The sequence below is a fragment of the Erwinia aeris genome (genome assembly GCF_041224955.1).
GTDB classification, from domain to species: Bacteria; Pseudomonadota; Gammaproteobacteria; order Enterobacterales; family Enterobacteriaceae; genus Erwinia; species Erwinia aeris.
This window is the reverse complement of record NZ_JBGFFX010000001.1, coordinates 453,246-683,183: the sequence shown is the minus strand read 5'-3', so window position 1 is coordinate 683,183 and position 229,938 is coordinate 453,246. Positions and strand designations below refer to the sequence as shown.

General features: G+C 55.4%; 204 protein-coding genes, 7 pseudogenes and 1 riboswitch (1 of these 212 cut by a window edge). Of the genes and pseudogenes, 98 read left to right on the top strand and 113 right to left on the bottom strand.

Annotated features, from left to right (window positions below):
- Positions 1–745: the 3' portion of a glycoside hydrolase family 10-like protein gene (locus AB6T85_RS03255; protein WP_369894788.1), read on the top strand. The gene continues 548 nt to the left of window position 1, outside the view; 745 of the gene's 1,293 nt are visible here — the last part of the coding sequence; its start codon lies off the left edge, out of view; its stop codon occupies positions 743–745.
- Positions 746–792: 47 nt separating this feature from the next.
- Here the strand turns inward: AB6T85_RS03255 and AB6T85_RS03250 are convergent, their stop codons facing one another.
- Positions 793–2,067, bottom strand: a complete 1,275-nt coding sequence (locus AB6T85_RS03250) for a Glu/Leu/Phe/Val family dehydrogenase (RefSeq protein WP_253454327.1) — start codon at positions 2,065–2,067, stop codon at positions 793–795.
- Between the two features lie 489 nt (positions 2,068–2,556).
- Between AB6T85_RS03250 and eptB the strand changes: the two genes are divergently transcribed.
- The gene (gene eptB / locus AB6T85_RS03245) at positions 2,557–4,212 is read left to right on the top strand and encodes a kdo(2)-lipid A phosphoethanolamine 7''-transferase (RefSeq protein WP_369894787.1); all 1,656 of its coding nucleotides are present in this window, start codon (positions 2,557–2,559) and stop codon (positions 4,210–4,212) included.
- A gap of 363 nt (positions 4,213–4,575) precedes the next feature.
- Positions 4,576–5,772, top strand: a complete 1,197-nt coding sequence (gene fabV, locus AB6T85_RS03240; RefSeq protein WP_253454325.1) for an enoyl-ACP reductase FabV — start codon at positions 4,576–4,578, stop codon at positions 5,770–5,772.
- Between the two features lie 48 nt (positions 5,773–5,820).
- On the opposite strand, the gene AB6T85_RS03235 is transcribed toward fabV, so the two are convergent.
- Both AB6T85_RS03235 and AB6T85_RS03230 read right to left on the bottom strand, forming a co-directional pair.
- Complete coding sequence (locus tag AB6T85_RS03235) at positions 5,821–6,477, bottom strand: helix-turn-helix transcriptional regulator (protein ID WP_369894786.1); 657 nt, start codon at positions 6,475–6,477, stop codon at positions 5,821–5,823.
- Positions 6,478–6,953: 476 nt separating this feature from the next.
- The gene (locus AB6T85_RS03230; RefSeq protein WP_369894785.1) at positions 6,954–7,166 is read right to left on the bottom strand and encodes a hypothetical protein; all 213 of its coding nucleotides are present in this window, start codon (positions 7,164–7,166) and stop codon (positions 6,954–6,956) included.
- A 229-nt stretch (positions 7,167–7,395) separates the two neighbouring features.
- Here AB6T85_RS03230 and AB6T85_RS03225 point away from each other — a divergent pair, with 229 nt between their 5' ends.
- Entirely contained in the window at positions 7,396–7,647 is a 252-nt protein-coding gene (locus AB6T85_RS03225) for a helix-turn-helix domain-containing protein (protein WP_301250934.1), read from the top strand.
- Positions 7,648–7,772: 125 nt separating this feature from the next.
- Here the strand turns inward: AB6T85_RS03225 and AB6T85_RS03220 are convergent, their stop codons facing one another.
- Complete coding sequence (locus AB6T85_RS03220; protein ID WP_253454321.1) at positions 7,773–9,230, bottom strand: pyridoxal phosphate-dependent decarboxylase family protein; 1,458 nt, start codon at positions 9,228–9,230, stop codon at positions 7,773–7,775.
- A 5-nt stretch (positions 9,231–9,235) separates the two neighbouring features.
- Complete coding sequence (locus AB6T85_RS03215) at positions 9,236–10,627, bottom strand: diaminobutyrate--2-oxoglutarate transaminase (RefSeq protein WP_253454320.1); 1,392 nt, start codon at positions 10,625–10,627, stop codon at positions 9,236–9,238.
- Between the two features lie 589 nt (positions 10,628–11,216).
- Between AB6T85_RS03215 and AB6T85_RS03210 the strand changes: the two genes are divergently transcribed.
- Positions 11,217–11,681, top strand: coding sequence for a VapA/VapB family virulence-associated protein (locus AB6T85_RS03210; RefSeq protein ID WP_253454319.1), 465 nt, complete (start codon positions 11,217–11,219; stop codon positions 11,679–11,681).
- Between the two features lie 147 nt (positions 11,682–11,828).
- On the top strand, positions 11,829–12,716 hold the full coding sequence (locus AB6T85_RS03205; RefSeq protein ID WP_253454318.1) for a glycosyltransferase family 17 protein: 888 nt from the start codon (positions 11,829–11,831) through the stop codon (positions 12,714–12,716).
- 27 nt (positions 12,717–12,743) lie between these two features.
- On the opposite strand, the gene AB6T85_RS03200 is transcribed toward AB6T85_RS03205, so the two are convergent.
- The 3 genes from AB6T85_RS03200 to AB6T85_RS03190 all read right to left on the bottom strand — a co-directional run bounded on the left by AB6T85_RS03200 (position 12,744) and on the right by AB6T85_RS03190 (position 15,074).
- Entirely contained in the window at positions 12,744–13,148 is a 405-nt protein-coding gene (locus tag AB6T85_RS03200; protein WP_253454317.1) for a (R)-mandelonitrile lyase, read from the bottom strand.
- Between the two features lie 630 nt (positions 13,149–13,778).
- Positions 13,779–14,186, bottom strand: a complete 408-nt coding sequence (locus AB6T85_RS03195) for a DUF2000 family protein (RefSeq protein ID WP_125290061.1) — start codon at positions 14,184–14,186, stop codon at positions 13,779–13,781.
- A 33-nt stretch (positions 14,187–14,219) separates the two neighbouring features.
- Positions 14,220–15,074 carry an AraC family transcriptional regulator gene (locus tag AB6T85_RS03190; RefSeq protein WP_369894784.1) on the bottom strand — a complete coding sequence of 285 codons (855 nt, stop codon included), beginning with the start codon at positions 15,072–15,074 and terminating at the stop codon, positions 14,220–14,222.
- A gap of 350 nt (positions 15,075–15,424) precedes the next feature.
- Here AB6T85_RS03190 and AB6T85_RS03185 point away from each other — a divergent pair, with 350 nt between their 5' ends.
- Complete coding sequence (locus AB6T85_RS03185; RefSeq protein ID WP_253454316.1) at positions 15,425–17,491, top strand: FUSC family protein; 2,067 nt, start codon at positions 15,425–15,427, stop codon at positions 17,489–17,491.
- On the opposite strand, the gene dsdA is transcribed toward AB6T85_RS03185, so the two are convergent.
- On the bottom strand, positions 17,478–18,800 hold the full coding sequence (gene dsdA, locus AB6T85_RS03180) for a D-serine ammonia-lyase (RefSeq protein ID WP_369894783.1): 1,323 nt from the start codon (positions 18,798–18,800) through the stop codon (positions 17,478–17,480). The two genes, AB6T85_RS03185 and dsdA, sit on opposite strands and share 14 nt — an antisense overlap.
- A gap of 109 nt (positions 18,801–18,909) precedes the next feature.
- The gene (locus AB6T85_RS03175) at positions 18,910–19,998 is read right to left on the bottom strand and encodes an oxidoreductase (protein WP_369894782.1); all 1,089 of its coding nucleotides are present in this window, start codon (positions 19,996–19,998) and stop codon (positions 18,910–18,912) included.
- 102 nt (positions 19,999–20,100) lie between these two features.
- Between AB6T85_RS03175 and AB6T85_RS03170 the strand changes: the two genes are divergently transcribed.
- The 3 genes from AB6T85_RS03170 (at position 20,101) to yajD (ending at position 22,113) form a co-directional block, all read left to right on the top strand.
- Complete coding sequence (locus tag AB6T85_RS03170; protein ID WP_369894781.1) at positions 20,101–20,973, top strand: LysR family transcriptional regulator; 873 nt, start codon at positions 20,101–20,103, stop codon at positions 20,971–20,973.
- Positions 20,974–21,069: 96 nt separating this feature from the next.
- The gene (locus AB6T85_RS03165) at positions 21,070–21,630 is read left to right on the top strand and encodes a YtfJ family protein (RefSeq protein WP_369894780.1); all 561 of its coding nucleotides are present in this window, start codon (positions 21,070–21,072) and stop codon (positions 21,628–21,630) included.
- Positions 21,631–21,765: 135 nt separating this feature from the next.
- Positions 21,766–22,113: an HNH nuclease YajD gene (gene yajD / locus AB6T85_RS03160; RefSeq protein WP_369894779.1), complete on the top strand. Its 348-nt coding sequence runs from the start codon at positions 21,766–21,768 to the stop codon at positions 22,111–22,113.
- Positions 22,114–22,304: 191 nt separating this feature from the next.
- Here the strand turns inward: yajD and AB6T85_RS03155 are convergent, their stop codons facing one another.
- The gene (locus AB6T85_RS03155) at positions 22,305–22,799 is read right to left on the bottom strand and encodes a GlcG/HbpS family heme-binding protein (protein WP_253454310.1); all 495 of its coding nucleotides are present in this window, start codon (positions 22,797–22,799) and stop codon (positions 22,305–22,307) included.
- A 453-nt stretch (positions 22,800–23,252) separates the two neighbouring features.
- On the opposite strand from AB6T85_RS03155, the gene AB6T85_RS03150 reads away from it, so the two are divergent.
- Positions 23,253–23,648, top strand: a complete 396-nt coding sequence (locus AB6T85_RS03150) for a YgiW/YdeI family stress tolerance OB fold protein (RefSeq protein WP_301250928.1) — start codon at positions 23,253–23,255, stop codon at positions 23,646–23,648.
- Between the two features lie 261 nt (positions 23,649–23,909).
- On the opposite strand, the gene AB6T85_RS03145 is transcribed toward AB6T85_RS03150, so the two are convergent.
- A complete protein-coding gene (locus AB6T85_RS03145) occupies positions 23,910–24,806 on the bottom strand; it encodes a polysaccharide lyase family 7 protein (RefSeq protein ID WP_253454308.1) in 897 nt (298 codons plus the stop codon).
- 324 nt (positions 24,807–25,130) lie between these two features.
- Here AB6T85_RS03145 and eco point away from each other — a divergent pair, with 324 nt between their 5' ends.
- Complete coding sequence (gene eco, locus AB6T85_RS03140; RefSeq protein WP_301250925.1) at positions 25,131–25,643, top strand: serine protease inhibitor ecotin; 513 nt, start codon at positions 25,131–25,133, stop codon at positions 25,641–25,643.
- A gap of 426 nt (positions 25,644–26,069) precedes the next feature.
- On the opposite strand, the gene AB6T85_RS03135 is transcribed toward eco, so the two are convergent.
- Positions 26,070–26,996: an MBL fold metallo-hydrolase gene (locus AB6T85_RS03135; RefSeq protein WP_301250923.1), complete on the bottom strand. Its 927-nt coding sequence runs from the start codon at positions 26,994–26,996 to the stop codon at positions 26,070–26,072.
- Positions 26,997–27,566: 570 nt separating this feature from the next.
- Entirely contained in the window at positions 27,567–28,544 is a 978-nt protein-coding gene (locus AB6T85_RS03130) for an LLM class oxidoreductase (protein ID WP_369894778.1), read from the bottom strand.
- A 326-nt stretch (positions 28,545–28,870) separates the two neighbouring features.
- Between AB6T85_RS03130 and AB6T85_RS03125 the strand changes: the two genes are divergently transcribed.
- The 3 genes from AB6T85_RS03125 (at position 28,871) to AB6T85_RS03115 (ending at position 31,459) form a co-directional block, all read left to right on the top strand.
- A complete protein-coding gene (locus tag AB6T85_RS03125) occupies positions 28,871–29,791 on the top strand; it encodes a LysR family transcriptional regulator (protein ID WP_369894830.1) in 921 nt (306 codons plus the stop codon).
- Between the two features lie 128 nt (positions 29,792–29,919).
- A complete protein-coding gene (locus AB6T85_RS03120; protein WP_301250919.1) occupies positions 29,920–30,912 on the top strand; it encodes a zinc-dependent alcohol dehydrogenase family protein in 993 nt (330 codons plus the stop codon).
- Between the two features lie 307 nt (positions 30,913–31,219).
- Positions 31,220–31,459 carry a YdgH/BhsA/McbA-like domain containing protein gene (locus AB6T85_RS03115; RefSeq protein WP_369894777.1) on the top strand — a complete coding sequence of 80 codons (240 nt, stop codon included), beginning with the start codon at positions 31,220–31,222 and terminating at the stop codon, positions 31,457–31,459.
- 396 nt (positions 31,460–31,855) lie between these two features.
- Here AB6T85_RS03115 and AB6T85_RS03110 read toward each other — a convergent pair whose 3' ends face one another.
- From AB6T85_RS03110 to AB6T85_RS03095, 4 genes are all read right to left on the bottom strand, one after another.
- Positions 31,856–32,392, bottom strand: a complete 537-nt coding sequence (locus tag AB6T85_RS03110; RefSeq protein ID WP_369894776.1) for a helix-turn-helix domain-containing protein — start codon at positions 32,390–32,392, stop codon at positions 31,856–31,858.
- A 194-nt stretch (positions 32,393–32,586) separates the two neighbouring features.
- Complete coding sequence (locus AB6T85_RS03105) at positions 32,587–33,519, bottom strand: nucleoside recognition domain-containing protein (RefSeq protein ID WP_301250914.1); 933 nt, start codon at positions 33,517–33,519, stop codon at positions 32,587–32,589.
- Between the two features lie 457 nt (positions 33,520–33,976).
- Positions 33,977–34,867 carry an oxidoreductase gene (locus AB6T85_RS03100; RefSeq protein ID WP_369894775.1) on the bottom strand — a complete coding sequence of 297 codons (891 nt, stop codon included), beginning with the start codon at positions 34,865–34,867 and terminating at the stop codon, positions 33,977–33,979.
- 358 nt (positions 34,868–35,225) lie between these two features.
- Positions 35,226–36,152 carry a LysR family transcriptional regulator gene (locus AB6T85_RS03095; protein ID WP_369894774.1) on the bottom strand — a complete coding sequence of 309 codons (927 nt, stop codon included), beginning with the start codon at positions 36,150–36,152 and terminating at the stop codon, positions 35,226–35,228.
- Positions 36,153–36,393: 241 nt separating this feature from the next.
- Between AB6T85_RS03095 and AB6T85_RS03090 the strand changes: the two genes are divergently transcribed.
- The 3 genes and pseudogenes from AB6T85_RS03090 to AB6T85_RS03080 all read left to right on the top strand — a co-directional run.
- Positions 36,394–36,933 (top strand): hypothetical protein, encoded by a 540-nt coding sequence (locus tag AB6T85_RS03090; RefSeq protein ID WP_369894773.1) that lies wholly within the window; start codon positions 36,394–36,396, stop codon positions 36,931–36,933.
- Positions 36,930–37,343, top strand: a complete 414-nt coding sequence (locus AB6T85_RS03085) for a carboxymuconolactone decarboxylase family protein (protein ID WP_253454298.1) — start codon at positions 36,930–36,932, stop codon at positions 37,341–37,343. Before AB6T85_RS03090 ends, AB6T85_RS03085 begins: the two co-directional genes overlap by 4 nt.
- Positions 37,340–37,597, top strand: a pseudogene (locus tag AB6T85_RS03080) (thiolase family protein); the annotation flags it as partial. The gene AB6T85_RS03085 and the pseudogene AB6T85_RS03080, both read left to right, overlap by 4 nt.
- A 209-nt stretch (positions 37,598–37,806) precedes the next feature.
- On the opposite strand, the gene AB6T85_RS03075 reads toward AB6T85_RS03080, so the two are convergent.
- The 3 genes from AB6T85_RS03075 to AB6T85_RS03065 form a co-directional block, all read right to left on the bottom strand.
- Positions 37,807–38,805, bottom strand: coding sequence for an aldo/keto reductase (locus AB6T85_RS03075; protein ID WP_369894829.1), 999 nt, complete (start codon positions 38,803–38,805; stop codon positions 37,807–37,809).
- A gap of 200 nt (positions 38,806–39,005) precedes the next feature.
- Entirely contained in the window at positions 39,006–40,271 is a 1,266-nt protein-coding gene (locus AB6T85_RS03070; RefSeq protein ID WP_253454295.1) for an MFS transporter, read from the bottom strand.
- A 54-nt stretch (positions 40,272–40,325) separates the two neighbouring features.
- Complete coding sequence (locus tag AB6T85_RS03065; protein WP_369894772.1) at positions 40,326–43,433, bottom strand: beta-galactosidase; 3,108 nt, start codon at positions 43,431–43,433, stop codon at positions 40,326–40,328.
- Between the two features lie 204 nt (positions 43,434–43,637).
- On the opposite strand from AB6T85_RS03065, the gene AB6T85_RS03060 reads away from it, so the two are divergent.
- Positions 43,638–44,708, top strand: a complete 1,071-nt coding sequence (locus tag AB6T85_RS03060) for a LacI family DNA-binding transcriptional regulator (RefSeq protein ID WP_253454293.1) — start codon at positions 43,638–43,640, stop codon at positions 44,706–44,708.
- An 11-nt stretch (positions 44,709–44,719) separates the two neighbouring features.
- Here AB6T85_RS03060 and AB6T85_RS03055 read toward each other — a convergent pair whose 3' ends face one another.
- Positions 44,720–44,911, bottom strand: coding sequence for an AzlC family ABC transporter permease (locus AB6T85_RS03055; RefSeq protein ID WP_369894828.1), 192 nt, complete (start codon positions 44,909–44,911; stop codon positions 44,720–44,722).
- 13 nt (positions 44,912–44,924) lie between these two features.
- Positions 44,925–45,793 (bottom strand): annotated as a pseudogene (locus AB6T85_RS03050) (DMT family transporter).
- A 123-nt stretch (positions 45,794–45,916) separates the two neighbouring features.
- On the opposite strand from AB6T85_RS03050, the gene AB6T85_RS03045 reads away from it, so the two are divergent.
- On the top strand, positions 45,917–46,804 hold the full coding sequence (locus tag AB6T85_RS03045) for a LysR family transcriptional regulator (protein WP_369894771.1): 888 nt from the start codon (positions 45,917–45,919) through the stop codon (positions 46,802–46,804).
- Positions 46,805–46,809: 5 nt separating this feature from the next.
- Here AB6T85_RS03045 and AB6T85_RS03040 read toward each other — a convergent pair whose 3' ends face one another.
- Entirely contained in the window at positions 46,810–47,013 is a 204-nt protein-coding gene (locus AB6T85_RS03040; RefSeq protein ID WP_369894770.1) for a hypothetical protein, read from the bottom strand.
- A 222-nt stretch (positions 47,014–47,235) separates the two neighbouring features.
- Between AB6T85_RS03040 and srlA the strand changes: the two genes are divergently transcribed.
- The 7 genes and pseudogenes from srlA (at position 47,236) to AB6T85_RS03005 (ending at position 51,876) form a co-directional block, all read left to right on the top strand.
- Positions 47,236–47,784 (top strand): PTS glucitol/sorbitol transporter subunit IIC, encoded by a 549-nt coding sequence (srlA, locus tag AB6T85_RS03035; protein ID WP_369894769.1) that lies wholly within the window; start codon positions 47,236–47,238, stop codon positions 47,782–47,784.
- Positions 47,785–47,798: 14 nt separating this feature from the next.
- Complete coding sequence (gene srlE / locus AB6T85_RS03030) at positions 47,799–48,788, top strand: PTS glucitol/sorbitol transporter subunit IIB (RefSeq protein WP_369894768.1); 990 nt, start codon at positions 47,799–47,801, stop codon at positions 48,786–48,788.
- A gap of 14 nt (positions 48,789–48,802) precedes the next feature.
- On the top strand, positions 48,803–49,171 hold the full coding sequence (locus tag AB6T85_RS03025) for a PTS glucitol/sorbitol transporter subunit IIA (protein ID WP_369894767.1): 369 nt from the start codon (positions 48,803–48,805) through the stop codon (positions 49,169–49,171).
- A gap of 13 nt (positions 49,172–49,184) precedes the next feature.
- A complete protein-coding gene (gene srlD, locus AB6T85_RS03020) occupies positions 49,185–49,964 on the top strand; it encodes a sorbitol-6-phosphate dehydrogenase (RefSeq protein ID WP_369894766.1) in 780 nt (259 codons plus the stop codon).
- Between the two features lie 46 nt (positions 49,965–50,010).
- Positions 50,011–50,373 (top strand): transcriptional regulator GutM, encoded by a 363-nt coding sequence (gene gutM, locus AB6T85_RS03015; protein ID WP_369894765.1) that lies wholly within the window; start codon positions 50,011–50,013, stop codon positions 50,371–50,373.
- Positions 50,374–50,462: 89 nt separating this feature from the next.
- Positions 50,463–51,230, top strand: a complete 768-nt coding sequence (gene srlR / locus AB6T85_RS03010; protein WP_369894764.1) for a glucitol operon DNA-binding transcriptional repressor SrlR — start codon at positions 50,463–50,465, stop codon at positions 51,228–51,230.
- A gap of 3 nt (positions 51,231–51,233) precedes the next feature.
- Positions 51,234–51,876 (top strand): annotated as a pseudogene (locus AB6T85_RS03005) (CBS domain-containing protein).
- A gap of 146 nt (positions 51,877–52,022) precedes the next feature.
- Here AB6T85_RS03005 and AB6T85_RS03000 read toward each other — a convergent pair.
- From AB6T85_RS03000 to AB6T85_RS02980, 5 genes are all read right to left on the bottom strand, one after another.
- Positions 52,023–52,502, bottom strand: coding sequence for a glutathione peroxidase (locus AB6T85_RS03000; RefSeq protein WP_369894763.1), 480 nt, complete (start codon positions 52,500–52,502; stop codon positions 52,023–52,025).
- A gap of 265 nt (positions 52,503–52,767) precedes the next feature.
- The gene (locus AB6T85_RS02995) at positions 52,768–53,511 is read right to left on the bottom strand and encodes an SDR family oxidoreductase (protein ID WP_369894762.1); all 744 of its coding nucleotides are present in this window, start codon (positions 53,509–53,511) and stop codon (positions 52,768–52,770) included.
- Between the two features lie 57 nt (positions 53,512–53,568).
- The gene (locus AB6T85_RS02990) at positions 53,569–54,672 is read right to left on the bottom strand and encodes an alkene reductase (protein WP_369894761.1); all 1,104 of its coding nucleotides are present in this window, start codon (positions 54,670–54,672) and stop codon (positions 53,569–53,571) included.
- A 55-nt stretch (positions 54,673–54,727) separates the two neighbouring features.
- A complete protein-coding gene (locus tag AB6T85_RS02985) occupies positions 54,728–55,309 on the bottom strand; it encodes a TetR/AcrR family transcriptional regulator (protein WP_369894760.1) in 582 nt (193 codons plus the stop codon).
- 67 nt (positions 55,310–55,376) lie between these two features.
- On the bottom strand, positions 55,377–56,015 hold the full coding sequence (locus tag AB6T85_RS02980) for a TetR/AcrR family transcriptional regulator (RefSeq protein WP_301250900.1): 639 nt from the start codon (positions 56,013–56,015) through the stop codon (positions 55,377–55,379).
- 295 nt (positions 56,016–56,310) lie between these two features.
- Here AB6T85_RS02980 and AB6T85_RS02975 point away from each other — a divergent pair, with 295 nt between their 5' ends.
- On the top strand, positions 56,311–56,694 hold the full coding sequence (locus AB6T85_RS02975; RefSeq protein WP_369894759.1) for a nuclear transport factor 2 family protein: 384 nt from the start codon (positions 56,311–56,313) through the stop codon (positions 56,692–56,694).
- A 470-nt stretch (positions 56,695–57,164) separates the two neighbouring features.
- Positions 57,165–58,424, top strand: a complete 1,260-nt coding sequence (locus AB6T85_RS02970) for a sensor domain-containing diguanylate cyclase (protein WP_253454290.1) — start codon at positions 57,165–57,167, stop codon at positions 58,422–58,424.
- A gap of 160 nt (positions 58,425–58,584) precedes the next feature.
- Here AB6T85_RS02970 and AB6T85_RS02965 read toward each other — a convergent pair whose 3' ends face one another.
- From AB6T85_RS02965 to AB6T85_RS02955, 3 genes are all read right to left on the bottom strand, one after another.
- The gene (locus tag AB6T85_RS02965) at positions 58,585–59,667 is read right to left on the bottom strand and encodes a mechanosensitive ion channel family protein (RefSeq protein WP_253454289.1); all 1,083 of its coding nucleotides are present in this window, start codon (positions 59,665–59,667) and stop codon (positions 58,585–58,587) included.
- A gap of 440 nt (positions 59,668–60,107) precedes the next feature.
- Positions 60,108–60,482: a helix-turn-helix domain-containing protein gene (locus AB6T85_RS02960; RefSeq protein WP_125290027.1), complete on the bottom strand. Its 375-nt coding sequence runs from the start codon at positions 60,480–60,482 to the stop codon at positions 60,108–60,110.
- Between the two features lie 105 nt (positions 60,483–60,587).
- Positions 60,588–61,370 carry a MipA/OmpV family protein gene (locus AB6T85_RS02955; protein WP_125290026.1) on the bottom strand — a complete coding sequence of 261 codons (783 nt, stop codon included), beginning with the start codon at positions 61,368–61,370 and terminating at the stop codon, positions 60,588–60,590.
- A 120-nt stretch (positions 61,371–61,490) separates the two neighbouring features.
- Here AB6T85_RS02955 and AB6T85_RS02950 point away from each other — a divergent pair, with 120 nt between their 5' ends.
- The 4 genes from AB6T85_RS02950 (at position 61,491) to AB6T85_RS02935 (ending at position 67,675) form a co-directional block, all read left to right on the top strand.
- A complete protein-coding gene (locus AB6T85_RS02950; RefSeq protein ID WP_125290025.1) occupies positions 61,491–62,186 on the top strand; it encodes a response regulator in 696 nt (231 codons plus the stop codon).
- Positions 62,183–63,355 carry a sensor histidine kinase gene (locus AB6T85_RS02945; RefSeq protein ID WP_253454287.1) on the top strand — a complete coding sequence of 391 codons (1,173 nt, stop codon included), beginning with the start codon at positions 62,183–62,185 and terminating at the stop codon, positions 63,353–63,355. Before AB6T85_RS02950 ends, AB6T85_RS02945 begins: the two co-directional genes overlap by 4 nt.
- Before the next feature lie 98 nt (positions 63,356–63,453).
- Positions 63,454–64,617 carry an efflux RND transporter periplasmic adaptor subunit gene (locus AB6T85_RS02940; protein WP_369894758.1) on the top strand — a complete coding sequence of 388 codons (1,164 nt, stop codon included), beginning with the start codon at positions 63,454–63,456 and terminating at the stop codon, positions 64,615–64,617.
- Positions 64,601–67,675, top strand: coding sequence for an efflux RND transporter permease subunit (locus AB6T85_RS02935; protein WP_369894757.1), 3,075 nt, complete (start codon positions 64,601–64,603; stop codon positions 67,673–67,675). Before AB6T85_RS02940 ends, AB6T85_RS02935 begins: the two co-directional genes overlap by 17 nt.
- Before the next feature lie 170 nt (positions 67,676–67,845).
- Here the strand turns inward: AB6T85_RS02935 and AB6T85_RS02930 are convergent, their stop codons facing one another.
- The 3 genes and pseudogenes from AB6T85_RS02930 to AB6T85_RS02920 form a co-directional block, all read right to left on the bottom strand.
- Positions 67,846–69,315 carry a heavy metal sensor histidine kinase gene (locus AB6T85_RS02930; protein ID WP_369894756.1) on the bottom strand — a complete coding sequence of 490 codons (1,470 nt, stop codon included), beginning with the start codon at positions 69,313–69,315 and terminating at the stop codon, positions 67,846–67,848.
- Positions 69,312–69,986, bottom strand: a pseudogene (locus tag AB6T85_RS02925) (heavy metal response regulator transcription factor). Before AB6T85_RS02925 ends, AB6T85_RS02930 begins: the two are co-directional and overlap by 4 nt.
- A gap of 22 nt (positions 69,987–70,008) precedes the next feature.
- Positions 70,009–70,758 carry an alpha/beta fold hydrolase gene (locus AB6T85_RS02920; RefSeq protein ID WP_369894755.1) on the bottom strand — a complete coding sequence of 250 codons (750 nt, stop codon included), beginning with the start codon at positions 70,756–70,758 and terminating at the stop codon, positions 70,009–70,011.
- A gap of 794 nt (positions 70,759–71,552) precedes the next feature.
- Here AB6T85_RS02920 and AB6T85_RS02915 point away from each other — a divergent pair.
- From AB6T85_RS02915 to crtB, 6 genes are read left to right on the top strand one after another with little or no spacing between them, the layout of a single operon-like run.
- On the top strand, positions 71,553–72,464 hold the full coding sequence (locus AB6T85_RS02915) for a polyprenyl synthetase family protein (RefSeq protein ID WP_253454280.1): 912 nt from the start codon (positions 71,553–71,555) through the stop codon (positions 72,462–72,464).
- Positions 72,465–72,485: 21 nt separating this feature from the next.
- Positions 72,486–73,529 carry a type 2 isopentenyl-diphosphate Delta-isomerase gene (gene fni, locus AB6T85_RS02910; RefSeq protein WP_301250884.1) on the top strand — a complete coding sequence of 348 codons (1,044 nt, stop codon included), beginning with the start codon at positions 72,486–72,488 and terminating at the stop codon, positions 73,527–73,529.
- Positions 73,526–74,797 carry a glycosyltransferase gene (locus AB6T85_RS02905; RefSeq protein WP_369894754.1) on the top strand — a complete coding sequence of 424 codons (1,272 nt, stop codon included), beginning with the start codon at positions 73,526–73,528 and terminating at the stop codon, positions 74,795–74,797. Before fni ends, AB6T85_RS02905 begins: the two co-directional genes overlap by 4 nt.
- The gene (gene crtY / locus AB6T85_RS02900; protein ID WP_369894753.1) at positions 74,794–75,954 is read left to right on the top strand and encodes a lycopene beta-cyclase CrtY; all 1,161 of its coding nucleotides are present in this window, start codon (positions 74,794–74,796) and stop codon (positions 75,952–75,954) included. Before AB6T85_RS02905 ends, crtY begins: the two co-directional genes overlap by 4 nt.
- Positions 75,954–77,435, top strand: a complete 1,482-nt coding sequence (locus AB6T85_RS02895) for a phytoene desaturase (protein ID WP_301250880.1) — start codon at positions 75,954–75,956, stop codon at positions 77,433–77,435. The genes crtY and AB6T85_RS02895 overlap by 1 nt, the downstream gene beginning before the upstream one ends.
- Positions 77,432–78,388 carry a 15-cis-phytoene synthase CrtB gene (crtB, locus tag AB6T85_RS02890; protein WP_369894752.1) on the top strand — a complete coding sequence of 319 codons (957 nt, stop codon included), beginning with the start codon at positions 77,432–77,434 and terminating at the stop codon, positions 78,386–78,388. Before AB6T85_RS02895 ends, crtB begins: the two co-directional genes overlap by 4 nt.
- Here the strand turns inward: crtB and AB6T85_RS02885 are convergent.
- Together AB6T85_RS02885 and ptrR are read right to left on the bottom strand one after the other, a co-directional pair.
- Positions 78,285–78,830: a sterol desaturase family protein gene (locus AB6T85_RS02885; RefSeq protein ID WP_369894751.1), complete on the bottom strand. Its 546-nt coding sequence runs from the start codon at positions 78,828–78,830 to the stop codon at positions 78,285–78,287. The genes crtB and AB6T85_RS02885 overlap by 104 nt on opposite strands.
- Positions 78,831–78,877: 47 nt before the next feature.
- Complete coding sequence (gene ptrR / locus AB6T85_RS02880) at positions 78,878–79,741, bottom strand: putrescine utilization regulator PtrR (protein WP_253454273.1); 864 nt, start codon at positions 79,739–79,741, stop codon at positions 78,878–78,880.
- A gap of 116 nt (positions 79,742–79,857) precedes the next feature.
- On the opposite strand from ptrR, the gene AB6T85_RS02875 reads away from it, so the two are divergent.
- Entirely contained in the window at positions 79,858–81,249 is a 1,392-nt protein-coding gene (locus AB6T85_RS02875) for an NAD-dependent succinate-semialdehyde dehydrogenase (RefSeq protein ID WP_301729576.1), read from the top strand.
- A 101-nt stretch (positions 81,250–81,350) separates the two neighbouring features.
- Here AB6T85_RS02875 and AB6T85_RS02870 read toward each other — a convergent pair whose 3' ends face one another.
- Positions 81,351–83,120 (bottom strand): sensor domain-containing diguanylate cyclase, encoded by a 1,770-nt coding sequence (locus AB6T85_RS02870; RefSeq protein WP_253454271.1) that lies wholly within the window; start codon positions 83,118–83,120, stop codon positions 81,351–81,353.
- Between the two features lie 110 nt (positions 83,121–83,230).
- Between AB6T85_RS02870 and AB6T85_RS02865 the strand changes: the two genes are divergently transcribed.
- The 7 genes from AB6T85_RS02865 (at position 83,231) to AB6T85_RS02835 (ending at position 89,701) form a co-directional block, all read left to right on the top strand.
- On the top strand, positions 83,231–83,659 hold the full coding sequence (locus AB6T85_RS02865; protein ID WP_253454270.1) for a thiol-disulfide oxidoreductase DCC family protein: 429 nt from the start codon (positions 83,231–83,233) through the stop codon (positions 83,657–83,659).
- Between the two features lie 72 nt (positions 83,660–83,731).
- The gene (locus AB6T85_RS02860) at positions 83,732–84,442 is read left to right on the top strand and encodes a GNAT family N-acetyltransferase (protein WP_369894750.1); all 711 of its coding nucleotides are present in this window, start codon (positions 83,732–83,734) and stop codon (positions 84,440–84,442) included.
- 117 nt (positions 84,443–84,559) lie between these two features.
- Positions 84,560–84,985, top strand: a complete 426-nt coding sequence (locus tag AB6T85_RS02855; protein WP_369894749.1) for a DUF2231 domain-containing protein — start codon at positions 84,560–84,562, stop codon at positions 84,983–84,985.
- Positions 84,986–84,994: 9 nt separating this feature from the next.
- Positions 84,995–86,311, top strand: coding sequence for a PQQ-dependent sugar dehydrogenase (locus AB6T85_RS02850; protein ID WP_369894748.1), 1,317 nt, complete (start codon positions 84,995–84,997; stop codon positions 86,309–86,311).
- A 257-nt stretch (positions 86,312–86,568) separates the two neighbouring features.
- A complete protein-coding gene (locus AB6T85_RS02845; RefSeq protein WP_253460984.1) occupies positions 86,569–87,351 on the top strand; it encodes a siderophore-interacting protein in 783 nt (260 codons plus the stop codon).
- A gap of 64 nt (positions 87,352–87,415) precedes the next feature.
- On the top strand, positions 87,416–87,946 hold the full coding sequence (locus AB6T85_RS02840) for a PadR family transcriptional regulator (protein ID WP_369894747.1): 531 nt from the start codon (positions 87,416–87,418) through the stop codon (positions 87,944–87,946).
- A gap of 105 nt (positions 87,947–88,051) precedes the next feature.
- The gene (locus AB6T85_RS02835) at positions 88,052–89,701 is read left to right on the top strand and encodes a methyl-accepting chemotaxis protein (RefSeq protein ID WP_253454265.1); all 1,650 of its coding nucleotides are present in this window, start codon (positions 88,052–88,054) and stop codon (positions 89,699–89,701) included.
- Positions 89,702–89,761: 60 nt separating this feature from the next.
- On the opposite strand, the gene AB6T85_RS02830 is transcribed toward AB6T85_RS02835, so the two are convergent.
- Positions 89,762–90,658 carry a LysR family transcriptional regulator gene (locus AB6T85_RS02830; protein WP_253454264.1) on the bottom strand — a complete coding sequence of 299 codons (897 nt, stop codon included), beginning with the start codon at positions 90,656–90,658 and terminating at the stop codon, positions 89,762–89,764.
- 999 nt (positions 90,659–91,657) lie between these two features.
- Here AB6T85_RS02830 and AB6T85_RS02825 point away from each other — a divergent pair.
- Together AB6T85_RS02825 and AB6T85_RS02820 are read left to right on the top strand one after the other, a co-directional pair.
- Positions 91,658–92,809: a glycosyltransferase family 4 protein gene (locus AB6T85_RS02825; protein WP_369894746.1), complete on the top strand. Its 1,152-nt coding sequence runs from the start codon at positions 91,658–91,660 to the stop codon at positions 92,807–92,809.
- Positions 92,810–93,243: 434 nt separating this feature from the next.
- Positions 93,244–95,616 (top strand): membrane-bound PQQ-dependent dehydrogenase, glucose/quinate/shikimate family, encoded by a 2,373-nt coding sequence (locus AB6T85_RS02820; protein ID WP_301250871.1) that lies wholly within the window; start codon positions 93,244–93,246, stop codon positions 95,614–95,616.
- 143 nt (positions 95,617–95,759) lie between these two features.
- Here AB6T85_RS02820 and AB6T85_RS02815 read toward each other — a convergent pair whose 3' ends face one another.
- The 8 genes from AB6T85_RS02815 to AB6T85_RS02780 form a co-directional block, all read right to left on the bottom strand.
- Positions 95,760–96,470, bottom strand: a complete 711-nt coding sequence (locus AB6T85_RS02815; RefSeq protein WP_369894745.1) for a hypothetical protein — start codon at positions 96,468–96,470, stop codon at positions 95,760–95,762.
- A gap of 403 nt (positions 96,471–96,873) precedes the next feature.
- Positions 96,874–98,508, bottom strand: coding sequence for a GMC family oxidoreductase (locus AB6T85_RS02810; protein WP_369894744.1), 1,635 nt, complete (start codon positions 98,506–98,508; stop codon positions 96,874–96,876).
- On the bottom strand, positions 98,505–99,014 hold the full coding sequence (locus AB6T85_RS02805; protein ID WP_253454258.1) for a sugar dehydrogenase complex small subunit: 510 nt from the start codon (positions 99,012–99,014) through the stop codon (positions 98,505–98,507). The genes AB6T85_RS02810 and AB6T85_RS02805 overlap by 4 nt, the downstream gene beginning before the upstream one ends.
- Positions 99,001–100,359: a c-type cytochrome gene (locus AB6T85_RS02800; protein ID WP_369894827.1), complete on the bottom strand. Its 1,359-nt coding sequence runs from the start codon at positions 100,357–100,359 to the stop codon at positions 99,001–99,003. The genes AB6T85_RS02805 and AB6T85_RS02800 overlap by 14 nt, the downstream gene beginning before the upstream one ends.
- Before the next feature lie 128 nt (positions 100,360–100,487).
- Positions 100,488–101,195: a hypothetical protein gene (locus AB6T85_RS02795; RefSeq protein ID WP_253454255.1), complete on the bottom strand. Its 708-nt coding sequence runs from the start codon at positions 101,193–101,195 to the stop codon at positions 100,488–100,490.
- 49 nt (positions 101,196–101,244) lie between these two features.
- Entirely contained in the window at positions 101,245–102,390 is a 1,146-nt protein-coding gene (locus AB6T85_RS02790) for a lactonase family protein (protein ID WP_253454253.1), read from the bottom strand.
- Positions 102,391–102,417: 27 nt separating this feature from the next.
- The gene (gene otnC / locus AB6T85_RS02785) at positions 102,418–103,056 is read right to left on the bottom strand and encodes a 3-oxo-tetronate 4-phosphate decarboxylase (RefSeq protein ID WP_369894743.1); all 639 of its coding nucleotides are present in this window, start codon (positions 103,054–103,056) and stop codon (positions 102,418–102,420) included.
- Positions 103,057–103,076: 20 nt separating this feature from the next.
- Entirely contained in the window at positions 103,077–104,390 is a 1,314-nt protein-coding gene (locus tag AB6T85_RS02780; protein ID WP_369894742.1) for an MFS transporter, read from the bottom strand.
- A gap of 214 nt (positions 104,391–104,604) precedes the next feature.
- Between AB6T85_RS02780 and AB6T85_RS02775 the strand changes: the two genes are divergently transcribed.
- Positions 104,605–105,642 (top strand): LacI family DNA-binding transcriptional regulator, encoded by a 1,038-nt coding sequence (locus AB6T85_RS02775; RefSeq protein WP_301250864.1) that lies wholly within the window; start codon positions 104,605–104,607, stop codon positions 105,640–105,642.
- Between the two features lie 112 nt (positions 105,643–105,754).
- On the opposite strand, the gene AB6T85_RS02770 is transcribed toward AB6T85_RS02775, so the two are convergent.
- Positions 105,755–106,450, bottom strand: a complete 696-nt coding sequence (locus AB6T85_RS02770) for a molybdate ABC transporter substrate-binding protein (protein WP_369894741.1) — start codon at positions 106,448–106,450, stop codon at positions 105,755–105,757.
- 10 nt (positions 106,451–106,460) lie between these two features.
- Positions 106,461–107,699: an alpha-hydroxy acid oxidase gene (locus tag AB6T85_RS02765; RefSeq protein ID WP_253454243.1), complete on the bottom strand. Its 1,239-nt coding sequence runs from the start codon at positions 107,697–107,699 to the stop codon at positions 106,461–106,463.
- 224 nt (positions 107,700–107,923) lie between these two features.
- Between AB6T85_RS02765 and AB6T85_RS02760 the strand changes: the two genes are divergently transcribed.
- Together AB6T85_RS02760 and otnK (AB6T85_RS02755) are read left to right on the top strand one after the other, a co-directional pair.
- Positions 107,924–108,589, top strand: a complete 666-nt coding sequence (locus tag AB6T85_RS02760; RefSeq protein ID WP_369894740.1) for an aspartate/glutamate racemase family protein — start codon at positions 107,924–107,926, stop codon at positions 108,587–108,589.
- A gap of 3 nt (positions 108,590–108,592) precedes the next feature.
- A complete protein-coding gene (otnK, locus tag AB6T85_RS02755; RefSeq protein ID WP_369894739.1) occupies positions 108,593–109,861 on the top strand; it encodes a 3-oxo-tetronate kinase in 1,269 nt (422 codons plus the stop codon).
- Between the two features lie 152 nt (positions 109,862–110,013).
- On the opposite strand, the gene AB6T85_RS02750 is transcribed toward otnK (AB6T85_RS02755), so the two are convergent.
- The 11 genes from AB6T85_RS02750 to AB6T85_RS02700 all read right to left on the bottom strand — a co-directional run bounded on the left by AB6T85_RS02750 (position 110,014) and on the right by AB6T85_RS02700 (position 124,527).
- Complete coding sequence (locus AB6T85_RS02750) at positions 110,014–110,907, bottom strand: SDR family oxidoreductase (RefSeq protein WP_253454237.1); 894 nt, start codon at positions 110,905–110,907, stop codon at positions 110,014–110,016.
- Positions 110,908–112,000: 1,093 nt separating this feature from the next.
- Positions 112,001–112,234, bottom strand: coding sequence for a hypothetical protein (locus tag AB6T85_RS02745; RefSeq protein ID WP_253454235.1), 234 nt, complete (start codon positions 112,232–112,234; stop codon positions 112,001–112,003).
- A 20-nt stretch (positions 112,235–112,254) separates the two neighbouring features.
- Positions 112,255–112,938: an ATP-dependent Clp protease proteolytic subunit gene (locus AB6T85_RS02740; protein ID WP_369894738.1), complete on the bottom strand. Its 684-nt coding sequence runs from the start codon at positions 112,936–112,938 to the stop codon at positions 112,255–112,257.
- 131 nt (positions 112,939–113,069) lie between these two features.
- A complete protein-coding gene (gene kdpE / locus AB6T85_RS02735; protein WP_253454232.1) occupies positions 113,070–113,747 on the bottom strand; it encodes a two-component system response regulator KdpE in 678 nt (225 codons plus the stop codon).
- Positions 113,744–116,407, bottom strand: coding sequence for a two-component system sensor histidine kinase KdpD (kdpD, locus tag AB6T85_RS02730; RefSeq protein ID WP_369894737.1), 2,664 nt, complete (start codon positions 116,405–116,407; stop codon positions 113,744–113,746). The genes kdpE and kdpD overlap by 4 nt, the downstream gene beginning before the upstream one ends.
- Positions 116,408–116,416: 9 nt before the next feature.
- A complete protein-coding gene (gene kdpC / locus AB6T85_RS02725) occupies positions 116,417–116,992 on the bottom strand; it encodes a potassium-transporting ATPase subunit KdpC (protein WP_301250849.1) in 576 nt (191 codons plus the stop codon).
- A gap of 10 nt (positions 116,993–117,002) precedes the next feature.
- Positions 117,003–119,036: a potassium-transporting ATPase subunit KdpB gene (kdpB, locus tag AB6T85_RS02720; RefSeq protein ID WP_253454226.1), complete on the bottom strand. Its 2,034-nt coding sequence runs from the start codon at positions 119,034–119,036 to the stop codon at positions 117,003–117,005.
- Entirely contained in the window at positions 119,033–120,715 is a 1,683-nt protein-coding gene (kdpA, locus tag AB6T85_RS02715; RefSeq protein WP_369894736.1) for a potassium-transporting ATPase subunit KdpA, read from the bottom strand. Before kdpA ends, kdpB begins: the two co-directional genes overlap by 4 nt.
- On the bottom strand, positions 120,715–120,804 hold the full coding sequence (kdpF, locus tag AB6T85_RS02710) for a K(+)-transporting ATPase subunit F (RefSeq protein WP_125287524.1): 90 nt from the start codon (positions 120,802–120,804) through the stop codon (positions 120,715–120,717). Before kdpF ends, kdpA begins: the two co-directional genes overlap by 1 nt.
- 133 nt (positions 120,805–120,937) lie before the next feature.
- Positions 120,938–122,899, bottom strand: a complete 1,962-nt coding sequence (locus AB6T85_RS02705; RefSeq protein ID WP_369894735.1) for a methyl-accepting chemotaxis protein — start codon at positions 122,897–122,899, stop codon at positions 120,938–120,940.
- Between the two features lie 89 nt (positions 122,900–122,988).
- On the bottom strand, positions 122,989–124,527 hold the full coding sequence (locus tag AB6T85_RS02700; protein WP_369894734.1) for a methyl-accepting chemotaxis protein: 1,539 nt from the start codon (positions 124,525–124,527) through the stop codon (positions 122,989–122,991).
- A 632-nt stretch (positions 124,528–125,159) separates the two neighbouring features.
- Here AB6T85_RS02700 and AB6T85_RS02695 point away from each other — a divergent pair.
- From AB6T85_RS02695 to AB6T85_RS02685, 3 genes are all read left to right on the top strand, one after another.
- Positions 125,160–126,473: a CitMHS family transporter gene (locus AB6T85_RS02695; RefSeq protein ID WP_253454220.1), complete on the top strand. Its 1,314-nt coding sequence runs from the start codon at positions 125,160–125,162 to the stop codon at positions 126,471–126,473.
- 141 nt (positions 126,474–126,614) lie between these two features.
- Positions 126,615–126,824 carry a DUF2767 family protein gene (locus AB6T85_RS02690; protein ID WP_125287527.1) on the top strand — a complete coding sequence of 70 codons (210 nt, stop codon included), beginning with the start codon at positions 126,615–126,617 and terminating at the stop codon, positions 126,822–126,824.
- Between the two features lie 100 nt (positions 126,825–126,924).
- Positions 126,925–127,320: a YgiW/YdeI family stress tolerance OB fold protein gene (locus AB6T85_RS02685; protein ID WP_369894733.1), complete on the top strand. Its 396-nt coding sequence runs from the start codon at positions 126,925–126,927 to the stop codon at positions 127,318–127,320.
- A 39-nt stretch (positions 127,321–127,359) separates the two neighbouring features.
- On the opposite strand, the gene AB6T85_RS02680 is transcribed toward AB6T85_RS02685, so the two are convergent.
- From AB6T85_RS02680 to AB6T85_RS02670, 3 genes are all read right to left on the bottom strand, one after another.
- Positions 127,360–127,854, bottom strand: coding sequence for a CinA family protein (locus AB6T85_RS02680; protein ID WP_253454217.1), 495 nt, complete (start codon positions 127,852–127,854; stop codon positions 127,360–127,362).
- 50 nt (positions 127,855–127,904) lie between these two features.
- Positions 127,905–129,119 (bottom strand): zinc-dependent alcohol dehydrogenase, encoded by a 1,215-nt coding sequence (locus tag AB6T85_RS02675; protein WP_369894732.1) that lies wholly within the window; start codon positions 129,117–129,119, stop codon positions 127,905–127,907.
- Between the two features lie 93 nt (positions 129,120–129,212).
- On the bottom strand, positions 129,213–129,557 hold the full coding sequence (locus AB6T85_RS02670; RefSeq protein WP_253454213.1) for a hypothetical protein: 345 nt from the start codon (positions 129,555–129,557) through the stop codon (positions 129,213–129,215).
- Between the two features lie 618 nt (positions 129,558–130,175).
- Here AB6T85_RS02670 and AB6T85_RS02665 point away from each other — a divergent pair.
- Positions 130,176–130,352: a con-10 family general stress protein gene (locus AB6T85_RS02665; RefSeq protein ID WP_125287532.1), complete on the top strand. Its 177-nt coding sequence runs from the start codon at positions 130,176–130,178 to the stop codon at positions 130,350–130,352.
- Positions 130,353–130,571: 219 nt separating this feature from the next.
- Positions 130,572–130,760: pseudogene (locus AB6T85_RS02660) on the top strand (hypothetical protein); the annotation flags it as partial.
- A gap of 148 nt (positions 130,761–130,908) precedes the next feature.
- Here AB6T85_RS02660 and AB6T85_RS02655 read toward each other — a convergent pair.
- A complete protein-coding gene (locus AB6T85_RS02655; RefSeq protein WP_369894731.1) occupies positions 130,909–133,305 on the bottom strand; it encodes a membrane-bound PQQ-dependent dehydrogenase, glucose/quinate/shikimate family in 2,397 nt (798 codons plus the stop codon).
- A 550-nt stretch (positions 133,306–133,855) separates the two neighbouring features.
- On the opposite strand from AB6T85_RS02655, the gene AB6T85_RS02650 reads away from it, so the two are divergent.
- From AB6T85_RS02650 to AB6T85_RS02640, 3 genes are read left to right on the top strand one after another with little or no spacing between them, the layout of a single operon-like run.
- The gene (locus tag AB6T85_RS02650) at positions 133,856–134,878 is read left to right on the top strand and encodes a methionine ABC transporter ATP-binding protein (RefSeq protein WP_253454209.1); all 1,023 of its coding nucleotides are present in this window, start codon (positions 133,856–133,858) and stop codon (positions 134,876–134,878) included.
- Positions 134,871–135,539 carry a methionine ABC transporter permease gene (locus AB6T85_RS02645; protein ID WP_253454207.1) on the top strand — a complete coding sequence of 223 codons (669 nt, stop codon included), beginning with the start codon at positions 134,871–134,873 and terminating at the stop codon, positions 135,537–135,539. Before AB6T85_RS02650 ends, AB6T85_RS02645 begins: the two co-directional genes overlap by 8 nt.
- Positions 135,540–135,557: 18 nt before the next feature.
- Positions 135,558–136,370, top strand: coding sequence for a MetQ/NlpA family ABC transporter substrate-binding protein (locus tag AB6T85_RS02640; RefSeq protein WP_253454205.1), 813 nt, complete (start codon positions 135,558–135,560; stop codon positions 136,368–136,370).
- A 127-nt stretch (positions 136,371–136,497) separates the two neighbouring features.
- Here the strand turns inward: AB6T85_RS02640 and AB6T85_RS02635 are convergent, their stop codons facing one another.
- From AB6T85_RS02635 to AB6T85_RS02620, 4 genes are all read right to left on the bottom strand, one after another.
- A complete protein-coding gene (locus tag AB6T85_RS02635) occupies positions 136,498–136,914 on the bottom strand; it encodes a putative T6SS immunity periplasmic lipoprotein (RefSeq protein WP_369894730.1) in 417 nt (138 codons plus the stop codon).
- Entirely contained in the window at positions 136,911–137,138 is a 228-nt protein-coding gene (locus AB6T85_RS02630; protein ID WP_369894729.1) for a hypothetical protein, read from the bottom strand. Before AB6T85_RS02630 ends, AB6T85_RS02635 begins: the two co-directional genes overlap by 4 nt.
- Before the next feature lie 349 nt (positions 137,139–137,487).
- The gene (locus AB6T85_RS02625) at positions 137,488–138,255 is read right to left on the bottom strand and encodes a hypothetical protein (protein WP_369894728.1); all 768 of its coding nucleotides are present in this window, start codon (positions 138,253–138,255) and stop codon (positions 137,488–137,490) included.
- A gap of 463 nt (positions 138,256–138,718) precedes the next feature.
- Positions 138,719–139,426 carry a B3/B4 domain-containing protein gene (locus AB6T85_RS02620; protein ID WP_369894727.1) on the bottom strand — a complete coding sequence of 236 codons (708 nt, stop codon included), beginning with the start codon at positions 139,424–139,426 and terminating at the stop codon, positions 138,719–138,721.
- Positions 139,427–139,469: 43 nt separating this feature from the next.
- Between AB6T85_RS02620 and AB6T85_RS02615 the strand changes: the two genes are divergently transcribed.
- Positions 139,470–140,075, top strand: a complete 606-nt coding sequence (locus AB6T85_RS02615; protein ID WP_369894726.1) for a helix-turn-helix domain-containing protein — start codon at positions 139,470–139,472, stop codon at positions 140,073–140,075.
- Between the two features lie 25 nt (positions 140,076–140,100).
- Here AB6T85_RS02615 and AB6T85_RS02610 read toward each other — a convergent pair whose 3' ends face one another.
- From AB6T85_RS02610 to AB6T85_RS02595, 4 genes are read right to left on the bottom strand one after another with little or no spacing between them, the layout of a single operon-like run.
- Positions 140,101–140,928, bottom strand: coding sequence for an amino acid ABC transporter ATP-binding protein (locus AB6T85_RS02610; RefSeq protein WP_253454190.1), 828 nt, complete (start codon positions 140,926–140,928; stop codon positions 140,101–140,103).
- Positions 140,912–141,865 (bottom strand): amino acid ABC transporter permease, encoded by a 954-nt coding sequence (locus AB6T85_RS02605; RefSeq protein ID WP_253454189.1) that lies wholly within the window; start codon positions 141,863–141,865, stop codon positions 140,912–140,914. The genes AB6T85_RS02610 and AB6T85_RS02605 overlap by 17 nt, the downstream gene beginning before the upstream one ends.
- Positions 141,866–141,874: 9 nt before the next feature.
- A complete protein-coding gene (locus AB6T85_RS02600) occupies positions 141,875–142,384 on the bottom strand; it encodes a GNAT family N-acetyltransferase (protein WP_301250834.1) in 510 nt (169 codons plus the stop codon).
- Positions 142,385–142,399: 15 nt separating this feature from the next.
- Positions 142,400–143,323 (bottom strand): ABC transporter substrate-binding protein, encoded by a 924-nt coding sequence (locus AB6T85_RS02595; RefSeq protein WP_301250832.1) that lies wholly within the window; start codon positions 143,321–143,323, stop codon positions 142,400–142,402.
- Positions 143,324–143,528: 205 nt separating this feature from the next.
- On the opposite strand from AB6T85_RS02595, the gene AB6T85_RS02590 reads away from it, so the two are divergent.
- Positions 143,529–144,506, top strand: coding sequence for an MsnO8 family LLM class oxidoreductase (locus AB6T85_RS02590; protein WP_369894725.1), 978 nt, complete (start codon positions 143,529–143,531; stop codon positions 144,504–144,506).
- A 9-nt stretch (positions 144,507–144,515) separates the two neighbouring features.
- Positions 144,516–145,841, top strand: a complete 1,326-nt coding sequence (locus tag AB6T85_RS02585; protein ID WP_369894724.1) for an LLM class flavin-dependent oxidoreductase — start codon at positions 144,516–144,518, stop codon at positions 145,839–145,841.
- Between the two features lie 39 nt (positions 145,842–145,880).
- Here the strand turns inward: AB6T85_RS02585 and AB6T85_RS02580 are convergent, their stop codons facing one another.
- Positions 145,881–146,834 (bottom strand): aliphatic sulfonate ABC transporter substrate-binding protein, encoded by a 954-nt coding sequence (locus AB6T85_RS02580; RefSeq protein ID WP_253454179.1) that lies wholly within the window; start codon positions 146,832–146,834, stop codon positions 145,881–145,883.
- 237 nt (positions 146,835–147,071) lie between these two features.
- On the opposite strand from AB6T85_RS02580, the gene AB6T85_RS02575 reads away from it, so the two are divergent.
- On the top strand, positions 147,072–147,467 hold the full coding sequence (locus AB6T85_RS02575; RefSeq protein WP_301250826.1) for an Exc2 family lipoprotein: 396 nt from the start codon (positions 147,072–147,074) through the stop codon (positions 147,465–147,467).
- A 76-nt stretch (positions 147,468–147,543) separates the two neighbouring features.
- On the opposite strand, the gene AB6T85_RS02570 is transcribed toward AB6T85_RS02575, so the two are convergent.
- Together AB6T85_RS02570 and AB6T85_RS02565 are read right to left on the bottom strand one after the other, a co-directional pair.
- Positions 147,544–149,364 carry a glycoside hydrolase family 15 protein gene (locus tag AB6T85_RS02570; RefSeq protein WP_369894723.1) on the bottom strand — a complete coding sequence of 607 codons (1,821 nt, stop codon included), beginning with the start codon at positions 149,362–149,364 and terminating at the stop codon, positions 147,544–147,546.
- Between the two features lie 210 nt (positions 149,365–149,574).
- A complete protein-coding gene (locus tag AB6T85_RS02565) occupies positions 149,575–149,802 on the bottom strand; it encodes a helix-turn-helix domain-containing protein (protein WP_253454173.1) in 228 nt (75 codons plus the stop codon).
- Positions 149,803–150,181: 379 nt separating this feature from the next.
- Here AB6T85_RS02565 and AB6T85_RS02560 point away from each other — a divergent pair, with 379 nt between their 5' ends.
- Positions 150,182–151,150, top strand: a complete 969-nt coding sequence (locus AB6T85_RS02560; RefSeq protein ID WP_253454171.1) for an apurinic/apyrimidinic endonuclease family protein — start codon at positions 150,182–150,184, stop codon at positions 151,148–151,150.
- Positions 151,151–151,199: 49 nt separating this feature from the next.
- On the opposite strand, the gene AB6T85_RS02555 is transcribed toward AB6T85_RS02560, so the two are convergent.
- A complete protein-coding gene (locus AB6T85_RS02555) occupies positions 151,200–151,985 on the bottom strand; it encodes an OBAP family protein (protein ID WP_301250824.1) in 786 nt (261 codons plus the stop codon).
- Between the two features lie 249 nt (positions 151,986–152,234).
- Here AB6T85_RS02555 and AB6T85_RS02550 point away from each other — a divergent pair, with 249 nt between their 5' ends.
- Positions 152,235–152,627, top strand: a complete 393-nt coding sequence (locus tag AB6T85_RS02550; protein ID WP_369894722.1) for a cupin domain-containing protein — start codon at positions 152,235–152,237, stop codon at positions 152,625–152,627.
- 86 nt (positions 152,628–152,713) lie between these two features.
- Positions 152,714–153,736, top strand: coding sequence for an LLM class flavin-dependent oxidoreductase (locus AB6T85_RS02545; protein WP_301250823.1), 1,023 nt, complete (start codon positions 152,714–152,716; stop codon positions 153,734–153,736).
- Between the two features lie 1,272 nt (positions 153,737–155,008).
- Here the strand turns inward: AB6T85_RS02545 and AB6T85_RS02540 are convergent.
- Positions 155,009–155,143, bottom strand: a complete 135-nt coding sequence (locus AB6T85_RS02540) for a hypothetical protein (protein WP_301289474.1) — start codon at positions 155,141–155,143, stop codon at positions 155,009–155,011.
- Positions 155,144–155,709: 566 nt separating this feature from the next.
- Between AB6T85_RS02540 and AB6T85_RS02535 the strand changes: the two genes are divergently transcribed.
- Together AB6T85_RS02535 and AB6T85_RS02530 are read left to right on the top strand one after the other, a co-directional pair.
- The gene (locus AB6T85_RS02535) at positions 155,710–156,648 is read left to right on the top strand and encodes an ABC transporter substrate-binding protein (protein WP_369894721.1); all 939 of its coding nucleotides are present in this window, start codon (positions 155,710–155,712) and stop codon (positions 156,646–156,648) included.
- A gap of 318 nt (positions 156,649–156,966) precedes the next feature.
- Positions 156,967–157,326 carry a DUF6404 family protein gene (locus tag AB6T85_RS02530; protein ID WP_301250821.1) on the top strand — a complete coding sequence of 120 codons (360 nt, stop codon included), beginning with the start codon at positions 156,967–156,969 and terminating at the stop codon, positions 157,324–157,326.
- A 677-nt stretch (positions 157,327–158,003) separates the two neighbouring features.
- Here AB6T85_RS02530 and AB6T85_RS02525 read toward each other — a convergent pair.
- The 7 genes from AB6T85_RS02525 to AB6T85_RS02495 all read right to left on the bottom strand — a co-directional run bounded on the left by AB6T85_RS02525 (position 158,004) and on the right by AB6T85_RS02495 (position 167,394).
- The gene (locus AB6T85_RS02525) at positions 158,004–159,236 is read right to left on the bottom strand and encodes an MFS transporter (RefSeq protein ID WP_369894720.1); all 1,233 of its coding nucleotides are present in this window, start codon (positions 159,234–159,236) and stop codon (positions 158,004–158,006) included.
- Positions 159,237–159,326: 90 nt separating this feature from the next.
- A complete protein-coding gene (locus AB6T85_RS02520) occupies positions 159,327–161,684 on the bottom strand; it encodes a GNAT family N-acetyltransferase (protein WP_301729551.1) in 2,358 nt (785 codons plus the stop codon).
- Position 161,685: 1 nt separating this feature from the next.
- A complete protein-coding gene (locus AB6T85_RS02515) occupies positions 161,686–162,978 on the bottom strand; it encodes a lysine N(6)-hydroxylase/L-ornithine N(5)-oxygenase family protein (protein WP_369894719.1) in 1,293 nt (430 codons plus the stop codon).
- A gap of 10 nt (positions 162,979–162,988) precedes the next feature.
- Positions 162,989–164,539: a pyridoxal phosphate-dependent decarboxylase family protein gene (locus AB6T85_RS02510; protein ID WP_301250819.1), complete on the bottom strand. Its 1,551-nt coding sequence runs from the start codon at positions 164,537–164,539 to the stop codon at positions 162,989–162,991.
- Between the two features lie 538 nt (positions 164,540–165,077).
- A complete protein-coding gene (locus AB6T85_RS02505) occupies positions 165,078–165,254 on the bottom strand; it encodes a DUF2256 domain-containing protein (protein WP_253454153.1) in 177 nt (58 codons plus the stop codon).
- A 21-nt stretch (positions 165,255–165,275) separates the two neighbouring features.
- Positions 165,276–167,057 (bottom strand): EAL domain-containing protein, encoded by a 1,782-nt coding sequence (locus AB6T85_RS02500; RefSeq protein WP_369894718.1) that lies wholly within the window; start codon positions 167,055–167,057, stop codon positions 165,276–165,278.
- 169 nt (positions 167,058–167,226) lie between these two features.
- Positions 167,227–167,394, bottom strand: a complete 168-nt coding sequence (locus AB6T85_RS02495) for a hypothetical protein (RefSeq protein ID WP_301250817.1) — start codon at positions 167,392–167,394, stop codon at positions 167,227–167,229.
- 334 nt (positions 167,395–167,728) lie between these two features.
- On the opposite strand from AB6T85_RS02495, the gene AB6T85_RS02490 reads away from it, so the two are divergent.
- Complete coding sequence (locus AB6T85_RS02490) at positions 167,729–168,469, top strand: HPP family protein (RefSeq protein WP_253454148.1); 741 nt, start codon at positions 167,729–167,731, stop codon at positions 168,467–168,469.
- 41 nt (positions 168,470–168,510) lie between these two features.
- Here the strand turns inward: AB6T85_RS02490 and AB6T85_RS02485 are convergent.
- The 3 genes and pseudogenes from AB6T85_RS02485 to AB6T85_RS02475 form a co-directional block, all read right to left on the bottom strand.
- Positions 168,511–169,457: pseudogene (locus AB6T85_RS02485) on the bottom strand (amidohydrolase).
- Between the two features lie 238 nt (positions 169,458–169,695).
- Positions 169,696–170,013, bottom strand: coding sequence for a YdgH/BhsA/McbA family protein (locus tag AB6T85_RS02480; RefSeq protein WP_253454144.1), 318 nt, complete (start codon positions 170,011–170,013; stop codon positions 169,696–169,698).
- 229 nt (positions 170,014–170,242) lie between these two features.
- On the bottom strand, positions 170,243–171,166 hold the full coding sequence (locus AB6T85_RS02475; RefSeq protein ID WP_253454142.1) for a LysR family transcriptional regulator: 924 nt from the start codon (positions 171,164–171,166) through the stop codon (positions 170,243–170,245).
- 299 nt (positions 171,167–171,465) lie between these two features.
- On the opposite strand from AB6T85_RS02475, the gene AB6T85_RS02470 reads away from it, so the two are divergent.
- Together AB6T85_RS02470 and AB6T85_RS02465 are read left to right on the top strand one after the other, a co-directional pair.
- Complete coding sequence (locus tag AB6T85_RS02470) at positions 171,466–172,431, top strand: alpha/beta hydrolase (protein WP_369894717.1); 966 nt, start codon at positions 171,466–171,468, stop codon at positions 172,429–172,431.
- 186 nt (positions 172,432–172,617) lie between these two features.
- Entirely contained in the window at positions 172,618–173,553 is a 936-nt protein-coding gene (locus tag AB6T85_RS02465; protein WP_369894716.1) for an Rpn family recombination-promoting nuclease/putative transposase, read from the top strand.
- Positions 173,554–173,605: 52 nt separating this feature from the next.
- On the opposite strand, the gene AB6T85_RS02460 is transcribed toward AB6T85_RS02465, so the two are convergent.
- Together AB6T85_RS02460 and AB6T85_RS02455 are read right to left on the bottom strand one after the other, a co-directional pair.
- On the bottom strand, positions 173,606–174,244 hold the full coding sequence (locus AB6T85_RS02460; protein WP_253454136.1) for a LysE family transporter: 639 nt from the start codon (positions 174,242–174,244) through the stop codon (positions 173,606–173,608).
- A 128-nt stretch (positions 174,245–174,372) separates the two neighbouring features.
- Positions 174,373–175,758, bottom strand: coding sequence for an aminotransferase-like domain-containing protein (locus AB6T85_RS02455; protein WP_253454134.1), 1,386 nt, complete (start codon positions 175,756–175,758; stop codon positions 174,373–174,375).
- A 121-nt stretch (positions 175,759–175,879) separates the two neighbouring features.
- Here AB6T85_RS02455 and AB6T85_RS02450 point away from each other — a divergent pair, with 121 nt between their 5' ends.
- Entirely contained in the window at positions 175,880–176,740 is an 861-nt protein-coding gene (locus tag AB6T85_RS02450) for a DMT family transporter (RefSeq protein ID WP_369894715.1), read from the top strand.
- 46 nt (positions 176,741–176,786) lie between these two features.
- Here the strand turns inward: AB6T85_RS02450 and AB6T85_RS02445 are convergent, their stop codons facing one another.
- The 5 genes from AB6T85_RS02445 to AB6T85_RS02425 all read right to left on the bottom strand — a co-directional run bounded on the left by AB6T85_RS02445 (position 176,787) and on the right by AB6T85_RS02425 (position 181,219).
- Positions 176,787–178,007, bottom strand: a complete 1,221-nt coding sequence (locus tag AB6T85_RS02445; RefSeq protein ID WP_253454130.1) for a diguanylate phosphodiesterase — start codon at positions 178,005–178,007, stop codon at positions 176,787–176,789.
- Positions 178,008–178,121: 114 nt separating this feature from the next.
- Positions 178,122–179,054: an ABC transporter substrate-binding protein gene (locus AB6T85_RS02440; protein ID WP_253454128.1), complete on the bottom strand. Its 933-nt coding sequence runs from the start codon at positions 179,052–179,054 to the stop codon at positions 178,122–178,124.
- A gap of 19 nt (positions 179,055–179,073) precedes the next feature.
- Positions 179,074–179,820 (bottom strand): ABC transporter permease, encoded by a 747-nt coding sequence (locus AB6T85_RS02435; protein WP_369894714.1) that lies wholly within the window; start codon positions 179,818–179,820, stop codon positions 179,074–179,076.
- Complete coding sequence (locus tag AB6T85_RS02430; RefSeq protein ID WP_301250808.1) at positions 179,817–180,536, bottom strand: ABC transporter ATP-binding protein; 720 nt, start codon at positions 180,534–180,536, stop codon at positions 179,817–179,819. Before AB6T85_RS02430 ends, AB6T85_RS02435 begins: the two co-directional genes overlap by 4 nt.
- A complete protein-coding gene (locus tag AB6T85_RS02425) occupies positions 180,533–181,219 on the bottom strand; it encodes a TenA family protein (RefSeq protein WP_253454123.1) in 687 nt (228 codons plus the stop codon). Before AB6T85_RS02425 ends, AB6T85_RS02430 begins: the two co-directional genes overlap by 4 nt.
- 45 nt (positions 181,220–181,264) lie before the next feature.
- Positions 181,265–181,367, bottom strand: a riboswitch (TPP riboswitch).
- A gap of 181 nt (positions 181,368–181,548) precedes the next feature.
- Between AB6T85_RS02425 and AB6T85_RS02420 the strand changes: the two genes are divergently transcribed.
- The 3 genes from AB6T85_RS02420 (at position 181,549) to AB6T85_RS02410 (ending at position 185,087) form a co-directional block, all read left to right on the top strand.
- The gene (locus AB6T85_RS02420; RefSeq protein ID WP_253454121.1) at positions 181,549–183,870 is read left to right on the top strand and encodes an FdhF/YdeP family oxidoreductase; all 2,322 of its coding nucleotides are present in this window, start codon (positions 181,549–181,551) and stop codon (positions 183,868–183,870) included.
- A gap of 321 nt (positions 183,871–184,191) precedes the next feature.
- Positions 184,192–184,617 (top strand): nucleoside triphosphatase NudI, encoded by a 426-nt coding sequence (gene nudI / locus AB6T85_RS02415; protein ID WP_253454119.1) that lies wholly within the window; start codon positions 184,192–184,194, stop codon positions 184,615–184,617.
- A 269-nt stretch (positions 184,618–184,886) separates the two neighbouring features.
- The gene (locus AB6T85_RS02410) at positions 184,887–185,087 is read left to right on the top strand and encodes a hypothetical protein (protein WP_253454117.1); all 201 of its coding nucleotides are present in this window, start codon (positions 184,887–184,889) and stop codon (positions 185,085–185,087) included.
- Positions 185,088–185,243: 156 nt separating this feature from the next.
- Here the strand turns inward: AB6T85_RS02410 and mqo are convergent, their stop codons facing one another.
- From mqo to ygbI, 5 genes are all read right to left on the bottom strand, one after another.
- The gene (gene mqo / locus AB6T85_RS02405; protein WP_253454115.1) at positions 185,244–186,896 is read right to left on the bottom strand and encodes a malate dehydrogenase (quinone); all 1,653 of its coding nucleotides are present in this window, start codon (positions 186,894–186,896) and stop codon (positions 185,244–185,246) included.
- A gap of 285 nt (positions 186,897–187,181) precedes the next feature.
- The gene (treY, locus tag AB6T85_RS02400; RefSeq protein WP_369894713.1) at positions 187,182–189,695 is read right to left on the bottom strand and encodes a malto-oligosyltrehalose synthase; all 2,514 of its coding nucleotides are present in this window, start codon (positions 189,693–189,695) and stop codon (positions 187,182–187,184) included.
- Positions 189,692–191,476, bottom strand: a complete 1,785-nt coding sequence (gene treZ, locus AB6T85_RS02395; protein ID WP_369894712.1) for a malto-oligosyltrehalose trehalohydrolase — start codon at positions 191,474–191,476, stop codon at positions 189,692–189,694. Before treZ ends, treY begins: the two co-directional genes overlap by 4 nt.
- 193 nt (positions 191,477–191,669) lie before the next feature.
- Complete coding sequence (locus AB6T85_RS02390) at positions 191,670–192,047, bottom strand: Rpn family recombination-promoting nuclease/putative transposase (protein ID WP_253454109.1); 378 nt, start codon at positions 192,045–192,047, stop codon at positions 191,670–191,672.
- A 10-nt stretch (positions 192,048–192,057) separates the two neighbouring features.
- Positions 192,058–192,819 carry a DNA-binding transcriptional repressor YgbI gene (ygbI, locus tag AB6T85_RS02385; RefSeq protein ID WP_301250800.1) on the bottom strand — a complete coding sequence of 254 codons (762 nt, stop codon included), beginning with the start codon at positions 192,817–192,819 and terminating at the stop codon, positions 192,058–192,060.
- A gap of 255 nt (positions 192,820–193,074) precedes the next feature.
- Here ygbI and ltnD point away from each other — a divergent pair, with 255 nt between their 5' ends.
- From ltnD to AB6T85_RS02360, 5 genes are all read left to right on the top strand, one after another.
- Positions 193,075–193,980 (top strand): L-threonate dehydrogenase, encoded by a 906-nt coding sequence (gene ltnD / locus AB6T85_RS02380; RefSeq protein WP_301250798.1) that lies wholly within the window; start codon positions 193,075–193,077, stop codon positions 193,978–193,980.
- Positions 193,977–195,242, top strand: coding sequence for a 3-oxo-tetronate kinase (gene otnK, locus AB6T85_RS02375; protein ID WP_253454103.1), 1,266 nt, complete (start codon positions 193,977–193,979; stop codon positions 195,240–195,242). The genes ltnD and otnK (AB6T85_RS02375) overlap by 4 nt, the downstream gene beginning before the upstream one ends.
- Positions 195,239–195,865, top strand: a complete 627-nt coding sequence (otnC, locus tag AB6T85_RS02370) for a 3-oxo-tetronate 4-phosphate decarboxylase (protein ID WP_253454101.1) — start codon at positions 195,239–195,241, stop codon at positions 195,863–195,865. The genes otnK (AB6T85_RS02375) and otnC (AB6T85_RS02370) overlap by 4 nt, the downstream gene beginning before the upstream one ends.
- A complete protein-coding gene (locus AB6T85_RS02365; protein WP_369894711.1) occupies positions 195,865–196,650 on the top strand; it encodes an HPr family phosphocarrier protein in 786 nt (261 codons plus the stop codon). Before otnC (AB6T85_RS02370) ends, AB6T85_RS02365 begins: the two co-directional genes overlap by 1 nt.
- 88 nt (positions 196,651–196,738) lie before the next feature.
- Entirely contained in the window at positions 196,739–198,088 is a 1,350-nt protein-coding gene (locus tag AB6T85_RS02360; protein ID WP_253454097.1) for a GntP family transporter, read from the top strand.
- Between the two features lie 47 nt (positions 198,089–198,135).
- Here AB6T85_RS02360 and AB6T85_RS02355 read toward each other — a convergent pair whose 3' ends face one another.
- On the bottom strand, positions 198,136–200,670 hold the full coding sequence (locus AB6T85_RS02355; RefSeq protein WP_369894710.1) for an excinuclease ABC subunit UvrA: 2,535 nt from the start codon (positions 200,668–200,670) through the stop codon (positions 198,136–198,138).
- Positions 200,671–200,895: 225 nt separating this feature from the next.
- On the opposite strand from AB6T85_RS02355, the gene AB6T85_RS02350 reads away from it, so the two are divergent.
- From AB6T85_RS02350 to AB6T85_RS02330, 5 genes are all read left to right on the top strand, one after another.
- Positions 200,896–201,459 (top strand): peroxiredoxin, encoded by a 564-nt coding sequence (locus AB6T85_RS02350; RefSeq protein WP_253460979.1) that lies wholly within the window; start codon positions 200,896–200,898, stop codon positions 201,457–201,459.
- A 15-nt stretch (positions 201,460–201,474) separates the two neighbouring features.
- Positions 201,475–202,713 carry a protein-disulfide reductase DsbD family protein gene (locus AB6T85_RS02345; RefSeq protein ID WP_253454093.1) on the top strand — a complete coding sequence of 413 codons (1,239 nt, stop codon included), beginning with the start codon at positions 201,475–201,477 and terminating at the stop codon, positions 202,711–202,713.
- Between the two features lie 49 nt (positions 202,714–202,762).
- The gene (locus AB6T85_RS02340) at positions 202,763–203,311 is read left to right on the top strand and encodes a sigma-70 family RNA polymerase sigma factor (RefSeq protein WP_369894709.1); all 549 of its coding nucleotides are present in this window, start codon (positions 202,763–202,765) and stop codon (positions 203,309–203,311) included.
- On the top strand, positions 203,298–203,933 hold the full coding sequence (locus tag AB6T85_RS02335) for a DUF1109 domain-containing protein (protein WP_369894708.1): 636 nt from the start codon (positions 203,298–203,300) through the stop codon (positions 203,931–203,933). The genes AB6T85_RS02340 and AB6T85_RS02335 overlap by 14 nt, the downstream gene beginning before the upstream one ends.
- A 447-nt stretch (positions 203,934–204,380) precedes the next feature.
- Entirely contained in the window at positions 204,381–205,463 is a 1,083-nt protein-coding gene (locus AB6T85_RS02330) for a type I restriction endonuclease (RefSeq protein WP_125287582.1), read from the top strand.
- Between the two features lie 50 nt (positions 205,464–205,513).
- Here AB6T85_RS02330 and AB6T85_RS02325 read toward each other — a convergent pair whose 3' ends face one another.
- Entirely contained in the window at positions 205,514–206,701 is a 1,188-nt protein-coding gene (locus AB6T85_RS02325) for a pyridoxal phosphate-dependent aminotransferase (RefSeq protein ID WP_369894707.1), read from the bottom strand.
- A gap of 292 nt (positions 206,702–206,993) precedes the next feature.
- Positions 206,994–208,280, bottom strand: coding sequence for a methyl-accepting chemotaxis protein (locus AB6T85_RS02320; RefSeq protein ID WP_301250786.1), 1,287 nt, complete (start codon positions 208,278–208,280; stop codon positions 206,994–206,996).
- 403 nt (positions 208,281–208,683) lie between these two features.
- Here AB6T85_RS02320 and AB6T85_RS02315 point away from each other — a divergent pair, with 403 nt between their 5' ends.
- The 5 genes and pseudogenes from AB6T85_RS02315 (at position 208,684) to AB6T85_RS02295 (ending at position 212,443) form a co-directional block, all read left to right on the top strand.
- Complete coding sequence (locus tag AB6T85_RS02315; protein ID WP_369894706.1) at positions 208,684–208,968, top strand: VF530 family protein; 285 nt, start codon at positions 208,684–208,686, stop codon at positions 208,966–208,968.
- A 142-nt stretch (positions 208,969–209,110) separates the two neighbouring features.
- A pseudogene (locus AB6T85_RS02310) lies at positions 209,111–210,477 on the top strand (sugar porter family MFS transporter).
- Positions 210,478–210,586: 109 nt separating this feature from the next.
- Positions 210,587–211,147: a hypothetical protein gene (locus AB6T85_RS02305; RefSeq protein WP_369894705.1), complete on the top strand. Its 561-nt coding sequence runs from the start codon at positions 210,587–210,589 to the stop codon at positions 211,145–211,147.
- Between the two features lie 16 nt (positions 211,148–211,163).
- Positions 211,164–211,646 (top strand): hypothetical protein, encoded by a 483-nt coding sequence (locus AB6T85_RS02300; RefSeq protein ID WP_369894704.1) that lies wholly within the window; start codon positions 211,164–211,166, stop codon positions 211,644–211,646.
- 443 nt (positions 211,647–212,089) lie between these two features.
- Positions 212,090–212,443: a hypothetical protein gene (locus tag AB6T85_RS02295; protein ID WP_369894703.1), complete on the top strand. Its 354-nt coding sequence runs from the start codon at positions 212,090–212,092 to the stop codon at positions 212,441–212,443.
- Positions 212,444–212,555: 112 nt separating this feature from the next.
- Here AB6T85_RS02295 and AB6T85_RS02290 read toward each other — a convergent pair whose 3' ends face one another.
- From AB6T85_RS02290 to AB6T85_RS02265, 6 genes are all read right to left on the bottom strand, one after another.
- On the bottom strand, positions 212,556–213,722 hold the full coding sequence (locus tag AB6T85_RS02290; RefSeq protein ID WP_253454077.1) for a zinc-dependent alcohol dehydrogenase: 1,167 nt from the start codon (positions 213,720–213,722) through the stop codon (positions 212,556–212,558).
- Positions 213,723–214,253 carry an SRPBCC family protein gene (locus AB6T85_RS02285; protein WP_369894702.1) on the bottom strand — a complete coding sequence of 177 codons (531 nt, stop codon included), beginning with the start codon at positions 214,251–214,253 and terminating at the stop codon, positions 213,723–213,725.
- 125 nt (positions 214,254–214,378) lie between these two features.
- Positions 214,379–214,675: a hypothetical protein gene (locus tag AB6T85_RS02280; protein WP_369894701.1), complete on the bottom strand. Its 297-nt coding sequence runs from the start codon at positions 214,673–214,675 to the stop codon at positions 214,379–214,381.
- Positions 214,676–214,729: 54 nt separating this feature from the next.
- A complete protein-coding gene (locus AB6T85_RS02275) occupies positions 214,730–215,176 on the bottom strand; it encodes an NUDIX hydrolase (protein ID WP_369894700.1) in 447 nt (148 codons plus the stop codon).
- Positions 215,177–215,193: 17 nt separating this feature from the next.
- Positions 215,194–215,547: an MmcQ/YjbR family DNA-binding protein gene (locus AB6T85_RS02270; RefSeq protein ID WP_369894699.1), complete on the bottom strand. Its 354-nt coding sequence runs from the start codon at positions 215,545–215,547 to the stop codon at positions 215,194–215,196.
- A gap of 109 nt (positions 215,548–215,656) precedes the next feature.
- Complete coding sequence (locus AB6T85_RS02265) at positions 215,657–216,814, bottom strand: YbfB/YjiJ family MFS transporter (protein WP_369894698.1); 1,158 nt, start codon at positions 216,812–216,814, stop codon at positions 215,657–215,659.
- An 87-nt stretch (positions 216,815–216,901) separates the two neighbouring features.
- Here AB6T85_RS02265 and AB6T85_RS02260 point away from each other — a divergent pair, with 87 nt between their 5' ends.
- The 3 genes from AB6T85_RS02260 (at position 216,902) to zinT (ending at position 218,822) form a co-directional block, all read left to right on the top strand.
- Complete coding sequence (locus AB6T85_RS02260; protein WP_301729528.1) at positions 216,902–217,699, top strand: helix-turn-helix transcriptional regulator; 798 nt, start codon at positions 216,902–216,904, stop codon at positions 217,697–217,699.
- A gap of 156 nt (positions 217,700–217,855) precedes the next feature.
- Positions 217,856–218,071, top strand: a complete 216-nt coding sequence (locus AB6T85_RS02255) for a YdgH/BhsA/McbA family protein (protein ID WP_253454060.1) — start codon at positions 217,856–217,858, stop codon at positions 218,069–218,071.
- Positions 218,072–218,168: 97 nt separating this feature from the next.
- Positions 218,169–218,822: a metal-binding protein ZinT gene (zinT, locus tag AB6T85_RS02250; protein ID WP_369894697.1), complete on the top strand. Its 654-nt coding sequence runs from the start codon at positions 218,169–218,171 to the stop codon at positions 218,820–218,822.
- A gap of 36 nt (positions 218,823–218,858) precedes the next feature.
- On the opposite strand, the gene AB6T85_RS02245 is transcribed toward zinT, so the two are convergent.
- Positions 218,859–220,106 (bottom strand): aromatic amino acid transporter, encoded by a 1,248-nt coding sequence (locus AB6T85_RS02245; protein WP_253454058.1) that lies wholly within the window; start codon positions 220,104–220,106, stop codon positions 218,859–218,861.
- A 194-nt stretch (positions 220,107–220,300) separates the two neighbouring features.
- On the opposite strand from AB6T85_RS02245, the gene AB6T85_RS02240 reads away from it, so the two are divergent.
- On the top strand, positions 220,301–220,555 hold the full coding sequence (locus AB6T85_RS02240; RefSeq protein ID WP_369894696.1) for a DUF2534 family protein: 255 nt from the start codon (positions 220,301–220,303) through the stop codon (positions 220,553–220,555).
- 155 nt (positions 220,556–220,710) lie between these two features.
- Complete coding sequence (locus tag AB6T85_RS02235) at positions 220,711–221,502, top strand: SDR family NAD(P)-dependent oxidoreductase (protein WP_369894695.1); 792 nt, start codon at positions 220,711–220,713, stop codon at positions 221,500–221,502.
- A 152-nt stretch (positions 221,503–221,654) separates the two neighbouring features.
- Here AB6T85_RS02235 and AB6T85_RS02230 read toward each other — a convergent pair whose 3' ends face one another.
- Complete coding sequence (locus AB6T85_RS02230; RefSeq protein ID WP_301250768.1) at positions 221,655–222,569, bottom strand: LysR family transcriptional regulator; 915 nt, start codon at positions 222,567–222,569, stop codon at positions 221,655–221,657.
- Between the two features lie 134 nt (positions 222,570–222,703).
- Here AB6T85_RS02230 and AB6T85_RS02225 point away from each other — a divergent pair, with 134 nt between their 5' ends.
- A complete protein-coding gene (locus tag AB6T85_RS02225; RefSeq protein ID WP_301250767.1) occupies positions 222,704–223,450 on the top strand; it encodes an SDR family oxidoreductase in 747 nt (248 codons plus the stop codon).
- A 30-nt stretch (positions 223,451–223,480) separates the two neighbouring features.
- On the opposite strand, the gene AB6T85_RS02220 is transcribed toward AB6T85_RS02225, so the two are convergent.
- On the bottom strand, positions 223,481–224,557 hold the full coding sequence (locus AB6T85_RS02220; RefSeq protein ID WP_253454048.1) for a YncE family protein: 1,077 nt from the start codon (positions 224,555–224,557) through the stop codon (positions 223,481–223,483).
- A gap of 306 nt (positions 224,558–224,863) precedes the next feature.
- On the opposite strand from AB6T85_RS02220, the gene fhuE (AB6T85_RS02215) reads away from it, so the two are divergent.
- Positions 224,864–227,005, top strand: coding sequence for a ferric-rhodotorulic acid/ferric-coprogen receptor FhuE (gene fhuE / locus AB6T85_RS02215; protein ID WP_253454046.1), 2,142 nt, complete (start codon positions 224,864–224,866; stop codon positions 227,003–227,005).
- A gap of 72 nt (positions 227,006–227,077) precedes the next feature.
- On the opposite strand, the gene AB6T85_RS02210 is transcribed toward fhuE (AB6T85_RS02215), so the two are convergent.
- Together AB6T85_RS02210 and fhuE (AB6T85_RS02205) are read right to left on the bottom strand one after the other, a co-directional pair.
- Positions 227,078–227,434, bottom strand: coding sequence for a cyclophilin-like fold protein (locus AB6T85_RS02210; protein WP_301250765.1), 357 nt, complete (start codon positions 227,432–227,434; stop codon positions 227,078–227,080).
- A 244-nt stretch (positions 227,435–227,678) separates the two neighbouring features.
- Positions 227,679–229,871 (bottom strand): ferric-rhodotorulic acid/ferric-coprogen receptor FhuE, encoded by a 2,193-nt coding sequence (gene fhuE, locus AB6T85_RS02205; protein ID WP_301250966.1) that lies wholly within the window; start codon positions 229,869–229,871, stop codon positions 227,679–227,681.
- Positions 229,872–229,938: the final 67 nt, after the last annotated feature.

Below are 229,938 nucleotides of genomic sequence, written 5' to 3'. Positions count from 1 at the left end.
CGACTGGGTGCGCGTCGCCAGCGATCGCTACGTGCTGGATCCGGGACTGCCGCAGGTTCGCCAGTGGATCAACAGCGTGGTCGCCGAGCTGGTAAAAAACTATGCGATCGATGGCGTGCAGTTCGATGACTATTTCTATTATGAAACGCCCTCGTCGCCGCTGGATGACAGCCGCAGCTGGCAGCAATACGGCGCAGGCTTTGCTGATAAGGCCAGCTGGCGGCGCAACAATACGCTGCTGCTGGTTAAAGAGGTGGCGGCGACGATCAAGTCCCTGAAGCCGGAGGTGGCGTTCGGCATCAGTCCGGCAGGCGTCTGGCGCAATGCGGACAAAGACGAGCGCGGTTCCGATACGCGCGGCGGCGAGGCTTACGATCAGGCCTTTGCCGATACCCGACTGTGGGTTAAAGAAGGGCTGCTGGATTATATTGCGCCCCAGCTTTACTGGCCGTTCGAGCGGAAAATCGTGCGTTATCCCACGCTGGCGAAATGGTGGGCTGACGTGGTCGGCAGCGGCCCCGTCAAACTCTATATCGGCGTGGCGCTGTATAAAGTGGGCAAGCCTACGGCTACCGAGCCGCAGTGGGGCGAAGAGCAGGGCGTGGCCGAGCTGAAAAGGCAGATTGAGCTCAACGAGACGCAGCCCGGCGTGGCCGGAACCATTCTGTTTCGCGACGCTTTTCTTGACGAGCCGCAAACGCAGCAGGCGGTGAACTACCTGCGCAGCCGCTGGGGTAAGCAGTAAAAAGAAACGCCGCCCATAAGAGGCGGCGTTCTGTTTTTGCAGGCTGCCTAGCCCGGATAAATGCCGCGATCTTTCCTTGCCATCAAAATACGCTCACAGGCAACGATATAGGCAGCGGTACGCAGGCTGCACTCTTTTTCCCGCGCTTTGTCCCAGATATGGATCATCGCTTCGGACATAATTTTGTCCATTCGCTCATTGATCTCGCTCTCGCTCCAGAAGAAGCTGGCCATATCCTGCACCCACTCGAAGTAGCTGACCGTTACGCCGCCCGCGTTACAGATAACGTCCGGCACTACGGTAATGCCGCGCGACGCCAGCATATCGTCTGCGTCCGGGTAGGTTGGGCCGTTAGCGCCTTCCAGGATCAGCTTGCAGCTCAGTTTTTCCGCGCGCTCACGGGTGATTTGTCCTTCCAGCGCCGCCGGGATCAGAATATCCATCGGCAGCTGCCAGAACGCTTCCGCGTCAATCGTCTGCGCGCCGCTGAACCCGGCGATATTTTTATGCGTCGCCTGCCAGTCGGTCAGCGCGGTCAGATCGATGCCTTCGGCATTGTAAAGCGTGGCGGAGTGATCCTGAACGGCCACCACCCGCGCGCCAGCGGCGACAAACAGTCGAGCCGCTTCGCTGCCGACGTTGCCGAAGCCCTGAACGGCAAGGCGCGCGCCGTCCGTTTCGATATTCAGGCGACGGGCGACTTCACGACCGGTAACAAATACGCCCCGACCGGTGGCTTTTTCACGGCCCAGCGATCCGCCGAGATGCACCGGCTTGCCGGTCACCACGCCGGTAATGGTGGTGCCCTGATTCATGGAATAGGTATCCATCATCCAGGCCATCACTTTGGCATTGGTGCCCACGTCCGGCGCCGGAATATCCTTTTGCGGGCCGATCACCAGGCCGATTTCGCTGGTGTAGCGACGGGTCAGTCGCTCCAGTTCGCCTTCGGAAAGCTTAAAGGGATCGACGCGGATGCCGCCTTTGGCACCGCCGTAAGGCAGGTTCACCGCGGCGCACTTGATGGTCATCCAGGCGGAAAGCGCCATGACCTCATTTAAGTCGACGTTGGGATGATAGCGAACGCCGCCCTTGCCCGGCCCGCGCGACAGATTGTGCTGCACGCGAAAGCCTTCAAAGTGACGAATGGAGCCATCGTCCATCTGAAGAGGAATATCCACGATCAGCGCGCGTTTAGGATGGCGTAGCGTATCGACCCAGCGACTCAGCTCGCCCAGGTAGGGCGCGACGCGATCGATCTGCTGCAGGTAGGTGGACCAGGCGGTGTTGGGGCTTTCTGACGCGTAAGATAGCTTATCCATAACAATGCTTTCCTGACAGTTATAAATGCTACGAAATGATGAGGGAGCCAGTGCTTCTGACCTGAACGCGGCATAATCTAACATTAATGAGTTGTTTTTAATTCATTAAATTAATGTTAATAAGAGCACGGAAAGGTGGATCGGCTGAGGGCAGGCGAATAATTAATTACCGCATTGACCCGTAGCCAGCCTTTGTATCAGGCTTTGGGAATAATTATGCATATCCACTGCATGTAGTCCGGTACGCCTTTATTTATCAGAACTTTGAGCCGGTTCAAACTTTGCCGAAAGCCTGCCAGGCGCGCGCGCTGCACGAAAAGGTTAACGTCTGCCACATCTTTTGTTACATTATAACACTCACTTTTTCAGTACCAACGGTAAACTCACCTGCGTTTACCTTGTCTTACGCCGTATCGTTAGAATAATAACGTTTTCAATACCAAAGCCGCTTTGGTCATGCCATTCACTGCCATAACAATGACGGGACAGATGAAAAGATTGCTTTTTTTGACGCAGTATCGGGTCTGCTGCTTTATCGCCTTTTACACGGGCATTTTATTAAACCTGCCGATTTTTCTCCGCCGCTTTCATCAGCTTCACTACGACGCCCTGCTGTCGATCGCCATTGAGGTGGTCGCGGCTTTTGCGCTGGTGCTGTTTACCACGCTGCTGGCCTCGCTGGCCGGCCGGCTGCTGTTCCGTGTTCTGACTTCGCTGCTGGTGGTGTTTTCCGTGGCCGCCAGCTATTACATGATCTTTTTCAACGTCGATATCGGCTACGGCATTATCGCGGCGGTGATGACCACCGACAGTTTCGATCTGTCCAGGGAGTCGGTCGGCTGGGATTTTGGCGTCTGGCTGGGCCTGGTGAGCCTGCTGCCGCTGCTGATCCTGTGGCTCGCGCCGCTGCCGGAAGCGGCCCTGCGGCGGCGTAACGGTGGCGCTATCGCCCGGCGCATCGGCGTCATGCTGGCCGCAGGCCTCTGCTGCTGGCTGCCGCTGAAGGTGATGGGCGAGCACCAGGATAATCTGGATCGCCAGCATAACCGCATGATGGCCAGCTACGGCGGCGTGGTCGCCGGCACCTATTCGCCATCAAACTGGCTGTCGGGCATGGGGCTGCTGGCCTACAGCAGCTGGAGCCAGGCAGAAGACAGTCGTAAACTGTTCGATCCCGCCGCGCACTTTACCTATAAGCCGCCAAAAGATGCGGACAGCCTCTATATCGTGTTTGTGATTGGCGAAAGCGCGCGGCGCGATCATATGGGGGTTTACGGTTACCAGCGCGACAATACGCCTTACCTGGATAAAGAGCCTAATCTGGCTGCGCTCCAGGGTTACTCCTGCGACACCTCAACCAAACTCTCGCTGCGCTGCATGTTTGTGCGCGAGGGCGGCGCGTCGGAAGCGCCAGAGCGCACGCTGAAAGAGATGAACGTGTTTTCCGTGCTGAAAAAGCAGGGCTTCTCCTCCGAGCTGTTTGCCATGCAGAGCGAGGCCTGGTTCTATAACAAAGCGCTGGCGGACGACTATGCGCTGCGGGAAGCCATTCAGTCCGAAAAGCGCAACGTCGGCAAGCCTATCGACGATATGGCGCTGGTCAGCGAGCTGAAGGATTCTGTCGAGCGTCATCCGCAGGGCAAACACCTGGTTATTCTGCATACCAAAGGGTCGCACTATCTTTATACCGAGCGTTATCCGCGTAGCTTTGCGCGCTATCAGCCGGAATGCCTGGGCATTGACGACGACTGCACCACGCAGCAGATGGTTAACTCTTACGATAACAGCCTGCTTTATACCGATTACGTGCTGGAGCAGGTCTTTAACCAACTGCGCGATCGTAACGCTATTGTGTTTTATGCTTCCGATCACGGCGAGTCGATTTCGCAAAATATGCATTTCCACGGCACGCCGCGCAATCAGGCACCGATGGCGCAGCGCAGCGTGCCGATCATGGTCTGGGCATCCGACAAATTTTTACAGCACCCCGATCATGCGGCGGCCTTTAATCAGCTGAAAAAAATGGCGCAGGATAAAACGCCGGTATTCCACGAAAAGCTGTACGACAGCCTGTTAGGCTGCGCGGGCTTTACCTCACCGGACGGCGGTATTAATCAGTTGCGTAACTGGTGTCACGTGCCCTGAGTCAGACTGTTAACAGGCAGACTCAGGACTGCCGTAAGATTGATGACAAACGCAATGGCCTGGCGGTGCGCTGCCGTTTTTGGCAGCAATACCACCGCTTCATTACGGCAAAGGCTGAGCGGAAAGCAAACGCGCATGGACGCGCGCAACGAGCCGCCACGGATGGGTTCACGGCGTTTTCGGATTCCGCTGCCGCTTTTCACACGCTCAGGCGCGAGCGGTTGTATAAAGACTGAATAAATAATATGCAAAGCGCTCGTGTTAAAAGCGTCTGTAGACGATAAGCTACTGTCAACTTTGCCTGAAACGCCACAAGCAGGTATTCTACGGGCCATATTTACTGAGACGGTTATTGAGGTCGACATGATTATTAAACCACGCATTCGTGGCTTCATCTGTGTTACCGCCCATCCGGCGGGTTGCAAAGCTAACGTTGAAAAACAAATTGATTACGTGACCCGCCAGGGCAAAATTGCCAACGGCCCTAAAAAGGTGCTGGTGATTGGCGCTTCTACGGGTTACGGCCTTGCTGCCCGCATCTCTGCCGCCTTTGGCTGCGAAGCCGATACGCTGGGCGTGTTCTTCGAGCGTCCGGGCGAAGAAAACAAACCGGCTACCGCTGGCTGGTATAACTCTGCGGCTTTTGAAGAGCTGGCGGAAGCGAAGGGCCTGTATGCAAAAAGCATCAACGGCGACGCTTACTCAGACGAAGTAAAGCAAAAGACCATTGAGCTGATTAAACAGGATCTGGGTCAGGTCGATCTGGTGGTATACAGCCTGGCTGCGCCGCGTCGTACCCATCCAAAAACCGGCGAAGTCTTTAACTCTACGCTGAAACCGGTTGGCAAAACGCTGCACACGCGCGGCTTGAACACCGATAAAGAAACCATTACCGATATCACGCTGGAACCCGCTTCTCAGGAAGAGATCGACGGCACCGTAGCGGTGATGGGCGGCGAAGACTGGCAGATGTGGATTGACGATCTGAACGCGGCCGGCGTGCTGGCTGAAGGCGCGAAAACCACCGCCTTTACCTATCTTGGCGAGCAGATCACCCACGATATCTACTGGAACGGTTCTATCGGCGAAGCCAAGAAAGACCTGGACAAGCGCGTCCTGACTATTCGCGACACGCTGGCGGAAAAGGGCGGCGACGCGCGTGTTTCCGTACTGAAAGCCGTGGTTACCCAGGCCAGCTCTGCTATTCCGGTGATGCCGCTTTACCTGTCGCTGCTGTTTAAAGTGATGAAGGAAAAGGGCACTCACGAAGGCTGCATCGAGCAGGTTTACGGCCTGTTCAAAGACAGCCTGTACAACGCCTCACCAATTCTTGACGATGTTGGCCGCCTGCGTGCCGACTACAAAGAGCTGCAGCCAGAAGTGCAGGATGAAGTGGTGAAGCTGTGGCCGACCGTCACTAACGAAAACCTGAACGAGCTGACCGACTTCGTTGGCTACAAAACAGAGTTTATGCACCTGTTCGGCTTTGGCCTGGACGGCGTGGATTACGACGCCGACGTCAACCCGGATGTGAAAATCAAAAATCTGGTGCAGATGTAAGCGTAGAGGCGTCCTGCGGGACGCCTTTCTTTCACGCCTGCTAAATTTTTAGCCGAATTTGCCAGAAAAAGTGATATAGCCTTTTTTAAGAAAAAACGGCGGAATATAATTATCCCATCCTTTACGCTGGCAATATTGAATAAGCGCGACTCCGTGCATTACGTTAGCTTTTTCACAGCAGCGGGCTATTCTGTTTCTTAACGTAAGTTTGCTAACGTTGAGCATAGCTGACATGCGATCTCTTTTCATCCCACATAAAAGCAGCAGGATAACTTCCCACTCCCGATTGGTAAAAAGCGGGGAAGGTGCCGTAAAAGTAAGAGGTTTACGAGAGTGCTGACACAGAAATGTTGAAAAGTAGACGTTTGTGATTTCAATATAATTACAAATTATGCCAGGTGATCCGTCAGGCAATCGCCAGAGCCGCTTTTCAACCAAATAAGCCTGTTTTCTGTTATTTCCTTCTTGATTAAATATCCTTAAAACTATGCTCATAGCGCCTGTGGCTATAATTTTTTTGTCATCCTTTGTGATTCTGTCGTGAAAATCACAGAGGTCGGGGAACAGGTCTTTATCCGTACAGCCTTTTATTTTTTCGAAAGGCTGGCTGAAATAACGGCAGGCTTTCTGATTGGCATATACGTAACGAGAAGAGGCGTCTTTTATCACCCACCCGAACAGGGAGTAGCTAAAGTAATAGTCCATTTTTATTATCCAGAAATAATAATGTGTCCTTTTTTCAAAAAGAAGGCAGGAACGTAGTTATCTATATTTTTCTCCCTACAAAATTCAATTAGCATGGAGGATGAGCTCACTTCCGCTTTGCGATAGCAGCTTCTCAGGCGTCCACTGACGGCATGGATAGAAATTCCCAGCACATGCGCTACTTCTTTCAGGCTTAAGTTACACTGTAACAGATAAACCACTTCCCACTCTTTTTCCGTAAAGACAGCCGAAGGCGGCTGAAGAGTGACATGCTGACAGAGTTTGCCGTTAAGCAGCGATCCCGGCGTGATAATATTGACATGCCTGACGCTTATCACCGTGCCGACGCACTGGCGCTGTTCGTTAAATAACGGCTCCTGGATATTATAAGCGGGCTGTAAAATTTTCTCTTTGCCCTGAATATGCGTGGTAATAGCACGTACCGCTTTGCCGGTTTGCTCAATCTCTCTTTCCTGCTATGCAAATATATCAGCAAACTCGGCTACGGGAACAGGGACATCACGTATATTTAACCCTTCATAATCGAAGCGGGTTGAAATAGTTTGCCATATCTTAAAGGCATTGTTTACGTAAACAAAGTTGGAATTAATGTCTTTGACGGCCCATCCAGTAATCGGATCGTTTTCAAACATATTAATAAGATTTTTCGGAAGCGACTGAATTTTCATAGCGGTAACCCTACATAAAAAGAACCCTACATGAGATAAACCTTACATCAAACAGACCTTTTTTCACCTGCTATAAATAACGTAAAACAGGCTGGGGTGCCAATACCAGAGACACGATTAACAATATCAATTGATAAAAATTAAAAGCCTGAGCCGTATATCATCCGGATTATGCTATCCACTTAGCTCTACGGAAAGTAATGCGGCCTGCCCATTATAAGGGGATCCGATGAACAAAAATGATATCCACCCGGCAGATATTATTGCCTTATTGAAAAAGAAGGGCACAAACCTATCCGCTGTATCACGAGAAGCGGGGCTGGCCGCCTCTACTTTGGCTAATGCCTTACGAAGACCCTGGCCCAAAGGAGAGCGCCTGATAGCAAAGGCTCTGGAAATGCCGCCGGAAGACATATGGCCCTCAAGATATAAAAGCAGAAACGGGTGCGACCAGCGGCAACAGCTAACCAGGAAACGCTGACAGCCTGAAAAGAGCCGATGGCGCGAAGCGCATTGTCCTGTTGTTGAAAACAGTCTGATGGGATGAATAAAGGCTAATAAAAAAGCCGGTAACGGGCGTTACCGGCTTTGATCCGTACAGGATAACTATGCGAGAGAAGCCGCCGTGCGCTCTACCAGCGCCAGCAGAAGCTTGATGTCTTCCAGCGTCACGGTTGGGTTCAGCAGCGTCATCTTCAGGCAGGTTACGCCGTTGTGTTCGGTCACGCCTACGTTGGCGCGCCCGGAATCCAGCAGCGCATCGCCGATCTTCTGGTTAAGCAGGGCGATTGCCGCATCGTCGCCCTGTTGCGGACGGAAGCGGAACAGCACGCTTGCCAGCTGTGGCTCCATCACCAGCTCCAGCGCAGGCTGTTCGGCAACCCAGGCCGCAACCTGCTGCGCCAGCGTTACACCGTGATCGATGATTTCGGCATACTGCTTCTGGCCCAGCGCTTCCAGACCCATCCACATTTTCAGCGCGTCGAAACGGCGCGTGGTTTGCAGGGATTTGGAAACCAGGTTCGGCACGCCCTGAGCTTCATCGAACTCAGAGTTCAGGTAGGCCGCCTGGTAACGCATCAGCTCGTAGTGACGCGCTTCTTTCAGCAGAAACGCGCCGCAGCTGATGGTCTGGAAGAACTGCTTGTGGAAGTCCAGGGTGATGGAATCCACCAGCTCAATGCCGTCCAGATAATGACGATACTTATCAGAAAGCAGCAGCGCGCCGCCCCATGCCGCATCAACGTGCAGCCAGGTCTCGTTTTCTGCTGCGATCTGCGCGATTTCACGCAAAGGATCGATAGCGCCCGCGTCGGTAGTGCCCGCCGTTGCGACGATAGCCAGCACCTTTTCGCCGTTGGCTTTTGCCAGCGCCAGTTTGTCAGCCAAATCCGCCGTATCCATACGCGCAAAGCGATCGGTTTTCACCAGCGTCACGGAGCGGTAGCCCAGACCCATCAGCGCCATATTCTTCTGCACGGAGAAGTGGGCGTTTTCAGAGCAGAACACTTTGATCTTGCTGAGATCGCCCGGCAGACCATCCTGCTGGACAGAGTGGCCCTGACGCGCAAAGAACGCATCGCGCGCCAGCATCAGCCCCATCAGATTGCTCTGGGTGCCGCCGCTGGTAAAGACGCCCGCGTCGCCGGCCTGATAGCCGACCTGAGCGCGCAGCCATTCAATCAGCTTCATCTCAATGATGGTGGCTGAAGGGCTTTGATCCCAGGAGTCCATGCTCTGGTTGGTGGCGTTGATCAGCACTTCCGCCGCCTGGCTAATTACCAGGCTAGGGCAGTGCAGGTGCGCCACGCACTGCGGATGATGCACAGACAGACTGTCTTTCAGGAAGTACTCGATCGCACGCTCAATGGCGGCCTGGTTGCCCAGGCCCTCCGTGGTGAAATCCAGCGCGATACGCTCACGCAGCTCGGCTACGCTTTTGCCCTGATACATCTCAGGCTGTTGCAGCCACTGCACGACGGCCTGGCTGGTCTGGGCAATAGCCTGCTGGTAGGCTTCGGTGCTCTGCGCCGAAGCTGCCAGAATAGGGTTGGACCGGGACATCAACTTCACTCCGCAGAAACAGGTTTAACGCCGGCAGCAACCAGGGCGACTTCAAATTTATCCAGGAAAATACCCAGCTCTTCATTGCTGATCAGCAGCGAAGGCAGCAGGCGCAGCACGCAGCCGTGACGGCCGCCGCGCTCCAGGATCAGGCCAGCTTCAAAGCATTTCTTCTGCAACAGCGCGGAAAGCTCACCATCGGCTGGGTAGCAACCCATATGATCCTGCGGCTCGTTCGGCTTGACGATCTCAATGCCCAGCATCAGGCCCAGGCCGCGCACGTGGCCGATGACCGGATAGCGCTTCTGCATCTCTGCCAGTTTCGCTTTCAGCCATTCGCCCTGTTCGGCAACTTTATCGGCGATATTGTTGTCTTTCAGGTGACGCAGGGTGGTCAGGCCGGTTGCCATCGCCAGCTGGTTGCCGCGGAAGGTGCCGGTGTGGTGGCCAGGTGCCCAGGCGTCGAACTGCTTTTTGATGCCCAGCACGGCCAGCGGCAGACCGCCGCCAACGGCTTTGGACATGACAATGATGTCCGGCTCGATGCCCGCGTGCTCGAAGGCGAAGAACTTACCGGTACGCGCGAAGCCAGCCTGCACTTCGTCCAGGATCAGCAGAATGCCGTGTTCCTGAGTCACTTTACGGATGCGCTGCAGCCACTCGACCGGAGCCGGGTTCACGCCGCCTTCGCCCTGAACCGCTTCCAGGATCACCGCCGCAGGTTTGCGCACGCCGCTTTCCACGTCGTTGATCAGGTTTTCAAAGTAGTAAGCCAGCGCCTGCTCGCCCGCCTTGCCGCCGATACCCAGCGGGCAGCGGTACAGATGCGGATAAGGCATAAACTGCACTTCCGGCATCATGCCGTTAACGGCTTCTTTCGGCGACAGGTTGCCCGTTACCGCCAGCGCGCCGTGGGTCATGCCGTGGTAGCCGCCGGAGAAGCTGATCACGCCGGTACGGCCGGTGTATTTTTTCGCCAGCTTCAGCGCGGCTTCAACGGCGTCAGCGCCGGAAGGGCCGGTAAACTGCAGGCAGTATTCTTTGCCCTGGCCCGGCAGTAAAGAGAGCAGGTAGGCAGAAAATTCATCTTTCAACGGCGTCGTCAAATCGAGCGTATGTAACGGCAAGCCACTGGTAATGACATTTTGGATGCTCTGCAGCATATCAGGATGGTTGTGGCCAAGCGCCAGCGTACCTGCACCGGCAAGACAATCAAGATATTGATTATTCTCAACATCTGTAATCCAGACTCCCTGTGCTTTAGCAATGGCGAACGGCAGCTTGCGCGGATAGCTCCGCACGTTCGATTCATATTCAGCCTGACGGGCTAAAAACGCTTCATTGTTTCCTGATGAATTCGCACCAAAATTATCAATACGGACTTTATCCGTCATCATATCTCTCCTACAACCAGGGTTATAAATAACGCCGTAGTTGAAAAATAAATTAAAAGTGTGAGCGCTGTAAAAAAGCGCGGCCAATATAGGACTTTTCAGCCCCCGACTCAATCATTAATTTTGTTAAGATTACTTTAAGTTTTTCCTATAGTAATCAATATGTTGTTGGTTTTCTGACCCATTATCAGCCCGATGCTTTATTAACATCTCTACAACAAAGCACAAAAAAGGCCTTTTTGAACGCTTTGTGGCGTGCAAAAGGCGAGCAAGGCGTTGCTCTACCGGGGCAAAAACCGCTTTAACGGCCAACGAGCTGACATTTACCCGCGTGCTTAATAAGCGCAGCGGCAATAAAACCCGCTTACCCCTGGGCTTATTAAGCGCAGCGGCCGTAACGCGCCGCTTCGTTTATAAATGCCCTGAGGAAAGTCTTAAACAAAATAGAAGCAGACGACTTAACCTGCTGTTTTTAATTATAGAGCAAGCAAAGCCTGCGCGATAATGAAACAATTTTCTCGCTCTGAGCTAAATCATAGGCTGTACTCAAATTAAATAACGCGGGCTTACAATTTGAAACGGGAGTGCGGAAATGAGCAATCTGTTAAATATCAACGCTGAGGAGATCCTTACCCTTTTCCGCAAACATTTTCCGCATCTGCCGGAGGATATGGAGAGCAGCGTTAACGCAATTTTAGTTACCGAGCCGCCTCAGGAGGTCAATGCCGAAGTCACGCTTTCAGGGCAGGGTGAAGAGCATCTTATTCACTGTCAGATTATTGAAGGCTATAGCAACACCTGCACCGGCAAGGCCGCTCCGGCTATTTTCCCCTTGCAGCTTGCCAGCACCGGCACGCTCAGCAGCGCGGACTATGCCTTGCTGTTCCGGGATACGGCCCATTTTTACCTGGCCGCCAGCCTGGCGCTGACCGGAATTTTGTTTTATGACGCCGAAAAACAGCAGTTGCTGGGACTTTATACGGGATCGGCCATCGCTTCTGACGACAGCGTATCGTTTCTGCTGGCAGGCGGCTGGCACTCGAAAACGATGGACTGACGAACGGGGCCGTGACGGCCGGATTGTGGAAGGAGACTGTCGTACATCTGCTTACAGGTAATTACGCAAATCTGACAAAATGCTGTAGCGCCGTGTCAATTTCTGTTAATTTGTGGCACTGCTTTTTACGATACAGGCATTATTACCGTGATTTACGACTGCTTTTTATACTATGACGAAGATATGCTGCTGGAAATCCGGCTTAATACGCTCCATAAACACGTAGATAAGTTTGTCGTCGTTGAGTCGCTTTATACGTTTACGGGCAAGAAACGTGAACGTCTGCATTTTGATATCGAAAAATTTGCGGCCTTCAGGGATCAAATTATTTATGTTGTTAACGATCGCGTGCCGGTTATTTATCAGCAGGCTTTTTATTCCAACAGTTCTCTGGTCAACGCAGGGGAGACCGATCCCTGGCAAAACGAAAGCCATGCGCGTAACGCAATTATGCAAGGCCTGACGGACGCGCGGGATGACGATATCATTATCATATCCGATGTGGATGAGATTCCCCATCCTCAGGCGCTGGCGCAGTTCAGCCACAGGCACCTTTGCACCACGCTCTATCAGCATTTCTATAATTTTAAATTTAATTTGCAGGTCATGAACGAAGACGGGACGCCGCGCCTGTGCAAGCTGCCTAAAATGGTGACCTATAAAAACCTGAAAGGCTTTTTTCACGGCCAGCCCGAGCTGCTGCGCAACGTGAAGCGTAAAGGTACGCCGATTAGGGACAGCTGGCTACGCTGGAACCTGCTGAAATTTCGCACCAAAATCGTTCAGCGGGGTGGCTGGCATTTCTCCTGGGTGATGACGGATGAACGCATCAGCGAAAAGATGTCGACTATTTCTCATATTGAGCACGATCGGCCGGAATTTAATAATCCCGACCATATTCGCCGCTGCGTCGAGAACAATATCGACATCTGGAACCGCCCGCGCAAAATGAAGATAGTGCCGGTCGATAACGAGCATTTGCCGGGCTGGCTGGTGGCTAACAAAGCGCGCTTTCAGGCGTTTTTGAAAGAGTAGCGCGCTCCGTGACCACCGGCGCTCTGCCTATGCTTCGCCGCCATATTGCTCATCGGTGACTTTTTCGAGCCACTCCACAACTTTGCCATCCTGCGCTTCCTGGATCGCGATATGGGTCAGCGCGGTTTTGGCGCTGGCGCCATGCCAGTGCTTCTCAAACGGTGGGATCCATACCACGTCGCCGGGACGGATTTCACGCGCCGGTTCGCCCCAGGTCTGCACATAGCCAAAGCCTGCGGTTACGATCAGCGTCTGGCCCAGCGGGTGCGTATGCCAGGCGGTACGGGCGCCTGGTTCAAAGGTGACGCTGCCGCCGCTGGCGCGTGCGGGTTCGTTGGCAGGAAAAAGCGGATCGACGCGCACGGTGCCGGTAAACCAATCTTCAGGGCCTGCATAAGAAGCCTGAGAACCGCATTGATAGATATCAGTCATTATTTTTTCCTTGCAGATGAAAGGCCGACTGCGCCGCAGAACAAGCGAAGAGGGCGGACGAAATGAGATTAACGATAAGCGTAGCGCAAAACGAAGGCGAGAATAAGCTGACTGAACCGAATAAGCTAATGAGTGGCGCTCATGAATAGAAGTAATTAATTAATTATTAAGACTTTATTTTTGTCCTGATCTTTATCGTAAAACCAGATGCCGATCTTTGCATTTATTTGCCACGAGAAGTTAAAGGTAACTATGGTTTCCAACCTGAATATTATTTTTTAAAAACGCTGACGGGTGGGATAAATAAATGCTCTGAATAATCAAAATCGGTGGGTAAAGTGTTCAGCGCTACGCAGCAAATAACCTGCTACAGCGCAAGAAATGTTCCATCAGCTGAACCATTAAGAGGCTTTTTTAGTACGTTACAGCGATCTGGCCTATAGCGTTTTGTCATTACTATAGTCTGTAGGGTAAAGCGTAAATTGAGATGCCGTATAATGCTTTATTATGAGAGGCTTATAAGGTAACAATACCTCGCTTAAAATAAGCCAAAGCAGAAAGGCTCTTCTTAAAACAGGGCAGCATCAAGGGCGGAACAGCCTGCCCGTGCCGCCCAACAAGAAACGCCGTTTAGCTATGCATCGCAAGGCCTTTAATCGCTTTATCGACCGCTTTCTTAGGGCCGCGGATTGCCAGCCCCACTAAATTAAGATTGTCCGGGTCTTCTGCCTGAAAAGCCTGTCGGTTGGCCTCGTCGTGACCGGTCGAAAACATCGCCTGAACATAAGGGATCAGCGTCAGCTCGCGCGCCAGTCCTTTGCAATGCGCAGCCTGTAAACCGGCGAGATCGGCGGCAAACACCAGCATCGGCTGCCCGGCCATACAACCGTAGCGCTGGCCTTTGGCGTCTATATAAGGTTCGCCCCTAATTTCCGGCGCGGCGTAAGCGATACCGCTGGCTAAAAAGGCCGTTACGTTCAGTCGCTGCCAGATGGCAAGATCCTCGCGCACAATCAGTGCGATTTTACTGTCAAACATGCTGCTCTCCGCTGAGTAAGTCAGCTTTTATCTTCAGCGGAGAGAGGACTGGCGGTATAGAACATTTGTGCACTGCTGCTGGTAAGCCGCAGGCGTAATGCGGTAAGCGCGACGGAACCAGCGGCCAAGATGACTTTGATCGGCGAAGCCCACCTGCGCGGCCGCCTGCGCCGGGTGGCATCCCTGCGCCAGCAGCGCGCGTGCGGTTTTCAGCCGTAGCCTGACCAGATAAGCGTGCGGCGACTGGCCGAACGCCTGCTTAAACTGGCGCGTCAGGCGAAAACGATCCAGGCCAACGGCAAGCGCTACATCGTCCAGTCCAATATCGCTGGTCATTGACTCATGCAGAAAATCCCTGACGCGCAGCATGCCGCACAGATCCTGCGCCGCAGAAGGGCGGCCGTGCAGATGACGCGACAGAAGATCCACCAGCCGATCGAGATTTTGATCGCGGGCGAGCCTGCCTTCGGCGCCACGAATAGTGCTGAAAGCCTGCTGGATCGTCAGGTTGAGCCGATCGTCCTGCATCAGGGTTGAGCGAAAAGCCGCTTCCAGCGCGGAAATCTCGCCCAGGCCGCGCCGCTGGAGCTGAGTATTCAGCCAGCTTTGCGGCAGATAAAGCATGCTGTAGGTAAAGCCTTCCGGATTTGGGGCGTGGCCGTCATGTACCGCGCCCGGCTCAATCAGCATAATCTGTCCCGGCGTGCTGGTATGCAGCCTGCGGTGACAGTTAAAACGCTGTACGCCCATATGCGTTACGCCGACCAGCATCTCGTCATGATCGTGCGGATCGTAGGCGTGCCCGCAAAAATGGGCGTGAACGCTTTCGATGCCGGTTTCATTATCCCGGCGCAAAGTCAGCCAGTCGCCGGTAAGAGAGTTTGACATGGATGCTTTTTCGCCTGTACACCGCTCAGCGGCTAAATAATTCAGGCGAGTAAACTAGCATCCACGCCAGCCGCGGCGCAAGGTGGCCTCAATAAGACGCAATCCTTATCGAAGCCGTTGCCGGGTGGCCGCAGAAAAAGTAAAACCGCACAAAAGGCGATAATTGATCTGGCGTAAATTTCGCCATTTTCCCGTTTTTTTCAGGTAATTTAAGCCGTTTTTGAACAGGTTTACCTGCTAAATCATTTAGTTAAGTCATTAATAATTTGTAGTACTAATTGACGGGCAGCGGCATCCGCCTTCTGGCAGGATACGCATCCACGCAATGTGCATCCGGTTCAATAATTTCCATGAAGTGGTTTACCCAAAACGCGGTACTCTTCTCCGCTAAAACCTGTCTGGCCGCCTTTCTGGCACTTTATATTTCGCTTGAACTTAATTTTGAAAAACCAGCCTGGTCGTTAACGACGGTCTTTGTGGCTTCACAGCTCTATTCCGCTGCCACCATCTCCAAGTCGATCTTTCGCCTGTTGGGCACGCTGCTGGGCGGGCTGTTTATTTTCCTGATATACCCGGAAACCGTGCAGTATCCGCTGCTGTTCAGCCTGTGCGTCTCGCTGTGGGTCGCCGTCTGCCTCTATCTCTCGCTGCACGACCGCACGCCAAAAAGCTATATCTTTATGCTGGCAGGCTACAGCGCCGCCATTATGGGATTTCCCGGCGTGGTGTCGCCGCTCTCCATCAGCGATATCGTTATTTCGCGCATTGAGGAGATCACGCTGGCGATTATCTGTAGCAGCCTGGTGCACCAGCTGATCCTTCCGGTTTCCATGCGCAGCCTGCTGGAGCAGAGCGTCAGCGTCTGGTATCTGAACGCGCAGAAGCTGTGCCACGAGCTGATTACGGTCAGGCCAAAAGATAAGTCGCTGGAGCGGGAGGATATTCTGATCCAGATGGCAAACTATCCGACCAATGTGGAAACGCTGATTGTACATTGCGTCTATGAAGGCGATGCGGCGCGCAAGCTGATCCGGCTAGTCAGCGTGCAGTACCAGCACCTGTCGTACCTGATCCCTACGCTGACCGCTATCGAAGCGCGGCTGAGCATTCTGGCCGAACAGCAAATCCGCTTTCCGCAGGAGGTCACGGACGTCTTTGCCGATTTTGTCGGCTGGCTTAATCGTGGCGAGATTGCAGAGACGGCGCAAATGCAGCAGCAGCTTGCCGCGACCCAGACGGCGCTGAAACAGCAGTGGCGGAGCGGGGCGCTCGCCACGGAGGAGAGCATTTTGCTGATGGGCCTGCTGGAACGGCTGGCGGATTTTGTACGCATCGCAGGCGCCTATCAGAGCGTCAGCGTGCTGGTCAGCGATCTCTCCGGCGACACCAGCCTGGCGAAGGAGACGCGAGCGGAGCGCCATATTGATAACGGCCTGCTGCTGCTTTCGGCCGCCACGGCTTTTCTGGCGACCTTTATTTCCAGCCTGTTCTGGATCGGCAGCGGCTGGGCCGACGGCGCGACGGCACCGATGATGGCGGCGATTGTGGCGTCGTTCTTCGCCAGCATGGATACGCCGCTGGTGCCGATGAAAAGGTTTATCAAAGGCGTGTTTATCGCGCTGGCGATCAGCCTGTTCTACGTGGCCTTTTTGATCCCGCAGGCAACCACCTTCGAGGCGCTGCTGCTGATCCTGACGCCAGGGCTGCTGCTGCTGGGGCTGGTTATTGCCCGTCCCTCGACCAATCTGATCGGCATCAGCGTGGCGACGCAGATCCCGGCGTTTTTGGGCATGACTCACCACTTCACGCCAAATCTCACCGGCCTGATCAATACGGCCATCTCATCGATGGTCGGCATTATCGTGGCGGTGACCATTACGGCGCTGATCCGCAACAAGCGCCCTTCATGGACCGCCAAACGCACGCTGCGCAAAGGGCTGAGCGATTTGCTGCGGCTGGTGAAAGAGATTGAGCGCAACGGATCTTCGCTGCTGGCGCGGCAGCACTTTGTGGTGCGGATGCTGGATCGGGTCAATATTATCCTGCCGCGTATGCGTCTGGATCCGCATCCCGATCTGGTTTCTGGCGGCAATCTGCTGACGGAAGCCTGGCTGGGCGCTAACTGCTATGACTACTATGCCCGCCATCGCGAGCTGCTGGAAAGCTATCGCATTGACAGCGGCCAGATGTTTCACGAGCTGGCGCTGTTTTTAAAGCGGCGCATGAAATCGTTACAGACGCAGCCGCATCAGCATTTGCTGGAGGAGCTGGATCTGCTGTTGCTGAAGCTGGAAGCGTTGGCGGGCAAAGACGAGGCCGTGTTTGCGCCGCTGTTTTATCTGTTTAACGTTCGCCTGTCGCTTTTTCCGGGTCAGCGCTGGCCCGATATCGCCTTATTGAAAACTATCCGGCGCTGAGCGCGCGCTGGCCCGCCGCCAGATAAGCCTGCATCTCTTCTTCCGGCACCATGCCGCCGCCCGTGGCCCAGACCAGATGCGTGGCGCGAGCCATCGTCTCTGCATTAAGGCGATGCTGTGCCAGATAGTGGGCGCTCAGGCGTTGCGGCCCGGCCATTCCGGCCAGCGCGGAAGGTTCAAGGCGAAGATTTTCCGTGGCGGCCAGCGCGGCCAGCAGCTGGTACATCCTCTTATCGCTGAGCGTATAGCAGCCGTCGATCAGCTGCGCCATCGCCCGGCCGACAAAACCAGAAGGACGGCCGACCGCCAGGCCATCCGCCGCCGTTTTATTATCAAGCCCGATATCCGCGACGGCGACGGCCTCGTGCAGCCCGGTGCTCATCCCCAGCAGCATGCAGGGCGAATGCGTCGGTTCGGCAAAGAAGCAGTGCACGTCATCGCCAAAAGCAAGCTTCAGGCCAAAGGCCACGCCGCCCGGCCCGCCGCCCACGCCGCAGGGCAGATAAACAAACAGCGGGTGCGCGGCATCCACCGTTCTGCCTGCCGCCTCAAGCTGCGCGCGCAGGCGCAACCCCGCCACGGCGTAGCCCAGAAACAGCGTGCGGGAATTTTCATCATCGATAAAAAAACAGTGCGGATCCTGTTCCGCCTCGCGACGTCCCTGCGCCACGGCCACGCCGTAGTCTTCCGCGTATTCCACCACTTTTACGCCGTGCGAGCGCAACTTCTCTTTTTTCCACGCGCGGGCGTCGGCAGACATATGCACCGTGACGTCAAAACCCAGCGCGGCGCTGATAATGCCGATAGAAAGGCCGAGGTTGCCGGTTGAGCCTACGGCAATACGCTGCTGGCTGAAGAATGCCCGCAGGCGCGGCGACAGCAGGATGCGGTAATCCGCCTCGGTCGTCAGCAGGCCTGCGGTTATCGCCAGCCGTTCCGCGTGGGCAAGCACTTCATAAATACCGCCGCGCGCCTTAATAGAGCCGGAAACGGGCAGGTGGCTGTCTTTTTTCAGCCACAGTGCGCCAGGGATAGCGCCGTTTTCGGCCGCCAGCCATTGCTGCATGGCGGGGATAGCGATGACCGGCGATTCGATAATGCCGCCCGCCGTAGCGGTTTCCGGAAAGGCCTGCGCTAAAAGCGGCGCAAAGCGCTGGAGCCTGGCTTCGGCCTCTTGCGCATCCTGCCTGCTCAGGCCGACCTGCTTCAGGCCTTCTTCCACGCGGGCAAGATGGGGATTAAACCAGGTGGTGGCTTCCAGCGTCTGCAGCTGGCGGACAACGGGGTGTTGCAGAAGGCTATCTGACATGGCGGCTTGTCGCTCGGCAAAAAAAGAGGGCGCGCGACAGGCCGGACTCACCGACGCGCAGGGTGTCGGTGAGTGTAGCTTTCTCTTTCCTGATGGGAAAGGGCGGCCGTTAGTATTCGTCTTCCTTGATATTGGCGACGGGCGCCAGAACCGTTTCCGCCAGCGGGCGCAGCGCCTGGCCCTGCTGAACGCGCTGCGGCCAGTCGTGGTTAGCCAGCGCGGCCTTGCCAATGGCGACAAAATCCGCATTAGCGAGCAGCTGCTCTTCAGCCCGTTCGCCGTCGTCCAGCCCGCCGTTGGCGATAATGACCGTATCCGGTGCGCCGACGCGTGCCAGTTCAACCAGCGAGCGATCGTTATTTTCAAATGCCGGCAGCCAGGCTTTGTATTCGGTGATATGGATATAATCGACGCCCGCTTCCTGCAACAGGGCAAATACTTTTAGCGCGCCCGCTTCGCCTTCCTGCCATTTGTGCTGGAAGTCGTTGACCTTACCCTGAGAAATACGCACGCCCAGCATCGCCTCGCGGCCAATTTTGTTGCGTACCGCGCGGATAACTTCCAGCGTCAGGCGCAGGCGATTTTCGATCGAACCGCCCCAGGCATCTTCACGCTGATTCTGATAGTCGGTAAAAAACTGATCGAGCAGGTAGCCGTTAGCGGCATGAATTTCCACGCCGTCGAAGCCGGCCCGCGTGATGGCACGTTCCGCGCTGTTGGCAAAGCTGGCGATGACCTCCTCAATTTGCTGGGCGGTCATCGCTTCCGGTACGGCGTAATCGCCTTTGCCGTGATAAAAAGCCAGCTGCTGGCCGCGCGGTTTGATAGCGGACGGGCCGATGGTGGTGGTGCGGTGAATATTCGCCTGGGAAAGCGCACCGCCGTGGATCAGCTGAGCGATAACCACCGAACCCGCTGCTTTTACCGCATCCGTAACCTTGCGCCATCCGGCTACCTGCTCGTCGCTGACGATGCCGGGCTGGTAAGCGTAGGTCTGCGACCAGGCGCTATCGATATAGAGGCCTTCGGTGATGACGCCGCCGAAGCCGCCCTGCGCGAAGCTGGCGTAGTAGCGCTGTACAATCTCGCCGGGCACGCCCGTTTCAGAAGCGGAGATACGCGTCATCGGCGCGACGAGCGCCCGGTTTTTAAAAGCGATGCGGCCGATCTGACCCGCTTTAAACAGTAAAGGATGCATAATAGTTCCTGAAGATAAATGAATACAGGATCCAGTATAATGAACGCGATGCAACGGCAGAACCGCCGCAAACTGACTAGATGAATAACGGAAACCGTTATAATGAACCTGAAAGACGTTGAGGTTTTCTGCGCGATCGTAGCCGTGGGCAACCTGACCAGGGCCGCCCGAACGCTGGGATCGACCGCCATGACCGTTTCCCGCCGTCTGGCGCTGCTGGAAAGCGAGCTGGGCGTAAGGCTGCTGCAACGCACCACGCGCGCCGTCTCGTTGACCAGCGAGGGTGAAGAGTTTTTGCCCTATGCGCGGGCAATGGTTGAAGCAGAGCAGACGGCTAAAAATATGTTCAGCGCCGGGGCGACGGGCGCCTTCGGGCTGCTGCGCGTGACCGCGCCGTCCGGCTTTGGCAGGCGCAACGTTTTGCCACTGCTGCCTGAACTGATGGCCGCTAATCCGCAAATGAAGGTCGAGCTGAATTTAAGCGAAGATGCCGTCGATATCGTGGCGCAGGGCTATGACATCGCCATCCGCATCGCGCCGCTGCGGGATTCCCGGCTGGTGGCGCACAGGCTGGCGGATAACCCCAGAGTCCTTTGCGCCTCTCCGGCCTATTTGCAGCGTAACGGTGCACCAAAGCTGCTGGCGGATCTGAAAAACCACGCCTGCCTGCGGCTGTCCGCGCTGCCGTGGTGGCTGTTTGAAAATCAGGGCGGCGCGGTCAGCTACACGCCGGATGCCCGTTTCAGCTGTAGCAGCGTGGAAGGCGTGAGGGAAATGTGCGTGGCCGGGGCGGGCATTGCGCAGCTGACCGCGCTGGACATCCGGGAAGAAGCGGCGCGAGGCGAGCTGGTGCCGCTGATGCTTGAGGATATGGCGATGCCCGCGCTGGCCGTCTGGGCGCTGCTGCCGACGCGGCGCTATACGCCGCGCAGAGTGACCGCCTTTCTGGCGGTGTTAAAACAATCGCTTGGCTGAGAACGGACTATGGTTAAGGTTCCGGATCGCAGGTCACAGAACGCAGATGCAGGCCGTGCCGATCTGTCCCTTTATACGCTTTTTTGCGGAGAAAAAATGAAGCCAGTTCTGTTTGCTCTTTTGACGATCGTCTCCGCCAGCGCATCGGCCAGCAACATAGTGATCAATCAGCGCGTTCCCGCTGCCGGCGTGGCCGTACAGGGTGAGCTAATCTGGCAGCAGCAGCAAATTTCTGCACGGCCCTGGAACAGCGCCCAGCTTGGTGGCAAAGTACGGGTGCTGCTGCATATGGCCGGAAGAATTTCGGCTAAAGATCAGAACGCCGCATTGATTGACGCGTTGAGCAAGGCGAACCTGCCGCACGATCGCTACCAGACCACCACCATTGTTAACACCGACGACGCCATTCCGGGCAGCGCGGTATTTGTCCGTGCCAGCCTGAAATCCGCAAAGGAGGCGTCGCCCTGGTCGCAGTTTATTATTGATGCTAACGGCGCGGTCAGGCGAGCCTGGCAGCTAAAAGCGGGCGGCTCGGCAGTCATGGTGCTGGACAGCGAAGGGCGGGTGCGTTTTGCCCGCGAGGGCGCACTGACGCCCGCCGAAAATCAGCAGGTGTTAGCGCTGCTGAAAAGTTTGCTGGAGCCGCAGACTTCCTGAGCCTTCTTGCCCGCTTTTGAGAGCGTTCGCGCAGAGTGAAAAACGGTCGCAACAGACAGCTTGAAGTAGCCTGTTAAGCGCGGTAGCCTGCCTGCATCGAATATAAATCTCTTTTTATGACAGGTAACATCGGCAATGGCTTTGATCCCCAAAAACTACGCGCGGCTGGAAAGCGGCTACCGCGAGAAAGCATTAAAAATCTACCCGTGGGTATGTGGACGCTGCTCGCGAGAGTTTGTTTACTCAAACCTGCGTGAACTCACCGTCCATCATATCGATCATGACCATACCAATAATCCGGCAAACGGCAGCAACTGGGAATTATTGTGCCTGTATTGTCACGATCACGAACACTCAAAATACACTGAGGCTGACCAGTACGGTACCAGCGTTGTGGCGGGGGAAGATGCGCAAGACGATGTGGGCGCCGCCACCTATAGCCCTTTCGCCGATTTAAAATCGCTGCTTAACAAGAAGAAATAGCGCCAGAAATGTCCGCTTCCTGCTCAGGGCAGCCGCTATGCGAGACGCCGGTCTGCTTTGCGCAATAAACGGATGTTGCAGTGCAGTTAAGCAGGGCAGGCCCGGCGCGCGGCCACCCGCAAGTCATCATAGCCAGCAACCACGGAAGACAGCACTTTTCCCCCGCCGTTGCTGGCTGCTCGCGCTTTACTTTATTTTTGCTGTTCGCTTTCGCCAATGACTTTGTTAATGGCTTCGGTTCCACACCGATCGTCGGACTCGGCGCCGCCGGTTCCCGCCATGCCGATAGCGCCAATCCACTGACCGCGATATTTAATCGGTACGCCGCCGCCCAGCAGCAATAGCTCGTTAACAGTATTCAGGTTAACGGTATCCGGCGAGGATTGAGCTTTACGGGTAAACTCTTTCGTTGGCGTTTTGGTAGACAGCGCCGTGAAGGCTTTGCGCCAGGCGGCCTGCGTATTATGCGGCCCCACGTTATCATCTCTCATCAGCGAAACCAGGTTTCCGCCACGATCCACGACGGCCACCACGCCCTGGCGATTCATACCGTGACATACGGACAGCGCTTCCGTGGCCAGCTTACTGCTGAGTTCCTGCGTCATGTCATAGACGGCTGCTGGCCCGGTAGCCAGAGCCATGCCTGGCGTCGTAGCGAGCGCAAGGGCAATCATAAAATGTTTCATTTGTGCTCAGCTCCCCCGATACCGCTTAACGGTTTTTTACTGGCAGCGAGAGGCAGGGCAGTGACAAACCTTTTCATGTTAATTCTCCTGTATTAATCACCCTGCTGTTATACCCGCGTGGCTGTCGTCATTACCTGTCAGAAAGATGACCATATTGTCATCTGGCGCGCCGCGGCCGCCTGGTGCTGGTGCTGGCGTAAGCCCCGGCAGAAGAGAGCGCAGGGTACGCGGACACCGGCAACGCCCGCAGTTTGCCGTTAACAGAAGACGCCGTTTTAACCATTAAAAATGGGTTTGCGCATAATGCGTATATAAGTCAATCAGTTGCAGAATAAAATATCCGCGCTACAGTTGATCTTTCCCGGTTTTGCCCTTATCGCACGCTGAGCGGTGCTGATAAGCCAGATGAACTCACGTTTAAGATGAAACCATCCACCTGAATGGAGAGAACAGATGAAGAAAAAATTGATGCTCACGGCTTTGCTTGCCGCACTAAGCAGCGGCGTCGCGGCCGCTGAAGGCGGATTTAAGGCGGGAGAAAAGGCTCCGCCGCCTGAAAAGGAAGATGCGGCACAGAAAGGCACAGAGGACACGCGCGCCACAAAAGCAAACCTGATCCGTGATTTCAGACAGGGCGGCTATACAACGCTTGAGGGATATATTGTCAAGGAGCAAAGACCGGGCAGCTATCTTTTTCGTGATGCCAGCGACGAGGTTCGGCTACAGGCTTCTGCCGATGCTTTTCTCGGCAAAACCTATCAGGCTGATGACAAGGTTCGCGTCAGCGGTCGCGTTTATGGCAGAGCGGATAACGCCTTTATGAAAGTGACCCGGATCGAAAAACCCTGAACGGCGCAACAGAGCCGGCGACCCTGTTTCTTTATAGCCTCGGCATCATTTTCCTTTATAAAAGCGGGAATGTATCAAGCCAGTTATGACGCCTGCTTTTTGAGCAGGGCGCAGTCATAACGTACGAGGAGCTGCATAACCGGCAGGCACAGGGCATAACGCGCTTTTTCAGGGCTGATCGCCACGCAAGCCTGCTACGCCCTGACGCGGGCGTCTGCTTCTGGCGCAAAACAGAAGCAGCGCGCGGCCGCAGGCGGCTTTCTACTTAAGTTGGGCTTTAACGGCGGCCGTCTTGACGTTTAAGGCATAGCGGGCGTCGGCGTCTTCTACCGCTTTGATGCGGGTAGAGATATCGTTCAGCACGATCCTGGCAGCACTCAGAGCGATCGCGCCGCTCCGGTAGTCCTGCAACAGCTTGTCCAGCTCGACGTCAAGCTGTTGAGCCAGGTCAGGCTGCGCCGCATCAGGCGCTTCGCCTACATAGAACTCATAGATGCGCAGTGCGGAGCGGTCGCCGGCAGGTTCTGTGTCAGCGCCCTGGTCGATCTGATTGTACACGCCAACATGCGGAACGTGCGGGCGAGCTAATCGTCCGGCAGTGAGCGTAAACTCTTTACGGCTGGCAGATTCGCCATGTCCACAAACCACGGTGAGCTTGTTCCCTCTGATGCGGTATTCCAGCTCCAGAAGCGCCGGGGTTGCGCCGACGTTGACGAGTTTGACTTTGTCGGGGTCTTTGGTTTCGTCATAGTCCCGCACGCCTACCTTGATCTCGCCATTGTCGTAGAAGCCCTTGATGGTAGGGTCATTGCCGTCGTCACAGTGTAGTTGCAGCACTACTACGTCACCGTCGTAGTTTACGGCCAGCAGCTCGCCCTTCAGGCGGATGAGCAGTTCGGTGTAGTCCTTCAGGAAGATCGGCGCCGGGAACTTGAACTCGGTGCGAGTGCGCTTCACGGAGCCGGTAGTGGCGCCAGTTGTAGGTGCGATCACGTCGAAGTAATCCGCACCGCGTCGGATCAGACCTTTGGCTTCCAGATCGGCCAGCACCGATTCGACAAGCTCAGCGGACTTGAAAGTCCGGGCGGTACTGGCGCCGGGCTTTTTCAAAGGGGTAGTCAGATCCAGTTTGAGCAGGGTATCCAGTGGTTCAGTCATGCTTACTCCGTGTTAACAAAATGCGTGAGGGATAAAAACGCTGTTTCTTATTTGGATAAATGAAATAGGTTAATTAAGCGCTTATCGGAATATAGCACCCTTTCTTCTTTTGCTCTGAGGGCAGGGATGTTTTGAGCGCAATCACCCATCGCTCGCGCCTGGGATTACGCCGTGTAAATTATTTTTTACGGGGGTTAAGCGTCTATCATTCGTCAGGAGGTGACAGTAAAGACTGGTCTTTAATAGAATGGCAGTAGTTAATGCTATTAAATTAATTTATGGTAATGAATTAATCTGGATTAAATACTACTAAGGACTTATAGAATGATCAGAACCCCTACGCTGGCTGTATGTTTGCTGATAACCGCCGGTTGCCTTTCAGCCAGCACTTTTGCTCAGCAACAGTCTTCAGATAATCTTGCCCCTTATCCCAAACCGGAAAAAGGCATAAGCCGACAAATAATACAGCTGCCAGAACGTAAACATGAAGAGTTATATAAAGTGGAACTGATGATTGGTCAGACACTGGAAGTTGACTGTAACCAGCATCTTCTCCTCGGCCAGCTGCACAGCAAGACAGTTGATGGTTGGGGCTATGATTATTATGTCTATGAGGCAGCGAAATCGCCAGACTCCGGCGCAATGCACATCTCGACCAGAATGGCCTGCCCGGCAGGTAAAAAGGAAAAGAAATTTGTGCCCGCCAACCTCGGGGCGGATGGCATGTTGAGGTATAACAGTAAACTTCCCGTCGTGGTTTATACGCCAGAGAATATTGAGGTTAAATATCGTATCTGGAAAGCCGATGATAAAATCAACGCTGCCGAAGTGAGATAATTAACTTACGGGTAAACTCTCTTGCTTGTATCTGACATTATGTGGTGATTAGCTACCACCACCGAAGCAGAGTGAGCCCGTCCTCGTCCTTCAGTTCATTACAACACTGAACCTTGATTTGCAGCACATGACCCTCCGCTTTACCTTCCACGCCAGCACATCAGGTGAGGGCTGGCAACCCGGCCGCGCAAGGGAACCGGAGGGCGCCTTGAGGATGTTGGCGTCTTTGATCTTCAGGAAGAGTAAAACAGTGTTGCACCAGCCGGATAGCTGAAGGAAACAGAGAGGATGTAAATCGCCATTTACAGCAGGAATTTTACTGCTGCTTACGACTGTATTAACAATGAAAATTACCCTATGCAAAAAAGGGCCTCATCTCCACACAGACGGGCCCTTTGCTTAATCATCATTGGGGCTGATAATTACTTAGCCGCGTGCGGTCAGCCAGGCATATTCACTGCCAATCCAGGTGTAACCCTCTGCGTCCTGGCGCAGACGACCGATTCCCGGAAATGCCTGGTGCGCCGCGCCGATCCAGATACCCGTTGACGACGTTTCTTTCAGAGCCCACTCTCGTGAACTCACTGCTTTTTCCGGAATAATGTCCAGATTAATAGTCGCTTCAGCATGAGACAACTGCACTGCTGGTAAGTGAGTGATGTCACCCCAGAACAAAATAGTTTCACCAGCAGATTCAATACGGAAGCCGGAATGCCCTGGCGTGTGACCCGGCAGGCCAATCACTTTCACCAGACCATTTAGCAGGTCGTCCCCATTTTCAAAAGTCTGGAAACGGCCAGCTTTGATATAGGGCGCGGTAGCGTTTTGTGCAACATCGATGAACCAGTGCTGCATTTCCGGAATTTTTGCAGTTGTTGCTGAATCCAGCCAAAATTCAGCATCAGCTTCAGGCACCCAGACAGTTGCGTTTGGATAGGTTGCATTACCATTATCATCAGAAATGCCGCCAACGTGATCCGGATGCAGATGGGTAATCAGAACCGCATCAATGTCTTCAGGAGAATAACCAGAGGCTCTGATGCTACTTTCAAGACGGCCCATGGTCGGCCCGAATTTATTACCTGAGCCCGCGTCAATCAGAACGATTTTTGAACCGGTATCAACGATAAATGCATTAACCGAAGTATCAATTTCACCGGTTACAGGGTGCAACTGACGCTGCAGGGCGGCCTGGCGTTTATCATCAGTAACGCCTGCGAATGCTTCAGGATTAATTGCTACAATGCCGTCATAAACTGCGGTAATAGTGTAATCACCCAGAATACGACGCTGAAATCCAGCCGACTGCTCAAGGGAAGAAAAATCACGCGCAGGTTTTTTAATGATACTCATAATGTCTCTCTTATTTAGGGTCGGAATGATTTCCGTGCTGAGAAATATATCCGCTTGTCCTGAATGTCAGAAGACAGGATTTTGATTATACTAAGTTATTAAATTTAATACCAATCAACCTCTGAATGGGGTTGTGCATATCTTTTGATTTAATTGGTTTTTTTCAGGAGAGGTTGGTTGGTTCCTGCCTGAGGTAAAGCTTAAAAAGCATTAGTGCTCTACGAATATTTGTCAAATAAAGGGAAGGGTCGATAAATAATAATGTTTAAGTGGTGATATTACTTTCATATCCCTTACCACATGTCATGTCGTTTATTAACTGGCGTGAATTTTTCATTTTCCTCTTGTATGATTTTTGAAACGATTTTTCCCACAAGTGCTGAAAGAAGTTAAAAACCTGTAGAATCGTTATGTTTTCATACTCTGAGGTTCCCTGTTAAATAATGGCTTTTCAAGCGTTGCTTTGGGGCTGCAATCAGTCATAATTTTACAGTCAGGAATTTGCAGGATCTCTGTCATCTGAGAGTATGCGGCGTCAGCCCGAAAAGAGAGTTAATCAGCATGCTGTTATTAGTCATTTTTAAAGTGAGGCAGCACATATTCAGCCAGTTCCTGAAGCACTTCTTCTGTTGGCCGCTGTAATGTTTTTAGGTTAAGTGCAACGTGGTTAACACCCGCTGACTCATGCTTTTTCCACATGGCAATTAACGCATTTCTGCCCGCACGGATCCCACCCCAGTTCTGGCGAACCGGCTCATTTGCATCTTCGGACAGATCAAAAAAAGTACCATATCCATAGGGCCGGAAATATTCATCCGGACGGTTCTGATGCCATGTATTTACGATTTCAGGTAACTGGTTAAAGCTTCCGCGATGCCTTATCCATCCATCGCTATTCGCCGCCAGCCAGTCTATATCCTGCTGTGCACGACCAACAATCAGTGTAGGAATTCTTCCTGCCCGTGGGGAGGGAACAAGATTAAGCATGCCCTTTAATTTGCCGTAATGCTTCGTATCGATATGAGGGAAGCTTTCAGTCGTGACCCGATGTATGAGATTAACAGCCTCTCTGAACCTTTCAGCTCTGTTGTCAAAATCAGCGCCGAACGCCGGATATTCAGCGGGACGATCGCCGCTGGATAGCCCCAGGATTAGCCTGCCATGGCTCAATTGGTCTAATGACACTGCCTGCTTCGCTACAATCAGAGGCTCGCGCAACGGAAGGACTATGCCAGCAGTTCCTAACGCAATATTACGTGTGACAGCGGCAAGAAATCCAAGGTATACCATTGGGTCAAAAACCTGCCCGGTATCGCCGAAAGACGGATCATAGAAAGGAATATCTCGCATCCATAGCGCTGAAAATCCCAGTTTATCTGCCAGTTGAGCCATTTTCTGATGATCTTCCAGCAGCGGAAAGGGTGAGTCAGGATATCCCACAAGAGGCATGATAAAACCAAACGTGAGCTTGTCTGGCTGAAAGACCCGGCTAAACCCGGGATGTGTCTGGAGCTCAGGTTTCAATTTAAGACCGGAGACGTAATGCATTTTCATTTCCTTATCTGACAGGCTTTAAACGGAAGGTTTCCGGAGGCCAGCACCTGTTTCAGGTTTTTGAGTACCGCAGCATGGCGGCAGGAATGGCATTTTAATTCAGCAAATGAAGAGGAAAAATTACTCAAAGAGTACTTCACTTTTTCCTTAAAAATAACAATGCTGACTATGTTAAGGCCTGACAGCTTGTCGTATTAAAGCACAGGAGATCATGCCGTCTCTGACGCATGCCTTACACTACGCTCATGGAATAATCAGGTTTAAAATTCCGTGGATCAGTGAATATGACTGACGCAAGAACAACAATTTCAGGCGGTAATATGCGTTCAAAGATGATTGAATATATTAATATTTTTATGCAAGTCGTTGAGCAAGGGAGCTTCACCAAAGCGGCTGAATTTCTACAATTACATCGCCCTGCGGTGAGCAAAGCCATTCAACATCTTGAAGACGATCTTGGTGTTAAGTTAATCCACCGCACCACTCGAAAACTCAGCGTTACCGCAGAAGGCGAAGAATTCTACCATCGTTCAAAAACTATCCTTTCTGAAGTGAATGACATGATGGCCAGTTTTTCAACGACACTGCCTCCTCGTGGGCGTCTGAGGCTGGACGTGCCACTTTCATTAGCGCATGCCATCCTGATTCCGCATCTGATAAAGTTCAAAGAAAAATACCCGGATATTGAAGTCGTTTTGCTTTCCTCCGACAAGAAAACGGACCTCATTACCGAAGGGGTGGATTGTGTGGTACGGCTGGGCGAGTTACAGGATTCGAGCTTTATCTCGAAACGACTCGGAGAGATCCGCATGGTGACCTGTGCTTCTCCGGCTTACCTTGAGGCCCATGGCAACCCTGAGTCATTAGACGATCTGCAAAACCATAAGGCAGTAAATTTCTTCAGTGACCATAGCCGTGAGGTTATGGAGTGGAAATTCATCGATAAAAATACCGTCGTTTCGCAACGTTCTGCCAGCAGTATGCTTGTAGACAACTCAGACATATTACTGAGCTGTGGCCTGTCCGGCCTGGGTATCATTCAGGCGACTTATCCTGCGCTTAAACCTCATATCGATGCGGGTGAGTTGGTCGAAATACTGACTCAGTATCCACCCGTCTCCAAGCCTGTCTCAGTCATGTATCCGGACAGGGAATATCTCTCTCCGAAGGTCAGGGTCTTCATCGATTGGTTCAGCGAACTGTTTTCTCAACAGGCCAGGTCAATGGTTGATTGTTACTGATTGGATAATACTGAAGTTCCTGAATACCTATTTTTATACGTTTTATAAGCGCGTAAATTATCGGCAGATGAAACGGGCGTGCTTTACCACACATTCCTGAAGCCGCCCCCCACTCACGAGGCCTGATTATGTCAAAAGTAGTAACGTTTAACCGTACAGGTGGACCGGAAGTTCTGGAAGTTGTCGATGTTCAGGTTCCGGCTCCGTCAGCCAATGAAGTCCAGATCCGCGTTAAGGCTATTGGCCTGAACCGGGCTGAGATCATGTATCGCAATGGTCAGTATGTTATCGAACCCGTGTTTCCAGCACGACTCGGTTATGAAGCAGCTGGTACCGTTGAGGCCGTAGGTGAAAATGTGAAAGACTTTGCCAAAGGCGATCCTGTCAGCGTGATCCCATCCTTTATGTTTAACGAATACGGTATGTATGGCGAGATCGTGAATGCGCCTGTTCATGCGGTTGTTAAGCACCCAGAAAATTTGTCATTTGAACAAGCCGCTGCAAGCTGGATGATGTATGTCACAGCGTTTGGCGCGCTGGTAGAATATGGCAACCTTCAGGCTGGTCAAAACGTGATCATTCGTGCTGCTTCCAGCAGCGTTGGCCTTGCAGCCATTCAGATTGCCAATATGTTGGGCGCTAAACCCATTGCACTGACCCGCACCAGCGAAAAACGCGATCTGCTTCTTAAGGCGGGCGCTGCAGCCGTCATTGCGACGGCTGAACAGGATATGGTCGCTGAGATTAATCGTGAGACAAATAACGTTGGTGCTCACATCGTCTTCGACCCCGTTGGTGGCCCGGACGTCGCTAAGCTGACCCAGGTGATGGCACCATTGGGGATGTTCTTCCAGTATGGCGCACTTGATAGCCGTGACATGCTTGTACCTGTTTTCGATATTCTGGGCAAACATCTCACCCTCCGTGGTTACGAACTTTTTGAGATCACCACAAACCCTGAAAAAATGGCTCGTGCTAAAGCATTTGTCACTGAAGGTTTGCGCTCAGGCAAACTTAAACCTGTCATCGATAAAACTTTTACTCTTGAAGATATTGCCGATGCACAGCGTTATATGGAAGCAAATGGTCAGGTAGGCAAAATTGTAGTAACTGTTAATTAATTTCCTCAACCCTGCATAAAAAAGAAGCGTAATATAACAAGCAAAGCAAGCGATAAATTGCCCGGAGACAGAAGGTCTTACGGGCTTTTTTATAAATATTAAAATCGATCAAAATTCGCGCCCGAAATCATTCAAATCAACACCAGGTTATAACTAACACAATCCGTAAGAATTTTAAAATCCTATAAATGCCGTTATCCTCATTCATTGTTTCTGAAACCCATAACTATGAATTTCTTTTTTGCTTGTTTATCTCATATGCATTACCTCATAAAATTATAACAACAAAAATGATTGAGGTAATACCATGAAACTCCGTAATTCAGTACTTGTATCACTGCTGGTCTCATCTGCATTTGCTACTGCTAATGCAGCAGAAAATATTAAAACTTCACCTGCTGGTCATGTATCTGCGTGGGGTACCACCCTTGATGAAATGACTGGCGCCCTTGAAACGGCAGCGAAGAAAGCAGGCGCTAAGGATCTTAAAGTCACTTCTGCATACGGCGGAAATCGTTATTATGGAACGGCGATAATTTACAAATAGCATCTCCGGCCCGGCACAACTGCCGGGCTTTTTAATAATGTAAGCGCTTTACATAATTCCGCTATATTTAGCTGGGAGAAAGTTAATGCTCCTTAACCTGCTCTTAGCAGAGTACGGGTATTTTATTAAAGTTTTATTTTATTAATCCCTCAGTAAACCACCGCAATGACTTTTTGGCAGGGCTGGTTTCCCCTGGCACGGACTTTCTGAATATCTGATGATTTATCCGCAGGATAAAAGGCTGGTAAGGGAATACCCTCAGTTGTCAATCAAAAGCAACTGACATTGCCAGGTAAAAATTAACAGGCAAAGGGACGAGTAATGGATATAAAGTCGCGCGCAGAGGGATCAGGACTGAGTAGTACAGAGGGAGTCTTTGCGACTCCCTGTTAAAATTTATTGTAAGCCCCGGAGCTTCAGTGCATCCAGGTCGCTTTTGATTTCTTCAGTACAGTGATGTGCATTAGCGCGGTTCCTCAGCTCTGTTGGCGTCATACCAAATGCCGAACGTATAACACGAGACATAGCCTGCTGACTGGTATATCCATAGTCACAGGCAATATCCATTAAGCGCCCAGCGGTATACATAATAGCCTCAGCGGCCCGGACCAAACGACGGATCCTGACATGCTCTGATATAGAGCGTCCTGTTATCTCTTTAAACTGACGCTGAAAATGCCAGCGGGTGTAGCCCGAGCGATCGGCCAGCTGAACTATATGAAGGTCATTATCAAGATTGGCTTCAATCCAGTTCAGCGTATCGCAGACAACACCGCGCATTATGGCAGAGGAACGAAGGGAGTGAGAATTGGCGGTGGGCTTTAAGCCCTCTCTACCACCCGTGGTACAAAATGCGTCAGGGTCACAATACAGAAGGTCAGAACCTATGCAGGATGAGTAGTTAACAGAATGAGCTGCAGTATGTAAGGACATTTAATCACCGTCTGAAATTAGCAGTAAATCAGGTTTACCTGCCACTGTGCCTTTCTGAGCAACGGGCAGTTTGATTTTTATTCTATTGATTCAGGCGGGACAGAAATATGCCTTTAAAGGAACCACTTTATTATCATTCTGGTACCAATAAACGCCAGGGCAGGCGTACAGGTTTTCCGCCCCGGCAACAGACTTTAACTGATGCTTACATGGATCACACCACGGATCATGATGCCAATCAGTGCGCCTGGCAAGGCGTAGCGGAATAACCGCACAAACCGGCTGGCAATCCCCAGGAAAATACCGATACCCGGTAAATCAAATGTCTGGATAAGAAATCCGGCAGAAGCATTAATTTGCTGTGTGGTCATCAGCCCCTTATGGATAATGTCAGTCATTACACCGTAATACGCCGTTCCGCCAGCAAGGAATTTCGTTAGCACAGGCATAACATAAATGTCAGATATGTTGAAAAGTGCCAGTACCGGCGCTACCAGCGTAGTTAACCCTTCAATAGCACCACTTGCTTTCAGTATGCCGACGACAGTCAAAGACAGAATAAGCATAGGTACAGAGCCCAGTGCCAATCTGATAGCATCTGATCCTGCGCTGTTAATCACGCCAATCAAACCCTGAGATGATTTTCTATGCTGAGTTTCAGCATCTTCACGTTTCACCTCCTTATCTGATAGCCTGCGGGCAGTCAGATGCCAGGTAAAGGCAGCAGCAGCAAGGCCCCCGACTACCGAAATAATCAGTGCTTGACCCCAGTGTAATCCTGCCGGGATAAGAGGATAAAATACGTTGCCCTGTCCCATAGCAAAAAGCATAGCCAGCGTGGCAGCAAGATGCCTGTCGGAAGTACCGCGTTTTTCCATGATAGCCAGGGCGGCCAGAGGGGCAGCGAAACTCACAAAGTTAAGCTGAATAAGCGCAAAGATTGCCAGCCCTGTTACACCAAATGGCTTAAGTATGGGAGTCATCAGGCGAACAATTGCGTCCAGTACTCCCTTCTGCTCCAGATACTTCATGATGATAAGCATCACCACCATGACAGGTATTAACGTATATAAAGCGACGTCAACGGAAGTTCTTCCCGCTGACATGATGATTCCGATGATGTCCATAACTGGCTCCGATAAAATAATAAAGGAACCTTACCTCAACTTACAGTGATGCATATTTCATAGTGTGCTGCGCTTTTAAAAACACCTCGATATTTTTACGTAAAATAATTATCCGGTGATTTTTATTATTAAAGGCAGGGGACTTGTCTTTTATTCATTTGTTAATAATCCCCTGAACCGATCAATGAGTAAAGAGATGAGCATTCAGAGCCTTTATCCGGCTAATAACTCTGTTAAACGCGGATGGTTCAAAAGGAGGTTGTTCTGCGTGAAGTGAATGCCCTCAGGCATGCTCCAGGCCTCCCCGTATGGAAACCAACGATAGCCTGCTTTTCGAAAGCATAATTTCAGCTTGTCATAATACTGGTTCCGGGCTCCACCTCGTGCAGGAAGCACTTTAGCTCACGTCAAAGACTACCTGATATCAACAGGCGTGAAACTTGCGCTTGTTCCTGAATCAACCCGGCCCCTCACTTCCCGCTGCCAATAGCGGCACCAGCACGTCGCTGATGGGCGTAGGAATACCATGGGTGCGGCCATAGCGCATTATCACGCCGTTGCGGATTTCCCATTCCAGCGGGCGGTTAGCCTGTCGGTCCGCAAGGATTGAGGTGCCTAAATCTGCAGGAGCATGATGAAAACCGTCCACAATTTCCTGGGGAACGCTGTCGTTCAGAATAGCTCCTTCCGCGCGAGCTACCTTCAGACATTCACGCAGATAAGCCAGCGCCAGTTCGGTGATATCTTTGCGCGAGAACATCCCGGCACGACGATTAGCAAGCACCATCAGACCGGCTACCGCGTTCTGTAGCAGCTTACGCCAGGCGATGGAAATAAAATCGCTCGACAGATCAACGACGCAGCGGGTTGCGCTCAGGCTGGCCGCTACTTTTTTTGCCTGCGGGCTATCCGGCAGCGTCAGGCGCGGTTTGGCTCGCAGCCAGACGGAGAAATCCGGCTCTCGCTGGGCCGGGAACCATACTACCGCAGGCACTACGGTGGCACCGTTGACCCAGGGCTCCAGAAGGGTTTTCTGTTCCACGCCGTTTTGCAATGCGCACACCACCGTGTTTTCATCACAGAGTGCGGCCAGCCAGTCCGCACAGTCGGCTACCTGGGTAGTTTTTACCGCCACGAACACCAAATCGAACGGCTGATGGACGGAGGCGCTATCAGTTAATACCGGCCCCGGTACGACAGTTTCTCTTTCATCATCACGAAGAATTAATTGCGCATGCGCGCTGCGCCCGCAAAGTACTGGCGTGCGGTTTGCCTCATGTAGTACCGCTGCGAGGGTCGTACCGATAGCGCCAGGGCCAAGCAGGGCAATGCCAGGACGGTCAGCCATTTTATCTTCTCCCTTGTTCGTCAACGATCGGCGCGCCGATTACCATCGCTACGCACGCCAGGGTTTTCTCAGCATACGCGCTTTGTCGGAAAATGGATCGCCCGAGCCAGCGCCAAATCAATAAAAGCCCGTTAAACAACACGGGCATTTATTATCAGGCGGCGCTGTTATAGCTGGTGGAGGGGAGCAGGGTTTTACTTCCTTTCAGCGTAAACAGGGAAAGGACGGTAAAGCTTAAGGTGATTAACCCATGACTTAACCGTTATTTTTGAGTACGCAATACGAGCAGTCGCGATAAACTAAGCTTTATTTGAAATAACTTACCTGTAACTTCAATTCGGGGTGGCTGAATATTATTTCAGTCGGCAAGATTATTATCACATAGTATATCCTGGGCATTTAGTACGGTCTCCCGCTTATCGTTTAGCCGGGTTGCAGCATAAATATCGATGTTCAATTTCTGCGATTCATAGTCTGTTAGCGCGCGGTAGCAAAGCCCTTCCTGATTAAAGGTGCATTTGGACTGCGGCATCAGAGCAAACCCTTTTCCTCTTGCGATGTGAGTGAGCATAACGAGTGAATCGTCCGGCTCTTTCACTCTTTTTAATGGAGTTTTCAGTAGATCAAAATAACTTTCACATTTGTCGTAAAATGATGGGTTCGCGCTTCTTGCAAACCAGAAGAGCGGTAAATCACTGACGTCTTCGAGTGATACTTTTTGTTTCATACTGGCTGGGTGCATGGCTGGCATAGCTATCAGCAGGGGTTCACGGCAAACCCAGAGATACTGGACGGTATCTTCATGACCGATACCTTTTTCGCCCGTAAGCACGAGGTCAAGCGTATTTTTCGACAGGCACTGAAGCAGCTGCGCAGATGTCAGATTAGGCGTTTCAACGTCGTCTTTAGCATGCAGTTTAATAAGCTGCTTGCTGACGGGATCAATTAATTCAAAATTGAGCGTTCGGGTAAGGCCAATGCGCAGGCTTTCCTTCGAAGAAGGGGAATGTGTTTTCAGTTCATTAAGTTCCTGAAGGATCCTTTCTGCTTTTATTACCAATGCACGGCCAGCTTCCGTCAGGCTGACATCATGTGTACTGCGGCTGAATAGCTGCCTGTCCAGTACGGCTTCAAGGCGCTTGATCTGTCGGGTTAACGGCGGCTGGGTCATTCTGAGCCGTTCGGCAGCCCTGCGAAAGTTCAGCTCATGAGCGACAGCAAGAAAGCACTGGAGCTGTTTAACGCTGGGGAGGTTGTTGTTGATTAGGTGTCCTGCAGTGGCCATAGATTCCATCCTGTCAGTCAAAAAATCATTCTACACCCTTTTGATACAGCCAGATATAAAACGAAATTCATATCACAAAAACGCGCCTTACAGCAATACAAAAACTATATTACACATTTAACAATTCCATTTGTGTCAAAGGCTGTTAGATTCCTCTCTAAATTAATCAAAATCATCAGGGAGATAAGAATGTCATCTAACTATGTGCTGGTGTCGCGCTTCCCGTTAAAAAATAATATTTATGCTGATTTTTTTCTCATCATTAAAAAGCACTAAAAGTACGCGCTATTTTCTTTGTGAAGAGCAGGGTGTGAATGAACTATTGGAACTCCGTTCGTTTAACGATATTAAAGAAATCTCATGGACAGAAGAAGAAATGGAGTCAATGTTTTATCGCTTTGCTGACGTTCTTTCTGCAGATATTCGTAGGGAGCTTCTCAAGTTTGTTGAATCTCCTTTCGATAATAAAAAAGACCTCCCCGAAACAAAATATATTCAGCTGCGCCATGTTGAAGTTCCTGCGCATAATTATCAAAAATATCGGCAGTGGCGTGATGAAACCATTTTTAATGTCGTAAGGGATAATAAAGATAATTTACGTATCATTTTTCAATATCGCCATTGGTGTCGGAGCGTCTGCCAGTGCCTGGATGGTATCCGCTTTTTCAATCCAGCTACTTTGTATCGTAGCAGGTGCAGCTATCGGGCTTTCTGTTTTGCTCGTAGCCGCAATCCCAACGCGCGCTACGTCAGCACTAACCATCATGGAGAAACCTTATGAGTCAAATAAGTAATCTGACACATTATGGCAGAGATATTATGAACCGCCTTGAGCCCGGTCTTGCCGATAAAGTCACCGGACGACTGAATGAACTTGACGCCACCTTACCGGCTTTGATCACCGATTACGCTTTTGGCGCTGTGGTTGGCCGCCCCGGTCTGGAACTTAGAACAAGGGAAATGCTGACCGTTGCATCGCTTGTGACGCTGGGTAACGCTATGCCGCAGCTTGAGTTACACATGAGAGCCGCGCTTAACACTGGCGTCAGCCCTGAAGAGCTACTTGAAATTGTGATACAGATGGCCGTCTATGCCGGCGTACCGGCCTGTATGAACGGTTTGACGGCCTACCGCGCTGCTATGGCGGCGACAGGCCATACTTTGCCCGGCCTGAAAGAGGAAAACTCATAAGCGAAGTAGTCATTGTTTCTGCAAAACGCACGGCAACGGGCACGTTCCTGGGCTCCCTGTCGGATCATTCCGCCGCCGAGCCTGGAAGCCGCATCATTCGTGCGCTTCTTGAAGACCTGGACGTGAAAATTGGTGAAATTTCTCAGGTCATTATGGGGCAGGCCCTGACGGCTGGCTGCGGCCAGAATCCAGCACGTCAGGCCGCACTGAATGCCGGACTGCCTGTTACAACGCAATGCCTGACCATTAACAAAGAAGGTCTGTGGATCTACTGCTACGGCAAGAGGACTGCCGGTTCTGGCCTCACAGGGCGTGTTTACTAACTCAGAAATTAAAACGGCATTTATGGTGGTGAAGGCATAGCGCTGAGCGTTTATCGCTAAAAATATCAGCTCTACAGCAGCTGCGCTGGTTAAGAACAAAAAACCGGGATGATCCGGTTTTTTGATTATAAGGGCTGATTTCAGGCGTTAACGCCTTTCATGCCTTCCTCTGAATACCGTTCGCCTTTGATCTCAATACGCTGGTGAATATTGTTCAGCAAGGCAATATCTGAGTTGTCCAGAACGATGTCGGCCGCGAGCGCATTTTCGGTCAGATAATTGATGTGCCTGGTGCCGGGAATCGGTACCAGCTTATCGTACTGCGCGAGCAGCCAGGCTAGCGCAATCTGACCTGTGGTGCAGCTGTATTTTTCAGCAAGCGGCTGCATAACGTCAAGAAGCTGGGCGTTATGATCGAGGCTGGACTGAATAAATCGCGCATTATTTTTACGGAAATCACCTTCCGCAAAATCGCTGTTTTTACGGTATTTCCCGGTCAGAAAGCCTCTGCCCAGCGGAGAATAAGGAACCAGACCAATACCCAGCTCTTTCACTGCCGGGAGAATTTCATCTTCAATATCGCGTGTCCACAATGAATATTCCGTCTGCAGGGCTGTGAGAGGATGTACAGCATGGGCGCGGCGCAGGGTTAAAGCGGAAACCTCGCAGAGTCCAATATGGTTGATCTTACCTTCTTTGACGAGACGGCTCAGGCATTCCATGCTCTCTTCAACAGGTGTAGCCTGACTGACCCTGTGAAGATAAAACAGATCGATCCGCTCAATGCCAAGCCTTTTAAGGGATTCATTACAGCAGCGGGTAATATAATTGGGTTGATTGTTAATGGTGCGGGCATAAGATTCGTCAGGGGAGCGATCGATCCCGCACTTTGTGGCAATTTTAAACTGCTGGCGTGTGGCCTTATCGAGCCCGGCAAGAAAGTGACCAATAAGTCGTTCATTGTGGCCTCGCCCGTACAGGTTAGCGGTATCAATTAACGTAATATTCAGGTCAATAAGGTTATAGAGCAGCTGTAGAGAAGCCTTGTCATCTGTCTGACCATAAAATTCGCTCAGGCCCATGGCCCCATAGCCGACAGCGCTGACTGTAAAATTCTGGGATAAATTTCGGGTATACATAATCTCTCCTTTTTCTGAATTTTTTAATTGTTCCACCTTGATTGCGGTTAATGAATTGTTATTTTGGTTATACAAAAAAAGTATCAGGTCAGAAGAACCACATGGCGGGTTAGCCACTGCAGTTAAATTCTCATAATCTGATTCTGTCTTTATTCGGATCGACAAGTTAAAAGCCCGTTAAACAACACGGGCGCTTATTATCAGGCGGCGCTGTTATAGCTGGTGGAGGGGAGCAGGGTTTTACTTCCTTTCAGCGTAAACAGGGAAAGGACGGTAAAGCTTAAGGTGAGACAGCCCAGCACAAGGTAAGCCTGATGGAAACCAACGGTGTCATACATCCGGCCTACCCATGCCGACAGCACCACGCCCGAGAGCTGTTTCGATAAATTAAAGCCTATCAGGAACAACGTTGCCGAAAGCTTTGGGTTAAATGCGGAGGAAATATATTTAAAAGTGCCCACCAGCAGGAACGGCAGTTCAAACATATGCAGCATTTTTAAGATAACAACTTCCACGGCCGATGAAGCAAAAGACGACCCCAGAATACGTGCCGACATAATAACGCCTGCGATCAGCAGGGCATTCTTCGCGCCAATGCGGTTCACAATGGCGGGGGCGAAGAACATAATCAAGGCGTTGAGCAATTCTCCACCGGTAGTCACGAAGCCAAACACTTCGGTGCCGCGTTGTGGGCTGGAGAAAAAGCCTTTGAAAAAATTGGCGAACTGCTGGTCGAAAACGTCATAGACGCTGGCGACGCCAACCACGTAAACAATAAAACCCCAGAAGCGCGGCATCCGCAGCAGCTCGGCGGCGGTGCGCAGCGAGAAGGCCTGGCGGTTGGCGCCCAGTGCCTCGATAACCCGCTCGCTGTTACTGCCTTCCGGGCGTGACACCCAGAGCAGTACGCCAAGCACCAGGGCAAAACCGGAGGCGATCCAGAAAGTAATATTAGGATCTATGCCAAAAAGAATGCCGGTGATAGAGGCACACAGCGCCCAGCCGATACAGCCGGAAACGCGAACTTTGCCGTACTCGAAACGGTTAGCGCGGCTGACGCGTTCAATATAGGCTTCTACCGCCCCGGAGCCACTGGAGAAAACGGCCCCCAAATAGATACCGCCAGCCAGCGCGCCGACGAAAATATTCATTTGCAGCAGAGGCGACAAAACAAAAATAAAGAAGGGCGCGAACAACACCAGTAAGACCGTGATTGTCCACAACAGGTGTTTACGTAATCCCAGCTTATCGGAAATCAGCCCAAATACCGGTTGGAAGACAATCGAAAACAGTGAAATAGAGGAAAAAACAATCCCCGTTTCTGTTTTGGTCAGATGGTTAACTTCCGCCAGCCAGACCGGAAAAAACGGGAAATACGCGGACATAATGAAATAGTAAAAGAAAAAGAACAGCATAAAGTAAATAAAATTATGGCGTTCTCTTGGGGCGAGTGCAGAGAGTTTCATGGCGACTTTTCCATCTGGTTATGCCGATAAGCCGGGGGCCTGCGCCCCCGATTATTATTGGAAATGCATCGTTAACTGGTAGTGCCATTTCGTTTCAAGCAACAGCCACTGCTGCAATACGCTGGGCGTCCAGGAGTCATCGCCGCCAACGCCCATATGCTGGCCGTCAAGGGTTATCCAGACGCCGTTTTCCGGCTGCATCCGGTGCCAGTGATCGGTCTTCATTAATTGCGCGGTGCTGTAGGGCTGTACGGAGAAGTGAAAATCGCCCGCCACATGCCAGCGCCCCCAGTCCAGGGCTTGGGTGTCGCAGCGCAGTCCGTTTTCGGTCGGGAAAATGTACGGCGTGCTCATCTCCTCCAGCGGCAGTTCCCAGCGAGAGAAGCAGGCGCTGGTACGCCGATCCGGGTAGTTCTCATGCGGGCCGAATCCCAGCCATGAAACCGGTTTATTCTGATCCGGCACCTGAAAAGTCAGCCCGACGCGCGGCAGCGGCGGCAGGGTGGCGGCGCGCTCGCCGTCAATAGCCAGATGCAGCTTGCCCTGCGCATCAAAGGTCATCCGCCAGTGGCTGATAATCACCACCTCGTCCCCGCTCAGGTAGTGCCAGCAGCTGTCGATCACCACCTCATGGGCCAGACGCTGTGCGTCACACTGTACGCAGCGAGCGGTGAGGTCGTACAGGCCCGCGCTTTTCCAGCGTTCAACCCAGGCGTTGGGATCGATACGCTCCACTTCGCTTACGCCAATATCGTTATCCAACGGCGCGCGCACGAACTGGTCGCGCAGCGGAGTCAGCAGCTGCTCCACGCCGTTCACTTCCCAGTGCGTCAATAGCCCGCTTTGACGGTCAATCACCCACTGCTGTAAGCCGCTGCGCACCGTCCAGGCGCTGTCGCTGCGCTCAAGCTCAGGCGCATCGCCTGCTGGCTGAGGCGCATGCAACACCAATGGGGCGGCGAGCGCAAACTGCTGCCAGGCAACGCGATGCCCGGCAGCGGACCAGGCGGTGGCCTGCGGCTGGATAACCTCCAGCGTCAGCCAGACCTCTTCGGCCCCGGCGGGCAACGTCAGTTCCTCCAGCAGCGTCAGCTCGCTCTGGCCTTCAGGCCGCAGCGCAAGCATTGTGCTGCCTTTGCTAATGGTTTCACCGGCTGCCTGAACCTGCCAGTGCAGCTCCTCGTTATCCGTCGGACGGAACAGATACTCGCTGACAATGCTGATGCGCAGCGGATGTTGCGACAGCAGGGCAAACTGGAAGTATTGCTGCGCGTGTTTGGCCTCAATTAATGACGGGTGAGGGCGGCGGTCAGGGAACACCAGCCCGTTCATGCAGAACTGGCGATCGTTGGGCTTATCGCCAAAATCACCGCCGTAGGCCCAGCCGATGCTGCCGTCGTCAAAGGTTTTGCTAATCGCCTGATCGGCCCAGTCCCAGACAAAGCCGCCCTGCAGGCGTGGGTAATCACGAAACGCCTGCCAGTAGTCGGCATAGTTGCCCAGGCTGTTGCCCATGGCATGAGCGTATTCACAAAGGATTAGCGGGCGCTGCTCGCCGGGCAGACCGATCCACTTTTTAATGCCCCATTTCGGCACGGCCGGAATGAGCTGATCGTTTTCCACGCGGGCGTACATCGGGCAGATAATATCGGTGGTCGTGCTGTCCGCGCCGCCGCCTTCATACTGCACCGGGCGTGACGGATCGTTACGCTTGAGCCAGTGATACATGGCTTCGTGATTGCCGCCGCCGCCGGATTCGTTGCCCAGTGACCAGATAACGATCGACGGGTGGTGGCGATTGCTTTGCACCATCCGCGTGACGCGGGCGCTCCAGGCCGGCAGCCAGGCCGGATCGTCGGAAAGACGATTCATCGGCACCATGCCGTGGGTTTCGATATTGGCCTCGTCGACCACATACAGGCCATAGCGATTACAGAGTTCATACCAGTGCGGCGCGTTGGGATAGTGCGAGCAGCGAACGGCGTTAAAATTGTTCTGCTTCATCAGCAGAATGTCCTGCACCATATCCTCTTCTGTAACGACCTGGCCGCGCTGAGGGTGATGCTCGTGACGGTTAACGCCACGGATCAACAGCGGTTTACCGTTCAGCTTCAGCAGGCCATTGTCGATTTCAACCCGGCGAAAACCAATATCCCAGGCCTCGGCCTCGATCAGCTTATCGCCGTGCCACAGCGAGACGACGGCCCGATAGCAGTTCGGCGTTTCCGCGCTCCACAGGGCCGGACGCTCCACGGGAACGCGCATCATGGCGCGTTCCGCATAGTTGCCTCGCTCGTCAATGGCTGGCGAGCCGGGCTGCTGCTGGTGGCTGGCGACCCGCTGCGCGTCATGCCACAGCTCCACGTTGACCGTCAGTTTTTCAAGCAGCCGTTCCGGAGCAGCAACGGTGACATTCACCTCCAGCTCAGCGTCGCGATAAAGCGCATCAAGCTGCGGCGTAAGCTGAACATCGCTCAGGTGCAGCGACGGCTTATTCAGCAACCATACTGAACGGAAGATGCCGCTCATCCGCCACATATCCTGATCTTCAAGCCAGGTGCCCGCGCTCCAGCGCATCACCATAACGCAAAGGCGGTTCTCGCCCGGCTGAAGCGCGGCGCTGAGATCGAAGGCCGCAGGCAGGCGACTGTCCTGCGAGTAACCGATCCATTTGCCATTGCACCAAAGATGGAAGGCAGAATTTACACCGTCGAAGATAATCTGCGTTTCACCTTCGTCCCGCCAGCTCTCCTCCACGTTAAACGTCAGCGAGTAGCAGCCGGTCGGGTTCTCTTCCGGCACGCGCGGCGGCGTGGTGTCGATGGGATAGCGCACGTTGGTATAGATTGGCGCGTCGTAACCCTCCATTTGCCAGTTCGAAGGCACGGGCGTAGGACGGCTCTCCGCCAGATCGCTTTCCAGCCAGCTGGCGTCCACCTCAAACGGGCTGCGCGCATAAGTGAATTGCCACTGGCCATCCAGCTGACGGCGGTGTGATGAGGTCTGATTTTCCCTTGCCGCGCGAAGATCGCGCCAGCTGGAGAAAGGCGCATGGGCCGGTAAACGGTTCAGGTGCGTAATGGTCTGGTTTTGCCAGTCTTCACGTGCAAGCACGTCATGAAACGAAACGCTGTGGGGGGCATGGCCGTCGTGATTGCGCATAGGTCTACCTGATAGCTAAAAGTAAATGTCATTCGCCAGACAAGATGGAGTGTGTTATCAGATATTTTGTTAGTAGCCGCAATATTACTGAGATTGAAACTCATTGGCGATCACGAAACAGAACAGAAACAGCCATTTTTTGTCGTATTTTAGACAATAAATGTTAGCGTAAGACATTGGCGAGAGAGACCAAAGGAGAAGAAGATGCAGCGGCGTATGGCAACTCTGGAAGATGTGGCTCGTGAGGCCGGTGTATCACAACAGACGGTTTCGCGCGTGCTGAACAGGCCTGATGTGGTTTCTGAACGAACCCGTGACAAAGTCATCCACGCCATGCAGGCGTTGCACTATGTGCCTAACCGTTCGGCACAGTTGCTGGCGGGGAAATCGGCGCCGTCGATTGGGTTGATTACCGCGTCGTTAACGCTGCATGCTCCTTCGCAAATCGCCGCCGCGATAAAGAGTCACGCGGGCGCGCATCAGCTGGAGGTTGCTATCGCGATGCCGGTAACGGCCGATTACGCTTCTCTTCAGGCACGTTTGCATGAGTTTCGCGCGCAGAATATCCGTGGCGCCATCATCAATCTTCCCCTGGAAAGCAGCCTGGCGGAAAAGTTGGTCAGTGAGAACCCGGATATTAGCTGTCTGTTTTTAGATATTTCGCCGGAAACCGATGTCTGCTCGGTGCGGTTTAATCATCTGGACGGCTGCGGCGCCTGCGTCAACCATCTCTGGACGCTGGGGCATCGGGAGTTCGGTCTGCTTGCCGGGCCAGAGAGTTCCGTCTCGGCGCGAATGCGGTTGAGCAGCTGGCGCGAAGCCTTGCACCGGCTTGGGGTGAGCAACGCGGTAACGGTTTTTGGCGACTGGAGTGCGGCCAGCGGCTGGCACAAAGCCTTTGAGCTGTTGCATCAGCAGCCGCGCATTAGCGCGATCGTTGTCGCGAACGATCAAATGGCGCTCGGGGTGCTGAGCGCGCTGGCACAGCTTAATCGCACCGGCAGCCGGGCGGTTTCCGTTACCGGCTATGACGATACGGCGGACAGCCTCTATTTCCAGCCGCCGTTAACAACCGTTGCGCAGGATTTCGATAAGTTAGGGAAAAAAGCCGTTGAGCTGTTAGTTCAGAAGATGGCCGCACCGCAGATGCGCATTCGGGAGCTGCTGCCGACGCGTTTGATTGTCCGGCAGTCAACCTGGCCTTGCGGCGGAGAAAACGAGGATGAGAAGGGGGCAGTGATTGCCCAATTAAAAACGCTGGTGGAAAGGTTGTGAATTTTCCGCGTCTATTTAGCCTTGCAGCAGAAAGGCGTATTGGCCGGTTGCGGCAGCAAATTGTGCAAGAGCTGTATGGCGGCAAACTCCGAGCCGCCTGCAAAGTTCAGCCCCGTCATCAGCCCTGACTCAGGAGTGCTTAGCCCCTTTCGCGAGGCTTGAGCGCCCGGTATGACGGCATAAGGGGCGATAGCGAGTAGCAGAGGAATAAGAACGTTATGCCATCTGCGGGCGGGGTGTCCGAAATACCATCATGACACCAAGCAGAATAGCTCCCATGCCCACTACGGCAGACCACGGCAGAGTATTGCCCAGCAGCAGGTAATCCAGCACGGCCGTAATGACAGGTACCAGATAAAACAGGCTGGTGACGTTAACAATGCTCCCGGCGCTGAGCAGGCGGTAAAGCAGCAGCTGCGCAACCACGGAAATCAATACGCCCAAAAACAGCACTGAGGTGAAAAAGGCTGGCGTGAAGCTGACGTGAAAAACATCTGTGGGCAGCAGGCACACGCACAACACCAGGCTTATTCCATACTGCAGGGGAAGCACGTCGGCCGGAGACTGGCGGATTTTTTTCTGCATGATGGCACCAAACGTTATGAACAGCAGTGCAGCCAGGGCAAAGACAACGCCGGATACGGGCAGGTGTGACGCAGACAGGCTTCGCCAGACCAGCAGGATAAGCCCTGAAAGCGCCAGCATCAGTCCGGCCAGGCGGAGTCCCTGCATCCTGCGCTCAACGACGCAAAGCGTAAGGATAGGCTGAATACCCATAATGGTCGCAATCAGCCCGGGCGTGACGCCGTGCGCCATGGCCTGGAAGTAACACACCGAATAGCCGCCAATGAGCATCAGGCCGGTCAGAACAACCTGCCGACGGGATCCTTTTCCGGCAACCACCGGCGGCGAAAAATGCCGATTATCAACAACGCGCCCAGTGCAATGGCAAAACGGAAAATAAGCAGTGCCAAGGGCGAGGCGTTATCCAGCCCCAGTCGGGTAAATATTGCGGCACAGCCCCAGAGCAGGACAAAGCCCGATGTTGCACCTTGTGAGGCGAAAGATGATTTACTCAGTTGCATTAACTTGTGTGTCCTTTATCAACCCCGGGCAGCGCCGGTTATGGCATTCACTTGCCGAAAAGTTATCACCTTAGTTGTTATTACAAAAACGAATGTTTAGCATGCAAAGCATGATGAATCCGGATGATGAAAACCGCTATGGATATAAATATTCAAAAGTACAAAGCCTTCCTGAAAGTAGTGGAGCTGGAGAGCTTTACCAGAGCGGCAGAAAAGCTTTTCTATTCACAGTCCGGTATCAGTCGGATGATTAGCGAGCTTGAAAAAGAGTGGGGCGTCACGCTGTTTGAACGCAGCCGGACGGGTGTGCGGCTGACTTCGGATGGCATCAAACTTCTGCCGTTTGCAAAAAAGGTCTGTGAGGCGTACCAGAAGCTCCAGGGTGAGGTCGATGCACTCAACGGGCTTCAGTCTGGGATTATTCGTATCGGTACTTTTTCCAGCGTGGCTACTCACTGGCTGCCTGGCATCTTAAAGGCCTTTCAGAAAGATTATCCCAACATCGATTTTGAGCTGCTGCTCGGGGACTATACAGAAATAGAAAGTTGGATAGCTGAAGGCCGGGTTGACTGCGGTTTCACCCGTTTACCTGCTTCGTCCGCATTAGAAACCCTTTTTCTGGAAAACGATGAGTATCTGGTTGTTCTCCCTGAAGGACATGCCTTATCAGAACATGATGTAATCCCACTTGCCTCATTATGTCAGGAGCCGTTCATACTGCTTGAAAAAGGGAAAAATAATGAAATATCGGAGGTATTCAGAGTGGCCGGTCTCATACCGCGCGTAAAATTTACCCTGTGGGATGACTACGCCGTTATGACCATGGTGGAGAAAAACCTTGGCGTTGGTATTCTGCCTTCACTTATTCTCAGAAAGATCCCCTACAGTATCATCACCAGAAAAATTGACGTATCGCCCTGTCGTGAGATTGGCCTCGCTTTCCGGAACAGAAAAAGCGCTTCACGGGCCGTGCAGCAATTCATTGAATATCTTGATTACAGACAGGAATAGTTTGTTCACGATGTCATTTTAAAAACAGCCTTATGGGCTAACGATTCTGGCGATTTGCTGACTGAAATTTTCCTGATTTTGCTGAAAAACAACGCAAGCTCACAGGCAAATCCGCAGTAAAGGCAATGATCTGTGGCTGCTCTGACACTGCGCCCAGTCAGCATACCCGCCATGATTTTCATCTGTTCCCGAGCTGAATTGTAATCCATTTCTAACCCCTTCTTTCTGCCGCTTTTCCATCTCTGTAAACAACACATTTCCCGCCCTCGCAGCAGCAAATGAAAGATTTTACCTTTCATTTTATCTTTTATTTTGAAAGATTTTATATTCACTTTGTGATGCGATCGTCTTTTATTGCTTCGTTTTCGATCTACCTTGTTGTCGCAGTGAATAAGAAAGTGAATCTGTTCTCTACACGAAGGGGTTTCTAAATGGTTGAAAGCATCACGCACGGAGCCGAATGGTTTATCGGGCTCTTTCAGAAAGGGGGGGAGGTCTTTACCGGCATGGTAACCGGTATTCTTCCACTACTTATTAGCCTGCTGGTCGTCATGAATGCGCTGATTGTGTTCGTAGGGCAGCGACGTATTGAATCACTGGCGCAGCGCTGTGCCGGTAATCCGGTCTCACGCTATCTGTTACTTCCCGTTATCGGCACCTTTGTTTTCTGCAATCCCATGACGCATAGCCTGGGCAGGTTTATGCCGGAAAAATACAAGCCGAGCTATTACGCCGCCGCGTCCTACAGCTGTCACTCCATGAACGGGCTTTTTCCGCACATCAACCCGGGTGAACTCTTTGTCTATCTGGGCATAGCCAACGGCCTGACCACGCTTGGCCTGCCGCTGGGGCCGCTGGCTGTCAGTTATTTGCTGGTCGGCATGGTCACGAATTTCTTCAGGGGCTGGGTCACCGACCTCACCACGACCATCTTTGAAAAAAAGATGGGCGTGCAACTCGAACGTCAGGTTCGTTTATAAGAGCGGAGTAAAAGATGACTGACACCATTACCGTTAAAAAAGGCGAAAGTGGCTGGGGTGGCCCGCTCACCATCACCGTTACGCCCGGAAAAAAAATTGTTTACGTTACGGCTGGCACCCGGCCGGCGATTGTTGACCGTCTGAGAGAAGTCACCGGCTGGGAAGCCGTTGACGGCTTTAAAGAAGGCGAGCCACCGGCAGAAGAAATCGGCGTGGCGGTCATCGACTGCGGCGGTACGCTGCGCTGCGGCCTTTATCCCAAGCGACGTATACCCACCATCAACATTCATGCCACCGGAAAATCCGGCCCGCTGGCGCAGTACATCACGGAAGATATTTATGTATCCGGGGTACGCCCGCAGGACATTCAGGCCGGTAACGGTGCGTCTTCATCAGTGGTTGAACAGCAGCCTGATCCTGCATCCGCTGGCAAAGGCCGCGACTATGACACCAGTAAAAAAATCACCGAGCAGAGCGACGGACTGCTGGCGAAAGTCGGCATGGGGATGGGATCGGTCGTTGCAGTTTTCTTTCAGGCCGGTCGCGAAACCATTGACACAGTACTGAAAACCATTCTGCCCTTTATGGCATTTGTTTCAGCTCTCATCGGGATCATCATGGCCTCCGGGCTGGGCGATTTTATCGCGCACGGCCTGACGCCGCTGGCCAATAGCCCGATCGGACTGGTCACGCTGGCGCTTATCTGCTCTTTTCCGCTGCTTTCGCCGTTCCTCGGCCCCGGTGCCGTGATTGCGCAGGTTATTGGCGTGCTGGTAGGCGTACAGATTGGGCAGGGTACTATCCCACCGCATCTGGCTTTGCCGGCACTGTTCGCCATTAACTCACAGGCCGCCTGTGACTTTATTCCCGTCGGACTGTCGATTGCGGAAGCCCGTCAGGAGACCGTTCGCGTAGGCGTGCCATCAGTGTTGGTTGGTCGCTTTCTTACCGGTGCGCCATCGGTTCTTCTTGCCTGGGCGGTGTCCGGGTTTATCTATCAGTAAAGGGTGGAGCAATTATGAAAACCGTTTATGAATCCACGTTTATTTCGGTCGGATCCAGTGCGAACGAATCCCTTGATGACAACTTCATCATCACCTTCGGAGAAGGGGCACCCCAGGACGTGGCGGAATACTGCTTTATTCACCGAACGGACGTGAACGACGGTGGGGCATTTGATACCGGCTCCGTGCTGGCTATCGGAGAGCAGGAATACCCGGTAACGGCCGTTGGCAGCGTGGCTCGTGAAAATTTGCGCGATCTCGGTCATATCACCGTGCGGTTTGACGGCGCCGGACAGGCTGAGTTTCCCGGCACGGTTCATGTTGCAGGCAGCGCGCCGGCCTCAATTGAACCGGGCCAGAAGTTTCGTATGTTGAGTGAATAATCAGGAGATAAAAATGGATCAGGTTGCTGTAGTCATCGGTGGTGGCCAGACGCTGGGTGCTTACCTGTGCGAAGGGCTGGCTGAAGCCGGCTATAAGGTGGCGGTTGCCGACCTCAATGAAGACAATGCGAAGAAGGTTGCGGACACAATCAATGAGCGTTATGGCGCTGGCTGTGCGATGCCCTTTCGTGTGGATGCTACAAACGAAGAGAGCGTCATCGCGTTGGCCCGTCAGGTTGATGCAGGTTTTGGCCGGGCTGATCTGCTGCTTTACAGCGCGGGCATTGCCAAAGCCGCACCGATTACGGAATTCGGGCTGAGTGATTTTGACTTGTCACTGCAGGTGAATCTGGTGGGATATTTCCTCTGCGCCCGCGAGTTTTCAAAGCTGATGATCAGGGAAGGGATCAAAGGCCGCATTATCCAGATCAACTCAAAGTCCGGCAAAGTGGGCAGTAAACACAATTCCGGTTACAGCGCGGCCAAGTTTGGCGGCGTAGGGCTAACGCAGTCACTGGCGCTGGATCTGGCCGAATACGGCATCACCGTTCATTCGCTGATGCTGGGTAATTTGCTGAAGTCCCCAATGTTTCAGTCGCTGCTGCCGCAGTATGCAGAAAAGCTGGGTATCCGTCCTGACGAAGTTGAACAGCATTATATCGACAAGGTGCCGCTGAAGCGGGGTTGTGACTATGAAGACGTGCTCAACGTAATGCTGTTCTATGCAAGCGATAAGGCAGCCTACTGCACCGGACAGTCCATCAACGTTACCGGCGGACAGGTAATGTTCTGACAGAAAAAGCCGGTGGCGCAGGCTGCCGGCTTCATGAGGAGAAAGTATGGATCCTGTAAATTCCCTGATATGTGTGGCCGCGCTGGCGTGGACGACACAAATAGTATTGGGCTGGCTGCAGATAAATCGGTTCAACCGGGCCCTGGCGTTGCTTTCCGAATGCGGCCGCGTTCGAATTGGCCGCTCGGCGGGGCGCTTTAAACCCCGGGTTGTTCTGGCACTGGCCATCGGTGATGAAGGCAGGATAACCGGTAATTTCGTTATAAAGGGATTGACCGTTTTTGCAAATCCTTATTCCGAGGAGCGACTGACCGGCGCTATGCTGGACGATATACGTCCTGAAGTCATATTTCCTGCAAATAAATCACTGCAGGAAGCCCTGGCATTAGCCATTTCAAATAAAAGATGATAGCTTTCATTCTGAAAGTTTATTCCTTTGCATCGCGAGTTAAGACGTCCGGGATGATGGGGAAGTTCAGAAACTGAAAGGATCTCTTTATGAAACCGATACAGCGTCAGGCACAAATCCTTGAATATCTGCAGCAAAACGGCCGTACCACTGTAGATGCGCTTATTGCCCACTTCAATACGACCGGGACCACTATTCGAAAGGATCTCACGCGGCTCCAGCAGGAAGGGGCAGTAATCCGGACTTACGGCGGCGTGATGCTAAACCGCGATGAAGGAGATCAGCCTATTGACAGAAAAACGCTCATCAACACGCAAAAGAAAAAGCGGATCGCCGCGTGCGCAGCGTCACTTATCAGCGAAGGTGACTCGCTTATCTTTGATGCCGGCAGTACGGTACTGCAGATGGTGCCGTATCTTACGCGCTTCAACAATATCACCGTGATGACAAACAGCCTGAGCATCGTGAATGAGCTGGTTGAGCTGGATAACGATCAGGTCATTCTTATGCCCGGTGGCACCTATCGCGGCACGTCAGCGTCATTCCATGGCAGCCTGGCAGAATCTGCCTTCAGTCACTTCAGTTTCGACACACTATTTATAGGCGCTGACGGCGTGGATATGACTGCTGGCGTGACGACGTTTAATGAGGTGTTTGCCGTCAGCCAGGCCATGTGCCGGGCCGCCAAGAAAATCGTATTGCTGGTGGATTCGTCCAAATTTGGCCGCCGCAGCCCGAACGTGGTGTGCAGCCTTGACGCTGTCGACGTGCTAATCACCGACAGCGATATTACTGATGACACCGTTGCGCAGCTTCAGGAAAAAGGCATCGAAGTTATCATCGCCGGAGAAGAGTAGTTCATGAATAACATAATACTGGATACTGCCCGCGAGACGATTGAAACGGAACTGCATGAAGCGTCCCGCCTGACAGAGCGACTGAATGATGACTTTTTGCAGGCCTGTGAGCGTATCCATGCCTGCAGCGGGAAAGTTATCGTCAGCGGGATGGGGAAGTCAGGGCATATCGGCCGTAAAATTGCGGCTACGCTGGCCAGCACGGGCACGCCGGCCTTTTATGTTCATCCCGCCGAGGCACTCTGCAGGCAGTCTTGGTACGCGGCTGCTGTGCCGGGTCGGCGATATTATGCGTACGGAGGCGAAGATCCCCCTGGTAAGTAAGTCTGCGACCGTTCATGACGCTCTGTTTGAGCTGACGCGTACCGGGCTGGGCCTTGTCGCTATAATAAACGAAGACCGCAGGCTGTCGGGAATATTTACTGACGGTGATTTGCGTCGATGGCTGCTGAAAGGCGGAACGCTCAGTGCGGCGGTTCAGGATGCAATGACCTCGCCCGGCTTTACATTATCGGCCGGTCAGTATGCGGCTGAAGCGCTGGCTTTATTTCAGGAACGTAAAATATCCGCTGCTCCTGTAATTTCTGCGACCGGCGAGGTTAATGGTGCAATCAACGCCCACGATATCAGGGATGCGGGCATCTGATTAAAAACAAAGCAAGTTGGCACCTGCCCAAACCTTCCCATCAAGCGCAGCACACAAGTCAATAACGCAGTGCTCTCATCATTTCTATTATCGCTACGCTACCTTATAAAGGCTGCCGCACAGCCTTTATAATTTAACTGAAGCGCTTATTCCAGTGCAGCAAGGATCGCGGCTTCCATTTTCTCTGGGGTAGAGATCGGTGCAAAACGCTTAAGTGGTTTGCCGTCGCGTCCGATCAGGAACTTAGTAAAGTTCCATTTGATCCGCCCGCCCATCACGCCGGGCAATTCGGCTTTCAGGTAACGAAACACCGGGTGCGCCAGGGCGCCGTTGACCGCCACTTTCTCAAACATCGGAAAGCTCACGCCATAGTTGATGTGGCAGGTCTGCGCGATGTCGTCAGCACTGCCGGGTTCCTGCTTACCAAACTGATTGCAGGGAAAACCCAGCACCACCAGCCCTTGGGCGGCGTACCGCTTATAGAGCGATTCAAGGCCCGCGTACTGTGGCGTAAAGCCACAATGGCTGGCGGTATTGACCACGAGCACCAGCTTGCCAGCGTAGTCGGCCATAGGGATCGGCTGGCCACTCAGGCTGGTGGCGGTAAGTTGGTAAAACATGGTCATATCGACATCCTCAGAATACTCATATTGCAGATGGCTTGTGTAAGACAGGATAGTTGCCCGTCGAGCAGAATGGCATATTTTTCACGTCTGTTTCCGCCACGCAGGGGACGCAAGGCCCGCATCTGATATGCATATAGTGAACGCTGGGCGACACTATCCGCATTGATATCATGCTGCCCGCTGAACCGTCAGCCAGAGCCTGTCGGCAATATAAGCCCGGTTACGACAGAGCAGAAGTGGCAGCCAGCAGGCTGCCAGTATTGATTTACCAGTTCTGCTTCGTAGGGGAGACAATAAGATCGTTGACCGTGACATTCTCAGGCTGGTTAAGGGCGTAGACAACCGCATTTGCTACATCCTGCGGGCTGATAGCAATTTTGGTCAGTTCCTGTGCCGCCTTACGCCCCTGCGGATCGCTCACCTTGTCAGCCCATCCCGTGTTAATAACGCCCGGGCTGATGGTATTTACCCTGATGCCCTTATTCACGCCCAGATCCTTACGCATAGATTCCGTCATGGCGTGGACAAAGAATTTGGTCGAACTGTACACGCCCGCGCCGGCGTCAACCTGGTGGCCCGCGACAGAAGCCATGTTCAGGATCTGTCCGGCACTTTTGTCGAGCATAACCGGGAGGACGGACGCAATCGCGTTCAGATACCCTTTGATGTTTACGTCGACCATCTTGTTCCAGTCGTCCCACGCGATGTCGCTCCAGGCTGAAAACAGCATCAGTCCGGCGTTGTTAATCAGGATATCAACAGTACCGAAGGTTTCAGTAGCATGCTTGACCAGCGCCTTTGTATCTTCCAGACGTGTCACATCCGTCACCAGACCGGAAGCATGGCCGCCAGCGGACTCAATATCCTTTACCAGCTTATCAAGGCCGCTTTGATCCAGCGCGGCCGCAACAATATTCACGCCATGACGCGCAAGTTCCATCGCGGTTGCGGCGCCAATGCCCGATGACGCGCCAGTAATAACAGCCGTTTTGTTCTGCAAATAATTCATTTTCTTATCCTTCCCTGTCAGGAACAGGCAGCGGGAAGATCCCGCCGCTTTTATTGATCAGTAATTTCCTTGCGGCCAGTCGGTGTAACCTTTCGCGCCGCCGCCGTAATAGGCTTCTTTTGGCGCGATGGTCAGCCCGGCGCCATAACGCAGTCGCTTAACCAGGTCCGGGTTAGAAATGAACAGGCGACCGAAAGCGACGGCATCGATAAGCCCGGCATTGCGGCGGCTGATGGCCATCTCCAGGTCATAGTTATTGTTTCCGATAAACAGACCGTCGAACTGCGCGCTCAGTGCATCCATATCCACGTCAGAAGGCACCTCGCGGGAGGTTGCCGTTGCACCTTCAACAAAGTGCAGATAGGCCAGCTTAAAGCGGTTCAGCTGCTGGATCAGATAGCCATACATTGCCATTACGTTACTGTCCGGCGGCGTGTTGCCTGCGTCAGGGGTAACCGGTGACAGGCGAATGCCCACGCGATCGTTGCCCCAGATATTAACAATCGCTTCAGTGACTTCCAGCGTCAGGCGCGCGCGGTTTTCAATCGAGCCGCCCCAGGCGTCGGTGCGATGATTAGTTGAATCACGCAGGAACTGATCGAGCAGGTAGCTGTTTGCAGAATGCACTTCCACGCCGTCAAACCCTGCGCGAAGGGCGTTTTTTGCGGCGTGTTTGTATTGCTCAATAATGCCCGGAATTTCGCTGGTTTCGAGCGCGCGCGGCGTCGAAACCGGCACGAAGCCATTGACGGTATACGTCTGGCCTTCAGCCTTGATAGCAGAAGGCGCAACCGGACGCTCGCCGTTGGGTTGCAGCTCAACGCTGGAAAAGCGGCCTACGTGCCAGAGCTGGCAGACAATTTTTCCACCTTCTGCATGAACGGCGTCAGTGACTTTTTTCCAGCCAGCCACCTGTTCTTCGCTCCAGATCCCTGGCGTTGCTGCATAGCCGCGGCCCTGAGCTGAGATGTTTGTGGCTTCTGAAATAATCAGTCCGGCACTGGCGCGCTGGGCGTAGTAGGTTGCATGTAACTCATTCGGTACGCCATCTTCACCGTAGCGGCTGCGGGTTACCGGCGCCATAATAATACGGTTAGCCAGCTGAAGTTTCCCCATAGTCACGGGAGAGAAAAGATCGGTTCGGGTACTGTTGTCAGTCATGGTTACTCCTGAATAATTGACCGGTCGTCTAGTAAATTGGCAGAAAAAAAGGCGGCTACGCGAGCAGCCGCTTTGTCGCACTCATTGCTTTGTCGAACGCCTGTTCGGGCTCGTGAATTTTTGCCATCAGCGAAGCGCCCAGCCAGAGCTGGTAAAGCTCTTCAGCAAGGGCCTCTGCATCCCTGTTGGCTGAGAGGGAGCCATCGTTTTGCCCCTGTTGTATGCACGCCGTAATCCTGCCGATAATTTCAAGGGTTCCTTTTGCCAGAACGCTTCGCATGCTGTCGTATTGATCGCAGACTTCTGCTCCAAGCTTGACGACAAGACATTTGCTTTCCGGCAGGTCAGCCCCCTGGGTCGCCTTCCAGAACGCAAAGTAGCGCAGCAGCCGCTCTCTGGCGGGTTCGCTGCCGCGTAGCTGCTCTTCAACCTGAACGAGATAATGGGTGAAGTAATGTTCCAGCAGGGCTTCAGCAAACTCTTCCTTGGACCGGAAGTAGTAATAGAACGAGCCTTTAGGAATGCCGGCGGCTTTGACGATCTCAGCCAGGCCGACGGCGCTGTAGCCTTTATGTGTGATAAGCGTCCGGGCAACATCAATGATGTGCTGACGCACGTTTGTCGCTTGTTTTTTCATAGTCCGATCAGCATAACGTTAAAATTGACCGGTCGTCTAGTGCGGCAAGGTACATTTTGTGCGATCGCTATTTTTGGCATGGCAACAAACGCGACGCATATTGCCCGGTCGCCCTGAGGCTTGCTGGTGTGGCACCGTCTTTCGCCTCGATCGACATGCCTTCCAGGAGCGTATTCAGGACGGTAGCCAGTGCAGCGGTGGCGGTATCGGTCGGCAGCTGTTGCTCACGTACGGCTCGGCGCAGTCGCTTTTCAAACAGGTCTTTCCCTTCCTGCCTGAGCACGCTCACGGCCTCTACAACGTCAGAGGATTCCTGAGAGACGTTGATGGCCGCAAGAACGACCATGCAGCCGCAGGGAGCGGAAGGCGAAAGCAGAATGTCAGCCGCTTCGCTGAAGAATTTATCAATTGCCTGCGTGATATCCGGCTCCTCTTCAAGCCGCTCCCAGGTTGCCTTCCAGTAAACCTTTTCATAATAGCTTACGGCCTCCAGAAAAAGTTTCGCCTTGTTACCAAAGGCGGAGTAAAGGCTGGGCGGATTGATTTCCATGGCAGCGCAGAGTTCGGCAACCGAGGCCGGCTCAAACCCTTTACGCCAGAAGATGTCCAGCGCCCTGAGCAGGGCCCTGTCACGATCGAAGCTGCGCGGGCGGCCTTTGGGCTTTTCACCACTGACACCTGCGTTTTTCGTTTTCACGTCGGGCATATAATCATTCTCTTGACATATTACATAGCGGTCACTATACAATAGGAATATTATATAGTGCTCACTACATAATTGTGTGGGGCCCATGTCAGAACTCGCTTTTGCAGCGACGCTGATTTTTTCCCGGCTTCCCGGGTGACGGGCAGGGCAGCTTCAGCGCCGAAGACTTTTTACAGCACGGCGATGTGCTGACTGGCATGGCTATCATTGCTGCTGTTCGTCATAAAAAAGCGATTGAACCGAATCACGGGCATCCGTACGGATGACCGACACAACACTACCGGAGACAGATGCTATGACCGACGCAACCTACGTGCAGGAATATAACGCCATTGTGGACGTACTCAGCCAGTACAACGAAGGCGGAAAGCAGGCAAAAAGTGAGATCATGAAGCCCGCCTTCAGCGAACGGGCCACGATTTTTGGCGTTGACGGCGATGCAAATCTTACAGGCGGGCCGATTCAGGGCCTTTTCGACACTATCGATAGCGCGTTCCGCCCTTCACCGGAGGCGAAGGCCGCCATCGTACGCGTTGACATCGTGGGCACGGCGGCAAGCGCGCGTATCGATACCGACGATATTTCAGGCTTTCGCTTCACGGACTTTTTCAACCTGCTGAAGGTCAACGGACGCTGGACGGTGGTGAGCAAAATTTACCATACCCACGCCGCTTCCTGATCTCAGCCAATCTTCCACATTCGTCGTGTCTGTCCGCCAGGCGCGGCGAAACCCATAAGGAAAAACATGAGCCAGGATCTGTCGACAACCTCTGTAAATTCGTGCGTGAAAACGGCAGTGCGCCAGAGACAGAAACGCATCTGAATGTGCTGGCCATTCCCCCAACAGCTAATGCACTGCCGCATTAGTTTTCGCAGGTGACGCAGAACCTCAGGCTGCCTTACATAACGTAACGATGTCGGGAAAAGTCGAAAATCCCTACGCATTGTATAATTCAGGCATAACGCGACAGTTGCAGGCTGTACAGCCGTTTAATCAAGCAATATTCATTAAAGGTTATGGGCGAATTGGCCGATAAACGCAGTCTACTGCTTCTGACCCTTGAGTTTTGCCATAGATAATTTCCCGCTCCGGCAGGTGAAATGGCACCGTAGAAACTGCGGCATCAGCCAACAACGGACCCGACCACCATGAACACTGTGATCAAACCTACTCTTTCCGCCGTTTGGTCCACAGACGCCCAGGGCATTTGCATCACCAGTCAGGAAAGCCCTGCTGGCCTTATACCCACACTGGAAGGCGTAACGCTAAGTGCATGGCTGAGGCTCGCACAGGCTGATGATGATGCGCAGATCGCGCTGCAACTGACTGCGGCGTTGGAATGCGTCACGCCTTTTCATATCGAAGTGCCAATCCGTTGTCTGGATGGCACGACACGCTGTGTGATTGTTTCAGGCCTGCCTGACTGTCCACCCAATGTTCCTTGCCTGCAATATAGCGGCTTCATTTTTGATATAACCGGGCAGCGCAAAGCCCTGGAGGAAGCGCTGCGCACGGCGGCGGAATACCGTCTGTTAATTGAAAACAGCACTGACCTGATCGCCCATTGCGACGCAGACGGCAGGTACGTTTCAATCTCGCCTTCTTACAGCAAAATGATCGGTTGGTCAGCCGATGAGATGAAAGGTCAACCGGTGGTGGATTTCCTGCACCCCGATGACCGGGCATCCGCTACGGATGCACTGGTATTCCTTTTCAACGGTGGCGTGCGGTCGGATGTGGTCGAGGTGCGTAAGCGGCATCGCGACGGTCACTACATTACGCTTGGCACCAAGGCCTGCGGCGTCAGCGACCCTTCCACCGGCAAGAACATCGGTGCCGTGCTGGTTTCGCGGGATATTACTCATGATAAAGAGCGGATCCGCAAGCTCGAAAAACTGGCCACCCGCGACACGTTAACTGGGTTGCCTAATCGGGCCTGGATCAACGACCGGGTGAGCCACATGCTTGCGCAGGGAAAAGATCTGGCCTATACCACCGTCCTGTTTATCGATTTGAACGGGTTCAAGGCGGTCAATGATTCGATGGGGCATGCAGTAGGGGATGTTTTGCTACAGCTGGTAAGCGAGCGGCTACGACGCTGTATGCGCCCTGGCGATGCGGTGGCGCGTCTGGGCGGGGATGAGTTTGTGGTAGCCGCGAAGTGTACCAACCGCAAGGCGGCATCTGCCATCGCCCGGCGCATTATTAACAGCCTGAAAGAGCCATTTGCTATCAATAGCACAGAAGTACGCATTGGGGCGTCTGTTGGCATTAGCCTCGCACGGTTCGGGGCGGCATCGGCCAACATGCTGTTTGAAAATGCCGATAAAGCGATGTACCAGGCGAAAGCACGACAGGATGGGTCATATCAGTTTTTCGAGCCTGCGGCGCAGCCGTTACGTCATTAGCATAGCGTTGGCTCTGTTCTGCGATCTCTTGTGGTGTCTGCCTGGCATAAAGCCGCCGCCTGAAAGCGAGAAGCGGAAGCACAGCTGCCCGAATGCTTGTGCCGCGCCCTGACGGGCACTGTACGTCCCACTCTCTGTTTTCAGAAAAAAACGCGATTAGTTATCGACTTCCCGGGCCGTCAAGCAGCGGATCGGCCAGTGTTGCCCTGGTTTTAGGCAGGCACTGCGGATAGTTTTGCTGAATAAACTCAATCATCTTTTCCCGCACGTGGCAGCGTAAATCAAAGGCCATGGGGGAGTTTTGTGCCGTCATCAATAATCTGATGGTCATGGTTCTGTCATCAGTATCCGTTACCTGCAGCACCTGAGTTTCCTGATCCCAGAGCTTTGTTTCACTGAGGATTTTTTCGAAATGCTGACGCAGAGGTTCTAACGGCATGGAGTAGTCAAGGTAAAGGAAAACGGTGCCTAATATTTGGGCGTTATTACGCGTCCAGTTCTGGAAGGCGTTTTCTGTAAAGTAGGTGATGGGCAGAACCAGCCGGCGCAGATCCCAGATACGCACCACCACATACGTCAGGTTTATCTCCTCAATCCAGCCCCATTCTTTTTCAACCACTACAGCATCATCAATTTTAATCGGTTGGGTGAAGGCTATCTGAATACCGGCAAACAGGTTAACGAGCGACTTTTGCAGGGCAAAGCCAATTATTATTCCGGCCACCCCGGCACCGGCCAGAATTGTGGTGCCGAATTTTCGCACGCCGGGGAAGCTGAGCAGGATCAGTGAAACACACAGCGTCACGAGCAGGACGATAGCGACCTTTTTTACATATATTATCTGCGTACGGATTTTACGGGCACGAAGATTATTAGAAAGATTAATGTCATAGCGGATAAAAAGCATATCCTGCACGACATTAGTCAAACGAATCAGGATAGAACAAAGCGAAAGTATAATGAAGGTATTAATAATCGTTGTAATAAGATCAAGATAGTGCGGGTGAATATTAATATAATTAAGCCCGACGTTGATTAACATCAGCGGGATGAAAAGAAAAATTGATCCGCGAAGATGCTTTTCAAGGGATTTAAATAATTTCCTGTCACGATTCTGCCAGTAGCGGATGAACCTGAGAATGATAAATCGCGCAACGGCCCCCGCAGCGAAAGAGAGCGTGACGAGCAATAAAGCAGGCACCCACGATGGCGCGCCAGATAACTCATCGAATAGTAATGGCATTCTTTTCCCTTATATCCAGCAACAACCACAGGCTGTCAGCGAAGTCATAAACATCCAGTAACCGCTGTCTTCACGGTTATCTGCAGCGTAAATGGTTTACGCAGATGAGTTTATGAAAAATTCTGTTAACTGACGCAGTAAACGTAAAAAAATCGGACAAAACCGATAATTCAGATGAGTTTTTTATTTAATTAATTGAAATTTATAATAATTTTTATTTATCAGCCAGTAAGCCGGGCGACCATGCCTGTATCGTATAGATCTTGAGCGGTGGCCTGACGGAAGGAGGCTCACCAGAAGCATAGCGTCAGATCGCCGCCGGATTCGATAAGCAAAACCAGCCTTCGCGATAATTCAGACGAGCGTGGCAGCCGTAGAGAAGGAAGAGCAGGCATGTCAGGGCAATACTGAAAGCGATGAAAGGGAATGATAATCAGCCGCTAGCATGTTCGGGCGTGAGCGTTCTCTGAATGTTCAGGCTTCGCTTTGCGCATAACCTGCCTGAACGCGCCGGGCGGCATACCGTACTGTCGGCTGAATGCCCGCGTAAACGTCTGCTGCGACTCAAAATCATAGCGCAGGGCGATAGTTATAATTCGCTGGTCGCCGCTGATAAGCTCATCAGCGGCGGCCTTCATCCTTTCCAGACGAATAAAAGCACCCAGGCTGATACCGGCGTAGCGCACAAAGCACCGGTTCAGATACCACTTTGAATAACCGTAGCGGGCCGCCACCTCCTGAACGGTGACTTTTCTGGTTAAGTTTTCTCTTATCCAACATACCAGCCCCGTAAAAAATACGTCGTCCGACAGCATATTGTTATTCCCGCTGGCTGCCCAGGTTTGATAAATATCGATACGAGCCTGCACGGGCAGGTACGCAATGAGGCACGGCCTGGAAACGCTTATGCGCAGAAAGCATCAGAATGTATAGGTAAAGCCGACCGTGCCCGTTGCTTCATTGCGCCGGGAAACAACAGGGCTGTCGGCTACGCGATCGCCAAGCCAGGTATAGCCCGCGCTGATAAGCGTTCCCCAGTGAGGATCAAACTGGTGGCTCCAGATCAGAGAGGTTGCAATACCGTAAAAACCGCCCGGCGCGCGGTAGCGCGTAAACCTGCTGCGCTGGCTCTGCGCCTGACTGACGCCGTACCAGGTATTCATATAGCGGGCATCGCCAAATAATGCCGCGGTTTGCAGCGCGACGGTATCGCTTTCACTCTGCACCGGCAGAAGGGTCAGGGATGCCTGATAATTGACGCCCTGATCGTCACTGAACGGCAGAACCGCTTTGCCCTCGGCGCTGAGCCATGGCGTGACCTGCCAGCCGATGGCCAGCGCTGTATTGACCGTGGGATCGATTTTGCCCATGCCCTTCAGCCTCTTACCGCCGTCACGCCAGTCTGAATTTTTGTCATCTCGTCCGAGGTTGTAGCCCAGCGTATGTTCCAGGTAGAGTCCACTGTTGCTTTGTAAATCGTAGCCAATGCCTTTTTGAGCATCCGCAAAGAAGGCACCGTGTCGGGCCTGGAAAACCGGAACCGGCTGAAGGCGGGTTTGATCCGAGCCGCTGTAGCGGGGCGCAGACTGTGCGCCGACGCCGACGGTCACGCTATTTTGGGCATCACCGCTGTCCGCGCGGGCCGTCGCTGAAGTTGTCAGGGCCAGACCGGCCATATACAGCAGTGCTTTTCTGGTTATCATCACCTTACCTCTTATGGGTTCGTTCCACTTTGCCGATACACCCGTATCGACAACCCGGAGTATCCTGTGGGTGTGTCAATAAACGGCCAGGGAATTGTGAAGAAAGTGTCAAGGTGAACCATGCAAAACAAAAAAATTCTTATTATTGAGGACGACGCAGATGCGGTTGAGGTGCTTGAAGCCTATTTACGCCGCGAAAACTACGAAGTTCGCGCGGCCGGGGACGGGGTGTCGGGCCTGGAAATAGCCGGGCGCTGGCACCCTGATCTGATCCTGCTGGACGTGATGCTGCCGGGTCTTAACGGTACTGAGGTATTGGCAAAAATCAGGCGCAGCAGTGACGTTCCTGTGATTATGGTAACGGCCATCGGCGACATGCCCGATCGCATCGGCGCGCTGCGCTACGGTGCCGACGACTACGTGGTCAAGCCCTACCATCCCGGAGAGGTTGTGGCGCGCGTGCAGGCCGTGCTGCGGCGAAGTCAGCCAGCCGTTCAGCAAGAGGAGGTGCTGCGCTGGCAGGCGCTGGAGGTTCATACTTCGGCCATGACCGTAACCGTTACGCGCGGTATTGATGATCTAATCAACGTGGACGTGACCCCAACCGAGTTTTTATTACTGGTGACGATGATGCGCGCGCCGGTTCGTGCGCTCAGCCGTCAGTTTTTACTGGAGCGGTGCCTGCCTGAAAGCGACGCGCTTGAACGCGTGGTCGATACACATATCTACAACTTGCGCAAAAAACTTGAGGCGGCCGGCATGAAAGAGGTTCTTCTTAACGTACGCGGCGTCGGCTACAGGTTCCGGCAGCCATGAAAAATCCACAGCTGCAAACCCTGTGGCGTTGGATCTGCGTTCGCATTCTGACGCTTGCCATCGGTACCGTTGTCCTGATAGCGCTGTGCATGTGGCTGCGCTTTACGCTTCAGTATCTCTGGATCACCTGGCATATGCCCCACGCGATACTGCAGGAATTCCTGGTTCTGCGTGAAAACCCTAATCTTAATCCGGCGCGTTTTCATCAGATCATTGATAGCTGGTGGGGTATCGGCTATTCCGATCCCTCCATCGCCTCTTCGGACTGGATCACCGTCGGCGTCCTGGTGCTGGTGACGATTCCATTCATTGCCTGGTTCGGGCTGCGCCATGCCCGCCCGTTGTCGGCTCAGTTCAGCCAGCTCAGAGGCGCAGCTGAACAGGTAACGGAAGGTGACTTCGGTGCGCAGGCTGCGCTGACGCCGTCGGCACCAGCAGAACTGGTGCAGTTCGCACAAAACTTCAACGCCATGACGCGCCAGCTTGCGCGTTATGAAAAAGAGCTTCGCGCCTCACATGTCGCTATGGCGCATGAGCTGCGCTCCCCGCTGACCGCAGCCATGGTTCGGCTACAGGCGCTGCTTGACGGCGTGTTCAGCGCGGATGGGCGACAGCTTGCCATGATCATGGGCCAGCTGAACTGCCTGCGTAGGCTGATTGATGAACTGCAGCTGCTTTCACTGGCGGACGCCGGGCAGCTTAGCCTGGAAAGGGTTCGCTGCTGTCCGTCCGAGATCCTGCGCTATCGCCTGCAGTGGATAAAATCCCAGCTTGATGAAGCAGGCATTTATCCGGTTGCCGAACTGGCTGAAAAAACGCTGCTTAACGTCGATCCGTTTCGTCTGGGGCAGGTTTTTACCGTCCTGCTGGAAAATGCGCTGCGCTATGCGGGTTCCGGCACCAGCCTGTATCTGAGCAGCCGCAGCACAGACGGGCATTATGAGATTATTTTTCAGGACAAAGGGCCCGGCGTGCCGCCGGCGTTTCTTGAAGTCATGTTTGAGCGCTTTACGCGCGGAGAGGCCTCACGGGCACGGCATTCTGGCGGGAGCGGGCTGGGCCTTTCAATTGCACGCGCTATCTGTCAGGCGCACGGCGGAACGCTGGACGCCACGCTGCCGCCTGAGGGCGGATTAAGAATGCGGATCGTGCTGCCTCACGATGCATAACGGTTGCTGAGGGTCTTGACACTCCCTTGATGGAATGTGGCCGGGTTCTTGATAATGGCGAGGTTTAATGGCGCAAAACTCAATTGAGGAACTGCGCCATGTCAGACAACCTTCCAGGCCTGATAAAACAGGGGGCCTGGCAACTGCTGGATCTGCGACATCATAGTGTCTTACTGCTGCTCGGCCTTGTGCTGATGGCTGTTATGCTGACCGGCTGCGATCGGCAAAAACAACAAAATCCACCCGCACCGCGTCCGGTTGAATGGATGACGATCGGCCCGCGCACGGCTCCTGCTCAGCAGACGCTGACCGGTGAAGTCCGCGCGCATGATGAAACCTCCCTGAGTTTCAGGCTGGAGGGCCGCATACTGACGCGCAGTGCCGACGTCGGGAGCCGGTTCAGCCAGGGCGACACGCTGGCCGTGCTGGACAGTCCGGCGGCGCTGAACCAGGTTATCAGCGCGCAGGCTGATGTCAGCAGCAGCCGGGCCGCAGAAAAAGTGGCGCTGCTTAATCTGCATCGAATGCGTCTTCTGATGCCGTCCGGTGCTATCGCTCGTGCTCAGCTGGATACGGCCACGGCTGACTGGCAGGCGGCGCTTTCGCGCACGCAGAGCAGCGAGGCGGCGCTGAAAAATGCGAAGGAAAACCTGCGCTGGACGGCCCTTACCGCGCCTGCCAGCGGCGTGGTAACGGGCGTCAGCGCGTCAGCAGGGCAGGTTGTCAGCGCCGGAGAGACAGTATTTACCGTTGCCGCTGGCAATGGCCGCGACGTCGTGTTTGACGTTGCCAGTCCCGCAATGGTATCACGCCAGCCCGGTGCCGTTTTTCACCTTGCGCTGCTGCGGGATCCGACCGTAAGCGCGCTGGGGCATCTGCGCGATATCAGTCCGCAGGCCGATCCGCAAACGCGAAGCTGGCGAGTGCGGGTCACGCTGGATAATCCACCGCCCGATATGGCGATGGGCGCCAGCATCACGGTCACGCTGCCGGCCGCAGAAACGGCAGCTGAGGCGGTTATGGTGCTTCCGGCGTCGGCCCTGACGCGCCAGGCAGGCGATCCCGCCGTATTTGTGCTGGATGCGGTTAACAACCGGGTCCGTCGGAGAGCCGTGCATATCGCAGGCTATTCGGCAGATTCCGTATTTATACGCGCCGGGATCGCGCCCGGGGAGCGGGTCGTTACAGCGGGCGTCAGAAGCCTGCGTGACGGCGAGCGCGTGGCCTGGAGCAAGGAGGATCAGGATGAAGCAGAGCTTTAACCTTTCTGCCTGGGCGCTGAAGCAGCAGCAGTTAATTGCCTTCCTGATGCTGCTCATTATGGCTGCGGGCATCATAAGCTATGAGCAGCTTTCACGGACTGAAGATCCCGCATTTACCATCAAAACAGCGGTGGTTTCTGCCCAATGGCCGGGCGCGAACCTCAGCGATACGGTCAGGCTGGTGACCGACACGCTGGAGAAAAAACTGCAGGAGATCCCCCGGCTTGACTACGTCCAGAGCGAGACGCACGCCGGGCGCAGCGTTATCTTTATAAACCTTCGCGATGATACGCCCCCTGCGCAGGTTGCCGACATCTGGTATCAGGTACGTAAAAAAATGCAGGATGCCGCCCCTTCTTTACCGCAGGGCGTGCAGGGGCCTGCCGTCAACGATGATTTTGAAGACACCTTCGGCACTATTTACGGGTTTACCGCAGAGGGTTTTTCCATGCGGGAATTAAGAGATCGGGTGGACAACATTCGCCGGGATCTGATGAGCCTGCCGGATGTAGGTAAAATTCAGCTGCTGGGCGAGCAGGAAGAGCAGCTGGTGGTGGCCTTTTCACCGCGTAAGCTTTCATCGATGGGGCTGGATTTACAGCAGGTCGCTGAGGCGCTTCGCGCGCAGAACGTGGTAGAGCCAGCGGGTACCGTGCGTACGGCCGATGACACTATAGCGCTGCGAGTCAGCGGGGCTTTCAAAAACGAAGAGAGCCTGCGCACGGTGACGCTGCGGGTAAACGGACGCTATATCCCTCTTACAGCGATTGCCGCCGTCGTGCGCAGACCTACAGAGCCGCCTGCGCCGCTTTATCGCGTCAACGGACAGCCTGCGATCGGGCTCGCCGTCTCGATGGCGCAGACCGGGAATATGCTTGCTTTCGGCCAGGCGCTGCGCGCGCGCATGGCAGGCGAGGCCGAACGGCTGCCGCACGGTATTGAGATGACGCGTATTGCCGATCAGTCCGCCGTGGTGGATGAGGCCGTCAGCGGATTTATGCACGTGCTCGTAGAGGCAGTGATCATCGTGCTGGCCGTGTCTTTTGTTTCACTGGGCCTGCGTGCCGGCCTGGTGGTGGCGGCAGCAATCCCGCTGGTGCTGGCTATGACATTTATCTGTATGCACCTTGCCGGTATTGGGCTACAGCGGATCTCGCTCGGCGCGCTGATTATCGCCCTGGGGCTGCTGGTTGACGATGCAATGATAACGGTGGAAACCATGGTGGCCAGGCTTGAAGCCGGCGATTCACGCGCCAGCGCGGCAACCTATGCGTTCACCTCTACGGCGTTTCCGATGCTGACCGGTACGCTGGTCATGATTGCCGGTTTTATTCCGGTCGGCTTTGCCGCCTCAAGCGCGGGAGAATACTGCTATACCCTGTTTGCCGTGGTGCTGATTGCGCTTATCAGCTCATGGATAGTGGCCGTGCTGTTTTCACCGTTGACCGGCAGCTGGCTGCTGCCGGGCACCCTGCAGAAACACGCCGCCGGTCCTGGTCGCCTCGGCGGGCTTTATCGCCGCCTGCTCGCCCGCGTTCTGCGACACCGGCTTCTGACGCTTGGCCTCGCGCTACTGGCGCTGCTGCTGGCAGGTGCGGGTATGACCCGGATGCAGGGCGAGTTTTTCCCGGCCTCGGATCGGCCCGAGCTTCTGGTCAGCCTGTCTTTGCCAGCGAATGCCTCTCAGGAGGCGACCCTACGTCAGACAGAGCGGCTGGAACAAGCCGTATCAGCCAGCCGCGACGTTGACCACTACTCGTCTTACGTCGGCACCGGAGCAGTGCGCTTTTATCTGCCGATGGACGTTTTACTTGATGATGAAAATACCGCTCAGCTGGTGGTGGTGGCCAAAAGCCTGGCGGCCAGAGAAAGACTGCGGCGCTATCTTGATGGCGTGCTTGCGCGGGATTTTAGCGACATCACCACGCGGGTTGCTCCTCTTGAGCTGGGGCCGCCCGTAGGCTGGCCCGTTCGCTACCGCGTCAGCGGGCCTGACTACCAGCAGGTCAGGGCGCAGGCAGAGCGACTGGCAGCAACGCTTGGCGCCTCTCCGCTGACGCGTGAGGTCAACCAGACGGCGGGCGAGCCTGAACGGGTTGTCACGCTGAAGGTGGATCAGTCGGCCGCGCGGGCAGCGGGCCTCTCTTCCGAGCTGATTGCCCGTTATCTGAACACGCTGTGGTCGGGAATGCTGATTACCACCGTGCGTGACGGGAACAGGCTGGTTGATGTCGTTCTCAAGGGCAACGATGAAGGGCGCCGTCTTGACAGCCTGTCCGGGCTGCTTCTGACAGCGCAAACGGGCGCGAAAATCCCGCTGGCGCAGGTGGCCACGCCGCAGTGGGGGCTTGAGGATCCCGTAATCTGGCGGCGTCAGCGCCTGCCGTTTATCACCGTGCAGACGGATCTTGCACCTGGCCTGCGCGCCGAAAGGGTATCGGCCGGGCTGAAGCCGGTTATTGACCGCTTCAGGGCCGGACTGCCGCTGGGTTACAGCCTCAGCGAGGACGGAGCCGTAGCCGAGTCCGACAAGGGCAACAGCTCTGTATTTGCTATTCTGCCGGTCACGCTGCTCTGTATGCTGGTGCTGCTGATGGTTCAGCTACAGCGCGTTTCCCGTATGCTTCTGGCGCTGCTGATGGCACCTTTTGGCCTGCCCGGAATCGTGCTGGCTATGCTGCCGACAGGCACGCCGATGGGCTTTGTGGCGCTGCTGGGCATCATTGCGCTTGCGGGCATGATTATCCGCAATGCGGTCATACTCATCACTGAGGCGGACAATAACCGACGCTCAGGTATGCACTATAACGCCGCCATTCAGGCCGCTGCCTCTCACCGCGCCCGCCCAATCCTTCTGACGGCCAGCGCAGCCATCCTGGGCATGATCCCCATTTCCCGTCAGATTTTTTGGGGGCCAATGGCGCTGGCGATTATCGGCGGGCTGATCGTGGCGACGCTGGTGACGCTCACCGTTTTGCCGGCGGCCCTGAGTCTGGTGATGCAGACGGAAGCGCGCCGGGCCAGCCGGAAAAAATCTTCTGGCGCTGAAGCAGGATAGATAAAAGCTGGCCCTGTCCGGGCTTCTCTTTACGGACGGAGGCCAGCTTTCAGAACGGCGCTTTCCGGGAAACAGCGCTCTTCAGGGTCTGCAACTGACATCGGGTAATGCCCGAAACCCGATGGCGAATTTGGCTTATCGCAGCCTGTGCATGACGTACGCGCCACCGTTCAGGATCCTGATGCAGCTGAAGCCGGGCTTTTTGCCCGTTCGCTGTTCTTACCACTATGGCCGGGAGAAACGTCGACGACGGCATTCGCAGCGTTAGCGGGAAAGCGCAGCGTAAACCGATTGACGCCGTGCTCGCTGTTTACCTCACAGCTTCCCTGATGTAATCGCATAATGCTGCGCACGATAGACAATCCCAGCCCGCTGCTGCCCTGATGACGTGAGGTGTCAGCGCGCCAGAAACGGTCAAAAATGCGCGACTGGTACTCGGCGCTCAGCACCGGGCCATTGTTTTCCACTACCAGTTCGATGGCGTGCGGCTGCGCCTTGCTATAGACGTGGATTGTGGTGTTACGCTCGCCATAGCTCAGCGCATTCGCTATCAGATTCGCCAGCGCGCGTTGCACCAGCAGCGGGTCGGCAGACAGTTCGCCATCCAGCCTTATCTCAAGCCGCATCGCCTTTTCTTCCGCCATATTGTCAAAATAGCTCTGCAATTTCTCACCAGGCTGCGCCAGATCGATGCGCTGAATAGCTATCGACTGGCTGGCGTCTTCCGCCCTGGCAAGAAACAGCATGTTGTCGATCATCCTGGCGAGACGCTCCAGCTCTTCATAATTGGAGCCTAATAACGCCTGATAATCGCTGAGGCTGCGCGTCTGGCTCAGCGCCACTTCGGTCTGGCCGATCAGCGTACCGATCGGCGTGCGCAGCTCGTGCGCCATATCCGCAGCAACCTGGCTCAGCTGTTGGTAGCCGCCTTCAAGGCGACCGAGCATTTGGTTAAAAGCAGCGATAAGCGGCTGCAGTTCAGCCTGAGCCTGATCGGGCATGCGGCGTGATAAATGACGCACATCGATCGCGTTCGCCTCGGTTGTCAGGCGGCGGAGTGGGGATAAACCGCGCCGCACCAGCCAGACGCTTATGGCTGCCACCAGTAAGGCAGCCAGGGAAGTCGCCAGGATAATTTGATTACGGTAGCCGTGCAGCGTTTGCGTGCGATTGCTCATCAGGCGACCGGTGACGATCTCAATCTGTCCGCTGCCGTCGCGCGTGGGCGTGAGTGCCGACGCCGCGATAAAAGGCGTGCCGTCGTCGCTGGCAAAGTGATGAACGGACGACAGCGTCAGCGGCTGGTCAGCGGCGACAGGCGTAATAACGGGAAGAGGGCGCCGGCCGGGATTGACCGCAATCAGCGGTGGCTGGCCGGGAAAACGCAGCACCAGTAAAGACTCGGTGTTACCCAGCATATTGGCAAACAAACGCGGTTTCTGCTGGATAAGCGTAATGGCATCTTCATCGCGTAACAGCGTGCGGATCTGATCGATACGCGTCAGCAATGCGCCATCGTCGCGTAGCCCAAGTTGTATGGCCAGCGAGTGATAAAGCGCAAGGCCAATGAGTGCAAAAATCGCCATCACCGTGGCGCTTAACATAAGCGACAGACGCGCCGCGAGAGAGTATTTTTTCACGGTTCTGCTTCGCAGCGATAGCCCACGCCGTGCACGGTATGGATCAACGGTTGGGCAAAGGGGCCATCAATTTTCTGCCGGAGGCGTTTTACCGCCACATCCACCACGTTGGTGTCGCTGTCAAAATTCATATCCCACACGCGGGAAGCAATCAGGGTGCGGGTCAGCACTTCGCCAGGATGCAGCAGAAACAGATGCAGCAGGTTGAACTCTTTGTTGGTCAGGTCGATTCGCTGACCGTCGCGCTCGACGCGGCGTTTAACAATATCGAGCTGCAAATCGGCCAGCGTCAGCACATCCGGCAGCTTTTGCAGGCTGCCGCGTCGCAGCTGCGTGCGGACGCGCGCCAGCAGCTCGGCGAACGAAAAGGGCTTGACCAGATAATCATCCGCGCCCAGCTCCAGTCCTTTAATACGGTCTTCCAGCGTGCCTTTGGCCGTCAGGAAGATCACCGGCGTGTGGATCTGTTTATCGAGCGCCGTCATCACCTGCTAGCCATCCATACAGGGCATCATTACGTCGAGTAAAATCAAATCGTAATGATGCTCCTGCGCGTAAAACAGGCCGTCCTGGCCGTTTTCCGCCACGTCGACGATAAACCCCGCTTCCGTCAATCCTTTGCGCATGTATTCGCGTGCCTTGACTTCATCTTCAATCACTAAAATTTTCATGCGCTTCTCCCTGTGAACCCTGTTAAGGCAGTGCGTGCTGCGCGGCTTGCTCGATCAACCGCGCAACCTCATCAGGATGCGACTGATACACCGAGTGGCTGGCACCGGCAATTTCCACCGTATGGCTGTGCGCGCGTTTGGCGTACAGACGTTCCAGATCGGGGCTGATAATTTTGTCAGCTTTCGCCACCATGTACCAGCTGGGTCGCGTTTTCCATGCCGGATGGGGAATGTTGGCGGTGAACACTGCTGCGTTGGTCGGCATCTGCGCATGGGCTTCGAAATCGGCCTGGGCGGCAGGCAGGTCGGCAGCGAAATCGCCATGATAATATTCCGGGGCAATAGAGAGATAGCCATCGCTCGATTTTACAAACGGATGCGCGCTATTGGGGATTTTTTTGCCGTTATCGGCTTCGGTTTCGCCATTTTCCGGCACGTGCGCGGCAATATACACAAGACCAGCCACTTTATTGTCGTTGCCCACTTCACTGATAATCGCGCCGCCGTAGCTGTGGCCCACTAAAATCACCGGGCCGTTTTGTCGATCGAGAACGCGACGCGTCGCGGCCACGTCTTGCGCAAAGCTGGTCAGCGGTTCCTGCACCAGCGTCACGTTATAACCATCATGCGTCAGCCGATCGTACACCGCGCGCCAGCCCGCGCCGCCGACGAAAGCGCCGTGAACCAGCACAATATTCTTGACCGGCTGCGCCGTGCCGCCTGCGATTGCCACCAGCATACTCACTGCAAGAACAACTTTTTTCAGTTTCATGATCGTGCTCCTGATTAGGAAAGTTCGTCTACAGGATAGGAAACCGGCGCTGACATCAGGGTGAGGGAGTGATGACAAAAAAATGACGCCGGAGGGAATGGGATGTGGGTGATCTGGTACTGATTAACGGCGGAGGCAGATTCGCGCAAGGCTGAAATAGCGGTGACTTTAAAAAATGCTAAGTATTGCTAAGCGCCTCGCTCTGCACAGCCATCCTTGCAAACGCACTTATCTTTTCCATTCTCTTTATCAATCTCTTTCAGCCGCTCCTGCAGCGTATCAGCACGTCGCTTTCCTGTTTTCATCCCATTTATAGCCCGCAGGTTCAAGCCCACGATCCATACCGCTATGCACTTAACAGCACTTTACGGCTCGGCCGCCGCTAAACCTGTACGTACAGCACATATAACAAGCTCCGTGCCGATGGATTTTCCGCCAGCCCTGAGCACGGGGTTCCAATTTTTACCCATAAAGAACAATAGCCTTCGCTATCTTGTTAATTGAACTACACTAAAAAAGCCCGCCAGGCGGGTTTTTTTATGTCAACAGGCAGTAAAGAAGCTGTCTGTTTAGCTATTTTGTAGACATAAAAGCCAAAAACAGCGGGCCTTGCTGATTAATTACTTGTTTTTATAAGTATTAATGCAATGTTTTTGTTTTTTCGCTAAGCATCATCCAGGCTTAACGGAAATAGCGTTAGCTCTTATGAGCATGACCGTCGTCGCCCCGACGACGAAAAAAGGGCGAGCGGGCCACGACGGTCTCTTAATTCACTCGTTATGACGGGAAAACCAGTGACGGCAACTATAACCAACGCGAAAGAATCACTGAGTCAGGAAAGCGAGCTGCGGGCGCTGCGCGACGCGCTGCATCAGCGTCTTGACCAGCTCCTGCCCGCGGGTGGCGAACGCGACCGGGTTGGCGCGGCGATGCGTGAAGGCGCACTGGCGCCAGGCAAACGTATTCGTCCTTTGCTGCTGCTGTTGGCGGCATACGACCTGGGCTGCGACAAAAATCATCCGGGACTGCTCGATCTCGCCTGCGCGGTGGAGATGGTTCATGCCGCTTCGCTGATGCTGGACGATATTCCCTGTATGGATAACGCGGCGCTGCGGCGCGGACGGCCCACTATCCATCGTCAGTTCGGCCAGGACGTGGCGATCCTCGCGGCGGTTGCGCTGCTCAGCAACGCTTTTGGCGTGGTGGCTGGCGCCGAAGGGCTGTCGGATGCCTGTCGTGCCCAGGCCGTGGCGGAGCTTTCCGCCGCTGTGGGCCTGCAAGGGCTGGTGCAGGGACAGTTCCGCGATCTTAACGAAGGCGCGACGGCGCGCAGCGAAGAAGCGATAGCCGATACCAACGACCTGAAAACCAGCATGCTATTTAGCGCCACGCTGCAAATAGCGGCGCTGGCGGCGGATGCAACGCCAGCCGTGCGCCAGAAGCTGGGCTGTTTCGCACGCGATCTGGGCCAGGCTTTTCAGCTGCTCGACGATCTGGCGGACGGCTGTAGCGGCACGGGAAAAGATATTAACAAGGACGCCGGAAAATCGACGCTGGTGGCGCTGCTGGGCGCCGAGGCGGTGCGCTCACGCCTGCACGAGCATCTGCACAGCGCCGATCAGCATCTCTCCGTCTGCCAGCACGGCCTGGCGACGCGGCGTTTTATGCATAGCTGGTTCAGCCAGCAGCTGGCGACCTTTAGCTAAGTATTCACAAACGGAGCGTGAATGAAGGACGCGAACCTTATACAGCGTAAGAACGATCATCTTGATATCGTACTCAACCCGGCTGCCGACGCCCGTAAAAGCCGCACCGGATTTGAACACTGGCACTTTGAGCACTGCGCGCTGCCCGAGCTGGATCTGGACAACATCGATCTCAGCACTACGCTGTTTGGCCGTCAGCTACGCGCGCCGCTGCTGATCAGCTCGATGACCGGCGGCGCGGCCCGCGCCCGCGACATCAATCTTAATCTGGCTCGTACCGCGCAGACGCTGGGCCTGGCGATGGGCGTCGGCTCGCAGCGCGTGGCGCTGGAAAGCGACGTCAGCTTTGGCCTGACCAGCGAGCTGCGTGCGATAGCGCCGGATGTGCCGCTGTTGGCTAATCTTGGCGCGGCGCAGATCCACGGCCAGCGCGGGCTGGACTATGCCCGTCGCGCGGTGGATATGATCCAGGCGGATGCGCTGATCGTGCATCTTAACCCCTTGCAGGAAGCCCTACAGGAAGGCGGCGACCGCGACTGGCGCGGCGTGCTGGACGCCATCGCGCTGCTGGTGAAGCAGCTTGAGGTGCCGGTCGTGGTGAAAGAGGTCGGTGCAGGTATTTCACCCGCGGTGGCGCGCCGTCTGAGCGAGGCGGGCGTCGCGATGATTGACGTCGCGGGCGCTGGCGGCACCAGCTGGGCAGCGGTAGAGGCGGAAAGAGCGTCGCGCCCTGAAATGCGCGCCATGGCGATGGCGTTTGCCGACTGGGGCATTCCAACGGCCGACGCGCTGTGCAGCGTTCACGCCGCGCTGCCGACCCTGCCGCTGATCGCCTCCGGCGGTATCGCCAACGGTATCGACGTCGCAAAAGCGCTGGCGCTGGGCGCCGATCTGGTGGGGCAGGCGGCGGCGGTGCTCGCCAGCGCCAATGCCTCTTATGAGGCGACCGTTACGCACTTCCAGACCGTTATCGCCCAGCTCAGGATCGCCTGCTTCTGTACCGGCAGCGCCAGCCTGAGCGAACTGCGGCAGGCAAAGCTTTCCCGCAACAGGAGCGAAGCATGAGTCATTACGCCGTGGTTGCGCCGCCGCTGTACAGCCACTGGCAGGCTTTACAGGCGCTGGCGCAGGCGCTGATTGACCGGGGTCATCAGGTTACGTTTATTCATCAGGCGGAGGCGGGCGCGCTGCTCAACGATCCGCGCATCGCTTTTCAGCCCGTCGGTGAGGATTCCCATCCGCCCGGCAGCCTGGCCCGCACGCTCAGGCTGGCCGCTTCGCCTGCCGGCATGTCGCTGTTCGCGTTGATTAAAGATATGTCCCGCGCCACGGATATGCTGTGCCGCGAGCTGCCGCGCGTGTTAAAGCAGCTGCGGGTCGACGGGCTGATCGTCGATCAGATGGAGGCGGCTGGCGGACTGGTAGCGGAAGGCATGGCGCTGCCTTTTGTTTCCGTCGCCTGCGCGCTGCCGGTCAACCGCGAGCCGGGCATTCCGCTGCCGGTAATGTCGTTTGGCTACGGCACCGACCAGCGGGCGCAAAAGCTGTTTCGCACCAGCCAACGCATCTATGACTGGATGATGCGCAGCCACGGCCGCGTGATTGCGCGCCACGCCGAGCGCTTTGGCCTGGCGCCGCGCACGGGGCTGCATGAATGTCTGTCGCCGCTGGCGCAAATCAGCCAGACCGTGCCCGCGCTGGATTTTCCGCGCCACGCGCTGCCGGCGCATTTTTACCAGGTCGGGCCGCTGCGTCCGACCACCACGGAACGGCGCTTCTGGCCGTTGCTCTCTTCGCGCCCCTTTGTTTTCGCCTCGCTGGGCACGTTACAGGGGCACCGCTTCCGCCTGTTCAAGACCATCGCTCGCGCCTGCCGTCGTCTGCATGTCCAGCTGCTGATCGCCCACTGCGGCGGCCTGACGCCCGGCCAGGAGGCGGAGCTGGAAGCCTGCGGCGCCTACTGGGTAACGGATTTTGCCGATCAGCTGAGCGTGTTGCAGCAGGCGCAGGCGGTGATCACTCACGGCGGCCTGAATACCGTGGCGGACGCCGTCAGCAGCTCGACGCCGATCCTGGCGGTGCCTGTCGCTTTCGATCAGCCCGGCGTCGCCTCGCGCGTTGTCTGGAATGGCCTGGGCCGTCGCGTTTCCCGTTTCGCCAGCAGCAAAACGATGGCGAAACAGCTGGCCGCGCTGCTTCAGGACAAAGGCTGTCACAGCAGGATGAAAGAGGCGCAGCGCCAGCTAAGTCAGGCAGGCGGCGCGCAAAGGGCGGCGGATATCGTAGAACAGGCGCTGGGTTCGCGTTCGGAAAGGATTAAGGCGACAGGATGACGAAATGGGATGTAATTCTGGTGGGCGGCGGGCTGGCCAACGGGCTGATAGCCTTGCGGCTGCGCCAGCGGCAGCCAGGGCTGAAGGTGCTGATGCTGGAGGCGGACGAGCGCGCGGGCGGCAATCACACCTGGTCTTTTCATGAAGATGACTTAACGCCCGCGCAGCATGAATGGCTGCGTCCGCTGGTGGCGCACCGCTGGCAGGGCTACGAGGTGCGTTTTCCTCGCTACACGCGCACGCTGCCGGGCGACTACCTTAGCGTGACGGCGGAAAGCTTTGCGCAGGCGCTGGAAACGGCGCTGGGCGAAAATCTCTTAACGTTGTGCGAGGTAAGCGACATCACGCCACACGGCGTCACGCTGGCGGACGGCAGCACGCTGCACGCCGCTGCGGTGATTGACGGGCGCGGCTATCAGCCCAGCCCCTGGCTGACGGTAGGGCTACAGGCCTTTCTGGGACAGGAATGGCGGCTGGCGGCGCCGCACGGACTGACGCGGCCTGTGCTGATGGATGCCACCGTGGATCAGCAGCAGAGCTACCGTTTCGTCTATACGCTGCCGCTGTCGGCAGACACGCTGCTGATCGAGGACACACACTATCAGGACAGTACGGCGCTGGACGCCAACGAGGCGCGGCAGCGGATCGCCGACTATGCGCAGGATCAGGGCTGGACGCTGCAACATCTCCAGCGCGAAGAGCAGGGCGTTCTGCCGATCACGCTCCAGGGGCAGCCACGGGCTTTCCGTCAGGAACGGGAACAGCTTTGCAGCGGTCTGCGCGCGGGCCTCTTTCATGCTACTACCGGCTACTCGCTGCCGCTGGCGGCGACGCTGGCCGACCTGATTGCCGACAACGGCAGGCCGACGCACGAGCGGCTGCATCCGCTAATCGGGCAGTTTATGGCCCGGCAGTGGCGGCGTCAGCGCTTTTTTCGCATCCTCAACCGGATGCTGTTTCTGGCCGGACGGCCGGAGCGGCGTTGGCAGGTTATGCAGCGCTTCTATCAGTTAGACGATGGGCTGATCGCCAGATTTTACGCCGGTCGTCTCAAACCTTTAGATATGGCACGGATCCTTACAGGCAAGCCCCCGGTACCGGTCGGCGAGGCGTTGCTGGCCGTGTTAAAAAAATCTCCCCGGCTGCGAGCTTTCTGATGAAAAAAACACTTGTAATTGGCGCCGGTATTGGCGGCCTGGCTTTGGCTATCCGTTTACAGGCGGCGGGCGTGCCCGTGCTGCTGCTGGAAGCGCGTGATAAGCCCGGCGGCCGCGCTTATGTTTACGAAGATCAAGGATTTACTTTTGACGCCGGGCCAACGGTGATCACCGATCCTTCGGCGATTGAAGAGCTGTTTACGCTGGCCGGACGGCGCACCGCAGACTTTATCGATATGCTGCCGGTCAAGCCTTTTTACCGCCTCTGCTGGGAGTCGGGCGAGGTGATGGATTACGACAACGATCAGCAGCAGCTGGAAGAGGCGATCGCACGGTTCAATCCGGATGACGTAGAAGGCTATCGCCGCTTTCATGCCTACTCGCGCGAGGTCTTCAAAGAAGGCTACCTTAAGCTCGGCAGCGTGCCTTTTCTCTCGGTCGGCGACATGGTTAAAGTCTCGCCGCAGCTAATCCGCTTACAGGCGTGGCGCAGCGTTTACAGCATGGTGTCGAAGTTTATTAAAAACGAACATCTGCGCCAGGCGTTCTCTTTTCACTCGCTGCTGGTGGGCGGCAATCCTTTTGCGGCCTCGTCCATTTATACGCTGATCCACGCGCTGGAGCGCGAATGGGGCGTCTGGTTTGCGCGCGGCGGCACCGGCGCGATGATCCAGGGCCTGACCCGACTTTTTTGCGAGCTGGGCGGTCAACTTGAACTGAACACGCCGGTTAAAAAGCTGGAAACGGAAGGCGACCATATTACGGCGGCGATCACCGCCGACGGTCGACGGATTGAAGTCGCGGCCGTCGCTTCCAATGCCGATGTGGTGCAAACCTACGCCAAACTGCTTGGTCATCATCCTCACGGCGCTGCGCAGGCCGCCGCGCTGAAGAAAAAAAGTATGAGCAACTCGCTGTTTGTGATCTATTTTGGCCTGAACAATCCGCACAGCCAGCTGGCGCACCATACGGTCTGCTTCGGGCCGCGCTACAAAGAGCTGATTGAGGAGATTTTCCATCATGACAAGCTGGCGGATGACTTCTCTCTTTACCTGCACTCGCCGTGCGTAACCGATCCCTCGCTGGCGCCGCCGGGCTGCGGCAGCTTCTATGTGCTGGCGCCGGTGCCTAACTTAGGAACGGCGAACCTGGACTGGGACGTGGAGGGGCCGCGCCTGCGCGATCGCATCTTCGCCTATCTGGAGGAGCACTACATGCCAGGCCTGCGCGAGCAGCTGGTGACGCAGCGCATCTTTACGCCGTTTGATTTCCGCGACCAGCTGGACGCGCATCTGGGCTCCGCCTTCTCCGTAGAGCCGCTGCTGACGCAGAGCGCCTGGTTCCGGCCGCACAATCGCGACAGCAAAATCGATAACCTCTATGTGGTCGGCGCGGGCACCCATCCCGGCGCGGGCATTCCCGGCGTGATCGCTTCTGCGAAAGTGACCGCCAGCCTGATGCTGGAGGACAGGGCACGATGAATGAGGCGCTGCTCAGCCATGCCACGGAAACCATGGCGGCGGGATCGAAAAGCTTCGACACCGCCGCCAAACTGTTCGATCCGGCCACCCGGCGCAGCGCGCTGATGCTTTACGCGTGGTGCCGCCACTGCGACGACGTGATCGACGATCAGCAGCTGGGCTTTCAGGCCGCCGCCGCGCAAAGCACGCCGCTGCAAAGGCTGGAAACGCTGAAGGCGTTAACGCTGCGCGCCTGCGCGGGCGAGCCGATGAGCGATCCCGCTTTCGCCGCGTTTCAGGAGGTGGCGCTGGCCCATGCCATTCCGCAGCAGCAGGCGTTCGATCATCTGGAAGGCTACGCTATGGACGTGCGTGGCGATCTTTACCCCACGCTGGACGATACGCTGCGCTACTGCTATCACGTAGCGGGCGTGGTTGGCCTGATGATGGCGCGAGTGATGGGCGTGCGTGATGAAGCGGTGCTGGATCGGGCCTGCGATCTGGGGCTGGCTTTTCAGCTGACCAATATCGCCCGCGATATCGTTGAGGACGCCGGAAACGGCCGCTGCTATCTGCCAATTAACTGGCTGGCTGAAGAAGGACTGACGCTGGAAAACTATGCGCAACCGACCAGTCGCGACCGGCTGGCGAAAGTGGCGCAGCGGCTGGTGGCGGCGGCTGAACCTTACTATGCGTCGGCCGAGGCGGGCCTGGCCGGTTTGCCGCTGCGCTCCGCCTGGGCTATTGCCACCGCGCGCGGCGTCTATCGGGAAATCGGCGTGAAGGTCGATCGCGCCGGCAGCAAAGCCTGGGATCGCCGCCAGGGCACCAGCAAGGCGGAAAAGCTGGGCCTGCTGGCGGGCGGGGCGGTCAGCGCGCTGGCTTCTCGCGGGAAGCAGGCTGCGCCGCCTCGTTCTGCGGCCCTGTGGCAGCGTCCCGGCGGCGGCGGCGACCGTGCCGCTGGCGCAGCGTAGCCTGAAGTTTATCTACCGGCGGCGCATAGAGAAAACCGAAAGAGACGCAGCCTTCCCGGCCGCGCACCGCGTGATGCAGACGATGCGCCATATACAGGCGTTTCAGATAGCCACGGCGGGGCACGTAGCGGAAAGGCCAGCGCTGGTGCACCAGACCGTCGTGCACCATAAAATAGAGCAGGCCATAGGCGGTCATGCCTGCGCCGATCCATTGCAGCGGCCAGTAGCCGATGCTGCCCAGATAGATCAGCACGATAGAGAGCACGGCGAACACCACGGCGTACAGATCGTTTACTTCAAACCAGCCCTTGCGCGGCTCGTGGTGGGAAAGGTGCCAGCCCCAGCCCCAGCCGTGCATAATATATTTGTGCGCCAGCGCCGCGATAATCTCCATCGCGGCGATAGTCGCCAGCACAATCAATGTGTTGTACAGCCACAACATAGTTTTTTCCATCCGGTATCAGGTGGGTTAAGCGTAGTTCAGCGCTATTACTCCTGCACGGCTTCTAACATCTTCACCATCGCCCGCAGATTGGCGGAGCCGCTGCCTTTGCGCCATACCAGCCAGATCGCCAGCTCGCCCATGCTGTCGCTCAGCGGCCAGGCGCTGACGCTGTCTCTGCCGGGCATACTCTCCAGCATACTTTTCGGGATCAGCGCCAGCCCGGCGCCCGCGCTGACGCAGGCCAGAATGCCGTGATAGGACTCCATCTCGAAAATCTTGCCGGGCGACGCGTTTTCACGGGCGAACCAGTTCTCGAACAGACGGCGATAGGAGCAGTTGGCGCGGAAAGCGTAAATAGTGGCGCCTGAAATTTCCCTGGCGCAGGTGACCGGCGGATGGTTCAGCGAAGAGATCAGCACCATCTCCTCGTTAAAAACCGGGATGCCTTCCAGCTGCGGATGCTTCGGCGGCCCGTCGATAAACACCGCGCTGAACTCGCCCGCCAGCAGCCCGTCGGTCATCGCGCCGGACGGCCCGGTAGAGAGATCCAGCTCTACCTCCGGCCAGGCCTGATGATAGCGGGCAATCAGCGGCGGCAGCCGCACCGCGGCGGTGCTCTCAATCGCGCCAAGGGTAAAGACGCCGGCAGGATGCTGGCTGGAAACCTGAAGGCGCGCCTCCTCAGTCAGTGCCAGGATGCGGTTGGCGTAATCCAGCAGCGTGCGGCCCGCGTCGGTAATATGCAGGCGCAGTTTTTCGCGGCTGAACAGCGCCGTGCCCAGCTCGTCCTCCAGCTGGCGCAGGCGGGTAGAAATATTAGAAGGAACGCGGTGCAGTTTACCCGCTGCCGCCGTCACGCTGCCTTCTTCCGCGATGGCGCGGAACACTTCCAGCTGAGTCAGATCCATAAACATTCTCATTTTGAGCAGGATATTTTCATTATTATTCATTTTTCAGGAAGGATGCGCAAGGCTAAGATAGCGTCACTATCACCAACCGGCCTGAGAGGCCGACGGAGGATCTTATGACGACTTCATCAGCAGTTCAGGCGGGCGCCGTATCCCGTAACCCTTTTACCGGCGACATCATTCGCCAGACGCCTTTCGCTACCGCCGCCGAGGTGGAAACCGCGCTGGCGCAGGCCCACGGCGCGTTTCAGCACTGGCGTCACAGCGAGGTGGCGGAACGCAGCCAGCTGTTGCTGAACATGGCGGCCAGCCTGCGTAAACATGCTCGCGCGCTGGCGGAAATGATGACCGACGAAATGGGCAAGCCGATTACCCAGAGCCTGGCCGAAGTGGAAAAATGCGCGCGCCTGTGTGAATGGTATGCGGAACAGGGGCCAACAATCCTGGCGCCGGAAGCCACGCTGGTTGAAAACGAAAAAGCGCACGTCAACTATCTGCCGATTGGCCCGATCCTGGCCGTGATGCCGTGGAACTTCCCGGTATGGCAGGTGCTGCGCGGCGCGGTGCCGATTATTATGGCGGGCAACAGCTATCTGCTGAAACCGGCCCCAAGCATTATGGGCAGCGCGCTGCTGCTGCAATCCGTGCTGGCGGAAGCGGGCGTGCAGCAGGGACTGTTTAGCGTCCTGAATGCCGATAACGACGCCGTCGCTACTATTATCAAAGACTCACGCATCGCGGCCGTGACCCTGACCGGCAGCGTGCGCGCAGGCGCGGCTATTGCGGCGCTGGCGGGCGCGGCGGTGAAGAAAAGCGTGCTGGAGCTGGGCGGTTCCGATGCCTTTATCGTGCTGGCCGACGCCGATATCGATGCGGCGGTGAAAGGCGCGGTGGCGGGTCGCTTTATGAACGGCGGCCAGGTCTGTATGGCTGCTAAGCGGATTATCGTGGAGGAGGCCGTTTTTGCCGAGTTCCGCGACAAATTCGTGGCGGCGGTAAAAGAGCTGGTGGTGGGCGATCCGCGTGACGAGGCGACCTATATCGGCCCGATGGCCCGTTTCGATCTGCGCGACGAGCTGGATTCTCAGGTTCAGGCTACCATCGCCGAAGGCGCGGAGTGCCTGCTGGGTGGCCACGTGATGCAGGGCAAGGCGAACTTCTATGCGCCTACCGTACTGAGCAACGTCAAACCCGGCATGACCAGCTTTAAGCAGGAGCTGTTTGGCCCGGTTGCTTCGCTGATTGTGGCGAAGGACGCGGACGACGCGATTGCGCTGGCTAACGACTCCGAGTTCGGCCTGGGCGGCAGCCTGTGGAGCCGCGACGTCGCAAAAGCCCGCAAGCTTGCCGCGAAGGTGGAAACCGGCGGCATGTTTATCAATACGCCGAGCTTCTCCGACCCGCGCGTGCCGATTGGCGGCGTTAAGCACAGCGGCTACGGTCGCGAGCTGTCCCACTTTGGTATTCGGGAATTTACCAACGCGCAGACCGTCTGGGCAGAATCCTGATTGGATCCTTTGAGCAGGATGCTGAGCTGACCGTCTGCGCAGGCTCCTGATTTGACCCTTTGGGCTGCATCCTGAGCCGATCGTCTGCGCAGGCGCCTGATCTAAGGCGTTTTCCCGCTCTTAAGCCATTGCTCAACCCCTTCCGCCGGAAGGGGTTTACTGCAAAAGTAGCCCTGAATTTCATCACAGCCGAATCCGCGCAGCATCAGCAGCGTTTCCTCATCCTCCACGCCCTCCGCCAGCACAATATAGTTCAGCTCCTTAAGCATGGTTATCACGTGGCGCGCCACGATCTGGCTGCCGCCGTCGGCAGCAAGCGGCGCGATCAGCGAGCGATCCAGCTTGATGACGTCCATTGGAATGCGCTTCAGATAGTTAATATTGCTGTAGCCGCTGCCGAAATCGTCCAGTGCCAGCGTGAAGCCGCGCAGCTTGAGCTGATTCAGGCCGCGCATCGCATCCGGGCTTTCCAGCAGCTTTTCCGTTTCCAGGCACTCGATACTCAGCAAATCGCTGGAGAGGCCCGCCCGCAGCAGCATCCTTTCCAGCCAGTCGGCAAAGCCTTCACGGGCCAGATCGCTGACGCTGACGTTGACCGACACGGGCAGGTTAATGCCTTTTGCCCGCCAGAGCTTAAGCTGCGCCAGCACGCTGACGATCACCCAGTCGGTGACGCCAGCCATCAGGTTGGTTTGCTCCGCCAGCGGCAGAAACTGTAACGGCGGCAGGTTGCCGAGGCGGGGATGCTGCCAGCGCAGCAGCGCCTCCATGCCTACCGGCAGGCCGCTGTGCAACGAGATCTGCGGCTGATAAACCAGATAAAGCCCGCCTTCGCTGCGCAGCGCTTCCGCCAGATCGTGCAGCAGCAGAAAATCCAGCTTGCGGCGGTTATCGCTCTCCAGATCGAAAGCGGCGTAGGGCAGGCCCTGGCCGATAGCCTCATGCAGCGCGCTGACGCCGCGCCGCAGCGCTTCAACCGGCGGGCAGAGCGCAGGCGCAAAAGAGACTTCGCCCAGGTGAAGAGTCAGATCGATAGCAATCTCTTCGCCTATACGCGCGCGTACCTGACCCAGCTTTTCGCTCAGCTGTTTTGGCCAGCCGGACGTTTTACCGGCGGAAAGCAGCGCAAACCGGCCTTTCGACACGGTATAAAGCCGGTCATCGTCTCTGAGCTGCAGGCGCGTACGCAGCAGGGCGGCGATGTTTTGCAGCAGAGCTTCCAGCGCATACATCCCCAGCGCGCGGGCGATGTCGTAGGCGCGTGCCATATCAATGCAGTCAATCAGTACCAGGCTGTAGGGCTGAATAATGCCGCCATCCTCCAGCTGCTCCAAATCACGCAGCAGGCTCTGACGATTGGGCAAAAGAGTGACAACGTCACGCAGGCTGGTGTGATACCAGGCGTCCAGCCAGGCGGTCATGATCTCCGCCAGCAGCTCCAGCAGCTTCACCTGTTCCTCAGTGAAAATATGCGGCAGCACGTCCGTAACACACAGGGTGCCGACAATGGCGCCGTCGCGCATTTTCAGCGGCGCGCCCGCGTAAAAACGGATATAGGGCGAGTCCTTGATCAGCGGGTGCGCCTTAAACCGTTCGTCCAGATGGGTGTCGGGACAGACCATGACCTCGCCGCTGGCGAGCGTGTGCCGACAGAGCGCGTCTTCAAGCGAGCTTTGCTGTAGCGAGAAATTCCGCGCCGCCTTAATGTATTGCTGGTGCTCGTTCATAATCGACACGAAGCTACCGGGAATATTCAGCAGCTCGCTGGTGAGCCGGGTGAACTTGCTGAGAATTTCATCCCGTCCCGCGTCGTCTGCTGTCAGCATCTCTAACGCCAGCTGGTAGCGGGTTTCGCCTTGAGGAGTCGGCATTCTGGTGTTCCTGAAACGATTCAAAATGGATGTATGCCGCTTTTCAGGCCAGGCTTAAGGTCTGGTCGCATACAAGCGGCTTTTTATTTTTATCTGACTTTGGTGATGCTATGTCCGATACTGCTGAAACTCTGCCGTCGCAGGAGCGCATTGTGCTCTATGACGGCGTGTGCAAACTCTGTAACGGCTGGGTCAATTTTCTGCTGCGCTATGACAGGCGCCGCACCGTACGCCTGGCCGCGGTTCAGACTGAAAAAGGCAAATCCCTGCTGAAAGCCGCCGGTATGTCGCCTGACGAAATCAATACCATTGTGCTGCTTGAACGGGGGCAGGTTTATCTGCGCGCCGACGCTATTTTCCGCGTTATGCTTGGGCTGCCGTGGCCGTGGCGAGCGCTTTCGGTACTGCGCTTCTGTCCAAAGTTCATCAGCGACCGCTGCTACAATCTGATCGCACAAAACCGTTATCGGCTGTTTGGCCGATTTAATGAGCGACAAAAACCGCCGGCGGACTATCCGGGCCGGTTTATCGACAGGTAACAAACACTACTGGCTTTCGTTGTGCGGCAGGTTATGCTGGAAAATCAACGTAGTTATTGCCTGAGGTGAAAATTGTCCGTGCGATTAAATGAATTTCAACAGCCGGTTGGTGAACCGCTTCCCGAATGGACGCCGCGCCCTTTGCCTGAACGCATGGCGCTGGCGGGGCGCTTCTGCGTGCTGGAGCCGCTGGAAAGCGTTCGTCACTATGAGGATCTGCTGGCCGCGTGGCGCGGCGCCGAAGACGATCGGGACTGGACTTATTTGCCTGCCGGCCCTTTTAACGCGGAAGAGTTTCGCGACTATCTTGCCCGGGCCGAAGCCAGCCGCGATCCGCTGCATTTCGCCGTGATCGATCGACAAAGCGGTCGCGCAGTCGGCACGCTGGCGCTGATGAGAATTGAGCCAGCGCACGGCGTGATGGAGGTGGGGTATGTGACCTTTTCGCCCGCGCTGAAGCGCACGCCGCTCTCTACCGAAAGCCATTTTCTGCTGATGCGTTACGCCTTCGATCGGCTGGGCTATCGTCGATACGAATGGAAGTGCGACAGCCTCAACGCGCCTTCGCGGCGGGCAGCGGAGCGCCTCGGCTTTCGCTATGAAGGGCTGTTCCGTCAGGCCATCGTCTATAAGGGTCGCAGCCGCGATACCGCCTGGTTTTCCATTATTGATAAAGAATGGCCCGCGCTGCGCGAAGCCTTTGAGCGTTGGCTGGACGTCAGCAATTTTGACGCGGCAGGCGTGCAGCGGCATTCGCTGGCCGATTTACGCCAGCGGGCATAATCCTAATTTTCTTCATATTATTAAACAAGAAGTCATTAACTTTACTAACCTTTTACAGTCTGCGCTGCCGCATTGCTTTCGGGCCGCGCGCATTTTCCCTGTTTAAGGAGCCGGTTAATGACTTCCCAGGTAACATCCCGCCATTCGACTTTTGCGGTGGCCGTCTATGCGCTGTTTCATCCTGTCCCGCTCGGCTTTTTTGTGGCGGGCTGGATCTTCGACATTATTTATCTCTACAGTACCGAAATCTTCTGGACGCAGGCGGCGAGCTGGCTGATCGCTATCGGGTTGATAATCGCGATTATTCCTCGCCTGATTAACCTTGTGCAGGTTTGGGTGGGCGTCTCTTATCCGCAGGGATCGGCGATAAAAGTGCATTTTTGGGCTTATCTGCTGGCTATTATCCTGGAAATCTTTAACGCCTTTATTCACAGCCGCGACGCGTGGGCCGTGGTGCCTGCCGGCGTTATTCTCTCCACCCTGGCGGTGGTTCTGATGTTGTTCGCCAACGTGCAGCTCGCCGTGCGCGATCGCACCGCTTAAGGAGGAGTTATGAAAACGTCAACCACACTCTCATTGCTGGCCGTATCGGTTTCGCTGCTGCTCGCCGGCTGTGACGACGGCGCTAAAATCGATCCTGCAAAGCAAACCGGTGCAAATCCGGAGCTGCCGACGGCAAAAAACTTCCTTGTTCCACCCATGAAGGTCCCGAACGGTACGCCATGGAAGGAGGGGGAAAAGCCCAAAGTCGCGGATGGCCTGAAGATAGAGAAAGTCGCGGACGGTTTTCAGCATCCGCGCCAGCTCTACACGTTGCCGAACGGCGATATCCTGGTGGTGGAAGGCAGCGGCCCGAAAAAGCCGACCAGCCAGCCAAAGCAGCTGGTGACCGGTCTGGTTCAAAAGGCCTCCGGCAAGGGCGGCGCCGGCGGCAATCGCATAACGCTGCTGCGCAGCAGCGACGGCAAAAGCTGGCAAAAATATCCTTTCCTGGAAAACCTGCGTTCGCCGTTTGGCGTGCAGCTGATCGGCGACACGCTGTATGTGGCGAATGCCGACTCGCTGATGAAATATCGGTATGAGAGCGGCGCGACGAAGATTACCGATCCCGGCACCGAGCTGACCGAGCTGCCGGGCGGGCCTATTAACCATCACTGGACCAAGTCGCTGCTGGCCAGCCCGGACGGCAGCAAACTCTATGTTGGCGTCGGCTCCAACAGTAATATCACTGAAAACGGCATCGGCGCGGAGTATCGTCGGGCCGACATCCTGGAAGTCGATGCGGCTAGCGGCGCCAGCCGGATCTACGCCAGCGGGCTGCGCAACCCCACCGGGATGCAGTGGGAGCCGCAAACCGGCAAGCTGTGGGCCATCGTTAACGAGCGCGATGAAATCGGTGCCGATCTGGTGCCGGACTACCTGACTTCGGTACAGGAAGGTGGCTTTTACGGCTGGCCTTACAGCTATTTCGGCCAGCACGTGGACGAACGCGTGCAGCCGCCGCGCCCGGATCTGGTGAAAAAAGCGATTAAGCCTGACTATGCGCTCAGCTCGCACGTGGCGCCGCTGGGACTGTGGTTCTATACCGGCACCAACCTGCCGGAGAAATACCGTGGCGGCGCTTTTGTCAGCGAGCACGGCAGCTGGAACCGCAAGCCGCTGAACGGCTATCAGGTGGTGTGGGTCGCCTTCCGCAACGGTATGCCGCAGGGTCAGCCAGAGCCGGTGGTCACCGGCTTCCTCACTGACGATCAAAAATCGGTTCGCGGCCTGCCGGTAGGCCTGACCATGGATAAACAGGGCGGCCTGATGATTGCCGACGATGCCGGAAACGTGGTCTGGCGCGTCACCGGCGCGACTGCGCCTTAACTTTATTATCAACCTCTGCCGCCGTGGTGGCGCTGTAAAAACGGCGGCGCGTCCTTTTAAATTTGTCATCACTATCAAGCCGCCCGGCATTCTGCCCGGCGGCTTTTTTTGCGCGGTTTTCCAGGGACTATTTGTGCGGGTGGTCAGACGCTGAGCAAATCTCTGCTTGCGGTTAAGATATATCATAGATATATTTTCCTCCGCTATTGAGAATAATTACGGTTTACTATTACGGGCCAGCCCCCGTCAGGAGAATTATTTTGACCGAAAAAACAGGTCGCGCTCCCCGTCGCGTAAGAAATGAACTGCGTTTTCGTCCGGTAGAAGTGATTGCGAAAACTTTCGTCGCCAACAGCTTTTACCGCATTGAGTTCGGCGGCGAAGCGCTGGCCGGTTTTAATTCGGCGGGCTTCGACGATCACGTTAAGGTCTTTTTCCCGGATCCCGCCACCGGCGAGCTTTATCTGCCCCAGGTCACGGAAGAGGGCATCGTCTGGAAAGACGGCATTCGTCCGCTGGCGCGCGACTACACGCCGCTGTACTTTAACGCGCAGAAAAACAGGCTGACGCTGGATTTTTATCTGCACGAGTCGGGCGTAGCCAGCGACTGGGCCGTTACGGCGCACCCTGGCGACAGGCTGGCCATCGGCGGCCCGCGCGGCTCGCTGATCGTGCCGGAGGATTACGCTTTCCAGCTTTACGTCTGCGATGAAACGGGGCTGCCCGCGTTCAAACGACGGCTGACCTCGCTTGGCGACAGGCCGGTAAGGCTTTATGCCTTTGTCGACGCAGCGCAGGGCAAAGCCTATCTCGGCGATCCGCCAAACGTGGAAATCGTCTGGCTGGGCAGCGGCAAAATGCAGGCTGGCGTCGGATCGCTTATCGCCGACCTGGATAAGGTTGCCTTACCGACGGACGACTACTTTATCTGGCTGACGGGCGAAGGCGCGGCGGTGAAGCAGCTCAGCGACTACTTTATCGGCAAGCGCGAGCGCGACGCCGATTTCGTCCGTGCGGTGGCTTACTGGCACGATAAGTAGGGTTGTTGTATTTTTCAGGGGGCTAACTTACTATCAATCCCCTTCAAACAGGCTCGGGCAGGCGATGAAATCACAGCGCAGTTCTCAATATGACTTATCCGGCGGCCCGGCCAGCGCCGCGCGGAGAAAACGGCGCGAAAAGATGCTGGACGCCAGCGACGTTCGCCTGCTGCTTCTGCACTTTATCGCACAGGGCGCCGCACACGGCTACGAGCTAATCAAGACGATTGAAGAGCTATCCAAAGGCGAATACAGCCCCAGCCCCGGCATTATTTATCCCAACCTGACGCTGCTGGAGGAAATGGAATGCATCGAATCCCGCGATCCGCAGGCGGCGCGCAAGGCCTATAGCCTGACCCGGGAAGGAGAGCGCCAGCTGGCAGAAGGGCAGGAAACGCTGCATGACATCATTAACCGACTCAGCTCGATGGCGATCCTCGTCAATAACCGCAGCATTCCGGAAGTGGAGCGGGCCATCAACAATATGCGTATGGCGCTGAATATGCGCCTTTCCCAGTCGGCGCTGCCGCAGCAGACGCTGTACGACATCATCGATGCGCTGGATGAAGCCGCGCGTAAAATCGAGCGCAGCTGATGCAGGGCCATTTGCCTATCAACATAAATAATCACGTTTTTTTTCTAATGTTACCGGTAACTTTGCCGATATAAGTCGCTTCTGAAACAATAATCAGGTGTGGCTATGTCCGTTTTTTCCCGAATCAAAACCTCCTCGTTCTTGCTCAGCACGATCATTGCCTTCGGCACCCTACAGCTTGTCGCTGGCATCCTCTTCCTCAGCGCGCTGGATCACAATAAAGAGAGCTTCGAAACCGCCTCGACGGCCAGCGATCAGGTGACCGCGCTGACCAATGCCTGGTATGAACTTAACGCGGCGCGTGCGGACGTTAACCGCGTGGTGATCTGGCTGCAAAAAGAGGGGCCGACCAGCAGCGTAGTGGGCGGTATGGTCGCGCACGGCAAAGCGCAGCTGGCGCTAGCCGATCGCGATTTTAAAAACTACCAGAACGGGCCGGTTATTCCCGGACTCGATGCCACGCTTAACAGCAGGCTGGCGCAAAGCTACCAGGCGTACGCCGGACAGCTTAATCAGCTGATGGAAATCGCTTCACGCCGCGATTTAACCGGCCTGTTCAGCATTAACGTTGCGGGCAACCAGAAGATTATGCAGGGCGATTACGATCGCTGGCGCGCCGCCGTTGGCCAGCTGTCAAAGACCACCTCCGCTGAAAGCAAGCAGGTATTCACGCAGATGCTGTGGCTGATGGGCGCTATTTTGCTGGTGGTGCTGAGCGCTGTGATCGTGAGCTGGTCGGTGATCAAACGCGTGCTGATCCAGCCGCTGGCGCGCGCGCTGGGGCATATCAACGCTATTGAACAGGGCGATCTGACGGAGCAGATAGCGGTCGATCCGCGCGCCCGTAACGAGATGGGCCATCTGCTTTCCGGCCTGGCGGTAATGCAACAGTCGCTGGTGAAAACCGTGGGTAACGTGCGCAACGGCGCGGATACGATTTTAACCGGCGTCAGCGAAATTGCGGCGGGCAACAACGATCTCTCATCCCGTACGGAAGAGCAGGCAGCCTCGCTGGAGCAAACCGCCGCCAGCATGGAACAGATCACCGCCACGGTGAAGCAGAACGCAGACAATTCGCATCAGGCGGCGAAGCTGGCGCTTTCTGCCGCGCAAACGGCGGAGAAGGGCGGCGCTATCGTGGACGGTGTGATAAAAAGCATCTTTGGGCTACAGGAAAGCTCTAAAAAAATCGCGGAAATCACCGGCGTAATTGAAAGCATCGCTTTCCAGACCAATATTCTGGCGCTGAACGCGGCGGTAGAAGCCGCCCGCGCTGGCGAAAACGGCCGTGGCTTTGCGGTGGTGGCGGGAGAAGTGCGCAACCTGGCGCAGCGCAGCGCCGTAGCGGCGAAAGATATCAACGCGCTGATCGCTGAATCCTCGGCCCGCGTTGACAACGGTTCCCGGCTGGCCGGACAGGCGGAAGAGTCAATGAGCGGTATCCTTAGCTCGGTACAGCAGGTACGCGATATCATGGATGAGATCTCCTCTGCCTCTGAGGAGCAGAGCCGCGGCATCAGTCAGGTCGGCATCGCGGTGTCGGAACTCGATCAGGTGACGCAGCAGAACGCCGCGCTGGTAGAGCAATCTTCTTCAGCCGCCGCCTCGCTGGAAGAGCAGGCCGCTCGCCTGAACGAAGCGGTAGCCGTGTTTCGCCTGGCCGGCAGGAAAGAGGTAGCCCGTCGTTCTGGCGTGACAGCGCTGAAATCGCCGGTGCTGGCGACCGCCTCAACGGATAACTGGGAAGCCTTCTGACCGGTGTTTAAACGTTATTAATCAAAGGCCCGATCTGTCTTCGGGCCTTTGCGTTTGCCGTCAGATCTCGCTGTAGCGAACCGCCTCAACAAACTTCGCAAAGGCGGAGGTATGCTGGCGGCGGCTGGGGTAGTACAGGTAATAGCCCGGAAAAGGCGCGCACCACTCTTCCAGCACCTTTTCCAGCTGGCCTGCCTTAACCGCTTCCTCAACGGTATCCTCAGGCACCATTGCCAGGCCAATCCCTGCCACGGCAGCTTTAATTCGGGTTTGCAGATTATTCAGCGTCAGCTGGCCGTCCACCTTCACGCGGATTTCGCGCTGCGCTTTGGCAAACTCCCAGGCATAGATGCTGCCCATGGTCGGCAGGCGCATATTGATGCAGTTGTGCTGCTGCAGATCCTGTGGCGTAGCGGGCCTGCCGTAGCGAGCGAAATAAGCGGGCGAGCCCACTACAACCATCCGCCAGTCCGGCCCGATCCTGACGGCAATCATATCCTTTGCAACCTGTTCGCCCAGCCGTACGCCCGCGTCAAAACGGCCGCTGACGATATCCGTCAGGGAATTATCGGACATAATTTCGATATTCACTTCCGGCCACGCCTGTAAAAACTGTTCTACTGCGGGCCACAGGGCGAAGGTAAGGGCGTGCTCGCCCACGTTAAGGCGAATATTGCCTGACGGCCTGTCGCGCAGTTCATGCAGGGCAGCCAGCTCGTTTTCAATCTCTTCAAGGTGCGGGCCAATGGTTTTTATCAGGCGTTCGCCCGCTTCGGTAGGGGCGACGCTGCGCGTGGTACGGGTTAACAGACGCAGCTGCAGCCGCTCCTCCAGCCCGCGTATGGCATGGCTTAAAGCGGACTGGGAAACGCCCAGCCTGGCCGCCGCGCGGGTAAAGCTTCTCTCGCGAGCGATCACCATCAGCGAGATAAGGTCGTTAAAATTTTCTTTCAGCATGGCTATCTCAGAGGTGAACAAGGCAGGGAACCAAGTGTAACCTGGCTGGGGCCGGGGTGCGACGGCTTCCTGCCATTCACCTGAGTAATTCTAAATTAAATCAAAGCACTGCAAAAAAGGCAGGCTTATCTTTACGGCAAAAGCGGGCCAGGTTTTTGAATCCGTCGCGCGTGCGGCATTTTCGCTTTATTCTGGTCATTATTGGTACTTTTTAAGCGCTTTTTTCCGCTAATCTGAATGTTGCCCCGGCGTTTTTTTAATCAGAAATTTCTTATTCAGTTACCTTGTTTTTTACCTCTCTTTTTGCCCGGCAAATTCGGCGCAATCCAGAAAGTGCTCTCGATGAAAACAGAACTATCTTAATTACAAAATCGCTACAAGCTATCTCAGGTGAGCAAATAAAAGCGGCAGTGGCGCAGATATTAACCGGACATCAATTTTACAAATACTAATACTTTAAATGTAGGGCAGAAGAAAAGTCCTGGTCCGGTTCGGGTCGACCAAATCTTATATAAGCGGCTGTTATATTTTTATTGATCTCACTCAATTTTGTTAACCTTTTGTTTACTTTTTTCTGATTAAGGCTGGCCTCTATTTTACGTGTCGGATAGAGTTGTTGTGTCAGAGAAGGAGGCCGCAATGCGCCAACAGGCCCGGGATGCCTGGCTTCTTACTTTTCAGAAAAAAATATGAGACGGTAAATGTAATATTTTATTTCATCTGGTGTCTTTCTGTGTATATTGTTGCAGCCAGTATTAACCGGGGTGCTTTGCCAGATTGACGACAAATTTTAACTAAATATTAACTATTGCCTGCGTAAGCATCACCGCTTTTAGCAGCAACTATTTTGCCAGTTTTGATATTAAGAATATGCCTGTATTTACTTGCGACGGCCGATGTGATGGAGTACCGGGGCGTCATGGAATGAATACCAGGGCAAATTTGAATTCTAATAACATTACTCAGTGCGGTTAGCATTATTTTCTATGAGGTGGCGGTATGAGAGTCGGCGTATCTAACGATAACTACCCGGAGAAACGGACGATAATTGTTGATGCTGACGTGGAATATGTGAACTTCAAAAACAAGAATATTTATTCTTATATAAATCTTCTGAACATGAAGTTTCTTAAAAAAGACAAAATTTTCCTGTTTCGGCCGCTGGTCGGTTCGCAGAAAAAAAACATTGATGTCTTTCACGTTTTCAACGAGATAGCAATAACCGACCGTAAATGGGTGGCGACGTTTGAAACCGAGCTGCCACGCATCCTGCCGCCTAAAAACGGCAGCAAAGAGGACAATCGCGCAAAGCTGCAACGGCTCTCTTCAGCGCTGACAGCCAATAATTGTTTAGCGCTGATCGCGCTTTCCGGCGCGGCCTATAAGATGGAAATGAAGCTGTTCAACGACAGCCCGGAGCTGTCGCGCGTGCTGCGCGACAAGATGGTGGTTATGCATCCGCCGCAAAAGCTCTATATGACCGAGCGACCGGCGCGTAATGCCGCCGACCCGGTTCATTTTGTTTTTATTGGCAAAGACTTTTATCGCAAAGGCGGCGGCGAAATCGTGCAGGCCTTCGGCGAACTGCTGGCCGCCAACGCTATCCAGCCGGAACAAATCAAAGTTACGCTGATAGGCGATCTTGAGAAAACGAACAACTACGCGTTCGGCCCTTATCAGGACGATCCGGCGTTTGCCCGTGAGACGGAAGCGACCATTGCCCGCTACGATCTTTTCGAGCATCACAGCGCCATGCCGAATGATAAAGTGATGCAGCTGCTGCAAAAAGCGGATGTCGGCCTGCTGCCAACCTGGGCTGAAACCTATGGGTTTTCCGTGCTGGAGATGCAGTCCTGCGGCTGTCCGGTGATCACCACTAACGTGCGTGCGCTGCCGGAAATCAATCCGCAAGAGGCGGGCTGGTTGATTAGCCATCCGCTGAACGACGATTGCGACTATGCCATTACTTCTCTGCAAGAGCGCGATGCTCTGCGTCGTAAAACGGTCGACCGCATGAAAAACATTATTGAGGATATTGTTCGCCATCCTGAACAGATCCACGATAAAGCCAATGCGGCTATCGCCAGGATCCAGTCTGAGCATAACGTAGAAGCGTATCAGGCCAGGCTGAAGAAGCTTTACAGCAAATAACCTCACCACGCTTAAACAACGCCGGGAGCATGCTCAGTCTCCCGGTCTGTACAACGCCGCCTTATCCCTTTTCAGCATGCGCAATAAACAAACGCTGACGATTTCCGCGCTTTAAATGCCTGCTTTATGCACTCAGCAACGCATACCTGAATTGCCTGCTTTATGCACTCAATGATGCGTATCTGAAATGCCTGCTTTATGCACTGAGTAATGCGTACCCGTTATGCCCGCTTTATGCACTCAACAACGCATAACTGAACTACCCGCTTTATGCAGACAGCAATGCGTACGCGACATAATCCTTCCGCTCCTGAATTATCACCTAAAATACATTAATTAAATGGTATTTTCTTTTTGACTGAATTTGGTTAATTTTACGTTGCGTAATTGTAATTTGAAATCAACTATCCCTGTGGTTAATTCGAGAGACGAAAATGATAAAGCTAACGAGTATTGTTATAGCAATCGTCGGTATTGCTATGCTTTACATGGGTGGGAAATTGCTGCTGTTGGGCGGGTCGCCATTCTATGTGGTGATAGCGATTGGCCTGTTGCTGACGGCTATTGCGCTGTTCAAAAATAAAAAAATTGCGCTGTCGATTTATGCAATTTTAATGTGGCTGGTGGTCGCCTGGACCATTTATGAGGTTGGTTTTGATAAGTGGCAGTGGATCCCGCGCGGCGACATTATTGGCCTGCTCGGCGTCTGGCTGGCTTTACCCTGGATTGTACGCCCGTTGTCAAAAGCGCAGGGCGCAGCTAAACCTGCCGGCTTCCATCCTTTTCTCGGCACGACAGTTATCGTTATTATCGCTCTCGTTATCGGTCTGGCTTTCTATGACCCTTATCCGCAGGCAGGCAAGCTGACCAACAAACGCACCCCGGTTGATACCGCCGTGGCGAGCAATGACTGGACGGCCTACGGCGGCACCAGCAACGGCCTGCGCTTCTCCGATCTGAAGCAGATCACTAAGGATAACGTCAGTAATCTGGAAGTGGCCTGGACCTATCACACCGGCGATCTGCGCACCGAAAAGGATGCGACGGAGTACACTTTTGAAGCCACGCCGCTGAAGGTGAACAACACCGTTTATTTCTGTACGCCGCATAATGAAGTTCACGCGCTGAATCCGGAAACCGGCGAGCTGAAGTGGAAATATCAGCCTGCGAAAGATCGTTCTTATCTGCAGCAGCACCAGACCTGTCGCGGCGTCAGCTATTATGCGCCAGAAGCGCAGCCAGCGTCAGCAGCAGAAGCGCCGGCCATGTGCCGCAAGCGCATTTTTAACGCGACGACCGACGCTAAGCTGATCGCGCTGGATGCGGACAGCGGCAAGCCATGCGCTGACTTTGGCGAAAACGGCATCGTTGATTTGCGTGCGAATATGGGCAACATTCGTCCACACGCGCTGATGCAGACCGCTGCACCGCTGGTTGCAGGTAACCTGGTGATCGTTGGCGGCTCGGTGATGGATAACGGCTTTAACAGCGGTAACCCATCCGGCGTTATTCGGGCTTATGACGTCACCAGTGGTCGCCTGGTCTGGAACTTCGATCCGGCTAATCCGCAGCAGACGCAGCCGCTGCCGGCAGGCCAGACCTATCCTCAGGACACGCCGGTTGCGTGGGCTACGCTGAGCGCCGATTTGAAAAATGGCCTGGTGTACGTGCCGTTCGGCAACGCATCGCCAGACGAGCTGGGCAATCGCCGCGACGCTAACAGCAATACAGAGAAGTTCCGCGATACCCTGGTAGCGCTGGATTTAAAAACCGGTGCCTTTAAATGGCGCTTCCAGTCATCCAAAAACGACCTGTGGGATCGTGATAATCCTTCCCAGCCTTCGCTGCTGGATATCGACTATCAGGGCAGCCGTCAGCCAGTGGTGATCCTGCCAACCAAAACCGGCAACCTGTTTGTACTGAACCGGTTGACCGGTCAGGCCGTCTATCCTGTTAATCAGGTAGATGTTTCTACTACAGGCGGCGTGCAGGGCGAGAAGTTTTCGCCGACTCAGCCCGTTTCGGCGCTGAACTTTATCCCGGATCCGCTGAAAGAGAAGTCGATGTGGGGGCTGACGCCGTTCGATCAGATGGCCTGCCGCATCGAATTTAAATCTATGCGCTATGACGGCAACCCGTGGACGCCTTCTACCGAAGCGGGCACCATTGTCTTCCCCGGAAATATCGGCGTATTTAACTGGGGCTCGGTGGCCATCGATCCGGAACGTCAAATTCTGATCGCTTCGCCGGTACGTCTGGCTTACAAGTACAACCTGATCAAGCGTACCCCGGAAACGGAAAACAAACGTCTGTTTACTAAAGACGGCACGCCATACTGGAACGAGAACTTTGAAGGGGATTACGCGATCCATATTCAGCAGTTCGCCTCCAGCCTGGGGATCCCGTGCATTGCTCCGCCTTGGGGCCGTATGGTCGGTGTCGATCTGACTACCGGTAAAACCGAATGGCTGCGCCGCGTGGGCACTACCAAAAACCTGAAAACCACCTTCCTGCCGGGCCGCTTCCCGATTGGCTTCCCTATGGGCATGGTGGCGCACGGCGGGCCGCTGACTACGGCGGGCGATCTGGTGTTCCATGGCGCAACGGCGGATAACTTCTTCCGCGCTTACGACATCAATACGGGCGAGCTGCTGTGGCAAACCGAGCTGCCGGCAGGTGGTCAGGCGACGCCAGCCACCTATATGGGCGCGGATAACAAGCAGTATGTGATTATCGCCGCAGGCGGTCACGGTTCGCTGGGCACCAAAGCAGGGGACAGCGTTGTCGCCTGGCGCCTGAAGCAATAGTGGCGTAATAAAAACACGGACGGCAGGATGCCGTCCGTTATTCATTTGTTCATAACGATGTCGACATCACCGTCACACCAGCAAAAAACCGCAGCTTTACGTCCGCTATGCCAGCAAAAAACCGCAGCTTTACGTCCGCTCCGTCAGACAAAAATCAGCTTTGCAGCAGTCAGGCTAAGGATCGCTACCGTAAACATGCAGGCCGTCAGCCACTTAGTCTGTCCGGTTAGCGCTTTATACATCTCGACCCGCAACAGGTTCAGATCATTCCTGACCTCAGCCAGCTCTTCACGCGTAGCCAGTCCGAGGATATCGCTTTTGGTGGCAAAGGTCTCCATACGTTCAGCCATCACCTGCAGAGCGCTTTTGGTGGCGAAGGTGTCGGCGCGTTCAGCCAGCATCTGCAGATCGCTTTTAGTGGCGAAGGTGTCGGCGCGTTCAGCCAGCACCTGCAGATCGCTTTTAGTGGCAAAGGTGTCGGCGCGTTCAGTCAGCACCTGCAGATCGCTCTTGGTAGCAAAGGTGTCGGCGCGTTTAGCCAGTACCTGCAGATCGCTTTTGACAGCGTGCATTTCGGCTCGCGTAGCCAGCTCGCGAATATCGCTTTTAGTCGCAAAGGTGTCGGCACGCGCAATCAGCGTCTGTAGGTCGCTTTTAATCGTATTCGTTTCGGCTTGCGAAGCCAGCTCGTGAATATCGCTTTTAGTGGCGAAGTTATCGGCACGCGAGGCCAGCGCGTTAAAATCGTTTTTAGTAACGAAAGTTTCGGCCCGCTCGGTTAATATCGCTAAATTGAGCTTTATCTGATGCGTATCCTGTTCCAGCCGGTCAAAACGGTTAACCTGCCTGCTCATCGGCTCTCCTCCCTGTGGTTTAGCCCTTGCGCGCGCTCGTTTTTCCTTCCCGGACACGAGCGGCGATTTCCTTAACGCAACGCGATCGTAAAACATAGCAGAACTCCTTTTTCTGTCCTGCCGCTATATTATTGCGGCGAGAGAAGAATGAAAAAGGAATTTACTGCTGCCAGGGAGTTTAACACTGGATATTCGAGATGGCTTCAGCTTTTTGCAACACTGCCATGAGATTTACATTTTTTTCTGAAGCAGATTCATATTAATGCCCAAATGCCCAAATGCCCAAATGCCCAAATGCCCAAATGCCCAAATGCCCAAACGCCCAAATGCTCAAATGGGCCGCACAGGAAATAACGGGCAGTCGGTATTAATGCTGCCCGTATAATAACGCTAACCCGTTAATTTAAACCTTAACGGTATTCAGCATATAGTCGGCCAGGCGCAGACTCAGGGCGGCGCCGGTCAGCGTCGGGTTCATGCAGGAGGCAGAAGGCATCACGCTGGTGCCGGCGATAAACAGGTTAGGGTGGTCGTGGCTCTGGCACTGTCTGTTAACCACGGAATCAGCCGGATTATCGCCCATAATTGTGGTGCCCATAATATGCTGGCGATCCTGATAACCCGTATCAATTTTTGATATATGCGCATTTAGTAGCTGAGCAAATTTATCAAAATCCTTCAGGCCCTGTTCTTTTCCTGCGTGCCAGTAGTCGGTGACGCTGTAATATATTTCTGGTACAGGTATCCCTATTGCGTCCTTTTTGGTTTTGCTGGGGACGATACGATTTTCCGCGAGCGGCAGCGTCTCAAAGTCGATAGCGAAATTAAGCGAACGCGCCGACATCCTTTTTAATTCCTCATCCAGCTTTGAGCCGAGCACGCCTTTCTTAATCAGCGAGGCCGCATAGTCCGCCGTTGGCACCGTATTACGCACTTTTATTTTATAGCTGGGGAAATCCTTGCGAAAATCACCGTCGCGATTGTTGAGGTAAACCAGCAGTTCCGTTGGCCCCTGGCCTGGCCAGACATCCTCATTCATCATTACGTTCATGCTGATGCCGGTATGGCCCATCAGATTGCGACCCACCTGGTCGGAGCTGTTGGCAATGCCGTGCGGATAGCGTTCGGAAGCGGACATCAGCAGCAGCTTGGGCGACTCAATCCCGTAGGCGGCCAGCACAAAGTAGTTAGCGGTCAGGTGATGGTTGCTGCCATCGGGACGGCGATACCAGATGCCGCTGATGTTACCTTGCTCATCGGCTTCTATTTTATAAACCACCGAGTTATCCAGCAGCTTCGCGCCGTGACGCTCCGCCTCATCAATATGCATTGAGCCGTCATATTTTGCCGCGATTGGGCAAACCGGATTGCAGTTATTGTTGCCCGCGCAGGCCGGGCGCTGACCATAAGGCCGCGTGGCGCGACCGTTCGGCTCCATCACCGGATGATAGCCGCCTTTGCCCAGCAGGACGGAAAGCCGTTTAAAAAGATAGCTGGGCTCCAGCCCCTTCATCGGAAAAGGCGTGGAGCGCGGCGGCCAGGCTTCGCCGCCGTGTCCGCTCTCATCCTGGCCGTCCATGCCGGACACGCCCAGCTCTCGTTCGGCCTCGCCGTACCAGGGCTCCAGATCCTGATAGGCGATGGGCCAGTCGCGACCGCGGCCATACAGGCTTTGCAGTTTGAAATCGTTCGGGATCATGCGCCACAGCGCGGAGCCAAAATGCCAGGTGGTGCCGCCAACCACGCGCAAGTATTTGGTCGGGTATTTTACCGGGCCGGCCTGCTGTAAGTAGTCGCCATAGGTTGAAGGGACGTGGGGCAAATCGGGATAGGGTGAGCCTACGCCCTGGAGTTTCATATTGGTGAGGGACATCTTAAAAGGCGAATTGCGAAAGCGCTCGACGATTTCCTGACGCTTAACGCGCGGGCCGGCTTCGACAATAATCACCGATTTTCCCGCCTTTGCCAGTTGGGTCGCGACCAGACCGCCCATGACGCCGGAGCCAATGACGATCACATCGGCATCGATATTTTTCATTGCTGACCTTCCATTTTAACCGTTTCGGGATTGCTGCCCCAGGAATCCGGGCCGCTGCCATAGGTCGGCACCACCAGAATGCCCTGCGTTGGCTGATACATCATGGCGTCGGCGTAGGCGATAAGTTCGCTTTTCGCACCTTCGCCGACCACGCCGGTGTACCAGCTGCCAATAATCAGCGAGGCGGTGCGGAAAAGCGGCGTATCGCTGGCCGTGGCCTGCAAAAAGTCATCAACGTGGGCAAAGCGCCGTTCGGCGAGATAATCCGCCAGCGCGGCGAAGCGGGACGGGAAGTCCGCATAGTGACGCTCCAACGCGGCATAATAACGCTGGCTGAGAATGGCGCTGACCGGGCGGCTGACCAGAAAAGCGGACAGCGCGTTAAAATCGGCGGCAGCGGGCTGTGCGGCAAGCTGACGCGGAAAAAGAGTGGCGCAGCAGGCGCTGAGGGAGAGCGCGGCCATGCCTTTCAGCAGCCGGCGGCGGCCGGGATTAGTGGGCTGCATGTTGCCTCCTGTTTCGACGACGTAATACAAGGCCCGCGACGATAAGTACCACCACAAGCAGTAACCCCAGTAACGCGGCGGGACGGGTTAATTTGACCAGTAAAGGCGTATCGCCGCCTTCACGCAGCTGCTTCACCCGTTCAGGCGTAACGACTACCGCCGGATTGCCGAAGTTTTTCAGTACGTAGTTGCTGACGTCAGCAATCTGCCGATCGCTGAGGCGATTGGTAAATTCGGCATCAGGGCCGAAAGCGGGCATAGCGATATCATCCCGCCGAACGCCAAACAGGATGGCGGAAACCAGATTATCGGGCTGAGGCGCGCCGGTGGCCGTGTTGTGAAACAGGGAAGGGTAGCGATCGTTACCCTGACCCTGGGCCTGATGACAGTTGGCACAGCTGCCGCTGAAAACCTGCCAGCCGGCATCACTTTGCCCGCTCTGGCCGCGCAGCCGCTGTTCGGCATCCGAAGCCTGACCATAGCTGTCGCGCGCGCGGCCGGTGCCGCTGTTGACCGCCGGAACCTGGCGCAACCAGGCGGTAATCGCCTGGATGTCCCCATCGCTAAGATGCGCCAGACCGTGCTCAACCGCTTCCGCCATTGGCCCGGCGGCCTGGGCTTTGGCGATATGGCCGGTTTTCAGGTAGCGCGCCAGCTCGTCGTGGCTCCAGCTGCCGATGCCGGACTGCGCATCAGGCGTGATATTGGGCGCATACCAGCTACCCAGGCTGCTGCCGGAAAAGGCGCGATCGTTGTCCTGCGCCAGCAAAAAATTACGCGGCGTATGGCAGGTATCGCAGTGGGCCAGCGCGTTGACCAGATAGTCGCCGCGATTGATCTCCGGCGACTTATCCGGCTGCGGCACAAAGCGTTGGTTCTCCGCAAACAGCCAGTTCCAGACCAGCATTGACGCGCGGATGCTGAAGGGAAAAGGCAGGTGCGTCTGCGGCGCGGCGCGATCTACCGGCGCAACGCCGTGCATAAAATAGTGATACAGCGCGTGGATATCCTCGTCGCTGATTTTGTTGTAGGCGGTATAAGGCATAGCGGGATAGAGATGGCGCCCCTGTTTATCGATGCCTTCACGCACTGCCCGCGCAAACTCCACCTCGCTGTATTCGCCGATGCCGTAACGGGTTGAAGGCGTAATATTACTGGCATAGATATCACCCAGCGGTGAGTGGATCGCATAGCCGCCCGCCATCGGCGCGCCCTGCTGTGGCGACGTGTGGCAGGCGCCGCAGTCGGCGGCCAGCGCAAGATATTTTCCCTTAGCGATAAGATCTTGATCACCCGAAGGCTGCACGGCGGCAGACGTTATCCCGGTGAAAAGGATCAGGCTCATCGCCAAAGGCAGACTTAATCGTCTCACCTGACATGCTCCTGTAAAAAGAAAAATGCTGCCGCCCTGTAGCCGGGCGGTTCGTCATCATGGACAGGGGCAAACGGCCGTGCCGCATGCCCTCAATCGGGTTAAAGCAGCTCGTAATCGTTAAAGATCAGCGGCGTTTCTCCGCCGTTGATCAGTTCTACCTGGCCTGGCTGGGTCAGGATGGCGTCGCCGCGATGCAGCCAGACTTCTTTATTGTGGTTAGGCTGACCGGGCACCGACTCCAGCAGGCGGCCTTCGGTAAAAAAGACGCGGACGCCCGGCCCGTGTTGGCTATAGAGCGTGGTGCTTTCGCCCGGTTGCAGAGTGACTTTCCAGCCCTTGACCGTTTTTTTATCCAGCACCTGCTGGAATTCGGGCAGCTCAGGCCGGGTCGCGCCGCCAAAGTTTTGCGGGCCGTTCTGTTTAATCTCAAAAGCCACCTGATGGTTCAGCGTGGTGCCGGTGTTGGTGACCTTATCGGTATCGGATTTGCCCTGATGCGCGCCGAACTTCACATTGCCGGTTTTCATCTCGGTATCTTTAGCCGGCTCGTTGGGATAGGAAATATGCACCAGGCTGCCGTTGATATGGGTGTTCACATAATCCAGGTGCTGTTCATGAAACAGCGTGGACTGGCCGGGGCGGATCATGACGCGCATCACGGTGACGTACTGATTTTCCAGGATCACGTGATGCAGCGGCTCCAGATCGGTGGCGACCACTTTTTCCGCGGCGTGTCCGGCTGGTACCGTCAGGGCGAACAGGCCCGTAGCGCACAGGGCGGAAAGGAAGGGATGTCTGCGTTTCATACTCTCTCCTGTTATGACTGCCATTCAGGCCCGTCCGGGCCCGTAGTAATTACTCTTCGACCAGCGATACCCAGTTGGCGCCTTTGCCCGTGGCATAACGGCCATTCAGTGTCAGCGCGCCGGAGGTCGGATCGATAGAGTAGAGCGAAAGCTGGGTCGATTTTTGTCCGGACTCGATCAGAAAGCGCCCGCTGCTGTCGATAGCGAAGCCGCGCGGCTGCTGCTCGGTTTTAATGCTGGTGAGGTAAGTCAGATGCCCGTCATGGGGATCGACGGAAAAAGAGGACAGGGTGCTGCTGGTGCGCTCGGTGGAATAAAGAAAGCGACCGTCCGGCGTGATATGGATATCCGCCTGCCAGATGCGTGGCTTATGCGAAGGCGGCAGATCGTCGTCACCCGTTAGCGGTCGCGCTTCACCGCGCTGCATATCTTCTTTGGGCGAGACGGAATTTACCGTTGCAACCGGCGTCGTGGTGCCGTCGGCGTTCAGCGTCAGCTGGCTGATATTGCCCGCCATTTCGGTCAGCACGTAGAGGCTGCGCTTGCCCTGTTTGTCCACGTTGGGCGCAATAACAAAATGCCTTGGGCCGGTTGCCGCCTCGCTCTGAATATTGACGAAGGGCGGATCGTTGGGCGTTACCTTGCCGCTGGCGGCGTCAAAGCGGTATTGCAACAGCTGATCGGCACCCAGCAGCGTGACGAACAGGAAATGGTTGCCGGGATCGACCTGAATAGCGTGCGCGCGCTTGCCGGTGTGCACGACCTGTACCGGCTGCGCCTGCACCTGACCGTTGCTGTCGATGCGATTAATGCTGAACAAGTCGCCGCCGTAAGAGGCGCTCAGCAAAAAGCGCCCCTGCTTATCCAGCGAGATATAGGCCATGCTCTCCGGCAGCGGCGACTGGCTGGCCTTAACCAGCTGGCCATCGGGCTGGATATGATAAGCCACCACGCTGTAAGGCTTGCTGCGTACCGAGACATAAAGCATTTTCTTATCGGGTGAGACAACGGAAGACATCGCCTTTGCGCCCGCCGGGAAACTGCCGATCGGTACCAGCGCTTTTTTCGCTTTATCCAGCTGGTAGCCGGTAACGGTGCCGCTTTCGGCATTGGAAACATACACCAGGCTTTGCGCCTGAGCCGCGCCCGTCAGGGCTGCCAGAGAAAGCAGCACGCCTGCGTAAATTTTTTTCATTATTATTTCCTTGTAGGGTAAAAAGCCTTACCAGCGCGCGGCGAAAACTTCGCACAGTTCCGCGACGTCGCTGTCGCCGAGCGGCTGGGGTTTCACCGCTGCCTGCCGCCACAGGCGGGCGGTTTCTTCCAGCTCTTCCAGCGCGAAACAGGCGGAGAGCACCGAACGGCCCCAGACGACCGGGCCAAGCCGTTCCAGCATCACGCCGCGCACTTCGCAGGCGAGTTGAGCCACCTGTTCCGCCACCTGCGGCGCGCCGGGACGGCAGTAGCGGATCAGCGGAATGCGGCCGACCTTCAGCACCTGGTAAGGCGTGATCGGCGGCAGAATGCATTCCGGCTGCCAGACCCCTTCCAGCGTCAGCCCGACCAGGTTAGTGGAATGCGTATGCACCACGCCCTGAACCTCCGGGTTACGGTCGTAAACCTGACGGTGCAGCAGCAGCGTTTTCGAAGGCTTATCGCCCGACAGCCATTCGCCTTCACGACTGACCTTAGCGATCTGCTGCGGCACCAGGCGACCCAGGCAGGCATCGGTAGGGGTGATCAGCCAGCCATCTTCCAGACGAGCGCTGATATTTCCTGCGGTGCCGACGGTATAGCCGCGCTCGTAAAGGCTTCTGCCTGCCTGGCAGATCTCTTCGCGCAGCTGCTGTTCAGTAGTCATTGCTTCTCTCCGCATCCGGGTTAAATTTTGTGATCGGCCGTCATTACCTTACCGGCCGTTTCGTCTTTTTTTATCGCCAGCGGCTCCACTTTGCCCATGATGAACATAAAGTTAAGCGCGCCGAACAGGCAGATACCGCCCGCCACCAGCAGCGGCACCACGAAAGAGCCGTGGCTGAGGGTCAGCATCAGTCCGGTAAAGGAGGCGGTGACGATCCCGGCCAGATTGCCGGCAAAGTTTTGAATGCCGCCCAGGGTGCCGACATAGCCCGCGCTGGGCGCGACGTCGGCGGGCAGGGTCCAGATATTGGCGGCGGTAAAGGCCAGGCCTGCGTAGGTCAGTGAGAACAGCGTCAGGATCACCGGGATACTGTTGGTGAAAGCGGCGAAGGCGATCACCGAAGAAAGCAGCATGCCGCCAATCAGGCAGGATTTACGGGCGGTGGTCAGCGAAAAGCCCCGGCGATAGAGCCAGTCAGAGGTCAGGCCGCCCAGCAGGCTGCCGGGGATGCCCATCAGCGCCGGGATCGCGCCCAGCGTGCCCAGCTCCTTCAGCGAAAAGCCATGCGCCATGGTCAGGTAGGTCGGAAACCAGGTGACGAAGAAGTAGGTAGCAAAGTTCATGCAGAAGAAACCGATCATCATTCCCCAGACGGTGCGGTAGCGGAACAGACCGGCGATATGCACTTTTTCGTTTTTCCCCAGCGTCTGTACGCTGCGGTCGGCCAGCAGATTCTGGCGCTCCTGCTCCTTCAGGCCTTTCATCTCCTCCGGTTCACGGTAGAAAACCAGCCAGATAGCTACCCAGATCAGCCCCAGCGCGCCGGTGGCGATAAACGAGGTTTCCCAGTCCCAGGTGCTGATCAGCCAGGCGACCAGCGGCAGGGCGATGGCGCTGCCCGCGCGCGGGCCAGCATCGAAGATACCGCTGGCGGTGGCGCGCTCCTTTTTGGCGAACCAGGAGTAAACCACCTTGGCGCAGCCCGGATAGCCGCCCGATTCGCCCAGGCCCAGCATCAGACGCGAGGCGAAAATGGAGGTAAAGCCGCGGCCAAAAGCGGTAAACACGGTAAACAGCGACCACCAGCCTACGGCGATAGCCAGGCCGGTGCGCGCGCCCAGGCGGTCAATCAGTCGACCAGCCGGGATCTGCATCAGCGCATAGGTCCAGAAAAAAGCGCCAAGGATCAGCCCCATGCTGGTGTCGTCCAGCCCGAGATCTTTTTTGATATGTGGGGCGGCGATGGCTAAATTAATGCGATCTATGTAGTTGATGGCGATGGCGAAAAAGCAGAACGCGATCATCAGCCAGCGGATCCGCGGGTATCTACGCATGGTGAATTCCTTTATGATTTCGGGGCCGTAATGAACGAGCGCGCCCGCCTGAATGTTATGGTTAAGTAAAGTTCTTTCAGTATTTGATAATATGATGTTAAAAGTAAGCGATTACAAAATTCAGTCAAGCAAAAAGTAAGCGCTTTCAAATAGAGGTATTGGTTGTCTGTAAATTTTGTGGGCAACGTCACTAATTTCGCTCTGGAGTCTGAAGATGTCCGATAAGCCATCGCCATCCGCCCGCGTTTCGCTGGACGATGTCGCCCTGCGTGCGGGGGTATCCACCGCTACCGTTTCACGAGTGCTGAACGGCAGCGCCTCCGTCCGTCCGTCGCGCCGGGAGGCGGTTGAGCGCGCCTGCGAAGAGCTGGGCTATGTCATTAACCGCGCCGCCCGCACGCTGGCTTCTCGCCGCAGCATGACCATTGGTGCGGTAGTGCCGACGCTGGCGACGGAAACCTTTTCCCGGCCGCTGGCGGCTTTCCAGCAGCAGATCCACCAGTCCGGCTATACCATGTTGCTGGCCAGCTCCGATTTCGATCCCGATACCGAGCTGAAAGAGGTCAACAAGCTGGTGGAATACGGCATCGACGCGCTGATGCTGGTGGGCAACAGCCACCACCCGCGCCTGTGGGAGCGCATCGCTCAACAGAATATTCCCTGTATCCAGACCTTTTCCGTGGACGCGCGCTATCCCAGCGTGGGCTACGACAACGAGCTGGCGGCAGGCGAGCTGACCGCGCACCTGCTGGCGCTGGGGCATAAAGTCTTTGCCGTGATCGTCGGGACGCCGCCGTCCAACGATCGCGTTTCCGATCGTATTACCGGCACGCGGCAGGCGCTGGCAGCGGCGGGGCTGACGCTGGACGAGGCCAATCTGATCAACAGCGCCTTTACCATGAACGAAGCGCGCGAGGCGATGTTCCGCCTGCTGGACGGGCCAAATCCGCCGACGGCGGTGATCTGCGGTAACGATCTGCTGGCCTTTGGCGCGATGCGGGCGGCCAGCGAGCGCTATCTGCGCATCCCGAACGATATTTCGATTACCGGCTTCAATGACTATGAATATGCCGAGCATCTGGAGCATCCGCTGACCACCATGCGCGTGGAGCTGGATCGCATCGGTGAGGTCGCGGCAGACTATCTGCTCGCCACGCTGAATGGCGAAACCGCGCCCGTGCAGACTCTGCTTAAACCCGAGCTGATCGTGCGCGGCAGCACCGGCTCCGCACCGCGCGCCGCCAAAGGCTAAACCGTGCGCCGCTTAGTTCCGCGCCGTCGGTGCGCAGGCCGAAAAAGTCTGCCAGGCGCCGCTCAGCCTCGTGCCGTTAGTGCGTAGACCGCTAAAGACTGCCAGGTGCCGCTTAGTTCCGCGCCGTCAGCCCATAGTCCGCAAAGGCCTGCATTGCCTCTTTTTCTCGTAAAAAATTGAGCAGGGCGGCGGCGGCCTCTGGCCTGGCCGCCCGGTTAAAAACGCCGCCGGAAAAGGAGAGCACCTTCTGCGCACCCGGCGGCAGCGGGCCAATGACCTTGATCCCTTTCACCATCAGCAGCTCGCTGATTTGCTGAACGGCGATATCCGCCGTGCCCTCCAGCAGCTGCGCGGCGGTAAAACCTTCTGCGATAGTGGTGGCGCGCGCGTTGATCGCCTCTTCAATCCTTAATTGTTTTAACAGCGCCTGAAAATAGATGCCGCTTGCGCCGCCCAGCGAATAAGCCACCGATTTCGCCGCCAGCAGCGCCCGGGTAAACGACGCCACGCTGCTGATATCGGGCGCAACGGCATCGGGCAGCATCGCCAGGCCAAGCGGCGAATCCACCAGCTCCACCCGGCTGTCGGCCGCCACCACGCCCTGGTCGATAAGCCTGTCCATCGCCTCTTTGGTCACGATGACCGCGTCCGCCGTTGCGCCGTCGGCAATATTTTTTTCAATAACCGAGGTTGGCTTCCAGTCAATAGTCAGCGGGTCGCCGTGGCTACGCAGCCAGGCCTGTTCCACGGCGGCGAAGGGCGCGCGAATAGCCAGCACGCTGAAAAGACGAAGTGTTCCGTTGCTCATAACCTGTTCCTTAGCCTGTTTTACGCAGATAGCTGCTGTCCAGCTCGCCGGGCGTGCGAACGCCGATCAGCGCCAGATCGCGATCAATTTCATCACGCAGAATATGCATGGCGTGCTCCACGCCCGCCTGGCCGCCGATGACGGCGCCGTAAAGGAACGGTCTGCCCAGGAAGACAAAATCCGCGCCCAGCGCCATCGCTTTCATTACGTCGGTGCCGCGCCGGATCCCGCTGTCGATAATGACCTTCATCGCGCCTTTTTTCGCCGCAATCTCCGGCAGAGTCAGCAGCGGCGGCACGGTATGATCCAGCTGGCGACCGCCGTGATTGGACAGGATCACCGCATCCGCGCCCAGATCGCGGGCGATAAAGGCGTCTTCCGGCGACATCAGGCCTTTGATTACCAGGTTGCCGCGCCATTTTTTGCGTATTGCCTCGACGTTTTTCCAGTTGAGTTTGTCGCGGGCGTGTGTATTGCGTACCTTGCTGGACATCATCGGCGGCCCGCGCTCGGCATCGGTATTTTCAAAATGCGGCGCGCCGTGGCGCAGAAAGGTTTGCGCAACCGTGCCCAGCAGCCAGCGTGGGTTCATGGCGCTTTGCAGCGCGACCTTCGGCGTAATTTTAATCGGCATACTAAAGCCGCTGCGCGTGTTGTGCTCGCGATTGCCCAGCATCGGCGTATCGCCGGTGACCACCAGTGTCTGGTAGCCCGCCGCGGCCACGCGATCCAGCAGCCTGTCGATACGCGGCTGATCGCCCGCCAGATAGGCCTGAAACCAGGCGTCCGGATTGGCGGCGTGGACATCCTCCAGTTTGATTAGCGACGAGGCGCTAAGGATCATCGGCACGTTCATTGCCCTGGCCGCTTTCGCCAGCGCAATATCCGCCTGGTAAGCGACAAAAGAGGCGCCGCCAAGGGGCGCAACGCCGAAAGGATGGTGGTAGGTGTGGCCAAACAGGGTGGTGCGCTGATCGCGGCCGGAGACATCACGGAACATGCGCGGCACAAAAGTGTATTGACGGTAGGCCTCGAAATTACCGGCAATTCCACGGCCCGTTTCGACACCGCCCGCCACGTATTGATAAATCATATCCGGCAGGCGGCGCCGGGCGTGTCGTTCAAAATCATCCAGCGCCAGCAAATCGCGAAAATGACGGGGCACCTTCTTCAGCGCCGGATTGCCGACGGTAGGCGCCGCACCTGGCGGGACGATGGCGGCAGAAGGAGTATTAGCAGATGAAGTCATAAGCGTTCTCGGATCCAGGGGTTAGACGCACAGCGTCATAAACGGATAAAGACAATTTATTTTGTAAGCGCTTTCAATTCTGGCTAATCATCTCTAACATTTCAATAACAGTCTGGCTGCATCATCGCCGATTTATGTGACGGAGTTCACTTTACAGCGACATTTGTAAGCCCTTACATTAGGTCATCGCCGTGCGCTCGGCCGACGCCTTCCAGGAGAAGCTCATGAACAGAATTGTTTTACTGCACGCCACACCGGTAGCGATGGCGCCTATTCATACCGCATTCAGCGAGGTCTGGCCGGAGGCGGAAACGGTCAACCTGCTTGATGACGGGCTTTCTCTCGATCGCGCCAGAGAAAGCGAGCTTTCCGCCGGGATGATCGACCGCTTTGTGCAGCTGGGAAAATATGGCTTTGCCCAGCAGGCGCAGGGCATTTTAATTACCTGTTCCGCGTTTGGCCCGGCCATCGACCGTTTAAGCGAAGAACTGCCGGTGCCGGTGCATAAACCGAATGAAGCAATGTTTATGGAGGCGGTGGCGCAGGGTAACCATATCGGCATGCTGGCGACTTTTGGCCCGGCGGTGAAAACCATGACTGAGGAATTCGATGACTACGTGGCGCAGCAGGGCTCGAAAGCGAAGCTGACCACGGTGCTGGTGGAGGACGCCATCGATCTGCTGAAAAGAGGCGATGCGGAGAGTCATAACCGCCTGGTGGCGGCGCGGGCGAAAGAGCTGGCGCACTGCGACGTGATTATACTGGCGCATTTTTCCACTTCCCGCGCGGCCGAGAGCGTGCGTCAGCAGGTCACGATCCCGGTGCTGACCGCACCGCACGCCGCCGTTAAACGCATGAAGGCCAGCGTACTTGCTGCGGCTAAGGGGTAAAGGATGCTAATCGGCGTAATTGCAGATGATTTTACCGGCGCCAGCGATATCGCGGTAACGCTGGCGAAAGGGCTGGTCGGCGAGGGCGGACTTAACACCACGCAGTATTCCGGCGTACCGACGATGCCCGCCGACGCGGATGTAGAAGCGGGCGTGGTGGCGTTAAAAAGCCGCTCCGTTGCCGCCAACGAGGCCGTGGAGCAGTCGCTGGCGGCCTGTCGCTGGCTGCTGGATCAGGGTTGCGAACAGATCGTTTTCAAATATTGCTCTACTTTCGATTCTACGGATAGCGGCAACATCGGGCCGGTAACGGACGCGCTGGCGGCGCTGCTGGAAGTCCGCAGCGTGGTAATGTGCCCGGCTTTCCCGGCGCTGGGACGTACGGTTTATCAGGGGCATCTTTTTGTACAGGATAAGCTGCTGAACGAGTCCGGCATGGAGCATCATCCGCTGACGCCGATGACGGATGCGGATCTGCGGCGCGTGCTGCGGCGGCAAAGCGTCAACCCGGTTGCACATATTGCGTGGCAGACCGTAGTGCAGGGCAGCCAGGTTTTACAGCAGGCTATCAACGAGCCGCAGACGCGCACCCTACTGATTGTGGACGCGATTAGCGAGCACGATCTGACTACCCTCGGCCGCGCCTGCCAGGGCGCGAAACTCGTTACGGGCGGATCGGGGATTGCGCTGGCCTTGCCGCATAATTTCATCGCTCAGGGGCGGGCAAAAGGGAAACAGGCGCAGGCTCCCCTTATCGACGGGCCGGAAGCTATCCTGGTCGGCAGCTGTTCCGGCGCGACGCGTTTACAGATAGCCGAACATCAGAAAAACCATCCTGTAATGATGATTGAGGTCAAAGACGTGCTGAGCGGCGAAACGGGACCGGCGCAGCTGGTGGCCTTTATCACCGAGCATCAGGGCCGCGCGCCGTTGGTCTATTCCTCCGGCGATCCCGAGGCCGTAAAACGCGTGCAGGAGCAGTATGGTCGCGAGCGGGTAGCGGCCGCGCTGGACAGCCTGTTCGGCGTAACCGCGCAGCAGCTGGTGGCGGCCGGCACGCGACGGATTGTGGCCGGCGGCGGCGAGACGTCCGGGGCGGTGGTCAGTGCATTAGGGCTGGGCGCGCTGACTATCGGCGCAGAAATAGATACCGGCGTTCCGTCGATGGTGTCGCGCGGCAGGCAGCCTGTAGCGCTGGCGCTGAAGTCGGGTAATTTTGGCGGCAGAGACTTCTTTGCCCGAGCCGTCGATGCGCTGCGGGGCGATGATTAGAGACAGATTTGCTATGTAAATATTGGCGGATGATTCTGGCGCTGGCGAAGAGGCCGATGGCGATATCTGTACGGGGGCCGTAGCTGGCCTAATCAGCGGTCGCCACGCACAAAAAAGCCGCCCGCAGGCGGCCATTATATCAGCTGTGACTATTACAGCGTGCCGGTACCGCCGTCGGAGCACCAGACCTGGCCGGACGTGTAGCTGGTTTCCGTTGAGGCCAGCGTCACGTAAAGCGGGGCGATCTCCGCAGGCTGTCCCGGACGGCCCAGCGGCGCGCTGCCGCCAAACTGCTTCACTTTTTCCTGCGGCTGACCGCCGCTGGACTGCAACGGCGTCCAGTATGGACCAGGCGCAACCGCATTAACGCGGATGCCTTCTTCGCCCAGCTGCTGCGCCAGCGCTTTGGTAAAGGCGGCGATAGAAGCTTTGGTCTGCGCATAGTCCAGCAGGATAGCGCTTGGGCTATAGGCCTGCACGGAAGAGGTGTTAATGATGGCGCCACCGCGTGGAATATGATCCACCGCCGCTTTGGTGATCCAGAACATGGCGTAGACGTTGGTTTTGAACGTCGCATCAAAATCTTCGGTGCTCAGCGTGCGGATAGACTCGTTATACTGCTGGCGTCCGGCATTGTTCACCAGAATATCCAGGCCGCCCAGCTGGCTTACCGCGTCGCTGACCAGCTTTTTACAAAACTCTTCGGAACGAATATCGCCCGGCAGTGCAACCGCTTTACGGCCTTCCGCCTCGATAAGCTTAATTACTTCCGCCGCGTCGGATTCTTCTTCTGGCAGGTAACCGATGGCCACGTCTGCGCCTTCACGGGCATAGGCAATAGCAACGGCGCGACCGATACCGGAATCACCGCCGGTAATAAGCGCTTTACGTCCCTGCAAACGGCCAGAGCCGCGATAGGTTTTTTCACCGTGATCGGGTTGTGGGATCATTTTGCTGGCAAGGCCTGGCGCCTGCTGAGGCTGTTCCGGGAATGGCGGGGTCGGATAGTCAACGGTCAGCAAGGACTTTTTAGTTTGTTCGCTCATGATGTACTCCTTCATCGGTGTTGATTCGAAAACATAAGCCTGGCACAAACGTGATGGTTGTCACGTTCAGCTGTAAAAATAATGGTAGAGGCGTGCGATTTTCGGGTTTGATTAAGAGGGGTTACGACAGTAAGTCATCTTTTTTGGTAAGGCATGATGTTGTATGAATTAAAAACAAAATTTTATTTTTAATTGCATTGAAATCTGCGGGGATGGGTTGTCAGGCCCGTTGTCAGAAGTACGCCTGCTGTCAAATGAGAGAATTATCCTTTAATAAAATTTATCATTGTATGTTTAATTTTACTTCATCTCCTCAGCTGAATATTGGAGTAAAGTAGGTGAATTCAGGTGCGTTTATTTTTCCTTTGATTTTTACAAATATCGCAGGGAAACCGAATGCTTTATCCTGCCATTTGCCATCATTAAGATTACGGTCGCTGTTGCGCTAATGCGGCTGGTATTTTTTCTGACCAATCTACAGCGGCCGGTAAAGCTACGGAGGATTATCCTTGCAGCTACGCCTTCCGTGCTGGTGGTTACTATTTTTATTTTATTACACGCCAGGGGTCAATCTAATATTATATTTTACTGAACAATGTTAGCTGTGGCGGGTGAGTTTTTTTGTAGGATGGTAATTTTTTAATTTGATGTGCATATATATTATTTCATCGTGCTGAATATAAAATTACCGATAGCGTCGCTGGATATTCGGAATCATTGGCTATAGTTGCGCTGAGTTTTCAAAATTAAAGTATTTACATGCAGGCAAGAGCAGGGTGCAATATGTAACGCCAACGGTGAATGGCCCATCCAACGCCAGCCATCGGGCCAGCGTCAATAACCCGTGCAACGAAAACGAATAAGCCACTGGCAGCAGTCTGGCCAATAAAAACGCACAGGCCAATGAAAATACTCCGCTCAGCGTCAGCCTGTTCAATGGTAACAGGCAAGCCAGCGACGCTGCGGCCAGTGTCCCTGAAATGCTCTGACGACCTGTGGCGCAGCGTAAGCTGATGACCTGCCCAAAAATGAAATTGCCGATATAAGCGTCAAAAAGCGAGCAAAACCAGCACGACCTGTGCTTCTTTTGCTGCTAAAAACCATGCCTGTTTTTTTGACTACGGGGTACAACCGGGCCGGGTGCTTCACGCCAGTCCGGGTTTTCACCCGACATAATCGCGCCACGCTGTTGTTTAGTCGGTTTCGCCAGTGGTGAAGGCATAGTCGGTGCAGACGAGGGGTTTACCCCGTCAGGATTTAAGTTTTCGATGGCGCAGCCAGAAATAAAAAGAGTAACCAGTGTCAACGATATTAATAGCTTTCTCATTTACCATTCCCTGTTTAATTTTACGCTTTGTCATCAGTGACGATTACAGAAATATCGGCCTGAGCCAGTCCTTCGCTTATGCCTTCCGCCATTTTGCGCTCGATCGCCTGGCCGGCATTCAGTAGCAGCCTTGTAGATTCACTGGCCAGCAAAGAAGCGATTTCATCGTCGTTTAAATTGGTACATTGACGATAAATTTGCTCAAAAATAACATTGCCCTTGTTGCTTAACTGTTTTAACGATGCCAGCTCGTCAGGCTTGATATACTGGCGATTCAGGTTTTCTACCGCAGCCGGATGTAACAGGAAAGTCGCTAAAGGCATAGTCAGCCTTTTTTTTGCTGCGCAATACATCATCGTAGCCGAAGAAGCGGTCATCGAAATATTAACGGCCGTAATGGGAATGGCCGCATTTTTTATCGCCTGATAAAGCAGGTAGCCGCTGTCCATATCACCGCCATAGCTGTTGATATATAGTGTAATCTCTTTCAGCCCTGGCGAGGCGTAATGCAGCTTGTCCAGCGCGTCGATAAACTCCAGCGATTTCTTTGCCGTAATATCGCCGTTAAAAATAATGCGGGCGGATTTAAATTTTGCGGGCCTGATATCGGTGCGCTGGGTCACAGAAAGTGCCGCGTCGGCCGGAAGCATAAAAGCAGCCAGCCATCCGGCGAGGGTAACCGCCGTAGTAAATATCTTTTTCATCATTATCCTTAACAATGCATAACATCATTTAAGCGAATTGCTTTTGCAGGCTAACCTTCCTACGGATAATAAACTGTGAGGCAGGGCGGATATTAATTTTCCGCCGCATAAAGGAATGTAACAAATTATGCTCAGAGCATAAATCGGTAGCCGACGCCGGTTTCCGTGCGCAGATGGCGAGGCCGGGCCGGATCTTCTTCCAGCTTCTGCCGAAGGTGGCCCATATAGATGCGCAGATAGTGACTGTGCTCCGAGGCGTTAGGCCCCCAAACCTGTACCAGCAGCTGCCGCTGCGTCATCACCTTGCCGTGATTGTTAAGCAGTACGGCAAGTAGCCTGAATTCGGTTGGCGTCAGATGGAGTTCCTCGCCCGCGCGCGTAATGCGCCTTGCTGCCAGGTCGACCTGCACATCGGAAAAGGCGAAAACCGGATCGCTTTGCGTATCGTGCGTCGTACGGCGCAGCGCTACCCGCAGGCGCGCCTCCAGCTCGCCGATGCCGAAAGGCTTGGTAAGATAGTCATCGGCTCCCGCATCCAGCGCGGCAATTTTATCTTCCTCTTCGCTGCGGGCGGACAGCACAATTACCGGCTTCTGACTCCACTGGCGGAACTCTTTAAGAAAGGTCAGGCCGTCGCCGTCCGGCAGCCCTAAATCCAGGATCACCAGATCCGGTTTGCGGGTAGCGGCCTCCAGCAGGCCGCGCTGTAGCGTGCCGGCATCGAAGACGCGCAGGGCGCTGCCTTCCAGCGCGATGCGCAGAAAGCGGCTTATCTCTTTTTCATCTTCAATAATCAGTACGGTTGTCACAGCGCTTCACCTGTTTCTGCTATGTCCGGCAGCGGCGCCTGCGGCAGGCTAATTCTGAAGCTCGCGCCGCCCTGCGGACGTTGATGGGCGGTAATCACGCCGTTATGCACCTCGACGATCGCCTGACAGATTGCCAGACCCAGCCCCACGCCGGGAATGGCCGATTCCCGATCGCCACGAGTGAATTTAGCAAAAAGCGCCTGCTCCTGACCAGCGGGCAAGCCGGGGCCGCTGTCCCAGACTTCGATCGTCAGCTCGCCCGGACGCGTCTGCGCCCTGATGCCGATTTGCGCCGCTGCGCCTGCATATTTCATGGCGTTTTCCAGCAGGTTGATCAGCACCCGTTCAAACAGCGGGCCGTCAACGTGAACCAGTGCCAGCGGATCGGCCATCTCCAGCGTAACGGGCTGCCTGCCGCCCGGATCCAGCGTCGCCAGCGCGCTGCCGATTACCTCTTCCAGCGTCAGCCATTCACGCTTCAGATGAAAGCCGCCGGTCTGTAGACGGGCCATATCCAGCAGATTATTCACCAGCCGCGTCAGCCGCAGCACATGCTGGCGGATTTCGCTTGCCTGGCGAGCCTGAGGCAGCCTGGCCGAGGCCAGATCCAGCGTCAGGATCTCCACCTGGCCGAAAAGCACGGTAAGCGGCGTGCGCAGATCGTGAGAAAGGGCGGCCAGCAGCGAATGGCGCAGCTGCTCACGCTCGCCGATTACGCGCGCCTGCTCTTCGCTGGCCGTCAGCTGTAAACGCTCCAGCGCGCTGGCGGTCAGTAGCAGCACCGTTTCCAGCAGCTGCTGCTGTTCAGGCAGCGCGGGCGGCGTTTGCTGCGCGATTACCATCACGCCAAGACTTTTCTCTGCGGCGCGCAGCGGCAGGATCTGATAAGGCACGCCGGGCAGCGTATCGGTTCCGGCGCCCGCCGGTTCACCCTGCACGAAACTCCAGCGGGCAATGCCTTCGTCCCAGCTCATTACGTTTGGTGCGGGCAGCTGCCGCACCAGCCTGTCGTTTTCGTCAGGCAGCAGCAGCGCGCTGTCGGCATGAAAAATAGTATAAACGGCGTGCTGGCTTGCCGCCGCTACTTCCTGCGCGCTGCGGGCCTTCGCCAGCGTGCTGGAAAGGGCGTAAAGCTGGCCGGTGCGTCTTTCACGATAGCGAGCAATGCGCGCCTGATAGCGCACGCCCGCCGTCAGGTTGCCAACCAGCAGCCCGACACTGAGCATCACGCCAAAGGTTAACAGATATTGCGCATCAGAAACCGCCAGCGTACCGCGCGGCGCGACAAAAAAGAGATCGAAGCTGACAACGTTGATTATTGTGGCGAACACCGAGGGCCAGCGTCCGGCCTGGAGCGCCACTACCACTACGCCCAGCAGATAGAGCATCACCAGGTTGGCGGGATCGAAAGCCAGCAGCCAGTGGCTGGCGATAAAGGTAATCAGCGCGCAGAGCGCCGTGGCGAGCAGACAGCCGCGTATGCCCTGACGCCAGCGTCGAGCCTGTCTTTGCGGCGGCGCGGCGGCGGCTGGCCTGTCGCCGGGCGCAACGATCACCAGGTCGAGTTCTGGCGCGCGGGCGGCAAGGCGATCGGCCAGCGAAGACGAGCGGAACAGATGACGACCCCTGCCGCGTCCCAGCACCACTTTGCCCAGATCGTGATCGCGAGCGTAGCGCGCAATCGCCTTATCCGCAGAGGCGTCGGCCAATACGGCGCTTTCCGCACCGAGCTGACGCGCCAGCCGCAGCGAAGCCAGCGCGGTGCGGCGCTGCTGCTGCGTCAGCCGCAGCCAGCCAGGCGTTTCCACGCAGACCGCGTGCCATTCGCTGCCCAGCCTGGCCGCCAGCCGCGCGGCGGTGCGCACCAGCTTTTCGCTGCCTTCGTCGTAGCCCACGCAAAGCAGCACCGCATCCCGCGTGTGCCACACTTTGTCCCGCCCGCGCCCGTCCCGCCAGGCCTGCATCTGGTTATCTACCCGATCGGCGGTGCGCCGCAGCGCCAGCTCGCGTAAAGCAATCAGGTTGCCCTTGCGGAAAAAGTGCTCGGCCGCCCGGTCAGCGCGGTCGCCGGTATACACCTTGCCCTGTTTAAGGCGCAGCAGCAGATCGTCCGGCGGCAAATCCACCAGGATTATCTCATCGGCGGCGTCGAAAAACGGGTCGGGCAGCGTCTCGCGCACCTGAATGCCGGTAACGCCGTTGACCACGTCGTTCAGGCTTTCCAGATGCTGCACGTTGACGGTGGTCAGCACGTCGATCCCGGCCGCCAGCAGCTCTTTCACATCCTGCCAGCGTTTGGGATGACGGGAGCCGGGCGCGTTACTGTGCGCCAGCTCGTCAATCAAAATCACGGCGGGATGACGCGCAAGCGCGGCGTCCAGATCGAACTCTTCAACCTGACGGCCCCGATGCTGGCGCTGCTGCGGCGGCAGGCGCGGCAGGCCCTGCAGCAGCGCCGCCGTCTCCTGCCTGCCGTGCGTTTCCACCACGCCTATCAGCACGTCCAGCTGGCGCGCATGCAGCCGCCGCGCCTCCTGAAGCATCGCCCAGGTTTTGCCTACGCCCGCGCAGGCGCCGAAGAAAATTTTCAGTTTCCCGCGCGGCCGCTCGCGGGTCTGTTGCAGTAAGCGATCGGGATCGGGGCGAAGCATATCGGCCATGCCGGTTCCTTATTTTGTGCGGAGCGCATCCAGAGCAAGATTCAGTTCGGGCACGTTAACATACGGCTGGCCGCTGAAGCTGAACAGCGGATAGCGGGTGTGCGCGGCGATAAGGCGGCTAATCGTTTCGGGCGACAGCTGGCGCGCTTTCGCCACGCGCGGCGTCTGCCAGCGCGCCGCCTCCGGTGAGATGCCGTTATCCAGTCCGCTGGCGGAGGCGGTCAGCAGATCGACCGGCACCCGACCGCTGGCGTCCGGGTTTTCTGCGCGGGCAGCCGCCAGCCGATCGGCAAACAGCTTATCCAGCGCGGGATTGCCGGGCGCGAGGTTGCTGCCGCCGCTCGCCAGCGGATTATAAGGGGTTTCCGCCGTCGCCGACGGTCGTCCCTGAAAATATTTTGCCTGGCTGAACGCCTGGCCCAGCAGCCGTGAGCCGCGAACCTCGCCGTCAAGCAACAGCAGCGAGCCGCCCGCCTGCTGCGGAAAGAGCCACTGGCCCAGCAGGGTGGTGACCATCGGGTAAACGCCGCCGGTCAGCAGCAGTAAAAAAGCCATCATAAAAAGCGCGGGACGCAGTTGCGACACGGTAAACCTCCTACAGCTGAAGAAGCAAATCGATAAGTTTGATGCCGATAAACGGCAGAGCCAGCCCGCCCAGGCCATACAGCCCCAGGTTGCGGCGCAGCAGCGCGGCGGCGCTGAGCGGCTTATAGCTGACGCCGCGCAGGGCCAGCGGGATCAGGAAGATAATGATCAGTGCGTTAAAGATCACCGCGCTTAAAATGGCCGACGAAGGCGAATGCAGATGCATCACGTTCAGCGCGCCGAACTGCGGGTAGCTGGCCGCAAACGCCGCCGGGATAATGGCAAAGTATTTCGCCACGTCGTTGGCGAGGCTGAAGGTAGTCAGCGAGCCGCGCGTCATCAGCATCTGTTTGCCGATATGCACGACCTCAATCAGCTTGGTCGGGCTGGAATCCAGATCCACCATGTTGCCCGCCTCTTTCGCCGCCTGGGTGCCGGAGTTCATCGCCACCGCCACGTCGGCCTGCGCCAGCGCGGGCGCGTCGTTGGTGCCGTCGCCGGTCATCGCCACCAGTCTGCCCTCGGCCTGATACTGGCGGATCAGCGCCAGCTTCGCTTCCGGCGTCGCTTCGGCAAGAAAGTCGTCCACGCCCGCCTCAGCGGCGATAGCGGCGGCGGTCAGCGGGTTATCGCCGGTGATCATCACGGTGCGGATGCCCATTTTGCGTAACTCGCCGAAGCGCTCTTTGATGCCGCCTTTAACGATATCCCGCAGCGCGATCACGCCCAGCACCTCAAGGTTTTCCGCCACTACCAGCGGCGTGCCGCCCTGGCGCGCGACTTCGTTGACCTTTTCATCCATCTCCGCCGGGAACTGACCGCCGCTGGCGACCACATGGCGACGGATCGCGTCGGCCGAGCCTTTGCGAATGCTGCGTTCCGGCAGGTTAATACCGCTCATTCGCGTCTGGGCGGTAAAGGGGATAAACGTCGCCTGTAGCTGCTGCAAATCGCGTTCACGCAGGTTAAAACGCTGCTTGGCGAGCACCACGATGCTGCGGCCTTCCGGCGTTTCATCGGCCAGCGAAGCCAGCTGCGCCGCATCCGCCAGCCGCTGCTCCGCAATGCCGCTGGCGGGCAGAAAGTCGGAAGCCTGACGGTTGCCGAGCGTAATAGTGCCGGTTTTGTCCAGCAGCAGGATATCGACGTCGCCCGCTGCCTCTACGGCGCGGCCGCTGGTGGCGATCACGTTGGCCGCCAGCATTCGGCTCATCCCGGCAACGCCAATGGCGGAGAGCAGGCCGCCGATGGTGGTGGGGATCAGGCAGACCAGCAGCGCAATCAGCACGGTTACGCTGACCGGCGTGCCGCTCCAGGCCGAGAAGGGCCAAAGGGTAGCGGTCGCCAGCAGAAAGACCAGCGTCAGCGCAATCAGCAGAATGGTCAGCGCGACCTCGTTAGGCGTTTTGCGGCGGCTGGCGCCTTCGACCATGGCGATCATGCTGTCGAGAAAGGTTTCGCCGGGATTGGCGGTACAGCGGATCACCAGCCAGTCGGAAAGCAGACGGGTGCCGCCGGTGACCGAAGCGAAATCGCCGCCCGACTCACGGATAACCGGCGCCGACTCGCCGGTAATGGCGCTTTCATCCACCGACGCGCCGCCCTCGATAACTTCGCCATCGCAGGGGATGATATCGCCCGCGCTGGCCAGCACGATGTCGCCTTTGCGCAGTTCGCTGGCGGCGATTTTTTCCGTTGGCGCATCGTGGCGGGCCTCTTTCAGCCGCAGAGCAAAAGCGGTTTTCTGCACGCTTTTCAGGCTGCTGGCCTGCGCCTTGCTACGGCCTTCCGCCAGCGCCTCGGCAAAACAGGCGAACAGCACGGTAAACCAGAGCCACAGGCTGACGGCGGCGGTAAATCTGGCGTCGCCCGCCAGGCCGCAGGCCATCGCTATCGCCAGCAGCGTGGTCAGCACGCTGCCGATCCAGACCACAAACATCACCGGATTGCGCCACTGAGCCTGCGGCGACAGTTTTTTCACCGCGTCAACCAGCGCCTGGCGCAGCAGCGAAGGCTCAAACAGAGCCAATTGTTTACGGTTCATCGGGTACGCTCCATGTGCATCAGGTGGTCCGCTATCGGGCCGGAAGCCAGAGCGGGGATAAAGGTAAGCGCGCCGGTCAGCAGCACGGTGCCGATCAGCAGGCCGACAAACAGCGGGCCGTGCGTGGGCAGGGTGCCGCTGCTGACCGGCTGGATTTTTTTAGCTACCAGCGATCCGGCAATGGCCATGACCGGCACAATCACCATAAAGCGGCCCGCCAACATGCAGAAGGCCAGCAGCAGGTTCCAGAACGGCGTATTGGCTGACAGACCGGCAAAGGCGCTGCCGTTGTTGTTGGCGGCGGACGAAAGGGCGTAAAGCACTTCGCTGAAGCCGTGCGCGTCGGGGTTCAGCATCGCCGCGCGTCCGGCGTCGCTCATCATCGCCAGCGCGCTGCCGAGCAGTACCAGCGCGGGCGTTACCAGGATCGCCAGCGCCGTCATTTTCATTTCGCGCACGTCGATCTTTTTGCCCAGGTATTCCGGCGTGCGGCCAATCATCAGCCCGGCGATAAACACCGCCAGCAGCACGAACAGCAGCATGCCGTAAAGCCCCGAACCCACGCCGCCGAAGATTACTTCGCCAATCTGCATCAGCCACATCGGGATCATGCCGCCCAGCGCGGTGAAAGAGTCGTGCATGGCGTTGACCGCGCCGCATGAGGCCGCCGTGGTGACCACCGCATACAGGCCGCTTGCCAACACGCCGAAACGGCTCTCTTTACCTTCCAGGTTGGTTCCGTCAACGCCCAGCGCCCGCAGCGTCGGGTTGCCCTGTAGCTCCGCCCAGAACATCGCGCTGGCGCAAAGCACAAAAATCAGCGTCATCGCCGCCAGGATCACCCGTCCCTGACGGGCGTCGCCGACCGCTTCGCCAAAGGCGAAACAGAGCGCCGCCGGGATCAGGAAAATAGCCAGCATCTGCGCAAAATTGCTGATATCGGTAGGGTTTTCAAACGGATGTGCCGAGTTGGCGTTAAAGAAACCGCCGCCGTTGGTGCCCAGCAGCTTGATCGCTTCCTGCGAGGCGACCGGCCCCATCGGCAGCAGCTGCTTCGCGCCTTCAAGGCTGGTGAAAGGCAGATAGGCGGAGAAGCTTTGCACCACGCCCTGTTGGATCAGCAGCAGCGCAAACAGCAGCGAAAGCGGCAGCAGCAGCCAGAGGACGATACGGCCGAGATCCTGCCAGGCGTTGCCCAACGTGGCCGAGGAGCGACGTGCAAACGCACGGATTAGAGCGAAAGCGACGGCCAGGCCGCTGGCGGCCGAGAGAAAGTTTTGCACCGTCAGCCCGGCCATCTGGCTGAAATAGCTCAGCGACGATTCGCCAGCGTAAGCCTGCCAGTCGGTATTGGTAACAAAAGAGACGGCGGTGTTTAACGCCAAATCCCAGCTCAGGCCGGGAAAATGCTGCGGATTTAAAGGCAGCGAGCCTTGTAACAGCAGGATCGCCAGCAGCAGGGCAAAGCCCATCGCATTAAACAGCAATATAGCCAGCAGATAGGTTTGCCAGCGCATTTCACCGCGCAGACCGGCCAGGCGCCAGAGGGCGGTTTCAACACCGCCGACAAAAGGTAAGGGACGGGGATCGATCAGGCGGGCTATCAGCCGACCCAGCGGCCAGGCCAGCAGCAGCAGCGCCGCCAGATAGCTCGCTATTAACAATGCGGAAGCCGCCATCAGAAGGCCTCCGCGTTAATCAGGGCATAAATCAGATAGCCCAGCAACAAAGCTACCAGCAGCACGCCGGTTATTACTGCAACACTCACGGTTCACCTCATTAAGAGAGTCATTTCGCCATGAGTGTAAAAAGTGGGCCGCAAAGATTTTGCAAAAATGCGGCGGGAAAATATAAAAAAAGTATAAAAATGCGCGAGGCCGCAGCGGGCCTCGCGCACAGGATCAGGAACGCACCAGTTCCTGGAGCACCGTCAGCTGCGCCACCGCTTTATGCATGGCGTCCAGGCCGTCGGCAGCGTTTTTCAGTCGGTCGATATTTTCGACCATCCCGCTGCGCTCGGCGCTGTTTTGCTCGCTGAGGCTGGCGATCTGCCCACGTGCCGCGTGGCTTTTTTGCGCCATATCTTCCGTGGTGGCAACGGTTTTAGAAGCCGTCTTTTTAATCCGCGCGATGGTCGCTACCGTCTCGTTGATGCTTTCACGCGTGGCGTCGGCCTGTTCTTTAGAAGAGCGGGCCAGGCGGCGTACCTCTTCTGCTACCACGGCAAAGCCGCGACCGGCCGATCCGGCGCGGGCGGCTTCCACCGCCGCATTCAGCGCCAGCAGGTTGGTCTGGTCGGCAATGGTGCTGATGCCGCTGGTGATTTGCGTAATGCCCTGTGAAATTCTTTCCAGCTCGCCGATTTCAAGGCCCAGCTCATCCTGCGCCTGCAGCGTGACGGTTGCCGCCTCGCCGATCTCGCCGATATTCACGCCAGCCACATCCAGCGCTGCGCTCTGGCGGCTGGTGGCTTTTTCCAGCAGCGGGAAAGTTTGTACTACCGGCCCGATCTGCTGCTGATAGTCGATCACTTTATCAATAACGTCCGTTTGCAGCGTGTGCAGCGCTTCCCAACGACGCAGCGAGCGCTGGGCATAGTGGCCAGCGTAGTCGGCATATTCAATCGGGAAGCGGCTCATGGCTTTGACGTCGCGATCGAAAAAGGCGAGGGCGGACAGCGTCTGGTTGATCGGCACGCCGAATATTTCGCCAAAGCTGGAGAAGCCAGCGGCCGGCACGCCGTCGAACAGCTCCGCCGCAGGCAGGCTTTCCGGGTTGTTAAGGCGGCGCAGCAGGCAGTCGTTCAGCAGCAGTCCGGCCGGTTTGCCATGCGTGGCGACGAATCTGTCCCAGTCCTTACGCGTGGCGGAAACGAAATCGCCCGCCTCCAGCAGATAAAGACGGTCGCCAAACTCCAGATCGCAGAAGAACGTCAGGCTTTCCGCGTCGATTTTCGCTACGGAGCGAATAAAGTACTCATCCGCCACCTTCACGCCGAACGTTTTGCCCTTCAGCTTTTGCTCCAGCTGCTCAGGCTTACAGTGCAGCGCGTCGGCCAGCACTTTTACCGCAGGCTGCTGGCGACCCGTTGCGTCAAACAGCGAACTTACGGTGCGCGCGACGGGATCGGCTTCCGCCACCAGCCAGCTTTGCTGCGTGGGCTGAAAGTTCTGGCTTTTAAACGGCGCAAAGGATTTCCCTTTCGCCATGCGGCAGAACACGATCACCGCTTTGTTTTGCAGCAGCTGGCCGCTGGTGGCCATCCAGGTGTTCTGAAAATCGGTGCGGCCGCCCGCCGAGCCGCCGATAGCCAGGCAGGGGAAGCGTCCGCTGTCATACCAGGCCTGCATCATAAAGCCTTCGGCAGAGGAGAGGCCGTCGCAGTAGATCATCGCGAAGGTTTCTTCGGCAGAGAGCGACATATTGACCTGAAGGCGATCAAGCTGGGCGCGAATGCTGTCGATACGATCGGCAACGGTAGCGCCGCGTGGCACCTGCAGATCGATAGTGTGCACCTCATGACGGGCGACCGTCTGCTCGGGCAGCCACAGCCAGCTGCCCTGAGGGCCGTTGGTGGCACAGTAGGCGGAGCGGCCTTTCTGCGCGCACAGCGCGCCGGTAGAGGAGATAGCGAAGACGGTACGGCCCGGCGCGCTCATCTTTTGCCACGCGTCGTTCACGCGGGCGAAATCGGCTTCCGGCGGTACAAAGACCATCAGCAGGCCTTTGCCGCCGCCGGTACCCAGGCTGCCGAAAGCGGTCGGCAGGGCGCGACAGTCATAAGTGTTGCTGACCGGACGACCGGCCAGCGGATTAAGTTTTTTTGGAATCAGTGCGTTCCAGAATGCAGATAATTTTGCCATGGTGTTCTCATAAAAGTAGAGCGCCTGCGTGGGCGCATTAATGCTTATTGTTATAGTGAAACCCCGGCGGGATGCCGGGGGTAAGAAAATTACGCGTCGGACAGGCGGAAGGTAGAAACGGAGTGGTTAAGGAAGTGCACCTGCTCTTCCAGCGAGGCGGAAGCCGCTGCCGACTCCTGCACCAGCGCGGAGTTCTGCTGGGTCACGCTGTCCATCTCGGTTACCGCCTGTTCAATCTGGCTGATGCCGCGGCTCTGCTCGTCAGACGCGGTCGAGATATGATCCATCAGTACATCGACCTGGCTGACCGAGGCGATAATCGCGCCGATAGCGTCGCCGGTACGGCTGACCTGATCGGAACCGGCTTTGATATTGGCGACCGATTCGGCAATCAGGCTTTCAATCTCTTTTGCCGCTACCGCGCTGCGCTGCGCCAGGTTGCGAACTTCGCCCGCCACGACCGCGAAGCCGCGTCCCTGTTCACCCGCGCGCGCCGCTTCCACCGCGGCGTTCAGCGCCAGGATATTGGTCTGGAAAGCGATGCTGTTAATCACGCCGGTAATGTCTTCAATCTTCTTCGAGCTGCTGTTGATTTTGCCCATGGTGACGATGACTTCCTGCGAGACTTTTTCGCCGGTTTTCGCGTTCTTCACCGCTTCGCTGGTCAGACGGCTGGCTTCAAAGACGTTTTCGGTATTCTGTTTCACCGTGGCGCCCAGCTCTTCCATGCTGGCGGCGGTCTGCGTCAGCGCGGCGGCCTGCTGCTCGGTACGCGAAGCCAGGTCGACGTTACCGGCGGCGATTTCCTGCGAGGCGTGCGACACGGTTTGCGTGGAGTTACGCACCTGGCTGATGATATCGGTCAGCGAGCGGCGCATCTGCTCCATGGTGCCCATCAGATCCTGTATTTCGCTGCGGGAAGAGGCCACCACCGGCACCGGCGTATCCAGGATACCCTGAGCAATCTGGCTGCAATGCGCTTTGGCGCTGTCCAGCGGGCTAAGCACGTAGCGCTTCAGGAACATCAACACGCCTGCGATAACAACCAGGAACAGCACGCCGAAGGCGACAATCAGGCCGATACCAAAGGTGAAGTGATCCTGCGCATCGCTGTTCAGGCGCTTCGCGTACTGCTCGTGCAGCGCAAGCACTTTGTCCAGCACCACTTCGTACTGGTGATCCAGGCTGATGACGGTTGGCAGCTGCGCCTTAAAGCGCGCCTGGTCATTGGTTTTAGCCGCGTCCAGCAGCGGGTCGATACCCTGACGGCGGTAAGTTTCATAGGTGGTGCGATACTCATCGGCCAGGCTGGCTTCGCCATCCAGCTTCGGCGCGGCCAGATAGGCCTGGAAAGCCTTGTCCGCTTTGCCCAGCACTTCATTCAGCCCGCTAATCGTCTGCAGGCCGCCGCTGTTTTCCATCGTTTTCATATATTCCATCAGGCGCACGCGCAGGGTACGGCTGTGGTTAATAGGATCGATAATAGACAGCACTACACGGATCTCTCTATTCACCGCATCCAGCGACGTATTGCTGCGGGTCAGCAGCCAGACGTTAGCGATCATGCTGGTGAAAAAAATGATAAACAGGAACAGCAGAACCAAAAGCGACGATCTTTTCAGGGACATCTGATTAGCCTTAAAGGAAATAGGATGCTTTCTGTATCGGCAAATTGCGGTAAAGATTTAGTTTTATGGCCGGTGGGGTAGAGGAATATGTCGGCTATTATGCAAATCAAGGATTTATATATGCGTGACGCTGTAACGCAAGGCTTTCGTATTCGTAGGGGGGCATCTATAGCCTTCAAAAAGCAGGGTTATTACAGGACAACATTAAAAGTAGTGCTAATGCTGTTCGTTACGTTGTCACCTTTCAGGTTTGGATGCAATGCTATATTCACAGCCATCTGTTACGTTGTCACAAAAAAGGAACAGGCATCCAGGCGCTACGCAACACCAACGGTTTACCCTTTCTTCTCTTCCACTCTTTCAGGGCCACGGTTAGTTTGATCGCAATCACAATAACCCGTTTTCACGGTCGGTAAAGCCGATCGCCGTCACTCTTCTTTGTTAAAAAAATGATGAATTTTTATTACATATTATTATCAATATTCGGGTGGTACAGCCATAAAACAATAGCTTAACGTGACAGGCGGAAACGCCCGTCTTACTTTTTATACCCGCCCGGACCTGAACGATAACTTTTGCTGATGGCCGTCGTGCCGCAGCCTGCGATATGCATCCGAAAGAGGGGAAGTAATGTGCTGACCATACTGGGTTTTTCGATGGTGACCTGTTTCATGTACCTGATTATGACCAAAAGGATGTCGGCGCTGATCGCGCTGATTATCGTGCCGACGGTCTTTGCGCTGGCGGCGGGTTATTATCATGGGCTTGGCGAAATGATGTTGAATGGCGTAAAAGCGCTGGCGCCGACGGGCGTAATGCTGACCTTTTCCATTCTCTATTTTGGCCTGATGATCGACGCCGGGCTGTTTGACCCGCTGGTACGCTTTATCCTGAAAATCGTGCGCGGCGACCCGCTTAAGGTGCTGGTAGGCACGGCGGTACTGACGCTGCTGGTTTCACTGGACGGCGACAGCTCCACCACCTATATGATTGCCGTGGCGGCGTTTTTGCCGCTCTACCGCAAGCTGGGCATGAACGTGCTGGCGATGACCTGTCTGGTCAACCTTGCCAGCGGCATTATGAATCTGTCGCCGTGGGGCGGCCCAACGGCGCGCGCGGCGGCGGCCTTGCATATCGATGCGCTGGACATCTTTATTCCTATGCTGCCCGCCATGTTTCTGGGTTGCGTCACGCTCGTTGGTATGGCGGTGCTGTTCGGCATCCGCGAGCGCAGAAGGCTGGGCGTGATGAAGCTCGATAACGATCATCTGGATAATATCGAGCTGGGTCTGGGCGACGCGCAGGAGTGCGCAGCGAACCGGCGGCCAAAAATGTTCTGGCCTAACTTTATCCTCACTACCGTGCTGCTGGTGCTGCTGGTGACCGGGCTGATGCCTATTCAGATCCTGTTTATGCTGGCTTTTGCCATTGCGGTAATGCTGAATTACCCTTCGCTGGAACAGCAGAAAGCGCGTATCAATACCCATGCAGGCAACGTGCTGGCGGTCACCTCGTTGATTTTCGCCGCCGGGGTATTTACCGGCATTCTGTCCGGCACCGGCATGGTCGATGCAATGGCGAAAAGCCTGCTGGCGGTGATCCCGCATAGCTTTGGGCCTTATCTGGCGATTTTTACCGCGCTGGTCAGCCTGCCATTCACTTTCTTTATGTCTAACGATGCGTTCTATTTCGGCATCCTGCCGGTGATTGCCCAGACGGCCCTGAACTATGGTATCAGCGCAGAAGAAATCGCCAGGGCGTCAATCATCGGCCAGCCTTTCCATCTGCTCAGCCCGTTGGTGCCTTCGGTGTATCTGCTGGTTGGACTGGCGAAAGTGGATATCGGCGACCATCAGCGCTTTGCCATTAAGTGGGGGATCCTGGTCAGTATGGCGCTGCTGGTAGGCGGCCTGCTGTTTGGCGCCTTCCCGTTCTACAGCCGCTAACCCTCCGGACACGTCGGCGATTTATTGTGATCGGCATCACAATAAGTCGCCCGCGCCAGGCGGCCCAATGGCGATACAACGTTTCAGGATTAATACTTTTGGTCGGCTTTTCCTTCAAGCCGGTTTAAAAAGTGAGGTCTTATGAAACGTGATGTATTGAGCGAAGAATATTATGACGAAGTCTGTCGGGTGATTGGCGACGCGGCCATTGTGCTGGCTGAAAGCGGACACAATACCAGCCGGGATATTCTGGCAAACCTGCTGGTCAGAACGCGCCATGAACGAACGGATGCGGATCGGGACGAGCAGAAGGTGCTGGAACACGCGATTCGTCTGATAAAACCTGATTAATTCAGGTTTTTTTACACTTTGTACCTGAAAAGTAGCGGCTTTCTGCCAGGCTTAAGTTATGCAGAACCAAGATCGGACTTTTTAAACGAAAGGAGTGTTTATGAAAAAAGTGCTTACGCTGGCCGCGCTGCTTGCCCTTAGCCTGAACGTGATGGCCGAGGACAAAGGGGGATTTAAAGCGGGAGAAACGCCGCCACCGCCGCACAAGCAGGATGCAGGCTACAAAGGCTCGGAAGATACCAACGAGAGCCAGGTGAAGTCGGTCCGTACGCTGAAGGAAGGTTCCTGGGTGACGATGGAAGGGAATATCATCAAAAAGGTTTCTGGCAATATTTATACCTTCCAGGATAAATCAGGCAATATTAATCTGATTATTCCCGAATCAGCCTGGGGCGGAGAGAAGTACGATGCCAAAGATCTGGTACGGGTGAGCGGTTTTGTAAAACATAAAAATAAGCAAACGGAAATCGCAGTAAAACAGATTGGCGATCCGTAACACTCTCAAGGGCGAACGCTAAGGTTCGCCCAATGCCGTTCAGCGTTGGCTTTGCAGCAGTTCAGTAAGGTGCTGCAGAGCAAACAGGGCGGCTTTTCTTACTACCTCTTCGCAATCCCCTGAAAAATGCTGCTTCAGCGCGCGTACCTCGCCATCTGGCAGGCCCCAGCCAAACCACACCGTACCCGCAGGCGTGCCATCTTCGCCGCCGTCCGGCCCGGCATAGCCGGTAACCGCAATGCTGGCTTTTTCGCCCGATACTTCTTTCGCGCCGGCTGCCATTTCGCGCGCGGTCGCCTCGCTTACCGCCGTGTGTTCCTGGAGCGTTTTTTCACTGACGTGCAGAATGCGGTGTTTGGCGCTGTCGGTATAGGTTACAAACCCGCTGGTGAAATAGCTGCTGCTGTCGCTTGCCGCGCCCAGTGCAGAGCTGACCAGACCTGACGTGCAGGATTCGGCGGCAGCCACTTTGGCCCCGGCCTGTAGTAAAACTTTGCCGAGTCTTTCGGCGGTATTAAGTAATTCCTTATCCATTGTGAGACTCCAGTTGCTGGTGGCCCCGCCGCGATGACGGGGCAGAGTTGTCAGCTTTGTGGCACGAGTTCGGTTTTAATCCAGCCTGGCTGGCGCTTGTCGAAGGCTTTATAAGCGTCAAGTACGTCGCTAAGCGGCTCTACTTTCGTTAATACCTTGACCGGATCGATGGCGCCGGTGCGTACCAGTTCCAGCAAGCCCGGAATAATAGTGTGATGGTTGCAGTTGCCCATCTTAAGGGTCAGATTCTTATTCATCGCCTTGCCGATAGGGAAAGTTTCCGCTTCCGGCGGATAAACGCCGATAATGCTTAAACGACCGGCCTTTTTCAGCGTGGCGATAGCCCATTCCAGCGCCTGAGTGGGCGCGTCGCCCGGCACCCAGTTGCCTGCCTGCGGGTGCGTTTCCGGTGCCACCTGATCCACTTCCGCCGCAAATTTGTCTGCTTTTTGCTGCGCCTCTTCCGCTGCCGGGCCGTGGTGCGCATGTTGGCTGTCTACGCCGACTGCATCAATAGCGCAGTCCGCGCCGACGCCGCCCGTCAGGCGATTAAGGGTTTCTACCGGATCTTCTTCTTCAAAATTTACCGTGAATGCACCCTGACGACGCGCCATAGCCAGGCGATCGACATGGCCGTCCACCGCAATCACGCGGGCGGCGCCCTTGAGGAAAGCGCTGGCGATAGCGAACTGGCCGACCGGCCCGCAGCCGAAGACCGCCACAACATCGCCTTTTTTGATTTCGCCCGCTTCCGCGCCAAACCAGGCGGTGGGGAAAATATCGCTAACCATCAGCGCCTGCTCGTCGCTGACGTTATCGGGAATTTTTACCAGCGTATTGGCGGCATAGGGGATGCGCGCTTTTTCCGCCTGAAGCCCGTTTACCGGGCCGGTTGCGGCCGGGCCGCCGAAGAAGCAGGTGCCGGCGGCAGGCCCGTTGGGGTTGGCGTTGTCGCACTGGGCGGTATTGCCTTCCCGACAGGGCGGACAGGTGCCGCAGGAAACGGTCGAGCAAACCACCACGCGGTCGCCGACAGCGAAATTGCGAACATCGTCGCCGAGCGCTTCAATCACGCCGACGCCTTCGTGTCCCAGAATGGTGCCGGGCTGCATTTTACTGAAGGTGCCGCGAACAAAATGCAGATCGGTGCCGCAGATAGCGGAAGCCGTCAGGCGGATCACCGCATCGGTTGGTTTTTCTATCGCTGGCTCCGGGACGTCATCAAGACGAATGTCGCCGACAGCATGCCAGACTAGTGCTTTCATAGGCTCTCCCTTTTTTATCTACCGGGCCTGAGCGTCAGGCGTCCGCTGAAAAGTATAGATAAATTTTTACGGGAAGAAGGCGGCCACAGGCGTTTAACGTTCGGCGATAAGCGATGGCCGTAATGCAGCGCTATGCGGCGCGTCCGAAATTTCCGCTGGCAGCTCGTTCTCAAAAGCCCTGTCAAAGGGCGGCGGCAAACAGAAATCGGTGCCACGCTGTTGATGAAATTCCGCCAGCCATTGGCTGTAAATGGTCAGTAAGCCGTCATGGTTCTCGCTGCCGCCAAGGCGGCGGATAAACAGCCAGCGTGGTGGATCGGCGCGGTCACGCACGTAGAGTTCAGGCTGGATGCTGCCGCCGCAGGCGGTGATACACACTTCGGAAAACTGGATCTTCGGCCATTGTCCCAAACGGGTCAGAAAATGTTGTTTTTCCATGCTCCACCGTACTATGCACAGTTAAGGGGCTGATTGTGCGGCAGTCGTGCTGCGCGCTGAACCAGAATCGCTATTCCCTGAAGCCGTCCGGCCGTGGCCGAAGAAAAAAATGGTGTCCGCTCTTTACTGGCGCGGAGCCACTGGCGGTTCAACCGATTTTGTAAAAATTCGTTAATTAAGTCCAGCTCTTTGTGTGGTTATTGGCATTATCAGGAATGCGCCTGGTCAGTATCCAGGCAGAAGCATCAGCAAAGCTGTTACGCAGAAGAAAGTAAAAAAAGAACGAAGCGGCAGTGGCTTATAACGAAGCGGCAGAAATTGATGAACGATTAATATTTATTTATTTGCTCAGTGGGTAAGCTAATAATTCCTGAAACGGGATAAGTATTTTTTAAATATAAAATTAAAATTGATTAAGATTTTTCCTGATTGTTGTTATTAATCAATGGGATAACTAGCCATAATTTTTACTTATTTTTATGCCGCCGTTTCCTTGCAATTATAAGCGTGGCTGCTAGATTTAACTACGTAGCACCTTCACTGATTTTTAATTCCCCCCGGGATTAAATAATTGAGAAAAAACCATTGAGTATTATTTAACACGAAGAGGACATTTGTATGACTCAGCATCGTGGTAATTCAAATTCGGGTAATTTCGCAGAAGATCGTGAAAAGGCGTCAGAAGCAGGCAAAAAAGGCGGACAGAGCAGTAGCGGCAGCGGCAGCTTTAAAAACGACCGTGAAAAAGCCTCTGAAGCCGGTAAAAAAGGTGGCGAGAAGAGCCGCCGCAGCTAAAAAGTAATGCGCCTGCCGCGCGCAGGCTCGCCGCCATCGGCCCTCCGGGCGGTGGCGGTTGTGCTTCCCCTCTGTTTCACTCCCTCTGATACTTCCGTCTCCTGATAACTCAGCCCTGAATATTCCTCTATACTGGTTTAAGAAGAAGAATAACCGCTATCGGCAGTAAAGCTTGCAATAAGCGCTATCTGCAGATGCCCGCTCAGAAAAGGAGAGCCCGTGTTAAAAATGATCGCCAGCGTATTTACCAGCCCGGAAAGGTTGCTTAACGCCATGTCCCGCAATGATATGCAGGAAGCTAAAGATGACGGCGAACGTATTTTGATCGATGAAGACGGTGCGGCGTCGGTGAATTTACAAAGCAAAGAGGTTCATGAGGATTTCGCCCGCCACGTTGCCATGCTCAAACACACGCGCAAAACGCCGCCGGACGAGGAAGAACGCAAGAAAAAGCAAAGACATGTGCTGCTTCCGGAAGAGATATCCTGACCGCTAAAACGTCTGGATGCAGGGACGAACTGAAAGAAACCCCACGATGCCGTGGGGTTTTTTATGCTTACTCTTTCGGTAGCGCGTACGCGACCAGCGCATCGCCGGAAGTGGTACCCAGCCCGCCGTGCCCGCCTGCCGCAATCACCACATACTGACGACCGTCCTTACCGGTATAGGTCATCGGCGTCGCCTGGCCGCCCGCTGGCAGTTTGGCTTTCCACAGCTCGTGGCCCGTGGCTTCGTCAAAAGCGCGCAGGTAGTTATCCGCCGTAGCGCCCATAAATATCAGCCCGCTGCGGGTAATGATGTTGCCGCCCATCATAAAAATGCCGGTCGGCAACGGCGCGTTGGTATGAGTGCCGAAAATATTCATATTACGCGTGGTGCCCGCCGGTCTTTCCCAGGCGATTTTACGGGTGTTAAGATCGATGGCGATCAGCTTGCCCCACGGCGGCGCGCTACAAGGTGCGCCCAGTGCCGTCAGCCAGGGTTTCACCACGGCCGCCCAGCCGGTGCCATACTGCGGCCCTACGGCGAACTCTTTCGGTTTCGGATAGGATTGCCCGCTGGCCCAGCCTGCCCACGGCTTCATCAGGCCCTGTTTGATCGCCTCGTCATGCTTCATCAGCTCCATGGTGAAAGGGATGTAGCTGGTGTTGGCAATCAGTAAATGCCGCTGCGGATCCACCGAAGCGCCGTACCAGTCCATCACGCCGTCAAACGCAGGATAGGCGATAGAGGTGCCTTCCGCAGGCGGCGTATATTGGCCCTGATAGCGATAGCGGTGGAACTGAATGCGGCAGATCAGCTGATCGATCGGCGTCGCGCCCCACATATCGGTTTCTTCCAGATTTGGCGGTGCAAGGCTCGGCATGCCGACCGGATCCGGCTGCGTAGGCGACAAATGCTCGCCCGGCAGCGAGGGCGAGGTCGGCACCGGCTTCTCATCCACCTGCGCCAGCGGTTTGCCGTTGCGGCGATCCAGCAGGAACAGCTTGCCCATTTTGGTGGTCTGCACCAGCGCAGGCACGGTTTCGCCATTTTTGCCCGGCAGGTCAACCAGCGTTGGGCCAACCGGCACGTCGAAATCCCAGACGTCATGATGCACGGTCTGGAAATGCCAGCGCTCTTCACCCGTATGAATATCCAGTGCCACCAGCGCGCTGGAATACTTCTCGTCAAAAGGTCGCCGTTTGCCGCCGTAATAATCCGGCGTCGCGTTGCCCAGCGGAATATAAATCAGGCCCAGCTTTTCGTCCGCCGTATAGGTTCCCCAGCCGTTAGGCGTGCCGTGCGTATACTCTTCGCCAGGCTTCAGCGGCGCGTTCTGCGGCGTTCTGCCCAGGTCCCAGGCCCAGGAGAGCTGGCCGGTTTTTACGTCATAAGCGCGTACCACGCCGGAAGGTTCGCCGGTGGTCTGGTTATCGTATATCCAGCCGCCCAGCACGATGCGGCCTTCCATCACCATCGGCTGCGAGGTAATAAAATGGAAGCCCGGCGGCACCTGGCCCATATGGTCGGTCAGGCTGACATAGCCCTTGTTGCCAAACGAGGCGCAAGGTTCGCCGGTTTGCGCATTCAGCGCCACCATGCGGGCATCGCTGGTGGTGGTGATGATTTTTTCCGGGCAGGTGCTGTCATCCACCGCCTTGCTGTAAGCCACGCCGCGGCAGGCCAGATATTCATTGGCCGAGGTGTCTACTTTTGGATCAAACTTCCAGCGCTGTTTGCCGCTGGTGGCGTCAAGCGCAATCACCTGGCGATGCGGCGTACAGATAAAGAGCGTGTTGCCAACCTTAATCGGCGTCACTTCAAAGCTGAACTCGCGTCCCGCTTTATCTTCCCCTTTACGCAGGGTATCGCCGGTATGGAACTGCCAGGCGGGCTGCAGCTGGCTGACATTGGCGGGCGTAATCTGCGTCAGTGGCGAAAAGCGCTGGCCATCGCGCGTACGGCCATAATGCTGCCAGTCATTATCGTTATCGGTTGCGATCGCGGCCTGAGCTGCCGGCACGGGCTGATGATGCACAAAGCGAGTTGCCGTTACGTGCCAGCCTGACCAGAAGACCAGCACGATAGCGGCCAGATAGACCACGCCAGCCAGCGTGCCCGCGCGGCGCTGCGTGTGCATCACCGGTCGGACGATCCAAGGCAGGCTGCACCAGACGCCCAGTACGGCCAGCGCGAAAAGGCGCGGCATCAGCTTCCAGCCGTCCAGACCGACTTCATACAGCGACCAGGCTACGCAAATCAGAAAGGAGAGCAGGTAAAGCCAAAGACCGGCCGGACGGCGTTTAACGATAAAAATGCCGCTAAGGAAGAAACCGGCGCCGAAAATCAGGTACCAGGGCGTGCCGCCCAGCGTTGCCAGCCAGCCGCCGAGCACCAGGAAAGCCAGGCCGAACAGGCTAACGACGATCCCAGTGATGGCAGGTAGGGTGAACCAAAATTTTTTCTGCATAAGGTCTTGATAAGTGAGTAACAGGTAAGGCAAGCATAGAGGATGCAAAGTTTTGCAAAGATAGCGGGTGGGGAGAGCGGCGTGCTTGTCTTTAATAGTTCTATTTTTCAATTGATTAGCATGTAAAGATTATTGTCTCAAAATCTTACCGTTGGCTATTGGCAGCCAGGGAGGCTGCTTTTTGATCTGCGTTTCCCTCAAGAGGTGGTTGTTTATTGCGCGGTTGATAGCCATCCAGACGGCAATACCGGCAAATTGCATTAATAGCTGGTAACATTACGCTCCAGTTAATACTGTTAATAACCGGCTCGTTTGTTGAATAAAACCGCTGGAAAACGCCCTGACGGTAAAGTAGCTGTAACAATGATGATGAAACGGGCAGGCCGCCACGTTATGCCTTTTGGCTATATATCATGGTATTTGGGTCTTTGCTGACCCGCGACCGGCCTGACGCTATCCCGTATCATAAGCATCACCAATAACATATTAAAAATAGTCAGTTTATTGACCAGCCTGCGGGCTGCACAACACGGGATAAAACAGGCGACAAATGATAGTTTTGCGTAATGTTTCCAAAACCTTTCACGCCGCGGCTGGCCCGGTGACGGCGGTTGATGATGTGAATCTCAACGTCGAACAGGGGCAGATTTACGGCATTATCGGCTACAGCGGCGCGGGGAAAAGTACGCTGATCCGCCTGCTGAACGGGCTGGAAAAACCGACTTCCGGCAGCGTCACTATTGCAGGTAAAGATATCGCGCAGGCGAAGGGCGAGGCGCTGCGTCAGGCGCGTCTGAAAATCAGCATGGTGTTTCAGCACTTCAACCTGCTCTGGTCGCGTACCGTCAGCGAAAATATTGCCTTTTCGCTGCAAATCGCCGGCGCGCCCAAAGCCGCCATCAAAACGCGCGTGCAGGAGCTGATCGAACTGGTCGGCCTGAAGGGTAAAGAGCACGCCTATCCTGCTCAGCTGAGCGGCGGGCAGAAGCAGCGCGTAGGTATCGCTCGCGCACTGGCCAATAATCCGGAAGTGTTGCTGTGCGATGAGGCGACTTCGGCGCTGGATCCACAGACAACCGACGCCATTCTCGATCTGCTGCTGGATATCAACCGCAAGCTAAAGCTGACTATCGTGCTGATTACGCATGAAATGCACGTAGTGCGTAAAATCTGTCACCGCGTGGCGGTGATGGAAGCGGGCAGAATCGTGGAAGAAGGCGAAGTGCTGTCGGTATTTACTCATCCGCAGCAGCCGATTACCCGACAGTTCGTCAAGCAAACGGCAGAGTACAGCAGCGCCGAGACGCCGTTTAACCCTGAACTGATTGACCGCACGGCGGGCAGCGTGCTGAAGCTGACCTTTGTCGGCCAGAACACGCAGCAGCCGATCGTAGGCGAACTGACGCTGAAATACGGCACGCCTTTTAATATTTTGCACGGCAAGATGACGCAAACCACCAACGGCACTTTCGGCGAGCTGTGGTTACAGGTTGCCGCCACCGGCAGCGCGCTGGAAAACATCCTGGCCGATTTACACGCCCACGCCATTACGACCGAGGTGGTTCATGACTGAGACTCTTTTCCCCCATCTGAAGCTTGATCAGCTTTGGGCGGCAACCTGTGAAACCCTGTATATGACCTCGCTGTCCGGCGTGGCGACCTTTGTGCTGGGCATTTTGTTCGGTCTGGCGCTGTTTCTGACCGCGCGCGGCGGCCTGTTTCAGAACCGCGCCGTTTATTCGGTGATTTCGGTACTGGTTAACGTCTTCCGCTCCATTCCTTTTATTATCCTGATTGTTTTGCTGATCCCGTTCACCAAAACGTTAATCGGCACCATTCTGGGCGCGGATGCGGCTTTGCCCGCGCTGATTGTCGGCGCGGCACCGTTCTATGCCCGACTGGTCGAAATTGGCCTGCGCGAAGTGGATAAAGGCGTGATTGAGGCTTCCCGCTCAATGGGCGCGCAGCTGAGCACGCTGATCTTTCGCGTACTGCTGCCGGAATCTTCACCGGCGCTGGTTTCCGGTATGACGGTAACGCTGATTGCGCTGGTCAGCTACAGCGCGATGGCCGGGGTGATCGGCGCGGGCGGTTTGGGTAACCTGGCCTATCTGGAGGGCTTCCAGCGCAACCACAGCGATGTCACGCTGGTGGCGACGGTTATGATCCTGATTATCGTTTTTATTATTCAGTTTATTGGCGATTTCATCACAACACGGCTCGACAAACGCTAACTCACGAAGGAAGTAATAATGAAAAAGACACTGACGCTGCTGGCTGCGGCAACCCTGGGGGCGCTGAGCCTGAGCGCATGGGCAGACACCCTGACCATCGGCGCATCCAACGTGCCGCACGCGGAAATCCTGGAGCAGGCTAAGCCGATTCTGGCGAAGCAGGGCATCGATCTGGAAATCAAACCTTTCCAGGACTACATCCTGCCGAACACCGCGCTGGCCAGCCGCGATATCGATGCGAACTATTTCCAGCACGTACCTTATCTGAACAGCGTGCTGAAAGATCATGCCGACGACAAGAGCTATGATTTTGTCAGCGCGGGCGCAATCCATATCGAGCCGATTGGCATCTACTCTAAAAAGTACAAATCGCTGAAAGACCTGCCGCAGAACGGCAAAGTAATTATGCGCGACGCGGTATCGGAAGAAGGGCGTATCCTTTCTATCTTTGAGAAAGAAGGCGTCATCAAACTGAAGCCGGGCGTGAGCAAAGTTGACGCGCGCATCAGCGATATCGTGGAAAACCCGAAACATCTGAAGTTCCTGGCTAACGTGGAAGGCGCACTGCTGCCGCAAATGTATAATAACGACGAAGGCGATGCGGTAGTAATTAACGCCAACTACGCTATCGACGCAGGCCTGGATCCGGTAAAAGATCCGATTGCAGTTGAGAGCGGCGAAAATAACCCTTACGCCAATATTATCACCGTGCATCGCGGCGACGAAAACAAGCCGGATATTAAAGCGCTGGTGACGGTGCTGCATTCTAAGCAAATCCAGGACTGGATCCGCACCAAATATAAAGGCGCGGTTATTCCTGTTAATAACTGATTGCTGTTTAATAAAAAAGGCCGGGAAACCGGCCTGTTTTTGGCGCTCGCACACTTACATAACCTCCATCAGTCAGCACAGAAAACGGGCAGTGCCTTTGTTGTATATGGCTAAAGGAACGACGATATTATAAATCAGGCTGCCGGATCTCCTGCAGCATAAAATTGCCTGCTTTATCTTTTTGCAGCCGGATACTCTTGCTTAACCTGTATCTTTCAGCATCGTTATTCGTGGATATTCCCATAAATATGGCGTATTCGCCCTCCTGCCAGTTAATATCAGGATAAGAAACGCATTCGCCTGCCGGAATCACAGGCAAGGTAGACTGAGGTTCAGACTGCCAGAAGGTTTGCCCTTTTTTTCCGGTGATTTTTGTTACGGATACGCCTCTGTTTTGGAGCAGGCGGCTTTTTTTTTGAATATTATAAGGCGGGGAAAAGCAAGGCATGTTTTCTTTTAGCACGACATCCAGCGGGTAAAAGTAAGGCTTTTCAAGGTGACAGCCGCTTACCAGCAGCACGCAGGCTAGCGTTATTTTTATCATGATAAATTCCTTTTAGCTGAAGGATCGCTCAGAAATCCCCGCATTATCCATTCATACTTAGCAAGAAGATCGGGCCCGATAAGACCCTCGAAGTTAGCTACCGCTTCAAAATTCGATCGGCCAAATGTTATTAGCCAGAAATAGTCGGCAATGATGCAGGCCTGAGCTTCTAACCTGAACTCAAGAGTATTGGCGGTGGCGAGGCAAGAATAAAGGAACAGCATAAAAACACCGTTTCAGGCAAAATACTCGCAACCTGGGGCGAGCAGTTTTGTGGTCTGTATTGATTTTTTGGATGTCACTGCTTTTTCTTTTATCTCCTTTTTTCTGATGGGGTTATAGCGTTTGCGACTACACCAGACCCGGAAAACGACGGGATTTATTTTATGATTTTATTAAAAAATATATCACATATTATATTTGAGGTGATGAAGAAAATAATTATTTTAATTAGTTCATAACCATCCCAAAAATTAAAAACGATAAATGAAAATATAAAAGTCAAAAGTAACGGTAAGCGAAAACAGAAAATATCCCATAAAATATCCTTCCATAGGAATTTAAATGCCTTTTTCATTTTATGAGCCTCACTATATCCGATGCGATTTGTTCGTCAGTTAATGCGTGCCGAAATTTATGATCTATTTTTGTGACAACGGGCTCTATCAGAAAATAGAGCATTTCTACTTCAGTATTATAAAATTTTGTGTACAGGATAGGGTTGATTAATTTTAGCCGGTCTGCAGCGTCAATAGCAATTTTTACGTAACCATAACCCCCTAAAACAGTGGTGCTTTTCCTGGATATACTGGTCAATGTGCTTTCCAGCGTTGCCCTTAGTCCTGCGCTCATATAAATTGCAGACGCAATAGAGTAAGCAATAGAGCGATTTGTGAAATTCACAGTTGCATAATCGGCGCTAAGCTTTGTCAGGATTCTGTTTAAATTTAATCTCCTCTCATAATGAATCTCGCTAAATACGTCTTCAGTAAATATTTTTAGCATGTATTTTATAACATTATCTTTGACCTGTACGTCGGAGTAATTATTTTTCTTTTCTCCGAATTCAAAGCCAATATGCGGTAATTTAAAATGAAAGGTCGGAATAATTTTCAAGATGGACCTAATAAACCTTACATCTTCTTTTCTGATTTTCTCACAAACATCCTGATAATTTTCTCTTAAACATGATGAATACCAACTTAGACGTTCGACTCCGTTGTATATCAATTCGCCTTGTTTTAACGCTTCTCTACCTACTTCCTTGACTCCTTTTTCCAGAACTAAAGCCAGATAGTTCTCGGCTTCCAGTTTCTTTATTATTGCTGCGTTATAACTCATGCTCACTCCTGTGCGTTATCTCCTTTGAATGCCTCAGTTACTATGTGGTTTTTTGGTCATTATGTAAACATGGAACTCAGCGGCATTACTGTTTTGCTTGTCAGATTGCGATGGCAAAACTGCTGTGTATAAAAACAGTTCTTACAAGGGTGCAGCGTGGGCGGCAAAGAGAGCAATTAAGAAACCGGCGGCGGGTTCTGGCTCGGCTGAACTCGGACGGCTTCTGGCTGGAGTTTGATGCGCCAGTGTCACTGTCAATGGGGATCCAGTATCTGATATAAGCTGAAGAACTCTATCATTCCCTGCTTTTACAGCAAAAGCAGAATCTTTCTTTTCGGGAGGGCGATCTCTCTTTTTTATGGACTGGTTTACGACTTATTTTTTGATAATTATGAAAAGTATCGTCGGCGGCTTTTATATGAAAGCGCAGCGCCATAATAATCTGGCGCTGCCGGCAACAAAATCAGATGCCGCTATTCAAACAGCCCGACCCAATCGTTTTTACCTCCGTCTGCACGCCCGGCATCATCAGCGTCAGGCCGTGGATCAGCTCATCACCCGCTTCCAGCAGCGCCTCATACGGCATTGACGGCAGGCTTTCCAGTACAAACCACATTTGCGTGGCCTGGGCATCCAGCCGGGTACGCACGCCCTGACGCCAGTTCCAGCGGCGACAGGTCACGCCCTGGTCGTCACGCCAGATAACTTCACCGACCTCCGGTGATTCCACGGCCGCGCTGCCTTCTTTAACCGTATCAAACAGCTCGCTACCGTCGGCTATTACCAGGCGCGGCTGGCCCACATAGGCGGCAATATTCTCGCCGCCGACCGGAATGGCGTAGCGAAGGCTGATAGCGTTATACAGATCGACCACTGGATCGATGCCCGGCAGCGTGCCGTCGCGCTGCACGCGTTTCCTCAGCGCTTCCGCCGAACAGGGCGTGCGCTTGGGTTTGGCGCCGAACTTTTTAAACGTTTCCGCCCAGTCGGCCAGGTGCGCTGCCGCCCAGGCAGGCGAATCGGCAAGCACCGCCTCGCAGGCCTGGGTAAGAAACGCTTGTGCGATCGAGGGATCGGCCAGCGGCGCGGCTTTTACGGTGATACTCAGGGCGCGAAAGCCCGGTGCAAGGTCGGCAATAGCCGGGGCGATTGACGGGGTGACTGAAATCATTCCATAATCCTTCGGTGACTAATTTATCCTATAGTAATGACCGATGACCAAAAAAGTCAATAAAACGACCGAGGCAGGGGCCGATATCGACAGCGTCAGCGCTGCCGTCTCGCGCAGTATTAAAACCCATCGCAAGGCGCAAAAGCTTTCGCTGGACGAGCTGGCCCGCCGCGCGGGGGTCAGTAAAGGGATGCTGGTGGAAACCGAAAAGGGCACGGCGAACCCCAGTATCGGTATTTTATGTAAAATCGCCGCCGCGCTTGGCTTGTCGGTGGCGGATATCGTCAACGTTACCGATTCGCCTTCTGCATGGCTTATCACTCGCAAGGAGATCCCTACGCTATGGCAGGGCGAAAAGGGCGGTTCCGCGCGGCTGCTGGCCGGCACGCGTGGGCCGGATATGATTGAGCTGTGGCGCTGGGAAATGCATCCGGGCGAAAGCTTTTCCTCTACGGGTCATCCGGCGGGCACGCTGGAGCTGCTGCATGTCGAAGAAGGCACGCTAAACCTGCAAACCGAAAGCGCCGCGCTGACGGTTAACGCGGGCTGCTCGGCCGTCGCCAGAACGGATATGGCGCACCGCTATGCCAACGAGACTCAGAGCCTGCTGATCTTTACGATGACCGTGGCCGAGCTGCATCGGGGCTAAAAGAAAAAGGATATTTGCCTTTCGCCTACAGTACTTTTTCCAGAAAGCGGCGGGTACGCTGATGAACAGGGCGATTCAGCACCCGCTCGGCGCTGCCACTTTCGACAATTTTGCCATCCACCATAAACACCACGCGATCGGCGACCTGCCGCGCAAAGCCTATCTCATGCGTTACCACTACCAGGGTAACGCCCGAGCGTGCCAGCCTGTTAATCACTTCCAGCACTTCGCCCACCAGCTCAGGATCCAGCGCGGAGGTCGGCTCGTCAAACAGCATCACCTTTGGGTTCAGCGCCAGCGCGCGGGCAATGGCGATGCGCTGCTGCTGGCCGCCGGAAAGCTGTCGGGGCCAGGCGTGCGCCTTTTCGCGCAGGCCGACCGTATCCAGCAGCTCGTAAGCCCGCTCAATTGCCTCGCGGCGCTTCAGCAAACCATGCACGATGGGCGCTTCAATAATGTTGTCCAGCACGGTCATATGCGGAAACAGGTTAAAGTTCTGGAATACGTAACCGACCTGAATGCGTTGTTTCAGAATCGCTTTTTCCTTCAGCTCGTACAGCTTATCGCCCCTGCGGCGATAGCCTACGTAGTCGCCGTCGATCTGAATAAAGCCTTTATCGACGCGTTCCAGATGGTTAATGGTGCGCAAAAGCGTCGACTTGCCGGAGCCGGATGGCCCGAGGATCACGGTGACGGTGCCGGGTTCGATAGTCAGGCTGACATCATCCAACGCTTTAAAGGCGCCGTAGCTTTTACTGATATTGGCGATCTCAATTTTTCCGGCCTGGGTTTGCGGGCGATCGCGCCAGCTGGCGGCGTTCTCGTCGCGATTTAGTTCAAGCGCTTCTGACATCAGAACTCTCCTTAAGCGTTGCCGAACGACGGAACAGCGTTAAGCGGGCGGGGCGCCTCTGCCGCACCACGCCGCGCGCAAAATAGTTTTCGACAAAGTGTTGCAGCACCGACAGGACGGTGGTGATGCACAGATACCAGACGCTAGCCACCATCAGCAGCGGGATGACCTGCTGCGTGCGGTTATAAATAACCTGCACGGTATAAAACAGTTCCGGCATCGACAGCACGTAAACGATAGAGGTGCCTTTCGCCAGGCTAATCACCTCGTTGAAGCCGGTTGGCAGAATAGCGCGCAGCGCCTGTGGCAAAATAATACGAAAGGTGCGGCGATACGGCGGCAGGCCCAGCGCGGCGGCGGCTTCGTGCTGGCCCTGATCGACGCCGACGATGCCGCCGCGAATGATCTCGGCGGTATAGGCGGCCTGCACCAGCGACAGCCCCAGCACCGCTACCGAAAACTGATCCAGCAGATCGGTGGTGGCGTGGGTAAAGAAGGTGATGGAGGTGAAAGGCACGCCCAGCGACAGGCTGTCATACAAATAAGCGAAGTTATAAAGAATAATCAGCACCAGCAGCAGGGGCAGCGAGCGGAACAGCCAGATATAGCTCCATGCCAGCGCGTTCAGCAGCCAGGACCTGGCGAGCCGCGCCAGCGCCAGGCCGGTGCCGAGAATCGAGCCGAACAGCGTGCCCAGCAGGGTCAGCAGCAGCGTTTTCCCCAGCCCGTTTAAAATGGCCGGATCGAAAAACCACTGCGCAAATACTCCCCACTCCCAGCGCGGATTGGTGGCAATGGACTGCACCACGCCGGTAATAATGAAGAGCGCGAACGCTGCACCCGCCATGCGCCACGGGTAGCGGGCAGGCACAACTTTCAGGACGACATCGTTCGGCGCGTCGGCGTTGTCACGCCAGCCAGCATCCGGGTTTTTCATGGTAACTCCTCAGGCGCTGCGTCGGACAGGCTGGCTGAGCAGCGTTTTGGTAAAGGGCAGGCGGCCGTCAAAGGGCGGCAGCGCATAGCGTTCGGGATCGACCGCCGGATCGAACTGCGGCTGATAACCCTGCGACAGATAGAGCCTGACCGCTTCCGGCTGGCGAAAGCCGGTGGTCAGATACAGCGCGTCATATCCCTGCAGCGCCGCCAGCCGCTCCAGCTCCAGCAGAACCTTTTGCGCCAGGCCCTGACGCCGCATACTGCTGTGCGTCCAGATACGCTTCAGCTCCGCAGTCGTGACGTTGTAACGCTTGAAGGCCCCCATCGCTATCGGCGTTTCATGGCGCAGCAGTACGATAAATGCCCCGTCGGGCGGTGCATAAATTCCCGGCGGCTCTTCTTCCTGCTCGCCAAAATAGTCGCCGTAGCGGGCGCGGTATTCGGCGAACAGCCCGTCGATAATCGGCTCAATTCGCGGATCGTCCGGCGTGGTATGGATAAAGGTTTCTTCAATCATGGCGTGCTCCCGTACTCAGTCGCCTAAACCCGGCGGGTTAATCTCGGAATGGTCGATTTTTTCGATGCTCTCGCCCCAGCGATCCAGCACCTGTAAATAGCTGCCGCTGGCGATGGCGCCGTTGAGTGAAGCCTGTACGGCTTCCACCAGCCCGCTGCCTTTTTTCAGCGTCACGGCGATATTGGCGGTTTTAGGCCAGCCGCCGGCCACCACGCCGACCAGCCTGGTGGTGCCGGTCAGTTTGGCTTTATAGGCGCCGGTAACGTTAGGGCCGAAAGTGGCGTCGGCGCGGCCGGACTGGATCGCCAGCGTGGCGGCGGCATCGTCGGTCACGTAAAGCGGCTGCATAGCGGGCAAGCCTTTCGCCTGATTTTCTTTATCCCACTGCAGCAGGATGGCTTCCTGATTGGTGCCGGAGCCCACGATAATACGTTTGCCGGCAATATCCGGCGCGGCGTCAATTTTGCTGATTTTACTGCTGCTTTTGACGTAGAAGCCCAGCGTGTCCTGACGATAGGTCGCGAAGTCAAACCGCGCTTTGCGTTCTTTAGTCACAGTTATATTGTAAATCGCCGCGTCATATTTCCCGGAGGCGACGCCCAGCGGCCAGTCTTCCCAGGAAGCCGGAACGATTTTTAATTTTAATCCCAGCCCATCGGCAACCAGACGTGCTATATCCGCTTCGCTGCCGATAACCGTTTTATTATCGCGGGCAAACAGGCCGAACGGCGGCGCGCTGCCCAATACTGCCGTAGCCACCGTCAACGTGCCGGGCGTAACAAATTTATAATTAGCCGGGATCAGCGAAGCCGCCTGAGGGTTTAACGGCGTATGCACCGGCTTTTCATTAGCGATTAAATCTATTCCCGGCGCGGCCTGGGCGCTCAGGCTCAGGCCCAGCAGCAGCGCCAGCGCGCTTAAGCGGTTGCTATTCATCATTTTATCCCTGCGTTTTGTTTTTCTGCACTATTCAGGATGCGGCAGGGCAAGTAAAACAACAAAAACAAATAAAGATAGCGGGAAATAATCTTTTCCCGTGAGCCGTAATAATTTCATTGTTATGCAAAAGCTAAGCTGTAATTAATATTTAGCGTCGCCGTTTTTATATGGAATTCTCGCTGAAAGTATTCAGAGAGAATAAATTATGTCTTATCAGTTAAGTCTTTTAGATCAAAGCCCGGTGGAAGAAGGGCAAACGCCGCAGGCCGCGCTGGCGGCGACGCTTGCCTTTGCCCGCACGGCGGAGCGGCTGGGCTACCACCGGCTGTGGGTGTCTGAACATCACGACAACGAGCGCCTGGCGGGCAGCTCGCCGGAAGTGCTGATAGCCTGGCTTCTGGCCCACACCAGCCGGTTACGCATCGGCTCCGGCGGCGTGATGCTGCAACACTACAGTCCTTACAAGGTGGCGGAAAATTTTCATTTGCTGGCTTCGCTGGCAACCGGGCGCGTCGATTTAGGCGTTGGCAAAGCGCCGGGCGGGTTGCCGCTTTCCACCAAAGCTTTGCAGGGCGAACTGGCAGGGCAAAAGGATTTTCCCGCGCTGCTGGCGCAGTTAACCCGCTATCTTGACGCCGTGACCGAACCGGCCAGCGGTGAAGCCGCCAGAGCGTTGCCGGCGCCATCACACTCGCCGTCGCGCTTTCTGCTGGGTGCCAGTGCGGAAAGCGCCCGGCTGGCCGCGCATCTGGGATGGAACTTTGTCTATGCCGGTTTTATTAACGCCTCTGAGCAGGCGATGCGGGAAGCGGTGCTGACCTTTCACGAGTACGCGCAGCAGGGTAAGGCGCTGATCAGCCTGGCGGCGCTGGCGGCCGACACCACTGAGGAAGCGGCTTCGCTACTGGCCGAACAGCATAACTATCGCGTCACGCTTGGCGAACGGCACGTGACCGTCGGCAGCGAAGCGCAGGCGCTGGCTTTTGTCCAGCAGGCGGGCGCGGCGGATTACCGTATTGAAAAGCAGGCGCTGAACGTGCTGCACGGCACCGCCGACGTTATCCACCAGCGGCTGGCCGCGTTACAGCAAAGCCTTAAGGTCGACGAATTTATTCTGCATACGCCGCTAAGCAATCCCGCGCGGCGTCTGCGTTCCATTACTCTGCTGGCGGGCCAGCATTAAGGAGATCGTATGAGCACCCACATCAAATTCGGCCTGATGCTGCACGGCGCGGGCGGCCATATGAATGCATGGCGTCATGCCAGCGCGCCGGCCGATGCCAGCGTAAACTTCCGCTACTTTACCGATCTGGCACAGCAGGCGGAGGCGGCAGGGTTCGATTTCCTTTTCGTCGCCGACGGGCTGCACATCAACGAGAAGTCGCTGCCGCATTTCCTTAATCGCTTCGAGCCCGTGGCGCTGCTGTCGGCGCTGGCCGCGGTCACGCAGCGAATTGGGCTGGCGGGCACGATTTCTACTTCGTACAGCGATCCTTTCACCGTTGCCCGTCAGCTGGCGACGCTGGATAATATCAGCGGCGGCCGGGCCGGCTGGAACGTGGTGACCTCGCCGCTGGAAGGCTCGGCGCAGAACTTCGGTAAAGCGCATCCGGCGCACTCGCTGCGCTACGAGATTGCCGAGGAATATATTAACGTGGTGCAGGGATTATGGGATTCCTGGGAGGACGACGCCTTCGTGCGCGATCGCGACAGCGGCGTTTTTTTTGACGCGGCCAAACTGCACAGGCTGAATCACCAGGGCAAATTTTTCTCGGTAGCCGGGCCGCTGAATATTCAGCGTTCGCCGCAGGGGCAGCCGGTGATTTTCCAGGCGGGCGCGTCCGATACCGGCATCGGCCTGGCCGGAAAATCCGCCGATGCGGTATTCACCAACGCGCGCACGCTTGCGGAAGCGCAGAGCTATTCGCGGAAGCTACAGGCCAGCGTTGCCGCCAACGGGCGCGATCCGGTAGCTATCTTTCCCGGCATCAGCCCCATTATTGGCAAAACGCCGGAAGAGGCCGAAGCGAAATATCAGCATTTGCTGTCGCTGCTTTCCCTTGACGATGCGCTGGCCTATCTGGGTCGCTTCTTCGAGCATCATGATTTCAGCCAGTACGATCCGGACGGGCCTTTCCCGGACGTTGGCGAGCTGGGGCAGAACAGCTTCCGTTCCACTACCGACAGCATCAAGCATCGGGCGCGGGAAGAGCAACTGACGCTGCGTCAGGTAGCTTATGAAACCACGCTGCCGCGCGGCGAATTCTTCGGTACGCCGCAGCAGGTGGCCGACGCGCTGATTGCATGGGTAAAAAAGGGCGGCGCGAGCGGTTTTATCCTCAGCGGCCCGGTGCTGGTGGAGTCGCTACGCGATATCACGCGTGATGTGCTGCCGATACTGGCGGCGCGCGGCTACTGGCAGCCTTCTGACGAAACCACGCTGCGAGGCAGGCTGGGGCTGCCGTTTAAAGTCAATCGTTACGCTGAGCCGGTGCCGGAGCTGGTTGAAAACCAATAAGATTGATGACGGGCGGCGTCGTGCCGCCCGTGTCCGGGCCTACTGTGGTTTCTTATCCAGCGTCCAGGTGGCGCTGCTGACTTCCACCTTCACCGGCAGCAGGCCAATCTGCGTGAATTTATCGGCCAGCGCCTGCTGCTGACTGAACACTTCCGGCGTCATCCTTTGCGCGCCAAAAGGCATTCTGGCGAGGGCTTTTTGCCAGATCGGCTGCGGCAGGCCGGTTGAGGACGAGAGGATCTTCGCCGTTTCTTCGGGATGGCCGTTAGCCCAGTCGCTGAGCTTGCCCAATTCGCCCAGCACTTTTTCCGCCGTTTGCGGGTGTGCTTCCGCAAATTTACGGCTGGCCAGATAGAAGGTGTAATGCGGCACCAGTCCTTCCGCGTTTTGCACTATTCTGGCGCTGGCGTTAGTCTCTACTTCCGCCAGGTAAGGATCCCAGATAACCCAGGCGTCCACTGCGCCACGCTGGAAGGCGGCGCGGGCATCGGCAGGCGGCAGGTAAACTGGTTTGATATCCTTATAGCTCAGCCCGGCTTTTTCCAGCGCGGTAATCAGCAGATAGTTAACGTCCGATCCCTTGTTCAGCGCCACGCGTTTGCCTTTCAGATCGGCGACATTTTTAATGGAAGAAGCCTGCGGCACCACGATGGCTTCGGTTTTAGGGTTAGCGAGCGAGTGGCCCAGATAGACCAGTTCGGCCTGTGCGGCCTGAGCAAAGGCGGGCGGCGCGTCGCCCGTTGCGGCCAGATCGATGCTGCCGACGTTCAGTCCTTCCAGCATTTGCGGCCCGGCCGGAAATTCCACCCAGCGTACCTGAATGCCCTGTTTTTTAAATTCGTCGTCCAGCGTGCCGCGATATTTCAGCAGCGCGAAAATATTCGCTTTCTGATAGCCGATATTGACCGTTTCCGGCTGGCTTGCCGCCAGCGCCTGCTGTGAAGTGGCCGCCAGAACCAGCGCGGCAAGGCTGCTAACAAGATAATTTTTCATGGTTTTCCCCGTAAAAGTCATCAGCGCACCATAGCAAATTGGTTACGTAGCGCTTAGCGAGTAAATCTGCTGTCCTTAGCATGAAAAAACATATTGGCATTGAAGGCGGCTGGGGTAAAAAAATGGAAACAGGTCACAGCTTTCGATCGTGATGGCTTGCATGCCAGACACGGTTGTGCAAAATTTACCCGGCAATATCCAGGGAAATAGCAATCAGTTAAAACAGGGATGAAAAAGATGAAAAGATTAGTCAGCGCGCTGGCGCTGCTGCTTTGTGCCTGCGCGCCTCAGGGCAGCGTAGAACGCCATACCACCCATGCCGTCCATCAAATTGCGGATGCCAATTTCGATCCTAATACGCGCATGCTGCTGGCCGACTCCATCCGCGTGATGCGGCCCGGCTTTCAGGCTGTATATCAGGCAGGCGTAAAGGACAGGGCTGCCGGCTTAAGTAAAGCGCAAATGGAAGAAAAAGCCGCCTGTCTGCTTAAGCCTGAAAACCTGCCGGATGAGGCCGTTACCCATACTTTTCTGGGTCAGACGTACCTGGCCGATCGGCCAGAAAAAGAGCGTAAGATCCTGGCCGATGCGCTGGCAGCAACCTATCGGGATGGCTATGAAGGGAGGCCTTAGCGCTGCGTCAATCAGGTAAGCCAGCGCATGGCGGCAAGGATGGCCACGGGCGAGCCATCCTTGCCTTAACCTTTTTTTATTCGCCTTTGGCTTCGGTTAATGCCTGGGCCGCGCAGACCAGCGCCAGATGGCTCAGCCCCTGCGGCAGGTTGCCGCGCCAGCTGGCGGTTCTGACGTCAAACATCTCGTTAAAGATTTCTACGTTGCCTCTGTCGCACAGGCTTTCCAGAATTTCATGCATGGAAGCCTCCGCGCGTTTTGTATCCCCCATTGAAGCGCAGGCTTCCACCAGCCAGAAAGAGCAGGCCACAAAGGTGCTTTCTTCCTGCTCCACGCCGCTGTAGCGATACAGCATGGCGCTGTTGTGGCCCAGCTCACGGCGGATGGCATCATAAGTTTTCAGCATGCGTTCGGGATTGACGCTGTTGCCATAATGGTGCATCAGCGCCAGCGAGGCGTCCAGCCTGTCTTCGCAGCCGACATAGAACAGATAGGCCTGGCGGCTCTCCGACCAGCAGTGCTCTTCGATCCAGTCGCGAATACGATCGCGCTCGCGCTCCCAGCGGCCGACCCAGGTAGGTTCGATATGTTTGCCTTCGGCCATCGCGACGGCCTGATCCAGCGCCAGCCAGCAGGCCATTTTGGAGTGGGTGTAGTGCTGTTCGTCGGGCAGCTCCCAGATCCCCGAATCCTTTTGCCGCCAGCTGTCGGCACAGCAGTTGGCCAGTTCGCCAAGCATTCGTGAGGTAGCAATATCCAGCACGTGGCCCGCCTGGATAAACAGCCGGGCGGTAGAGAGCATATCGCCATACATGCTGAGCTGTACCTGATCGCGGGCATTATTACCCACGCGCACGGGTTGTGAATCTTCATAGCCCCTGAGCGGCAGGTAACGCTCTTCCGGCACCAGACTACCGTCCAGGGTATAGCAGGCGCGCAGCTTAACGCCGTGGCGAATAATGGTGTGCGTCAGCCAGGAGAAAGCGGCCTTACAATCTTCCAGCGCCCCCAGGTAGACGAAGGATTTAATGATCAGGCAGGCGTCGCGCACCCAGGCGTAGCGATAGTCGTAGTTCTTCTCGCCGCCAAAGCCTTCGGGTAAGGATGACGTCGCCGCAGCCGCCAGCGCGCCAGTTGGCGAGTACCAGAGAAATTTTAGCGACAGCGCGGAACGCTTAACGTGCGGTGAGAACAGCCCCTGATAAGAAAGGTGGTTGACCCAGTCGCGCCAGGCGGTATGACTGGTTTCAATCCTGTCGTCGATCGCCGCGAGATCCGGCACGGCTAACGGCTCTTTTTCACTCGCCAGCAGCGCTATCAGCGAATGCGAACCGGGAGAGGTGACCAGGCGTCCTTCGACCGCTTCATCGCACAGCCAGCTAATCGTTACGTCTTCGCTGGTGCGCAGCATGGTCATCAGATCGCCGATATGAAAAACCGCGCCGTGATGGGTATCCGCTACCCACGGCGAGCGGCTTTCCGCCATCGTGCTCAGCTTAAGGCGCAGGTTCAGCACGACTTCGCCTTCAACGCCTTCCACACGTCGCGCCAGCTCGCTCCACGGCAGACGGCCCGCCAGCGAGCTGTTCAGCGATTCGGTAAGGCGAACCGATCCGCTTTCTGTGCTGTATAGCGTTTCAAGGACGTTGCTCTCCTCGCGATAGCGCCGCTCGACGCGGTAGCTGCCTTCAGGCTCCAGCTGGAAAAAACCGCCGATACCGGGATCGAGGATGCGATCGAACAGCGGCGGCGAGTCCAGATTGGGCTCGCACCACCAGTCGATGGCGCCATCGGGCGCGATCAGCGCCACGGAGCGCCCCTCGCCGATAGCCGCATAGTCGCCGAGACCGGCAAAACCCTCTTTACGCACGGGAGAGCGGTAGGTTTTATTTTTCACTCGACGTCCCTTGTTCAGAATATATAGACGGCCTGAGCCATAAAACGATGATGGCTCACCGAATGACATCAGGCTCTGGATTGAAAAGTATAGATAAGTTTTCAGCTTGCGCAGGCAAAGCGCCCGGCATGACGGCGCCCGGGCGGCAACATTGGGGAAAATAGCGTAATAAGCGCGGCCGCAAATAGCATGGCGCAGGCGTGTTGGTTATTAAAGCGTCACTGGCGGGCGAGAAACCAGCATTTCAATCGGCACATCGAGCGCCAGAGCCAGATTATTCAGGGTAAGCAAACTGATATTACGCTTGCCGTTTTCAATATCGCTAAGATAAGTACGATCGATGCCGCTACGCTCGCTCAGGGCAATCTGACTTAGCTGCTTGCGTTTGCGGAACAGACGTACCCGTTCGCCGACGCTAATTAACAGACCGTCATGCAAAGTGTTTTCTCCGGCAAATTCAGGCTGGGATCCATCCTGAATCTATATAACAACATTCTGATTTAACAGTATTAAATTTCATTTAAGACTATTCCTGGTGTTTGCCATCTGCCTGGCCGGGCCGCTACTATTGCCTGTTCTCCGCCTTGATAATTTTTAATGCTGCTTGCCATTGCGGTCGAGATCCGGCTGACAGTCGGTTTCAGAATGCCGTAACAGTTAATCAGACGGCAGGTTGGGCAGCGACTTGCTTATTAATGCTCCTTCTGGCGTTCCTGCTTTCCCAATATTGTTGAAAAACCGCGCGGCTGGCAGCCTGCCGCCCCACAATTCTTTCTGAGTTGTTACACTCAGTTCTGGTGTCTCAACAGGAGTAATCATGAAACTGGGCTTTGCTTGTAAATATTTTAATGCTGAGGCAAAACAGCCTTTTCCATTAAGAGCCACCACGCGCACCCGATTTTTGAGCCTGGATAAAGCAGCGCGGCTGGCGCTAATCAGCGAAATATCGCAGCATAATCTCAGCAATCTTTACCTGACGCTGGAAGCGCTGGCGAAAGAGCCGGAAGCGCTACGTATGATGCGGCTGGGAAGCGATCTGCTGCCTCTGTTTACGGTGCCGGAAGCGAACGAGCTGTATCAGGACTATTTACCGGAACTGCATTCGGCGCTGGCGAAATGCGGCGATTTCGCCCGGGCCCATCATATCCGCCTCTCTTTTCATCCGGGACAATATTCCGTGCTGGCGTCAGATAATCCACTGGTGGTGGAACGCGCCATTGAAGACGTGGAATATCACACGCTGTGCGCGAAGCTGATGGGCTATGGCAAAACCTTCCAGGATTTTAAAATCAATATCCATATGAACGGCAAGGGCGGTTTTGAGGGATTTCAAACCGCGTTTCACCGCCTCAGCCCGGAAGCGAAAAACATGCTGACGGTGGAAAACGATGAGATTTCCTGTTCGCTGGATGACGTGCTTCAGGCGAAAGAGCTCTGTCCCATCGTGCTGGATATTCATCACCATTGGGTAAAAGAGAACGAATTTATCCAGCCCGACGATCCGCGTATCGCGCAGATTAAAGCCTCCTGGCGCGGCGTCAGGCCGGTGCTGCACTATTCGATTTCGCAGGAAGGTATCATTCCGCCACACGGCTGGCCAAATCAGGAAGAGTTAGGCGTGGCAAGAACTAAGCTGCGGGCGCACTCCGACTATTATTTTAACGATACGCTGAACGACTGGGCTTTATCGTTCAAAGAGTTCGATATCATGTGCGAAGTAAAAATGAAGAACCTGGCGAGGGATCGGCTGTTTAACTACGCAGGGCAGGACAAAGAACAGGATTAGCGAGCGCGGAACATGCGCGATGGCGCACATGTTCCGTTTCCCGCCTTGCCTAGAGCTTGCCGCTGCGGGTCTGCTCTGAGGTGGTAAAATGGGTTTCGCCATGAGCAATATCGCCGCCGCCCTTGACGCTTTTCAGCTGGACGGTATCGCCATGTTCCCAGGCGTTGGCGCCTGCCGCTGCCGGATGCGCAATGATATCTTTGCGTGACTCTCTGATTTTCTTCGTGTCCACGTCGAATCTTTTGTCGCGATCGATCAGCAAACGCGGATCCATCTGGCCGTCGGCGGTAAAGCCCATCATCAGCGCCGGAATGCCCAACGGCAGCGTTTTATCACGATCGGTATGCCAGGTATGCCAGGTTTTGCCGTAGGTATTAACGATACGCGACATCAGCGCTTTTTCCGCCAGCGGCGGCAGGCCAGGCGCGATCAGCGTGCCGGATTTCACCTCATACTGATGGCTGTGCCAATACTTTTTCTCTTCCGGCGGCAGCGTTTTAAACAGTCTTTCGCTGATAATATATTCCACGCCCATCAGCTTGGCGTCGCGCGTGTTGCCGTCGTAAATTACCGCCTGCATCACGTCGTCGTTGAGAATGGTGACGTAATGGTGCGCCTCCATCTGTCCATTGTGGTCGCCGTTATAGAAATGAAAGCCGTCCAGATAAGCGTTAATAGCGTCAATGGGCGGGCGGGACTGCATCGCTGCCGCGCCGGTATCCAGCAGCTTTTTTTCCGTCGAGGTCGGGGCGCCAGGGCTGGTAACTTGCGAGGGCGAATTGTGCGCGCCGCAGCCGCACAGCAGCAGGGCGATCAGAGGCAGGGTTCCTTTCATTTTGTCTCCGTAACTTGAAAGTGTCTGAAATTGTTTAATGCTGATACAAAATGTCAGTAAAAGCCTGGCAGGTAACGGTCATTTCGCAACGTCGTTGTTCCGGCAATGTTTCTTCACCAGCGTGAGGCCCGGCGTCCTTTACCCGCCACTTTTCTGCCTGAAATCAGCGCGCGGCATCTCCTTTGTGACACGGCGGCCGATCTTCTACTAAGTTAAACAGGAGGACGCTATTTTATAAAGGAGGCCACCTTGACTGACCAAAAGAATGATTCAGCAACGATCCAGACGACCGAACTGCTTCAAACCAGCGAAGCCTGGAACGATACGCCCTATACCGCTTATCCCGCCGGTAAACCCCAGCTTACGGTAATGAAGATGACTATTCCGCCGCATACGTCGCTGCCCTGGCATTCGCATCCGATGCCAAATATGGCTTATTTGCTCTCTGGCCAGCTGACCATTGAAGATAAAGAGAGCGGCAGAACGCATCAGGTAAAGGCTGGCGAAGCGCTGAATGAGGCAACGGGCGATATTCATCGCGGCTATACCACCGACGAAGCCGCTGAGCTGGTGATCTTCTACGCGGGCGCAGAGGGACAGCCGCTGTCGGAGCCGTTGCCCGGCGAGCCTGCGGAGTTTTAACCGGTTGACGGCAGACAAGCCCAGGCTTCAGCGTTAGTATGACGGTTTCAAGGCGCCAGATGCGCGCCGCTAAAGGTCATTATGCTATGAAAAAAATTGGGTTTCTCTCTTTCGGTCACTGGACGCCCTCTGCACAGTCGGCCACCCGATCGGCGGCAGATGCGCTGCTGCAATCTATCGATCTGGCGGTAGCCGCAGAAGAGCTGGGCGCCGACGGCGCCTATTTTCGCGTGCACCACTTTGCCCGCCAGCTTAGCGCGCCGTTTCCGCTGCTGGCGGCCGTTGCGGCCCGTACCAATAAAATTGAAATTGGTACCGGCGTTATTGATATGCGCTACGAGAACCCGCTTTATATGGCGGAAGACGCCGGCGTGGCCGATTTAATCAGCGGCGGGCGTTTGCAGTTGGGCCTCAGCCGCGGCTCACCGGAACAGGTCATTGAAGGCTGGCGCTACTTTGGCTATGGCCCGCAGGAGGGCGAAAGCGATGCTGATATGGGGCGGCGCCATACCGAGGCGCTGCTGGAAGTGTTGAAGGGCGAAGGGTTTGCAAAACCTAATCCGCAGCCGATGTTTCCTAATCCGCCGGGACTGCTGCGGCCTGAACCTTTTTCCTCCGGGCTGCGTGAACGGATCTGGTGGGGGTCGGGTTCGGACGCCACGGCGGTTTGGGCCGCGAAGCTGGGGATGAACCTGCAAAGCTCGACGCTAAAAGATGACGAAACCGGCGAGCCTTTCCATATTCAGCAGGCAAAACAGATCCGTGCCTATCGCGCCGCCTGGCGGGAAGCGGGTCATCAGCGCGAGCCGCGCGTTTCGGTCAGCCGCAGTATTTTTGCGTTGGTCAGCGAACAGGATCGTGCCTGGTTTGGCAGCAGCGGGCAGGGTGGCGATCAGATTGGCTACCTGGATGAAAAAACGCGTGCCATCTTCGGGCGCAGCTATGCCGCCGAACCGGAGAAGCTGATTGCCCAGCTGGCGAAGGATGAAGCGATTGCCGAGGCGGATACGTTGCTGCTGACCATCCCTAATCAGCTTGGCGTGGCATATTGCACGCACGTGCTGGAAGCAATCCTTAAATATGTCGCCCCGGAGCTGGGTTGGCGGTAGCACTGAGCCAGGGCAACCTGGCCGGTTAAAGGCAGCGCTGTTAGCGACGGAAAAGTAATCCTTTTAAGCGCAGAAAAGGTGCTGGCTGTGGCGACGGTCAGCACCTCCATTTAAACGTATTTCAGCTATGCCAATGGCTGTATCACAAAAATTTTTCGCTTAAACCTGGTAGGGAAGGTAATAGTTAAAGACAGATATCCAAAGAATAATAAATAGCCGGTGGCACATGAGCCGGGCAAAATAAAATCAACCCAATGCCGAACTTTCTCAGTAAACGATGGGCCATAACGTTTTCCCTTTTGTCTCGCCTGTATGGCACTTCTCTACCTTATTACGCGCAATACAACCTTGTTGCTAAGTGCTGTGCCGCATCCTTTTCGCTCTCATCCTTGCAAAGGCACGCTTTTTTCCATCGAAAACTGGCAATCCCGTCGTACGGCTTTTAGCCGCTACAGAGCGTGCCTTTCTGCTTTGCCGGTTCATCTTATGGTTTGTAAGCTGGCTGAGTTACCTAAAATAGTTACAACATACATTTATTTTCAATATCAATAACCTCAAATAGACACCGAGCAGCAGGCGCTTAGCAGAGGCTTAATGCACTTCTTTTGCTTACCCATAAGCCTTCCTGACGGACAAGCCTGAAGGATCCTTAAGGACAGGGCAGGGGAGAGAACGCGCGCGACAGCAAGATGTTAACCAGGTTTAGGGAGGTGATCAGAGGGGATGCCATCCAGCAAAAGAGGCTGTCTGACAGGGATCGTAAATCATCGGAAAAATCATTTAGCGTCATTCACAGGAAATAATTTCTATAAGAAAAGAGCGGCTACCGTAACAGAAAACTATCTTATCGGAGTATTTTAGTTGTGAGAAAAATTTTCGTAGTAAAAAAATATCACCTCATGCATAAACCACGCTGATTAATAAAGCGGTGGAATTTAAAGACGCTGCAATGAAGATCGCCACGTAGGTGGTAAATAAGAAACAGCGTTGCAGTTGATTAAAAGCATAAGAAGTTTCCTGCTACGCTTATTTTATCTGCGCTTATAAACGACTTTTCAAATTTTATTTTCATTAGCCTTTCTCAGTAAAATGAAATCTTAACACCTTTTATTTGAAGATAATCCTTCCTGTAACATAGCCCGTAAAAAAAGGAATGATCACTTATTGGTAAGTAATGGTGGTTTTACAGCCTGCGGCCGGTTGGCTAATAAAACAAAGTAGTTCATTTTTAGCCGTATGCTGCGCTTTTATCAGGCTGAGCCAGGGAAAACTTCAAGGCGAACTACTGGATGGCCGCTGGCTACAGCGTTTTTTATTGCTGTAGATAAATCGCCCGAGCGTCAGGCACAGCGCCTGCATGGCCGCTTTCTCTTTCTCCCTGAACTTTTGCTGCCTGGCGATGCTCATTTTTTACGCCTGAAGCGGCGTTTCGCAAAAATTATCAACAGAATTAGGGCGTTTCACCGCAACGGTAGCGCTTTTCAGAGCGATTTATACTTTTTTATGCACAGGTAATCCCCATTTTCTGTGGATAACAGTGGCCAGCAAACGTATGGTGTGGTCGAAAATTCGACCAGTTGATAAGTATGGCATTGTTTATGGTATCTTTTTGAATTTAATGGCTAAATGCACTTAAAGCCTTCTTGAGAAAGCTTTACTACTCCAAAACGCCCCGCATATGGATAAAATAGCTATAGCTGACTTTTTACGATTTGTGCATACGCCCAGGATGAGCCTGGGGAGCGGCACCTTATCGTAGGTAAATTTTGATAAAAGTTATTATTCAGTAATGTAATGGAAGTATTGTTATAAGTTTCGGTCGGATTTATCAGGCAAAAAACAATAAGATGCTTTCATCTGAATCTGGCAGTGAGAATAAGATTTTTTGCGCGGCGTATCGGTACTCTGCGGGATTAATCTTATTTTGGCTTAGGTAAATACTTAGAACGATTTCTGACAGGGAAAAAGATGAGATGAAAAATTTAATAGTATTGCTGGCATTGGCCGTAAGCGGGTCGGTTTATGCTGATGGCGTGACTACATTAAGAATTGCCGATCAGAAAGGCAATATGCGCGCGCAGCTTGAGGCCTCCGGCTTGCTTAAAAACCTGCCTTTCCATATTGAATGGGCGGAATTCCCGGCCGCCGCGCCGCTGGCGGAAGCGCTTAATGCCGGCGCGGTAGATGCAGGTATTATCGGCGACGCGCCGCTGTTATTTTCCATAGCGGCTGGCTCGCAGGTAAAGGCTATCGCCGTAGATAAATCTGACCCAATTGGAACAGCTATCGTGGTTAATAAGGATTCTACGCTGCACAGCGCGGCCGATCTTAAAGGAAAAAGTATCGGAACGGGGCGAGGCTCTATTGGCCATTTCGTGGCGTTGAAAGCGCTGGCACAGGCAGGGATTAAGGCAGAAGACGTGCGCTTTCGTTATCTTACGCCTGGCGACGCGAAAATCGCCCTGGCCAGCGGCGCGATAGATGCCTGGGCAACGTGGGATCCTTATACCGCGCTGGCGGAAACCTCCGGCATCGGCCGCGTACTGGTTAATGGCCAGGGATTGATCGCAGGTAATAGTTTTCTGGCTGCTACCGACAGCGCGCTCGGCAATGCGGAAAAACGCCAGGCATTACAGCAGTATGTGACCCTACTGGCCCGTGCTGAGCAGCTGGCCTACAACAATATTGACGGCTATTCGGCAACGCTGGCCAACATTATCGGTTTTCCTCAGCAGGCGGTAAAACTCTCATTCAGCCGCAGGAAAGCACACTGGCAGGCTATCGATCCCCAAACGGTGGCTCAGCAGCAGGCAACGGCCGATTTTTATCAGCAGCAGGGGCTGATCGCCAGGCCGCTACGGGTTGAGCCGACCTTTTATCGGGGCATAACCGTAGAGGCCGGTCAGCGTTAAGCTTGCCGATATTTTTCGGCCGGTGCTTACTTCTGCCGTGGCATGGTGCGGAGCAGTAAACAGCGTAATAATCATAGTGCCTGAACGGGCGCTTTAATGGCTTCACGCTTATACTGATAAATTCCTGTCATCCGCGGTAAATCATCCTCCCTGATGCACATTGTGTCGGCTGCCAGCCCGCTGAGTACGCGATATTCTCCGGCGTTATGCCTTTTGACATGGTTTAACTGCCTGTTTCAGTAAAACGATGCTAATAAGAAATCATTCCTTTCGGAAACTGTTACACTCAAATAACAACAAAAATTCCAGGGATTTATTATGAAAAGCTCCCCGATTTTCGATGGAAAAAAAAGGCGTGCCTTTGCAATGATGAGGGCGAAAGGGATGTGGCACAGCACTTACGCTCCGCCGTGCCATCGTCTTTTGTGGAACCTTGGCTTCAAGGTGGCGCCGCCGCCTTTATCGCCTTTCATGACTAATTTATTCAGCTTTACGATTGTCTATACGCCATTCTGGGGGATCGTGATGTGGTTTGTGTTCTGGAAAGCACAGTATGTGGATTTACTCTCTGCTTCCATAACCATACTGAGCGCAGGCCTGTTGTTTAGCCTTGTGATGTCCGTTTTTCAGCTGTGGCGAAAGAAAGCTAACCACCTGCCTGAATGGGAACAGATATAGCGGCGTGGGTGAGGGAAGCGTGATTGCGCCTTTCCGCCAAATCCAGGCGACAGGGCGCATCGCGTTCTCCCAGCATTTTTGCCCGGCTGAGCCTCATTTATTTTCCTCTGTCAGGCCGTACTCGCGAACGGCTCATCAAAAATCGCCTTCCTGAACATGCTTTCCCAGCCGTCCTGTTCAAACGACACCGGCGGGGAAGCTTTGTTGCCCTGATTAAATTATCGGCGTTTCGATGACGGATCTGTCCTGAACCGTACATTTTTCCGGCAATTCTAATCTGGTTGCGCTACGTGAATTCTGTGGGATGGGCAGGGGTAATATGCTGCAGAATTTACATAGCGCGATCGTTTTTATCGATCCTGATGTTTATAAAATAGCCCGATCCCGATCGCCCTGGATCCCATTGTTCTTCTTCAGGCGGATCGCCTGCTTTTTCTGGATTCATATAATGCCCATTATATGAATTTAGTAAGAAAGGATCGCAGCTGTATGTGTTCAGAATGACGCCGTTAACGAATATCGCAACGCTTTGGCTACACGTGAAAAGCGATTTTATTTTATGCGGCGATGCCCAGTCGATCGGCACTTTGCTCTGGTCGATCCCGAACAAAGCGCCGATCGATTCGTCCTGGCAACCGGCGGGAAGGTTGAGAAAGCCGCGCCGTTGCCGGTATTTATTACGGGCGAACCACCGACTGTCGACGCTGATTTTCGCGGAGAAATGCCAGTACCAGCCCCAGCCACAGCAGGCCGCAGGTAAGGTTTACCAGACTGAATCCTCGGCTGCCGACGCTGAAGTAAGAGGCCTTTGCGGCTTCAATTCCCAGAGCAAAAACCAGGATAGTGACCATGCCAACCATTGCCGCCACGCTCCCTTTTCCGGCGCTGCTGGAAAACAGCGTCATGCGGTAAAGCCCGGCGCTGACCAGACCAGTCCCGAAACCGTAAATGCTTAGCCCGGCCGTCAGCCACAGGTAGCTGTGCTCGTTAAGGGTGGTGGCGACCGCCGCCATGGCTAACCCGCTGACGACAGGCCAGGCACCCAGGCGCAGCGGCTGCGCAATAGATACACGGCTGGCAAGTCGGCTTAGCGTGAAATTGCCGGCAATCATGGCCATAAAGACCGGCAGTTGCAGCAGCGCATACCCCATGCGGCTAAGCCCGCTATCATGAATAAGGATCACTGGTGATAAAGCCACCCACGAAAGACAAGGGATAGTCACTAACCCTATTGCCAGGGATCCGCTCATCACCTGACGATCTTGCAGAAGCGCAAAATAGCCTTTACCAATCGACTTCAGCGAGAGCGGTGTTTCTTTGTCGCCAGCGGTTTCAGGCATAGCCTGCCACAGTCCGACCAGCGCAATCGCCGACAGGCCGCCAAACAGCCAGAACATAGTGCGCCAGTCGCCCACCGAGAGAAAAGCAGCGCCTGCCAGCGGCCCGGCTAACGGCGCCAGTAAAGCGACGTTTGCCATCAATGCCATTATCTTCACGCTGAGTGATTCATTAAACGCTTCCTGTACGGCGGCGTAGCCGACCGAGCCGATAAAACACAGGCTAATTCCCTGCAGAAAGCGCAGTAACACAAATTGTTCAATGCTTTGTACCCAATGCGTAGCCACACAGGTGAGCATAAAAAAAGCCACGCCGGAGAGTAATACCGGACGGCGCCCAACCCGATCGGAAAGCGGCCCGAGCAGCCATTGCAGCATCAGGCCTCCGATAAGATAGGCAGTCAGTGAGGTGGAGACCCACTCAGGGCCGACGGCAAATTCCTGGGTGACCAGCAGCATGCCGGGCTGGATCATGTCGTGGGCTATATAGGTTGCAAACTCAAATAACACCAGCGACAGCGGGAAAATCAGGTGTCGGCGAGTCAACTGCGATAGGGGGTGATAAAGAGCCATCTGTATACTGTCCCGGAATAAAAAAAGGAAAACGCGGCCGCCAGAGCGGTCGCGTCAGTAAAGCTTTTGTTAAGGCAAACAATGGGGTCGTTAACGCCAGCGCGCTATCGGGTTGATCAGCGTTCCGGCAAATTTAAGATTTTCAGCCGGATCGGAGAGATTGATCATCTGTTGATTATTTGCCAACTGCAGACGATTCAGACAGGAGCGGGTAAACTCCGGCGCAAACATGTCGTAGCGAGAAAATTTCTCTGCGAATTGAGGATGTGCCTGTTGATAGTCTTTAACGCACTGTGCCACTGCCTGCCAGAATTCTTCCTCCGGCAAGGTGCCCGATTCATGCAGGATCGCACTGATAAAGCGGAAGATGCAGTCAAAAACATCCGTAAAGATCGATAACAGTTTGAGGTTTTCCGGCACGTCCACCGCCAGTCGCTGTACCTTGTCAGGGAGAACCGCATCGGGATCCATTACGGCAATTTCTTCGCCGATATCTTTCATACAGGCGCTAACCGGAACATTGTTTTCTAACAGCATAATCAGGTTTTCGCCGTGCGGCATAAATACCAAATCGTACTGATAAAAGCAGTGCAGAAGGGGGCTGAGATAGCAGGTCAGATAGCGTGATACCCACTCTTTAGCCGGTAAACCGGAATCGGCTATCAGTGCCGGCAGCAGGGCTTGCTGATGATGGTCTCTGTGCAGGAAAGACGCCATAGTCATCAGACGCTGGCCGGGCTTCAGGCTGGCGGCCGGGTTATCCCTCCACAGCGCGGCAAACATCTTTTTATAAGCGGAATCGCCCTTGATAGCCTGCTCGTAATAGCGGTTGTGATAACCCACTGCCGCCACTTCACGCAGGATGCGAAAATCGCAGCGTTGCAGCCATGCATCACCGACAACCAGCTTTTCCAGCCACTCGTTAATCGCTGGCGTGGTAGCCATATAGTAAGGCGACAGGCCGCGCATAAAACCCATATTAAGCACGGACAAAGCCGTTTTAACATAACGTTTGCCGGGCTGGCTGCGATTAAAGAAAGTGCGAATAGACTGCTGGGCCTGATAGCTATCGTCGCCGCTGCCCAGATAGACAATATCGTTATTCGCAATATCTGCCGCAAAAACGGTCAGCAACTTGTTTTGCCACTGCCATGGATGAACGGGCATGAAAATGTATTCATCAGCCGACAGCCCTTTTTTAATCAGTTGCTGGGTAAAGTGCTCCACGGTTTTTTCCCCCAGCTCATCGCGCATCAGCTGCTCGTAGCTCAGGTTGCTCAGGCTGGAGAAATGGGCATTGCGTTGGTGAACCGCTACCCAGATGAGCCTGACAGGCGTAGCGGCCTCTGGCGCAAAAGCAAGATAGTCACGGGCATCAAAGCCAATACGGCCATTGTTGGCAACAAAGCAGGGATGACCTTCGGTCATGGAGGCTTCAACAGTCTGGAAATCCGCTTTTACCAGCGCCTGACTGTCAGGCTGGTTTTTTTGTAGCTTGAAAACGCTGCTGCACAGCGTGCTGCTAATCTCTTCCATATATGTTGCCAGCAGCGCCTGTGGGATGCCAATCTGTTGGTTAAACTCAACGATAAACTGCAGCGCATCCAGCGGCAGAGCACGACCATTCTCCTGTTTGCTCAGCGACTCAACCTCAATTTCCCAATGATCCAGCGCAAGGCGCATCGCCCGGAAATGATAAGTTAATTCGCTTCCCGGTACGGACAACATATAGCGGCAATCACCCGTTTCAACAGGCGTTACGATTTTTTCATGAGCAAATTCGGCAATAGCTTTGCGGATCAGCAAACGGTTAGCCTGGGTCCAGTTATCGCACGTCAGATGAGCGCCGTTCAGCAGTGAGGTCGTTTCAGTGGTCATATTCAGCTGTTCCTGCAGTAGAGCGTGTTGGTAATCTTCCCGCTGGCAAAAGGCCAGCCAGGCCGTTTTGTGTCCCATATCAATGGTTTGCTGATAACGAAAACCCGCACGCTTGTTTAGCACATGAATTTTGTCGTTACGTACGTCTGGCTCAACCACTACGCGGTTCACTTCCGGTCGGCTGAACATGTAATCCATCACCAGGGTGAAAACCTGCCAGCTGAAATCCCTGACCGGCTGGCTGGCAGGGGCGATCAAAATATGCATGCCATAGTCGTCCGGCGCGGCAGGATAAAACTTACCTACCTCATCGTCGCTGGCGCGGTAGCATTCGATCAGGAACACAGGCCGATCGTCGCAACAGCCGATCAGCGCTGCGTGCGGATCGGAGGAAGTTAAATCCTGGTAAAAAGCGGCAACCTGCTCAGGGCTATGTGTCTGCATCCCCCAGAAGCGCGCATATTCACGCGTAACCCAGCTATGGATCAACACAGCGTCTTCTGCGCGCATAGGCCGGAGGCTGAACGTGCCGGCCGGACGGTCGGCGCTAAAAATTGTAGGCGATGACATGTTATCGCTCCGTTTGTGCAGGAAAGGTCTGGAAGGCAATTTGCCGTTCGATCGGATAGACTTCTCGCCCGGTCAGCTCACGCAGCAAAACCGAGTTGCGATAGCAGGCCATACCCAGATCGGGCGTTACGAACCCATGGGTATGAAGCTCGGCGTTCTGCACAAAGATCTGGTTATGCTTATCGATACTGTAGTTGCGCTGAACATCATAACGACCCTTTTCATCCCAGCGCAGACGCTGAGTCACGCCTTCAAGAAACGCCGGCGGACGATACTGATAGCCGGTAGCCACAACCAACCCTTCGGTGCGCCGGGTAAATGTGCAATCCTGCTCCTGCTGATGCAGCGATAGTTCGAATTCTCCCTGCGGCAGCCAGCGCATATCCGTCAGCGCCGAGTGGGTAAACAGATTCACGTCCAGTTCGCCGTCAAGCTGCTTGATGTACAGCAGATCGTAAATGTCGTTGATAAGACTGCTGTTGATACCTTTATAGAGGTTCTTATGGCGGGCATTCAGTTCGTCGCGCTTGCCCTGCGGCAAATCATGGAAATAGTCTACCCATTCAGGCGAGGTCATCTCCAGCGTCAGTTTGGTATATTCCAGCGGATAAAAACGCGGCGCGCGGGTGATCCAGTTGAGCTGGTAACCAAAGCGATCGATTTCAGTGAGCAGATCGTAATAAATTTCTGCGGCGCTCTGTCCGCTGCCCAACACGGTTATCGAACGTTTTTTCTGCAGCTCTGCTTTGTTCAGCAGATATTCGCTGGAATGCGTAAGGCGCTGGCGGTGCGGAATACTACATTCGGGTAACCAGGCGGTAGGGCCCGTGCCAAGGATCAGACGGCGCGCGAACCATTCATGCCGTGTGCCGCTGCGGGTATCGGTGGCGGAAATACGGTAGGCGCCCGTTTCTTCGTCGTAGCTGACATAATCAACATGCGTATTCCAGCGCAGATTGCTGAGTCGCGAACAGGCCCACTGGCAGTACTGATTATACTCTTTGCGCATCAGGAAGAAGTCTTCCCGAATATAGAATGAGTATATCTTTCCTTTTTCCTTCATGTAGTTAAGCAAACTGTAAGGGCTGGTAGGATCGGCCAGGGTCACCAGATCGGCCATAAAGGGCGTTTGCAAATGCGCGTTTTCCAGCATCATGCCGGTGTGCCAGTCAAATCCCGGATTCCGATCGAGGAAGAAGCCGTTCAGGCCTTCAACCGGTTCACTAAGACAGGCCAGCCCCAGGTTGAAAGGGCCAATACCAATACCGATAAAATCGTAAACAGTCTTATTCATTTTAACGCTCTCACTGGTTTGCCGGGGTCAATAGAGAAAGCCGCATCTGCTCCCGCCCGTAATACGCAATCAGGCTGACCACGTCTTCGAGGTCAGCAGGGGTGGTGGTGGGATTTAACAGGGTAAATTTCAGATACTGACGTCCTTCTACTTTGGTACCGGCAACGACGGCATTTCCGGAACGGAACAGCGCCTTACGAATCGCTACATTAATGTCATCAATTTGTGCCTCGCTCATCGCTGACTCGGGAACGTAGCGGAAAATCTGCGTGGTCAACTCGGGCGCATGGAGCACCTCGATAGCGGGATGTTGGTTCAGCAGCTGATGGGCGATTTGCGTCAGGTTGATAATGCTGTCGAAAGCTTCGCCCAGCATGCGCGGCCCCATGATGCGCAGCGTCAGCCACATCTTCAGGGCATCGAAACGACGCGTAGTCTGAATGCTTTTATTGACCAGGTTTGGCGTGCCTTCCTGCTGGGCGCTTAACGGATTAAGGTAGTCAGCATGGTGGGTAACGTGCTTCAGATGTTTGCGGTTACGCACGAAGAAAGCGCCGCAGCTGACGCTTTGAAAGAACGATTTGTGATAGTCGACGGTCACCGAGTCGGCCTGTTCAATACCGTTCAGGCGGTGGCGATGATTTTCTGATACCAGCAGGCCGCAGCCATAGGCAGCGTCAACATGCATCCATAAGCCGTGATGTTGGCAAAGGCCCGCTATCTGCTGAAGCGGATCGATACTGCCAAAATCGGTGGTGCCGCTGGTGGCAACAACGGCGATCGGGATTAATCCCTGTTCATGGCAGCGCAGGATCTCCTGTTCAAGCTGTTTCGCGTCCATGCGGTAATGTGCATCGTAATCAACGGGGATAACGGCGTCATAACCCAATCCAAGGATCGCCATCGACTTTTGAATGCTGAAATGGCTGAGTTTTGAAGTGAATACTCGCCACTTAGCAGCATCTTCAGGCAGCCCCCGCTGTTTAATAAGGTGGCCGGGATGATGGGCTTCACACCAGCTGTCTCGTGCCAGTAGCATGGCCATCAAATTAGACTGGGTACCGCCGCTGGTAAAAATCCCATCCGATTCAGCAGGCAGGCCAATACGGCCCAGGGTCCAGTCAATAACTTTTTGCTCAATCAGCGTGCCGCCTGCGCTTTGATCCCAGGTATCTACCGAGCTGTTTACGGCGGCCATGATCTGCTCAGCCATAAGAGAAGGCATGACCAGCGGACAGTTGAGATGCGCCAGGTATTTAGGATGATGGAACCAGACAGCGTCACGGAGGTAGAGCTGGCTAAGCTCTGCCAGCGCCTCTTCGTTACTGCCCAGCGGGCGATCCAAATCGACCTCGCTGAACGCTGTGGCCAGCTCATGGGGAAGGATGCCGCTAAATGGCTTCTCAACGGCCTCCAGTGTTCTGGACATTAGCGCCAGCACGTCCTGGGTTTGCTGATTCCAGGCAGGCAGCTGCTGGTTATTGAAAATGTATTTTTCAGGGCTGCTAACATCACCGACAGCAGAAGAGGGGACTGATTGAGCGAATGAGCGTAAGACCATATTTAGTTCCTGTACTTTAAGACGCAAAGACTCTGCCTACGTTAACCAGGCAGGATTACCAGCTCGAAAATTCCAATAAAAATCAAGAGATGCAAAAAGGAGAAACACCTTAAAAAACAGGGAGTCATGCTTACTCGTTGTAAAGACAATATCCCGCGTGCAACCCATAGGTTAAATTACTGTTAACAGCTTTTGTTTGAATGCGATTATAAATAACAATCATTATCATTCAACATTTTTGGCGGTACAAATCACCCGTCTCACTATCTGATGCTAAAAGTGTGATGCAAATCACATTAAGCGGCGGCAAAAGACGAATTTTCTTAGGAATAATCTGAAGGGAAAGGGCCGGAAGGACGGTGAGGGATAAGGCCGTTTTGAACAATTCGGGCATAAGTGCACAGAGCATGCGACAAACGCAGCCTGGTACTGTCGAAATACACCTGGCAAAGCGGCGTGTTAAACGATCGGGCGAAAACGGAAAAAACCAGCGGGTGATACGAAGTCGGTCAGCGCGTTCGCAGCCGCTGAGCTGAGTTCAGGAATGTTCATCTTTGCGGGAGAGGGGGCGCTTCGCGTGTTGGCGGCAGCGTTCAGAACAATATTGCACCTCGTCCCAGCACTTCTCCCATTTTTTACGCCATGTCATTGGCTTATTACAATATTTGCAGAAACGCACCGGCAACGTTTTTTTATTGCCTTTAAATACTTTCATTTTTTCATCCGCTTTTACCGGTTAAGACGACTTGCCCAGATCGCGTAGCCGCCATTCCAGCCACTGATCCAGCTCTGCCTCTGGCAACGGCCTGGCATAAAAATAGTCCTGTTCCTGGTTACTGCCATATTCTGTTAACGCCGTATCCGCCTCCCCATTCTCCACCAGTACGGTGTAATCCAGCTCCTTCAGCATGGTTACAATACTGCGGGAAATGATCCGTGAAGAGGTATCCGAGGAAATATTTCGGATCAAAGATCGATCGATTTTTATTGCATCACGTGGCATACGTCGCAGATAGCTGATATTGCGGTAGCCTGTGACAAAATCATCCAGTGAAATACCAAACCCCCTGAGTTTTAACATTTCCATCCCACTCAGTGCCGCCGGGTTCTCAAGCATACGTTCGGTTTCGAGGCATTCAATGCCGAGCAGGGCATTAGGCAGTTTCTCTTTCAGCATTTTATTTTCCAGCATGGTAGCAAAGCCTTTATGCGAGAAGTCGCGTGCGCTGACATTAATGATTATCGGTAACTGAATATGGCTGTTTTTCAGTCTTGCCAGCCGGCTAATCACGCGATCTGTCATCCAGTTCGTCAGGACGGATAATAACTGCCCCTGTTCAGCCTGTGGGACAAAAAAAGCAGGAGAGAGCTCGCCCCGAGTGGGGTGGCGCCAGCGGATAAGCGCCTCCAGCCCGACAGGCTTACCGCTGTGCAGACAAATTCTGGGCTGCCAGGCCAGCCATAGCCCCTGGCCTTCCCGCAGCGCAGAAGCCAGATCGCTGATCAGCACAGGATCCTGCGTATGCCGTTCATTGACCACCTCAACAAAATGGAGCGATGACAAACCGCGTGCGATAGCTTCATGCAGCGCGCTGACTGCGCGGCGGAGTATCTCCTGGGCAGCGACCTCCCCTGGAATAAAGTCCGTCTCGCCCGTAAAAATTGTTAGCGCGATAGCAAGACCGTCGCCCAGATCGACGCTAATTCCCTCCAGCTTTTCGACGACCCGCTCAGCGCTGAGGTGGCTGCCCTGACGTGTCAACAGGGCAATACGGCCGGTGGCAACCGTATAAAGCCTGTCACCTGCTGCCAGCCTCAGACGGAGTGGCAGCAGCGTCGCCACATCTTTAAGCAGATTTTCTACCGGCCCCATGCCCATTGAGCGTGCAAGTTCGCAGGCGCGAGGCATATCAATACAGTCAATAATGATTAACCGACGCGACGTCTGATTCTCTGCTGCGGTCAGGTTTTGCAGATCCTGGATAAGGCGCTGACGATTAGGCAGAGCGGTAACCGGATCGGTAAAACTGGCGGAATTTAATGCTTCAAGGAAAGAGATCACCAGGGCAGCCAGCATTCTGAGCGTGGTAATTTGGCTGGCGCTAAAAGGATGGGGCTTCGTGTCGGTTACGCACAGCGTGCCGACCACAATCCCTTCGCTATTTTTTAGCGGCACGCCAGCGTAAAAGCGGATATACGGCGGCCCGATGACCAGAGAATGAGTGGCAAACCGAATATCGAGCAGGGTATCAGGCACCACAACCGGATTATCGCTGTCTACCACGTGACGACACAGCGACTCTTCGCGAGAAGAGTGTGACAGGGAAAAATTGTGGGAAGCGCGAACGTACTGAGTATCATCATCCAGTACGGAGATAAAGCTACCCGGAATGCCCAGCGTCTGGCTGGAAAGCTGAACAAATTTCCTGAGCACCTCATCCCTGCTTTCATCAGCGCTAAGGAGAGCCTGTAATGCACGGAGACGAGGGCCGTTATTGCTGTCACTGTTTATAATCATTGGGGCCTCAGCGCCAGCCTGACTCTGGTGCAAATTAAGCATTAAAATAAAGCGGGGAAAATATAACGACTTAGAAGTATATTGCCGCAAAAAAATAGATCTACTTTAAATCATAGCCCTGACAGGGGGTGTGTGTCACTTTTAATTTCTTTAATGAAAAAATCACGCCTTATCGATATAACAATTGAATCACAGGTGTCTTTTCCTTTTTTTCTCGGGCAATTGAAAAAAAAGAGATGCCGTTTGATTTAAAATCTGAGGCAGGCGCTTTTGCTCTGGGAAATGCCAGAATTACCGTGGTTTTAACATTACCGGCAATAAAATTCATTTTTAACACCGCGACTCCGGCTGGGTAATTTTTCTATTTTTTGTGGGTACATCCGGCAGGCCTTAGGGCACGCTAAGTCAGGCATAGCAGATGCGTACAATAACCAAGGAAAAAGGGAATTTTATCAATCAGGCTAATCAATAACCGGCCAGGCTGGGAGTATAAGGCCAAATTCTGATTACATCGTTATCGTTTTGGGACCAGTGTCGATCCCAGCGACGCCTACGCTGCGGCCAGCAAGGGCCCTGAACGCCAGAGGATTGGCAAAAGATCGGGCATTGTGTTTCGCCGTAAATTCAGAGACTATTCGCGCGCCGTTTTTATCAGATAAGATATCGCCTGCATGATAACTATTTCTCAAATAAAGCATTTTATAAAAAGATTCTGGCCGCGCCCGGTGGTAGTGGCACCCCGCCAGATAATCCTTTCCAGCCTGGGGGCTTTCACCGGTTTGCTGTTCGCCAGCCTGTTCAGCCACTGGACGCTGGGCGAAGTTAACGTCTGGTTTATTGCGCCAATGGGTGCCTCCGCCGTTCTGCTGTTTGCTGCATCTAACAGCCCGCTGGCTCAGCCATGGTCAGTAATAGGTGGTAATTTTGTATCAGCATTAACCGGCCTGACCGTCGCGCACTATATTGAACAGCCCGTGATTGGGGCTGCACTCGCTGCTGGCCTGTCCGTGGTGCTGATGTTTAAGCTGCGCTGTCTTCATCCCCCGGGCGGCGCAATAGCGTTGACTGCAGTGATGGGCAGCCACGCGGCAGGAATGAGTGGCTACCATTTCGCTTTTGTCCCGGTGCTGCTTAATTCAGTCTCGCTGACGTTTGTGGCCATCCTTTTCAATAATCTGATCGGTCGTCGTTACCCGCATACGCTTTCTGCCGCTGAAACCTTGCCAAAACCCGTACAGATGGATGTGGCCATTTCACGGCAGGATCTGCACGAAGCGTTAATGAAAGGGGAGTTCCTTGATATAGATGAAGAGGATCTACAGCAGGTGTTACAACAGGCCGAAAACATTGCGTTAGCTCGCCAGGCAGGAAAAATGGTGATCCACCAGGCTGCTTCAGAAAGAAAAAGCTAAGCATCGGCCATCCTCTTTGTTTGACAGGCTGAGCTGAATTCTCAGGCTGTCACTCCCGCTTCTGCCGCCAGCGTTTTGCCGGCCGTAAACGCCAGCCTGGCCAGATAACGAGCCGCCGGAAAGAGGGCGTTATCATCAACGCGAAATTCAGGATGATGCAGTGGCCAGGGGCCGCCGGAGCCGACCATCACAAAGGCGCCAGGGATCCGCTGCTGATAGAAAGCAAAATCTTCGCCTATCGGGCTGGCCGCAACGGTACGCGCTTCCAGCCCGCTGGCGCTGGCCTGTTCAAGCGCGAAAGCCGCCCAGCGCGCGTCGTTGCTAACCGAAGGCGGCCCCGGCTGCCAGTCCAGGCTGAGTTCTGCATTAAACGAGACGGCCAGGCCGCTAAGCAGCTGGCGCAAGCGGCGTTCGAGCAGGGCGCGGCTTTCGGCGTTAAAGGTGCGCACCGTGCCCTCCAGCCATGCCTCTGCCGGGATCACGTTCCAGGTCGTGCCGCTGTGGATCTGCGTTACGGAAACCACGGCGTTTTGCTCGGAGGGGAGATTGCGGGCGATCAGCGTTTGCAGAGCGGTAATCAGCTGGCCGGCAATCACGATCGGATCGTTGCCTTCATGCGGGCGCGCGGCGTGGCTGCCCGTGCCGGTAATGCGGATGGCGAAACGGTCAACGCCTGCGGTCAGCGCGCCCGCTTTGCAACCCACCACGCCGACCGGCAGGCCTGGGTCGTTGTGCAGGCCGAAAGGTCGGTCTGTTCCTCAATCGGCAAAGCATCGATATCGCCGCGTACCACCACCAGCGGGCCTGGCCGATCGCCGCGAATTTCCGCAACCAGGCCTGTCGCCAGCGGCAGATCCAGCACGGTAATATCGTGGTTAGCCAGCTGCTCGCGCAGATAAGCCGTGGTGGCGACTTCCTGACCCGAAAGTTCAGGGAATCGATGCAGATGGTGGCGTACCTGGTGCAGATAATTTACAAGTTGCGTCATAATGCTCTCCCGGTTAGCCAGCGACTCTGTAGGACGGGACTTCATTTATGGCGTTGCCCCTGGCGCGCCAGGCTGCGGCGCCGCTTATTTAGCGGCTAAAAATGCGCCGCGCCGGCTGAGATAACAGCCGCCCCGTCAGGCTGGCCAGAAAGCCTACCAGCCTTCAGGAGATTGCCATAGTTGGATTCCGGTAAAGCACACTCGCTATTCAGAAAATGCAGACCTCGGCACGATCCGTTTAAAGCGCCGCGTTATCAACGATCTGTCTGTCGCTGATGTTATACAGCGTGGCGGTGGCAGCCAGCACCGACTGCGTCTCCTGGCCCGGCTTATGGGATTCCACATGGGTAATATGGTAACCGACCGCGCCTGCGGCCAGCGCCTTTTGCACCAGCGCGTCGTGGAGATCTTCCAGCGAGGTTGCCCAGCTGACTTCCGTTACGCCGAAAGGCGCGATCGAGGCTTTTTCCCGCTGAGACAGGCCTGAGCGAACCAGCACCGGCTCGATCGATTTCGCTGAAAAAATAGAGAGCACATCCTGAACTAACGCTTTCATAACTTCACTCCTCATTAAGGTCGCCCGTGGTGCACAGTGTTACGCATTTGGATTTAATGTTAATAAAAAGTAAACCTCAGAAGCTATACAACGCCTTTCCGCCACGTTGTATTTAGCTATTGCTGCTAATCAGGCGTGGAGAAATCTTCGTTCACATTTAAAGGCGATCCGCAGGAAGTTATTTGCATTCCATTACATGTGCCAGGGCCAGCGCGGCGAACGGGCTGCGCTAACCCTGAGGCGATCCGCTGGCAGGTCTACGCTTTCGGCTTACCCGAAGTGCATCGACTACCAGAGAGAAGGCGGGTGAAGGCTGTTTCCGGCTGGGATAATAGAGGTAGTAGCCGGGAAAAGGCCTGCACCACTGCTCCAGCACACGGATCAACCGTCCCTCTTCAATATGATTGCCGAACTCTTCTTCGGGTAAAAAAGCGATGCCAAGTCCTGCCAGCGCTGCGGCAACAATGTGTTCAGAAGTATTGAAAATAAGCTGGCCGCTGACGCGTACGTTCAAATCGCCGCCGTCCTGATCGAAGTCCCAGACGTATAGCCCGCCAGAGCGAACCATACGCTGGTTAATGCAGGCGTGCTGCGTGAGATCATGAGGCGTTTCGGGAAGAGGGTAACGTGTAAAATACTCCGGCGTTGCCACTGCGGCCATGCGTAGCTCAGGGCCGATGGGTACCGCGATCATATCTTTATCTATGGTATCGCCAAGCCGCACGCCCGCATCGAACCGATCTGTGACAATGTCACGAAATCCGTGATTGGCATCAAATTCGAGGGTGATGTCAGGATACTGGCGCAGCAGCGGCGTCAGCTTTGGCAGTAGCGTACTGTGCAAAACGTTGGGACCGCAGGTAATGCGAACCGTGCCTGCTGGCTTATCGCGCATCTCGGTAAGCATATCCAGTTCGGCTTCGATTTCATCGATACGGTTACCTATGGTCAGCAGTAAACGCTCGCCGGCCACCGTTGGCGAGACGCTACGGGTCGTACGCGTAAGCAGGCGAATTTGCATACGCTCCTCAAGTGCGGAAATCGCCTGGCTGAGAGCAGGCTGAGTCACGCCCAGTCTCGCGGCGGCGCGGGTAAAGCTCTTTTCACGCGCGACGGTAACAAAATAGAGTAGGTCGTTCAGGTTGCGTTTCATCAGGTGCAGATCTCAATCATTGATAAGCTGTAGTTATAAACCTATTAAGCATTCATTAGCTAGTAATGCTGTGCGCCACCTGTAAAATTTCCTCAGGCCAGCATTGAGAACGAATCAACGCCGCGTTTTTCTGTGCTATTCCCGCGAGTCGTTTTTAATCCTGATGACTATAAAGCGTTTTGGCGATAGCGGCTTGCTTCATGTAAATATTAATAAAAGCTATTGAGGACTCTCCAGTGAGAATATTAACCTTGTTATTAGGGCTGGCAATCAGCTCGTTTGCTGCAACCGGAGCCGATATGTCTGACGGCGCAGATAACTTTTATAAAAGCGATAAGGTTACCCATCAAAAGGTGATTTTTAAAAATCAGTATCAAATGAACGTGGTCGGTAATTTATTTATGCCGAAAGGGATGAAGCAGGCAAGTAAAAATCCGGCTATCGTTATTGGTCATCCTATGGGCGCGGTAAAAGAACAAAGCTCAACTCTTTACGCCCAAAAACTGGCGGAGCAGGGATTCGTCACGCTGGCGATAGACCTCTCTTTTTGGGGCGAAAGCGAGGGGAAACCCGGCCATCTGATTTCTCCGGAAATCTATTCGGATGATTTTAGCGCCGCCGTCGATTATTTAAGTACGCAACCCTATATTAATGCAGAAAAAATTGGCGTGCTGGGGATTTGCGGCAGCGGCAGCTTTGTTATCAACGCGGCCAAAATAGACCCGCGTATGAAGGCCATCGCGACGGTCAGCATGTATGACATGGGGGCCGCTTTCCGTAATGGATTGCAGCATGCCGTAACGCCTGAACAGCGCCAGGCATTTATCAAAACGGCAACGGAACAGCGTCTTGCTGAATTTAAAGGCGGAGAAGCGGTCTATATTCCAGGTACGGTGAACAAGCTTGACGATACAACGTCTGCTATTCAACGGGAATTCTTCGATTTCTACCGCACATCACGCGGTGGTTATACGCCGGAGGGCGAGAAAGAAGCGCTGACGACAAAACCGATGCTGAGCAGCATCGGAAAGTTTATGAACTTCTATCCGTTCAATGATATTGACACCATTTCGCCACGTCCGATGCTGTTTATTACCGGCGATAAAGCGCATTCCAAAGAATTTAGCGAAGATGCCTACCAGCGTGCCGGACAACCGAAAGAATTATATATCGTACCGGGCGCGGGCCATGTCGATCTGTATGACCGTACCGATCTTATCCCATTTGCTAAGCTGACCTCATTCTTTAAAAATGCCTTAAAATAATATCTGAAGCCGCATCCTGAAGGGTGCGGCCAGGCATCCCGCTAAGGTTAACCGCTAATTCAGCGCTAAAATCCGTAACACGTTATCGTAAAGCATTGAAAATTATAATAAAAATATCTTTATTTTGTTTTTATCCTGTGCCAGCATTTGCCTGAATTTTCATCATAACGGCACAGGATGGCCCCAATGCAAAACAGTACGCCTACACCGCACGACGCAATCTTTAAAACGTTTCTGTCCAACACGCTCCACGCTCAGGATTTTCTGGAGCTGCATCTGCCTGAGGAACTGCGTGAAATCTGCGATCTGGACACGCTCAGGCTGGAGTCGGGCAGCTTTGTTGAAGACGATCTGCGAGCCTGCTACAGCGATATCCTTTACTCACTTAAAACCACCCGTGGCGACGGCTACGCCTATATATTAATCGAACATCAAAGCTCGCCAGACAGAATGATGCCTTTTCGTCTGCTTCGCTACGCTATTGCGGCCATGCAGCGGCATATGGACGCCGGTCATAAAATGTTGCCGCTGGTAATACCGGTGCTGTTTTACCAGGGCGGCCGCTCGCCTTATCCTTACAGCATGAGCTGGCTGGATCTCTTTAGTGAACCCAGGCTGGCAGCAAAACTCTACGGCGGCCGTTTTCCGCTGGTGGATATTACCGTTATCCCGGATGATGAAATTTTAAAGCACCGCCGGGTGGCGCTGCTGACGCTGCTGCAAAAACATATTCGCATTCGCGACCTGCATGATTTGTTTAATGAAATAACCCAGCTGATGCAGAGCGACGAACTGAGCGGACAACAGCAGGCCGCACTGATAAACTATATGATTCAGGCAGGAGAGACGCCCGATGTAAAAGGATTTCTCCACGAACTGGCACAGGCACTGCCGCAGCATAAGGATGAACTGATGACCATAGCAAAAAGACTTGAAGAGATGGGCAGGGAACAGGGATTACAGGTGGGACTTGAACAAGGCCGCAGTCTGGGACATCAGGACGGCGAGCGCGAAGCCAGCCTGAAAATCGCCCGCACCATGCTGGAAAAAGGATTCGATCGCGCAGCCGTGATGGAAGTGACCGGACTGTCAGAGGACGATCTTCGGCAAATTAAGCACTAACTTTCCTGCTTCCAGCTCCGCCGCCGGCAGCTTACCGGCGGCGTTGTACTGTTCAGACAATAATAAACTCGCGATAGCCCGAAATAATCACGTAAACCGCGAAATAGCTGAAGATTATGGCAGAGGCCATATAGGAATATTTCAGCAGACGAGCACCCAGCAGCCTGCCGCCGAAGCTGCCTACCAGACATAAAACGCAGGTCCAGAAGACGCCCGCCAGGAAAAAACCGCTCAGAAACCAGCCCGAATCCGTTGTGCTGTGCTGCCCCATACGAGAAATCAGCGCGCCGCCGACGGTTGCGAACCACAGGATTGCCGTGGGGGAGGACATAGCCAGCAGCACGCCGCGGCCAAACTCGTTGCGTAGCGGCCTGGCCTGCTGCGGCTCGTCAGTACGCAGTTCACCCTGACGACGAAACGCGGCCAGCGCCATTTTCAGCGCGAACCACAGCAGCATCGCGCCGCCGCCAATCCACAGTACCCAGCGCACCGCGGCAAACTGTAACAGCACCGTCATACCGGCCAGCGCCAGCAGCGCGTACGCCAGGTCGCCCACACAGGTGCCGATCCCAAGCCAGAAGCCATGAAAATAGCCGCGCTGCATGGCCAGCGTGATCATAGCGATATTGGCGATGCCGATATCCAGGCAGAGCGACAGGCTGAGAAAAAAACCGCTGGAAAATTGCATCACGAAAGCGTTCCTTATAGCCGATCCGCGGCCGTCATCAGACGGTGTAAAGCATGATTGCTCAACAGAAACAAAGTATCCTGGTTATTCATAGCGTTAAAAGGAAAAGTTGCGCCGCGAAGGAAAGTCAATCAACCCTGCTTAAGCGCACGTTTCAGCGCGGAGAAGATGGCAGGATCATTACACTGTGAGACATTAAAGCGCAAAAAATCCGCTGCCGAACCGGATTGACTGAACGCGTTACCGGGCGCCAGCACGACGCCTTCTTTTAAGCAGGCGCGTGACGCCCGTGCGGCATCGGCACCTTCAGGTAGACGGCACCAGAGGAACATACCGGCCTGTGGCGTATGCCAGGGCAGGATATCCAGCGCCGCCAGCTTTTCCAGCGTGGTTTGCATCGCTACCGCCAGCCGTAACCGTACCGATTCCATATGGCGTCGATAGCCGCTGCCTGTCAGCGCGCTGTGCAGCAGCATTGAGGCAAGCTGACCGCCGCCGAAGCTGGTAGCAATTTTCAAATCGACAAGGCTGTCCGTCCAGTCTCGCCGGGCGACAATATAGCCGCAGCGCACCGCCGCCGAAACCGTTTTGGAAAAGCTGCCGATTTGAATAACGTTATGTAAACCGTCATACGCCGCCAGTCTTGGCGCGGGATGGGTTTCAAAATCGGCAAAGATATCATCTTCCACAATAATCAGCCCGGCCGCTTCCGCAAGCTTAAGCATCTGATGGGCAACCACTGGCGTAAGCGATACGCCAGTAGGATTATGGATACCTGCATTAGTGATATAAAGCCGGGGAGCGTGGTTTTGCAGGATTTGGGCAAACGCCGTCAGATCTGGCCCCTGCGGCGTGAACGGCACGCCGACGATCTTTACCGGGTGAGCGCGAAGCAGCGCGTGAAAATTGAAATAGCAGGGATCGTCAACCAGCACGCAGTCTCCCGGCTGGAGTAAAAAACGGCAGATCAAATCTACGGCCTGGGTGCCTGATTCGGTCAGCATGATCTGATCTGCCGTCGCGGTAATCCCCGTTTTCGCCAGCTTGCGGCCTAAAAACTGGCGTAGCTCTGCGTGCCCATAGGGCGAGGCGTAGTCGGTCAGTAGCGCGCTCTGCGCTCGTGCCGCCATGCGCATCGCTTTGCGTACGCCTTCTTCGTACAGCCATGAGGGTGGCAGCCAGCCGCAGCCGGGCTTAAGCAGCTGTGGATCCGCCTCCAGCGCCTGGCGCGATATCCATAAAGGATCGATATCGCGCTCTTTATCGGCCGTCAGCTGCGTTAAATCAAGCGGAGCCGCCGGGCCTGATACAAAAAAACCGGCGCCGGGCCGGGCCGCAATGAGGTTTTCAGCGGCCAGCCGTTCATAAGCTTCCACTACGGTAGAAACCGACACGCCAGAAAGGCGCGCCTGCTGGCGCACGGAGGGCAAGCGCGCGCCGGGAAGATAAGCGCGGGCGGCTATCTGTTTGCGCACCTGCTCCATTACCGAAGCGATACGTGTCTGGCTACGCGGCATGGCGTTCCTCACGCCTGTACTGCATTCACAGCCAGTACAGTTCAGATTAATTGTACTGGATTGTATCTGGCGTAAGCGATCCTGCCAATGCTTAACTGAGCGAAGTCCAACGGGAGAAAGCATGAAAAATAAAGCGAACGGCTGGCTTAGCGGGCTGGCGGGTGTGGTGATTTTTGCCGGATCGCTACCGGCAACGCGGCTGGCGGTGGCAGACTTCACGCCGCTGTTTTTAACTTCTTCGCGCGCCAGCCTTGCGGCGGTGGCGGCACTGCTGCTGCTGGCGCTCGGTCGTCAACGAATGCCGCAGCGTGCGGATCTGTTTTCGCTTATGGTGGTTGCTATGGGCGTAGTGATAGGTTTTCCGCTGCTGACGGCTTTTGCGCTGCAGGACGTTTCCGCCGCTCATTCGCTTATGTACCTTGGGCTGTTGCCGCTCTGTACTGCCGCCTTTGGCGTGGTTCGCGGCGAGCGCAGGCCGCAGCCCGCTTTCTGGCTATTTTCGCTGGCTGGCGGCGCTGTTGTGGCGAGCTACGCGCTGGCCGCTAAAGAAAGTCATGCTTCATGGCAGGATTTACTGACCATAGCGGCCGTGATCGTCTGCGGCGCGGGCTATGCGGAAGGCGCTCGTGTGGCGCGCGGACTGGGCGGTTGGCAAACTATTGCCTGGGCGTTAGCACTGGCTCTTCCGGTAGCGCTGCCCATTGCTGCGCTGACCTGGCCAGCTTCGTTCCAGGCGGTGACGTTTTCCGCATGGATGGGATTAGGCTACGTCTCGCTGTTCAGCATGCTGATCGGCTTTATTTTTTGGTATCACGGCCTGGCGAAGGGCGGCACGGCGGCGATAGGGCAGCTGCAGCTGCTGCAACCTTTTATCGGCTTTGGTTTTGCGGCACTGTTTCTGCACGAAAGCATCAGCGGCGTAATGCTGGCATGCGCTTTGGCCGCGCTGGGCTGCGTGGCGGGCGCAAAAAAATTTGCCTGAGGGTGAACGAACCGGCGGCATGGGCTGCCGGTTCGCAGGCCGAAGGTTAATCGTTTTCGAGTTTTTCCGGCCAGGCCACGACAGGGAAAGCGTTCAGCGTGGACGGCGCGAACAGCGCGCCCTGGAAGTTGCAAATGCCTGCCGACTCCAACCACATCCACTCTTCGGGCTTGTTAACGCCTTCGGCAATCACGGCGATCTGCAAAGAGGAGCAAAATTTCAAAATCGCCTGCACGATAGCCTGTTTCGGGCCGCTTTTATGCACGTCGGCAATGATGTTGCGATCGATTTTGATTTTGTCAGGCTGAAACTGGGTCAGCAGCACCAGCCCGGCAGAACCGGCGCCAAAGCCATCAATCGCCAGGCTGATACCGGAAGCCTTGAGTTTTTTAATCGCCGCCTCGAATTCGTCCGCGCGGAATACCGTGCCGTTCTCCGTGACCTCAACAACGATTTGCTCAGGCACCAGCCCGTTAGCATGGATCGCCTCCAGCAGGAAATCGACCGCATCCGGCACAATCGCCAGCGACATCGGCAGCAGGTTGATCGACAGCGTCAGGCCATTAATGCCCAGCTGCTTCGCCATCGCAAAAACGTGCTGTTTGGATTTAAGATCGACGCTATACCTTTCACTGCGCGGCAGCCCGGCGAGATAATCGGCCGCCGACATGCCCGACGTTGGGCGCATAACGGCCTCAAGCGACACGATCTGGCGGGAAAGCGGATCGATAATCGGCTGAAAAGCGAAGCTGTAGTCGGCCGTGGCCGAGGGAACGGCCTCGCGGGGCAGCGCTTCCTCGCGATCGACAACGAACTCCCAGGAGTCGCCCGGCGGGATCTCAAAATAGTTTTCCCGTTCGGTGGCGTCGACAAACACGCGCAGGAACTGCAATGCGCGATCGTCGTAAGTCAGCTGATACTTAGAGGTGCCTTTATCGAGCACGGCCTGCAGCACGTTTTCCGGGTCGTATTCACGCAGGTCGAACAGTTCCATGCCGACATTGCCAAAACGTCTGGCGGGCGCGTAATCGCGCATCAGTTCTACCAGATTATGGTGCCGGGGATCGTTGCAGATCTCCTCATAGATAGCGGTCACAGCGTCCTCCGGGCCCTCCAGCACCTGGAAAAAGTGGGTGCCGTTGAACAATAAAATGCCCGTCACGCTGTGTGATTCGTTGACCTGATTGGCTTGTTCGGCCAGTTTCCCCAACGTCTTATACGCGACGTCATCGGAAATATGGCTACGATAGATGATGGTTGACAGCATGGGGGCTTCCAGATTTTTCGCTATTTTATGCATACCTTACCAGATGCCTTTGCGGTGTTGTCCAGCGCAATTTGAAATCGATTAAAATTCAGCTTGTGGCGTCAGCCCGCGAGCTTACTGGATTTCGACGACGTAGTCGTTAACCGGCGTAATTTTTTTAATCAGCCCATGGTTAAAAAGAAAAGTTTCATACTGCCGATAGCGCTGGCGATCCAGGCGGGCCGGGTCGCGGGCAAACAGCGGCAGCGTTTTTACCCATGCCTGTCTGTTCAGCCCGGTGTTCAGCTCAGGATGCAATTTAGCGAATGCCCGCCAGCTTTCTTCAGGATGGGCCTGCAAGTAGTCGTTGCCCTGCTTGAGCGCTATCAGGAACTTTTTGATAGCGGGTTTGTTCAGGCTATCGCGATTCGCCACCAGAATTAGCTCATCATAGGCCGGCACGCCGTAGTCCTCGACGTTGAACACCACGGGATCTTTGCCCTGAAGCTTCACTTCCAGCGCTTCAATATTACGGTAGCCGCCGATGACCGCATCAACTTTGCCGGTCAGCAACGCGCTGGTCAGCTGAAAATTGACGTTAACCAGCTTAACGTCGCTGAGTTGCCGCTGGTCGTGCTGCAGCATAGCGGCGAGCGTGGCCTGTTCGATGCCGCTGACGGAATACCCCACCGTTTTCCCTTGCAGGTCTGCCGGAGAATGCACGCTTTTATCAAGCGTAATCAGCGTGTTGAGCGGGGAATCAATCAGCGTGCCGACGCGTACCAGCGGTAAGCCCTGGTCGGCAAAAAAGTGCAGCTGTGGCTGATAGGTCACCGCCAGATCCACCTTACCGGCCGCGACCAGACGTGGCGGCAACGCCGGATCGGAAGGCGGAATAATCGTCACATCCAGCCCCTGAGCCTTAAACGCGCCAGTCTGCTGCGCCACCATAATCGGCGCGTGATCGGGATTAACATACCAGTCCAGCATCAGCGTCAGCTTTTGCGCCGCGCTGGTGAAAGGAGATAACGTTGCTACCACCAGCCCACAAACTAAAGCTTTTTTCATTATCTTGTCCTTACGGTGATTAACGCTCCGGCGACCAGCGGATCAGGCGGCGCAGCAGGATATCGGTACTCAGCCAGAGCGCAATCGTCATGGCTACCAGCACAAACAGGGCGGCGAAGCAGAGATCGCTCTGCATTCGCGCGTTAGCATTCAGCATTACAAACCCCAATCCTTCGGCGGAGCCCACCCATTCGCCGACAATCGCACCAATGGGCGCGACGGCGACCGCCATCCGCAGCCCTGAGCCAAAGGCCGGCAGCGCCGCCATCAGCCGCACATGCCGCAGCTGCGAAGCGGAAGAGGCACCCATCGTGCGCGCCAGATCCAGATAGTCCTGTTCGACCCGCCGTAAGCCATCAAAAAAAGCGGAGGCAACCGGGAAAAAAATCACCAGGATCGCCATCACAATTTTGGCGCTGATGCCAAAGCCAAACCAGAGCACCAGCAGCGGCGCCAGCGCAAACACGGGGATCGCCTGGCTGGTCAATACCAGCGGCATCAGCCAGCGTTGCAGGCCGGGCGAAAAGGTCATCAGCAGCGCCAGCAGGGCGCCGAGCAGCACGCCCGCGATAAGCCCGCCGGCGATTTCAGTAGCGGTAATAAGCGTGTGGTAAGCGAGATAGCCAGCGTTATCCCGCATAGCCGCAGCCACGGCGATGGGCGAGGGCAACAGAAAAGCCGGGATGCTGCCAAGCGTGGCCAGCTGCCACAGCGCCATCAGCCCGACAAATACCGTGACGCCACGGCGTATCGTTGCTGCATTCATGCCATGTCCTCTGTCAGCTGGCGCATAAGCTGCGCCTGGCTACGCAATAAATTGGGATCGTCGGGCGCTCGCGGCGGCTGACCAGCCAGCTCAGGAAGCTCGCTAAGCCCGGCAGCAGAAAGGATCAGCAGGCGATGACTGAGGCGACAGGCTTCTACTGGATCGTGCGTAATCAGCAGCACGGTGCAGTCGGCCAGCAGCTCTGCGGCCAGCGCCTGAATTTGGGCGCGGGTAATGGCATCAAGAGCGGAAAAGGGTTCATCCATTAGCACAATGGGCCGTCGCTCGTACAAGGTCCGGGCGAGCGCGACACGCTGACGCATCCCGCCCGACAGCGTGGCGGGCAGCGCGCCGGCATTGCCAGCCAGGCCCACGCGTTCAAGCAGATGTTCTGCCCATTGTCTGTCAGCTTTCTCGCCGCGTAAACGCGCACCCAGCGCGACATTGTCGATCGCGCTAAGCCACGGATAGAGCAGATCCCGCTGTCCCATCCAGGCGATGCGTCCGGCAACCGGCAGCCCATCGCTACCCAGCACCGATCCTGTCGAGGGTGCAAGCAGCCCCGCAATGATCTTCAGCAGGCTGCTTTTACCGACGCCGCTGGGGCCAAGCAGAGAAGTAAAGCGGCCACCTGCCAGCGTAAAGCTCAGCTGCTTAAATAACGTACGATCGCTAAAATGCAGGCTGACCGCCTTCACCTCTATACCCGGCGTCATCGCGCTTCCGGCGTAGCGCAGGCAGCATCAAGCCCCATCTGCCAGAATGCCGTTTCCAGCCGTGTCGCGGTGGCGAATATTCCCGCCAGCGCCTCAAAGCGGCTCGCGCCGCCGCGCTGGGCGGCCAGGTTTTCAAACAGCGTCAGCGAAGCCTGCACGCCGCTCAGGTAAAGCGGAGCGCCATAGTTTTCAATCCACGGCGCGTAGGGATTGCCGGTCAATACGGTTTGCGTATCGTTCAGCAAGCCGACGCCGATCTCGGCATAGCCAGCCACGCAGGGCATCAGGGCGGTCAACAGATCGAGCGCGTCGCCCGCGTGACCAATATCCAGCACATAGCGGGTATAATTTAGCGTTTCTGGCGCCTCGGTTTCCGCCGCCATCGCCTTCCCGGTCAGGCCCCACTGCGCGCAGTAGCGCACGTGGAGCGGCAGTTCGTCGACGATGGCGTTCAGCGAGCGGATTGCCGCACGCATCTCCGGCAGCGTTTGAAATTTGCTGACCAGCAGCGCGTAGGCGCGGGCAAAATGGATAAGGAACAGATAGTCCTGGATAAGGTAACGGCGAAAAGCCGACGCAGGCAGGGTGCCGTCAGCCAGCTGGCGAACAAAAGGGTGATGGATATAGTGCAGCCAGCGATCGCCGGTCTGTTGACGCAGCCGTCCGTAGAAACCGTCAAACACGGAACCTCCTCAATACTTGAGATCCGGTCAGGCGCGGGAACGTGCGTTATCTGGCTCAGCCGTCCCTTCGCTGGCATGACCCAGATCAGGTTCAAAGGGTTCGGCTTGCGCCATCTCAGCCCGTAACAGGACACCCCTCGGTGCGTATTGTTATACGGTATTTACTTTCTGTTTACAATGCGCAGGCTCAGCACCATTGTGGATTCAGGTCGCTGGCCGCTATGGGTTATTAATAGCGCCATTCGGTAACATTCTGAAAGCAAAAAACCGGTCGGAAGCCGCATGCTGTTCTAAGCTAAAAACTGGTTTGTAATGTGATGCGGAGTCGTATGAAACAACAAAATAAGACTATTGGAATAGCGCCTTACGGTGGTTCAGCGGGGGGTTGGGGAGCGTTAAAGGCCGTTGCCGACGCGATCCGCGGCCAGATGTCGGTCAAACAGGACGTGATCGCGTTGTTTAAAGTCAACCAGCCGCAGGGCTTCGATTGTCCCGGCTGCGCGTGGCCCGATCCTCAGCACGGTTCCTCCTTTGAATTTTGCGAAAATGGCGCCAAGGCCGTTTCCTGGGAAGCCACCAGCAAGCGCACCACGCCGGAATTTTTCTCTGCCCATACCGTCAGTGAGCTTTGGCAACGCAACGCTTTTGAGCTGGAAGGCGAAGGCCGTCTGACTCACCCGATGAAATACGATGCGGCCACCGATACCTATCAGCCTATAGAATGGGAAACCGCCTTCCGTGAAATCGGCGAAAAGCTGCAAAGCTACGAAGATCCGGATAGCGTGGAGTTCTATACCTCAGGCCGCGCTTCTAACGAAGCAGCGTTTCTCTGGCAGCTGTTCGCGCGCGAATACGGCACTAATAATTTCCCGGATTGCTCCAATATGTGCCATGAGCCGACCAGCGTCGGCCTGCCGCAGTCCATCGGCATAGGCAAAGGCACCATCGAACTGGAAGATTTCGATCACTGCGATCTGGTGCTGTGTATCGGCCATAACCCCGGCACTAATCATCCACGCATGCTGGGTACGCTACGTGAAGTCTCCAAACGCGGCGCAACCATCGTGGCGATCAATCCGCTGCGGGAAAGAGGGCTTGAACGCTTTACCTCTCCGCAAAGCCCGGTAGAAATGCTGTCGCTCAGCTCCACCACGCTCGCTTCTACCTATTACAAAGTGCGCGTTGGCGGCGATGCCGCCATGCTGAAAGGCGTGATGAAGTGTCTGCTGGTGATGCACGAGCGGGCGCTGGCGGCCGGAGAGCCCGGCGTGCTGGACGAAAGCTTTATCAGCGAACATACCGAAGGTTTTGACGCCCTGAAGGCGGACCTGGATGCCACCGACTGGCCGCATATTCTGAAAGTCTCCGGTATGACGTTTGAAGAGATCCAGAATATTGCCCACCTGTATGCCAAAGCAGAAAGAACCATTATCTGTTACGGCATGGGTATCACCCAGCACCAGTACGGCACGCAAAATGTACAGCAAATCGCTAACCTGCTGTTGATGCGTGGCAATATCGGCAAGAAAGGCGCGGGCATCTGCCCACTGCGCGGCCACTCTAACGTACAGGGCGATCGTACCGTCGGCATTACTGAAATCCCGCCGCAGTCGCTGCTGGACAACCTGGAAAAAGTGTTTGGCTTTAAGCCGCCGCAGAAACATGGACACGGTGCGGTGCAGGCTATTCAGGCGATCCGCGACGGCCACTCCAAAGCACTGCTTTGCCTGGGCGGCAACCTGGCGGAGGCGATCTCCGATCCGCAGCAAACCTTCGAGGCGATGCGCAAGCTGGATCTGGTGGTGCATATGGCGACCAAGCTGAACCGCTCGCATCTGCTGTTGGGCAAACATAACTATCTGCTGCCGGTGCTTGGCCGAACCGAAATCGACAGGCAGGCATCGGGCGAGCAGAGCGTGACCGTGGAAGATTCCATGTCGATGGTGCACGCCTCGCGCGGCTCGCTGAAGCCCGCTTCGGAATGGCTGAAGTCGGAGCCGGCCATCGTAGCGGGTCTGGCGAAAGCCACGCTGCCCAACACTAAGGTGAACTGGGACAGAATGATCGGCGACTACAGCTTTATCCGCCAGGCTATCGAAGCCGTTTTCCCGGCCTTTGAGGATTTTAACCGCAAGATCCTACAGCCGGGCGGCTTCCGTCTTTACAACGCCGCGTCGGAACGCAAATGGCTGACGCCGTCGGGTAAAGCGCAGTTTAAGATCATGCAGGGCATTAACGAGGATCCGCGTTCGCTGAAGTGCCACGATTTGGTGCTGACGACGCTGCGCAGTCACGATCAGTACAACACCACGCTGTACGGGCTGAACGATCGCTATCGCGGCGTGACGGGAAGGCGGGACGTACTGTTTATCTCGGCAGATGAGGCAGAAAAACGCCGCCTGCGGGTCGGCGACAAGGTGCATATGGTGGCGCTCGATCCGGACGGCAAGCAGACCTCGCGACGCCTGGATAATCTGACGATAGTGGTTTACGACATGGCGCCTGGCTCGGTCGCGGCCTACTATCCGGAAGCCAACGTGCTGGTGCCGCTGGACAGCTTCGATACCGAAAGCGGTATTCCGGCTTATAAAAGCATTCCTGTCGCGCTGGAGCACGCAGAAGCGACCGAAACGTCGGGCACGCTGCGCTAAAAATGGGAAGGAGGGGGCGACCTCTCCTTTTCTTCCTGACCCCGCAAAAATAAACGTAATGGCTTTAAAATTGCTTCAGCTGAGCGTACCCTGAGCACGCAATCCTTTCTCCTGCGAGGTTACTGAGCTTCCCGAATATCCGCAGTAATAAAACGAGTAATCAGCACAGAGTAATAAAGAACATAACTCGGATAAAATCGCATAGATATCAAAACAGGAAATTACGGATAGCCTTTCGGAAAACTGACCTAAGTTGAGGTCAATAACATGTTAAAACCTCCTGATACTTTAATGGATAAATAGCAATATTAAGGAAATAAAATGCGACAGAGGATAATCGTATGTCCTGTGATTCAAAACGAAGGTGAGTATTTGCTTTGTAAAATGGCTGCGGATCGTGGTGTTTTTCCGGGGCAGTGGGCCTTGCCTGGTGGAGGGATGGAGGCGGGCGAAACACTGGAAGAAGCCCTGAGGCGCGAAATAAATGAAGAGTTAGGCGAGGAGCTATGCATCACAGATATTCAGCCCTGGACTTTTCGTGATGACATCCGAACCAAAACGTACCCGGATGGCAAAACTGAAGAAATTTATATGATTTATCTTATATTTGACTGCATCAGTACTAATCGAAATATTACTTTTAACGAGGAGTTTCAGGAAATCGCATGGGTCCCCCCTGAAACCTTAAAAGCTATGGATCTGAATGAAGCGACTCGTATCACATTTGCCCACAAGGGGCTTATTTAGCGGCCTGCCCGGCCGCTAGCCCGGTTTATTAGGATGTGAGCCCCCTTATTTTTGATTAAAATCAAAATTATCTGTTAAATATTTCCTTAACTAAAATTTTTACTTTCGCTTGCTTCACAAACTGATTTTTCACCACTACTTTTTCTTTCAACAGGCTTTCTTAATTTCCCGATAGCCTGTGCTACAGGCGCTTTTGCGCGCAGACGCAGGGATAGTGTCTCTTTCGAACATTATACCTGCTGGTTGCCATCAGCCTGAAGGATACTTCTATGAGAGAACTTGATGCTTCAGAGTTAATTTACGTAAACGGAGGAAGCGATAGCATTACCAGTGGCCTGACTGAAACCGAAACAACGCTAACAACCCGCGGCGGAATTAAAGATTATGATGGCTGGCAAAGCGGTGCGATAGGCGCAGCGTTAGGAAACGCGCTGTACGTTTTGGGAAAATCATTAGGCTGGTGGAGTTAAAAGAGAAAATCCAGGTGTTTAATCGATACTATTGAAAATGGGATTCAGGGACGTTCGGCAAAATAATCAGAATAGTTTAAGGAGGCGATCAATCAGCATTTTTTCTAAACACATCATTGAAAAGATCCCCGCGCCATCCGGCGCGGGAAACAGGATTTACAGCGCCATATCGTGCTGGGCTGGCGTTTTCTCAGCCTGGCCAGTAATGGTGGACTGCGCAGGCTCCTGAGCAGGCATCTTGATAACCGGTGGCTTGGTCAGCTGCAGCGTGGCCGCGGTGTCATCCCAGACATGCTGCGTCAGCTCGGTGTTACCGTTCAGCGTCTGGCCGTAGGTTGGCACCACTTTATGGATCTTTTCCTGCCATTCCGGCGAGTTGAACTGCTCCGGGAACAGCTTCTTCATCACGTTGATAGCGATAGGTGCCGCAGTCGAAGCGCCTGGCGATGCGCCCAGCAGGGCCGCCACGGTTTTCTGCTGATCGGTCACAATTTCTGTACCCAGCTTCAGCACGCCGCCTTTATCCGCATCTTTCTTGATGATCTGCACGCGTTGACCCGCCTGGATCAGTTTCCAGTCTTCTTTCTTCGCGTCCGGATAGTACTCTTTCAGCGCGGCAAAACGGTCGTCGTCGCTCAGCATGACCTGACCAATCAGGTATTTCACCAGGTCAAAGTTATCCATGCCCACGTGGGTCATCGGCATAAAGTTGCTGGTGGTGGTGGTGCTCAGCAGATCGAACAGCGAACCGTTTTTCAGGAACTTGGTAGAGAAGGTCGCGAACGGCCCAAACAGTACCACACGCTTACCGTCCAGGTTACGCGCATCGATATGCGGAACGGACATTGGCGGTGCGCCTACGGAAGCCTGACCGTACACTTTTTGCAGGTGACGGCTGGTAATGGCCGGATTCTCGGTGACCAGGAAAGAGCCGCCAACCGGGAAGCCTGCATAGTTGTCCGCTTCCGGAATGCCGGTTTTTTGCAGCAGCTTCAGCGCGCCGCCGCCAGCACCGATAAAGACATATTTCGCGTCAATCGCGCGTTCGCCGCCGTTTTTCACGTCTTTGATGGTCACGTGCCAGGAGTTGTCGCTGTTACGCTTAAAGTCGGTCACTTCTGAAGAGGTTTCCAGCTTAAAGTTGCTGTTTTTCTTCAGGCTGGCGGTCAGCTGACGAGTGATCTCACCGTAGTTAACGTCGGTGCCTACCGGCGTCCAGGTGGCCGCGACTTTCTGCTTAGGATCGCGGCCTTCAATAACCAGCGGCGCCCACTGTTTGATCTGATCCTGATCGGTAGAGAACTTCATGCCCTGGAATAGGGTGGTTTTCTGCAGCGCAGCATAGCGCTTGCTCAGGAACTCAACGTTGTCGTCGCCCCAGACAAAGCTCATGTGCGGCGTAGAGTTGATAAAGGAGTGCGGGTTGTTCAGCACGCCGTTTTTCACCTGAGAAGTCCAGAACTGGCGAGAGATCATAAAGGCTTCGTTGATCTCCAGCGCCTTGCTGACGTCGATGGTGCCGTCGGCACGCTCAGGCGTATAGTTCAGCTCCATATTGGCGGAGTGGCCGGTACCGGCGTTGTTCCAGCCGTTGGAAGACTCAAGGGCGACGCCGTCGAGCTTCTCAACCATAATCTGTTTCCAGTCTGGCTGAACGTCTTCCAGCATCGTGCCCAGCGAGGCGCTCATGATGCCGCCGCCGATCAGCAGAACGTCGGTTTTCTCTGGTGCAGTTTCAGCATGGATCGCTGTAGAAATCAGTAACGCAGACAGCGAAACTGAGGTAATCAGTTTTTTTGATTTAATCATGGCAGGTGTCGATAGTCGGGATTTGACATTAGTTAAAAAGTGTCCATAAATATTAAAATATTGTTATGGCAGATTGTATGTGTTTTTAGTTACAAAACTAAAAAATGTCATATTTTAGTTAATTTAGTTACAAATGGGCAGGAAAAAGCGGAGCATCTGTTACGAGATGGTTCAGACATGCCGCTTTCGGCAAGCGTTAATGCAAATTAGCGGCAGCTTCCGTAATACCAGCGTTAACTATAGGGATAAGTTACAGCAGCACGTCCTTGTGCTGTAGAGTCAGCTTTACCGGCTAAGCAGAATAACCGGCATCCGCCGATCGCCTCCCGCCAGGCTAAAGCTTGTCTCCAGCGCAGATTCTGCGCCACTGATCAGATTGATATAGCGTCGGCCAGCCAGCGCCTCCGGCAGGGCGATTTCCGCCGGCGCCCAGTGCGCCTCCTGCAATCGGTTAAACACAAGGCGGGGCAGGATCACAATCAGCGCCGCCTCGTCGTTGGCTCGACCAAAAGCCAGCACGTTCTCCGCCTGCTGACCCGTGGCGCTCAGCGGCAGATAGTCGCCTTTACGAAACAGATCCGGCAGCTGCTGACGCAGGGGCAGCACTTTAGCAATCAGCTGCTGCTTCAGGCGACCGTCCAGCCAGTGCGCTTCATTAGCGGGATCGACCTGCTCAACCTGATTTAACAGCTGCTCCAGCGCGCAGAAATCCGGCTCGCGACGGTTGTCGGGATCCACCAGGCTCAGATCCAGCGTTTCGCTGCCCTGATAAATATCCGGCACGCCCGGTGCGGTCAGCTTGATGGCCGTCTGGGTCAGGCTGTTAACAAGGCCTGCGTGGATAAAGGGCTGGAGCGACGCGGTGAAGTCCTGCAAAAAAGCCTGATTATCGGGCGACAGCAGATGACGCACATAGTCGAGCACGGCATTTTCATAGGTTTCGTTGCTGTCGGCCCAGTCGGTGCGCAGCTTCGCCTCACGCAGCGCTTTTTCTACAAAGCCGGTAAAGCGCTCCTCCAGCGCCTTGAGGCCTTCAGCATCATCAGGCGCCAGATCGGTGGGCCATGCGCCCGCCAGCGACTGGTACAGCATCCACTCCACGGCGGGTTTTGGCGCAGGGCCGTCCTTAAGCTGCACCACCTGAGACTGGTTGCCTTGCCGCCAGCGAGAGACGCACTCCGCCCAGCGCTCCGGCGCTTCGCTCAGCGTATAGAGGCGCGCTCGCGCATCTTCGCCACGCTTGGTGTCGTGGGTAGAGGTGCCGGAAAGGGCGTCCGGCTGACGGGCCAGCCGCTCCTGCATCTCCTGGTGGAAACGTTCCGGCGAGAAGTCATCCGGCATCGGCTCCGCGCCGACCTCATTCAGCGCCAGCGCCATATGCAGGCGGAAAAACAGCGTGTCCTCGACCGATTTTGCCATCAGCGGCCCGGTCAGCTGCTGGAAGCGGGTGCGGAAGCTGGCGGCGTCGTCACTGGCGGCAGCGGAAACTTCGCCCGCCATAATCCGCGTTAAAAAGCCCAGCGCCTCGGGATCCGGTGCCTTAACGCCCTGGCGCACCTCGTCCGCTACTTTCAGCAGCAGGTCGGCATCTTCGGGCGGCAGCCCCTCTGTTGTGCCGTAAGTGCGGTAAACGGGGAAGGCGACCAGCAGCTCCCGCAGCGCCGTCAACAGCGCTTTCTCTTCCAGCGGCTCGTTATCGGCGGCGGCGATAGTGGTGGCAAGCTGCAAAAGCCTGGTCGCTTCACCGGCGAAGTTGCGGGTCGCCATCAGCATTTTGGCCGCGCGCAGCTCCGCCTGCACGTCAACCGGCTTGCCCAGCAGCGTTTCATAGGCCTGCCGCAGCTGACGAATATGTTTGCCGTCCACCAGCGCTTCGGACAGGGAAGCAATAAATTCATACCCAGTGGTGCCGGAGACAGGCCAGTCGGCAGGCAGATGCTCGCCCTTAGCCAGGATCTTTTCTACCGTGATATAGCAATCCGGTCCGGCTTCCTGACGCAGCCGTTCCAGATAGCTTTTAGGATCGGCCAGCCCGTCGACGTGGTCAACGCGCAGGCCCTGCACCGCGCCGCTGCGCACCAGCTCGAGGATCAGCTGGTGCGCATCATCGAACACCGCCTTATCCTCCACCCGCACGCCGGCCAGCCCCGTGATTTCAAAAAAGCGGCGGAAGGAGAGGTCGCGCGGCGCGTCCCGCCAGGACATCAGCCTGTAGGGCTGGCTGTCGTGCAGCGCAGCGATATCGGCTTTGTCGGTGAGTTGCAGCACCGCCTCCGCCCGATCCTGCCAGCTTGCAGGCGTCAGCGGATAGAAATGTTCGTAGTAAGCCAGCGCCGGTTTCCCGGTTTGCGGATCGGGTTTAACCGCGATAGCGCCGTTTTCAAGCTCCACCTCAAAATCATCGCCAAGGAAAGGCAGCGTCAGACGACGTGACCAGTCGATATCAAAATGGTGGGCGTAGCGGCTGTTTTCGCCGTGCTCTACCACGTCGCGCCACCAGGCGTTTTCCAGCGATGAGGCCATATGGTTCGGCACGATATCGATGATCAGCCCCAGGCCAGCCTGTTGCAGCGTTTTCACCAGACGATCGAAGCCCTCACGGCCGCCAATCGCCGGATCGATTTCATTGGCGTTGATAACATCGTAACCGTGGGTAGAGCCGGAAAGCGCGGTAAAAATGGGCGACGCGTAGAGATGACTAATGCCCAGCTGTTTCAGATAGGGAACAAGCGCGGCGGCCCGATCGAAAGTCATGCCGCTGCGGAACTGGATACGGTAGGTCGAGGCTGGAATAGTCACGCGGTTTCTCCCGGAGCAAGGCGAACAAGGATGGCATGCTGGGGCAGCTCGGTGATGGCCTGCGGCCAGCTAAAAATCGTCTCGCCCGGCATGTCCGGCACGGGCTGGGTTTTCTCGCCGATATTCAGCGCGATCGACAGCGTGCCCTGAGGGAACGTCCAGCTGACAGCGACGAAACCGGCGGCGGTTTGCAGCACTTTGCCGCTGTTGCCGCCTGCAGTGGTGAGCAGCGGCACGATATAGCGCTGCCGCACGGCCAGCAGCTCTTTGGTCAATGCCAGCCACGCCTGTCCCTGCGGGCTTTGCGTTTTTTGCCAGTCCAGCTTTGAAGCGTCAAACGTGCTTTTGGCATTAGGATCGGGCACGCTTTCGTCTTCATGTCCGGCATGGCCCTGGAATTCACGCGCGCGCCCTTCGCGCACCGCTTTAGCCAGATCGCCGTGGAAATCGGTAAAGAACAGGAAAGGCCGGGTTTCGCCGTACTCTTCGCCCATAAACAGCAGGGGAATATGCGGCGAGCAGAGCAGCGTGGCCAGCAGCACTTTGGTGCGATCGGCGCCCGCCAGCTGGATCAGCCTGTCGCCCTGGGCGCGGTTGCCCGTCTGGTCATGGTTCTGAATAAAATCGACAAAAGCGACCGGCGGCTGACCTGAACTTTTCACGCCGCGTTTTTCACCCGACTGCGCCGAGACTTCGCCCTGATAAGCGAAGCCTTCCGTCAGAATGCGCGCAATAAGCTTTTCCGGCTCGTTAGCGAAGTCGCGATAGTAGGCGTGGGTTTCGCCGGTGGCGAAAACGTGAATGGCGTTATGGAAATCATCGTTCCACTCGCCGGTAAACAGCGGCACGCTGCCGTCCTCTTCACGCGGGTGCAGGAAAATGACGTTACGGCTGTCCTCGGTGGTGAGGTGAACCGGCCGGTCGGTGATTTCTGCACGAATACGTTCGGCGATAGCGATCAGCGCATGTTTTTCCGAGGTGTCTTCAATCTGATCGATGGCGTCAAAACGCAGCCCGTCCAGATTGTACTCCTGTAGCCAGTACAGCGGCGCTTCCACCATATAGTCGCGAGCCGCCGCGACGTCATAAGCGATTCCGGCTCCCCAGGGAGTCATGCGCTCTTTATGAAAGAAGTCAGGCGCCAGCAGCGGCAGGTAGTTGCCTTCCGGACCAAAATGGTTCAGGACGATATCAAGCACCACCGACAGGCCATGACCGTGCGCGGCGTCGATAAAGGCTTTGAAATCGTCCGGCGTGCCGTAAGCGGAGTGCGGCGCGTAAAGCAGCACGCCGTCGTAGCCCCAGCCGCGATTGCCGCCAAACTGCGAAACGGGCAGCACTTCCAGCATGGTGATACCCAGCTCCGCCAGGTGAGGCAGTTTCTCTATGGCGGCCCGAAAGGTGCCTTCCGGGGTAAAGGTGCCGATATGCATTTCGTACACCACCGTTTCAATCCACGGACGACCGCGCCATTCATGCTGCCAGCTATAGCTTGCGGGATCGATAACCACAGAGGGGCCGTTAACGTCCGCCTTTTGCGCACGCGATGCCGGATCCGGCACCACCATGCCGTCGGCAAGCACAAAGTTGTATTCCGCGCCGGGCGCTACCTCGCTGACCTCCGCTTCAAACCAGCCGTCGCCGCTGGCGGACATGGCAATATCTTTTCCGGCCAGCCTGAGCGTGACGCTTTTTTGCCCGGTAGCCCAAAGGCGAAAACGAATCTTACCGTCGGCCACATACTCGGCCCCCCAGCTCTTACTAAATGTTCCGGATCCCATTCAATAGCCTCTTTAAGCACAGCGGTGAGCGATAGACGACATCGCAAGGAGTGCGATGTAAGCTTTGAAGAAATCATAGACTATTGCGTAGAAAGTGAAGGGTATGCGGCAGGGCGCAAAAAGCAGGATGAGGTTGGGTTTTGCCGGGCCTGGCGACGGCCCGGACGTGCTTATTACAGGCCTGGTGGAAAAATCACGGGTAAAGCTGCGCCAGTTCAACCTTGCTCAGCCCGGTTAGCGTTGCCACGGCCTGAAGGTCAAATCCCTGCCGCAGCATCGCCCGGGCGATATTGCGCGCCTCCGCTTTTCGACCGAGCCGCATTCCTTTACGCATTCCTTTTTCGACGCCCATTTTCATCCCTTCCTGAACGCCTGTTTGCTTGAGCTGCTGTGCGATAGTCATCAGTTTCTCCTCGTGTTGCGGCACGCGCTGTGCCAGCTGCTGTACAAATACCTTTGCGTCTGAAGCTTCACCTGCAAGCAATAAATAGTTTACCAGTGAAATCAAATGCTGTTCTGTGAGATCTCCCGCTAAAATCAACGCGGTCAGCCTGTCCAACAGGTCCGTCATATCGCGCAGGTTAATCCGCGAGAGCCAGCTTCCAGTTTCCTTCGCCCAGCGCTTCGCGCGCCTGAGCACTCAGGCGGCTATCGGTGACGATGGTGTCGAAGATCTCCAGCGGCAGCGCCATAAACGTGGCGATTTTATTGTATTTGGAGCTGTCGCTGAGCAGTACGCGCTTGCTGCTGACGTCGCACACCGCCTGCTTTACCGTGACCTTGTCCTCGTCCGGGGTAAAGAGGCCTCGCGGCCCCCAGCAGGATGCAGAGATAAAAGCGATATCAATAGCGAGATGGCGCAGGCTGCGCGCCGCGCTTTCCCCGACGCAGGAACGATTTTCGCGGCATACCGTGCCGCCGGTGTGGATCAGCCGACAGCGGCTTTTCTCCATCAGCAAGGCCGCCACCATAAAGTCGTTGGTCACCACCAGCAGGTCGTCGCGATCCAGCAGCTCGCCGGCCAGCGCCAGCGTGGTGGTGCCCGCATCAATATAAATACAGCTGTTGCGGGGAATATGCTGCGCGGCGCGGCGGCCAATCGCATTTTTCTCCGCATTATAGAGCGAGGTTTTGGTCTGGTGCGACGGTTCCGCCGCCAGCCGTTCCGCCGAACGCACGCCGCCGGATACCGCCAGCAGCGCGCCTTGTTCCTCCAGCTTCTGCACGTCGCGTCGAATGGTCATATGCGATACGCCCAGCCGTTCGCTCAGTTCCGAAAAGCTCACCACGCCGCGTTCGGCCACCATCGCCAGGATCTGCTGATGTCGTTCAACCGGGATCACGTCTGCTCCTGTGAAATTATCAATTTTTCACATTGTAATGGAAAGGGATGGCCGCGCGAATAGAAAATTTGCCGGTTCTGCGGTGTGGTTCCGCCTTTTCGCCTCAAGATTCAGTGCTGACAGCGCTTGTGAAGAAATGTTCTTTTTTGTTCGCCGCCTTCAATTTGTGATGCGCGGCACATTTATTCATCCGATAAGCTGGCACGATTAACAACATTGAACAAATAATCACTTAATTTAACAACGGAGGCCACGGTGCCAATTCAAAACGTTTGCGTAATCGGTTTAGGGTCGATGGGGATGGGCGCAGCCGCCTCCTGCATTCGTGCGGGGCTGAACACCTGGGGCGTCGATCTTAATCCAGCGGCGCTGGAAACGCTGCGCCAGACGGGCGCCCGCGATGCGCAAACCGCCGCCGACGGGTTCGTCGATCAGCTTGAGGCCGTGCTGCTGCTGGTGGTCAACGCTAAACAGGTTAACGCTATTTTATTCGGCGATAACGGCCTGGCCGCCAGGCTGAAGCCGGGGACGGTGGTGATGGTGTCGTCCACTATCTCTGCGCAGGACGCGCAGCAGATTGAACAGCGGCTGGCGCAGCATCAGCTGCTGATGCTGGACGCGCCCGTTTCCGGCGGCGCGGCCAAAGCGGCAACCGGTGAGATGACGGTGATGGCCTCCGGCAGCGATGCCGCGTTTGAACGTTTGCAGCCGGTGCTGGAGGCGGTGGCGGCAAAAGTCTACCGCGTCGGCAGCGAAATCGGCCTGGGATCCACCGTAAAAATTATTCATCAGCTGCTGGCTGGCGTGCATATCGCGGTGGGAGCGGAAGCGATGGCGATGGCCGCCCGCGCCGGTATCCCACTGGATACCATGTATGAGGTCGTCACCAATGCGGCGGGCAACTCATGGATGTTTGAGAACCGGATGCGCCACGTGGTCGACGGCGACTACAGCCCGAAATCCGCAGTCGATATCTTTGTGAAAGATCTCAACCTGGTGGCCGAGACGGCAAAAGCGCTGCAGTTTCCGCTGCCGCTGGCCTCTACCGCGCTGAACATGTTTACCGAAGCCAGCAACGCCGGCTATGGCCGTGAAGACGACAGCGCGGTGATCAAGATTTTCAGCGGTATCACGCTGCCTCAGGGCAAGGAGCAGGCATGACGCGTTTAGGAGTGATTGCCGACGACTTTACCGGCGCGACCGATATCGCCAGCTTTCTGACGCAGAACGGCCTGGCCACCATCCAGTTTAACGGCGTGCCTGAACAGCAGGAAAGCCTTGCCGCGCAGGCGATCGTTATCAGCCTGAAGTCGCGCTCCTGCCCGGTTGAGCAGGCGGTTGACCAGTCGCTGGCCGCGCTGCGCTGGCTCCGGGAGCAGGGCTGCGATCGTTTCTATTTTAAATACTGCTCCACCTTCGACAGTACGGAGAAAGGCAATATCGGCCCGGTCACCGACGCGCTGCTATATGAGCTTGGCGAAACGCAGACGGCTATCTGTCCGGCGCTGCCGGTGAACGGCCGCACCGTCTATCAGGGCCATCTGTTTGTCGGCGAACAGCTGCTGTCGGAGTCGGGGATGCGTCATCATCCGGTCACGCCGATGACGGACAGCAATCTGCTGCGCCTGATGGCGCGTCAGGCTAAGGGCAAAGCGGGCCTGATTGCCGCCGCCACGCTGGACCTCGGTGCCGAAGCGGTGCGCGAAAAACTAAGCGAGCTGAAGGCCGCCGGGGTGAATTATGTGGTGCTGGATGCGCTCAGCGAACAGCATTTACTGACCCAGGGCGAGGCGCTGCGCGAGATGCGCCTGGTCACCGGCGGCTCCGGCCTGGCTATCGGGCTGGCGCGCCAGTGGGCTACTACGCAAAACCTTGGTAACGAGGCCGAAACGGCAGGGCGTCCACGCGGCGAGCGCGCGGTGGTGATTTCCGGCTCCTGCTCGCAGATGACCAACCGGCAGGTCAACGCCTATCGTCAGCAGGCGCCCGCGCGTGAAGTAGAGGTCAGCCGCTGTCTGGACAATGTAGACGACTATGCCCGCGAGCTTGCCGACTGGGTTGCCGATCAAAACGCCCGGCCGCTGGCGCCGATGCTTTACGCCACGGCGGATGCGCAACAGCTACAGCTTATTCAGCAGCAATACGGTGCACAGCGCAGCAGCGAGGCGGTAGAAACCCTGTTCGCCGCCGTGACCCGCAACCTGAAGGCGCGCGGCTGGCAACGCTTTATCGTAGCGGGCGGCGAAACTTCCGGCGTGGTGGCGCAGAGCCTGGACGTGACCGCTTTCCATATCGGCCCGACCATTTCCCCCGGCGTGCCCTGGGTAAGGGATATTCATCAGCCGCTGTCGCTGGCGCTGAAGTCAGGCAATTTTGGCGACGAGCAGTTTTTCCGCCGCGCGCAAACGGAGTTTTCATCATGACAGAACAACAGGCCCGCCAGGAGATGGTGAAGCTGGGCGCCTCTTTTTTTCAGCGCGGCTACGCTACCGGCTCTGCCGGCAACCTTTCTGTGCTGCTGGAGGACGGTAATCTGCTGGCGACGCCGACCGGCTCCTGTCTGGGCGAACTGGACGGCGATCGCCTGTCTAAAGTGACGCCGCAGGGTGAATGGATCGCCGGCGACAAGCCCTCCAAAGAGATCGCCTTTCACCGGGCGCTTTATCTGAACGATCCCGACTGCAAAGCGGTGGTGCACCTGCACAGCCACTATCTGACCGCGCTCTCCTGTCTGGAAGATCTGGATCGGCAGAACTGTATCCGACCGTTTACGCCTTATGTGGTGATGCGCGTCGGCGATGTGCCTGTCGTGCCTTATTACCGGCCGGGCGATACGCGGCTGGCAGACGATCTCGCCGCGCTGGCGGGGCGCTATCGCGGCTTTCTGCTGGCGAACCACGGCTCGGTAGTGGTAGGCAGCTCGCTGCGCGAAGCGGCGGATAATACGGAAGAGCTGGAAGAGACGGCGCGCCTGATTTTCACGCTGGGCGACCGCGCGATCCGCTACCTCAGCGAGGCCGAAGTTGACGAGTTAAGGAGCCGATAATGCCGAAGTTTGCAGCCAATATTTCCACCCAGTTTACCGAAGTGCCTTTCCTGGATCGCTTTGCCGCGGCGGCCGACGCCGGTTTCGAGGCCGTGGAATTTCTGTTTCCCTATGACTACCCGGCGCAACAGCTAAAAGCGCGGCTGGATGAACATAACCTTAAGCTGGTGCTGTTTAACACCGCGCCGCGCGACGTGCAGTCAGGAGAATGGGGCGTAACGGCGATCCCGGGGCGCGAAGCCGATGCCCGCGCCGATATCGACAGCGCGCTGGAGTATGCGCTGGCGCTGAACGTCTCGCAGGTGCATATCATGGCTGGCGTGGTGCAGGAAGGCATGGATCGCGCGGCCTGCGAGCAGACGTTTATCAGCAATATTCACTATGCGGCCGACCGTTTTGCGCCGCACGGCATCACCATCCTGCTGGAGGCGCTCGGCCCCAAAATCAAGCCCAACTATCTCTATGCCAGCCAGTATCAGACGCTGGCGATGATGGCGCGTATCGATCGGCCAAACGTCTTCACCCAGCTCGACCTGTTTCACGCGCAGATGGTGGACGGCAACCTGAGCCACCTGATCCGGGAAAACGCTGGGCGCTATCGTCACGTGCAGATCGCCTCTGCACCGGATCGCCACGAGCCGGACGAGGGCGAAATCAACTACCCGTGGCTGTTTACCCTGCTGGATGACGTGGGCTACGACGGCTGGGTAGGCTGCGAATATATTCCACGCAACGGCACGCTCGCCGGGCTTGGCTGGTTTAAATCCTGGGCGAAAAAACGCTAAGCCTGTGTTACCCGGCGCCTTCGCGCCGGTTTACCTCACCCTTTACCTGCACCGGGTCTGTTAAAACGATAAGAATAGAAGGATTACCATGTCCACCGCTATGCTGTTAGCCATCGCGACCGCCAGCGTCGTTGTTCTGCTGCTGCTGGTCATTAAAGCCAAAGTCCATCCCTTCGTTGCGCTGTTGATTGTGAGCCTGCTGGTCGCTATCGCCACCGGCATTCCGTCTGAAAAAATCATGGAAATCATTATGAGCGGCATGGGCGGGCTGCTCGGTCATATCGCTATTATCATCGTACTGGGCGCGATGCTCGGCGCGATTATTGAGGCATCGGGCGGCGCAGAGTCGCTTGCGCAGCGTTTCAGCAAGACGCTGGGCATCCGGCGCACCGTAGCGGCGCTGACCATGGCGGCGTTTATCCTGGGGATCCCGGTGTTTTTTGAAGTCGGCTTTATTATCGTGATCCCGCTGATCTACGGCTTCAGCAAAGTTGCGCGCGTCTCACCGATCAAGTTCGGTTTGCCGATGGCGGGCGTCATGCTGACGGTGCACGTGGCGCTGCCTACGCATCCTGGCCCGGCGGCGGCGGCCGGGATCCTGCACACTGATATGGGCTGGCTGATGCTGCTGGGCCTGGTAATTTCGATCCCGGTGGGCATTGTCGGCTACTTGGTGGCGAAGGCGATGAATCGCCAGCGCTTCCAGCTGTCGGTGGAGGTACTGGAAAGCCTGCAAATGGCGAAGCCGGAAGGCGCAGAGAAAAAGAGCGAGACGCCGGGCGCGCTGATGATTTCTGGCCTGATCGTGGTGCCTATCGCGCTGATCGTGCTGGGTACGCTGGCGCATTCGCTGCTGGCGGAAGAGAGCCTGCTGCGTAAGGTGATGACGGTGATCGGCACGCCGCCGATAGCGTTACTTATCGCGCTGGCGCTGGCCGCGTGGCTGCTGGGATTGCGTCGCGGCTGGAGCAAAGACAAGCTGGAAGATCTGACCGGCCGCGCCATTCCGGGATCGGCCAGCGTGATCCTGGTGGCGGGCGCGGGCGGCGCATTTGGCAAAGTGCTGGTAGAGTCGGGCGTAGGTAAAGCGCTGGCGTTAACACTGGAAACGCTGCATCTGCCGCTGGTGCCGGCGGCGTTTATCCTGTCGCTGGCGCTGCGCGCCTCGCAGGGATCGGCCACGGTAGCGATCCTGACCACCAGCGGCTTGCTGACGTCGGCGGTGGGCGGCGCAAACGAGATGGACAGGGTGCTGGTGACGCTGGCCGCCTGCTTTGGCGGGCTGGGCCTGTCGCACGTGAACGATGCGGGCTTCTGGGTGGTAACGCGCTATCTGGGGCTGTCCGTGGTCGACGGTCTGAAAACCTGGACGGTGTTAACCACGGTGATGGGCCTGAGCGGCTTTGCGCTGACGTGGCTGGTGTGGGCGCTGGTCTGACCGGAGTGATAAAGGAGGAAGGGGTACTTTCCTTCCTCCTTTAAGGCTTACTGCGGATCGGCGGTTCTTTTTTCCAGCTTGCTGGCCAGATAAGGCGCGGTCAGGCTCTCAGCCGCCTGGCTGACCGTTTCAGGTGTTCCAGCCGCCACGACGCGGCCGCCGTTACTCCCGGAACCCGGCCCTAAATCGATCACCCAGTCCGCCTCGGCGGCGATGCGCATATCATGTTCGGCCATGATAACGGTATCGCCACGCTGCACCAGCCGATCCAGCACGCCCAGCAGTTTATCCGTATCGGAAGGATGGAGGCCCGAAGATGGCTCGTCCAGCAGATAAAGCGTTTTCCCCCGCTGCGCGCGCTGAAGCTCCCAGGCCAGCTTGATGCGCTGGCATTCGCCGCCGGATAATTCCGTGGCCGGCTGGCCTAATTTCAGGTATCCCAGCCCCAGGGCGGTAAGCGCCGTTAAAGAACGCTGAATGGTGTCATTGCCTTCAAAAACGGTAACGGCCTCATCCACGGTCAGATCGAGGACGTCAGCAACTGTTCGGTTTTGCCACCGTATCTTCAGCGTTTCCTCGTTGTAGCGGGCGCCGCCGCAGGCGGAACAGGGCGCGCTTACGCCCGGCATAAACATCAGTTCAATGGTGATTTGCCCCTGGCCTTCGCAGACCGGACAGCGCCCCTCGGGCAGATTGAAAGAGAACCGGCTCGCGGTAAAGCCTCGCCGTTTTGCCTCGTCGGTTTCTGCAAACAGCTTACGCACAGTGTCAAAAAAGCCGGTGTACGTTGCCAGGTTGGAACGAGGCGTGCGTCCGATAGGGCGCTGATCGATGCGGATCAGCCTTTTAAGGCTGTCGCCTCCGGCAACAATGTTCCCCTGCACATCTGACGTCTCGCCTTCTTCCCCGGCCTCTTCATCCCCCGGCGTGTTATCCAGCCGTGCCAGCAAGCCCGGCAGGACGCGGGTCAGCAACGTTGATTTCCCCGAACCCGATACGCCGGTGATCACGGTCATGCTTTCAAGGGGAATGGCCACATCAAGCGCGGAAATATTGTTGCAGCTAACCTGTTCCAGCCTGAGCCAGCTGGCCGGGGTGTTACGCTGGCGTAAACCCGGCTGCTGCTGGCTGAACAAATAAGGCGCTGTACGTGACGCTGTCACTTTCTCCAGCCCGTCCGGCACACCGTTATAGACGATTTCGCCTCCCTGGCGGCCCGGCCCTGGCCCCACCTCAATCAGCCAGTCGGCTTCGGCAATCACATCAAGATTGTGTTCTACAATCGCCAGCGAGTTGCCGGCCTCAAGCAGCGAACGCAGGGAATGTAGCAGTGCCTGCACATCGTCCGGATGCAGCCCGGCGGAAGGCTCATCCAGCACGTACAGCACCCCGAAAAGCTGTGAAATAAGCTGGGTCGCCAGCCGTATCCGCTGAAGCTCTCCGGAAGAGAGCATGGTGGTCTGCCGTCCCAGAGCAAGGTGGCCCAGCCCCAGCTTCTCAAGCTGATCAAGACGGCCGCAGATGTCCGACGCCATTCTTGTGGTGGCTTCCCGCAGCGCCGTTTCCTTTGGCAAAGAAGCAGCCTCGCCCTCGGCAAACGGCAGCAACAGCGTTTTCAGCTGTGTCAGGGTCAGCTCGCCCATCCCGGCGATATCGTAGCCGGCAAAGGTGACGGCCAGGGCGTTTGGGTTAAGCTTTTTCCCCTGACAGGCGGGACAAGGCGCCGTGGCGATAAAGGGGGAAAGCCGCTTTTTAACGGACTCTTTTCCGCCGGCATAGCTTTGCAGCAGATATCTTTTGGCGCTGGTGTAGGTGCCGGTATAGTCAGGTTTCATCCCGGCCGCGATCGCCGCTTTTTGCTGCTTAGCATTCATATCCGGAAACACGGGCACGGAGGGTTGCTCATCGGTAAACAGTATCCACTGCCGGTCCTTTGCCGATAAGGTTTTCCACGGCGCATCCACGTCGTAGTCGAGCATTTCAAGAATGGTGCGCAGGTTTTTTGCTCCCCAGCCGTTTGGCCACGCGGCTATCGCGCCTTCGCGAATACTTAACGACTCATCAGGCACCAGCGCATCGGCTTTCACTTCATGCGTCCTGCCCGTGCCCTGACACAGCGTACAGGCACCCTGCGGATTATTGGGCGAGAACGCCTCGGCAGGCATAAACGGGATCCCCTCAGGGTAATGCCCGGCACGGGAAAAAAGCAGGCGGAGCGTGACCGAAATACGGGTCAGGCTGCCTACCGTGGAGCGCTCCTGAGCGCCTGCGCGACTCTGCTGGAGCGCGACGGCCGGCGGCAACCCGTCGATGTTGTCCACGTCCGGCACCGGAGCCTGCTCAATCAGGTGGCGCACGTGTGGCGCGACGGATTCCAGATACCTTCGCTGCGCTTCCGCATAGAGCGTATCGAAAGCCAGTGAGGATTTGCCCGAGCCGGAGACGCCAGTAAAGATGACGATGGCATCGCGAGGGAAAGAGAGTGAGACATCTTTCAGATTGTGTGTTCTCGCTCCGTGTACGCTTACGTCAGTGCTGTCGACTTTCTGTTGAGCGGCGCGTTCAGTTCTGGTCGGCGTCATAGTATCCCTGTAAAAATTGATGTGGCTGACAGTATCGGGGCGTTCAAAGCAGGCCCGATCCTGAATGGCGTGCAGGAAAGGGTAGTTCTGTTAAGGCGATCACACAATTCGCCTCAGTCAGGCGAATTGCTAAAATTTTTTTTATCTCAGCGAAACTTTTCCCTGTTGTTCGACGAACCTCTGGTTAAGGAGATGGTTTCCTTTCACCTGTCGAATAATGGAGAGATGTTTATGCGTATGAACCTGAAAGCCCTGACCGCCGCCACGCTGCTGGCGCTTACCTTACCCATGACCAGCGCCTTTGCCGCCCTGCAGGTCGGTGAAAAAGCGCCGGACTTTAAGCTTGATGCCGCGCTGGCCGGTAAATCGACCACGTTCTCGCTGCAGCAGGCGCTGCAAAAAGGCCCGGTGGTGCTCTATTTCTTCCCGGCCGCGTTTAGCGCAGGCTGTACCCTGGAAGCGCATGACTTTGCCGAAGCGACCGATGAGTTTAACAAGCAGGGCGCGACGGTGATTGGCGTGACGGCAGGCAATACCGATCAGATTGCTAAATTTTCCCAGCTGGAATGCCGCGATAAATTTACCGTAGCCGCCGATCCGGGTGCGAAAGTCGCGACGGAATATAAAAATACGCTGGAGATGAAAGGGAAAACCTATTCCGACCGCACTTCCTATGTGATTGCGCCGGACGGCAAGATCCTGCTCAGCTATACCGACAAAAATCCGGACGCGCATATTCAAAAAGCGATGGACGCGGTGAAAAAATATCGCCAGGCCAACCCGGCATAACGGAGTAGGTTTATCATGCTGACTGCTATCGCTGCCGCCTTCCTGGGCGGCCTTATCCTGAATTTAATGCCGTGCGTGTTTCCGGTGATTTCGCTGAAGGCGCTGAGCCTGCTGCGCCATCATGACAGGCCTGCACAGGCTCGTGCCGAAGGCCTGGCGTTTCTGCTCGGCGTGGTGGTGACCATGGTGGCGCTGGTGGGCGTGCTGCTGCTGGCGCGGGCGGGCGGATCGTCGGTCGGCTGGGGATTTCAGCTTCAGTCGCCGCTGGTGATCGCGCTGCTGATCCTGGTGATGCTTGGCTCGGCCCTCAATCTTTTTGGGCTTTTTGAGGTCGGGCTTTCGGTGCAGCGGGTAGGGGGAATAGGCGGCGATCGCGGCGGTCTGACCGGCTCTGCGCTGACCGGCGCGCTGGCAATTATTGTGGCGACGCCCTGTAGCGCGCCCTTTATGGCCAGCGCGGTCGGCTATGCGCTGACTCAGCCGCCGGTGGTCAGCCTGATTATCTTTATCTCGCTGGCGCTGGGATTTGCTGCACCTTTTACGCTGATTTCTTTTTTTCCGGTGCTGGCGAAAGTGCTGCCTGCGCCCGGCGCCTGGATGTCGACGCTGAAACAGGGGCTGGCGTTTCCGATGCTGGGCGCGGTCGGCTGGCTGATTTGGGTGCTGGAGCGGCAGGCCGGCTCGGCGGCGCTGGCGGCTATCCTGGCCTGCTGTCTGCTGCTGAGCTTTGCCGCCTGGCTGTATGGCATGGCGCAAAAACGTCAGATGATGGGCAGGCGTCACTGGGCGCTGCATAGCGCAACCGTGGTATTTCTGCTGCTGGTGGCGGTGCCGCTGCTTAACCTTAACGCCACCGCCACGCCGCAAAACAGCGCCGAAACCGCACAGGCTGCGGCAGCCGTTGCCTGGACGCCGCAGAATGTCGAGGCGATTAAAGGGCAGGGCAAACCGATTCTGGTAAACTTTACGGCGTCCTGGTGTATTACCTGCCAGGTAAACGATCGCACGTCGCTTTCTACCCAGGCTGTTAAAGCAGCAATGGCGCGTACCGATACCATCTATATGGTTGCGGATTCCACTAAGTACAATCCGGATGTGGAACAGGCGCTGAGCGATTTCGGTCGGGGCGGACTGCCGCTTTATGTGGTTTATCCGGCAGACGGTGGCAAACCGGTCGTGCTGCCGCAGGTGCTGACGCCCAATATTGTTATCTCGGCGCTGGATCGCGCCACTGAACACGGGAAAAAATCGTGAGCAAGCGTAGTGACTACAAGCCCGGCAGATAACGTTTTGCAGGCGGGCAATGCCCATCACTGAGACGCAGCACTGGCCTGCGCTGATGGCGCGCGCGCAGGGCGGCGACCGCGAAGCCTATAACCGGCTGCTGAAAGCGATGGTACCTGCCATCCGCGCCTTTGCGCGTCAAAAAATCAGTGATGAAGCGCTGCTTGAAGATGTTATTCAGGAAACGCTGCTGGCGATCCATCGCGTCCGCCATACCTACGATCCGCAGCGTCCCGTTCTGCCCTGGGTAGCGGCGATTACCTCGGCCAGGGCGATTGACGCTCTGCGGCAGCGCGGCAGAAGTCAGGAAGTTCAGGACGAGGAGGCGGTAAACCGCCAGGCTGCTGTCCTGCCGGAAACGGATACCGATGGTCATGAACTGAATGGCTATCTGGACAGCCTGCCGGTAAGGCAGCGGGAAATTGTGGAATCCGTTCATCTGCGCGAACAGAGCCTTGCTCAGGCCGCGGCGGAAAGCAATCTGTCGATAGCCGCCGTAAAGTCGCTTTTGCATCGCGCAATGCTTAACCTTCGCAAATCAGGAAAAAGCAATCATGAGAAATCATGATCGGTTTATCGATCAACTTAGCGACTCGGCGCGGCCGGTTAAACGCCTCTGGCCTACGGGCTGGCGCGTGGCTGCCTGGATAGCGCTGGCCTTGCCCTGCGGCATGGTAAGCAGCTGGGCGCTGCACAGCAGATTCACCGACTGGTCACGGCCCGATGCGCTGCCTGCGCTGCTAAGCCTGCTGCTGTCTTTTATTCTTGGCAGCGGCGCTATGGCGGGCGCGTTTACGCTCAGTCTGGCCGGGCGACCACCTGTTCGTCTGAAATGGCTGGGCCTGCTGGCGCTCATCTGGCTGGCGCTTAATTTAGGTAATATGACGGCCACCTTACCGCCGGGCGACGGACAGTTTGGCGAGGGCGTACACTGTTATCTGTTTATGCTGTCGGCCAGCCTGCCGATGATGGTGATTGCCGTAGCGGCGCTGCATCGTTCCCGCTCGCTTTATCCGGGCAAAAGTCTGGCGCTGGCGGGCGGCGGCATCGCCTTTATGTCATCCATGCTGCTGTCGCTGTGCCATCAAACGCATCTGCATATGCTGGATTTCATTATGCACCTGGCCGCGGGCATCACGATTATCGCCGTGACCGTGCTGGCGGGAAGGCGCTGGATCCGGCTGGATTAATGACAGGACACCATAGAGACAGGGAATGGATTCAATTTATATAGATAATTTTTTCCTGTACTCACTGAAGCTGCATTTATAAAATATTTGGTAACCAGCGGTATCTGTTAAATATGACGGCTTTACATAAATCATCAGCCCAGTGCACGGTTCCTGATCGGGGCCGGCACTCCCCTTAGTGTAAAAAAATTGAGTAATGATCTTCGGCCAAACTCTTATCGTCATGCGCAATAAGTGGTAATCGTCTCGCTTATATCTGTTGACAAAGATTGCGCCATCGCTTATATCATAAGCAATATTCAGCTTTATGTTTCTGCTGAAGATAAAATTTAGCATTTTTAAAATTTTTTAGTCAAAAACGCCATTTATATTTAATTAACATCAAACCATATCTCAATACAGTATCAGCCGGGGCTGGGTCCAGGCTTAAAACGCTAATGGTGATGAATGGAAATTTTAGATGAATTGAACGCACTCGCAGCAAAAATAAAGCAGCAATCACTTTTAATCCAAACAGAAGAGGCAACCAAAAGTGCATTAGTTATGCCCTTTATAAGCAAGATATTAGGGTATGACGTGTTTAATCCAACAGAGGTCATTCCAGAATTTATTTGCGATGTAGGCACAAAAAAAGGGGAGAAAATTGACTATGCAATTGTCAGGGATGATGAAATTCAGATGCTTGTTGAGTGTAAGAAAATAGGCGACTCGCTTAACATTAAACATGCTTCCCAACTTTTTAGATATTTCCATGTTACTACTGCAAGGATATCCATCCTCACCAATGGGCAAGTCTACAAGTTTTTTACTGACCTGGATGCGCCTAATAAGATGGATGAGAAACCTTTCCTTGAGTTGGATCTCCTTAACATTGACGAACATGTTGTTCCCGAGCTATTAAAGCTAACCAGAAGCGCTTTCGATGTCGAATCTATAGTGAATGCCGCTGGGGAACTTAAGTATGTAAGCCAAATCAAAAAGATAATCTCAGCCCAGTTTCAAAATCCTGAAGACGATTTTGTTAAACTTGTAGGATCTCGCGTGTACGAGGGCGTTTTTACGCAAAAGGTTAAAGAACTTTTCTTTGTCTTGACAAAAAAAGCGGCAAGCCAATGGCTGAATGACCAGGTTAATGAGAGACTTAAATCTGCCATTAGCGGTAGTGTAACAACGAAGTCTGAAAAGGATTCTAATGGTCTACTTAATGAAGGCGATACTCCTCAGCCTGAAGATGATGACGGTATTATCACAACAGCGGAGGAAATTGAGGGGTTCCATATAGTTAAATCTATTATCAGAAAACATATCTCTTCAGAAAGGATATCTTACAGGGATACACGAAGCTATTTTGGCATTCTGATAGATGATAATAACAGAAAGCCGATATGTCGTTTGCACCTGAATCGCAGCCAAAAATATCTTAGCCTGTTTGACGCAAACAAAGTTGAAACCCGACATCCGATTACTACGCTTGATGAAATTTATGATTTTACTGAAACGCTTGTTGAAACTGCGTTGCGATATAAATAGCACAGGGGGAGCCTCATCGCTCCCCTGAACTATACAAGAATAGCCAAAAACTATACCCAGTCCTTCTTACGGAATTCACGCAGCTTATCGGCGACCCACTGCATTTCTTCCGGTGTACCAAGCGAAATCCGGCACCAGCTGTCGGCTGGTGGAAAAGCGCGGCCGACCAGTACGCCAGACTCTGCCATCCGCTTTTGATACGTTTGCAGCGGCGTTCTGAGCTGGTGGAAAACAAAGTTTCCCTCAGACGGCAGGTAAGGGAGCTGTAGCTCGTCCAGCGCTTTCACTAAAATCTGACGGGAAAGATCGTTGCTCTTTTTGCTGTATGCGATAAACGCATGGTCATCCATAGAAGCCAACGCCGCATCAACGCCGCAGAAATTTATCTTTTCTCCGGCAACATGCTTTTCGAGCCGCGCAATTGCATCCGGGTGCGCCACCGCATAGCCGACGCGCATTCCGGCCATAGCGTGAATTTTAGAAAAGGTCTTCAGCAGAATAATATTATCCATGCCTTGCGCAATCAGCGGCGAGACGGAGCGGAAACGTTGGTCGTTAACAAACTCGGCGTAGGCTTCATCAACAATAAACATCGTATCGGCAGGCTTGCTGGTTATCCATGGTTCAATCAAGTCGGCTGGGGTAATAGTCGCCGTCGGATTATTAGGGTTTACCAGATAAACCAGCGACGGGCCACGATGATTGGCTACGACCGCCTTCATTGCCGCAATATCAAATGCCCAGTTATCAAGCATCTTAACTTTAGCGATCTTCATACCGGCAATCTTTGCGAAATGTTCGCCATCGCCATAGGTCAATTCCGGGATAACCAGCTGCGATCCCTGTGGTGACCAGGCTTCCACCGCCGCCCGAATCCCTTCTGATGAGCCGGCGGTAAGCAATATGGCTGACGGGGAAACCTGGTGATGTTCAGCAACTTTTTGACGCAGCCCGATAATTTCCGCTTTAGCGTAGCGATTTGCTTTTAAGACGGCATCACGTGCGGCAGCCTGCGCTTTGGGCGACATGCCAAGCGGGTTTTCGTTGAAATTAATGCGGACAGGACGATCCGGCGTGGGCGGGGTAAAGGCTGATTTGCTGAGCGGTGCGGCGGCAAAGGTCGCAGCATTAAATCCGGCGGTTAGCGCCGCGCCGCCCGCCATGATGCCGGAAAGCTTCAGTAAGGATCTGCGTTTTGCATCCACGGCCTCGTGATCATTCACCATTACATTCATCATACATTCTCCTTTTTAATCGATGACGAAAAGGAGAATGCAGTAATTATGCCAGTTTCCGCGGCAGATGACCAAGCGCCGTTTGTTAACATCATGTAATAGCTGCAGAAGCCTGTTTTCCGGCGCAGGAGGAAGTTTGCTAAGCCCGAAGCCTAAAGATTGCAATCATAAGGCAGGTTTATTTATCACGCCCGTTAGCGCTTTAATGGTGCGCTTACGCACCAAAGGTTATCACTGCCCGTGAAAGCAGCAGAATAAGAAGAGCAGGGAGCCGCCTTGCTCCCTTTTCCTGTGCCTACACATCCAGCCGATGAATAACGCTGACAAACTGGTGCACGCCGCTGTTGATCTCCCGCAGGCTGCGCGAAAGCTCGCTGATTTTATCCTGCTCGGTGACCATAAACTGTTTGACTGAATCCAGCTCCTGGTACATCTGCTTAATCAGCTGCGTATTAACGTCCACCACGGCGGTAATTTTTTGCGTGGCGCTGGCGGTTGAAGCGGCAAGACGGCGAACTTCCGCCGCTACCACGCTAAACCCGCGGCCAGCTTCACCGGCACGAGCGGATTCTATCGCGGCGTTCAGCGCGAGGATATTGGTCTGCGAGGCGATAACGTTAATCGTATCGACCACTTCGCTGATGCTTTTTGCCGATGCGTTCAGCTGGGTGCCAATTTCCGTGGCGGCGCTTACCTGCAACGCGACCTGGCCGGAGTTCCGCACGGTTTCGTCCAGCACTTCATTAGCGTTATGGGTGATTTGCGAGGTTTGTTCCGACGTGGTGACCGCTATATCTGCCACGCGCTTCGCCGCCTCAACGCGGGCCGTAATATCTGAAGCCAGCTTGATAACCTTGCAGACTTTGCCGTCGGCGTCATAGATGGGGTTGTAGCTTGCCTCAAGCCAGATACGTTCGCCGCTGGCGGTTTTACGCTCAAAGCGGCCGACAAAATGCTGGCCTTTGCTGATTTTTTGCCAGAAATCGGGGTTTTCCCGGTAAAAGCTGTCATAACAAAAAATACGATGGTGCTGGTCAACGATGTCCGACAGCGCATAGCCCATATGGGTAAGGAAATTGCTGTTAGCGGTGATTATCTTGCCGTCAGTGGTAAATTCTATCACCGCCATAGAACGATCCAGCGCGGTGATCACCGCTTCTTTCTGCTCCAGCTCCTGATGGCGAGCGGTAATATCAGAGGCTATCTTGATGACCTTATAAACCTCACCCTTATCATCACAAACGGGGAAATAGGTGGCGCTAAGGTAAAAGCGCTGATGCTGTTTACTGAAACGTTCAAAGATACCCGTGACCGACTCGCCTGATGCCAGCGTTTGCCAGAAATGATGATATTCCGATGAGCGGACATAGTCCGTATCGCAAAAAATACGGTGATGCTTGCCCTGGATTTCGCTTAGCGAATAGCCGGTCATCTCCAGAAACTGCTGATTGGCGCTGAGAATTTCTCCATCGGGCAAAAACTCAATCCACGCCACATGCTGCTTAATCGCGTTAATGTCCTTAACAACGGCGCTGCCTTTAGATAAAGACAGGGAAAAACTCGATTTTTTTACACCAAACATAGACAACCCCAGGAAGTTTTCATGATCTCAATGATCCATTGCGGGCCTTTTATCCTCGCCAATGAATACTGTGCGCCGACCGCCAGCGCGGTGACGCATGATTTTCCCGGGTGGAACGTTTTATCCTTTGACTCTACAGAGCAAAGAACCGTGTCTCTTCTCGCACTTCGGTGCGGAGGCCGGGATTCTGTCTTGGTAAATTTCCTGATGTGTAGTAACGGGCCAATAAGCCTGTCTATAAACCACTATCGGCAGGCTGGAGAAAAATTTGAGTAAGATGTTTCAAAATGTGCGCTTTGAGCAAGGTTTTGCATAAAGCAGCGCCGCGTAATAAACACGCCCGGTTTGCACCTGACTATGACAGTCAGTATGGTAGCGGCATTATTTTCGCTGAGAGAACGCTATGACTAACCACACTTCAAAAGATCCGCTGCATGGCATGACGCTGGAAGCCATTATCAATGCGCTTGTCGCACGCTACGGTTGGGACGAAATGGGCAAACGCGTTAATATCAACTGCTTTAAAAGCGCCCCCAGCGTTAAATCCAGCCTGAAGTTTCTGCGTCGTACACCGTGGGCGCGGGCAGAGGTTGAGGCGTTATATATTGAATCGCTAAGCGATTCTGCCGAACCTGAACCACCTGCCGACAGCCCGTGGGCCAACTGGAAAAGCAAAAAAGAAGAGTAGGCAGCGGCTGCCTTGTTTTGCCTTCCGCATTATCCTGCCGCCGGTCGTATCTGAAAATGTGACCGGTAACGCATCGACACCCCGCTTATTTACATAAAGTTAACATTCTTGATGTAAATTGACTTAAGCGAGGAGATACGGCATGAAGGCCAGTAAAGTTTCAGGGAATCGGTTTACCTGGTTTGTCTGCATGATGGCGGCGCTATCGGGCCTGCTGTTCGGGCTTGATATCGGCGTTATTGCAGGCGCGCTGCCTTTTTTAGCGAAAGATTTGCATATCAGCAATCACGAGCAGGAATGGGTGGTCAGCTCGCTGATGTTTGGCGCAGCCATTGGCGCGCTGGCCGCCGGCTGGATGTCCTCGAAGCTGGGACGCAAAAAAAGCATGCTGGCCGGGGCCACGCTGTTTATTATCGGCTCGCTATGGTCGGCGCTTTCGCCGGATGTGGAATCGCTGATATTTTCTCGCGTTCTGTGGGCGTGGCATCTTATACCGCGCCTCTGTATCTTGCTGAAATTGCGCCGGAACGCATTCGCGGCTCTATGATCTCCATGTATCAACTGATGCTGACCACCGGCATTGTGGTGGCTTATCTTTCCGATACCGCCTTTAGCTATAGCGGCAGCTGGCGCTGGATGCTGGGCGTTATCGCTATCCCGGCGGTGATCCTGTTTATCGGCGTGCTGTTTCTGCCTAACAGCCCACGCTGGCTGGCTTCGCACGGGCGTTTTAACGAGGCGCAGCGCGTGCTGGATCGTCTGCGTAATACCAGCGAGCAGGCGAAGCAGGAGCTGGACGACATCCGGGAAAGCCTGAAGGTTAAACAGCACGGCTGGTCGTTGTTCAGAAACAACGGCAATTTTCGCCGTGCAGTATGGCTGGGGATGCTGTTGCAGCTGATGCAGCAATTTACCGGCATGAACGTGGTGATGTACTACGCGCCGAAAATTTTCGGCATCGCCGGTTTTTCCAGTACCGGCGAGCAAATGTGGGGAACGGTGATCGTCGGCATGGTCAACGTGCTGGCAACCTTAATCGCTATTGGTCTGGTCGACCGTTGGGGACGTAAGCCGATGCTTACGACCAGCTTCCTGGTGATGGCCATCGGTATGGGCGTGCTGGGCACGCTGCTGCATCTGGGCGTTGAAACCGATTTTCGTAAGTACTTTGCAATTGCGATGCTGCTGATCTTTATCGTCGGCTTTGCGATGGCAGCCGGCCCGGTGGTGTGGCTGCTGTGTTCGGAAATCCAGCCGCTGAAAGGCCGCGACTTTGGCATTACCGCCTCCACGACCACTAACTGGGTAGGTAATATGATCGTCGGCGCGACGTTTCTGACCATGCTGGAGAAGTTTGGTAATGCCAATACGTTCTGGTTCTACGCCGCGCTTAACCTGGCGTTTATCCTGCTGACGATATGGCTGGTGCCGGAAACCAAACACGTCACGCTGGAGCATATTGAGCGTAACCTGATGAAAGGCAAAGCGCTGCGGGATATCGGCGCCTGAAAAAGACGGTATCAAAGCCAGCTACGTGAATTCTGCAAGGCTCTGGCCCTGTAGATTTTACGTAGCGCGAGCGATTCAATGGGCAAATAAGCGTTTTTATGGATAAATAATGAGATATCAAGCCCGCTTTATGGAGCAAGCGATAACGGCCGGTGAAGTTAACATAGTTCATATCAATCCGTTTGCCGGACAGGGAAAAAAAGACAGAAGGGTGCTTATTAGTGATAATGGCGTGCCAGTCCTGGTTTTACAGCTTTATATCCGCGCTGATGAAGAAGGATTTTTGGTTTCCAGCGCGTTCTGCGACTTTCTGTGTAATGACCACTCTATAGCGATAATCTGCGGCGACCATCTACACATTGCAGAAATAATCTCAGGCCATTTCCGTAGTTTCCCGCTTGATGACTACGTTGGACACATTTATGCTGTTCCTGATATTAATTCTGTCAGGCTGCATGAGCATTTCCTTGTCGCTACCTACAGCTATGTTTTTCTGGTTCACCTGACTGAAGGCATTCTCTGGCAATCCGCACGATGCGCAATTGATGGCGTGACGCTGTCAGCAATTGAAAATGATGTGATTGAAGGCGAGGGCGACTGGGATCCGCCGGGAGGCTGGCAGCCGTTCCGGCTTTCACTTAAAACCGGTGAGCCGGTTTGCATGGACTAATAGCAAGGAGCGTACATTGAGAATTCATCACGACAATAAAGCCCAAAGACTTTACCGCCGGGTCAACACGACCACGCGGCATCGCTCGAACCACCCAAGCGCCGAGTATCGCCACGAAAGGAATAAAAAAAAGCTGCCTGCTGAAATGCTGCCGCAGCGCGAATCTATGCACGGCAGGCATCAGCGCGGGCTGGATTATTCCCCGTTGTTTTACTTTCTGCTCAGCAAGCTTGGGCAATGCTGGGATGAGGTGTACAGCGAGGCAAAAAGCCGGTTAGATAAACCCGAGCCCATATTCTGGATGGTGGCGCAGCATGAGCACCAGCAGCGCGAGTATGTTTGCTGCGGCGAGTTTAGCTTTTTCCCTGGCTTGTTTATTGATGAACAGGGAATGCTCCAACAGGTTAATCCGCAAATTTCAGCAGAGGATATCCCGGTAACGTGCCGTTGCTGCACGCATACTTTTCTTGGGGAAGTCGTGCCGTGGCGAGAAGAGTGAGCATTGAATTAAAACGGGTCAGCGTGAAGCGCCTTGCCCGGTAACGTAGCCCGTGTTGCCCCATGATGAAACGCTGCATACGGGCGGCGGATTTGCTCAAAGCCGCGCGGGAACGTCAACTGGGGAACAGGGTACAAAGAGCCGCCTTACGGCGACGATCCACATGACCAGTTTTGGATAAAAGCAGGGAATTGATTACGCGAGGAAAGGTAGCCGGACTGTCTGGCACGTCGTTAATTTAACATAATATACATTATGCGTACCAAAATAAAGCTACGTGAAAACTATGACTTACCGGCGGTTCATCCAATACGTTTTGGAAAAATACGATGAAAACCAGCTTGTCGCAAAGCTTAGCTCGCTGCATCAGCCCTGGCGGCTGAAGTCTATCAAATCGTTGCCGATAACCTCTACAGTGCTGTTTAACCCTTGATGGTGTTTGCATGAATAAAATTCTTCCACTGTTCGCTTTAGGCTTTTCCTTTTGCAGTTCCGCTGCTGTAGATTCCGGACCGGGAACATATGTGTGTGATATCCGCATAACCAGTTCCCGAACTGAAACGCTGGTATTACCGGAAGCGGCGCTTGTTCAGGATCATGGCAGTGACTATCAGGTGAAAATGCTTGGTAACGAAGTGGCGTCGCCAGAACTGGCAAGCGTGATGGGCGGAGTCAAACAGCAGGCCACCGTTAACGGGGTGACATTTTTCAGGCGAGCTAAATATGACGATCGCTTTATCATTGAAAACACCAACACGGGCTTCTTTTATCGCCTGAGGCACTGCAAAAAAATGTAGGGCGCCGCCAAAAACAGATAGCGGCGCCCTTTTCTTTCATTAATATCACCCCGTTCATGCCGGTAAACTGCTAGCCGCAACAACATTCCCGGCCATACCGCACGGCGAATGTTCAGGGAGCGAAAATCGCTCTGACGCAGCCGTCTTCCTTGTGCTTGAACATTTCATAGCCGCGCGGCGCGTCTTCCAGCGAGAAACGGTGCGTCGCCATAAACGCCGGATTCAGCTCGTTTTTCGCCACGTGATCCAGCAGCCGATGCATATAGCGCTGGCCATGCTGCTGCGCGGTGCGGATAGTCAGGCTTTTATTGATCATCAGCCCCAGCGGAAATTTATCCATCACGCCATATACGCCAAGAATGGCGATATTGCCGCCTTTGCGACAGGCATAGAGCGCCTGACGCAGCGCCGCGCCGACGTCCGTTTCCAGATGCAGCAGCTGTTTGGTTTTGTCGTATACCTGGCTTAAACCTTCACCTCGCGCCTCCATACCGACCGCATCGATGCAGCTGTCCGGGCCGCGTCCGCCGGTAAGTTCCAGCAGCGCCTCGTTGATATCCACCTGGGTATAATCCAGCGTGATGCTGCCGGCATAGTCGCGCGCCATCGCCAGCCGCTCCGGATAGCGATCGATGCCGATAACCTGATGCGCACCCATCAGCCATGCGCTCTGCTGCGCCATCAGGCCAACGCCGCCACAGCCCCAGACCACCACGGTGTCGCCAGGATGGATATTGCAGAAATCCGCGCCCATATAGCCCGTGGGCGCGGCGTCGGACAGAAACAGCGCCTGCTCATCGGTTACGCCATCCGGGATCACAAAGCAGTCATTATCAGCAAAAGGTACGCGAACGTATTCGGCATGGGAACCTGCGTAGCCGCCAAAAGCGTGGCTGTAGGCATAAATGCCGCCAGTCGGATGGCCCAGCACCGTCTCGCCTTTTTCCCATTGGGGATGGGTGTTATCGCAGCAGGAAGGCAGCTCATGCTGGCAATACCAGCATGAACCGCAGGAAATAAAGGAAGGAACCACCACCCGATCGCCACGGCGGATATTTTTCACCGCGCTGCCTACTTCAACCACCTCACCCATAAATTCATGACCAAGGATATCGCCCTCGCGCATGCTGGGGATCAGCCCGTCGATAACATGCAAATCGGAGCCGCAGGTGGTGGTCAGGATAACGCGAATAATGGCATCGTGAGGATTAAGCAGACCGGGATCCGCCACTGTTTCAACGCTGAGATCGTTAACGCCATTCCAGCAAAGTGCGCGCATTTATTTCTCCTTATCCTGACGTTCGGCATGGCGGCCAGCGGGCTGACCGTTAATCGTAGGGATCTCTCCGGTTTCGGCGAGGCTTTTAAAGCGATGCAGCGCGATGCTGGCAATCTCTTTAGGCAGCAGATCGAAAAAGGTGGTCACTTTTTTACCCAGGGTGCCGCCAGGCGGCGTGAAAGTCAGAGTTAATGCCAGCTCGGTTCCCCATTCGCCGGGCGCCGGCGTCAGCACCAGCTTGCCCTCGTTAGGGATATCAGCGCCTTCCAGCGACTGCCAGGCAATAATCTCACCCGGCTGCGCCTCTACGATACGGCTTTCCCAGGCATATTTTTTCCCGAGCGGGCCATCGATCTGCCAGTGCGCATCGCTTTTATTGATCGGCGTGACCTTTGCGAAATGGCTCATAATGCGCGGCAAGGTATCCGGCGCCAGCCAGAGAGCGAAAAGATCGGTGGCGGGAAGTCCTATGGATATCCAGCGGCGGAGCGTCAGTTCTTTAGCGGATTCAGGTAGCGGTTTTCTGGCCAAATGTTCCCCCTGTAAGGTACAAAAAGCGGTGTTCGATGTAGTTGAGTTAAGTTCAGAAAGGCGAATACTGCGAGCGAAATTGCGCTGTGCAGACGCAACAGGCGCCGGGCTATCCCCGGCAGGATTTATTGCTGGCTATTTTGCCAGTGCTGCTCGCAGTGCTCCCTGGCTTCGGCAGGCAGATCGCGCAGGTCCGGCAGGCTGTCGCCAGAGCCGTAACCCATCGCTTCGGTGGCTTCTTTCTGTTCATCCTCTGCGGCAAAGCTGAGCGTCTCATCCAGCTTTTGCCAGCCGCCGTCGTCTTTGCAGTAAATTACCGCATGGGTTGGCGTGCTCTCGTCATCGCCATAAATTTCATATTTCTGCACCGGCGCGTCTTCCGGGCCAAACTGTAGCGTGTCGATCAGAACTGAATCAGCCATCTTGCTTCTCCTCTGTGATTGAAAAGTAAGGGTAGTCTAAAGATTCAGGTGCTGTCAGGCGGATAGCGAAGCGAGGATGGTGGCCAGGCCCTGAGGATAGATAATCTCAGCGGTGATCTGTAACTCAGCCATGTGCCACCAGCTGTGGTCGCTGATAACACGCTTTTCATTACGACTCCAGCCGTGAGTGCTGATGGCGTGGCTTTGTACCCACACCACGTAAAATTTTTCCAGCGCCCTGACCTTCTCGCCATCCGGCAGCGTCATGACAAAACTTTGTTGCGCGATGCTGCTGCCCATATCGGCACAAACAATCCCGGTTTCTTCACGCAGCTCTCTGATGGCAGCCTGAGCAAAAGATTCGCCCTGCTCAACGCCGCCGCCGGGCGTTGCCCAATAGGTCTTTCCCACCAGCGCATCCGTTGTGTGGCGATATCTGAACAGCAATATCCGCTGGCCTTCATCAAGGATCAAAAGCCGGGCTGCCGGGCGAACACGCATCTTTATTTCCTTTTAAGTCAGAAAGTCAGGCCGTGGCTGTCTGCAAGTAATTCAAAGATTTCTGATGATGATAAAGGGCCGGAAAGAATCACGCTGATCCAGTGTCCTTTATTCATATGATAAGCGGGCAGAATGCCCTCTTTCAGACGCAGCGAACCGATGTGCTCCGGCCTGACTTTTACGTTAAGGATATCTACCCTCTCTTCATGCTTCAGCCCCAGTTTTGTACCGGACACGTTCATGACGATAGCGAACCATTTCTTGCCATTGGCATGACGAAGTACGGCATAACCCGGCTGGCTGCGCCAAAGGTATTCCGGTTCTGACTTAAAGTTTTCCCGAACGTAGCTGAATAATGTCTCTCTTTCCATGACGTCTCCTGCCACAAAAAATCGTCCCGGGATTATGCCCCTGCTGCGGCGGAATGGCGAAGAAATTTGCCATAAAAAAGGCCGTGTTCGACACGACCTTGTCACTGATTTATGCAGTATTTTTAATGCCGAGCAGCACCAGGATGCCGCCGGCAACAAGCCCTGCCGCAGCCAGCAACAGCGCCGGTTCCAGCGAATGAAACAGCGTCACGCTTAACGACGACATCAGCGGTCCAGTCAGCTGCCCCGTTGCGTAACCGGAAGTCAGTACCGCTACCGTCCGCGCCACGGCACCCTGCGTAACTTCACGCGCCAGCCGCATCGAAAGCTGCATGATGGAAAGAAAACCCAGCCCGGTTAACAGCGTGGCGATAAGCAGCCCCTTCGCATCATGGAAAAAAACCACGCTGGCGACGCCCGCGCCCTGCACTATCATGGCCGTAACCAGCGCAGGCTGCGTACGGATACGCGCGGCAAAGGCAATAACCAGCAGCACACCCGCTACCGCCGCCAGCCCGAACAGCGGCCAGAAAAAGGCGGCCTGGTTGCCGACCGTAAAAATAGCGTGCGCCATCTGCGATAAAAACGTTGCCGGCAGAATATAGCCGAAGCCCGCCAGGCTATAGGCCGCCAGCAAAAGCTTCAGGTTGCGGTTTAGCGGCTCGGGTTTTATTTTGCCGTTGGTGGTCGCCAGCGTCTTTGGCAGCCGGGTAAAAATCATCAGGGCGGCAATAGTCGCCACCACGCCGTAAACCAGCCAGGCCTGTGAGGCATGAAAGCCCAGACAGGCCATCGCCCAGGCCAGCACGCCGGTTAAGGTAATCCCCACGCCGGGGCCGGTAAATACCGCCGCCGACAGTTTTGGCGCCTGCTTGCCCGCCAGCACCAGCTGTGTCCAGGAAGTCACGATAATCAGCGCCCACGCGCCGCCCACGCCAGAAACAAAGCGGAACAGGCATTGCAGCATAAAGCTGGAGGTAGCGGCGGAGAGCAGCGTAACCAGCACCGTCGCCATCAGGCCCGTTTTTAAATAAAAGGTATGATGGCGTTTTAATTTACTGACGTGGATGGCGCCCAGCAAATAGCCGATGTAGTTCATCGCCGCCAGGATCCCCGCGCTGGAAAGCGTAAGAAAGCCATCCTCAATCATTAAAGGGATTTGTGGCGTTAAAGAAAAACGGCCAATGCCCATCACGGCGACAAGGGTAATGATCCCCGTAAGCATGACGCCGGGCGCGCCGGTATATTGCGAGGCCTGAGTAGACATAATTTTTGCTTTGCTCCTGCGAAATATCTTAATCTGGCGGCCATACTATTTCGCAATCGCTGAATGAAAAATGGGGCGAATTATCCTATGACAGGCAGTCATACCCGGGAACGCAACGAGGATATTAAAAACTTCCTGACGCATCACCGTTCACGGCTTAATCCTGAAGATTATGGTTTTACGCTGCAACAGCGGCGGGTAAAAGGCCTGCGACGAGAAGAAGTGGCGCAGCTCGCCGCCGTCAGCGTCAGCTGGTATACCTGGCTTGAGCAGGGACGCGATATCAGTATTTCGCCCGCCGCGCTGAAGCGGATCGGCAACGTGCTGCAGCTTTCCACCACCGAACAGGATTATCTGGACAGGCTGATTTTCGGCGCGAAAAATGCACCGAAACCGGGCGCAATACCGCATGAGGTTAAAGTGATGGCGGACGCGCTGGCGCCGCATCCCGCGTTTATCCGGCGCGCCAATATGGATATTCTCTACTGGAACGAAGCGGCCAGAAGCCAGATTTTTGACTGGTCGACTATCCCCGAAGACGATCGTAACTCGCTGAAGCTGATGTTTATCAGCGACGACTATAAGCAAAAAATCCATCACTGGGAGCTGGCCGCGCAGCATACTATTGCCGCCTTTCGCACCTATTACGCTGCCAGCAACTATGCAGAAGATTTCGGGCGGGTGATTGACGATCTTACCGCCCGCAGCGAGGCGTTCCGGGAGATGTGGCATCGTCAGGACGTCAGCAAGTTCGGCACGGGCAACAAGGCTATTATCGATAGCCAGGGAAAAATCAGTCATTACACCTATAGCGCGCTGGAAGTGGAAAGCGCGCCGGGTATCTTTCTTATCTTTTATCTTTGCCGCGCTTCAGAACAGCCATAACCCTTATTTACAGGGCGTACGCGCCCTCTTCTTTTTCAGTTTTATTGATTAAGAATGGCAAAACTATCGGCTTTCAAACCCGCACCAACGCGCTTATCATTCCTTACATCAAGGCGACATGCCTTTAAATCTGATAATTAAAGTAAGGAATCTTCCATGAAAGCCATCAAAAAATTAGTTGTTTTTACCGCCCTTTCACTGATCTCTTCCGTGAGCTTCGCCCAAAGCGTCACCGCCTGTGCTTCCACCCTGGACGCCGCCGAAGCGCAGATTTCAGCTCAGGCAAAAGCGGCCAACGCCTCTTACCGCATTACCGAAGCCAATTATAACAACGGCGTTCATATGACCGCGGTTCTTTCTGCTAAAGAGTAATAGCCAGCTATGGCCTCCGTTACTGGCGGCGCAACTTCATTGCTGTCCGCCCAAATGTTATGTTATAACATTTAAAAATTACGGGACGGAGGATGGTATGTTGGCGGCAAAAGTAAAAAACGTGGGCCTGGCGCTAGGCGCCCTGCTGATGTGCGGACAGGTTTTTGCACATGGTGCCCACTCGCACGGTAAGCCATTGAGCGAAACCGAACAGAAAGCGGCGGAAGGCGTTTTTAATAACCAGGACGTTAAGGAAAGAAGCCTGACGGACTGGGACGGCGTCTGGCAGTCGGTCTACCCTCTGCTGGACAGCGGCGAGCTTGATCCCGTGCTGCAAAAGAAAGCCGAAAAAGATAAAAGCAAAACCGTTGAGCAGCTTAAAGCGTATTACCGCAAGGGCTATGCCACCGATATCGATACGCTGGCGATTGAAAACGATGTTATCGAGTTTCGTCGCGGCGACCAGGCCAGCAGCTGTCAATATCACTACAAGGGTCATCAGATCCTGACGTATGCTTCGGGAAAAAAAGGCGTTCGCTATCTGTTTGAATGCCGCGACGCCAACAGCAAGGCACCAAAATACGTGCAGTTCAGCGATCACACCATTGCGCCCCGCCAATCGGCTCACTTCCATATTTTTATGGGCAACACCTCTCAGGAAGCGTTGCTGAAGGAAATGGACAACTGGCCTACTTTTTATCCGTGGCAGCTGACCAACGCTCAGGTGGTTGATGAGATGCTGCATCACTAAAAAAACGGCCCGGTTAATACCGGGCCGGATAAATAGTTAACCGCGAAAAACAGGCAGCCAGCCAAGCCAGCTCAGTGTCCACGCCAGCACGTTCAGCCCGCCAAACAGCATTACAACGACAATGGCTACATTTTGCCTGCCGGCGTGCGTGGTCGCTTCCGGAAACTTCTGCTGCGCTTTTCGCGCCAGCAGCGCAGGCACAATCACCGCCCACAGCGTGGCGAACAGACCGGCAAAGCCAATCGCGGCGATAAAGCCGTTCGGAAACCACAGGGAAGCGCACAGCGCCGGTAAAAACGTCAGACAGGCCGTTTTTAATCGGCCCAGCCGCGTATCCGCCATCTGCAATCGGTCGGCAATAAAATCAAACAGCCCTGCCGTCACGCCAAGAAACGAGCAGATCACCGCGAAGTGCGAGAAGACATCCATCAGCAGCGCCAGCGCGCTGACGTGCAGATAGCGCCGTAAGGCCGCCATCAGCGCCTCGATATCCCCGCCCGCATCGATAATGGCAGGGAAAGAGGCGCGCGGAAGATTGCCCATCGTGCCGGTCAGCCAGAACAGATAGATCACCAGCGACATAAAAGTCCCCAGCATCAGCGCTCGATTTACCTGTTTTTTATCGCCCGCATAGTAGCCGATCAGGCCGCTGATATTGCCGTGATAGCCGAAGGAGGCAAGGCAGAACGGCAGCACCGCCAGCGTATAAGGCCAGTAGGCCTGCCCGGAGGCGCCGCTGTTAGCCAGCGTGGCAATATCCAGCTGCGTCAACAGTCCGCCAAACAGCGTCACCAGCAGCAGGATTTTCGCCAGCACGCAGAAGGTCATCAGTCGGCTGACGCCTTTGGTGCCCAGCCAGACCACTGCCGCCACGCACAGCGTGAGCATGATTTTGGCGTCCGCCACGGAAAGATGCAGACCCGCGCGATTTAAAGAGCTCTGGTAGACCGGCCCGCTGGCGGAGATATAGGCATAGGTAAGAATGCCCAGCACAAACAGAATGCTCAGCCCGTTTACGGCCGCCCAGCCGCGTCCGAGCAAATCGCGCGTGATGGTATCAAAACCGGCGCCCAGCGGATAATGCTGGCTGGCCTGCACAAACAGTAATCCTGTCAACAACATGCAGACCCAGCTGACCATCAGGATCAGCAATGACCAGCCGTACCAGGCGCCGGCCATGACCACGGGAAGCGTAAACATACCGGCGCCAACCACGGTTCCGCAGATGATCATCGCGCCCCACCATACCGAAGGCCGATGGCGGGCTAACGAACTCTCCCTCATAAGTTTCCTGCTAAATAAATGACGTTAAGCCCGCAATTCTACTGCAAATGCCCCGCTATAACTGTACATAATTCCGCCCGACGGCGAAAAACCGCACGCGGCTGAATTGAGGGGACGATTTTGCCGAGTTTCAGGAACGTTTTGCAAAGGGAGTTGTTATACTGCGGCGCACTATTTGCTTGTGGAAACGGGTTATGAAACGGAAAGAAACAAAGCGGTTTATCGCCGCGCTGGCTGTTGTGCTGGTTATCGCGCTTACCGTGATGTCGAAAGTAATGATCGGCGGCGCGATTGACGAATACCATATTCCTTTACACGACTGGTCAGCGGGCATGCTGGCGCCACAGCTGTTTATGATCGCCGTCTATTCGCTGGTCTTTACCGGCCTGCTGGCTATTCCGCTCTGGTACTGGTTTTTGGGCGAAAATATTGACTCAACCCGTCATTGAATCGCATTCAACAAAAATAAAATATTGATTTAAAATAGTTTATTTGAGAAGCCAGTGACAACGCGCCATTGAACGTGCGCAGGCCGCCCGCGTCCCGCTTTTTTGCTGCTACGGTTAAAAGACCGCTAACGCAGAATATAAAAAGAGGATCGGGCATGAATAAAATTGCATTGATTACCGGGGCTTCCAACGGGATCGGGCTGGAACTGGCCAGAATTTTTGCGAAAAATGGTTATGACATTGTGGCCGTAGCGCGCAATGAGGAAAAACTGCACAAGGCCTGTGAGGATCTGTGCGGCTACGGCACAAAGATCCACGCACTAAGCGTGGATTTAAGCCGCTATGATGAGATCGAAAAGCTGAAGCAGCGCATCGATAACGACGGGCTGGCGCTGGATGCGCTGGTTATTAATGCCGGTCAGGGGCTGGGCGGCCGCTTTATTGGCGGCACGGCGCTGGAAAAAGAGCTACAGCTAATCCGCCTTAACGTCGATTCTTACGTTCATATGGCTAAAATTTTCCTGCCTGCGATGATCGAACGTCAAAGCGGCCACGTCCTGATGACCTCTTCCATCTCCGGCACCTCGCCCATCCCTTTCGAGGCGATTTATGGCGCGAGCAAAGCCTTCGTCAATTCCTTCTTCTGGGCCATTCGCAACGAGCTGAAAGGCTCGGGCCTGAATATGACGCTGCTGATGCCCGGCGCGACGGAAACCAACTTCTTTAAGAACGCGGGCCAGGCCAATACCAAAGTCGGTGCCAGTCAGCCGACTAAACCGGCGGAAGTGGCCGAACGCGCCTGGTATGCATTGATGAGCGGTCATGAGTATGTTTACGGCAGCGATGAGGCGGAACATGAGGGCGACGTGCTGAACCGCATTCAGAGCGAATCGCAAAAGGCGCAGCGCCACCGCATTATTTCAGAGCCGGATTCGGCGTCACGCTAATCCTTCTGCCTGCCGGTAAAATCGGCAGGCGATGCTTATTTAATAAGCTATACCTTTGTCTTTGTTGAATAAAATTAAATTATGCCGTTATATATCCCCGGTAATTTTCTGACCCGGAGCTTTATCGTTTAATCCGTCTCAACATCAGTATTTCATTCACTTCCCACATTGATACGAGCCGGAAACGTCTCTGTTAACCAGTCGATAAAAACGCGCAGACGGTGCGTGACGTGGCGATTTTGCGGGTAAACCACATGAAAAGGATAAGGCGCTGGCCGCCACGCCTGCAGGATTTCCTGGAGCTGGCCGGTTCTCAACGCTTCGCAGGCCGCGTAGGTAAACGTCTGTACGATACCCAGTCCGGCCAGCGCTGCCGCCAGGTGCGCGTTGCTTTCGTTTACGCCGAGCCGGTACGGCGCTTTGATTTCCATTTTTTCTCCCTGCCGTGCGAAGCGAAACGGAAAAGCCCTGCCGCTGTCCGACGAGAGATAGCTAACCAGCCGATGGCCATTGTTCAGCTCCTGCGGGCTGGCAGGTACGCCGTAGCGCTTCAGATAGCCCGGCGTGGCGCAGGTAATCAGCGTGGCAAAACCAATCTGCCTGGCAACCAGCGATGAATCCGCAAGCGGGCCGCCGCGAATAACGCAGTCCACGCTGTCGCCGATGAGATCGACTGCGCGATCCGATACCCCCAGATCGATACGGATATCCGGATAGCGGGCCATAAATTCAGGCAACGCCGGGATCAGCACGTCACGGGCCGTAGAGCCGCCAATATCAATACGCAACTGCCCGTGCGGCTGGCCGCGAATAGCGGTAAAAGCGCCGTCAATATCTTCCAAATCCTTCAGGATCCGGGCGGTTTTTTCATAATACTCGCGTCCTTCGGGCGTGACGGTAACGCGACGGGTGGTGCGCTGTAACAGCCTGATACCCAGATGCGCCTCCAGCTGCTGCACCAGTTTACTTAGCGTCGCGTTGGGCATCGAAAGCGAATCCGCCGCGCGGGTAAAATTTCCCGTTTCCACTACGCGGGCAAAAGCCCGTATCGCCATAAGCTGATCCATCTCTTTTGTCCTGATTATTTCCGTACAGGGATAGTTATTTTCATTTTACAGGATTTATCAACAAAAGGCGGAAGGCTACAGTGCCTTCTCACCCGGACAAGCCGGGCCATTATCTGTCCACAGCGGAGAAGAAGATGAATGCACTGAATGGCAAGATCGCATTAGTTACCGGCGGCACATCGGGAATTGGCCTGGCGGCCGCGCATGAACTGGCAGCTCAGGGTGCACGCGTGTTTATTACCGGAAGGCGTCAACCCGAGCTGGACGCGGCCGTCGCCGCCATCGGTACGGCGGCAACGGGCATTCGCGCCGATGCCGCCGTGCTGGCCGATCTGGATAGGGTTTACGCCACTATCGCGGAAAAAGCGGGCCGTCTGGATATTCTGTTCGCCAATGCGGGCGGCGGCGATATGCTGCCGCTGGGCGCCATCACCGAGGCGCATTTTGATCGGATATTTGGCACCAACGTGCGCGGCGTGCTGTTTACCGTGCAAAAAGCGCTGCCGCTGCTGAGCGATGGCGCTTCGGTGATCCTGACCGCCTCCACCACTTCCGTTCAGGGGACGGCCGGCTTCAGCGTCTACAGCGCCAGCAAAGCGGCGGTACGCAACTTTGCACGATCCTGGTCGCTGGATCTGAAAGAACGCGGTATTCGGGTTAACGCCATCAGCCCCGGCCCGGTAAAAACGCCTGGCCTGGGTGGATTAGTCAGTGAAGAGGAGCGCCAGGGATTGTTTGATTATCTGGCGGCTCAGGTGCCGCTGGGGCGCCTGGGCGAAGCGGAAGAGATTGCTAAAGCGGTCGCTTTTCTGGCTTCCGATGCGGCCAGCTTTATCAACGCGAGCGAACTGTTTGTCGATGGCGGTATGGCGCAGGTGTGATAATCAGGCGGCCCGCAGGCCGCCTCTTTCTTATTTCAGCGCGATACGGACTACGCTGTCCTTGCCTTTAGTCGAATCATCTTTGTTGAAATCCTGCTTGAGCGTGACGTAAAGCGTCTGCCCGTCCGGCGAAACCAGCAGGCTGTTCGGGCTGCTGTCGAACGACCAGCTGTTTTTCACCGCATAGCTGGTGGCGTCCAGCTGCAACACCTTTCTGGATTCGCGCTGGCTGATATACAGCTCGTTGCGCTTCGCGTTGAACTTGATGCCCAGCGCGTCGCCTTCGATGCGTTTGATCACTTTGCCGCTGCGCTCGTCGAACACCAGCGTGGTTTTCGCCTTTGAGTTGTCGGTGACGAACAGGCGGCCGGTGGCCGGATCTTCCGCCAGGTTCAGCAGCAGATAAGCTTTGCCATCGCCCGCCGTCCAGCGTTTTTCAATTTTCTGCGTGCGCGGGTTGATCACCAGCACTTCGCCGCCGCCGTTAGCCGCATAAAGACGATCGGTCACCGGCGAATAAATAATGCCCGTCACCCACTTGCCGGCGTTCCTGATGGTCTTGCTTAGCTTCAGCGTTTTGGCATCCACCACCCAAATGACGCCCGGATCGCCCACGCCGCCCACGTAAAGCTTCCCTTCGTGCCAGAAAATTTCACGCGCACCGTAAGGCGAGCCGTCTTTGCCCTTCTCGCTGAATGCCAGACGTTTCAGCACTTTGCCGCTCTCTGCATCCACCTTAGAAATAGTACCGTCGAGCGAGTTAGTGGTGTAGAACACGCTGCCGTCCGGCTCGACCGCCATACCAAAGTTTTTCAGATCGGTGTGAGTTTCACCGGTGGTTGCCAGCGTGGCGGGATCCAGACGATACAGAATGCCGCCGTTAACGTTTTTAAAAGATTGCGCGCTGGCGACGTAAAGCGCTTTCGGCGTCCAGGCCATTTCATACAGTCCATCGCCCAGCGCGCGCTCGGCAGGCTGCGCTTGCGCTTTGGCCGTCGCGGCAGAATTAACGGGCGCTTCTGGTTTTTTTGCCGGGGTCTGACAGGCGGCCAGACTGAATGCAGCAACGACCGCAAGGGCTGCTTTACGCGGGCTAAAAGATTTCATGCAGGACTCCATCAATGGATAAACGGCCTGATAGCCGATAAAAAGAATGAGAAGCATACGCATTAGCAAAGGAGATGTAAATCTGCGCCATGCGTCAGACGGGATGAAGCGGCACGGCTAATGAGTTTTCCCTGTAAAAATAACAAGTTGTTACACTTTGCTGACAGGTTGTTTAGAGACTACTTAAAAGCAAATACTTATCATTAACATTCTCACTGCGATCTCCCCGCTGCGTGGCGCAGCCGGAGCGCCGTGAATGCACGTCCCACCGGACAATAAAAAGCAGTGGCCTATTGTGAGAATTTTATGTTTTTAAACCTCAGGGGAAACGGTGCGCGAGCGCCGGTATTTACCGTCTCGTTGCTGGCGCTGGCTATCCACGCCCTGCTCACTCCGGCCCTGGCCGAAGAGTCTGCTATGGTCGTTAACGCGGCTTCTGACGACGGCAGCGCCAGCGAACAGCAGGATTACAGCGTTAAAACCACGCGCGCCGGCACAAAAATGCTGATGACGCCGCGCGACGTGCCGCAGTCGCTCAGCGTGGTAACGAAGCAGCGTATGGCGGATCAAAATTTGCAGTCGGTCGGCGACGTACTGGATAACACCACCGGCATCGCCAGCGAGGTTATCGATAGCGAACGCTCCGCTTATTTTTCACGCGGCTTCCAGATCACTAATTTTACCTACGACGATATTCCGACCTCCGTCAGCGATACCTGGAACTTTGGCGATGCGGCGGAAGATACCGCCATCTATGAGCGTATTGAAGTGGTGCGCGGCGCGACTGGCCTGATGACGGGCGCAGGCAGCCCTGCCGCTTCGGTTAATATGGTGCGCAAACATGCCGACAGCAAAACCTTTACCGGCAACGTGTCGGCCAGCTACGGCAGCTGGAACAAGCAGCGCTACGTGGTTGACGCTTCCGGCCCGCTGAGCGAGTCCGGCAACGTGCGCGGCCGCGTGGTGGCGGGCTATCAGGATGGCGACAGCTGGCTGGATCGCTACCATAAAACTAAAAAATTTATCTACGGGGTTATCGATGCCGATGTGACCGACAGCACCACGGTTTCGCTCGGCTATGACTATCAGCAGACCCATACCGGCAATCCAACCTGGGGCGGCCTGCCGACCTGGTACAGCAACGGCACGCGCACGCATTACGATCGCAGCACCAGTACGGCGGCGGACTGGACGCGCTATAGCGTGGACTCGCGCAAAGTGTTCGCTAATCTCAGCCATCAGTTCGACAACGGCTGGATCTTCCGCGCCGACGGCACCCATGCGGAAGAAACCTTTAACGACAAGCTGCTTTATTTGCAGCAGTGGCCGGATGAACAAACGGGCGAAGGCACGACTGGCTTCGGCAGCAAGGACAGAGGCAAGCGCAAGCTGGATGCTTTCGATACCTATGCCAGCGGCCCGTTCAGGCTGTTTGGCCGCCAGCACGAGCTGGTGGTGGGCGGAAGCTACAGCCGTCAGCATAATGCGACCTACAGCGCCGACGGCCCTTACGACGAAGGCCAGATCGGCAGCTTCCACGACGGCTGGAACGGCGATGCGGACGAGCCTGCCTGGGGCGACTGGTATCAGAACGCGGACGATATGGTCAGGCAGAAAGCGCTGTACAGCGCCGCCCGCTTCTCGCTGGCCGATCCGCTGTCGCTGATTGTCGGCGCGCGCTATACCCAGTGGAGCACCACCGGCAGCAGCGGCGATGTGAAAAAGAACAACATCACGCCGTACGGCGGGCTGGTGTATGACATTAATGATACCTGGTCAGCCTATGCCAGCTATACCTCGATCTTCCAGCCGCAAACGTATCGCAGCAAAGACGGCGGCTATCTTTCGCCTGTGACCGGTAAAAATTACGAAGCGGGCCTGAAATCCGCCTGGGACGATGGTCGCCTGACCGCCACTTTTGCCCTGTTCCGTATTGAACAGGAGAACGCTGCCGAAGCGGATGGCGACAATTATGTGAACGGCTCCAGCGAACAGGCTTATGTTGCGACCAAAGGCGCAGTGAGCAGAGGCGCGGAATTCGAGCTGAACGGCGCGGTAACGGATAATCTGCAAATGACGTTCGGCGCGACGCGCTTTGTCGCGACGGACTCCACCGGGCGCTACAACAGCCAGATGCCGCAAACCCAGCTGAAGCTGTTTACCCGCTACCGTTTGCCGATGCTGCAGCAGCTGACCGTCGGCGGCGGCGTAAACTGGCAGAACCGCACTTTCCAGGACGCAACCGGCCCGGACGGCGAAACCAAACGGCTTTATCAGGGCAGCTATCCGCTGGCTAACCTGTTTGCCCGCTACCAGGTAACGAAGCAGCTGGCCGTGCAGGCCAACGTCAATAATCTGTTTGATCGCACCGAGTATACCTGGCTAAGCGACTCCGCCGTTTACGGCCAGCCGCGCAACTATGAGGTTAATCTCTCTTATACGTTCTGATTTTTTGGCATATACCCGGCGCGAAGCCGGGTTTTCATAATATGCCCCACAAATTGTGGCGCTGTCCGGCCCTCACCCTTTTTCGACCAGCTCAAAGGTGGCCATAAAGGAGGATCTGTTTAGCGGCAGCTTCTCAATGCTGTCCAACTGTCCCAGCGTCACAAGCCCGGCGGCATAGCCAGAATCCTTGTAGAAGATAGCCAGATTGCCCCAGGGCGCATAAAAAGCGATATCGCCTTTTAAGGCACGGGTGCCCTCAGGCGATCCCTCTACTGAGAGTTTTGCAGGAAGATCGCTGATTTTTTCAGTCGCTGCGTAGTCGTTTAATTCCAGCGTTAGCGGCAGCATAGCCGCAAAATCCCTGGCCGCCTCGCTGTCATTCAGCGAGGCCAACAGAATAACGTTATCAATAACCATATTTATTTTCATGTTTTTCTCCCTGAGCGCGCACGCAGCCTCAGATAGCAAAGGATCAGCCGTTCCCGACTAACGTGTAGCGGTTTTTAAAGGGAACTAGTTTTAGCAGAGGCGCCAGGAAGGTTGAATGACTGTTTTAAGCATGCAGTAATGAGGATCGTTCATTAATGACCGCCGAGTATAAAGAGAAAGATCCCCGCATTGATTTACCGGCAAAAAAATAGCTCCCGCAGGAGCTATCTTTATCTGTGCCGCATCAGAACTTATAGCTGGCCGTTAATGAGAAATTACGCGGTTCGCCGTAAACGATATATTGGTTCACGCTGGTGTCATATTCTTTATCAAACAGGTTATTGATATTGGCCTGTAGCGTCAGCTGCTTAGTCACCTCATAGCGGCTGAACAGGTTCACCAGCGCATAGCTGCCCTGCTCCGCGTGCCAGGTGCCGTTGCCTTCCGGCGCGGGCACATCCTTCCAGACGTGCGTCTGCCAGTTTACGCCGCCGCCGACCGTCAGCGCCTGGAGCGACGGCAGACGATAGCTGGTGAACAGCTTCAGCGACGTGCGCGGCAGCTGAGGGTTAACCGCTTCGTCTTCGCTGTCTTCCGCTACATAACGGGTACCGCCCACGGTCATTTGCCAGTTATCGGTCAGCGCGCCGTTCACTTCAAATTCAATCCCGCGGCTCACGGTGCCCGATTTGCCTACGTAGGCGGTATCGGTCGATCCGGCAATGATCTGTCCGGTGCTCTGGGCTACGTTGTCCTGTTCGATGCGGAACACCGACAGCGAGGTCGTGAGGCGGCTGTTCATCCAGTCAGACTTCAGGCCTGCCTCGTAGTTTTTCCCCACCACCGGCGACAGGTAGCTGCCGTTGATATCACGATAGGTCTGCGGCTGGAATACCGAGGTATAGCTGCCGTAGGCTGACCAGTTTTCGTTGATGTCATACACCAGGCCGCCGTACGGCGTGATGTTGTTTTTCTCCATATCCTGGGTCAGCGTATTGGTGCTCCAGCGCGTATAGCGCGCGCCGAGGATCAAATGCAGCGGATCGGCCAGGGTAATGCGGGTTGCCATATAGGCGGATTTCTGACGCGTCACGTCTTCCTGCGCGAGCGTTCGCTCGCTCCATTCTGTTTCCGGGTATTGGCCGTTATAACTGTTGAAATCGCCCAGCATCTCTGAGGAAATGTTGTCAAAAGCGCTGTAATAAGTGTTCTTCTGCTTGCTGTAGCTGACGCCCGCCATCAGCTCGTGCTGGCGACCAAACAGCTCATAAGGGCCGCTGGCGAAGGTATCGACCGAGTCGACCTTGCGTTTACCGGTGTTATAACCGGTGCCGCCTACGACCGGGTAATCCGCATAGGAAGAGACGCCCGCGCCGGTGTTCTTATCGAAGAAACCGTCGATATAGAGCTGACGGCTGTCAAGGAAGGTTTCGTTATGGGTGCCGTTTAGCGTCAGCATCCAGCCATTGTCAAAACGCTGCTTCAGGTTAACAAAAACCTTTTTGCTTTCTTTATCGTTATAGGCCCACTCTGGCGCCGTGTTATAGCCGCGACGATAGTCGGTGGGCGATCCATCGCTATGCCAGCGAGGCACGCCGCTCCAGGTTGGGCTGTCCGCGTTGGTTTGCTGGTATTCATAGCCAACGGAAAGCGTGGTGTAATCGGTCAGATCGGCATCCACCACGCCGTAGATAAATTTCTTTTCGGCGCCGTAGCGCTCAACGAAGCTGTTGTTGTCCTGATAACCGGCAACTACACGGCCTCGTACGTTGCCGGATTCGCTCAGCGGCGAAGAGAGATCGGCTACGTAACGCTGCTTGTCCCAGCTGCCGTAAGTGGCGGAAAGCTCGCCCGTCGCGGTTTTGCTGTCCGCATGTTTGCGCACCATATTGACCGCGGCGGAAGGGTTGCCCGCGCCGGTCATCAGGCCGGTTGCGCCACGTACGACTTCGATACGCTCGTACAGTGCCGTATCAGACTGGGCGTCGCCCAGATTCCAGCGCCCTTCAAATACGGTCGGGATGCCATCGACCATATAGTTGTCGATCAGGAAGCCACGCGAGTAATAGGTGCGGCGATCCATATCCGCTACGGACTGCATCACGCCCGTTGTATTGTTCAACACATCGCCCAGCGATTGCAGCTGCTGATCTTCCATGCGCTGCTTGCTGATAATACTGACTGACTGGGGAATATCGCGCGCAATCATCGGCATTTTGGTGCCCGAAGAGGTGACGGGAACGCTGTAATCGGTAGCGGAGGTATCGGTGACATTATCTGACGCGGCGCTCACCGTAAGCGTTTGTTCTGCGGTTTCCGCCGCTGCTGCCTGAGGCATCTGTAACGCCACGGCGACCAGCGCGGCGACGATGGAGTAAGAAGTGGCTACGCCGCCGTGCCGGCGGATTTCCCTGTTAATGTGCTGAGCAAAAAACATCACTACCTCGATCTTGTCATTAACGGCCTGAGCCGTTTAGCCACTGTGATTTTTGTTTTATGGAACG

Bases quoted from the DNA above. Each gene is read 5' to 3' on its own strand.
- AB6T85_RS03250 (WP_253454327.1), bottom strand. From the start codon at position 2,067: ATGGATAAGCTATCTTACGCGTCAGAAAGCCCCAACACCGCCTGGTCC.
- eptB (WP_369894787.1), top strand. From the start codon at position 2,557: ATGAAAAGATTGCTTTTTTTGACGCAGTATCGGGTCTGCTGCTTTATC.
- fabV (WP_253454325.1), top strand. From the start codon at position 4,576: ATGATTATTAAACCACGCATTCGTGGCTTCATCTGTGTTACCGCCCAT.
- AB6T85_RS03235 (WP_369894786.1), bottom strand. From the start codon at position 6,477: ATGGACTATTACTTTAGCTACTCCCTGTTCGGGTGGGTGATAAAAGAC.
- AB6T85_RS03230 (WP_369894785.1), bottom strand. From the start codon at position 7,166: ATGAAAATTCAGTCGCTTCCGAAAAATCTTATTAATATGTTTGAAAAC.
- AB6T85_RS03225 (WP_301250934.1), top strand. From the start codon at position 7,396: ATGAACAAAAATGATATCCACCCGGCAGATATTATTGCCTTATTGAAA.
- AB6T85_RS03220 (WP_253454321.1), bottom strand. From the start codon at position 9,230: ATGTCCCGGTCCAACCCTATTCTGGCAGCTTCGGCGCAGAGCACCGAA.
- AB6T85_RS03215 (WP_253454320.1), bottom strand. From the start codon at position 10,627: ATGATGACGGATAAAGTCCGTATTGATAATTTTGGTGCGAATTCATCA.
- AB6T85_RS03210 (WP_253454319.1), top strand. From the start codon at position 11,217: ATGAGCAATCTGTTAAATATCAACGCTGAGGAGATCCTTACCCTTTTC.
- AB6T85_RS03200 (WP_253454317.1), bottom strand. From the start codon at position 13,148: ATGACTGATATCTATCAATGCGGTTCTCAGGCTTCTTATGCAGGCCCT.
- AB6T85_RS03195 (WP_125290061.1), bottom strand. From the start codon at position 14,186: ATGTTTGACAGTAAAATCGCACTGATTGTGCGCGAGGATCTTGCCATC.
- AB6T85_RS03190 (WP_369894784.1), bottom strand. From the start codon at position 15,074: ATGTCAAACTCTCTTACCGGCGACTGGCTGACTTTGCGCCGGGATAAT.
- AB6T85_RS03185 (WP_253454316.1), top strand. From the start codon at position 15,425: ATGAAGTGGTTTACCCAAAACGCGGTACTCTTCTCCGCTAAAACCTGT.
- dsdA (WP_369894783.1), bottom strand. From the start codon at position 18,800: ATGTCAGATAGCCTTCTGCAACACCCCGTTGTCCGCCAGCTGCAGACG.
- AB6T85_RS03175 (WP_369894782.1), bottom strand. From the start codon at position 19,998: ATGCATCCTTTACTGTTTAAAGCGGGTCAGATCGGCCGCATCGCTTTT.
- AB6T85_RS03170 (WP_369894781.1), top strand. From the start codon at position 20,101: ATGAACCTGAAAGACGTTGAGGTTTTCTGCGCGATCGTAGCCGTGGGC.
- AB6T85_RS03165 (WP_369894780.1), top strand. From the start codon at position 21,070: ATGAAGCCAGTTCTGTTTGCTCTTTTGACGATCGTCTCCGCCAGCGCA.
- yajD (WP_369894779.1), top strand. From the start codon at position 21,766: ATGGCTTTGATCCCCAAAAACTACGCGCGGCTGGAAAGCGGCTACCGC.
- AB6T85_RS03155 (WP_253454310.1), bottom strand. From the start codon at position 22,799: ATGAAACATTTTATGATTGCCCTTGCGCTCGCTACGACGCCAGGCATG.
- AB6T85_RS03150 (WP_301250928.1), top strand. From the start codon at position 23,253: ATGAAGAAAAAATTGATGCTCACGGCTTTGCTTGCCGCACTAAGCAGC.
- AB6T85_RS03145 (WP_253454308.1), bottom strand. From the start codon at position 24,806: ATGACTGAACCACTGGATACCCTGCTCAAACTGGATCTGACTACCCCT.
- eco (WP_301250925.1), top strand. From the start codon at position 25,131: ATGATCAGAACCCCTACGCTGGCTGTATGTTTGCTGATAACCGCCGGT.
- AB6T85_RS03135 (WP_301250923.1), bottom strand. From the start codon at position 26,996: ATGAGTATCATTAAAAAACCTGCGCGTGATTTTTCTTCCCTTGAGCAG.
- AB6T85_RS03130 (WP_369894778.1), bottom strand. From the start codon at position 28,544: ATGCATTACGTCTCCGGTCTTAAATTGAAACCTGAGCTCCAGACACAT.
- AB6T85_RS03125 (WP_369894830.1), top strand. From the start codon at position 28,871: ATGCGTTCAAAGATGATTGAATATATTAATATTTTTATGCAAGTCGTT.
- AB6T85_RS03120 (WP_301250919.1), top strand. From the start codon at position 29,920: ATGTCAAAAGTAGTAACGTTTAACCGTACAGGTGGACCGGAAGTTCTG.
- AB6T85_RS03115 (WP_369894777.1), top strand. From the start codon at position 31,220: ATGAAACTCCGTAATTCAGTACTTGTATCACTGCTGGTCTCATCTGCA.
- AB6T85_RS03110 (WP_369894776.1), bottom strand. From the start codon at position 32,392: ATGTCCTTACATACTGCAGCTCATTCTGTTAACTACTCATCCTGCATA.
- AB6T85_RS03105 (WP_301250914.1), bottom strand. From the start codon at position 33,519: ATGGACATCATCGGAATCATCATGTCAGCGGGAAGAACTTCCGTTGAC.
- AB6T85_RS03100 (WP_369894775.1), bottom strand. From the start codon at position 34,867: ATGGCTGACCGTCCTGGCATTGCCCTGCTTGGCCCTGGCGCTATCGGT.
- AB6T85_RS03095 (WP_369894774.1), bottom strand. From the start codon at position 36,152: ATGGCCACTGCAGGACACCTAATCAACAACAACCTCCCCAGCGTTAAA.
- AB6T85_RS03090 (WP_369894773.1), top strand. From the start codon at position 36,394: ATGCTGATTTTTTTCTCATCATTAAAAAGCACTAAAAGTACGCGCTAT.
- AB6T85_RS03085 (WP_253454298.1), top strand. From the start codon at position 36,930: ATGAGTCAAATAAGTAATCTGACACATTATGGCAGAGATATTATGAAC.
- AB6T85_RS03075 (WP_369894829.1), bottom strand. From the start codon at position 38,805: ATGTATACCCGAAATTTATCCCAGAATTTTACAGTCAGCGCTGTCGGC.
- AB6T85_RS03070 (WP_253454295.1), bottom strand. From the start codon at position 40,271: ATGAAACTCTCTGCACTCGCCCCAAGAGAACGCCATAATTTTATTTAC.
- AB6T85_RS03065 (WP_369894772.1), bottom strand. From the start codon at position 43,433: ATGCGCAATCACGACGGCCATGCCCCCCACAGCGTTTCGTTTCATGAC.
- AB6T85_RS03060 (WP_253454293.1), top strand. From the start codon at position 43,638: ATGCAGCGGCGTATGGCAACTCTGGAAGATGTGGCTCGTGAGGCCGGT.
- AB6T85_RS03045 (WP_369894771.1), top strand. From the start codon at position 45,917: ATGATGAAAACCGCTATGGATATAAATATTCAAAAGTACAAAGCCTTC.
- AB6T85_RS03040 (WP_369894770.1), bottom strand. From the start codon at position 47,013: ATGGATTACAATTCAGCTCGGGAACAGATGAAAATCATGGCGGGTATG.
- srlA (WP_369894769.1), top strand. From the start codon at position 47,236: ATGGTTGAAAGCATCACGCACGGAGCCGAATGGTTTATCGGGCTCTTT.
- srlE (WP_369894768.1), top strand. From the start codon at position 47,799: ATGACTGACACCATTACCGTTAAAAAAGGCGAAAGTGGCTGGGGTGGC.
- AB6T85_RS03025 (WP_369894767.1), top strand. From the start codon at position 48,803: ATGAAAACCGTTTATGAATCCACGTTTATTTCGGTCGGATCCAGTGCG.
- srlD (WP_369894766.1), top strand. From the start codon at position 49,185: ATGGATCAGGTTGCTGTAGTCATCGGTGGTGGCCAGACGCTGGGTGCT.
- gutM (WP_369894765.1), top strand. From the start codon at position 50,011: ATGGATCCTGTAAATTCCCTGATATGTGTGGCCGCGCTGGCGTGGACG.
- srlR (WP_369894764.1), top strand. From the start codon at position 50,463: ATGAAACCGATACAGCGTCAGGCACAAATCCTTGAATATCTGCAGCAA.
- AB6T85_RS03000 (WP_369894763.1), bottom strand. From the start codon at position 52,502: ATGACCATGTTTTACCAACTTACCGCCACCAGCCTGAGTGGCCAGCCG.
- AB6T85_RS02995 (WP_369894762.1), bottom strand. From the start codon at position 53,511: ATGAATTATTTGCAGAACAAAACGGCTGTTATTACTGGCGCGTCATCG.
- AB6T85_RS02990 (WP_369894761.1), bottom strand. From the start codon at position 54,672: ATGACTGACAACAGTACCCGAACCGATCTTTTCTCTCCCGTGACTATG.
- AB6T85_RS02985 (WP_369894760.1), bottom strand. From the start codon at position 55,309: ATGAAAAAACAAGCGACAAACGTGCGTCAGCACATCATTGATGTTGCC.
- AB6T85_RS02980 (WP_301250900.1), bottom strand. From the start codon at position 56,015: ATGCCCGACGTGAAAACGAAAAACGCAGGTGTCAGTGGTGAAAAGCCC.
- AB6T85_RS02975 (WP_369894759.1), top strand. From the start codon at position 56,311: ATGACCGACGCAACCTACGTGCAGGAATATAACGCCATTGTGGACGTA.
- AB6T85_RS02970 (WP_253454290.1), top strand. From the start codon at position 57,165: ATGAACACTGTGATCAAACCTACTCTTTCCGCCGTTTGGTCCACAGAC.
- AB6T85_RS02965 (WP_253454289.1), bottom strand. From the start codon at position 59,667: ATGCCATTACTATTCGATGAGTTATCTGGCGCGCCATCGTGGGTGCCT.
- AB6T85_RS02960 (WP_125290027.1), bottom strand. From the start codon at position 60,482: ATGCTGTCGGACGACGTATTTTTTACGGGGCTGGTATGTTGGATAAGA.
- AB6T85_RS02955 (WP_125290026.1), bottom strand. From the start codon at position 61,370: ATGATAACCAGAAAAGCACTGCTGTATATGGCCGGTCTGGCCCTGACA.
- AB6T85_RS02950 (WP_125290025.1), top strand. From the start codon at position 61,491: ATGCAAAACAAAAAAATTCTTATTATTGAGGACGACGCAGATGCGGTT.
- AB6T85_RS02945 (WP_253454287.1), top strand. From the start codon at position 62,183: ATGAAAAATCCACAGCTGCAAACCCTGTGGCGTTGGATCTGCGTTCGC.
- AB6T85_RS02940 (WP_369894758.1), top strand. From the start codon at position 63,454: ATGTCAGACAACCTTCCAGGCCTGATAAAACAGGGGGCCTGGCAACTG.
- AB6T85_RS02935 (WP_369894757.1), top strand. From the start codon at position 64,601: ATGAAGCAGAGCTTTAACCTTTCTGCCTGGGCGCTGAAGCAGCAGCAG.
- AB6T85_RS02920 (WP_369894755.1), bottom strand. From the start codon at position 70,758: ATGAAACTGAAAAAAGTTGTTCTTGCAGTGAGTATGCTGGTGGCAATC.
- fni (WP_301250884.1), top strand. From the start codon at position 72,486: ATGAAGGACGCGAACCTTATACAGCGTAAGAACGATCATCTTGATATC.
- AB6T85_RS02905 (WP_369894754.1), top strand. From the start codon at position 73,526: ATGAGTCATTACGCCGTGGTTGCGCCGCCGCTGTACAGCCACTGGCAG.
- crtY (WP_369894753.1), top strand. From the start codon at position 74,794: ATGACGAAATGGGATGTAATTCTGGTGGGCGGCGGGCTGGCCAACGGG.
- AB6T85_RS02895 (WP_301250880.1), top strand. From the start codon at position 75,954: ATGAAAAAAACACTTGTAATTGGCGCCGGTATTGGCGGCCTGGCTTTG.
- crtB (WP_369894752.1), top strand. From the start codon at position 77,432: ATGAATGAGGCGCTGCTCAGCCATGCCACGGAAACCATGGCGGCGGGA.
- AB6T85_RS02885 (WP_369894751.1), bottom strand. From the start codon at position 78,830: ATGTTGTGGCTGTACAACACATTGATTGTGCTGGCGACTATCGCCGCG.
- ptrR (WP_253454273.1), bottom strand. From the start codon at position 79,741: ATGGATCTGACTCAGCTGGAAGTGTTCCGCGCCATCGCGGAAGAAGGC.
- AB6T85_RS02875 (WP_301729576.1), top strand. From the start codon at position 79,858: ATGACGACTTCATCAGCAGTTCAGGCGGGCGCCGTATCCCGTAACCCT.
- AB6T85_RS02870 (WP_253454271.1), bottom strand. From the start codon at position 83,120: ATGCCGACTCCTCAAGGCGAAACCCGCTACCAGCTGGCGTTAGAGATG.
- AB6T85_RS02865 (WP_253454270.1), top strand. From the start codon at position 83,231: ATGTCCGATACTGCTGAAACTCTGCCGTCGCAGGAGCGCATTGTGCTC.
- AB6T85_RS02855 (WP_369894749.1), top strand. From the start codon at position 84,560: ATGACTTCCCAGGTAACATCCCGCCATTCGACTTTTGCGGTGGCCGTC.
- AB6T85_RS02850 (WP_369894748.1), top strand. From the start codon at position 84,995: ATGAAAACGTCAACCACACTCTCATTGCTGGCCGTATCGGTTTCGCTG.
- AB6T85_RS02840 (WP_369894747.1), top strand. From the start codon at position 87,416: ATGAAATCACAGCGCAGTTCTCAATATGACTTATCCGGCGGCCCGGCC.
- AB6T85_RS02835 (WP_253454265.1), top strand. From the start codon at position 88,052: ATGTCCGTTTTTTCCCGAATCAAAACCTCCTCGTTCTTGCTCAGCACG.
- AB6T85_RS02830 (WP_253454264.1), bottom strand. From the start codon at position 90,658: ATGCTGAAAGAAAATTTTAACGACCTTATCTCGCTGATGGTGATCGCT.
- AB6T85_RS02825 (WP_369894746.1), top strand. From the start codon at position 91,658: ATGAGAGTCGGCGTATCTAACGATAACTACCCGGAGAAACGGACGATA.
- AB6T85_RS02820 (WP_301250871.1), top strand. From the start codon at position 93,244: ATGATAAAGCTAACGAGTATTGTTATAGCAATCGTCGGTATTGCTATG.
- AB6T85_RS02815 (WP_369894745.1), bottom strand. From the start codon at position 96,470: ATGAGCAGGCAGGTTAACCGTTTTGACCGGCTGGAACAGGATACGCAT.
- AB6T85_RS02810 (WP_369894744.1), bottom strand. From the start codon at position 98,508: ATGAAAAATATCGATGCCGATGTGATCGTCATTGGCTCCGGCGTCATG.
- AB6T85_RS02805 (WP_253454258.1), bottom strand. From the start codon at position 99,014: ATGCAGCCCACTAATCCCGGCCGCCGCCGGCTGCTGAAAGGCATGGCC.
- AB6T85_RS02800 (WP_369894827.1), bottom strand. From the start codon at position 100,359: ATGAGCCTGATCCTTTTCACCGGGATAACGTCTGCCGCCGTGCAGCCT.
- AB6T85_RS02795 (WP_253454255.1), bottom strand. From the start codon at position 101,195: ATGAAACGCAGACATCCCTTCCTTTCCGCCCTGTGCGCTACGGGCCTG.
- AB6T85_RS02790 (WP_253454253.1), bottom strand. From the start codon at position 102,390: ATGAAAAAAATTTACGCAGGCGTGCTGCTTTCTCTGGCAGCCCTGACG.
- otnC (WP_369894743.1), bottom strand. From the start codon at position 103,056: ATGACTACTGAACAGCAGCTGCGCGAAGAGATCTGCCAGGCAGGCAGA.
- AB6T85_RS02780 (WP_369894742.1), bottom strand. From the start codon at position 104,390: ATGCGTAGATACCCGCGGATCCGCTGGCTGATGATCGCGTTCTGCTTT.
- AB6T85_RS02775 (WP_301250864.1), top strand. From the start codon at position 104,605: ATGTCCGATAAGCCATCGCCATCCGCCCGCGTTTCGCTGGACGATGTC.
- AB6T85_RS02770 (WP_369894741.1), bottom strand. From the start codon at position 106,450: ATGAGCAACGGAACACTTCGTCTTTTCAGCGTGCTGGCTATTCGCGCG.
- AB6T85_RS02765 (WP_253454243.1), bottom strand. From the start codon at position 107,699: ATGACTTCATCTGCTAATACTCCTTCTGCCGCCATCGTCCCGCCAGGT.
- AB6T85_RS02760 (WP_369894740.1), top strand. From the start codon at position 107,924: ATGAACAGAATTGTTTTACTGCACGCCACACCGGTAGCGATGGCGCCT.
- otnK (WP_369894739.1), top strand. From the start codon at position 108,593: ATGCTAATCGGCGTAATTGCAGATGATTTTACCGGCGCCAGCGATATC.
- AB6T85_RS02750 (WP_253454237.1), bottom strand. From the start codon at position 110,907: ATGAGCGAACAAACTAAAAAGTCCTTGCTGACCGTTGACTATCCGACC.
- AB6T85_RS02745 (WP_253454235.1), bottom strand. From the start codon at position 112,234: ATGAGAAAGCTATTAATATCGTTGACACTGGTTACTCTTTTTATTTCT.
- AB6T85_RS02740 (WP_369894738.1), bottom strand. From the start codon at position 112,938: ATGAAAAAGATATTTACTACGGCGGTTACCCTCGCCGGATGGCTGGCT.
- kdpD (WP_369894737.1), bottom strand. From the start codon at position 116,407: ATGGCCGATATGCTTCGCCCCGATCCCGATCGCTTACTGCAACAGACC.
- kdpB (WP_253454226.1), bottom strand. From the start codon at position 119,036: ATGAACCGTAAACAATTGGCTCTGTTTGAGCCTTCGCTGCTGCGCCAG.
- kdpA (WP_369894736.1), bottom strand. From the start codon at position 120,715: ATGGCGGCTTCCGCATTGTTAATAGCGAGCTATCTGGCGGCGCTGCTG.
- AB6T85_RS02705 (WP_369894735.1), bottom strand. From the start codon at position 122,899: ATGGCAAAATTATCTGCATTCTGGAACGCACTGATTCCAAAAAAACTT.
- AB6T85_RS02700 (WP_369894734.1), bottom strand. From the start codon at position 124,527: ATGTCCCTGAAAAGATCGTCGCTTTTGGTTCTGCTGTTCCTGTTTATC.
- AB6T85_RS02690 (WP_125287527.1), top strand. From the start codon at position 126,615: ATGAAACGTGATGTATTGAGCGAAGAATATTATGACGAAGTCTGTCGG.
- AB6T85_RS02685 (WP_369894733.1), top strand. From the start codon at position 126,925: ATGAAAAAAGTGCTTACGCTGGCCGCGCTGCTTGCCCTTAGCCTGAAC.
- AB6T85_RS02680 (WP_253454217.1), bottom strand. From the start codon at position 127,854: ATGGATAAGGAATTACTTAATACCGCCGAAAGACTCGGCAAAGTTTTA.
- AB6T85_RS02675 (WP_369894732.1), bottom strand. From the start codon at position 129,119: ATGAAAGCACTAGTCTGGCATGCTGTCGGCGACATTCGTCTTGATGAC.
- AB6T85_RS02670 (WP_253454213.1), bottom strand. From the start codon at position 129,557: ATGGAAAAACAACATTTTCTGACCCGTTTGGGACAATGGCCGAAGATC.
- AB6T85_RS02665 (WP_125287532.1), top strand. From the start codon at position 130,176: ATGACTCAGCATCGTGGTAATTCAAATTCGGGTAATTTCGCAGAAGAT.
- AB6T85_RS02655 (WP_369894731.1), bottom strand. From the start codon at position 133,305: ATGCAGAAAAAATTTTGGTTCACCCTACCTGCCATCACTGGGATCGTC.
- AB6T85_RS02650 (WP_253454209.1), top strand. From the start codon at position 133,856: ATGATAGTTTTGCGTAATGTTTCCAAAACCTTTCACGCCGCGGCTGGC.
- AB6T85_RS02645 (WP_253454207.1), top strand. From the start codon at position 134,871: ATGACTGAGACTCTTTTCCCCCATCTGAAGCTTGATCAGCTTTGGGCG.
- AB6T85_RS02640 (WP_253454205.1), top strand. From the start codon at position 135,558: ATGAAAAAGACACTGACGCTGCTGGCTGCGGCAACCCTGGGGGCGCTG.
- AB6T85_RS02635 (WP_369894730.1), bottom strand. From the start codon at position 136,914: ATGATAAAAATAACGCTAGCCTGCGTGCTGCTGGTAAGCGGCTGTCAC.
- AB6T85_RS02630 (WP_369894729.1), bottom strand. From the start codon at position 137,138: ATGCTGTTCCTTTATTCTTGCCTCGCCACCGCCAATACTCTTGAGTTC.
- AB6T85_RS02625 (WP_369894728.1), bottom strand. From the start codon at position 138,255: ATGAGTTATAACGCAGCAATAATAAAGAAACTGGAAGCCGAGAACTAT.
- AB6T85_RS02620 (WP_369894727.1), bottom strand. From the start codon at position 139,426: ATGATTTCAGTCACCCCGTCAATCGCCCCGGCTATTGCCGACCTTGCA.
- AB6T85_RS02615 (WP_369894726.1), top strand. From the start codon at position 139,470: ATGACCAAAAAAGTCAATAAAACGACCGAGGCAGGGGCCGATATCGAC.
- AB6T85_RS02610 (WP_253454190.1), bottom strand. From the start codon at position 140,928: ATGTCAGAAGCGCTTGAACTAAATCGCGACGAGAACGCCGCCAGCTGG.
- AB6T85_RS02605 (WP_253454189.1), bottom strand. From the start codon at position 141,865: ATGAAAAACCCGGATGCTGGCTGGCGTGACAACGCCGACGCGCCGAAC.
- AB6T85_RS02600 (WP_301250834.1), bottom strand. From the start codon at position 142,384: ATGATTGAAGAAACCTTTATCCATACCACGCCGGACGATCCGCGAATT.
- AB6T85_RS02595 (WP_301250832.1), bottom strand. From the start codon at position 143,323: ATGATGAATAGCAACCGCTTAAGCGCGCTGGCGCTGCTGCTGGGCCTG.
- AB6T85_RS02590 (WP_369894725.1), top strand. From the start codon at position 143,529: ATGTCTTATCAGTTAAGTCTTTTAGATCAAAGCCCGGTGGAAGAAGGG.
- AB6T85_RS02585 (WP_369894724.1), top strand. From the start codon at position 144,516: ATGAGCACCCACATCAAATTCGGCCTGATGCTGCACGGCGCGGGCGGC.
- AB6T85_RS02580 (WP_253454179.1), bottom strand. From the start codon at position 146,834: ATGAAAAATTATCTTGTTAGCAGCCTTGCCGCGCTGGTTCTGGCGGCC.
- AB6T85_RS02575 (WP_301250826.1), top strand. From the start codon at position 147,072: ATGAAAAGATTAGTCAGCGCGCTGGCGCTGCTGCTTTGTGCCTGCGCG.
- AB6T85_RS02560 (WP_253454171.1), top strand. From the start codon at position 150,182: ATGAAACTGGGCTTTGCTTGTAAATATTTTAATGCTGAGGCAAAACAG.
- AB6T85_RS02555 (WP_301250824.1), bottom strand. From the start codon at position 151,985: ATGAAAGGAACCCTGCCTCTGATCGCCCTGCTGCTGTGCGGCTGCGGC.
- AB6T85_RS02545 (WP_301250823.1), top strand. From the start codon at position 152,714: ATGAAAAAAATTGGGTTTCTCTCTTTCGGTCACTGGACGCCCTCTGCA.
- AB6T85_RS02540 (WP_301289474.1), bottom strand. From the start codon at position 155,143: ATGAGCATCGCCAGGCAGCAAAAGTTCAGGGAGAAAGAGAAAGCGGCC.
- AB6T85_RS02535 (WP_369894721.1), top strand. From the start codon at position 155,710: ATGAAAAATTTAATAGTATTGCTGGCATTGGCCGTAAGCGGGTCGGTT.
- AB6T85_RS02530 (WP_301250821.1), top strand. From the start codon at position 156,967: ATGAAAAGCTCCCCGATTTTCGATGGAAAAAAAAGGCGTGCCTTTGCA.
- AB6T85_RS02525 (WP_369894720.1), bottom strand. From the start codon at position 159,236: ATGGCTCTTTATCACCCCCTATCGCAGTTGACTCGCCGACACCTGATT.
- AB6T85_RS02520 (WP_301729551.1), bottom strand. From the start codon at position 161,684: ATGTCATCGCCTACAATTTTTAGCGCCGACCGTCCGGCCGGCACGTTC.
- AB6T85_RS02515 (WP_369894719.1), bottom strand. From the start codon at position 162,978: ATGAATAAGACTGTTTACGATTTTATCGGTATTGGTATTGGCCCTTTC.
- AB6T85_RS02510 (WP_301250819.1), bottom strand. From the start codon at position 164,539: ATGGTCTTACGCTCATTCGCTCAATCAGTCCCCTCTTCTGCTGTCGGT.
- AB6T85_RS02505 (WP_253454153.1), bottom strand. From the start codon at position 165,254: ATGAAAGTATTTAAAGGCAATAAAAAAACGTTGCCGGTGCGTTTCTGC.
- AB6T85_RS02500 (WP_369894718.1), bottom strand. From the start codon at position 167,057: ATGATTATAAACAGTGACAGCAATAACGGCCCTCGTCTCCGTGCATTA.
- AB6T85_RS02490 (WP_253454148.1), top strand. From the start codon at position 167,729: ATGATAACTATTTCTCAAATAAAGCATTTTATAAAAAGATTCTGGCCG.
- AB6T85_RS02480 (WP_253454144.1), bottom strand. From the start codon at position 170,013: ATGAAAGCGTTAGTTCAGGATGTGCTCTCTATTTTTTCAGCGAAATCG.
- AB6T85_RS02475 (WP_253454142.1), bottom strand. From the start codon at position 171,166: ATGAAACGCAACCTGAACGACCTACTCTATTTTGTTACCGTCGCGCGT.
- AB6T85_RS02470 (WP_369894717.1), top strand. From the start codon at position 171,466: ATGTCTGACGGCGCAGATAACTTTTATAAAAGCGATAAGGTTACCCAT.
- AB6T85_RS02465 (WP_369894716.1), top strand. From the start codon at position 172,618: ATGCAAAACAGTACGCCTACACCGCACGACGCAATCTTTAAAACGTTT.
- AB6T85_RS02455 (WP_253454134.1), bottom strand. From the start codon at position 175,758: ATGCCGCGTAGCCAGACACGTATCGCTTCGGTAATGGAGCAGGTGCGC.
- AB6T85_RS02450 (WP_369894715.1), top strand. From the start codon at position 175,880: ATGAAAAATAAAGCGAACGGCTGGCTTAGCGGGCTGGCGGGTGTGGTG.
- AB6T85_RS02445 (WP_253454130.1), bottom strand. From the start codon at position 178,007: ATGCTGTCAACCATCATCTATCGTAGCCATATTTCCGATGACGTCGCG.
- AB6T85_RS02440 (WP_253454128.1), bottom strand. From the start codon at position 179,054: ATGAAAAAAGCTTTAGTTTGTGGGCTGGTGGTAGCAACGTTATCTCCT.
- AB6T85_RS02435 (WP_369894714.1), bottom strand. From the start codon at position 179,820: ATGAATGCAGCAACGATACGCCGTGGCGTCACGGTATTTGTCGGGCTG.
- AB6T85_RS02430 (WP_301250808.1), bottom strand. From the start codon at position 180,536: ATGACGCCGGGTATAGAGGTGAAGGCGGTCAGCCTGCATTTTAGCGAT.
- AB6T85_RS02420 (WP_253454121.1), top strand. From the start codon at position 181,549: ATGAAACAACAAAATAAGACTATTGGAATAGCGCCTTACGGTGGTTCA.
- nudI (WP_253454119.1), top strand. From the start codon at position 184,192: ATGCGACAGAGGATAATCGTATGTCCTGTGATTCAAAACGAAGGTGAG.
- AB6T85_RS02410 (WP_253454117.1), top strand. From the start codon at position 184,887: ATGAGAGAACTTGATGCTTCAGAGTTAATTTACGTAAACGGAGGAAGC.
- mqo (WP_253454115.1), bottom strand. From the start codon at position 186,896: ATGATTAAATCAAAAAAACTGATTACCTCAGTTTCGCTGTCTGCGTTA.
- treZ (WP_369894712.1), bottom strand. From the start codon at position 191,476: ATGGGATCCGGAACATTTAGTAAGAGCTGGGGGGCCGAGTATGTGGCC.
- AB6T85_RS02390 (WP_253454109.1), bottom strand. From the start codon at position 192,047: ATGACGGACCTGTTGGACAGGCTGACCGCGTTGATTTTAGCGGGAGAT.
- otnK (WP_253454103.1), top strand. From the start codon at position 193,977: ATGACGCGTTTAGGAGTGATTGCCGACGACTTTACCGGCGCGACCGAT.
- otnC (WP_253454101.1), top strand. From the start codon at position 195,239: ATGACAGAACAACAGGCCCGCCAGGAGATGGTGAAGCTGGGCGCCTCT.
- AB6T85_RS02365 (WP_369894711.1), top strand. From the start codon at position 195,865: ATGCCGAAGTTTGCAGCCAATATTTCCACCCAGTTTACCGAAGTGCCT.
- AB6T85_RS02360 (WP_253454097.1), top strand. From the start codon at position 196,739: ATGTCCACCGCTATGCTGTTAGCCATCGCGACCGCCAGCGTCGTTGTT.
- AB6T85_RS02355 (WP_369894710.1), bottom strand. From the start codon at position 200,670: ATGACGCCGACCAGAACTGAACGCGCCGCTCAACAGAAAGTCGACAGC.
- AB6T85_RS02350 (WP_253460979.1), top strand. From the start codon at position 200,896: ATGTTTATGCGTATGAACCTGAAAGCCCTGACCGCCGCCACGCTGCTG.
- AB6T85_RS02345 (WP_253454093.1), top strand. From the start codon at position 201,475: ATGCTGACTGCTATCGCTGCCGCCTTCCTGGGCGGCCTTATCCTGAAT.
- AB6T85_RS02340 (WP_369894709.1), top strand. From the start codon at position 202,763: ATGCCCATCACTGAGACGCAGCACTGGCCTGCGCTGATGGCGCGCGCG.
- AB6T85_RS02335 (WP_369894708.1), top strand. From the start codon at position 203,298: ATGAGAAATCATGATCGGTTTATCGATCAACTTAGCGACTCGGCGCGG.
- AB6T85_RS02330 (WP_125287582.1), top strand. From the start codon at position 204,381: ATGGAAATTTTAGATGAATTGAACGCACTCGCAGCAAAAATAAAGCAG.
- AB6T85_RS02325 (WP_369894707.1), bottom strand. From the start codon at position 206,701: ATGATGAATGTAATGGTGAATGATCACGAGGCCGTGGATGCAAAACGC.
- AB6T85_RS02320 (WP_301250786.1), bottom strand. From the start codon at position 208,280: ATGTTTGGTGTAAAAAAATCGAGTTTTTCCCTGTCTTTATCTAAAGGC.
- AB6T85_RS02315 (WP_369894706.1), top strand. From the start codon at position 208,684: ATGACTAACCACACTTCAAAAGATCCGCTGCATGGCATGACGCTGGAA.
- AB6T85_RS02305 (WP_369894705.1), top strand. From the start codon at position 210,587: ATGAGATATCAAGCCCGCTTTATGGAGCAAGCGATAACGGCCGGTGAA.
- AB6T85_RS02295 (WP_369894703.1), top strand. From the start codon at position 212,090: ATGAATAAAATTCTTCCACTGTTCGCTTTAGGCTTTTCCTTTTGCAGT.
- AB6T85_RS02290 (WP_253454077.1), bottom strand. From the start codon at position 213,722: ATGCGCGCACTTTGCTGGAATGGCGTTAACGATCTCAGCGTTGAAACA.
- AB6T85_RS02280 (WP_369894701.1), bottom strand. From the start codon at position 214,675: ATGGCTGATTCAGTTCTGATCGACACGCTACAGTTTGGCCCGGAAGAC.
- AB6T85_RS02275 (WP_369894700.1), bottom strand. From the start codon at position 215,176: ATGCGTGTTCGCCCGGCAGCCCGGCTTTTGATCCTTGATGAAGGCCAG.
- AB6T85_RS02270 (WP_369894699.1), bottom strand. From the start codon at position 215,547: ATGGAAAGAGAGACATTATTCAGCTACGTTCGGGAAAACTTTAAGTCA.
- AB6T85_RS02265 (WP_369894698.1), bottom strand. From the start codon at position 216,814: ATGTCTACTCAGGCCTCGCAATATACCGGCGCGCCCGGCGTCATGCTT.
- AB6T85_RS02260 (WP_301729528.1), top strand. From the start codon at position 216,902: ATGACAGGCAGTCATACCCGGGAACGCAACGAGGATATTAAAAACTTC.
- AB6T85_RS02255 (WP_253454060.1), top strand. From the start codon at position 217,856: ATGAAAGCCATCAAAAAATTAGTTGTTTTTACCGCCCTTTCACTGATC.
- zinT (WP_369894697.1), top strand. From the start codon at position 218,169: ATGTTGGCGGCAAAAGTAAAAAACGTGGGCCTGGCGCTAGGCGCCCTG.
- AB6T85_RS02245 (WP_253454058.1), bottom strand. From the start codon at position 220,106: ATGAGGGAGAGTTCGTTAGCCCGCCATCGGCCTTCGGTATGGTGGGGC.
- AB6T85_RS02240 (WP_369894696.1), top strand. From the start codon at position 220,301: ATGAAACGGAAAGAAACAAAGCGGTTTATCGCCGCGCTGGCTGTTGTG.
- AB6T85_RS02235 (WP_369894695.1), top strand. From the start codon at position 220,711: ATGAATAAAATTGCATTGATTACCGGGGCTTCCAACGGGATCGGGCTG.
- AB6T85_RS02230 (WP_301250768.1), bottom strand. From the start codon at position 222,569: ATGGATCAGCTTATGGCGATACGGGCTTTTGCCCGCGTAGTGGAAACG.
- AB6T85_RS02225 (WP_301250767.1), top strand. From the start codon at position 222,704: ATGAATGCACTGAATGGCAAGATCGCATTAGTTACCGGCGGCACATCG.
- AB6T85_RS02220 (WP_253454048.1), bottom strand. From the start codon at position 224,557: ATGAAATCTTTTAGCCCGCGTAAAGCAGCCCTTGCGGTCGTTGCTGCA.
- fhuE (WP_253454046.1), top strand. From the start codon at position 224,864: ATGTTTTTAAACCTCAGGGGAAACGGTGCGCGAGCGCCGGTATTTACC.
- AB6T85_RS02210 (WP_301250765.1), bottom strand. From the start codon at position 227,434: ATGAAAATAAATATGGTTATTGATAACGTTATTCTGTTGGCCTCGCTG.
- fhuE (WP_301250966.1), bottom strand. From the start codon at position 229,871: ATGTTTTTTGCTCAGCACATTAACAGGGAAATCCGCCGGCACGGCGGC.